Here is a 230686-nt window from a genome sequence, read left to right as displayed (position 1 = left end):
CGCCGAGCGCGCGGTGTACCGCGTCCAGCGCGGTACGGCGGAGTGGGGTACTGCTCATCGGTCGTCTCCCAGGACAGGACGGCACGGGCGAGGAAGGCCCTCCCCATCTGTCATCGGTACCTGAGAGGTTCGCCGTGACCGCGCGTACGCCCGGACGTACCGGTCGTGGTCAGGACTTGCACCGTGGGTGGGGCCGCCGGGGCGGCCCGCTTTTCAGATGTGCCTCGCCCGCGCGGTGACGGGGCCTGAGAGATTCAAGGGAGGAACTTGCTCCTTCGGCGCCCCGGCGACGGCCGGGGACTCTCCCGCGCGGATTCAAACGGCCGGTATGCAGTTGGCGCGGCCACAGTAGCACCGCCCCCCGGCTCCGCCTTTGTGACCGGCTTGTGGCGTGGAGCGCACGAAATCGCGAGACCACGGGATTACCTTCTCTTTACACTCGACGGGGATGGGAACTCGTGAACCGCCCCAGGGGAGGACGATCACGGTGAACAGGACCACGGCATACGCCACGACCTCGGGACTCGCGCTGCCCGAGCAGCACACGGCCCCGGCCCGGGGGGCGTGCGCTGCAGGGCCCGCACCCGTCGTCCGCGATCTGCGGGACCGGGCCGGCCGCAGCCCGCACGCCCTGCTCTTCGGCCCGAAGGACCTCGTCGCGGTCACCGGACTGCCCGGCAGCGGCAAGTCCACGCTGATGGAGCGGACCGTGCGCGGGATCCGCGTCGACTCGCAGGACACCCGCGACCGCTGGGACCGGCGCATGCCGCGTTTCCTGCCGTACGCGGTCTACCGCCCCCTCGTGCGGATCGCCCACTACGCCGGGCTGCGCCGCGCCCTGCGCTCCGGCGAGGGAGTCGTCGTGCACGACTGCGGCACCCAGACCTGGGTGCGCCGCTGGCTGGCCCGCGAGGCCCGGCGGCGCGGCGGCACCCTGCACCTGCTGCTGCTCGACGTCGACGCCGAGCAGGCGCTGCGGGGCCAGCGCGAGCGCGGCCGGGGCGTGTCCCGGTACGCCTTCCTGCGCCACCGCGCGGCCACCCACCGGCTGCTGCGCGCGGCCCAGCGGGGCGAGCTGCCGCCCGGCTGCGGCGCCGCCGTCCTGCTCGACCGCGCGGCGGCCGACACCCTGCGCCGGATCGGCTTCACCGGCTGACCGGTAGCCTTCTCAGCCACACCAGCGGTTCCCCACAGGCGGTAGGCAAGCAGATGGACTTCCCGGCGCAGGCGCACCCTCACCCGCACGGCGGATGGCCCGGCAACGAACTGGAGGAGGTGCTCTCCGCCGCCCTCGGCGTGCCGGGCGCCGGCGGCCGGATAGTCGAGGTCCTCGGCCGCAGCTTCGTCTGGGTCCCGCTGCCCAACGGCGGCGGCCCGCACAGCGGCCCCCTGGACCTGCCCACGCTGGAGATCCAGGGCCAGGCGTACGTCCCGGTGTTCAGCTCCGAGGAGCAGTTCCGCCAGGTCGTCGGCGCGCACATGGCGTACACCGTCGCCCCCGCCGTGGAGTTCGCCCGCGGACTGCCCCCGCAGGTCGGCATCGCCGTCAACCCGGACGGGGTCGTCGGCATCCCGCTGCCGCCGCCCGCCGTGGCCGAGCTGTGCCGCGCCGGACGCGGCCCGCTGGACGGCCCCGCCGGCGGCGGCCGGGTCCGCCTGTTCGAGCCCGACTGGCAGGACGACCCGGTGGACTTCCTGGCCGCGGCCTCCGCCGAGTTCGCCGCGACCGGCGTGGTCCGCACCGCCCGCCGCTGCCTGGCCGCCATCGAGACCGCCGACCCGGTCATGTTCGTCGGCGTCGAGCTGTCCCACTGGGAGGGCGACGCCCGTGCCGTCCCCCTGGACGCCCTCGGCCGCGCCCTGGGCCGCGTCCCGGTCAAGTGGCCGGTCAACCTGGTCCTCCTGGAGGCGGCCCAGGACCCGGTCTGCGACTGGCTGCGCGACCGCGTGCGGCCCTTCTACCAAGGGGACGTGTGAACGCCGTGCGGGAAAGCGCCCCGTAAGGGGCGCGGGCGGTACCGCTGTGCGGCTCCACCGCGCGGATACGGGCATCCGCGGCGTACCCGCGCCCGCCGGGTACGAGCCCCGCGGCGTACCCGCGCCCGCCTGGGTGCGAGCCCCGCAGCACGCCCGCGCCCGCCTGGGTGCGAGCCCCGCAGTACGCCCGCGCCCGCCTGGGTGCGAGCCCCGCAGTACGCCCGCGCCCGCCTGGGTGCGAGCCCCGCAGTACGCCCGCGCCCGCCCGGGTGCGAGCCCCGCAGTACGCCCGCGCCCGCCCGGGTGCGAGCCCCGCAGCACGCCCGCGCCCGCCCGGGTGCGAGCCCCGCAGCACGCCCGCGCCCGCCCGGGTGCGAGCCCCGCAGCGCCCCGGCACCCGCCCAGGCGCGAGCCCCGCAGCGCCCCCGCACCCGCCCAGGCGCGAGAACCCCCGAGCCGGAAGGCGCCCGGCGACCGCGAAGCGACTTAAGCTGGACCCCAACCACGCACGCTTCCCGAAGGGTCGGTAAAACGTGAGCGCGAGCGGTACCGCCGCGGCCGGGCAGGTCGAGCACATGCTGCGCCAGGTGACGCCCGGCCGCTACGACGCCTACGAGTCACTGCTGCGCGCCCTCGCGGCCCCCGGTTCCGGCCAGGTCTGGATGCTGCTCTGGCACGGCCAGGCGGGCTCCCCGGACGCCCAGTACGGGAACATGGAGGTCGACGGCCACGGCTACGCGCCCTGCGTCACCTCCGCCCAGGAGCTGTCCGCCAGCGGCTGGAACCGGTCCTACGAGGTGGTCGACGGGCTGGAGGTCGCCCGCGCCCTGTTCCCCGACCGCTACGGCCTCTGGCTCAACCCGCACGCCCCCGGCGGCGGCGTCGGCATCCCCTGGCTCGACCTGCGCCGCATCGCCACCGGCCTGGACCGCCAGCCCGCCGGCCCCCTGCGGCTGTCCGAACCGGCCGTCGAGACCCCGCAGTTCTACGCCCTGCTGACGCAGAACGCCCACCGCACCCCGGTGGTCCGCTCGCTGCGCCGCGCCTGGGTGCAGCCGGCGCTCGGGACGCCGTACCTGGCCATCGGTCTCGACGTGTACGACACCTCCCCGCCGGCCGTCGGCGCGGTGCGCGCGATGATGCAGAGTTCCGTCGGCGCGGTGCCGGACGGGCTGGCGGTGTCGACCGTGGCGATGTCGGACGCGCTGGACCCGGTCGCCATGTGGCTGCGCTCCAACGCCCGTCCGTTCTACGACCGGGAGGCCCACGCGGCCCCCGTCCAGGCGCCCGCGGCCGGGTACGGCTACCCCCCGGCGGGCGGCCGGTACTGACGGCAGAAGATGAGATTCCGCTGAGCGACGGAGTGATCTCCGCGCGTAGAGCGAAGGGGAACGTCCGCTTCTGTCCCGGGTGTCCCAACTCCTCCATGTCCGCAGGGTGTTACCCGGCGTCCGGATAACGGAAACCCTCGAACAGCATCACGGTTGCGCATCCATTCACCGCCAAGTCTGGCAACAGATCGCCCATGCGTTGAAGACTCCCGCACCAGGGGTGTTCACCCCTGTGTACTACGGACTGATCACGCCGCCACCGCGGCAAGTGCGGGCCGGCTGCCGCCGGTTGAGAGGGGTCCCTGCCAGATGACGGCACCATTGCACGAGCCGACCGCCGAAGCGGCCCCGAGCGCTGCCGAGGAGGCCGCGGCCGCCGGCGCCGAGGCGAAGTCGGTACAGGGCCGGTCCCTGGGCCGTATCGCCTGGGAACGCCTGAAGCGGGACAAGCTCGCCCTCGCGGGCGCCGTCGTGGTGCTCTTCCTCGTCGTGGTCGCGCTGCTGGCGCCGGTCATCACGAGCCTGCTCGGACAGGACCCGAACGAGTACCACGAGGACCTGATCGACCCGCTGTTCGGTACTCCCGTGGGCTCGCTCGGCGGGATCAGCGGCGAGCACCTGCTCGGTGTCGAGCCGGTCAACGGCCGCGACATCTTCGCCCGCATCCTCTACGGCGCCCAGATCTCGCTGCTGGTCGGCTTCCTCTCCGCCGTCGTGGCCGTCATCCTCGGCACGGTGCTCGGTGTCCTGGCCGGCTTCTTCGGCGGCTGGGTGGACTCGGTCATCAGCCGGGTGATGGACGGCCTGCTGGCCTTCCCGCAGCTGCTCTTCATCATCGCGCTGGTCTCGGTGATGCCCAACGACATGCTGGGCCTGCACGGAACCGGCGTGCGCGTCTTCGTGATGATCCTGGTCATCGGCTTCTTCGGCTGGCCCTACATCGGACGCGTGGTGCGCGGCCAGACGCTGTCGATGCGTGAGCGCGAGTACGTCGAGGCCGCCCGTTCCCTGGGCGCGGGGCAGCTGTACATCCTGTTCAAGGAACTGCTGCCCAACCTGGTCGCGCCGATCATCGTCTACACGACGATGATGATCCCCACCAACATCCTCACCGAGGCGGCCCTCAGCTTCCTGGGCGTGGGTGTCAAGCCGCCCACGGCGTCGTGGGGGCAGATGCTGTCGAGCGCGATCGAGTACTACGAGTCGGACCCCATGTACATGGTGGTCCCCGGCGTGGCGATCTTCATCACCGTGCTCGCCTTCAACCTCTTCGGCGACGGCGTGCGCGACGCGCTGGACCCGAAGGGCTCCCGCTGAACACCCGCACGCACAAGCCTCCCGTGGCACCTGCACGGGGTCTCTCATCTAATCCGGAGGATCCGAGATCGTGACTACCCAACGCACCTCAGGGCGGCACAAGCAGGCTCTGGCCGCTGCCGCAGTGGTCGCCGCGCTGCTGACCACGGCGGCGTGCGGCGGCGGTGACGGCGACGACGGGGGATCGAAGAACGGCGCGGCCGGCTTCGACGCCGCGAACAACAAGGTCGCCCAGGCCTCCCTGGCCACGAAGGGCGGCACGCTGAAGTTCGGCGGCGCCCAGGACGCCGACTCCTGGGACACCACGCGCGGTTACTACGGCTTCATGTGGGACTTCTCCCGCTACTACAGCCGCCAGCTCGTCACGAACAAGACGGAGCCGGGTGCGGCGGGTGCCGAGGTCACCCCGGACCTCGCGACCTCGACCGCCGAGGTGTCCGACGACGGCAAGACGTACAAGTACACCCTGCGGGACGGCATCACCTGGGAGGACGGCAAGCCGATCACCTCCCAGGACATCAAGTACGGCATCGAGCGCGTCTGGGCGCAGGACGTGCTGTCCGGCGGTCCGACGTACCTCAAGGAGGTGCTCGACCCCAAGGGCGAGTACGAGGGCCCGTACAAGGACAAGTCCAAGGACAAGCTGGGTCTGAAGGCGATCGAGACGCCGGACGACAAGACCATCGTCTTCAAGCTGCCGAAGGCCAACTCGGACTTCGAGGAGATGCTGGCGCTCACCTCCGCCTCCCCGGTCCGCCAGGACAAGGACACCAAGTCCAAGTACGGCCTGCACCCGTTCTCCTCCGGCCCGTACAAGTTCCAGTCCTACACCCCGGGCAAGGAACTCACCCTGGTCCGCAACACGGAGTGGAAGCAGGACTCCGACCCGGTCCGCAAGGCCTACCCGGACAAGATCACCGTCGAGTTCTTCTCCGACGCCAACCAGCTCGACCAGCGCCTGCTCAACGGTGACATCGACCTGGACATCAACCAGACCGGCATGTCGCCGCAGGGCCGCACCACGGCGCTGAAGGAGCACAAGGCCAACCTGGACAACCCGGTCTCCGGCTACATCCGCTACGCGGTCTTCCCGCAGAGCGTGGCGCCGTTCGACAACATCGAGTGCCGCAAGGCCGTCATCCTCGGCGCCGACCACGTCTCGCTGCAGACCGCGCGCGGCGGCCCGGTCGCCGGCGGTGACATCGGCACCAACATGCTGCCGCCGTCCGTCCCGGGCGCCGAGGGCCAGAAGTACGACCCGTACAAGATCGCCGGTGACAACAAGAAGGGCAACGTCGAGGAGGCCAAGGCGGCGCTGAAGGCCTGCGGCAAGCCCAACGGCTTCAAGACCACCATCGCGGTCCGCAACAACAAGCCGGTCGAGGTGGCCACCGCCCAGTCGCTCCAGGCGTCGCTGAAGAAGGTCGGCATCACCGCCGAGATCGACCAGTACGACGGCTCGCAGACCGCCGGCATCATCGGCAGCCCCTCGAACGTCAAGAAGAAGAACTACGGCATCATCATCATGGGCTGGGGCCCGGACTTCCCGTCCGTCCAGGGCTACGGTCTGCCGCTGTGGAGCAGCGACTACATCCTGGAGAGCGGCAACAACAACTACGCGCTCATCAAGGACAAGGAGATCGACGGCCTGTTCGACGACTACGTCGACACGCTGGACGACGCCGGCAAGGCCAAGATCGCCACGGAGATCAACCACAAGGTGATGGAGGGCGCGTACTACCTGCCGTTCGTCTTCGAGAAGTTCGTCAACTGGCGCTCCAGCCGCCTGGCGAACGTCTACACCACCGACGGCTACAGCGGTATGTACGACTTCGTCAACCTCGGCCTGAAGTCCACGAAGTAACCGGCAAACACCCGCCGTACGGCACGAAAGGCAGGTGAAGGCCGGCGCGGCGTGACCGCGGGCCCCGGACAGTCTCCGGGGCCCGCGGTACCGCGGCGGGCCGCACGCTGTGCTCGCTTACCTCATCAGGCGGCTGTTCGCCGCCGCAGTGATGCTGGTGACCATCATCCTGGTGGTCTTCTGCATCTTCTTCCTCGTCCCCAAGTGGGCGGGCGTCGACATCGCCTCGAGCTTCGTGGGCAAGCAGGCCGACCCGGCCGCCGTCGAGGCGGTGCGGCAGAAGCTGGGCCTGAGCGACCCGATCTACGCCCAGGTCTGGGAGTTCTTCAAGGGCATCTTCGTGGGGCGCACCTACGCGGGCGGCGGCGACGTCACCCACTGCGCCGCCCCCTGCTTCGGGTACTCCTTCCGCAGCGAACAGGCCATCTGGCCGGTGCTGACCGACCGCTTCCCGGTGACCCTGGCGCTGGCGCTCGGCGCGGCCGTGCTGTGGCTGATCCTCGGCCTGGCGGCCGGTGTGCTCTCCGCGCTGAAGCGGGGCAGCCTCTGGGACCGCGGCGCGATGGTCGTCGCCCTGGCGGGCGTCTCCCTGCCCGTCTACTTCACCGGCATGGCCAGCCTGGCGGTCTTCGCGTTCGGGCTGGACTGGCTCGACGCCCGGTACGTGCCCCTCGAGGACAGCTTCACCGGCTGGTTCGGCGGCCTCATCCTGCCGTGGATCACCCTGGCGTTCCTCTACGCCGCGATGTACGCCCGGATCACCCGCGCCACGATGCTGGAGATCCTCGGCGAGGACTACATCCGCACCGCCCGCGCCAAGGGCCTGCGGGAGCAGACCGTCATCGGCAAGCACGCCATGCGCTCCACGCTGACCCCCATCCTCACCATGCTCGGCATGGACCTCGGCGCCCTCATCGGCGGCGCCATCCTCACCGAGACCACGTTCAACCTGCCCGGTCTCGGCCAGGCGGTGCTGGCCGCCATCCGCAACCAGGACCTGCCCGTCATCCTGGGCGTCACCCTGATCACTTCCCTCGCGGTGCTCATCGCCAACCTCGTGGTGGACGTCCTGTACGCCGTGATCGACCCCCGAGTGAGGCTCGCATGACCGACCTCAGCAAGAGCTCAGCGGCGGTGGGCGAGCCCACCGGCGCCTCTCCCGCGCCGACCGCCTTCCTGGAAGTACGCGACCTGAAGGTGCACTTCCCGACCGACGACGGCCTGGTCAAGTCCGTCGACGGGCTCAGCTTCCAGCTGGAGAAGGGCAAGACCCTCGGCATCGTCGGCGAGTCCGGCTCCGGCAAGTCGGTCACCTCGCTGGGCATCATGGGCCTGCACACCGCCGGCCAGTACGGCAAGCGCAAGGCGCGGCTGTCCGGCGAGATCTGGCTGGACGGCACCGAGCTGCTCTCCTCCGACCCGGACGAGGTGCGCAAGCTGCGCGGCCGGCAAATGGCGATGATCTTCCAGGACCCGCTGTCCGCGCTGCACCCGTACTACACGATCGGCCAGCAGATCGTCGAGGCGTACCGCGTCCACCACCCCGTGGACAAGAAGACCGCCCGGCGCCGCGCCGTGGAGATGCTCGACCGGGTCGGCATCCCGCAGCCCGACAAGCGGGTGGACAGCTACCCGCACGAGTTCTCCGGCGGCATGCGCCAGCGCGCGATGATCGCGATGTCGCTGGTCAACAACCCCGAGCTGCTGATCGCCGACGAGCCGACCACCGCCCTGGACGTCACCGTCCAGGCGCAGATCCTGGACCTGATCCGGGACCTGCAGAAGGAGTTCGGCTCCGCGGTCATCATCATCACCCACGACCTGGGCGTCGTCGCCGAACTCGCCGACGACCTGCTGGTGATGTACGGCGGCCGGTGCGTGGAGCGCGGCCCGGCCGAGAAGGTCTTCTACGAGCCCCGCCACCCCTACACCTGGGGCCTGCTCGGCTCGATGCCCAGGCTCGACCGCGAGCAGCAGGAGCGGCTGATCCCGGTCAAGGGTTCGCCGCCCTCGCTCATCAACATCCCGTCCGGCTGCGCCTTCAACCCGCGCTGCCCGTACGCCGACGTGCCCAAGGACGACATCACCCGCACCGTCCGGCCCGAGCTGACCGAGGTCGGAGCCAAGCACTGGGCCGCCTGCCACATGTCGCAGGAGCAGCGGGAGCGTATCTGGACCGAAGAGATTGCGCCGAAGCTGTGAGTGACAAGGCAGAGGACGAAGCGGTGACCATCCCCGCGCAGAGCGAAGGCAGCGTGCTCACCAAGGAGGCCGCCCCCGGCGAGGTCCTGCTGAGGGTGAGCGGGCTGGAGAAGCACTTCCCGATCAAGAAGGGGCTGCTCCAGCGGCAGGTCGGCGCGGTGCACGCGGTCGACGGCCTCGACTTCGAGGTCCGCTCCGGCGAGACCCTCGGCGTCGTGGGCGAGTCCGGCTGCGGCAAGTCGACCATGGGCCGGCTGATCACCCGGCTGCTGGAACCGACCGCCGGAACGATCGAGTTCGAGGGCAAGGACATCACCCACCTCGGGGTCGGCGGGATGCGCCCGCTGCGCCGCGACGTGCAGATGATCTTCCAGGACCCGTACTCGTCGCTGAACCCGCGCCACACCATCGGCACCATCGTCAGCGCCCCCTTCAAGCTCCAGGGCGTCGAGCCCGAGGGCGGCGTCAAGAAGGAGGTGCAGCGGCTGCTGTCGGTGGTCGGGCTCAGCCCCGAGCACTACAACCGCTACCCGCACGAGTTCTCCGGCGGCCAGCGCCAGCGCATCGGCATCGCCCGCGCGCTCGCCCTCAGCCCCAAGCTGGTCGTGGCCGACGAGCCGGTCTCCGCGCTGGACGTCTCCATCCAGGCCCAGGTCGTCAACCTGCTCGACGACCTCCAGCAGGAGCTGGGCCTGACGTACGTGATCATCGCGCACGACCTCTCCGTCGTCCGGCACGTCTCGGACCGGATCGCGGTGATGTACCTCGGCAAGATCGTCGAGCTGGCCGACCGCGACCTGCTCTACAAGACGCCGATGCACCCGTACACCAAGGCGCTGATGTCGGCGGTGCCCATCCCGGACCCCGCGCGCCGCGGGACCCGGAGCGACCGCATCCTGCTCAAGGGCGACGTGCCCTCGCCGATCTCGCCGCCCAGCGGCTGCCGCTTCCACACCCGGTGCTGGAAGGCGACGGAGCTGTGCCGGACCACCGAGCCGCCGCTGAAGGAGCTGCGGCCGGGGCAGCGGGTGGCCTGCCACCACCCGGAGAACTTCGAGGACCAGGCCCCGCAGGACGTCGTCCTGCTGTCCGACGCCAAGGAGGCGGCGGAGCTGGTCTCCGAGGAGGCGCTCGCGGCGTCGGCGGCGACCTCGGCGGCGGTGGCGGCGGAGGTCGCGGCGGAGGACTCGGCTCGGAGCGAGGGCACGAGGGAGGACTCGGCTCGGAGCGAGGGCACCAGGGGGGACTCGGCTCGGAGCGAGGGCACGGAGGACGCTTCCCGGGGGCTGACGGAGACCGAGGCGGCGGAGCGGCAGACGGAGAACAAGGCCGCCGCGCCGGACCCGTCCGACACCGCGGCGACCTCCGCCCCGGAGACCGGCTCGGACGCCGCCGAGGAGAAGTAGCCACGGTCCCGCGGTCGCGGTCCGCGGTCGCCGGTCACGGTGTGCTCAGCGAGCCCCCGCCTTCGTTCGCAAGGCGGGGGCTCGCCCGCGGGTGAGAATGACCGGGTGTACCAGCAACTCTTCACCCCGTCCGTCCAGCACACGCTCGATCTGATCGGCATCTTCGTCTTCGCCATCTCCGGCGCGCTGCTGGCCGTCCGCAAGAACTTCGACGTGTTCGGCATCGCCGTCCTCGCCGAGGTCACCGCGCTCGGCGGCGGACTCGTCCGGGACCTGGTCATCGGCGCCGTACCGCCCGCCGCCTTCACCGACCTGGGATACTTCGTCACCCCGCTGCTCGCCACCGTGCTGGTGTTCTTCCTCCACCCGCATGTCGAGCGCCTCCAGACCGGCGTCAACATCTTCGACGCGGCCGGGCTCGGCCTGTTCTGCGTGGCGGGCACCACCAAGGCGTACGACTACGGCCTCGGTCTGACCGCCTCCGCCTGCCTCGGCCTGGCCACCGCGGTCGGCGGCGGCGTGCTGCGGGACGTGCTCGCCAACGAGGTGCCCTCCCTGCTGCGCTGGGACCGCGACCTGTACGCCGTGCCCGCGACCGTCGGCGCCACGATGGCCGCCCTGTGCATCCGCTTCGGCGTCCTCACCCCGCTCACCACTGCCCTCGCGGTGGTCACCGCGTTCGTGCTGCGGCTGTGCGCGATGCGATTCCACTGGCGGGCGCCGAGGGCGTGGAACCGGCGGTCGGCGGTACTGGAGACCGAGCAGCCCTGAGCGGAAAGCTACCGCTTAGTATTTTCCTGTTGTACCGTGCGGCCATGCCAGAAGCAGCCTCCGCACCGGCCGTACGGGCCACCCCCGGCGACAGCGAGTTCGACCGGGACACCGCCCTCACCCCGCGCGAACCCGGCGTCCACGCCATCGACCTCTCCGCCGACTGGACCATCTTCGGCGTGGTCAACGGCGGTTACCTGCTGGCGGTCCTGGGCCGCGCGCTCGCCGACACCCTGCCGCACCCCGACCCGTTCACCGTCTCGGCGCACTACCTGACCGCGTCCCGCCCCGGCCCCGCGCTCGTCCGCACGGAGACGGTACGCGCCGGCCGCACCCTCTCCACCGGCCAGGCGTCCCTCTTCCAGTACGACGAGGAGGGCAACGAGGTCGAACGCATCCGCGTCCTGGCCTCCTACGGCGACCTGGCCGCCCTGCCGGACGACGTCCGCACCTCGGCCGAGCCGCCCGCGATGCCGCCGCTCGACCAGTGCTTCGGTCCCCAGGACGGACCCGCGCCGGTCTCCGGCGGTTCGGCCTTCGCCGACCGGCTGCTGCTCAAGGTGGACCCGGCCACGCTGGGCTGGGCGCTCGGGCGGCCTTCGGGCAAGGGGGAGATGAGGGCCTGGTTCGCGCTCGCCGACGGCCGCGACGCCGATCCCCTCGCCCTGCTCCTCGCGGTCGACGCGCTGCCGCCGACCGCCTTCGAGATGGGCCTGTCCGGCTGGGTGCCCACGGTCGAACTCACCGTCCACATACGGTGCCGCCCGGCACCGGGCCCGCTGCGGGTGTCCGTCACCACCCGCAACCTCGCCGGCGGCTTCCTGGAGGAGGACGCCGAGGTCTGGGACGGCGCGGGCCGGCTGGTGGCGCAGTCCCGGCAGCTGGCGCGGGTGAAGCTCCGCTGACCCTGGCTCGTGCTGCTCGTGCTGCTTGTACTTACTCGTACCGCTCGTGCCGCTCGTCTTTGCGCGCCCTTTGCCGCGCGCACAGGCGGGCGACAGTGCGGCCCCGACCCGGTCCCAACCGCCGTTGGTTGAGTGGCGTCCTCAGGAGTCACTCATCAACTGCGGAGCGGTTTCTCATGAAGCGTGCGCGTCTCGTCCCCGTCGTGGCCCTGCTGGCCCTGTCCCCGCTGGCGCTGACCGCCTGCGGCTCGGGCGACGACTCGTCGTCCTCGGGCAGTGGCACCTCCGGGCAGGAGTGCCCGACGCCGTCGGGGATGCCGTCGGGCAGGCCGAGCGGCGCGCCGTCGGGTGCGCCGTCGGGTGCGCCGTCCGGCGGGGCCTCGGGAGCTCCGTCGGGGATGCCGTCGGGCGGCCCTTCGGGGATGCCGTCCGGTATGCCGTCGGGCGGCCCGTCGGGAATGCCCGGCGGGGGTCAGGGCGGAGGCTGCGGGGGTTTTGGCGGCGGACAGGCGCGGCAAGGCTGAGCCGGCTCAGTCCGTCCAGTGCTCCCGGCCGATGCCGATCAGCCGCAGCCGGCGGGAGGCCAGCCGGCGGACGCGTTCGTGCTCCCCGGCCGGGGCCCGCGCCGCGTCCAGGAAGAGCGAGGCCGTGCTCAGCATCTGGTCGACGTAGAGGCCCGCGAGCATCAGCAGGTCGTCGTCGTGCCAGCCCGCCGACTCCGGGTCCGTGGCCAGTTCGGCCTTCACCTCCCCGGTGAAACGGGTGAGTTGCTCCCGTATGGCCTCCCGCACCGGCTGCACCCCGCCGTGGCGTTCGCGGGCGATGAAGCGCACGTGGGAGGGGTGCTCGCGCACATGGCGGGCGATCAGCTCGACGGCGCGGGCGATGCGCTCCTCGCGGTTCCCTTCCGGGGACAACGTCGTCCGGATCATCGGATGCAGGCTGCCCAGCGCCTCCTCGACCAGCGCGACGCCGAGGTCGGCCGTGGAACGGAAGTGCCGGTAGAAGGCGGTCGGCGCCACGCCCACGGCGCGGGTGACCTCACGCAGCCCCAGGCTGCTCAGGCTCTGCTCCTCCAGCAGTTCGAGCGCCGCGTCCAGCAGTGCCTGCCGGGTCCGCTGCTTCTGGGCCTGCCGGACGCCGAGGGTGTGACTCATGCCATGTAGTTAACAGCTGTTCTCCGGGATGGGAAAGTCGCCCCGCGCGTTAGGCTGGGAACTCAGTGGACAAGTGTTACTACAACCGTTCACCGAATATTGGGGGAGTCGACCTCGTGCTGTTCCTCGTCGCCGCGCTGCTGCTGTTCGGCCTCGTGCTGGGCACCGTCGCCCACGCGCCGCTGGGCCTCTTTGCCGTCGCCGCCGCCGTCATCGCCGTATGGCTCGGCGTCTTCGCGCTCCGTGAGCGCCACCGCCGCCGGAGCACCTCCGCCCACTGACCCCCGCCGACCGCTGGAGGGAGATCCCCGTGCGACTCATCGCACCGGCCACGGCCATCCGCCGCACCGGCCTCCAGGACGCGGACGGCACGGCCGTCGCCTCCTTCGTCCTGGGCCTGCTCGGCCTGCTGGTCCTCAACGTCGTCCTGGGGCCGCTCGCCATCGCGCTGGCCGGCGCCGCCCTGCGGCACGGCACGGCCCGCCGCGGCCGGGCGCTCCTGGGCCTCGGCCTGGGCGTCGCCGACCTGCTCGTTCTGGCGGCGCTCGTCCAGGCCGACCAGACCCTCTCGTGGGGCAGGTGAACCGCTCCGCCGGGAGACCGGCCCGGACCGGCCTGGATCCGGGGCCGGGCGGGGGCGCCCCGTAGAATCGGCGTCACCATGGCTTACCTCGACCACGCCGCGACCACCCCCATGCTTCCCGAGGCGGTCGAGGCGCTCACCGCGCACCTCGGCGTCACGGGCAACGCCTCCTCCCTGCACGCCTCCGGCCGCCGCGCCCGGCGCACCGTCGAGGAGGCCCGGGAGACGCTCGCCGAGGCGCTGGGCGCCCGCCCCAGCGAGGTGGTGTTCACCTCCGGCGGCACCGAGGCCGACAACCTCGCCGTCAAGGGCCTGTACTGGGCCCGCCGCGACGCCGACCCGGCCCGCACCCGGGTCCTGGCCAGCCCCGTCGAGCACCACGCCGTCCTGGACGCCGTGCACTGGCTCGGCGAGCACGAGGGCGCCACCGTCGAGTACCTCCCGGTCGACGCGTACGGCCGCGTCCACCCCGAGGCGCTGCGCGAGGCCATCGCCCGCGACCCCGGCGACGTGGCCCTCGCCACCGTCATGTGGGCCAACAACGAGATCGGTACGGTGCTGCCGGTCCGCGCGCTGGCCGACGTGGCCGCCGAGTTCGGCGTACCGCTGCACGCCGACGCGGTGCAGGCGTTCGGTCAGCTCCCGGTCGACTTCGCCGCCTCCGGGCTGGCCGCGATGACCGTCTCCGGCCACAAGATCGGCGGCCCCTACGGCATCGGCGCGCTGCTGCTGGGCCGCGCGTACAGCCCCGTCCCCGTGCTGCACGGCGGAGGCCAGGAACGCCACGTCCGCTCCGGCACCCTGGACGTGCCCGCCATCGCCTCGTTCGCCGTCGCCGGCCGGCTCGCCGCCGAGCGGCAGGAGAGCTTCGCCCGCGAGATCGGCGCCCTGCGCGACGACCTGGTCGCGGCGGTGCGGACGGCCGTGCCGGACGCGCTCCTCGGCGGCGACCCGGCACCGGGCGGCCGGCTGCCGGCCAACGCCCACTTCACCTTCCCCGGCTGCGAGGGCGACTCCCTGCTGCTCCTGCTGGACGCCCAGGGCATCGAGTGCTCCACCGGTTCCGCCTGCACCGCGGGCGTCGCCCAGCCCAGCCACGTCCTGCTGGCCACCGGCACCCCCCCCGACCTGGCCCGCGGCACCCTGCGCTTCTCGCTGGGCCACACCTCCACCGCCGCCGACGTCGAGGCGCTGGCCAAGGCGATCGGCCCGGCGGTGGAACGGGCCCGGGCGGCCGGGCTGACGTAAGCGGCCCTTTGACCACACGTCGCGCGTCAGGTCCCTGCCCGCAGGGGAGATACCTCTGTGGTTGGCTCCCGGTCATGCAGGATTCGCTGGAAGAGCGCATGGTCCCGCCAGGCGCCGTTTACATAGAGATATTTCGGCGCCCTGCCGTAGAGAGCGAATCCACATTTCTCCAGTACCCGCTGCGAGGCACGATTCTCTGGCAGTGTTCCGGCCTCTATTCGGTGCAGAGAAAAGTCTCTCTCGGCTGTCTGACACACGACTTCGACAGCTGCAGTGGCGATCCCCCGTCCCGCATGTTCACGGTCGACCCAGTACCCAATACTGGCACTGCGCATCGGCCCCAGAATGATTCGGGAGAGCGAGATTGCGCCGATGAGCCGACCATGCTCGGTGAGTAGCCATTGTATGGCCCGGCCGGCCTCACGTAGCTCGAGCATGTCGGCCAGCCGGGAGCGCTGCCCTTCTTCGGTGAAGAAGACCTCGGGCCGGTTCGGCTCCCACGGGAGTAGATACGCACGGTTCCGGGCGAGGGCTTCGGCGAGTTCTCCGGCGTCGTCCAAGCCCGCGACTCTGATCGCCACACCCGGTGGCATGGAGTCCCTTGTGGTCATGCCAGTGCATCACAAGCGGGCGGCACGTGCAGGTCGGATCTGCTCCTCGACGGCCCGGCCGCACCGGATGCGGAACCGCGCCGCAGGTGAGCTGTGCCGGAGATCAAGGAGTACGGTCCGCTCATCAGTCCAGCCCTGGAGCCTGAACTCGGCATTACCGATGTGGACAAGCCCGAATCGGGGTTCACCCGCGATGCACAGGACAAGCCGTCCGTCCTTGATCTCGACGGACCCCGGGAGGCTGTCTTCGGGGTCGGACCCGCAGTCGTCCGACCAGTCGGGGAAATTCGCCGGAACGTCGATTTCACAGGTGAATCCCTCCTGCTCGAAGGGTTGTAGCGGCACGGTTTCCCTGGCCAGCAGGACGTCGCTCCACGCCAGTCGGGCCAGGTACTCGTCCGGGAAGAGCCGCATGAGGGGAAGGGTGGGGACCGTGTCCACCACAAGATGGATACGGCGTTCCTCACCTCTGTTCCTGGCTATGTGGAGGCGATCGAAGTCCGCGTACCAGAGCCGTCCGGCTTCCCAGTGGTACGTGCTGCCGTCCACGATGAGCTCGGCTCCGGGCTGGGTCACGACAGGGATGTGCAGGCGCAGGAATCCCCAGGGGAAATTGGTCTGCCCGTCGCTGTGCTCGTGGGTCTCCGCACCGGCTCCCAGCGCCATGAGGCGTGCGCTGTGGAGTGGGGCGGGGATACTCGCGAGGACCTCGGCGTGGTAGGGGCAGCGGTCCAGTACGGAGGTGTCGAGGTGGTCTTCCAGGCCGGCACCACCGGGATCCGTGCGCAGTACGTCTCCGTTCGGCGCCCGCAGTGGGATGATCTTCCAGTCGAAGGTGTCTTCCTGACCGAGTCCCCCCTGATGAACCGGGCGGTTCGGTCGCCAAGCGAGGTCGGAGAGGCCTTGGACTTCGGCAGCGAGCCGTGCGGCGTCGAAGCTCAGCCCGAGCGGGACGGCTGGCGGCAGCCGCCGCCAGCTTGCTTCGGCCGCAGGCGTCCGGACAGGAGCAGACATGTACGTGTCCTACCTTTCGGCGGTGGGGGTTGACTGATGAGGGCAGCTCGAGAGTGTGGTCCCGAGGTCGGACTCGGGCGTGGGAGGCGTCCGTGCCGGCCGCCAGGGTCGCTTCCGTCCGGTGAACACCGCCGCCGTCAATGCGGCCATGCCTGCACCGGCGAACACCAAGTGCATGGGTATCCAGTCGGCCAGCACCCCGCCCAGGGCCAGGCCTGCGCCCTGCGTGGCGATTGATCCCGCACCGGTGAGCGTCATGGCGCGGCCGCGGAGCGAGGCGGGCACCCGCTCGATGAAGAGTTGGTCCAAGGGGACTGCGAAGGCCGTTCCCGCACCGCTGACGAAGAGCAGAGCCAGCGCCATGGGGAGCGACGGCGCGAAGACGAAGAACAGCAGAGGCGTCACGGCGACGAGGACGAGTGCCGGAACCCACCTGGTGCGCGCTTGAGGCCCTAGGAATCGCGCAACCACGGCCTCGCCGATCACTGTGCCGACCGCAGGGAAGGCCAGGAGGAGGCCCACCGCCTCGGGGCCTCCGTCCAGGTGCGCCGCGTACGGCGCGGCAAGTCCTTCCGGCAGTACGAAGAAGGCTGTCGGTACCCACTGCAGAAGCAGAAGGCGGCGCAGTTCGGAATCACCAAGGATCGAACGGTTGCCCTGGATGGTCGCGAGCATGATTCCCGAGGGGTGAGCGAGCCGCTCGACCGCGGCTGCTGGCCTCGGTCGCACCAGCAGGGCGACTGCCGCGATGGAGAACGCGAACGTCGCCGCGTCCATAAGTAACGCGGCGCGTGGCGTGAAAACGAGCAGCAGCATTCCCCCCAGGCCGAAGCCGAGTGTCTGGCCGATCTGAACGGTGCCCGAGAACATGGAGCGGCCCAGCGCATAGCCGTTCATACCGATAATGTCGGGCAGCAGAACCTGCCGGACGGCACGGAACAGCGGTGCCAACGCGCCGGATACGGCCACCAGGAGGAGCAGTACGGGGACAGGCATGCCTGGCACTGTCATCGCCAGAACACAGACCAATCGGCCGAGGTCACCGATCAGCATCAGGCGCCGTGCCGGCACCAGATCGACCACGGCCGAGGCCAACGCCGCCGTAAAGACTTGAGGCAAGAAGCCGAACGCGTACGTGACCGCGGTGAGGAGAGCGGAGTCAGTGCGGTCGTAGATGAGGACCGACAGGGCCACCTTGGTCAGGACATCGCCCAGAATGGACACGGTGTGCGCAGCGAAAAGTCCGCTGAACTCGCGATTGCGCAGCAGTTGGCCGTATGTGGCCACCGGTTCATTACTCGATGCCATCGGTTACCGGGCACATCCTCACATCAGCAGCAGGAGTATTGACGGGAGCGGGGTGAGTTGCTGATGGAAAGAGACGTTCGGCCGTCGGGCGGGCGTCCAGCCGTACCGTCAGGCCGATCGGGGCGAGCCCGCGTGACGGATCGGGAACCACCTTCGCGCCCGGCGGCTGCGAAATACGGAAGGATCGGGCCAGAAGAGCTGTGGCAAGTGTCATCTCGATGAGACTCCACGACATCCCCATGCAGATCAGCGGCCCCGCGCCGAAGGGCAGATACGCGTTCGGTGGAGCAGCGGTTGCGGAACCGTCGGGCAGCCAGCGGTCCGGGTCGAAGCGTTCGGGTTCGGGGAACCAGCGGGCATCGCGTTGAATGACGTACGCGGGGACCATCACCTTGGTGCCGCGCTCCAGGGTGTACCCGCCGAGCGTCGTCTTGTGAAGCACGTGGCGGGCCATCATCCAGTTCGGCGGCCACAGGCGCAGTGCTTCTTTGACCACCCTTGTCGTGAAGGCGAGCCGGCTGCAGTGGGTGTGGGAGATGGATGCGGGATCGGGGAGAACCGCTGCGGCTTCCTGGGCGACTTTCTCCTGTACTTCAGGATTCTGCGAAAGCTCGTGAACGATCCATCCGAACCCCGCGGCTGAGGTGTTCTCCGCCGCCAGCAACGTGGCCGCCACTGTCTCCCTGATGATCGCTTCGGGCAGGTCACCGTGGCGGGCGGTGGGTCGCATCAGCACATCGAGCAGGTCGTGCGTTCCGTCTCGTGCTTCTTCCCGTCGACGGTTGATCACGTGTCCGATGACTCCCTCCACCTGACGGTTCGCCCGCATGACGCGCCGATGGCGCGGCGTAGGCAGCCAGAGGGGCAAGGGCATGGTGCTGCTGACAACCGGCGTGAGGGCGTCGAAGAGCTCCCGCACCAGACCGGCCACCAGGTGAGCGTCCGCAGAGAGACAGAACAGCGCTCCCACCCTGGCAGTCACCGCTCGCATGCGGTCGACCACGTCGACATCGCCCGTACCCCATCCCGAGATACCGCCACTTATCTCGGCAGCCATCATCGGAACCTGCGCTTGCATGGCAGTGGGACGCATGGCGCGCATGCGAGCCGCTCGTGACGACGCCCACTGTCGCCGGGTCTCGGCATCGTCCTTCTGCTTACGGTGGAGAAAATCGACCTCCGCCCCGAAGTCGGTGTTGGTGCGCAGCAGGACCTCTCCTGCCAGAGCGGGATCGGCAGCGACGACGATATGGCGATCGAACGACCAGACGGCGCCAAACTTCTCCGACATCCGTACCATGAAACCGAGGCGGTCTTGCTCGTAGGCCGGACCGTTGCCGGCGAGGCGTTCACCAAGCGGACCTGGCGGTCGGATCATCGGCTTCCCCCCTGGAGTATGAGACGTCTGGCCCTTGGGCCGGGGCGGGATAGCGCCTTGCCCCGGCCCAAGGAAGCAGTATGGCCGGCGGTGCGGCCTGCTTTATCAGTACTTGTAGAAGCCGGCCAGGGCCGTCATCTTGGTGCGGCGGGCAATCGCGTACGAGAAGGTCTTGAGCTTGGCCATCGTCGTCACCCTTCTAGGTAAAGGCCGTCATTGCTGAACAACGGCGCAATGTGACTCCTGGATTTTCCGGGAGCCCGTGGTGCGCTTAAAGGCTGCCGAACGCACATGATCCCCGTCCAGAGTGATCGACTTGCACTATGCTGCATGCAGCATCTTCCCTGGGGGCAAGAGATGGAAAATCATCCCATAGAGGACATGAAGCAGCTGGGTGAAGCGGAGATCGAAGTCTTCCGGTTGGGAGCTCGGCAAGGATTCCTGAGGATCGAACCGGCAGCCCGTCAGCTCAACCTGCCGGTGGAAGTAGTGCGAGAAGCGGCCGATCAACTTATCGCCAGGCACCTGCTGAGGCGGCAGCCAGGTCGGGACGGGTGGCTGGCTCCCGTCCCCCCCGATACCGCGGCGGCGGTTACGCTCACCCCCGTCGAGAGATCGCTGCACGCGCAGGTGGCGCGCGTCGAGGAGTTGCGGGCAGAATTCGCATCACTTGGCTCCCTCTATGCAGAGATGCAACAGGAGCAGCGCCACGAAGCTCTCGTCGAGGAAGTTCGCGGCGAAAAGGCCACCATTGAACTCATCGACAACGCGGTGACCCGCGCAGAGCAGGAAATACTCGCATGCGACGCCAGTCGAGCGAGTTCAGTGGGATCACTGGAACGCGCAAATGAACGCGAATCAACTGCCATTCGGCGGGGTGTGCAGATACGCACTCTTTATCGGCACGCCGCCCGTCACGAGGTTGCAACACAGCAATACATCAAGCACCTTGCTTCGACCGGCGCCCAGGTCCGCACACTGCCGGAGACATTCGAGAGGACGGTCATCGTGGATAAAAAGATCGCTTTCATTCCTCACCACGATGACGCCAGCGGGACAGTCGTCGTCCGCGATCCCTCCACCGTGGGTTACCTTCGCGCCGCTTTCGAGCAGTTATGGGCGCAAGCCACGCCCTTCAATCCCGGCCACTTCGGGACACCCGTCATCAGTACGGAGGCGAAGCAGGCGATCGTTCGCCTTCTCACCGAGGGCATGAAGGACGAGGTGATCGCCCGCCGGTTGGGAATGTCCTTACGTACATGCCGCAAGCACATCGCGGAAATCATGGAAATCTTCCGAGCCGAAAGCCGCTTCCAGCTCGGCTACCTGATACGTGCACGGCTGGGAGACGCCAACAAAATTCCTTCCGGGACCATTGACGGTGCAGTCGCCGATGCCGTGTCCTCGGCCAGGAAGGACGAATGAGAAGTCAGTGGGCATTTCGTCGCTGAACGGGTGAGGGGGACGGTGTTCGCAACGCACCGGGCTCCCGTGCCGTTGAAGCCCGACCGGTCTGTGTTCCGCCGACGCAGGGCCAGACATCCCTGTCTCCCGCATCTTTCCCGCCGGCCTGCTTCTCGGGGGCCGCGTGGACGCCGATGACGCCAGCTCCATAGTCGCAGCCGGTGCACTCACCGCTCTGTCCCGGCGACGCCCCTCGAGGCACGGATACGGATCAGCCTCCCACGTCCCACCCGGACTCCACGAACCACGATCACAACGCTGATCACCTCGGCCTCCTCCCCTTGCCGGGGATGAGGCCGAGGCTGTCCCCCGATGCCGCTTCGAACGGACACCAGAAGGGCTGGCCGAGGACGGCTTGCCAAGTGGTGACGGCTTGGCCGAGGTGGGCAAACGTACCGGCGGCGGAGGTGATCGCGCCCGTCGCCAGGCGCTCCGCCGGCGCAAAAAGGTTGCCGTGAAGCTCCTGCGGAACGGGCCGCAGCTCACGCTCGGTCGCCTGCCACAACGTTCCCCTGTACCGCCCGCCACCGCAGTAGCCCGTCCCCTGCACGGCATTCGCCGCATTGAGGTTGTCCACCGGCTCTTGCGCGGGGCGTAGCTCCTCCCGCAAGCCGAACTGATCCCAGCGATCGATGCGGAAGAACCCTCTCAGGCCGACGAACTGCTCGACGGCGAGGGCGTGTCCGACGGCGGCGCGGTGGCCGCCCGCCGCACCAGCTTCATGTACCGCTCCCAGTCCCAGTGGGGCCCCGGATCGGTGTGGTCGGTCCCCGGCACCTCCACGTGCCCGATGACGTGCTCGCGGTCCACGGGTATCTCGTACCGTGCGCATATCTGTGCCGTCAGCCGCGCCGACGCCTCGTACATCGCGTCCGTGAAGTCCTGCGGCCGGTCCACGAACCCGGCGTGCTCGATGCCGACGCTGCGCTCGTTGTACTCCCGGTTGCCCGCGTGGTACGCCACGTCCAGCTCGCGGATCATCTGGGTGATCCGCCCGTCCTGGCCCACGATGTAGTGCGAGGCGGCCTGGTGGTCCGGATTCTGGAACGCGCTGACCGCGCCGTCGAAACTGCCCTGCGTGACGTGGACGATCACCATGTCTATGGCGTAGTCCTCGGGCCGGTCCGCCCGCCGCCAGTTCGCGTCCGCCGCCGCCACCCACCGCGCGCCCCGGTAGTCGACCACCCCGTTCTCGCGCGGTCTGTCCACGCCGGGCACCCGCCACCACAGCCGCCCCAGCTCGTCACGGGCCAGCACCGCGGCGCCCACGGCCGTCACCGCGCCGCCGACGATCAGCGCGCGCCTGCCGATGCGCCGGTCGGTGTCCTTCGGCGATCCGCTCGTGGATCGGCTGTTCGCCTCCATGTGATCGAGAACGCCTGTCCGCGCGCTCCGGTTCCCGCGGCACCCGTACTCTGGAAGGGTTATGACTGACGACACTCCGCAGCGCACCCGCCGCCCTCTCCGTGTCCTCGCCGCCATGTCCGGCGGAGTCGACTCCGCCGTCGCCGCCGCCCGCGCCGCCGAGGCCGGGCACGACGTGACCGGTGTCCACCTCGCGCTCTCCGCGAACCCCCAGTCCTTCCGCACGGGCGCGCGGGGCTGCTGCACCATCGAGGACTCCCGCGACGCCCGCCGCGCCGCGGACGTCATCGGCATCCCCTTCTACGTGTGGGACCTCGCCGACCGCTTCCGCGAGGACGTCGTCGAGGACTTCGTCGCCGAGTACGAGGCCGGCCGCACCCCCAACCCCTGCCTGCGCTGCAACGAGAAGATCAAGTTCGCCGCCCTCCTCGACAAGGCCCTGGCGCTCGGCTTCGACGCGGTCTGCACCGGCCACTACGCGAAGGTCCTGGTCAACGACGACGGCACCCGCGAACTGCACCGCGCCTCCGACCTGGCCAAGGACCAGTCCTACGTCCTCGGCGTCCTGGACGACCGCCAGCTCGCGCACGCGATGTTCCCGCTCGGCGACACGGTCACCACCAAGGACGAGATCCGCGCGGAGGCCGAGCGCCGCGGCCTCGCCGTCGCCAAGAAGCCCGACTCCCACGACATCTGCTTCATCGCCGACGGCGACACCCGGGGCTTCCTCGCCGGCCGCCTCGGCCGCGCCGAGGGCGACATCGTCGACGAGGCCGGCAACAAGCTGGGCACCCACGAGGGCGCGTACGGCTACACCATCGGCCAGCGCAAGGGCCTGCGCATCGGCACCCCCGCCCCCGACGGCAAGCCGCGCTACGTCCTGGACATCTCCCCGGTGACCAACACGGTGACGGTCGGCCCCGCCGACGCCCTCGACGTGAACGCCCTGCGCGCGATCAGGCCCCGCTGGTGCGGCGCCGCCCCCAGCGCCCCCGGCACCTACACGGCCCAGCTGCGCGCCCACGGCGAGGAGACCCCGGTGCGCGCCGAGGTGGTCGACGGCGCGCTGGAGGTCGTCTTCGAGCAGCCGGTCCGCGGGGTGGCCCCCGGCCAGGCGATCGTCCTGTACGACGGCACGCGCGTGGTGGGCTCGGCGACGATCGCGGCGACCACGCGGGCGACGGCCGGCGTGGCCTGAAGCCGTGGCTTCGGGCCCGGTGCGGAAAGAGTGCGGTCAACGTTCGATGACGAGCTCTGGCGTATCCCGAGAAGCCGCTTTAGGCTCGATCGTGCGGATTACCCGCACGTAGAAGCCTAAGGCGGCGAATCAGGTACCCGCCTCGTCTGGAGGTCGGCCGTGCTGCTCAGTTTTCGGGTGGCCAACCACAGGTCCATCCGGGAGGAGACCGAACTCTCCCTCGTGGCCACCGAGCTCAACGAAAGCACCGCCCGGCGGACCGGTGCCCGCTCCGAGGGCAGACCGGTGTCCGTGCTCCCGGCAGTCGGCATCTTCGGGGCCAACGCCTCCGGCAAGAGCAACGTCCTGAACGCCCTGCGCTTCATGCGCAGGGCGGTGCTGGAGTCCTTCGCGGACTGGGGCAAGCGGCCCGGAGTGCCACGGGAGCCGTTCGAGCTCGCCTCGGAAGCACAGGAGGAGACCAGCCTCTTCGAGGTGGACCTCCTCCTCGGCAAGCAGCCCGTCCGTTACACCTACGGCTTCGAGCTGTCCGACGACCGTGTGGAAGCCGAGTGGCTGCACGCCTACCCGTCCGGTCGGCGCCAGGTGTGGTTCGACCGCGAGGCGGACCGCCCGGACGACGAGGGCGGCGAGTTCCGCTTCCCCGGCAACGGACTGAAGGGCCACAAGGACATGATCGTCTCGGCCACCCGCCCCGACGCCCTGTTCCTGACGGTCGGAGCCACGCTCAATCACCCGGCGCTCTCGGCCGTGCACCGCTGGTTCGTCGACAACCTCTGGCTGGTGACGTCGGGAGGAGACGTTCCGCACCGGACGGAATGGACCCGCAAGCGGCTCACCGACCGGAAGAACGGCGCGGAGCTGCGCCGACGCATCGGCGCGCTGCTGGCCGCGGCGGATCTGGGGATCACCGAGCTGACCCTGGACCCCGAGAGCGGCGAGGTGCAGCTCCTGCACCGCAGCGCCGACGGCACTCCCCGCCCCCTGGACTTCTGGGACCAGGAGTCCCTGGGCACCCACGCCTGGTTCGCCTTCCTGGGGCCCCTCTTCCAGGTCCTGGAACAGGGCGGGGTGCTCCTCGCCGACGAACTCGACTCCAGCCTCCACCCGATCCTCGCCGCGGAGGTCCTCCGCCTCTTCCAGGACGAGGAGGCCAACCCGCGCACCGCGCAGCTGGTCTTCACCACGCACGACGCGACCCTGCTGGGCCCCTCCGTGGTGGAGCGGCCGCTCGACCGCGACCAGGTGTGGATCGCCCTCAAGAACGCCACCGGCGAGTCCCGGCTCTACCCGATCACGGCGGCCCGCAAGGCCCGCCGTGACGACAACCTCGAACGCCGCTACCTCCACGGCCACTACGGTGGCGTCCCACGCCTCACCAGCGGCGAGATCGCACGGCAGATCGCACTCATCGAAGAGGGGCTGCGGGCAACAGCGTGAGCAAGGGACAACAGGACCGCCAGAACCGGAACCAGCCACGAGGCCGCCGGCGCCGCCGTGACGCCGACGAGACCAGGTCGCTGCGCAGGCCGCCCCAGTCCTACGGGGACGAGTCCCGCCGGGTGGTCTACATCGCCGCGGAGGGCGACAAGACCGAACGGGACTACATCGCGCTGCTGAACAAGACCTACGGCGAACGGGAGAAGTTCCTGCTCAAATTCCACGGGGCCAGGAACGGACTGCGCCCCACCGAGGTCGTGAAGAAGGTGATCGAGTCCGCCTCCGACCCGGCGGACGAGAAGTGGGCGCTCTTCGACCGCGACACGCAGGACAACCGGGACCAGGACATCCCCGACGCGATGCGCAAGGCCGCCCAGCAGGGCGTCCAGGTGGCGCTCTCCCACCCCTCCTTCGAGCTGTGGCTGCTGCTGCACTTCCAGCAGTTCACCAGCCAGGAGGGAGGCGTGAACGACACCGTCCTGCGCCGGCTGCGCGAGCACCGGGACGCCAAGGGTTTCGCGGAGTACGACAAGGCCTCGGGCGACCGTGGAAAGGGCCTCGACGACCAGCGCGGCCAGTCGCTCCTGGGACGGGAGAAGGACGCCGTCCGCAATGCCCGCAAACTCGTGAGCCTGTGCTCGCACGGTACGTGCTCGGCCCGCGGCCTCGTCCACTCCCCGATTCCCGGGCCGCGTACCGAGAGCTACGAGGAGTGGACCCGCCGCACCGGCCACGCCGAGAACTGCGACCCGCTCAAGCGCGACCCGTCCTCGGACGTCTGGCGGCTGCTCGTCCACCTGGGGATCGTCGAGGACGAGACGCCGGCCCGGTGAGGCCGGGAACCGGCCCCGGCCCGACGGGCGATTTCCCGCGGGCCGACCGGCCGGACTAGGCTGCCGGGGTTCTCCTGAATCCCGACGGCGCACGAAGGACCGGTCCGTGGCCCGACTGACCCTGCCCCAGCTCGAACGGCATCTGTTCTCGGCCGCGGACATCCTGCGCGGCCGCATGGACGCCTCCGAGTACCGGGACTACATCTTCGGGATGCTCTTCCTGAAGCGTTCCTCGGACGAGTTCCAGCCGGAGTGGGAGCGGATCTACCACGCGGAGCTCGAGAAGCCGGGCAGGGACGAGAAGGACGCCCTCGCCCGCGCCAACGATCCCGAGAGCTACCCCCGGGTCTTCTACGTGCCCCAGAAGGCACGCTGGTGGAAGGGGCCCCACAAGTACCACGAGCCGCTGGAGGCGGGAGCCCCGGTCCCGGAGCCGGAGCCCGGCATCTCCGGCCTCACCGAGCGGGTGGGCGAGGGACTGGACCAGGCGCTGGCGGCACTCACCGGCTCCAACGAACGGCTGGCCGGCGTCACCTCCCACATCTCCTTCAACGACACGGTCGGCACCAAGTCCCGTTTCACCACGGTCGAACTGCGCGCCCTCATCCGGCACTTCAGCCTGTACCGGCTGCGCAACGAGGACTTCGAGTTCCCGGACATGCTCGGCGCCGCGTACGAGTACCTGCTCGCCCGCTTCGCGGACTCGGCGGGGCAGCGCGGCGGCGAGTTCTACACCCCGCGCGAGGTCGTACGGATGATGGTCCGGCTCGTGGATCCCAAGGAAGGGGAGTCGGTCTACGACCCGTGCGCGGGCTCGGGCGGCATGCTGATCGCCGCACGGGAACACGTCGAGGAACACGGTGGGGACCCGCAGCTCCTGTCCGTCAACGGGCAGGACAAGAACGGCCCGTCCTGGTCCATGGCCAGCATGAACATGGTGCTGCACGGCATCCACGAGTTCGATCTGGTGCTCGGCGACACCCTCACCGAGCCGCTGCACTGGCGGCCGGACGGCAGCAAGCGGCTGCGGACCTTCACCAAGGTGCTGTCGAACCCGCCCTTCTCCCTCCCCTACGACAAGTACGAGGTGGAGAAGGCCGAGGAGGCGCACGGGACCCGGATGAAGTGGGGCTGGGCGCCGGAGACGGGCAAGAAGGCCGACCTGATGTTCGTCCAGCACATGATCTCCGTGCTGGAGCACGACGGCGTCGCCGCCACCGTCATGCCGCACGGAGTGCTGTTCCGGGGCGGCAAGGAACGCGACATCCGCAGGGAACTACTGAAGGACGACTGCGTCGAGGCGGTGATCGGCCTCGGCCCGAACCTCTTCTACGGCACCGGCATTCCGGCCTGCATCCTGATCCTGCGCAAGCCGCACCGCAAGCACGGCGACCGGCAGGGCAACGTCCTCTTCATCAACGCCGACCGCGAGTACCGGCCGGGCAAGAACCAGAACGTCCTCGGCCCCGAACACGTCGAGAAGATCGTCACGGTCTACCGCGACTGGACCCCGATCGACGGTTACGCGCGCATCGTCAGCAGGGACGACCTGCTGGCCGCCGACTGCAACCTCAACATCCGCCGCTGGGTCGACAACTCGCCGGCCGCGGAGCCGCAGGACGTGCGCGCGCACTTGTACGGGGGCGTGCCGAAGGCGGAGATCGACGCGAAGAAGGAGGCCTTCGAGGCCTACGGGGTGGACCTGCCGTCGCTCTTCGCTGCGCGGGCGGAGGACGAGGACTACGTCGACTTCCTGCCGGAGGGTCCGGACGCCACGGCCGAGCGCATTCCGGGCCTCGCGGCGGCGAAGGAACGCGAGCTGGGCGAGGCGTACGAGAAGTGGTGGGCCGAGCAGGCCGAGCACTTCTCGAACCTGAGCGTGGACCGGCAGCCGATGCGGTTGCGGGAGCGGCTGGTCGCCGGCTTCCGGGCGGCGATCGAGCCGGTCGGGATCCTGGACCGGTACGAGACGGACGGGATCGTCGCCGACTGGTGGGCGTCCGCGCGGTACGACGTGAAGGCGCTGGCGGCCGGAGGCTACGAGCGGGTGCTCGACGGCTGGGTGGAGACCGTGGAGACCATGGTCAACCCGGTCGTCCCCGACAAGGAGGAGAACGAGGGCGGACGGCCACGCCGGGGCCGGTCCAAGTCCACGGTCACCACGGCGGACAAGCGCCGCGCGCTGGACGAGTCGGTCGTACGATTCCTCATCCCCGAGTTCCTGACGGAGGTCGCCCGCGCGGACGCGGCGCTGGTGGAGGCGGACGCGGCGTACAAGGAGGCGGTGGCCCGGCTGGCGGAGGCGCAGGGGACTGCGACGTCGGACGCGGACGGCGATGAGGAGGAGGCCTCCGAGGCGGAGGATCCGGCACGTGAGCCGGTCGACCCGGAGGAGATCGCCGCCTTGGAGAAGGCGGTCACTCAACGCCGCAAGGAGCGCACGGCGGCCTCGAAGCGCCGGTCGGCCTTGGATGCGAAGCTCCTGCCGGAGCTGAAGGCGGCGGCCGAGATGGCCAAGGCCGAGGACGGCGGACAGCGCGTCGTCCTTGAGGTCCTCGGTGAGGGCATCTCCACTCGCCTGGACGCGATGTCGGCTGCGGGCCGCCGCGAACTGGTCGCGGCCTTCCGCCGCTGGGCCGAGAAGTACGCGGTGTCGCTGGTGGAGCTGGAGGCGGACAGCGACGGTGCGGCGGAGGAGTTCGGGGCGTGGCTGAAGGAGCTGGGTTATGAGCGGTGAATGGCCTGACGGCTGGAGGCGGGTGCCGCTCGCGGAGGCCGGGAAGTGGCTGTCAGGCGGGACCCCCAGCACCGCGAACAACGCTTATTGGGATGGAGACATCCCTTGGATCAGCGCGGCCAGCTTGAAGGAATTCCGCATCGACCGCTCGGATCGCCGTGTGACACCGCTCGGTGCGGGCAACGGCTCGCGCCTGGTCGACAGGGGCACCGTCCTTTTCGTGGTCCGGGGGATGAGCCTGAAGTCAGAGTTCCGGATCGGTGTCACCGAACGGCAGGTTGCTTTCGGCCAGGACTGCAAGGCAATCGTCGTGGCCGACGGAATCGACCCGCATTTCCTCGCCCATGCTGTGCAGGCCTGTACGCCGGAAATTCTGGCCATGGTGGAGGAGACCAGCCATGGTACGGGACGCTTGGATACGGAGCGGCTCCAGGAGTTGGAGATCGGCGTACCATCGATGTCAGAGCAGCGGGGCATCGTCGCTGCTCATGCGGCGGTGGAGCGGCGGATTGCGGAGCTGGAGCGTGTACGGACCAAATTTGGGGTCACTGAGGCCGCTCTGGCTGCTGAAGTATTCGCCAACGTGGACTCACGTTGGCCGATTGCTCGCTTGGAGTCGATCGCTACGGTCGCTGCTGGCGTGACATTGGGGTCCGAACCGGTCGGAGAAGGGACCGTAGAGCTACCCTACTTGCGTGTCGCGAACGTGCTGGACGGAAGGATCGACACGGCCGACCTGAAGCGAGTACGCATTCTCCGCTCGCAATATGAGCGCTTCGCACTACGCAAGGGTGACCTACTCCTGACGGAAGGCGGAGATCTGGACAAGCTGGGTCGAGGCGCGGTTTGGGATGGGCGTATCGACCAATGTTTGCATCAGAATCACGTCTTCCGGGTGCGGTGCGGAAAGGAGATGTCGCCGGACTTCCTCTCGTTGTACGCGTCATCAGATGATGGCCGCGCCTATTTTCAGCGAGTCGGTAAGCAGACGACGAACCTCGCGTCCATTAATTCCACTCAGGTGAAACACATGCCGGTCCCGGTGCCGTCGATCACCGAGCAGGAGAAACTACTCGGCCCGATCCGTTCGATTCGGTCTCGTGTTGCTGCGGTGGACCGCCAGTTGTCCAAGCTCCGCGTGATCCAGCGCGGAATTCTGGAAGACCTTCTGAGTGGCAGGGCCATTACCGGTCAATGCGGTGATACGTCCTGTAGTTGAGTGACAAGGGCGGCGAATGCGGCGCGGCTAGTTCTGATGACCAACTGCGGACGGGTGCTGTTCCGTATCGCTACGTCGCCGTCCTCGTCGGAGATGGCGACTTCCACGCAGTTGTTGCCGCCTCCACCGCAGAATGACGAACGCTTCCAGTCCAGTGCGGTCACCGTTCCAGTCCTCTCACAGTTCGCGTGCGATGGAACGGATGAGCTTCTGGGATGCGTCAGGTGACAGCGCCGTTCGTTCCATCAGGTCCAACAGCGAACGATAGTTCGCCAGTGGCGTCGGGGCATCCACGAAGTTGGCGCCAAGGGCTGTGTCGAGCTGGACGGTGTCCAACTGTGGTACAGAGCCCTCGGCGTAGAGGACGGACTGTCCGGCTCCATGGAAAGCGCCGGCGCTGAACGGGATCACCAGCAGAGTGATGTGAGGACGGTCAGCCGCGTCGGCCAAGTGGTTCAGCTGCTTGCGTGCGACCTCTCGGCCTCCGAACTGCAGCCGGAGAGCGGCCTCGTGAATGATGCCGACGTACGGTTTCGGGCTGTCGCCGGAGAGGATGGTCTGTCTGCCCATGCGGTGTGCAACGCGCAGTTCCACGTCGAGGCGGGGGAGTTTTGGCACTGTGAACTCGAAGATCGCCCGCGCGTGCTCCTCGATCTGGAGCAATCCAGGTAGGTGTACGGTCTGCGCGGTGCGGATGCGGGTGGCGTAGTGCTCCACTTCAGAGACGTCGAGGTGGCCTTCGGGCAGCTTGCCCCGGTACTCATCCCACCAGTGACGGACGCGTCTGGTGTCCGCGATCGAGGCAAGGGCCTCCACGAGCCCTTCGTCCGGGCACTGGTAATGGCAGGCGAGTTGGCGTACGCGGTCGCTGCTGACCGTTGTCCGTCCGGCCTCGATGTTGGACACCATCGTGCGGTCCGCGCCGAGCATCGAGGCGGCCTCCTGGATGGAGATGCCTGCCTGTTCGCGCAAGCGACGCAGTTCCGTGGCCAGACGCCGCTGTCGGCCGGTCGGTGAGTTTCGTGGCGCCATGAATCCTCTCTCGTACGAGCGCGACGCAGTCTGTCAGGTCCGCCTATTGCGGTCTAGTGAGCAGGTACTTGATTCACTCATTCGTGAAATCTGGCTCATATGTGAGTCGAGTGGATTTACTGTGTGAGCCATGCCGCTTGCTGCCCACCCGGTGGAAGCGCACCGCCCGCCCCACTCCCTTCCCCGGCCCAACGAGATATGGAGCCGGCGGCAGGCCACCGCCGGACGCCACGGACTCGGTCCATGCCGTGGGTGGCGCCGTACGGGACACCACACCGACCCGACCCCAACAAGCCGAAACCGTGACCGTCGCACCGCGAACCTGCACACGCACAAGGAGGTGACGCGTGAAGAACGCGGAACCGGAGCACGAGCAGACCCCCGAACCGCCGCACCGGGACGACCACGTCATCCCCAGCCCGCCCCTCATTCCCTTCACCGAACCCTGGGAGTACGAACTGCACTTCCCCCGCGATCCCCGTGGGCCGGCCATCGCCCGTACGACGCTCAAGGCCGTGCTCGGCGCGCACGGGCTGGGGGAGTTCACCGACCGGGCGGAACTGCTCACCTCCGAGCTGACCACCAACGCCGTCCGCTACTCGCTCGGGCCCGCCACCGTGCGCCTGCGCTGGACGAACCCGGTGCTGCGGGTCAGCGTGATGGACACCTGCCCCGTGTTCCCGCTGCCGCTGGTGCAGGGCGGGCCGGAGGCCGAGTGCGGACGGGGGCTGCTGATCCTCGACCTGCTGGCCGACGCGTGGGGCGGGTGCGGTCTCGGGGAGTCGCTGTTCGGAGTGGGCGGCAAGGTCGTCTGGTTCGAGCTGGTGCTCGGCGGAGGAGATCCGCCGCCCGACGACGGCGGTAGCGGCGGTAGCGCGCCGAGACCGCCCGGACTGCCGGTGCTCGCGGCCTGAACGAGGCCGGCCCCGGACCACCCTTCGGAAACCGTGAACACTCGCCCGGCGAGTGTTCACGGTTTCACGAACGCCCAGTCCACGCCCACCAGCCGGTTGGCCGGCCCTACCACCTCGCTCACGCTCCTCCTGACGTCAACCTCCCGCACCGGTAGGGTGATCCGCACCTCTGTTCACGACGGTGTGGGCGGTGCGTACGGCGACGGGCGGGGCGAGGGGTGCCGGTGGCGGAACAGCCGGAGTACGTGAAGGTCGAACGGCCGCTGATCGAGCAGTTGGAGGCCATGGGGTGGGGGCACCTGCGGGGCGCGCCCCCGGGGCAGCCGGCCACCCGGCCCGAGGACTCCGGGCGCAGGTCGTTCACCGATGTCGTCTACGCGGACCGGTTCCGCAACGCCGTGGCCCGGATCAACGTCCGTCCGCAGGACGGGACGTCCTGGCTCACCGCCCAGCAGCTCGATCACATCCTCGCCCGTGTCCGCGGCACCGTCCCCGGCCAGGGCGCGGCAGGGCGGGGCGTCACCGCGAACCTGGAAGTCACCCGGCTGCTGCGCGAGGGCGTTCCCGCCCGGACGATCCCCGGCTGGACCAAGGGCGACCCCGAGCACGTCCGGCTCGTCGACTGGGACGGGCGGTTCGAGGACGGCAACGACTTCCTGGCCGTCTCCCAGTTCCGGGTGGAACGCCCCGGCGCCGCGGCCGCCACCCCCGACCTGGTGCTGTTCGTCAACGGCCTGCCCTGGGTGGTCGTCGAGTGCAAGGCGCCCGTGACCAGCAGCCGCAAGGACGCGCGCTTCGCCCTCGACCAGGCCGTCATGGAGGTCATCGCCTACGCGGGCACGGACGCCACCGCTCCCGTGGCCGAGTTCACCCGCTTCGCGCAGCTGCTCGTCGGCACCGACTGGACGCACGCCGAACTCGGCACCGTCACCGCCGAGGCGAAGCACTTCGCGCCCTGGCGGACCGTGGCCCCCGCCCGGGAGGCGGAGGTCAGGGCGGAGACCGGGGTCCCGCAGGACCGGGAGCTCTCGGCGCAGCAGACGCTGGTCGCCGGCGTCCTGCGGCCGGCCCACCTCCTCACCCTCGTCAGGGACTTCACGACCGAGACCCGGCACGGTTCACGCACCGTGAAGGCCGTCGGCCGCTTCCAGCAGTTCCGGGCCGTCCACGCGATCGCCGCGACGCTCCGCGAGCGCCGCAGGGCCATCGACGCGGGCAAGGACGTGCACCAGCGCGGCGGGGTCGTCTGGCACACCCAGGGTTCCGGCAAGAGCCTCACCATGGCCTTCCTCGTCCGCCACCTCAGGAGCACCCGCGACCTGCGCGGACACAAGGTCGTCGTGGTCACCGACCGCATCGACCTGGAGAAGCAGATCCGGCGCAGCCTCGCCGCCGCCGAGGAGAAGATCTACCGCTCCGGCTCGGTCCCGCAGGCCCGCCAGTACCTCGCCGTCGACGTCCCCGACGTCACCCTGGTGATGCTCCAGAAGGCACGCCGGGACGACAGCGCCTGGGACGGCCGCGAGGAGAAGCTCGCCGAGACGCCGGACGAGCAGGACCAGGTGCACAACCACGTCGCCAACCCGGGACACGACATTGTCGTCCTGGTCGACGAGGCACACCGGGGGCACCTCGCCTGGCAGCACGCCCGGCTGCGCGCCATGCTGCCGAACGCCGTACTGGTCGGCTTCACCGGAACCCCCATCCTCAGCAAGGCACGGAAGACCACCGAGGACATCTTCGGCGACTTCACCGACACCTACACCCTGCGCGACGCCGAGACCGACCGGGCCGTCGTCCCCGTGCGCTACGAGGCCCACAACGTGCGCCTGGAGGTCATCGAGAAGGCCGTCCTGGACGCGTCCTTCGACGTGGAGGTGCCGGCCGACCCGAAGCAGCGGGAACGGGTCCTGCGGAAGTTCGCCCGCAAGAAGGAAGTCCTCGAAACGCCGTCGGTGATCGCGGACAAGGCCGAGCACATGCTGCGCCACTGGGCGCGCACCGCGCTGCCCGACCGGTTCGGCGCACAGGTGGTGACCGTGTCCCGCAAGGCGGCCGTCCGCTACCGCGACGCGCTGCTCGCCGCCCGGACCCGCCTCGTGGCGGAACTCGACGCGCTCGACCGCGACTTGGTGTACGACCCGAACGGCTACGACACGGCCGCCCCCGAAGAGCGGGAACTGCTGGACCTGCTGCCCCACCGGGCCCTGCTCCGCTCCATCGACGCCGCGGTGGTCATCTCCCAGGCGTCCTCGGGGCAGAAACCGGACCCGGAGGACTGGAAGACCTGGACGGCGAAATCCCGGCAGGACGCGTACATCGAGCGTTTCAAACGGGGACTCGGTGATCCGCGTGCCGCCGCGGACGATCCCTCGTGGGAGGCCAGGACGCACGGCCGACCCGAGGGCGCCGCGTATCCCGAGAACCCTGGCACGTCGGGCGACCCGTGGCATGCCGACCGGCCCGGCGCCCGGGCCGATACGACGCAGAGCGAGGACGACGAACCGATGGCCTTCCTGGTCGTCCAGTCCATGCTCCTCACCGGCTTCGACGCCCCCGCCGAGCAGGTCCTCTACCTCGACTGCCCGCTCTCCGGTGTCGGACTGCTCCAGGCGGTGGCCCGCACCAACCGCCTCTACCCGCACAAGGAATGGGGCCAGATCGTCGACTACATCGGTGTCGGGCCCGAACTCGCCCGTTCCCTGGCCGAGTACGACGAGGCCCACCTGCGCGCCGTGTACGGCTACGAGAACCTGTCCCTCGACCACCTGGAGCCGGACTACGCGGGAGACCAGCCGGTCCGCGACCGGATGTGGCTGGAGACCGAGGCCGCCGCCGACAATCGGCTGGCCGACCTGCGCAAGCAGATCACCGAGCTCCTCGCGGACCGGGGTGTCACCTCGCTCGCCGACCAGCGGCAGCGCGACGACCTGCTCGCCGCGCTCGCCGACCCCCTGCTGCTGGGCGAGTTCGACGAACTCGTCCGCGACTTCCTGACCGCGCTCAACGCCGTACTGCCGAGGCCCGCCGCGCTGAAGTACGAGACCGAGGCCAGGCTGCTGGGTGAGATCCAGTACCTGGCCCGGCAGCGCTACCTGGACGGACGCGACGACTTCAGCCCGCGCCGCTACGGCGCCAAGGTGCGCCGGCTCATCTCCCGCCACCTGCGGGTCTCGGGCATCGAGGAACGCGTACCGCCGGTCGAGCTGACGGCGGCGGACTTCATGGAGAAGGTGGGCGCCACCCCGGATCCGAGGGCCAGGACCGACTACATGCGCAGCAGGCTCCGGCTGCACATCGACGCCCGTCTGGGCTCCGACCGCACGCTCTACCAGCGGTTCAGCGACCGGCTGGAAGAGATCGTCCGCCGGATGAGCGACGACTTCGAGGAGGCCGCCGCCGCGCTCGCGGCCCTGGTGGGTGACGTGGTCGCGGCCGAGGGCGACGACCACGGCCCGGACACCGGGGACGGCCGCGTGCGCGATCTCGACCGGTGGACCGAGCAGCCGGTCTACGGGTTGCTGAAGGAGGCGTTCGAGGAGACCGGGACACCGGAGGGAGTGGACCTCGTCCAAGGGTCCCGCGACCTTACTGCCAAAATCGCCCGGCTCGTCGGCTCCCCGGACTTCGTCGTGCTCGTGGACACCCAGATCAGGGTGCGACGGACCTTGCGCGTCTACCTGGAGAAGGACCTGCACATCATGGACTGGGCGCGGGTCGGCTCGCTCGCCGGGGACCTGGTGGAACTCGCCCGCAACCGGCACGCCGACTTCCTGCGCTACCGGGGCCGGACCGACTGATCACCACGGACCGCCGTCACCTGGGCGGTTCCGCGTGATGGTAGGAATGGCGGGTGACCGGCCCCGCCCACCCCGTCCAGCAGGCGATCGCCGCCCTGCCGCTCCCCGCCGAGTGGGAGTGGGAAATCGTCGTCCGGCCCCGGCGCCGGACCCTGGGCATCGACGTCGCTCCCGACGGCGGCGTGCGCTTCGCCGTACCGCCGGACGCCGATCCCCGCGAGGTGGCCGACGCCGTACGGTCCCGCCTGCCCCGGCTCGCGGACGAGGTGCGGCGCAGGCGTCGGCGTCCCGCCGAACAGGTCAAGGAACTGGTGGACGGGACGAGCTTCGCCTATCTGGGCCGTCGGCACCGGTTGCGGATCGTCCCGGCGGGCGAGGGGCGGCGCGTGCGCCTGAACCAGGGCTGGCTCGAACTGCCCCGGCCCGTCCGCCGCCGGGCCGGCGGGCGGGCCATCGCCGAGTGGTACCAGGCGTGCGGCAGCCGGTGGCTCGCCGTACGCGCGCCCTCGTACGCCGGAATGATCGGCGTCTCACCGAAGGCGCTGGAGGTGCGCGACCTCGGTCTCCGATGGGGCGCCTGCGCCCCTGACGGCACGATCACGGTGCACTGGGCCGTCCTGCAGTTGCCCGCCGCGCTGGTCGACCTCGTCCTCGTGCACGAACTCTGCCACCTGCGGACGCCCGGGCACGGTGCCGCGTTCCGCGGGCTGGTCCGGCGCACTCTGCCGGACGCCGACGAGCGCGAGCACCGTTTCACCGAGCGGGAACCGGGACTGTGGCGAGGCGCGGTGAGGTGACGCCGGCCTCGCTCCCGCAGCTCTGTGCCGCTGTTCAGCCCGCGAAGAACTCCGCCAGCACCGGCGCCAGCACCCCCGGTTCCACCATGTGGCTCTGGCCCTCCAGCTCGCCGTACCGGCCGTGAGGCACCGTCTGGGCGATCTCCCGGGCCGCCGCGCGCATCGACGCCGTGCCCACGCCGCCCGCCAGGGCCAGCACCGGCACGTCGATCGCGGCCAGCGCCTCGCGCGGTGGACGCCCGTCGCCCAGGACCGCGTCGTCGTACGCCAGGCTCGGCGCGACCGACTCCAGGCCCGCCCACAGGGGGGACTGGCGGGCCCTGCCGATGACGTCCTCGCCCAGGCCGGTGTGGCGCAGGAAGAGCTCCACCGCGTCCCCGCGCCGGCCGGCGCGCAGCGCCTGAGTCAGCCGCCCGGCGTACTCCGCGCGGGCCGCGACGGCGGCGTCGTCCATCGCGTACGGCACCTCGTAGACCGCCGCCCGCCGCACCGGCAGCCCGCTCGCCGCGGCCCGCAGCACCAGCGCGCCGCCGGACGAGACGCCGTACAGGCACGCCTCGCCGCCCAGCGCCCCGAGCAGCGCCGCCAGGTCCTCGACCTCGCGGTCGACGGCGTAGGGCGGCGTGTCGCCGCTCTCGCCGCGGCCCCGGCGGTCGTACACCAGGACCTCGAAGCGGTCCGAGAGGGCGGCGGCCAGGGGCGCGAGCGTGGCGCCCGTCGACAGGGCGCCGCTGACCAGGACGAGCGCGGGGCCCGTCCCGGTGCGGGTGTGGGCGATCGGGGTGCCGTCGCGTGACTGTGTCTTCTCCATGCCTGTGCAGGTTGCCCTACCGCGCGCGGTCAACCGGTCACGACACCTCCACGTCGTAGAAGCACAGGTGGTCCTTGATCTGCCGCACCTCCTCCGCGGGGTCCGGGTACGCCCAGACGGAGTCCGGCGCGTCCGGCAGCGACCAGTAGACGGCGTCGCCCTTGAAGGGGCAGTGGGTGGTCGTGCGGGACGGGGTCAGCAGGTCCACGCGTACGTCGAGCGAGGGGATGTAGTAGCGGTCGGGGCAGCCCGTCTCCCGCAGGAGCAGGGCCTCGTCGCTCTCGGCCAGGACCTGCCCGTCGCGCGTCACGCGCACGTGCCGGTCGCTGGGCTCCACGGTGATGCGGTGTCCGGTGGTCACGGTCGTCCTCCTCGGGCCGGCGGTGTCCTCGTGACAGCACGCCGCGAAAGCGACTTCTTCCCCGGCGGGACGGAGCCGTACCGTTGCCCCCATGAACATCTGCGTCTTCCTCTCCGCCGCCGACCTCGACGAGCGCTACACACGTCCCGCCAAGGAGTTCGCCACCCTGCTCGGCAAGGGCGGGCACACGCTGGTGTGGGGCGGCTCGGACGTCGGGCTGATGAAGGTGGTCGCCGACGGCGTGCAGGAGGCCGGGGGACGCCTGTGCGGGGTCTCCGTGGAGTTCCTGGCCGGCAAGGCGCGCAAGGGCGTCGAGGAGATGATCGTCGCCCGGGACCTGGCCGAGCGCAAGCGGCTGCTGCTGGAGAAGGCCGACGCCGTGGTGATCATGGTGGGCGGCACCGGCACGCTCGACGAGGCGACCGAGATCCTGGAGCTGAAGAAGCACGGGCACACCGACAAGCCGGTCGTCCTGCTCAACACCGCGGGCTTCTACGACGGGCTCAAGGAGCAGTTCCGCCGGATGGAGGACGAGGGGTTCCTGCCGCGCCCCCTGGGCGAGCTGGTGTTCTTCGCCGAGGAGCCGGTCGGCGCGCTGGCCTATCTGGAGGAGAGCCGGGGCGTCGCCTGAGCCGACCGGGGCGCGGAACGGTCCGGCGGTGATGCGAGCATGGCGGCATGGCTACACATGTGATCACCGGAGCCGGCTCCGGCATCGGCGCGGCCGTCGCCCGCCGTCTGCACGCGCGCGGGGACGACGTCGTGCTGCACGCGCGCGACGCGGGCCGCGCCAGGGAACTGGCCGCCGCCTTCCCCGGCGCCCGCACCCTGGTCGGCGACCTGGCCGACCCCGACAAGCTGTCCTGGGCCCTGTCCCACCAGTCGCTGCCGGACCGGGTCGACTCCCTGCTGCACATCGCCGGCGTCGTCGACCTCGGCCCGGTCGGGGAGCTGACCCCGAAGTCCTGGCGCCACCAGCTCAACGTCAACCTCGTCGCACCCGCCGAGCTGACCCGCCTGATGCTGCCGCAGCTGCGCGCCGCCCAGGGGCACGTGATCTTCGTGAACTCCGGCTCCGGGCTCAACGCCCACGCCGAGTGGGCCGCGTACGCCGCCTCCAAGCACGGCCTGAAGGCCCTCGCCGACTCCCTGCGCCACGAGGAGCACGCCAACGGGGTCAGGGTCACCTCCGTCTACCCCGGCCGCACCGCCAGCCCCATGCAGGCCAAGGTGCACCAGCAGGAGGGCAAGGAGTACGACCCGGCGCGCTGGATCGACCCCGAGTCGGTCGCCACCACGGTCGTGATGGCCCTGGACCTGCCCAGGGACGCGGAGGTCAACGACCTCACGGTGCGCCCCGGGCGGTGAGCGGGACGCCGTACGTTCCGTAGGCTGCCGGGGTGAGCGAAAACAGCCAGACCAGGTTCGGTGCGGCCACCGGCGTCGGGTCCCTGCCGGGACAGGACGCGCGCGAGGCCGTCAAGACCGTCACCGGGACCTTCGAGGACTTCCCGTTCCTGCCCGAGCTGCCCGCCCGCGGGCCCGGCGCCGACATGATCGGACGCACCGCCGGGATGCTCGTCGAGCTGTACGCGCGCGTGGAGCCCAGCGGCTGGCGGCTCGGCGACCGGCCGGGCCGGGACACCAGGCGGGCCCGGGCCTGGCTGCGGGAGGACCTCGACGCCCTGGAGGAGTTCACCCAGGGGTACCAGGGCCCGCTGAAGGTGCAGGCCGTCGGCCCCTGGACGCTGGCCGCCGCGCTGGAGCTGCGGGGCGGCGAGGCGGTGCTGAGCGACGCCGGGGCCTGCCGGGACCTCGCCGCCTCCCTCGCCGAGGGGCTGCGCGAGCACCTCGCGGAGGTCGCCCGCCGCGTCCCCGGCGCCACCCTCGTGCTCCAGCTCGACGAGCCCTCCCTCACCGCCGTACTGCGCGGCCGGGTGCGGACCGCCAGCGGCTACCGCACCCACCGGGCCGTCGACCGGCAGGTCGTCGAGGCCGCGCTGCGCGACGTCGCCGGGGCGCACGGGGCCGGCCCCGTCGTGGTCCACTCGTGCGCGCCCGACGTCCCGTTCGCCCTGCTGCGCCGGGCCGGCGTGGCCGGTGTCTCCTTCGACTTCTCCCTGCTCACCGAGCGTGACGACGAGATGATCGGGGAGGCCGTGGAGGGCGGGACACGGCTGTTCGCCGGTGTCGTGCCGACCGCCGGGGGCCCGTTGTCAGACCCTGCCGGTAGCGTCATGGGTGTCAGGACGCTGTGGCGCAGGCTGGGGCTGCATCCGGGGCTTCTCGCGGACGCGGTCACGGTGACCCCGGCGTGCGGACTCGCGGGCGCGTCCCCCGAGTACGCGCGGCGGGCGCTCGCCCACTGCGTCCGGGCGGCGAGATCCCTCGCGGACGACCCAGAGTAACGGGAGGACATACACGGTGGCCGGCGACAAGCAGGCGGAGACGACGAACGTGCCCGCCGAGGCACGGGAGAAGCACGTTCAGCTCGCTGAGCGGATCGAGGAGCACCGCTTCCGGTACTACGTGAAGGACGCCCCCGTCATCAGCGACGCGGACTTCGACCGGCTGCTGCGCGACCTGGAGGCGCTGGAGGAGGAGTACCCGCCGCTGCGTACCCCGCAGTCGCCGACCCAGAAGGTCGCCGGTTCCTACGAGACGGAGTTCACCGCCGTCGAGCACCGCTCGCGCATGCTCTCCCTGGACAACACGTTCAACGAGGAGGAGCTGACCGCCTGGGCCGAGCGCCTCCACAAGGAGCTGGGCGAGCAGGAGTTCCACTTCCTGTGCGAGCTGAAGGTCGACGGACTGGCCGTCAACCTCACCTACGAGCGCGGCCGCCTGGTCCGCGCCGCCACCCGCGGCGACGGCCGCACCGGCGAGGACATCACGCCCAACGTCCGCACCATCGCCGACATCCCCGAGCGCCTGAAGGGCGACAAGGTCCCCGACCTGGTGGAGATCCGCGGCGAGGTCTACTTCCCGATGGAGAAGTTCGAGGAGCTGAACGCCCGTCTGGTCGAGGCCGGCGACAAGCCCTTCGCGAACCCGCGCAACGCGGCGGCCGGTTCGCTGCGCCAGAAGGACCCCCGCGTCACGGCGAGCCGTCCCCTGCACATGGTCGTCCACGGCATCGGCGTCCTGGAGGGTTACGCGGGCCTGACCCGCCTCTCCGAGGCGTACGGCCTCCTCAAGGAGTGGGGCCTGCCCACCTCCCCGTACAACAGGGCGGTCGACACCCTCGCCGAGGTGCACGAGTTCATCGCGTACTACGGCGAGAACCGCCACTCGGTGGTGCACGAGATCGACGGCGTCGTCGTCAAGCTCGACGAGATCCGCCTCCAGGGCCGGCTCGGCTCCACCGCCCGCGCCCCCCGCTGGGCCATCGCCTACAAGTACGCGCCCGAGGAGGTCAACACCAAGCTCGTCGACATCAAGGTCGGCGTCGGCCGCACCGGCCGGGTCACGCCCTACGCCCAGGTCGAGCCGGTGACCGTGGCCGGCAGCGAGGTGGAGTTCGCCACGCTGCACAACCAGGAGGTCGTCAAGGCCAAGGGCGTCCTCGTCGGCGACACGGTGGTGCTGCGCAAGGCCGGTGACGTGATCCCGGAGATCCTCGGGCCCGTCGCCGACCTGCGGGACGGCAGCGAGCGCGAGTTCGTGATGCCGGCCGAGTGCCCCGAGTGCGGGACGCCGCTGCGCCCCATGAAGGAGGGCGACATCGACCTGCGCTGCCCCAACGCGCGCAGCTGCCCCGCCCAGTTGCGCGAGCGCGTCACCTACCTCGCCGGCCGTGAGTGCCTGGACATCGAGCACTTCGGGGCCGTCGCCGCCGCCGCGCTGACCCAGCCGCTGGAGCCGGCCGACCCGCCGCTGGTCGACGAGGGCGACCTGTTCGACCTCACGATCGAGAAACTGCTGCCCATCAAGGCGTACGTCCTGGACCCGGTCAGCGGGCTGCCCAAGCGCGACCCCAAGACCGGCGAGGAGAAGGTCGTCACGGTCTTCGCCAACCAGAAGGGCGAGCCGAAGAAGAACGCCCTCGCCCTGCTCAGGAACATCGAGGACGCCAAGACCCGCCCCTTGGCCCGGTTCCTCAACGGACTCTCCATCCGGCACGTCGGACCGGTCGCCGCGCGGGAACTCGCCCGCCAGTTCCGCTCCGTGGACCGCATCGAGCAGGCCAGTGAGGAGGAGCTGGCCAACACCGACGGGGTCGGGCCGATCATCGCAGCCTCCCTCAAGGAGTGGTTCGCCGAGGAGTGGCACCGCGAGATCGTCCGCAAGTGGAAGGCGGCCGGCGTCCCCCTGGAAGAGCGGTCCACCGGCGAGGACGAGGGGCCGCGCCCGCTCGAAGGCCTCACCGTCGTCGTCACCGGCACCCTGGAGCGCTACACCCGGGACGGCGCCAAGGAGGCCCTGCAGAGCCGGGGCGCCAAGGTGACCGGTTCGGTGTCGAAGAAGACCTCGTTCGTCGTCGTGGGCGACAACCCCGGGTCGAAACACGACAAGGCGATGCAGCTGAAGGTCCCGGTGCTCGACGAGGACGGCTTCGACGTCCTGCTCGAACAAGGGCCCGAAGCCGCCTCGGACGTCGCACTTTCGGCTGAGGAATAGCGGTTGAAGGCCGCCCGTTCGGTGCATACCGGATGCATAGGGGTGGCCGGGGCGCAATCGGGCAACCGCCGACGAGCGGTGCCCGTGGAAGCCTTCCGCGGCCTACTGTTGGGACGTGCGCCTGCCGCGCCCAGTCGCGGCCGGGGCATCGCCCGCGCTCCGAAGGGGCCGGGAAACGGACTTTCCCACGCGGAACCGCCGGCGGCCCCCTCGGGCGCCGGGCCGCGTGGCGCGGGCACCGCCGGCTGTGAGAGGGACGGGAATGGAACCGACCGAGAGCGCCGCCCCGGGCTCACGGCTGCGCCCGCGTCGCCTGTGGGACGCGGCGCGTGCGAGCCGGTGGGCCGGGCGGCCTTCTCCGGAGGGCGGCGGACGGGGGCGCACCGCCCGGGCCACGCCGCCCGGCCGCGGCACCGAGCACGCTCCCGGCCTGCCGGACACCGACGCCGAACGGCACCTGTCCTGGCCCGCGTTGCCCGCGGCGGTGGTCGCGGCGGCCGGGTTCGTCCTGGGCGCCGGGTTCTACCGGGCGTTCGCCGACGGGCACGCGCTCTTCCCGTCCGGCGCGGCCGGCTGGTCGCTGGCCCTGCTGACCGGCGTCGTCGTCGGCCACCTCGTCCTGCTCGGCCGCGCCCGCTGGTGGGGCGGCACCGGCTCCGGCGCCGCCCTCACCCTGGCCGTGCTGCTGCTCTACGGCTGGGTCCCGGCCGGCATGGTCAGCCTCACCGTCGTCGTCCTGGTCGGCGTCGCCCGCCGGGGCCGCTGGCGCCAGGGCGTGCTGCACGGCGCGGTCGACGTCCTCGGCATCGCCGCGGGCGCCGCCCTGCTGGGCGCCTGCGGCGCCGTGCCGTCCGTCGAGGCGCCCTGGGACCCGGGCACCTGGACGGTCGCCGCCGCGCCCAAGGTGGTGCTGGCCGCCGTCGCCTACCTCGCCGTCACCCGCACCCTGCTGTGGTACCTGCACACCCCGTGCCCCGGCCTGCCCACCATCGCCCGCACCGCCCTGGCCAGACAGGGCCTGGTCGCCGTCGCCCTGCTCGGCATCGCCCCGCTGATCTGCGTGGTCGCCTTCGCGCAGCCGGTGCTGCTGCCGCTGTTCGCGATCCCGCTGATCGCCCTCGACTCCACCCTGTGGATCGCCCGCGCCCGCGCCGAGGAACAACTCCGCGACCCGCTGACCGGACTGCCCAACCGGCAGTGGCTCCAGGAACGCATCTGGACCGCGCTGGACGACGCCGAGCGGACCGGGATCCGCACCGCCCTGATGCTGATCGACCTCGACCGTTTCCGGTCGGTCAACGACACCCTCGGGCACCTGGCCGGTGACCGGCTGCTGCTCCAGATCGCCGACCGGCTGCGGGCGGCGCTGCCACGCGGGGCGGAGGCGGCGCGGCTGGGCGGCGACGAGTTCGCCGTCCTGCTGCCCGTCACCGACTCCACCACGTCCGCGACCCAGGTCGCCCACGGCCTGGTCGGCGCCCTCGGCTCCCCGCTCGACCTGGACGGACTCACCCTGGTCCTGGAGGCCAGCGCCGGGGTCGCCGTCTTCCCCGACCACGGCCTGGACGCCGAAGGGCTGCTGCGCCGGGCGGACGTGGCGATGTACCAGGCGAAGCGGGACCGTACGGGCGTCGAGGTCTACGAGTCCAAGCGGGACTCCAACACCCCGGACCGCCTCGGCCTCCTCGGCGACCTGCGCCGCGCCCTGGACGCCCGGGAGGTGGAGCTGCACTACCAGCCCAAGGTCCGCTTCGACGGGCAGGTCGCGGGGCTGGAGGCGCTGGTGCGGTGGGTGCACCCCGAGCGCGGCAAGGTGCCGCCGGACGAGTTCATAGCCATCGCCGAGTCCTCGGGGCTGATGCCCCAGCTGACGGAGTACGTGCTGGAGACGGCGCTCGCCCAGGTCGCCCGGTGGCGGGCGCAGGGCCTGTTCGTGCCGGTCGCGGTCAACGTCTCCCCGCGCGACGTGCACGCTCCCGGCTTCGCCGGCCTGGTCGCCGCGCGCCTGGCCCGGCACGGCGTCCCGGCGGGCGCGCTCCAGCTGGAGATCACGGAACACGTCCTCCTGGAGGACCCGCAGCGCGCCGCCGACACCCTGGCCGGGCTGACCGGGCACGGGGTGAAGATGTCCCTGGACGACTTCGGCACCGGGTACTCCTCCCTGGTCCACCTGCGCAAGCTCCCCGTCAGCGAGCTGAAGATCGACCGCTCCTTCGTGGCCCGGCTGGCCGTCGACAACGAGGACGCGGAGATCGTGCGGTGCACGGTCGACCTCGCGCACTCGCTGGGGCTGCTGGTCGTCGCGGAGGGCGTCGAGGACGACGAGACGTGGGAGCGGCTGCGGGACCTGGGCTGCGACGCGGTACAGGGCTGGCTGGTGGCGGCGGCGATGCCGCCGGACGAGACGACGGCGTGGCTGCGGGCGCGGGGGTCGCGGGGGTGGCAGCGGCCCGCTGCCGCGCTGCCCGCCGCCGCCGGGGACGAGCCGGGGCGGGGCTGAGCCCCCGGCGGCGCAGCGTCAGTTCAGCAGGTGGACGTCGAGCTCCACACTGTCCGGGCGGCGCTCCCCGGTGGCCACGAACAGCCGCTCGTTGATCCAGGACAGCCGGGGCGCGGCGGTGGTCAGGCGGGGGAAGCCGCGGAAGTAGACGCGTTCCGGCGGGACCTCCTCGCCCCGGACCAGGGCGGCGATGTCCTCCGGGAGGCCGGCGCGGATGCCGACGGCGTGGACGGCGACGCGCTCGCCCCGGTCGGTCTCCAGGGCGTACTGGGCGTCGAGTTCGGTGAGGGACGCCGTCCGCGGGATCTGGTGGTCGGCGCCGCCGGGCAGGACCGTCCCGCGCAGGCCGGACCCCTCGAAGCGGCCCCCGGTCAGCGGCACCAGACGGCGGTGTCCCTCCGGTGTCCCTCCGGTGTCCCGCCGAGGTCGTACGGCGGGTCGACGAGCACGGACAGATGGGCGAAGAAGGTCAGTGCCGGCGTGCGGTGACGGTCCATGGCGTTCCCCGTCCGGTGTCGTGGGCGGTCAGTTGACGCGGTCGGCGAAACCGGCGGGCAGCTCCTCGGGGCCCACGGCGACGATGCTCTCGTCGTCCTCGCCCACCCGCTCGAACAGGGTGATCCGGGCGAACTCCGGGACGACGTAGATGGGGTAGGTGGGGCCGGCGTCGCGGAAGGCGCGCATCTCGTCCAGGTGGTCGTTCTGGTAGAGCACGGTCTTGCCGCCGTCCTCCTCGATCCAGCGCGGGAAGAAGATCGTGCCGTGCAGCACGCGCCGGCCGGGCAGCACGTTGACGACGACCGACGTCCCGGTGGGCTCGTTCCAGGAGATCTTGTACACGTCCTCGGCGAGCCGCACCAGGTCCACCTCCTGGTCCTTCACCCAGCGGCCGCCGACCATGCCCGTGTGGATGCGGTAGTCGATGGTCTTCGCGTTCTTCACGTACATCTCGTACTGCCAGCCGTTGGCGTACGTGTAGATGAACCGGTGTCCGACGATGCCGCCGAGGTCCTGCGGCGGGACGGGGTTCTCGACGGTGGTCGGCGTGTCGTTCCTGGTCATGGTGGTGCTCCTCGCTGTGGTGCGGGCCTGGTTCCGATCCCCCACTTCACTGTGCCACAAAATATATTTGTGACAAAACTTTATGGGAGCGGTTCACAATGGAGCCATGCGACCGACGGAAGAAGGGGAAGCGGCGGACGGGGCGGCGCGGGTCGCCTCCGGGCTCGGCGGGCTGCTCGGACCGCTGCGCCGGGCCGTCCTGCGCTCCACCCGCAACGCCGAGGGCCTGCCCGACCTGCCGGAGGCGCAGATCGAACTGCTGCGCGCCCTGTCCGCGGCCCCGGACGGTCTCTCGCCCTCCGCGGCCGCCGCCCGGCTGCGGATCGCGCCCTCCACCGTCAGCAACCTCGTCCGCGCGATGTCCGCCGCCCGGCTCGTGGAACGGCTGCGGCCGGAGCACGACCAGCGCACGGTGATGCTGACGGTGTCCGACCGGGCCCTGGGGCTGCTGCGCCGCTACGACCGGGCCAGCGCCGCGGCCCTCACCCGGGTCGTCGAGGAACTGTCCGACGCCGACCGCGCCAGCCTGGAGTCGGCGCTGCCCGCGTTGCGCCGCCTGGTGGAGGCCCTGGAGGCGACGGATCCCGGCCGGGGCAAGGACCCCGCCTGAACAGGGGCCGCGGCACCTTCGCGACGCCGGCGGCAAACCGTTTCACGAGCACCCGTCCCCGCCCCATAGGATTGGGCCAAACCACACACTCCCACCCAGAGGAACGCTGCATGCCTGGCATCACGCGCGAGGAGGTCGCCCACCTCGCCCGGCTGGCGCGTCTGGAGCTGAAGCCCGAAGAGCTCGAGCACTTCGCGGGACAGCTGGACGACATCATCGGCGCGGTCGCCCGCGTCAGCGAGGTCGCCGACCAAGACGTACCCCCGACCTCGCACCCGCTCCCGCTGACCAACGTCATGCGGGCCGACGAGGTCCGTCCGTCGCTCACGCCCGCGCAGGCGCTCTCCGGCGCCCCGGCCCAGGAGCAGCAGCGTTTCAAGGTGCCGCAGATCCTGGGGGAGGAGTAACCGCCATGAGCGACATCATCAAGCTCACCGCGGCCGAGATCGCCGCGAAGATCGCCTCCGGCGAGCTGACGGCCGTGGAGGTCACCGAGGCGCACCTGGCCCGCATCGAGGCGGTCGACGAGAAGGTGCACGCCTTCCTGCACGTCGACCGCGAGGGCGCCCTCGCCCAGGCCCGCGCCGTGGACGCGAAGCGCGCCCGCGGGGAGGAGCTCGGCCCGCTGGCCGGCGTCCCCCTCGCGCTCAAGGACATCTTCACCACCGAGGGCGTCCCCACGACCGTCGGCTCCAAGATCCTCGAAGGCTGGCTGCCGCCCTACGACGCGACGGTCACCAAGAAGCTCAAGGCCGCCGACGTCGTCATCCTCGGCAAGACCAACATGGACGAGTTCGCCATGGGCTCGTCGACGGAGAACAGCGCGTACGGGCCGACCGGCAACCCCTGGGACCTCACCAGGATCCCCGGCGGTTCCGGCGGCGGTTCCTCCGCCGCGCTCGCCGCCTTCCAGGCCCCGCTGGCCATCGGCACCGACACCGGCGGTTCCATCCGCCAGCCCGCGGCCGTCACCGGCACGGTCGGCGTCAAGCCGACCTACGGCGGCGTCTCCCGCTACGGCATGGTGGCGTTCTCCTCCTCCCTCGACCAGGGCGGCCCCTGCGCCCGTACGGTCCTGGACGCGGCCCTGCTGCACGAGGTGATCGCCGGCCACGACCCGATGGACTCCACGTCGATCGACGCGCCCGTCCCGCCGGTCGTCGAGGCCGCCCGCAACGGCAGCGTCGAGGGCATGCGCGTCGGCGTCGTCAAGCAGTTCCGCGGCGAGGGCTACCAGGCCGGCGTCATCCAGCGGTTCGACGAGTCCGTCGAGCTGCTGAAGGAGCTGGGCGCCGAGATCGTCGAGCTGGACTGCCCGTCCTTCGACCTCGCGCTGTCGGCGTACTACCTGATCGCCCCGTCCGAGTGCTCCTCCAACCTCGCCCGCTTCGACGGCCTGCGCTACGGCGCCCGCGTCGGCGACGACGGCACGCACTCCGCCGAGGAGGTCACCTCCCTGACCCGCGAGGCCGGCTTCGGCCCCGAGGTCAAGCGCCGCATCATGCTCGGCACCTACGCCCTGTCCAGCGGGTACTACGACGCGTACTACGGCTCCGCGCAGAAGGTCCGTACGCTCATCACCCGCGACTTCGAGAAGGCCTTCGAGCGGGTCGACGTGATCGTCTCCCCGACCACCCCGACCACCGCCTTCCCGATCGGTGAGCGCGCCGACGACCCGATGGCGATGTACCTCGCCGACCTGTGCACCATCCCCACCAACCTGGCGGGCAACGCGGCCATGTCGCTGCCCTGCGGCCTCGCCCCCGAGGACAACCTGCCGGTGGGTCTGCAGATCATCGCCCCCGCCATGCAGGACGACCGGCTGTACAAGGTCGGCGCCGCCGTCGAGGCCGCCTTCGTGGAAAGGTGGGGCCACCCGCTGATCGAGGAGGCACCGTCGCTGTGAGCAAGCTGTCGAAGGCCAAGGGCTTCAAGAAGTCCAAGAACGGCCTGTACCTGTCCATGGCCACCACCGCGTTCGGCGCGATCAGCGTCGCCAAGCAGGCGAAGCTCGCCCGCACCGAGAGCGACACGCTCCGCCTGGTCGACGCCGCCGTGTCCGCCGCCGCCATCGTCACCGGCCTCGCCATCCTCTACCGCGAGCTGAAGCGGCTGGGCGACGACGACGTCCTGCTGGGCTGAGAGGGAAGTTTCACCGTGACCACCACGACCGACCTGGTGTCGTACGAGGACGCACTCGCGTCGTACGACCCCGTCATGGGCCTTGAGGTCCATGTCGAACTCGGCACCAAGACCAAGATGTTCTGCGGCTGTTCCACCGCGCTCGGCGCCGACCCGAACACCCAGACCTGCCCGGTCTGCCTCGGCATGCCCGGCGCGCTCCCGGTCGTCAACGCGACCGGCGTGGAGTCCGCCATCAAGATCGGCCTCGCGCTGAACTGCTCGATCGCCGAGTGGTGCCGCTTCGCCCGGAAGAACTACTTCTATCCGGACATGCCGAAGAACTTCCAGACCTCCCAGTACGACGAGCCGATCGCCTTCGACGGCTACCTCGACGTACAGCTGGAGGACGGCGAGACCTTCCGCGTCCAGATCGAGCGCGCCCACATGGAGGAGGACACCGGCAAGTCGACCCACGTCGGCGGCGCCACCGGCCGTATCCACGGCGCGTCCCACTCCCTGCTCGACTACAACCGCGCCGGCATCCCGCTCATCGAGATCGTCACCAAGCCGATCGAGGGCGCCGGGGAGCGCGCGCCGGAGGTCGCGCGGGCGTACGTGCGTGAGCTGCGCGAGGTCATCAGGGCGCTCGGCGTGTCGGAAGCCCGCATGGAGATGGGCCAGATGCGCTGCGACGTCAACCTGTCGCTGCGCCCGCACGGCACCGAGAAGTTCGGCACCCGCTCGGAGACCAAGAACGTCAACTCGCTGCGGTCCGTGGAGCGCGCGGCCCGCTTCGAGATCCAGCGGCACGCGGCGGTGCTCTCCTCCGGCGGCACGGTCGTCCAGGAGACCCGCCACTTCCACGAGGACACCGGGTCCACGACCTCGGGCCGCGTGAAGGAGGAGGCCGAGGACTACCGGTACTTCCCGGAGCCCGACCTGGTGCCGGTGGCGCCCGCGCGCGAGTGGGTCGAGGAGATCCGCCGCGGGCTTCCCGAGCTGCCGCTGGCACGCCGCAGCCGGCTCCGCGAGGAGTGGGGGATCTCGGCCACCGACATGCAGGCCATCCTCAACGCCGGCGCGCTGGACCCGATCGTCGCCACCATCGACGCCGGGGCCGACGCGGCCTCCGCCCGCAAGTGGTGGATGGGCGAGCTGGCCCGCAGCGCCAACGAGTCGCAGAAGCCGCTGGACGAGCTGGCGATCACGCCGCAGCAGGTGGCCCGCGTCACCGAGCTGGTCGCCAAGGGCGACCTCAACGACAAGCTGGCCCGCCAGGTCATCGAGGGCGTCCTCGCCGGCGAGGGCACGCCGGACGAGGTCGTCGACAAGCGCGGCCTGAAGGTCGTGTCGGACGAGGGCGCGCTGTCGGCCGCCGTGGACGAGGCGATCGCCGGCAACGCCGGCATCGTCGCCAAGATCCAGTCCGGCAAGGTGGCCGCGGCCGGCGCGCTGGTCGGCGCCGTCATGAAGGCGACGCGCGGCCAGGCGGACGCGGCCCGCGTCAAGGAACTGATCCTCCAGAAGCTGGGGGTCGAGGAGGGCTGATCCGCTCCTGGTGGTGAGCCCCGGGGGGCGCGTCGGACACGACGCGCCCCCACTTTTGTGAGTAAACCCACGAACAGTGCAAAGGATCATTTCTCCCTGTAAGAGTGGCACCGCATCACTCATACGTTCTTTGCGGGCTGTTCGGTCGATGAGCGGCTGTTCCCGGTCAAAGATCGACCATCAGGCATTCTGGGAGCAGGTCCGTGGCAGCCCTTGCACGCTGGTGTGTCCGACGCCGCCTCGTCGCGGTCCTGTTGTGGCTGCTCGCCCTCGCCGGCGTCGCCGCCGCCGCGGCCGTCACCGGCCCCGCCTACTCCGACGACTACGACGTGCCCGGCACCGAGTCGAGCCGCGCCGCCGGACTCCTCGCCGCCGGGTTCCCCGGAGCCGGCGGCGACAGCGTCACCGTGGTCTGGCACACCGCGTCCGGCACCGTCCGGGCCGCCGCCGTCGAACAGACCATGACCGGCGCGCTCGACGACATCGCCGACCTGCCCGGCGTGGCCGCCGTGACCGGCCCCTACGACGCCCCGGACACCGGCCGGATCAGCGAGGACGGGCGCACCGCCTACGCCACCGTCGCCTTCGAGGAGCGGGCCGCGGACCTCGCCGGGGCCGGCGTCCGCGCCGTCGCCGACACCGCCCGGGCCGCCGCGGCCGACGGGCTCCAGGTGGAACTGGGCGGCAGCGCCGTCGCGGCGACCGAGGCGCCCGGCGGACACCTGGCCGAGACCGTCGGCGTGGCCGTCGCCGCCGCCGTCCTGTTCCTCGCCTTCGGCTCCCTCGCCGCCGCGCTGCTGCCCATCGCCACCGCGCTGGTCTCCGTCGGCACCGCCTACGCCGGCATCACCCTCCTCGGTCACGTCATGACCGTCGCCGACTTCGCGCCGATGCTGGGCATGCTGATCGGACTCGGCGTCGGCATCGACTACGCGCTGTTCCTCGTCACCCGGCACCGGCGCGGCCTCAAACGCGGCCTGAGCCCCACCGAGGCGGCCGTGAACGCCGTGACGACCACCGGCCGCGCGGTCGTCTTCGCCGGCGCCACCGTCTGCATCGCCCTGCTCGGCATGCTGGTCCTGCGGCTGGGCTTCCTCAACGGGGTCGCCGTCGCCGCCGCGCTGACCGTGGTCCTCACCGCCGCCGCCTCCGTGACGCTGCTGCCCGCGCTGCTCTCCTTCATCGGCCCCCGCGCCCTCAGCCGCCGCGAGCGCCGCCGGCTCGCCGAGCACGGCCCCGAACCCGAGCTGCCCACCGGATTCGCGGCCCGCTGGTCGGCCCTGGTCGAACGCCGCCCCAAGGCCCTCGGCGCCGCCGCCCTCCTCGTCGTCACCGTCCTCGCGCTGCCCACCCTGGGCCTGCGGCTGGGCACCTCCGACCAGGGCAACGACCCGCGGGGCTCCACCACCCGCGCCGCCTACGACCTGGTCGCCGACGGGTTCGGCCCCGGCGTCAACGGCCCCCTCACCCTGGTCACCGAGGTCGGCGGCGCCGAGGACCGGCTCGCCCTGGACAACCTCGACGCCACGCTGCGGGCCACCGAGGGCGTCGCCTCGGTGACGCCGGTGACCTTCGACTCCGGCGGCGACACCGCGTACCTCACCGTCGTACCCGAGTCGGCCCCGCAGTCGTCCGACACCAGCGATCTGGTGGACCGGCTGCGCACCGAGGTGCTGCCGCGCGCCGAGCGGGGCACCGCGCTCGACGTCCACGTCGGCGGGGTGACGGCCGGGTACGACGACTTCGCCGACGTCATCGTCGGCAAACTCCCCGCCTTCGTCGGCGTCGTCGTGGGCCTCGGCTGTCTGCTGCTCCTGCTGGCCTTCCGGTCCGTCGGCATACCGCTGAAGGCCGCCGCCATGAACATCGCCGCCGTCGCCGGGTCCTTCGGCGTCGTCGTGGCCGTCTTCCAGTGGGGCTGGGGCAGCGAGGCGCTGGGCCTGGGCAGCGCGGGCCCGATCGAGCCCTTCCTCCCCGTCATCATGGTCTCGGTCCTCTTCGGACTCTCCATGGACTACCAGGTCTTCCTGGTCAGCCGCATGTACGAGGAGTGGCTGGAGACCGGTGACAACCGGCGCGCGGTACGGGTCGGACTCGCCGAGACCAGCCGGGTGATCAACTCCGCGGCGGTCATCATGATCTCCGTCTTCCTCGCCTTCGTCCTCACCGGCGACCGCGTCATCGCCATGTTCGGCATCGCGCTCGCCGCCGCCGTCGCCCTGGACGCCTTCGTCCTGCGCACCCTGCTGGTGCCCGCCCTGATGCACCTGCTGGGCCGCGCCAACTGGTGGCTGCCCGCCTGGCTGGAAGCCCGGCTGCCGAGGATCAGCGTCGAACCGCCCGAGTGCCGTGCCGCGCATGAGAGGCTCACCGACGTGATGAACCGACTGCGGGAGGAGCGGGACCGCGATGTACGCGATACCACTGGGTGAGGACGGAGCCGAACTGCGTCCGCTGGAGCCCTGGCACGCCGGGGAGTTCCTCGCCCACCTCGACCGGGGCCGGGAGTTCATCACCCGGCACATCCCGTTCGGGACGCAGGCCACCGACACCGCCTCCGCGCGGGCCCTGCTCACCGTGTACGCCGAGAAGCGGGCCGCCGACAGCGGCTTCCTGCACGGGCTGTGGCTGGACGGCGAGCTCGTCGGCGGGCTCCTCTTCCGCGTCTTCGACGCCGCGTCCGGCGTCTGCGAGATCGGCTGCTGGCTGGAGCCGGCCGGTACCGGCAAGGGCCTGGTCACCCGCGGCGCCCGCGTCCTGATCGACTGGGCCTTCGACGAGCGCGGCATGCACCGCGTGGAGTGGCACGCCTCCTCCGCCAACCTCCCCAGCGTCAACGCGGCCCGGCGGCTCGGCCTGACCCGCGAGGGCGTGCTCCGGGAGAGCAACCCGTACCGTGGGGTGCGTCAGGACATGGAGATATGGGCCGTGCTCGCGCCGGAGTGGCGGGCGGCACGCGCGCGTACCGCTCACAACGATCGTTAAGGGACCTCTCAGAGAGCGTCCGTACGGTGCGAGACATGGGAACGAAGACAGTGGACGAGACCGGCGCCGCGACGAAGGCGGACGAACACGAGGAGGACGTCACCGACGTCACCGACGCCCCCGAGGCCCAGGAGGAACCGCGGGCCACGGAGGGGGAGCCGGAAGCGGCCGAGGCGGCCGAGGAGACCGAGCCGGCCGCCGGGAAGACCCCCGGTGTCGGGCAGGGCGCGGGGGCTGTCGTCTCCGTGGCGCTCGGCGTCGTGTCGCTGACGGGAAGCTGGACGGGCACCATCGCCGGCGCCAAGAAGAACCTCCTCGCCCAGCTCGAATCGTCCGCCTCCTCCTCGTCGAGCGTGCAGACCCTGCTGGAGCGGGGCTACGGCGACGCCTGGCACGCCACCGCCCTGTGGAGCGGCCTGTTCGCGCTGTTCGCGCTGCTCGTCGGCGTCGTGGTGCTGGTCCGGCCCGCGTTCGGCGCGCCCGACAGGCCGCAGGCCCCGTGGATCAAGTCGGTCGCCTGGGCGGGCGTCGCCCTGGGCGTGATCGGTCTGCTCCTGGCCGTGCTCACGTACACCGACATCCTGCTGTCCGTGCCGACCGTGAGCTGACGCCCGTACGGACCAAAGGGGGCCCGGGGGCGCCCGGCGCACACGGAGCGCCGGACGCCTCCGGGCCCCCGGCCGCGTCCGGGGCCGCCTCTCGCACGGCGGGGCGGGACGTACGCTGGGGAGCACCGGCCGAGGAGGTCACGTGTTCAACGCTTTCGAGGAACTGTTCGCACCCGGCCGCCGACGCACCCGGGACGAGCAGAACAGGCTGGAGCTGACCCGGGAGGACGTCGGCGACGGCGACGCCGGGCACGGCCCGATAGACCTCGGCTCCGGGAAGGTCGTCGTACGGCCCCCGAAGCGGCCGAAGGCCGCAGCCGACGAGGAGTGACCGGCACGCCGCCTACGTCACCTCCAGCTCCAGGATCCGGTCGTCCTCCCGCCCCGGATCGCCCCGCCCGTCCGTGTTGCTGGTCACCAGCCACAGCCTGCCGTCGCCCGCCGCCACGACCGTGCGCAGCCGGCCGTACTCGCCCCGGAGGAAGGACTGCGGTTCGGCCGCCTCCTCGGTGCCGTCCAGGGGGACGCGCCACAGCCGCTCGCCCTTCAGCCCCGCCATCCACACCGACCCCCCGGCGTACGCGATGCCGCTCGGGGACGCCTCGTCGGTGCTCCACTGCGCCACCGGGTCACGGAACGCGTCGTCGTCCGACTCGCCCTCGGCCTCGGGCCAGCCGTAGTTGCCGCCCGGCGTGATCGCGTTCAGCTCGTCCCAGGTGTCCTGGCCGAACTCCGCGGCGAACAGGCGCCGCCGCGCGTCCCAGGCCAGCCCCTGGACGTTGCGGTGGCCGTAGGAGTACACGGGGGAGCCGGAGGAGGGGTTGCCGGGCGCCGGCTCGCCCTCCGGGGTCAGGCGCAGGATCTTCCCGCCGAGGGACTCCTCGTCCTGGGACAGACCGGTGTCGCCGCTCTCGCCCGTGCCCACGTACAGCAGCTTGTCCGGGCCGAAGGCGATCCGGCCGCCGTTGTGGACGAAACCCTTGGGGATGCCCCTGAACACCGTGTCCGGCGCGCCGAGCTGCTCACCGGACGGCTTGCCGGCGTCGTACAGCATCCGCACGATCCGGTTGTCCGAGGCGGACGTGCAGTAGGCGTAGACCGTGCGGTCGGCGGCGTACTCGGGCGACAGGGCGATGCCGAGCAGGCCGCCCTCCCCGGCCGGTGACACCCCGGGCACCTCGCCCAGTTCCGTCCGCTTCCCGGTCGCGGTGTCGACCCGCGTGATCGTGCCCTCGTCCCGGGAGGAGACGAGCAGGTCGCCGTCGGGCAGCGGGGCCAGGCCCCAGGGGCTGTCCAGACCCGTGGCGACCGTACGGATCACCTCGACCGAGCCCTTCGCGGGCGGCGCCTGTCCGGCGGTCGCGGCCGACGAGGGGGGCGCGGACGACGCCGTACGGCCGGGGGTGGTCCGCTCGTTCCAGCCGGCCGCGCCCCCACCGTCCCCGTCGTCGGAGGAGCAGCCGGCCGCCAGCAGCAGCACGGCGGTGGTCAGCGCGGCCGGTACGGCGCGACGTCGCACGATCACGGTCCCTTCGACGCGGTGGGTCCTCACGGTGACGAACCCCGTCCGTGCCCCACAGGTTCCCGCGCGGCCCGTTCCCTACGCTCCGCGCGGCTCGTTCCCTACGCTCCGCGCGCCGCGGTCCCTCACTCCCAGGAGCCCAGGGCCCTGGGCAGCGCGTCCACCTCCGCCAGGTCCTGGGGCGTCAGCCGCAGTGCCGCCGCGGCGGCGTTCTCGGCCACCCAGCGCTCCTGCTTGGTGCCCGGCACCGGGACCACCTGCCCGCCCTGCGCCAGCACCCAGGCCAACGCCACCTGCGCGGGCGTCACCCCGTCGCCGTGCCGGGCGGCGACGCGGCGCAGGCCCGCCACGATGGGCTGGTTGGCGGCCATCATCTCCGCGGTGAAGCGGGGGTGCCGGGCGCGCGGGTCGTCCGGTTCGAAGCCCTCGCCCGGCGTCAGCGTGCCGGTCAGGAAGCCGTTGCCCAGCGGCATCGCCGCCAGGAATCCGACACCGCGCGCCGCGCACCACGGCAGCAGCGCCTCCAGCGCCTCCGGCGACCACACCGACAGCTCGGCCTCCACCGCGCTCACCGGGAACACCTGCTGCACCCGCTCCAGCTGCCGGATCGTCCCGTCGTGCAGCCGTGCCGTCCCCGCCCGCCGCGCGGGCCGGGCGCCCACCGCGCACAGCCCCAGTGCCCGCACCTTCCCGGCCCGCACCAGTTCCGCCATCGCCCCCCAGGTCTCCTCCACCGGGACCTCGGGGTCGGCCCGGTGCAGCTGGTAGAGGTCGATCACGTCGGTCTGCAGGCGGCGCAGGGAGGCGTCACAGGCCCGTTTCACGTACCCGGGGCGGCCGTTGGCCACGATGTGCTGGTCGCCGACGAGCAGACCGACCTTGGTCGACACGAAGGCCTCGGACCGCCGCTCCCTCAGCACCCGCCCCAGCAGCAGCTCATTGGTGAACGGGCCGTACATGTCGGCGGTGTCCAGCAGACAGGAGCCCAGGTCCAGCGCCCGGTGCACCGCCCTGAGGGACTCGGTGCCGCACTGCCGGGAGGTGCTGTACGCCCAGCTCATCGGCATGCACCCGAGACCGACGGCCCCCACCGCGAGTGCCGCCGCGCCGATCGTCCTGCGCTCCACGTGGTCGTGACCCTCCCTCTTGTGGCCACCCCAACCTAACCTCTGCCGGTCACGGCCCTGGCATAGCCTCCTGGCATGACCACTGACGTATGGCTGCCCATCCCGCCGGACGAGATCGAAGGGCTTCCCGAGGGGCTCCGGTACCTGTTCTGGGACGGGGGTGCGGACGGCGAGCGGGACTTCCCCGGCGACCCCGCGCACTGCGTGTTCTACGTCGTGCCGTACATGAAGCCGCATCCGGTACGGGTCCGGCCGCTGGAGCACCTGAGCCGTGTGGAGGTCGTCCAGACGCTGACCGCCGGCGTCGACGACGTCATGGGGCGGCTGTCGGTGATCAGGCCCGGCGTCCGGCTCTGCAACGCCCGCGGCGTGCACGAGGCCAGCACCGCAGAGCTGGCGCTCACCCTGATCCTCGCCGCGCTGCGCGGCGTCCCCGACTTCGTCCGGGCCCAGGACGAGGGCGAGTGGCGCGGCGGGTTCCGGCCCGCGCTGGCCGACAAGAACGTGCTCATAGTCGGCTACGGCGCGATCGGGGCGGCGATCGAGGACCGGCTCGTTCCCTTCGAGGTGGCGCGGGTGGCGCGCGTCGCGCGCTCCGCGCGCACCACGGCGCGCGGTCCGGTGCACCCGCTCGCCGAGCTGCCCGCCCTGCTCCCGGACGCGGACGTCGTCGTCCTCTCCACACCGCTCACCGAGGACACCCGGCACCTGGCCGACGCCGGGTTCCTGGCCCGGATGAAGGACGGCGCCCTGCTGGTCAACGTGGCCCGCGGGCCCGTGGTCGACACCGGGGCGCTCCTCGCCGAGCTGACGACCGGCCGCATCACCGCCGCGCTCGACGTCACCGACCCCGAGCCGCTGCCGCCGGGGCACCCGCTGTGGCGGGCGCCGGGCGTGCTGATCAGCCCGCACGTCGGCGGTCCCACCTCCGCCTTCCTGCCGCGCGCGAAGCGGCTGCTGACCGACCAGTTGACCCGTTTCGTGAACCAGGAGCCGCTGCGCAACGTGATCCTGACGACGGGAGACCCCGGCGCGTGACGCGCGGCGCCGAGCGCCGACGGCGCGTTCTTCGCGCCGTGACGGCACGCACGGCGCGCGCGTGGTGACAACGGCGCGATCCGTTTCGGGCACCCTCTGCGTTCCTTCGGGAGCAGGGGGTACCCGCATATCCGCTGGTCGTCACGGAGCGTAGAGAACCTATGTCCCTGAGTGACGATACTGGTGTATCGTCCCGACAGGGGTTGCGCCGCGCACCGTTCGGCGCCGGGGACGGACATGGAGACTGTGAGGGGGGCGACGGGCGATGCACGGCCTATGGACCAACGATCCGACGCGGCGGAGCCGCCGCCGACGGCCCTGGCTTACGGCGGCGCGCGGACGCGGTCGCCACGGCCACCACGGCGGTCGGCACGGCCATCACAGCCGCCGACACGGCGACTACAGCCGTCACAGTGACTACAGCCGTCACAGTGACTACAGCCGTCACAGTGACTACAGCCGTCACGGTGACTACAGCCGTCACGGCAACCACTGTTACCACGGCGACCACTGCTACCACGGCAACCACGGGCAGCACCACGACCACAGCCCCCACCGGTACGGGCACGGCGGCCTGCCCGGGCCCGCCGTCCCGGCGCTCCGGGACCCGCGGGGCCCGGCCGCGGCGCGGATCGGGAGGCCCCGGTGACGCTGCCACCGCCTCCCGCCCCCGCCCTGGACGGAGCGCCCCGGGCGCACTCCGCGCCGGCCCCGCGGCCCGCCCGGCCGACGGCCGGTGACGGCGGATCCAGGCTGGCCGGCCAGCTGGTCCTCGCCGTGGTCTGCGCGGCCTACGCCGTCGGCTCCGCGCTCGGCTGGGGCTCCCACCGCCTCGCCCTGTTCATGGGCGACTTCGGCCTGGCCGCCGCGGCCGCCGCCGCGGCCGTCTCCTGCTTCCTCTACGCCCGCGCCCGCGGCGTCCGCTTCCGGCCGGCCTGGCTGCTGTTCGCCCTCTCCTCGACGATGGCCTGCGCGGGCAACACGGTCTGGGGGTGGTACGAGGTCGTCCTGCGGCGGCCGGTGCCCGACCCCAGCTACGCGGACCTGTTCTTCCTGTGCTTCGCGCCGCCCGCCATCGTGGGCCTGCTGGTGTTCGCCAAACGGCCGGTGACCAAGGCCGGCTGGGTCTGCCTGGGTCTGGACGCCTGGCTGATCGGCGGCTCGCTGCTGACGCTGGCCTGGAGCCTGGCGCTCGCCCAGACCGCCGAGGCGGACGGCTCCAGCGTGGCGCACACCGCGCTGTCGCTGGCGTACCCGCTGCTCGACATCGCCCTGGTCAGCATCGTGCTCGCGCTGCACTTCCGGCGCTCACCGGTGTACCGGTCCGCGGTCAACACCGCGATCGGCGCGCTCGCCCTGACGGTGATGTGCGACGCCCTGTTCACCTCACCGCTGCTGCACAACGACTACCGCTCGGGCCAGCTGCTCGACGCGGGCTGGTTCGCGGGCTCGCTGCTGCTGGCGTACGCCCCCTGGGCCGCCCCGCGGCCGGGGCGGCGGCGGACCGCGGACAGCCCCGGCGGGCCGGGCCGCGCCGGCCCCCCCGACGGGCGCACCCGCGTGGTGCACGAGCACGTGCCCGGGCAGCGCGTCACCGCCCAGCGGCAGGCTCCCCTCCCGGACGGCGAGCACATCCGCTACCCGGCCGCCCGGCCCATCGCCGGGTCACTGGCCGCCCTCACCCCCTACCTCGCCGCCGCCGTCTGCACCCTGAGCATCCTCTACAACGTGCTCAACGGCCACAGCGTCGACCGCGTCGTCCTGCTCACCGGCGGCACGGTCGTCCTCGCCCTGGTGGTGCGCCAGGGCATCATGCTGCTCGACAACATCACCCTCACCCAGGAACTGGCCCAGAAGGAGAACCACTTCCGCTCCCTGGTGCAGGGCTCCAGCGACGTCATCATGATCGCCGCGCCCAACGGCATCCTGCGCTACGTCTCCCCGGCCGCCGCCGGGGTCTACGGACGCCCCGCCGAGGAACTCGTCGGCAGCGAGCTGGCCGACCTCATCCACCCCGAGGACCTGGGCTGCGTGGTGCACGAGGTGCGCCGCTTCCTCGCCGCCGACCCGGCCGAGGAGCCCACCACCCGCATCGAGTGCCGCTTCCGCTCCGGTGGCGGGAGCGCCTCCCGCTCGAGCGGGCCCGGGAGCGGGGGAGGCTGGCTCAACGTCGAATCCACCGTCAACCGGCACCACGGCGGACTGATCTTCAACAGCCGTGACGTCACCGAGCGCGTGCGCCTGCAGGCACAGCTCCAGCACAACGCCGAGCACGACCCGCTCACCGACCTGCCCAACCGCGCCCTGTTCACCAAGCGCGTCCAGCAGGCCCTGTCCGGCCGCCGCGCCTCCGACCGGGGCGCCCACCTGCGCGGCACCGCCGTCCTCTTCATCGACCTCGACGGTTTCAAGGCCGTCAACGACACCATCGGGCACCAGGCCGGGGACGAACTGCTCGTCCAGGCCGCCCGCAGACTCCACGAGGCGGTCCGCCAGGGCGACACCGCCTCCCGGCTGGGCGGCGACGAGTTCGCGGCCCTGATCATCGGGGACGGCACCCGGGACCGGGCCGCCCGCGAGGGACACATCCTGGAGCTCGCCGACCGCCTCCGGCTGACCCTCTCCCAGCCCTACTTCATCGACGGCAACGATGTCCGCGTCGACGCCTCCATCGGCGTCGCCTTCGCCGAGCCCGGCCTCGGCGCGGGCGAGCTGCTGCGCAACGCCGACCTGGCGATGTACCGCGCCAAGGCGGGCGGCAAGGGCCGCGTCGAGCTGTACCAGCCGCAGATGCAGCAGGACGTCGTACGCAAGGCCGAGCTGGCCGGCCGGCTGCGGACGGCGCTGCACGACGGCGAGTTCGCGCTGCTGCACCAGCCGGTGGTCTCCCTGACGGACGGCCGGATCTCGTCGGTCCGCGCCCAGCCGCGCTGGCGCTCCTCCCAGGGCGTCCTGCTCACCACGGCCGAGTTCCTGAGGGTGGCCGAGACCGGCGACAAGACCGGTGAACTCGACCGGTGGATGCTCCAGGAGGCCGTGGAGCAGGCCGCCGAACGGGTGGCGGCCGGCGTCGGCGTGCCCGTGACCGTCCCGGTCAGCGCCCGCCGCCTGCTGGACCGCTCGATGCCGATCGGCTCGGTGGAGGCCCTGCTGACCCGGTACGGGCTGCCGCCGGGCTCCCTGGTGATCGAGCTGTCCGACGTCGACCCCCGCGTTCCCCTGGACGAGCTGGAGCGCCAGCTCAACGCGCTCGGGCGGGCGGGCGTACGCATCGCGCTGGACGGCTTCGGCAGCGGCCACGCGACCGTCACCGCCCTGTGCAGGCTCCCCGTGGACATCCTGAAACTCGACCGGAACCTGGTGGAGGGGGTCGTCGAGTCCGCCCGGCTGCACAAGATCACCAAGGGGCTGCTGCGCATCGCCACCGACCTCGGGCTGAAGACCGTGGCCGACGGGGTGGACCTGCCCGAGCAGGTCGTCGCCCTGCGCGCGATGGGCTGTACCCACGGACAGGGCAGGGCGTTCTCCGGGCCGCTCGACGAGCACCGGCTGCGCCGGGCGCTCGCCACCGGCCGCTATCCGGTGCCGCACGGGCCGGCCGAGCCGGCCTTCGCGGGCGGGGCCGTCGGGACCTCCGTCGGGGCCGCCACCGCCGGTCTCACCAGCCAGGTCCCCGGAGCCGTGCCCCTCGTCCTCGGCGGCGGCACGGCACTGCGCTCACATAATGAGACCCCCGTCCCACCCGCTTGACAGTGGGTGCGTGCCGGGGGGAGGGTCAGTCCCATGCGCACCCGAATTCTCGTACTTGGTCAGCGCGTCGGCTGAAGCTGGTGACGTCCGGACGACCCGGAATCCCAGCGACCCACACCCGGCGCGCTCCCCTCGCTTGCCTTTTGGCACGAGGGGTTTTTTGTTGCACAGGAACCCGCCGCACACCGCACAGACCTCACCAAAACGCCCAGCGAAACCCGCGGACAGAGCCTCGGCGAAACCCGCGGCCAGACCCCAAGCACCACCTCAGCAGAACCCCAGCACCACCCCAGCACCACCCCAGCACCACCTCAGCATTGAAACCCTCAGCATCGAGAAGAGAATGCCGATGACCGAGCAGGCCACCGGGGCCCCTCACCCGCAGCCCCGGCCCCGATCCGGAGGACAGTCCGCGCCCGAGCACGTCACGGGCGCGCAGTCCCTCATCCGCGCTCTCGAGGAGGTCGGCGCCGACACGGTATTCGGCATTCCCGGTGGCTGCATCCTCCCGGCGTACGATCCGCTGATGGACTCCACCCGGGTCCGGCACGTCCTGGTCCGCCACGAGCAGGGCGCGGGCCACGCGGCCGAGGGCTACGCGCTGGCCACCGGCAAGGTCGGCGTCTGCATGGCGACCTCGGGCCCCGGCGCGACCAACCTCGTCACGCCGATCGCCGACGCGCACATGGACTCGGTGCCGCTGGTCGCCATCACCGGCCAGGTCGTCTCCGACTCGATCGGCACGGACGCCTTCCAGGAGGCGGACATCGTCGGCATCACCATGCCGATCACCAAGCACAACTGGTTGGTCACCGACGCCGACGACATCCCGCGGGTGATCGCGGAGGCCTTCCACGTCGCCTCCACCGGCCGCCCCGGCCCGGTCCTGGTCGACATCGCCAAGGACGCCCTCCAGGCGAAGACCACGTTCTCCTGGCCGCCCGTGATGGACCTGCCGGGCTACCGTCCGGTCACCAAGCCGCACGCCAAGCAGATCCGCGAGGCCGCCAAGCTGATCACCGCCGCCAAGCGGCCCGTGCTCTACGTCGGCGGCGGCGTCCTCAAGGCCCGCGCCACCGCCGAGCTGAAGGTCCTCGCCGAGCTGACCGGCGCCCCCGTCACCACCACCCTGATGGCTCTGGGCGCCTTCCCCGACACCCACCCCCAGCACCTGGGGATGCCGGGCATGCACGGCTCGGTCGCCGCCGTCACCGGGCTCCAGAAGGCCGACCTGATCGTCGCCCTCGGCGCCCGCTTCGACGACCGCGTCACCGGCAAGCTGGACAGCTTCGCCCCGCACGCCAAGATCGTGCACGCCGACATCGACCCGGCCGAGATCGGCAAGAACCGCGCCGCCGACGTGCCGATCGTCGGCGACGCCCGCGAGGTCATCGCCGACCTGGTCCAGGCCGTGCAGAAGGAGCACAGCGAGGGCCAGCGCGGCGACTACTCCGCCTGGTGGAAGGACCTGAACCGCTGGCGCGAGACCTACCCCCTCGGCTACGACCGGCCCGCGGACGGCTCCCTCTCCCCGCAGGCGGTCATCGAGCGCATCGGACAGCTCGCCCCCGAGGGCACGGTCTTCACCGCGGGCGTCGGCCAGCACCAGATGTGGGCCGCCCACTTCATCCAGTACGACAAGCCCGCCACCTGGCTGAACTCCGGCGGCGCCGGGACCATGGGCTACTCCGTCCCGGCCGCCATGGGCGCCAAGGCCGGCCTGCCCGACCGGACCGTCTGGGCGATCGACGGCGACGGCTGCTTCCAGATGACCAACCAGGAACTGACCACCTGCGCCCTGAACAACATCCCGATCAAGGTCGCCGTCATCAACAACGGCGCGCTCGGCATGGTCCGCCAGTGGCAGACGCTGTTCTACAACCAGCGCTACTCCAACACGGTGCTGCACTCCGGCCCGGACGACGTCAACCCGGCGGCCCGCGGCACCCGCGTCCCCGACTTCGTCAAGCTGGCGGAGGCCATGGGCTGCTACGCCATCCGCTGCGAGGACCCCGCCGACCTCGACAAGGCCATCGAGGAGGCGAACTCGATCAACGACCGCCCGGTCGTCGTCGACTTCATCGTCCACGAGGACGCGATGGTCTGGCCGATGGTCGCCGCCGGCACCTCCAACGACACGATCATGGCCGCCCGGGACGTCCGCCCCGACTTCGGCGACAACGAAGACGACTGAGCGAGAGAGACCAAGAGACCATGTCCAAGCACACGCTCTCCGTCCTGGTGGAGAACACCCCCGGCATCCTCGCCCGGATCGCCGCCCTGTTCTCCCGCCGCGGCTTCAACATCGACTCGCTCGCCGTCGGCGTCACCGAACACCCCGACATCTCCCGCATCACCATCGTCGTGGGAGTGGAGGACCTGCCACTCGAACAGGTCACCAAGCAGCTCAACAAGCTGGTCAACGTGCTGAAGATCGTCGAGCTGGAGCCGTCGCAGGCCGTGCAGCGCGAACTCGTCCTGGTGAAGGTGCGCGCCGACAACGAGACGCGTTCCCAGATCGTCGAGATCGTCCAGCTGTTCCGCGCCAAGACCGTCGACGTCTCCCCGGACGCCGTCACCATCGAGGCGACCGGCAGCGGCGAGAAGCTGTCCGCCATGCTCAGGATGCTGGAACCGTACGGCATCAAGGAGCTGGTGCAGTCCGGCACGATCGCCATCGGCCGCGGCGCCCGTTCGATCACGGACCGCTCGCTGCGCGCCCTCGACCGGTCGGCGTGATTCCCCCGGAGTGCGGGCCGCCGCCCGTATTCCGAGACCCCGAACCTTCCCCTCCCCCCACCGGCATACGGTGGGACGCAACACCCGTACACAAGGAGAGAACCCAAAGTGGCCGAGCTGTTCTACGACGCCGACGCCGACCTGTCCATCATCCAGGCCCGCAAGGTCGCGGTCATCGGGTACGGCAGCCAGGGCCACGCCCACGCGCTGTCCCTGCGTGACTCGGGCGTCGACGTGCGCGTCGGTCTGCACGAGGGCTCGAAGTCCAAGGCCAAGGCCGAGGAGCAGGGCCTGCGCGTGGTGAGCCCCGCCGAGGCCGCCGCCGAGGCCGACGTCATCATGATCCTCGTCCCGGACCCGATCCAGGCGCAGGTCTACGAGGAGCACATCAAGGACAACCTGAAGGACGGCGACGCGCTGTTCTTCGGTCACGGCCTGAACATCCGCTACGGCTTCATCAAGCCCCCGGCCGGCGTGGACGTCTGCATGGTCGCCCCCAAGGGCCCGGGCCACCTGGTGCGCCGCCAGTACGAGGAGGGCCGCGGCGTCCCCTGCATCGCCGCCGTCGAGCAGGACGCCTCCGGCAACGCCTTCGCGCTGGCCCTGTCGTACGCCAAGGGCATCGGCGGCACCCGCGCCGGCGTCATCAAGACGACCTTCACCGAGGAGACCGAGACCGACCTCTTCGGTGAGCAGGCCGTCCTGTGCGGTGGCACGGCCGCGCTGGTCAAGGCGGGCTTCGAGACCCTGACCGAGGCCGGCTACCAGCCGGAGATCGCCTACTTCGAGTGCCTGCACGAGCTGAAGCTGATCGTGGACCTCATGTACGAGGGCGGCCTGGAGAAGATGCGCTGGTCGATCTCCGAGACCGCCGAGTGGGGCGACTACGTCACCGGCCCGCGGATCATCACCGACGCCACCAAGGCCGAGATGAAGAAGGTCCTCGCCGAGATCCAGGACGGCACCTTCGCCAAGAACTGGATGGACGAGTACCACGGCGGCCTGAAGAAGTACAACGAGTACAAGCAGCAGGACTCCGAGCACCTGCTGGAGACCACCGGCAAGGAGCTGCGCAAGCTCATGAGCTGGGTCGACGAGGAGGCGTAAGCCTCAGCGGCGGGGGGGGGGGGGGGCGGGCCCCCCCCCCCCCCCCCCCGCCATCACCTGTTGTCCACCCCGTCCAGCCCCGGACGGGTGATCCTTCCGTAGCGGCGTAAGACGACGCCCTCGACGCCACTACACTGCTGCACTACATACGCGTCAGGCCCACAGCGTCGTGCGTCTTCCACGCGGCTAGCCAACCTCCACAGCTTGCGGCCGTCGGGACGGCCGTCCGCATTGGACTTGTGAGGACTCACGTGAGCTCGAACCCTGTCGTACTCATCGCTGAAGAGCTGTCGCCCGCGACCGTCGACGCGCTCGGTCCGGATTTCGAGATCCGGCACTGCAACGGAGCCGACCGTGCCGAACTGCTGACCGCCATCGCCGACGTGGACGCGATCCTGGTCCGCTCGGCCACCAAGGTCGACGCCGAGGCCATCGCCGCCGCGCGGAAACTGAAGGTCGTCGCCCGGGCCGGGGTCGGCCTGGACAACGTGGACGTCTCCGCCGCCACCAAGGCCGGCGTGATGGTCGTCAACGCCCCGACCTCCAACATCGTCACCGCCGCCGAGCTGGCCTGCGGTCTGATCGTCGCCACCGCGCGCAACATCCCGCAGGCCAACGCCGCGCTGAAGAACGGCGAGTGGAAGCGCAGCAAGTACACCGGCGTCGAGCTGGCCGAGAAGACCCTCGGTGTGGTGGGTCTGGGCCGCATCGGCGCGCTCGTCGCCCAGCGCATGTCCGCCTTCGGGATGAAGGTCGTCGCCTACGACCCCTACGTGCAGCCCGCGCGGGCCGCGCAGATGGGCGTCAAGGTGCTGTCGCTGGACGAGCTGCTCGAGGTCTCCGACTTCATCACCGTCCACCTGCCCAAGACCCCCGAGACCCTCGGCCTGATCGGCGACGAGGCGCTGCGCAAGGTCAAGCCGAGCGTCCGCATCGTCAACGCCGCGCGCGGCGGCATCGTCGACGAGGAGGCGCTGTACTCGGCGCTGAAGGAGGGCCGGGTGGCCGGCGCCGGCCTCGACGTGTACGCCAAGGAGCCCTGCACCGACTCCCCGCTCTTCGAGTTCGACCAGGTCGTCTGCACCCCGCACCTGGGCGCCTCCACCGACGAGGCGCAGGAGAAGGCCGGCATCGCCGTCGCCAGGTCGGTCCGCCTCGCCCTCGCCGGTGAGCTGGTCCCGGACGCGGTCAACGTCCAGGGCGGCGTCATCGCCGAGGACGTCAAGCCGGGCCTGCCGCTCGCCGAGAACCTCGGCCGCATCTTCACCGCGCTCGCCGGCGAGGTCGCCGTCCGCCTGGACGTCGAGGTCTACGGCGAGATCACCCAGCACGACGTGAAGGTGCTGGAGCTGTCCGCCCTCAAGGGCGTCTTCGAGGACGTCGTCGAGGAGACCGTCTCCTACGTCAACGCCCCGCTGTTCGCCCAGGAGCGCGGCGTCGAGGTCCGGCTGACGACCAGCTCGGAGTCGGCGGAGCACCGCAACGTCGTCACCGTGCGCGGCACCCTGGCAGGCGGCGAGGAGGTCTCGGTCTCCGGCACGCTGGCCGGCCCGAAGCACGTCCAGAAGATCGTCGCCGTCGGCGAGTACGACGTCGACCTGGCCCTCGCCGACCACATGCTCGTCCTGCGCTACGAGGACCGTCCCGGTGTCGTCGGCACCGTCGGCCGCATCCTCGGCGAGGCGGGCATCAACATCGCCGGCATGCAGGTCGCCCGCGCGGCCGTCGGCGGCGAGGCGCTGGCCGTGCTGACGGTCGACGACACGGTGGGCACCACCGTCCTGGGCGAGGTCGCGGCGGAGATCGGCGCGACGTCGGCCCGCTCGGTCAACCTGGTCTGAGGCGACCGCCGGTCCGGGGGCTGCCGCCCCCGGACCCCGCGCCGGCCCTGAACGGGCCTGGTTCTCACACGCCGGACGGGCTGAGTAGGTCAGCCCGTCCGGCGTTCTTTCGTGCTCTCCGACGCCGGACGGGCCGGGTCGGTCAGCTCGTCCGCCTTCTTTCGTCCTCTCACACGCCGGACAGGTCGAGTCGCTCGGCCTCTTGGGCGTTCTCCCGCACCCGGACGCCCTTCAGCGCCCGCGCCGCCGGGTACGCCGCCGCCAGCAGCAGGACCGCCCCCGCCGCCGCGCCCCGCATCCCGCTGGTGAACGCCTCCCGTGCCGCCGTCGCCAGGGCCTCTCCCGCGGACCCCGGCCACCGGCCGGCCACCGCCGCGCCCTGCCCAGCGCCTCCCCGGCCGTGTCGGGGGCCGAGGCCGGCATCCCGCGGTGACGGACGGCCGTACCGGTGAGATCAGCGGCGAGGCCGCCGTGCGCCGGCGGTGCACGAACAGCGCGGCGAACAGCGAGCCGACCGTCACCGACGTCACGTACCGCACCCGCCGGCCCTCGGCCGGATCTCCTCGGGGCCGTGGACCACGGGCAGCACGGCGACCGTCGACAGCGGCACGCTCGGCAGCTTCTGCACGACCCTGATGATGGGCCTCATGGCCCGGTGGACCTTCGATCCGAAGACCGCGCCCGAAGCCGGGCAGCTCACCGAGGGCCCGCGTCAGGTGATCGAGGCGGCCCGGGCCGCAGACGGCGCGCCTTGAGCGCCATGTGCAGGAGCAGCCGGTCCTCGCCGTCGTCCAGGTCGAGGCCGGTGAGCTGTTCGACGCGGGAGAGGCGGTAGTAGAGGGTCTGGCGGTGGATGCCCAGCTCCGCCGCCGTGCGGCCGGCCTGGCCGGCCCGGTCGAGGTAGGTCTCGGCGGTGCGGGCCAGTTCGCGGTGGGCGGGGGAGAGCAGCGCTCCTGCGGCCGGGTCGCGCGTCGCCTCCGGGGCCAGCGCCGTCAGCAGGCGGTACGGGCCGATCGACGCCCACTCGGCGACCGGGGCGAAACGCGGCTCCGCCAGGGCCGCGCGGGCCGCCGCCGACGCCTCCCGCCAGGCCGTGCCCAGTTCCGTAAGGCCGGTGCGGGCGGCGGCCACCCCGGCGGCGCAGCCGGTGCCCCCGAGGCCCCGCGCCCGCTCCAGCAGCCGCCCCGCCGCGGCCACCGCCGGGGCCGGTACGTCCACCGACCGCAGCCGGACCAGCAGCGCCAGCGCGTACGCCGAGACACCCCACGGCACCGTGCACAGCGCCGTCGCCCCCGGCACCGTACGCACCGACGGCGTGTCGTCCGGGTCGGCCGAGGGCCAGGGCGCGACGCACACCACCGTGTGCGGGACCCCGGCGCGCGGGCCGAGCGCGGTGCGCAGCTCGGCGACGGCCATGTCCCGCTGCCAGCCCGGCCCGGCGGACAGCACCGCCCGCAGCTCGCGGCTGAGGTCGGCGCCGTGCTGGGCCTCGTCGGCGAGCAGCGCCCCGATCCGGGCGGTGACCGTCATGGCGGCGGCCAGCTGCCGCGCGGTCGGCCCCGGATCGGTGTCCAGGAGCCATACGTAGCCCAGCGCCACGCCCCGATGGCGTACCGGCAGGCAGATCCGGCCCCGGTGCACCCCCGCCTCCGGGGTCGGCGGGATGCGGACCGGGCGGGTGGCCCGGGTGATGCCGAACCCCTCGAACCAGGCGCGGACCTCCGGGGTCGAACGCCGGGTCAGGATCGAGCGGGCGCGCACCGGGTCCAGCGCGGAGGGATCGAGGTCGCCCTCACTGTCGTAGGCGCCGAAGGCGATCAGCTCGAAGTCCCGGTTCTCCAGGGTGGCGGGCGCCCCCAGCAGCTCCGAGATCTCGTCGACCAGCTCCTGGTAGTCACCCTGGGAATCCGACGTCACCCGGGCATTCTCCCCCATCCCGGTATGCCTTTCATACATCTGTCTGAGATCTGCGGCATGGATGCGTGACAGCTGTCGATGGCCCAGGATCGGAGTCATCCTTAGGTTTCACGGTGGCCGACCTTGTTGTTCCGTCAGTGGAGGTGCCCCGTGCTGGGTCCCGTGATTCTCGCCGCGTCGCGCAGCGACCGCATGCGCCGTCTGGTCTCGGCGGCCCCGGTGACCAAGCAGGTCGTCGACCGTTTCGTCCCCGGCGAGGACGTCGACGAGATCGTCCCGGTCATCCGGGACCTCACGGCGAAGGGCCTGGAGCTGACGATGGACGTCGTCGGCGAGGACATCACCACCCCCGAGCAGGCCGCCGCCGCCCGCGACGCCTACCTGGAGCTGATCGACCGGCTCAAGCCGCTGGAGCTGGGCACGCGCGCGGAGGTGTCCGTGAAGCTGTCGATGTTCGGGCAGGCGCTGGACGGCGGCCACGAGCTGGCGCTCGCCAACGTCCGCCCGGTCGTCGAGGCGGCGGCGGAGATCGGCACCACGGTCACGCTCGACGCCGAGGACCACACCACCCTCGACTCGATGTTCGCCGTCCACGAGGAACTGCGGAAGGACTTCCCGCAGACCGGCTGCGTGATCCAGGCGTACCTGTTCCGCACCGGGGCCGACGCGCGCCGGCTCGCCGCGGCCGGCGCCCGCGTACGGTTGGTGAAGGGCGCCTACAAGGAGCCCGCCGAGGTCGCGTACCAGGACAGGCACGAGATCGACAAGGCGTACGTGCGCGTGCTGCGGACGCTGATGAACGGCGAGGGCTACCCGATGGTCGGGTCCCACGACCCGCGTCTGATCGCCATCGCCCAGGAACTCGCCCACCGCGCCGGGCGCAAGCCCGGCGAGTACGAGTTCCAGATGCTCTACGGCATCCGCGGCGAGGAGCACCTGCGACTGGTCGCCGAGGGCCACCGCATGCGCGTCTACACCGCCTACGGCACGGACTGGTACGGCTACTTCATGCGCCGGCTGGCGGAGAAGCCGGCCAACCTCCGGTTCTTCGCGCGGAGCGTGATCGGCCATGGCTGATCCGATGAGGCTGTGCCGCGGCGACTGCCGGGGGTCCGGGGGTTGTCCCCCGGGAGGGCACGGCATGCGCCGGCCGGCGGAGAAGCCGGCCAACCTCCGGTTCTTCGTCCGCTCGATGGTCACCAAGGGCTGAGCCCGCACCCGCTCGCACACCGTTCAAGTCAAGGAGCCACGAACACCATGGACGCTGTGACCCAGGTCCCCACCCCCGTCAACGAGCCGGTGCACGGCTACGCCCCCGGCTCGCCCGAGCGGGCCCGGCTGGAGGCCAAGCTCAGGGAGCTGGCCGAGAACCCGATCGACCTGCCCTGCACCATCGGCGGCGTCAAGCGGATGGGCGGCGGCGACCGCTTCGACGTCGTGCAGCCGCACAACCACAAGGCCCGCCTCGGCACCTACGCCAACGCCACCCGGCAGGACGCGCAGGACGCGGTCGACGCCGCCCTGGCCGCCGCCCCGGCCTGGCGCGCGATGTCCTTCGACGACCGCGCGGCGGTCATCCTGCGCGCCGCCGAGCTGCTGTCCGGCCCCTGGCGCGAGACGCTGGCCGCCTCCACCATGCTGGGGCAGTCCAAGACCGCCCAGCAGGCCGAGATCGACACGCCCTGCGAGCTGGTCGACTTCTGGCGGTTCAACGTCTCCTACGCCCGCCGGATCCTGGCCGAGCAGCCCCCGGCCAACGCCCCGGGCGTCTGGAACCGCCTGGACCACCGCCCGCTGGAGGGCTTCGTCTACGCGATCACGCCGTTCAACTTCACGGCGATCGCCGTCAACCTGCCCACCGCCCCCGCCCTGATGGGCAACGTGGTGGTCTGGAAGCCGTCCCCGACGCAGACCCACGCCGCCGTGCTGATGATGGAGCTGCTGGAGGAGGCCGGGCTCCCCAAGGGCGTCATCAACCTGGTCACCGGTGACGGCCTGGAGGTCTCCGAGGTCGCCCTCAACCACCGCGACCTGGCCGGCATCCACTTCACCGGCTCGACCAAGACCTTCCAGCACCTGTGGAAGACGGTCGGCAACAACATCGAGAAGTACCGCACCTACCCGCGCCTGGTCGGCGAGACCGGCGGCAAGGACTTCGTCGTCGCCCACCCCAGCGCCGACCGCGCCGTGCTGAAGACCGCCCTGACCCGCGGCGCCTTCGAGTACCAGGGCCAGAAGTGCTCCGCCACCTCCCGCGCCTACATCCCGGCGTCCATCTGGAACGACGGCTTCAAGGAGGAGTTCGCGGCCGAGGTCGACGGCATCGCCATGGGTGACGTCACCGACCTGTCGAACTTCATCGGCGCCGTCATCGACGAGCGCGCCTTCGCCAAGAACAAGGCCGCCATCGACCGGGCCGCGGCCGACCCGGCCTGCGCGATCGTCGCGGGCGGCACCTACGACGACTCGGTCGGGTACTTCGTCCGCCCGACCGTCATCGAGTGCGCCGACCCGGAGAACGAGGTCTTCACCACCGAGTACTTCGGCCCGATCCTCGCCGTGCACGTCTACGACGACGAGAAGTACGACGAGATGCTGACGCAGATGGAGTCGGTGTCGGACTACGCGCTCACCGGCTCGGTCATCGCCAACGACCGTGCCGCCGCCGCGTACACGATGGAGAAGCTGCGCTACGCGGCCGGCAACTTCTACATCAACGACAAGTCGACCGGTGCCGTCGTCGGCCAGCAGCCCTTCGGCGGCGGCCGGGCCTCCGGCACCAACGACAAGGCGGGCGCCCCGCAGAACCTGATGCGCTGGACGCTGACCCGCGCCATCAAGGAGTCGCTGGTCTCCCCGACCGACTACCGCTACCCGCACATGGGCTGACGTCCCTCCGGTACCGGACGGGCCAGGTCTCCCCCCGGCCTGGCCCGTCCTCCGTCTCAGATAGTAGGAAGTCCGAGTAATTGTGGAGACAGGCGCGTGCTCCTCGCTTAGCTTTGTAGGAGCCGAACGTCTCGCTCGACCCAGCGAATGGCGGTCGTGAGCCGGGCCCCGCGCAGGCGATCCCTGCGGTCCGACGCTCCCCGCCCCTTCCGGCCCGTCACGTTCCTCCCGTGTGCCGAAGGAGCCGATCCCATGGCCGAGACGACCACCCGCCGCCGAGTCCGTCACGCCTCCCGTACCAGCGACGCCGACCGCAAGAACGCCGCCGCGGCCCTCCAGCGCGCCCTCGACCGCCGGGACAACGGCGGCGCCACCGGCCACTGAGCCGGGCCCTCACCGCCCGCGCCGCACCTCGAAGTGGTCGACGCGGGTGCCCTCCGGCGTCAGCGCCGAGACCTTCAGCTTCGGCGCGGCGCCCGCCTGGGCCTCCACGCTGAGGAACGAGAAGCCCCGGTAGCGCACCCGCGACCACCCGACCGTCTCCGCCTCGCGGCCTCGGGACCGGGTCCAGCGGAAGCTGTCCACCGGCTCGTCGCGGGCGGCCCGCCCCTCGTGGCTCTCCGGCACGCCCGCCGGAAAGCCGTACAGCTCCTTGCCGCCGCCGCCCGCGGTGACGTACACCGTCCCGTCCCGGGTGGGGTCGGTCCACTCGCCGACGGGGACCGGGCGGCCCACCTCCCCGCCCTTGATCGCGTCGGTCCGCTCGTAGACGTGGTTGTGCCCGTTGATCACCAGGTCCACCTGGTGGCGGGCGAACAGCGGGACCCACTCGGCGCGCACCCCGCCGTCCGAGGCGTGCGTCGACGTCGAGTACGCGCAGTGGTGGAAGAAGACGACGACGAAGTCCACCTCCGGCGCCGCCCGCAACTGCGCCAGCTTCCGCGCCAGCCAGCGCGTCTGCCGGCCCTCCGTGACGCCGAGGTTGGCGGGGAGCTCGTAGGACACGTCGTTGGCGTCGAGTGCCACGACGCCCACGTTGCCGTAGGTGAAGGAGTACACCCCCGGCGCCGTACGCGGGTCGAAGCCGCTGTCCGGCAGGGAGAAGCGGGCCAGCTGCCCGCCGTACCCGTCCGGCGAGTACCACGCCTCCATGTCGTGGTTGCCGGTGGTCACCATCCACGGCACCGAACGCGCCACCGGCTCCGTCTGCCGCAGGAACCGGTCCCACTGCGTGGCGTCGTACAGGTCCGACTTCTCGCCGCGGCCCTTGTCGTCGGCGTAGCAGATGTCCCCGGCGTGCAGGTGGAAGGCCGGGTCCTGGCGGAGCAGGACGCGGTTGTTGGCCACCGCCTCGGCGCCGACGCCCTGGTCGCCGAAGGCCGTGAAGGTGAAGCGCTCCGGCGCCGCCGGCGCCGTGCGGAAGGAGGCGATCGTGGCGCGGTGGGCCGGCGCGGCCGGGTCGAAGCCCTCGTGGCCGACGCCGTAGTAGTACGTCGTGCCGGGCCGCAGGCCGTCCAGGGCCGCGTGCACGTAGTACTGCTCGGCCGCCGGGCGTACGCCGTCCAGGGCCGGGGTGGCCAGGTCGCGCACCTCGGCCTCGACGCGGCGGCCCAGGTCGTCGGGGCGCAGCCCGACCCGGACGAACGGCCGGCGCACCGCCAGCGGCACCTGCCAGGAGATCCGCATCTGCCGCATCGGATCGGCGCCGAAGGCCAGATGGCGGCCGAACGGCGCGACCGCCGCCCCGGAGCCGGCCGGTGAGGCGGCCGGTGAGGCGGCCGGGGCGGACGCGGATCGGACGTCGCGGCCGGAGCAGCCGGTCAGCAGCCCGCCCGCCACCGCCCCCGCCGTCACCAGCGTCCGGCGCCGGGAGAGCCGGGCGCGCAGGTACTCGTACTGCTCCGCCATGCTCAGCCGGCGTGCCAGGTCCGGCCGGATGCCGAAGTCGGGGATGTCCATGCGGCCATTGATGCCCCGCGCGGGCCAACGCCCGCACCGCGCACGGGTGAACGGGGGTCGACGGATGAGCGTCGGATGTCCGTATGGCGGACGGTGCGTGTCATCCCATGGGACGGGGAGTAGGGTGCCCGCATGTCTCGCAGCATCGATCTCGCAGTCATCCCCGGCGACGGCATCGGCCAGGAGGTCGTGGCCGAAGGCCTGAAGGTCCTCTCCGCCGTCCTCCCGCAGGATGTGAAGCTGGAGACCAAGGAGTTCGACTTCGGCGCCCGGCGCTACCACGCCACCGGTGAGACCCTCACCGACGCCGACCTCGACGCGCTGAAGAAGCACGACGCCATCCTGCTCGGCGCCATCGGCGACCCGAGCGTCCCCTCCGGCGTCCTGGAGCGCGGCTTCCTGCTCAAGCTCCGCTTCGCCTTCGACCACCACGTCAACCTGCGCCCGAGCAAGCTGCTCCCGGGCGTCGAGACCCCGCTGGCCGGCCAGCCGGAGATCGACTTCGTGGTCGTCCGCGAGGGCACCGAGGGCCCGTACACCGGCAACGGCGGCACCATCCGCAAGGGCACGCCCCACGAGGTCGCCACCGAGGTGTCCGTCAACACCGCCTACGGCGTCGAGCGCGTCGTCCGCGACGCCTTCGCCCGCGCCCAGGCCCGCCCCCGCAAGAAGCTCACGCTGGTCCACAAGAACAACGTGTTGACCTTCGCGGGCCACCTGTGGACCAACATCTTCAACCAGGTGGCCGAGGAGTTCCCCGAGGTCACCACCGACTACATCCACGTCGACGCGGCCACGATCTACCTGGTCAACGACCCGGCCCGGTTCGACGTGATCGTCACCGACAACCTCTTCGGTGACATCATCACCGACCTCGCCGCGGCCGTCTCCGGCGGCATCGGCGTCGCCGCCAGCGGGAACATCAACCCGTCCGGCGAGTACCCCTCGATGTTCGAGCCGGTCCACGGCTCCGCGCCCGACATCGCCGGCCAGGGCAAGGCCGACCCCAGCGCCACCGTGCTCTCCGTCGCCCTGCTGCTGCGCCACCTCGGCTACGAGGCCGAGGCGACCCGGATCGAGGAGGCGGTCGCGGCCGACCTCGGCGAGCGGGCGGGCAAGCCCGCGCGCTCCACCTCCGAGATCGGTGACGCCCTCGCCGTACGAGTAGCCGGCTGACCGGGCCGCGCACTCGAAACTGAACCATTCGAAGCCGCCGGGTCCGGAAAAACAAGGCACCCGGCGGCTTTCACCTGTCTCCGCGGGGTGCGACCATCGAAACCTGGGCCGCATCCACCCCGTTTCCTCCGCCGTTCCCCCGGTCACGGACCGCGCGCGATAATCGAACGCGAGGCCGCGACATGCGGGAATGCTCGGACGTCCTACCACTGGCCACTGGCAGTACGGGCGTGGGCGCGGCCCGTCACGACAACCGGTGAAGGACAACAACCCATGACGACGCCCACGACGCCCACGATCGAACTCAAGCCCTCCGCCAGTCCGCTCTCCGCCGCCGAGCGCGACGCGATTCTGGCCAGCCCGGGGTTCGGTCGCCACTTCACCGATCACATGGTGACGATCAAGTGGACCGAGGGCCGCGGCTGGCACGACGGCCGGCTCGTCCCCTACGCCCCGCTCTCCCTCGACCCGGCCACGATGGTCCTGCACTACGCGCAGGAGATCTTCGAGGGACTGAAGGCGTACCGCCGGCCCGACGGCTCCGTCGCCACCTTCCGGCCGGAGAAGAACGCCCGCCGCTTCCAGGCGTCCGCGCGCCGGCTCGGCATGCCGGAACTGCCGGAGGAGACGTTCATCGAGGCGTGCGACGCGCTGGTCAGGCAGGACCGGGCGTGGGTCCCGGCGCACGGCGGCGAGGAGTCCCTCTACCTGCGCCCCTTCATGATCGCCACCGAGGTCGGCCTGGGCGTCAAGCCGGCCAACGAGTACCTCTTCATCGTCATCGCCTCCCCGGCCGGTGCCTACTTCCCCGGCGGCGTGAAGCCGGTCTCCATCTGGGTCTCCGAGGACCGCGTCCGCGCCGTCCCCGGCGGCATGGGCGACGCCAAGACCGGCGGCAACTACGCCGCCTCCCTGCTCGCCCAGGCCGAGGCCGCCAAGCAGGGCTGCGACCAGGTCTGCTACCTCGACGCCATCGAGCGCGCGTGGGTCGAGGAGCTGGGCGGCATGAACCTGTACTTCGTCTACGGCAACAAGATCATCACTCCCACGCTCACCGGCTCCATCCTGGAGGGCGTCACCCGCGACTCGCTCCTCACCGTCGCCCGCGACCTCGGCTACCAGGCCGAGGAGGGCCGGATCTCCGTGGACCAGTGGCAGCGCGACTCCGAGAACGGCACCCTCACCGAGGTCTTCGCCTGCGGCACGGCGGCCGTGATCACGCCGGTCGGCACGGTCAAGCGGGCCGGCGCCCAGTGGCAGCAGGGCGGCGGTGAGCCCGGCGAGGTCACCATGCGGCTGCGCCGGGCCCTGCTGGACATCCAGCGCGGCACGGCCGAGGACACCCACGGCTGGATGCACACGCTCGCCTGAGCCGGCGACCGTGCGGGCCGCCTCGGACACCATGTCCGAGGCGGCCCGCCTTTTTTGTGCGCCGCTCAAAATGTTGAGGTGCAGCCCTTGGGGGCCCCGGCTTCTTACTTTAGAGTGCTGCTCTAAACGAGGAGCGTGCCCCGTGCGACTGACCCCGACCGAACGTGACCGGCTGCTGCTGTTCTCGGCCGCCGAACTGGCCCGTGCCCGCAAGGCGCGCGGTCTGCGGCTGAACGTGCCGGAGGCGACCGCGCTGATCGCCGACACCGTCTGCGAGGCGGCCCGCGACGGCGCCCGGCTCGCCGAGGCCGTCGAACGTGCCCGGTCCGTCCTCGGCCCCGACGACGTCCTGCCGGGCGTCGCGGACGTGGTCACCGAGGTGCACGTCGAGGCGGTCTTCGACGACGGCTCCCGGCTCGCGGTGGTCACCGGCCCGATCGGCGGGGGCCTGGGGGAGGGGGCGCCGGGCGCGCTGCTGCCCGGACCGGAGCACGGCGAGCCCGAGGCGGCGGTACGGATACCGGTCACCAACACCGCCCCCGTGCCCGTCTCGGTCACCTCCCACTTCCACTTCTTCGAGGCCAACCCGCGCCTCGACTTCGACCGCGAGCGGGCCTACGGCATGCGGCTCGCCGTCCCCGCCGGGTCCTCGGTCCGCTTCGGCCCCGGCGAGCGCGTCGAGGTCGGCCTCGTCCCGATCGGCGGGGCGCGGATCGCGACCGGGTTCGCCGGGCTGGTCGACGGGCCGCTGGACGCGCCGGGCGCGCGGGACGAGGCCCTGCGCCGCGCCGCCGCCTGCGGATACCTGGGGGCTGACCGCTCGGGGGCTGACCGCTCGGGGGCTGACCGCCTGGGGGCTGACCGCCTGGGGGCTGACCGCCCGGGAGCCGACCGATCGGAGGCCGACTGCCCGGGAGCCGACTGCCCGGGAGCCGACCGCTCGGAGGCCGACCGCCCGGGGGCCGACCGCCCGGGAGCCGCCGAGTGAACCCGTACGAGTACGCCGCCGCCCACGGCCCCCGGGCCGGCGACCGCCTCCGCCTCGGCGACTCGGGGCTGGTGGTCCGGGTGGAGGCCGACGCACAGCGGTACGGCGACGAGTTCCTGGCCGGGTTCGGCAAGACCGCCCGCGACGGACTGCACCTGAAGGCCGCCGCCGTCCGCGCCACCTGCGACGTCGTGATCAGCAACGTCGTCGTGATCGACGCGGCGCAGGGCATCCGCAAGGTGTCCATCGGTATCCGCGAGGGCCGGATCAGCGGCATCGGCCGGGCCGGGAACCCCGACACCCTCGACGGCGTGGACGTCGTCGTCGGCACCGGCACCACCATCGTCTCCGGCGAGGGGCTCATCGCCACCGCCGGCGCCGTCGACACCCACGTCCACCTGCTCTCCCCGCGCGTCATGGAGGCCTCGCTCGCGTCCGGCGTCACCACGATCATCGGGCAGGAGTTCGGGCCGGTGTGGGGCGTCGGCGTCAACTCGCCCTGGGCGCTGAAGCACGCCTTCGCGGCGTTCGACGCCTGGCCGGTGAACATCGGCTTCCTGGCCCGCGGCTCCTCCTCCCACCCGGCGCCGCTCACCGAGGCCCTCGCCGAGGGCGGCGCCTCGGGTTTCAAGGTGCACGAGGACATGGGCGCCCACACCCGGGCCCTGGACACCGCGCTGCGCGTCGCCGAGGAGCACGACGTCCAGGTCGCCCTGCACAGCGACGGCCTGAACGAGTGCCTGTCGGTGGAGGACACGCTCAGGGTGCTGGAGGGCCGCACCGTCCACGCCTTCCACATCGAGGGCTGCGGCGGCGGACACGTCCCCGACGTCCTGAGGATGGCCGGCGTCCCGAACGTCATCGGCTCCTCCACCAACCCCACCCTGCCCTTCGGCCGGGACGCGGTCGCCGAGCACTACGGCATGATCGTCTCCGTCCACGACCTCAAGACCGACCTGCCGGGCGACGCCGCGATGGCCCGCGACCGCATCCGCGCCTCGACGATGGGCGCCGAGGACGTGCTGCACGACCTGGGCGCCATCGGCATCACCTCCTCCGACGCGCAGGGCATGGGCCGGGCCGGTGAGACGGTCCGCCGCACCTTCGCGATGGCCGGGAAGATGAAGGCCGAGCGCGGCGCGGACGGCGACGACGACAACCAGCGCGTCCTGCGGTACATCGCCAAGCTGACCATCAACCCGGCCATCGCCCACGGCCTCGCCCACGAGGTCGGCTCGATCGAGACCGGCAAACTCGCCGACCTGGTGCTGTGGCGCCCGGAGTACTTCGGCGCCAAACCGCAGCTCGTCCTGAAGTCCGGCTTCCCGGCCTACGGCGTCACCGGCGACCCCAACGCGGCCACCGACACCTGCGAACCCCTCGTCCTGGGCCCGCAGTTCGGCGCCCACGGCGCCACGCCCGCCGAACTGTCCGTGGCCTTCGTCGCGCGGGCCGCCCTCGACCGGGGCAGCGACACCCTGCCCACCCGCCGGCGCCGGGTCGCCGTGCGCGGCACCCGCGGCATCGGCCCCGCCGACCTGCGCCTGAACACCCGTACCGGACAGGTCGACGTCGACCGGCGCACCGGCCTGGTCACCCTCGACGGCGACCCGGTCCACTCGGCACCGGCCGACTCCGTCTCCCTCAACCGCCTGTACTTCCTCTAGGACCGCCGATGACCTACCGCATGCCCCCCGAGTGGGCCCCGCACGAACGCACCTGGATGGCGTGGCCCGGCCCCAACCCGACCTTCGGCGACGCCGCGGAGCTGGCCGGGGCCCGCGCCGCCTGGGCGTCGGTGGCCCGTGCCGTGCGCCGCTTCGAACCGGTGACGATGGTGCACGGCCCCGGCCAGGGCGAAGGGGCGCGCGCACTGCTCGGCCCGGACGTCGACCTGGTGGAACGCCCCCTGGACGACGCGTGGATGCGCGACACCGGCCCGACCTTCGTCACCGACGGGGCGGGCGGGCTGGCCGCCGTCGACTGGGTGTTCAACGGCTGGGGCGCCCAGGACTGGGCCCGCTGGGACCACGACCGCGACATCGCCCGCCAGGTCGCGGCTCTGGCCGGGGCACCGGTCCTGAGCAGCCCGCTCGTCAACGAGGGCGGCGCGATCCACGTCGACGGCGAGGGCACGGTCCTGCTGACCGACACCGTCCAGCTCGGCGCCGGCCGCAACCCCGGCTGGACCCGCGCCGGGGTCGAGGCGGAGATCCACGCCAAGCTCGGCACCCGCAAGGCGATCTGGCTCCCGCACGGCCTGACCGCCGACTACGGCACCTACGGCACCCAGGGCCACGTCGACATCGTCGCGGCCTTCGCCCGGCCCGGCACCGTCCTCGTCCACACCCAGCGCGACCCGGCCCACCCCGACCACGCCCGCTCGCGGACCCACCTGGAGGTCCTGCGCGGCCAGAGCGACGCGCGGGGCCGCCGCCTGGAGGTCGTCGAGGTCCCGGCCCCGGCCGTCCTCAAGGACGAGAACGGCGACTGGGTCGACTACTCGTACATCAACCACTACCTGTGCAACGGCGGCGTGGTCCTGTGCGCCTTCGACGACCCGAACGACGAACCCGCCGCGGACCTCTTCCGCCGCCTGTTCCCCGAGCGCACGGTGACACAGGTGGACGCCCGTACGATCTTCGCGAGCGGTGGGGGCATCCACTGCGTCACGCAACAGCAGCCGAGGGTCTAACGCAGTGAGGAGCCGGCGATGGCAGGGGCGGCAGGGGCGGCAGGCGCGGCCGGAGCGCGGAAGAACGCCCCGCCGCGCGAGGACGTCCTCGCCACCGCCATGGGGATGATCGCCGCACGCGGCCTGGGCAAACTGACCATGGCGGCGCTCGGCCGCGAGGTCGGCATGAGCAGCGGCCACCTCCTCTACTACTTCCGCACCAAGGACGAACTGCTGCTGCGCACCCTGGAGTGGAGCGAGGGCCGCCTCGGCGCCGAGCGCGCCCGGCTGCTCGCCGCGTCCGGCCCGGCCCGCGCCCGCCTCGACGCCTATGTGGAGCTGTACCTCCCCGACGGCCACCGCGACCCGCACTGGACGCTGTGGCTGGAGGTGTGGAACCGCTCGCAGAACGCCGCCGCAGGCTCCGACGCCCGCGACCGGCAGGCCGCCATCGAGGGCGCCTGGCACCGCGACCTGGCCGCCCTGCTGGCGGAGGGCGTCTCGCGGGGCGAGTTCCGCGCCGTCGACCCCGACCGGTTCGCCACCCGCCTGCGGGCCCTGCTGGACGGCTTCGCCATCAACGTGGCGATCGGCCTGCGGGGGAGCGGGCGGGCGCAGGCCCTCGGCCACGTACGGGAGTTTCTGGCCGAGGGCCTGCTCGCGGACGCCTGATCTCGCGTCCGGGTTGTACGCGATACGGGTGATTGACCCCGGGTCGTGCGATGCGTTTGGCTGCTGGGCAGCCCCCGGCACGGGGCCGGGGGAGCGAAGCCCACAGGGCAACGGGGGGAATCGTGCTCAGAAGAACGTGTGGAGCGTCCGTCGCGGTACTCGCGGGGATCATGATCGCGACCTCGACCTCGGCCTCCGCCTCGGCGGCACCGGCGCCGGGCACCGAGCGGGTCACGCTGACGGCGGCGGGCGAGCAGGCCGACGGCGACGCCCACGGACCGGAGGTCAGCGCCGACGGGCGGTTCGCGGCCTTCTCGGCCACCGCCGCGAACCTGGTGCCCGGCGACACCAACGGGCACGGGGACGTCTTCGTACGCCACCTGCGCACGGGAACCGTCGAGCGGGTCAGCGTCGGGGCGGGCGGCGCACAGGCCGACGGGGAGTCCTCGGCCCTCGGCATCAGCGCCGACGGCCGCCACGTCCTGTTCCGCTCCAACGCCCGGAACCTGGTCGCCTGGGACACCCCGCCCGCGAACGACGCCGCCTACGACATCTACCTCCACGACCGGCGCGCCCACCGCACCGAGCGGATCAGCGTGGCCCTCGACGGGGGATCGGCCCTCGCGGGCGGCGCCGCCCTGTCGGCCGACGCCCGGTACATCGCCTTCAACGCCAAGGCGGACCGGATGGAGACCGGCCCCGGCGACCTGTTCGGCGCCGTGTACGTCCTCGACCGGCGCACCGGCACCGTGGAGCGGGTCAGCAACCGCACCAGCCCGACCAGCCCGGCGGTCCTCCAGGGCATCAGCGCCGACGGCCGGCGGGTGGCGTACGCACAGCCCGTGCCGCGCAGCGGGTACGGCGCCACCTGGGTGCACGACCGCCGCACCGGCACCGAGGAGCGGGTCAACGTCCGGCCCGACGGCACCCCGGACCCCTGGTACGCGATGCCCGCCTCGCTCTCCGCGGACGGCCGCGTCATCGCCTTCACCTCCTACAGTGAGGACCTGGTGCCGGGCGGCGGGGCGGGCGACAGCCACCTCTACGTCCGCGACCTGGACACGGACGTCACCCGCCGGGTGGCTCCCGGCCCCGCCGGGGAGAGCCTGCCGCAGGCGCCGCACCTCAGCCCGGACGGCCGGTACCTGGCCTACGAGGCCGCGCCCCGCCCAAGCGACGGACCGCTCGGCCCGGCCAACGTCTACCTCCGTGACCTGCGCACCGGCTCCACCCGCCTGGTCAGCGAGTCCGTCGACGGCGGACCGGTCACGGACGCCGCGGTGACGCTCTACTCGGTGAGCGCGCACGCCCGGAGCGTCGGCCTCGGCAGCCGCTCGGCCCAGCTCGTCCCCGACGACACCAACGGGTTCTCCGACGGCTTCGTCCGCCACCTGCGCTGACCCGCGCCGCGCTCGCATCCTGAGACGGACGGTGAGCGCGGGGGCGGGTTGTGCCAGACTGCCCCCGTGCTCTCGTTCGCCATGATTATTGGCAGCAGGCGCGCCGGTCCGCAGTGACCGCCACGTACGACCAGGTACGGGCGGACACCGTCGTCCTCGACCCGCGCGCAGACCTCTCGCACCCGCGAGGGGTTTTTCTGTTTCCTGGCCCACCTGAAGCCGGGAAGAGAGCGCGGGGGATCATAGACGGACGGTGGAACCGGTCATTCCGGTAGACCGAGACCCCATACAGGAGCCCTGAAGATCATGACCGCACCCAGCGAGCTGCTCGACGATTCGTTCCACGTCTTCGACACCACCCTGCGCGACGGCGCGCAGCGCGAGGGCATCAACCTCACCGTCGCGGACAAGCTGGCCATCGCCCGGCACCTGGACGACTACGGCGTGGGTTTCATCGAGGGCGGCTGGCCCGGCGCCAACCCGCGGGACACCGAGTTCTTCGCGCGCGCCGCCAAGGAGATCGACTTCCGGCACGCCCAGCTCGTCGCCTTCGGCTCCACCCGCCGCGCCGGCACCACCGCGGCCGAGGACCCGCAGGTCAGGGCGCTCCTGGACTCCGGCGCCGAGGTGATCTGCCTGGTCGCCAAATCCCATGACCGGCACGTCGAACTCGCCCTGCGCACCACCCTGGACGAGAACCTGGCGATGATCCGCGACACGGTCTCCTTCCTGCGGCACCAGGGCCGCCGGGTCTTCCTGGACTGCGAGCACTTCTTCGACGGCTACCGCGCCAACCCCCAGTACGCGAAGGACGTCGTCCGCGCGGCCTCGGAGGCCGGCGCCGACGTCGTCATCCTCTGCGACACCAACGGCGGCATGCTCCCCGCGCAGATCCAGGCCGTGGTCGCCACCGTGCTGGCCGACACCGGCGCCCGGCTCGGCATCCACGCCCAGGACGACACCGGCTGCGCGGTCGCCAACACCCTCGCCGCCGTCGACGCGGGCGCCACCCACGTGCAGTGCACGGCCAACGGCTACGGCGAGCGCGTGGGCAACGCCAACCTGTTCCCGGTCGTCGCCGCCCTGGAGCTGAAGTACGGCAAGCGGGTCCTGCCCGAGGGCAGGCTCCGCGAGACCACCCGCATCTCGCACGCCATCGCCGAGGTCGTCAACCTCACCCCCTCCACCCACCAGCCCTACGTCGGCGTCTCCGCCTTCGCCCACAAGGCCGGCCTGCACGCCTCCGCCATCAAGGTCGACCCGGACCTGTACCAGCACACCGACCCCGCGCTGGTCGGCAACGCCATGCGGATGCTCGTCTCCGACATGGCGGGCCGCGCCTCCATCGAGCTGAAGGGCAAGGAACTCGGCATCGACCTCGGCGGCGACCGGGAACTGGTCGGCCGGGTCGTGGAGCGCGTCAAGGAACGCGAGCTGAAGGGGTACACGTACGAGGCCGCCGACGCCTCCTTCGAGCTGCTGCTGCGGGCGGAGGTCGAGGGCGGTCCGCTGAAGTACTTCTCCGTCGAGTCCTGGCGCGCGATCGTCGAGGACCGTCCCGACGGCAGCCACGCCAACGAGGCGACGGTGAAGCTCTGGGCCAAGGGGGAGCGCATCGTCGCCACGGCGGAGGGCAACGGTCCGGTCAACGCCCTGGACCGGGCGCTGCGGGTCGCGCTGGAACGGATCTACCCCCAGCTCGCCCACCTGGAGCTGGTCGACTACAAGGTCCGCATCCTGGAGGGCGTCCACGGCACCGAGTCCACCACCCGCGTCCTGATCGCCACGAGCGACGGTGCGGGCGAGTGGTCGACGGTGGGGGTCGCGGAGAACGTCATCGCCGCGTCGTGGCAGGCGCTGGAGGACGCGTACACGTACGGGCTGCTGCGGGCCGGGGTGGCGCCGGCGGAGTGATCGCTCCTGAGGGACGGCGTCCGTGCGGACGCCGTCCGTCCCCTTGACGGTCGCATGGGCCGCCAGTTGACTCACGGCGTGAAACAAGCCCGCAGTTGGCCTAGTCGGCTTACGAGAGTCGAGGGACGTTCCATGCGAAGAACCGCCCTGCTCCTCTGCGCCACCCTGCTCACCGGACTGATCCCGCTCACCGCCGCGGGCGCCGCCGCGGCCGACGACCCCGCCTTGGTCGCCGTCGACCGCTTCGAGGGCGAGGTGCCGTTCGCGGCCCCGCCCGCCGAGGGCCTGTCCACCTGGGGCGGCGACACCGACGACCGGCCCACCCTGACGCTCGCCGCCCGCGCCGACGCCCCCGAGGGCGAGAAAGTGCTCTCCGGCAGCTACGACATCAGCGGCTACGGCGGCTTCACCCACCAGTACGCCGACGCCGGGCCCGCCCGCGACTGGTCCGCCCACGCGGGCATCCGCTTCTGGTGGGAGGGCCACGGCACCGGCAGGGGCATCAGCTTCGAGATCAAGGACGGTGGCGCCGGCGGTGACGCGTCCGAGCTGTGGACGACGTCCTTCACCGACGACTTCACCGGCTGGCGGCAGATCGAGATCCCGTTCTCCGACCTCACCTACCGCACCGACCACCAGCCCGTCGGCGGCATCGACCAGGTGCTCGGCCTGACGGAGGTGTGGGGCTACGCCGTCACCCTCCCGGTCGGCGCCAAGGGCGAGTTCGCCATGGACGGCGTCGAACTGTACGGCCGCGCCGACCAGTCGCCGCGCGCGTCGGTGACGACCGGTGCCGCCGTGTACTCGGTGACGGAAGGCAGTTCGGCGGCGGTGGGGATCACCGTCGGGACGACGGGTTCGGCGCCGCTGGAGGAACCCGTCACGGTCGCCTACGAGACGGCGAACGGCGACGGCGCGGTGGCGGGCGAGGACTACACGCCGGTCAGCGGCACGGTCACCTTCCCGGCCGGGACGGCGTCCGGCACCACCCGCACGGTGGAGGTGCGGACGCTGAGGGACCGCTCGGCCGAGGAGGCCGAGACGATCCCGCTGAAGCTGACCGTCAGTGGCGCCAAGGCTCCCGCCGAGAACCCGGTGGTGGCCGTGGACGCCCACGGACTGCCGTACCTCGACACCCGGCTGCCGGTGAAGAAGCGGGTCGCCGATCTCCTCTCCCGGATGACGGTGGCGGAGAAGGCCGGGCAGATGACACAGGCCGAGCGCGGGGCCATGACCGTGCCCGGTGACATCGCGACGTACGGCCTGGGCTCGCTGCTGTCCGGTGGCGGCTCGACGCCGACGCCGAACACGGCCGAGGCGTGGGCCAAGATGATCGACTCCTACCAGCTGCGGACGCGGTCCACCCGGCTCCAGATCCCGCTGATCTACGGCGTGGACTCGGTGCACGGCCACAACAACCTGGCCGGCGCGACGATCACGCCGCACAACATCGGGCTCGGCGCGACCCGCGACGCCGGTCTGGTGCAGCGCACCGGCGCGGTGACCGCCGCCGAGACCCGCGCCACCGGCGTCCCGTGGACCTTCGCGCCCTGCCTGTGCGTCACGCGCGACGAGCGGTGGGGGCGGACGTACGAGTCCTTCGGCGAGGACCCGGCGCTGGTGGAGTCCCTGGAGACGGTGATCCAGGGCCTGCAGGGCCGGGCCGACGGCCGTGACCTGGACCGCTCCGACAAGGTGCTGGCCACGGCGAAGCACTTCGTCGGCGACGGCGGGACGACGTACGGCTCGTCCACCACCGGCACCTACACCATCGACCAGGGCGTCACCGAGGTCAGCCGCGAGGAGCTGGAGGCCGTGCACCTCTCGCCGTACCGGGACGCCGTCGACCGGGGCGTCGGCTCGGTCATGCCGTCGTTCTCCTCGCTCGACATCGCCGGGGACGGGCAGGGCCCGGTGAAGATGCACGCCCGCGCCGACCTGATCAACGGCGTGCTCAAGGGACGGATGGGCTTCGACGGCTTCGTGATCAGCGACTGGGACGCGCTCTACCAGCTCCCCGGTGACTTCGGCACCCAGGTCCGCACGGCGGTCAACGCGGGCGTCGACATGATGATGGTGCCGTACAGCCACAAGGAGTTCGCCGGAACGCTGGTGGAGGAGGCCGAGGCCGGGAGGGTGACGGAGAAGCGGCTCGACGACGCCGTCACGCGCATCCTGACCCAGAAGTTCGAACTGGGGCTGTTCGAGAAGCCGTACGCCGACACGGACGGCATCGCGGACATCGGTTCCGCCGAGCACCGGGCGGTGGCCCGGCAGGCGGCGGCCGAGTCGCAGGTACTGCTGAAGAACGCGGGCGGCCTGCTCCCGCTGCGGAAGAACCAGAAGGTCTACGTCGCCGGGTCGAACGCCGACGACATCGGCAACCAGGCCGGGGGCTGGACCGTCAGCTGGCAGGGGTCGTCCGGGGAGATCACGGACGGTACGACGGTGCTGGAAGGCATGCGCCGGGCCGGGGGTGACGTGACGTACTCCGAGGACGCCTCGGCGCCGGTCGGCGGCTATGACGTGGGTGTGGTGGTGGTCGGGGAGACGCCGTACGCGGAAGGCGTGGGGGACGTCGGCAACGGTCACGACCTGGAGCTGTCGGCCGCCGACCGGGCCGCCGTGGACAAGGTGTGCGCGGCCATGAAGTGCGCGGTGCTGATCGTCTCCGGACGCCCGCAGCTGGTGGGCGACCGGCTCGGCGGGATCGACGCGCTGGTCGCCTCCTGGCTGCCGGGCACCGAGGGCGACGGAGTGGCCGACGTGCTCTACGGCAAGCGGGCGTTCACCGGGCAGCTGCCGGTGACCTGGCCGAAGTCGGAGGCGCAGCTGCCGATCAACGTCGGGGACGCGTCGTACGATCCGCAGTTCCCCTACGGGTGGGGACTGACCACGCTGGCGCGGGTGCCAAAGGGCGGTGCGTCGACGCTGAAGGCCCTGGGTGCCGCGGCGCGGGCCGCCGAACGGGCGGGGGCCGATGCGGCCGGGCGGGCGGCGGTCACCAAGGCGCGGCTGATCGTGCAGCGCGAGGTGGGGGAGCGGATCACCTCGGCGGTGGCCGCTCCGTTCGCGGAGGCGGATCACCTGGCGGTGCGAGGTGAGTACGGCGCGGCGGTCGCGAAACTGACGGCGGCGTACCGGGCGGCGTGAGCGAGTGGCCCCGACGGGCGCGTTCTTCTCGTCGGGGCCGTCGCCCTTTCCGTTCCGTTTGAGATGGTTTTTGCGGTACTTTCGAACATATGAGGCCCGCACTGGTGCGCATGCTCGTCCGTCTTCTGATCGTGCCGGTCGCCGCGGTGATGGCGGTCCTGGCGGCGGGCGCCTCCGGGGCGCACGCGGCGACGGATGTGTCGGAGATCGCGCAGAGACTGCGGGAGAGCCCGGTGTACGTGGACCCGGCCGCGTCCGACCAGTTGTCGAAGGCGGACGCGGAGGCGTTGGCCGACAAGATCGAGGACGCGGACAAGCCGGTCTTCGTGGCGGTGCTGCCGGCTGATCAGCCGACGACGGACCTCTTCCAGAACCTCCGCACGGAGACCGGTGTGACCGGCCTGTACGGTATCCGGCTCGGTGACCGCTTCGACGCGCGGGCCGACAGCAGCGTGATGAGCCGGCAAGGAGTGGCGAACCTGGTGTCGGCCGTGCAGGGCGCGGGCGATGCGAAGGCCCAGTTGAACGACTTCGTGGACGACGCGCTGCGGAACACGGGCGGCGCGGCGCCGAGCGGCTGGAGCGAAGGGTCCGGGGACGGCGTGCCGGTGGGCGGTCTGATCGCCACCGGTGCGGTGCTGGCCGTGGGCGGGGCCGGGGTCTACGCGCTGTCGCGGCGCAACCGGCGGCGGCACGAGGAGGAGCAGCGGGCCGCGCTGGAGAAGCTGCGGGTGGTGGTGGACGAGGACATCACGGCGTTCGGTGAGGAACTGGACCGGTTGGACTTCCATCCCGGTGAGCCGGGCGCGGACGACGCGATGCGGGCCGATTACGAACGGGCGCTGGACGCGTACGACCGGTCCAAGACGTTCATGGCCGACGCGCGCCGGCCGGAGGATGTGCGGGCCGTGACGCAGGCGGTGGAGGACGGACGGTTCGCGCTCGCGCAGCTGGCCGCGCGGCGGGAGGGGCGGCCGTTGCCGGACCGGCGTCCGCCGTGCTTCTTCGATCCCCGGCACGGTCCGTCGGTGGCCGACGTGACGTGGACGCCGGTGGGCGGGGCGACCCGGGAGGTGCCGGTGTGCGCGGCGGACCGCGCCCGCCTGGAGGACGGGCGGGATCCGATGGTGCGGGAGGTCGACACGGCCGGTGGCCGGCGCCCGTACTGGGAGGCGGGGCCGGCCTACGGGCCGTGGGCGGGCGGTTACTTCGGCGGCGGCATCCTGCCGGGGCTGCTGGTCGGCACGGTGCTGGGCAGCGCGATGGCCGGCCCGGCGTACGCGGCCGACTACGGCGCCGGGTACGGGGACTTCAGCGGCGGCTACACGGGCGGCGACGTCTCCGGCGCGGACTTCGACTCCGACGACTTCGGGGGTGGGTTCGGCGGAGGGGACTTCGGGGGCGGAGGGGACTTCGGTGGCGGGGGTGGGGGCGGGGACTTCGGGGGCGGCTTCTGAGGGGGTGCCGGGGGTTGGCGGGGCCGCCCGCTTCTTTTGGCCAGTGTCGTGCTTCCGCGCCCCGAGTGAAGGGCGCTCCGCGTCGCCTTCGGCGATGGCCCTGCGGGCCACCCTTGACTCGGGGCGCTCCAGCACGGGTCAGAAGCGAGCGGGCGGCCCCGGGAAAAAGGGGGCCCAGGGACGCGGCCCCTCGGCCGGACCGAGCACGCACTCGGCGTGCGGGGTGCGCGACGGCGCCTCGCCTGCACGCCGGGCCGGTCCAGCGGCTGACTGTCTGCCGTAAAGCGTGAGCACTTCGGGCTCAGGTGTTCACGGCCCGCTCAGACGCGCGATCAAGCAGAGCAGTCCAGGCGGCGGGGGAGACGGTGACTATCGGTCCGCCGGGGTTTTTGGAGTCACGGATGTGGATGGCAGTGGCTTGCGCGGCAACTTCGATGCAGTTGCCGCCCTCATCGCTGCTGTAGCTGGACTTGTACCACGTCAGGTCGGCTGCGGTGTTCATGCGACTCCTGGCAGTCCATTCAAGAGACGCGCGCTCTCGTCGGGGGAGAGGGCCTGGGACCGCGGCATTCCATACTTGTGGTGACAGGCGCTGATGTCTTCGGGGTCATCGACCAATAGGCTCGCGCGCTGGACTTCCAGATAAACCAGTCGCTCATGGTCAGGGGTCTCCAGCAGCAACATGGGTCCTGCCGGGCCGCAGTGCGGAGTCCTGTCCATGGGCATGATCTGCAAACCCATGTGTACGGGCTCGGTGTACGTCAGAAGTTGTTGGATCTGCTTCCGCATTGCCTCACGGCCCCCGACCTCGCGGCGCAAGATGCTCTCCTCCAGTACGAAGTGCCCCACGGGCGGCCGATCCCGGTGCCAGAGCGACTGGCGTTCCATCCTGGCGGCGACCCACTGCTCGGCTGTCTCGCTCTCGATGGCGGGGTGGCGGTACTCGAAGACCGCGCGGCAGTAGTCCTCCGTCTGCGGCAGCCCTGGCACCACTTGAGTCTCGTACGAGAGGGTGCTCACCGCCTCTTGCTCGTGGTCCACCAAACTCTGCGCGAACTGAACGATCTTGTCCCGCACCGGGAGTTTCTTTACCAGCACGGCCAACGCCCCACCCGTGTCCGACACCTCATCGAACTCCTCAGCCCGATCCGGCCGAAGAGCCAACCGCCCCCGCTCGATGGACCGCACGGTGTCCACATGCAGGTTCACCATCTCGGCGAACCGCTCCTGCGTCAGGCGGCGCTGCTTCCGGTAGTGGGCGACCAGGGCCCCGACCGCCTGCCAGGAGCTGACCTTCTTGGACCTCTCGCGCACGGCGGAGCCTCCTCGTGGCGGAGTCGTAGGGACGAGCGTTACGAACTCACTCACTGCCTCACATTAGTGACCGTCAGTGACATTGGTCTCATGAACCTGGAATCCCGACCCACGCACACCCACTGGAAGTTCTACCGCCGCGACCGCAGGTCAGTGAGCCACGCCCGTGCCCACACCCGTGCCGCCCTCGCAGAGTGGAACCTCGGTACCCGCGTCGATGACGTGCTGCTGTGCGTCAGCGAGTTGACCGCCAACGCCCTCCTGCACGGCGTCCCTCCGACCAGGGGATTCGCGCTGTCTCTCACCCTGCACCCGGACGGAGTCCTCCGCGTCGAGGTGCACGACAGTGGAACCGGAACCGGAACCGTACGCGTACCCGATCCCGCGCCGGACGCCGAGCATGGCCGCGGGCTGCTGCTGGTCAGCGCGCTCGCGGACAAGTGGGGGACGGGGGAGCGGCGGCCCGGGAAGACCGTGTGGGCCGAGTTCGAGATGGGGCGCGGCGGACGATGACCACGGCCGCGAGGCCGATCACCAGCCCGACGGCGGTCGTCACACCGAAGTGCTCGCCGAACATCAGGGCACCCCAGACGGCCGTGACCGGCGCCATCAGGAACATCAGGGCGTTGACCTCGGTGACCCCGGAGCGGCGCAGGATCAGCCAGTACAGGCCGTAGCCGCCGAACGTCGGCAGAACCACCAGCCAGGCGGTCGCCAGCCAGGAGGACGAGGCGGTGGGCGGCGTCGCGTTCCCGGTCGCCAGGGCGAGCGCGGAGAAGAGGACCGCGCTGGTCGTGCAGTGGACGGTCAGGGAGACGCGAGGCGGGACCGCCGTCCGCGCGCGGCCCTCCAGGAACGTCGCCGCGACCAGCGACAGCATGCCGAGGAGGGGGATCAGATACGCCCACCAGACGACGTCCCCGCCCGCCGCGCCGGCGTCCGCCAGGGTGACCACCGTGACGCCGGTCAGGCCGAGGCTCAGGCCGAGCCACTGGCGACGGGATACGTACTGCCGCAGCAGCGGTCCGGCCAGCGCCCCGGCGACCAGGGGCTGGACGCCGTCGATGAGGGCGGTCGTGCCGCTGGAGACGCCGAGCTGGATGGCGTAGTAGACGCTCAGCAGGTAGCCGCTCTGCGACAGGGCGCCGATCAGGATCTGGCGGCTGAGGTCGCGGAGGCCGAGGGTGCGCCGGAGCGAGGTCCAGCATACGGCGAGCAGAATCGCCGCCAACGGCAGGAAGCGCCACATCAGCAGCGTCGTCGCGGGCGCCGTGCCCGCGCCGAGCTTCGCTCCGATGAAGCCGGAACTCCAGCAGACGACGAACGCGACCGGGAGGAGTACGGCGGTCATGCGGATCACCCTCGGTAGACAGATCGGTTTACTGTCATCTTCAGGTGCCCGCTATACAGATCGGTATACTCGACGTTGTGGGAGAGAAGCTGGAGCGCGTGCGGATGACGCCGGGCGCGCGGCGCGTCCTGGAAGCCGCCGAGCGGCTGTTCTACGCGCACGGGATTCACGCCGTCGGGGTCGATCTGATCGCGGCCGAGGCGGGGGTGACGAAGAAGACGCTCTACGACCGGTTCGGGTCGAAGGAGCAGATCGTCGTGGAGTACCTCGCCGGACGGGACGAACGGTGGCGGGTGTTCCTGGACGCGTACCTGGAGGAGGCGGAGTCCAGCGCGTTGGCCGTGTTCGACGCCTCGCGGGAGTGGGCCGGGGAGTACGGGGCGAAGGGGTGCGCCATGGTCAACGCGCACGCCGAGATCAGTGACCCGGGCCATCCGGCCTACGCGGTCATCGTCGCGCAGAAGGCGTGGATGCTGGAGCTGTTCACCCGGCTCACGGGGGAGGAGCGGCTGGGGCGGGTGTTGATGTTGCTGCACGAAGGGGCGCTCGTCGCGCACGGGATGGGAATGGTCCCGGACCCGTTCGGGGTCGCCCGTGAACAGGCCCGGGAGCTGCTCGGCGGTGGCGTCAGGCGTTCCTGATCGCCGAGATGTCGAAGACCAGCTTGATCTTGTCGGAGACCAGGACGCCGCCGGTCTCCAGCGCGGCGTTCCAGGTCAGGCCCCACTCCGAGCGCTTGATCTCGGCCTTGCCCTCGAAGCCGACCCGGTCGTTGCCGAACGGGTCCTTCGCGGCGCCGTTGTACTCCAGGTCGATGGTGAGCGGCTTGGTGGTGCCGAGGATCGTCAGGTCGCCGGTGACGCGGTAGTCGTCGCCGCCGAGGGACTCCGCCGAGGTGGAGCGGAAGGTCATCGTCGGGTACTCGTCGGTCTTGAAGAAGTCGGCGCTCTTGAGGTGGCCGTCGCGGTCGGCGTTGCCGGTGTCGATGCTCTCCATCGCCACGTCCAGGGTGGCGGTGGACCTGGTGGGGTCGGAGCCGTCCAGGTGCAGCGTCCCGCTGAACTCGCGGAACTGGCCCTTGACGTTGGTGACCATCGCGTGGCGGGCCACGAAGCCGATCGTGGTGTGGGCCGGGTCCAGCGTGTAGTCACCGGTGAGGGCGGCGAGGTCGGGGTTGGCGGACGTGCTCATGGTGATCTCCTCTGGTTCTTGAAACTTCAATGAGGTAGTGCGGTGATGACTGCGGACCCATTCGGTGCAATGTTCAACATCATTCGCGGGGGTCGCGGAAACGGTGGGAACGTATTCCCTCGCCGCGCCGGGCCGCCACCGTCCTGGGCGCCCGGTAGGCCGCCTGGCGCACCGGCGGGCCCCTATGGGCGGACCCGGCGTGCCGGGGGCCGCCGGCCGGTGTGATGGTGGCGGAAGCCCAGATATCGCCCGGGAGGCATCCCGTGACCCAGCCAGGCCCGCCGTCCCTCCGTAAGGCCGTCGCCAAGGCCGGCGACGGGGAAATCGCGGACGCGTTCGAGGAGGTCTCCCCGCACGGTGCCCGTGACGGCGGCCGGGACCGTCCTGTCGCGCTCGTCACCGGTGCCTCGTCCGGCATCGGTGCCGCAACGGCCCGCCGGTTCGCCGCCGGCGGCTGGCGGCTGCTGCTCAGCGGGCGGGACCGGGAGCGGCTCGACGAGACCGCCGCCGCCACGTCCGGGCTCGCCCTCCCCGCCGACCTCACCGCCCCGGACGGGCCGCGGCTGCTCGCCGAGTCGGCGCTGGCGGCGGCCGGGCGTATCGACGTGCTGGTCGCGGGTGCGGGGATCGGGTGGGCGGGGCCGTTCACCGCCATGCCGCCTGCGGCTCTCGACCAGGTGCTGGCCGTCAACCTCGGCGCCACGCTGCGGCTCGTCCACGAGGTGCTGCCCGCCATGGTGGCGGCGGGCCGGGGGCGGGTGGTGCTGGTCGGCTCGGTCGCCGGGAGCGTCGGCGTACGGCAGGAGGCGGTGTACTCCGCGAGCAAGGCGGGCGTCGCCGCGTTCGCGGAGGCGCTGCGGCAGGAACTGCGGGGCACGGGGGTGGGGGTCACGCATGTCGTGCCGGGGCCGGTGGACACGCCGTTCTTCGAGCGGCGCGGCACGCCGTACCAGCGTCCATGGCCCCGGCCCACCGCGCCCGGCCGGGTGGCCGGCGCGGTCTGGGACGCGGTGCGCGACGGGCGTGACGACGTGTACGTGCCGGGCTGGCTCGCCGTCCCGGGGCGGGTGCGCGGGCTGGTGCCCGGCCTGTACCGCCGGCTGCTGCACCGTTTCGGCTGACGGGGGCGGGGGTGTCCGTCCCCGGACGGCGCCGGCGTGCTGGACGGCACGGGCGTGACCTTGTCGTACGGCGCCGTCCCCCGCCGCACCGTCCCGCGCGCGGCCGTCCTCGCCCGGTGCCCGCCGCCCGCGTCCACGCCGACGCGCGCCGGTGCGGACCCCTGCGACACCCCCGCGGGCACCGGCCCGGCCGCGGCCGGGCCGCCGGGCCGTACGCCTCCCGCCTCGCCCGGCCCGCGCGCCGGTCCCGGCCGAGGAGACGGCCGGGATCCCGCCCACGAGCCGCCGGCCGCGCCCGCGCGTCACTCCGGGGGAGGTACGCGCCACCCGTGGATGTGAGGTGACTCTCACCGAAGGACTTTGTGCGACCCCTACAACGGACGAGCCCTCTGAGCAGTCGAAACGGCTGCGCACCCTGATGGTTCTGTTCAGGTGCACCAGGAAAACCCGTCGGAGACTGTGCGGAGTCTACGGCGTGCTTTCTCAGGCCGGCTTCGTAAGGTCACTGCATGACCGTTTTGGATGAGGCGCCGGGTGAGCCGACGGACGCGCGCGGGCGGGTCGCCGAGCTGCACGAGATCCGTGCGCGGGCGCTGGCCGGACCGAGCGAGAAGGCCACGGCGGCGCAGCACGCCAAGGGCAAGCTGACCGCGCGGGAGCGGATCGAACTGCTGCTGGACCCGGGGACCTTCCGGGAGGTCGAGCAGCTGCGCCGGCACCGGGCGACCGGGTTCGGCCTGGAGGCCAAGAAGCCGCACACCGACGGTGTGATCACCGGCTGGGGGACGGTCGAGGGCCGTACGGTCTTCGTCTACGCGCACGACTTCCGGATCTTCGGCGGCGCGCTCGGCGAGGCGCACGCCACCAAGATCCACAAGATCATGGACATGGCCATCGCGGCGGGAGCGCCGCTGGTCTCCCTGAACGACGGCGCGGGCGCCCGCATCCAGGAGGGCGTCAGTGCCCTCGCCGGCTACGGCGGCATCTTCCAGCGCAACACCAAGGCGAGCGGGGTCATCCCGCAGATCTCGGTGATGCTGGGCCCGTGCGCGGGCGGCGCGGCCTACAGCCCCGCCCTGACCGACTTCGTCTTCATGGTCCGCGAGACCTCGCAGATGTTCATCACCGGCCCGGACGTGGTCAAGGCGGTGACGGGCGAGGAGATCACCCAGAACGGCCTGGGCGGCGCGGACGTGCACGCCGAGACGTCGGGCGTCTGCCACTTCGCGTACGACGACGAGGAGACCTGCCTCGCCGAGGTCCGCTACCTGCTGTCGCTGCTGCCGCAGAACAACCGGGAGAACCCGCCGCGCACCGAGTCGGCGGACCCCGTCGACCGGCGCTCCGACGTCCTCCTCGACCTGGTGCCGGCCGACGGCAACCGCCCGTACGACATGGCCAAGGTCATCGAGGAGATCGTCGACGACGGCGACTACCTGGAGGTCCACGAGCGCTGGGCCCGCAACATCATCTGCGCGCTGGCCCGCCTCGACGGCCAGGTCGTCGGCATCGTCGCCAACCAGCCCCAGGTGCTGGCGGGCGTCCTGGACATCGAGGCCAGCGAAAAAGCTGCGCGTTTCGTCCAGATGTGTGACGCTTTCAATATCCCGATCGTCACCTTCCTGGACGTCCCCGGGTTCCTCCCGGGCGTCGACCAGGAGCACGGCGGGATCATCCGGCACGGAGCGAAGCTGCTCTACGCGTACTGCAACGCCACCGTGCCGCGGATCTCCCTGATCCTGCGCAAGGCGTACGGAGGTGCGTACATCGTCATGGACAGCCAGTCCATCGGTGCCGACCTGACCTACGCCTGGCCGACCAACGAGATCGCCGTGATGGGCGCGGAGGGCGCGGCGGGGGTCATCTTCCGGCGGCAGATCGCCGCGGCGGAGGACCCCGAGGCGATGCGCCAGAAGATGGTCAAGGAGTACAAGACCGAGCTGATGCACCCCTACTACGCGGCCGAACGCGGCCTGGTCGACGACGTGATCGACCCGGCCGAGACCCGCGAGGTGCTCGTCAGCTCCCTGGCCATGCTCCAGACCAAGCACGCCGACCTGCCCTCCCGCAAGCACGGCAACCCCCCGCAGTGACCTTGAGGAGTCTGTCGTATGTCCATGCCTGACATCCGTGTCGAGAAGGGCCACGCCGGGCCCGAGGAAGTCGCCGCCATCACGGCCGTCCTGATGGCCCGCGCCGCCTCCCGCCCCGCCGAGGTCGCCCCGTCCCGAGGCGGCAGCGTCCGCGCGGGCTGGCGCCGCCTGGAGCGCGAGCCGGGCTTCCGGGCCCCGCACAGCTGGCGCTAGCGCTTCGACGACGGGCCGTGGCCCCGCACCCCCCGCAGGGGTGCGGGGCCACGCCCGTCCCAGGGGACGGAGACCTCGACGCCCGGGAGGTCCAGGGCGCCTCGGCCGTCGGGCGGTGCGCGGTCGAACAGGCGGAGCCGCTCCACCTCCGGCGGCGCGAAGCGCGGGGACGGCAGCCGGGCGGCGGCGTCGAAGCCGTGGAGGTACGGGTACGGGCCGGGCAGCGAGGTCCTCGCGCTCGGATCCCCGGGCACGCGGACGTCCTCGGCCGTCAGCTGGAACCGCGTCAGGCGGGGGCGGTCGGCGATGACGGCCGGGTCCGTGGCCCCGGTGACGGCCCGCGGGGAGAGCTGCCCGAGGTCAGGCCCGGGGCGCGGGGCGTCGGGGGAGGGCGTGCCGCCGAGGCCGAGGCACAGCAGCTCCAGGTGCCTCGGCCCGGCGAAGACGTCGAGGCGGTGCGTCGCCGCGTCGCTGAGCGACACCAGGTGCTGGAGCCCGGGCAGACGCCGCGGCGCCCGCGGGCCGGTCCCGCCCCGCAACCGGTGGGCCCGCGAGTCGACCAGGGGCGGTATGCCGCCCGCGTCTTCGAACCGGGTGAAGGGATGCCCGATGCCCGGCCCGGTCCCCGACGCCGGCCCGGTGACGGGTCGCCACCGGGCGGAGAGGGTGAGCACGATGGCGCGGCCGTCCAGCCGCAGCCGTGACGGCACCCGATCCGCGTACGCGGCCGCGGCCACGTCGAAGCATCCCCACGCGTCGATCAGCGCGTCGATCACGTGGTGACGAGCTCTTCCCAGCTGCCCCTCCAGCGCCCCCTCGCCGCAACGGCGTACGGCCCCCGTCCCTCCCACGGGAGGAACGGGGGCCGTAAGCGGTTCGTGCCGGTCGCTACCGCAGCCGGGCCATCAGCGCGTGCTCGACCAGGGTGATCAGCGCGCTCTTGGCGTCGGCCCGGTGGCGGGCGTCGGTGGTGATGATCGGGGTGTCCGGACCGATCTGGAGGGCCTCGCGGACCTCGTCCGGGTTGTACGGCTGCTGTCCGTCGAAGCCGTTCAGCGCGATCACGAAGGGCAGGCCGCTGTTCTCGAAGTAGTCGACCGCGGGGAAGCAGTCGGCGAGACGGCGCGTGTCCACCAGCACGATCGCGCCGATCGCGCCGCGCACCAGGTCGTCCCACATGAACCAGAAGCGGTCCTGGCCGGGCGTACCGAAGAGGTACAGGATCAGGTCCTGGTCGAGGGTGATGCGGCCGAAGTCCATGGCGACCGTGGTGGTCGTCTTGTCGCCGGTGTGGGTGAGGTCGTCGATGCCCGCTGACGCGGATGTCATGACGGCCTCGGTGCGCAGCGGGTTGATCTCCGAGACGGCGCCGACGAACGTGGTCTTGCCCACGCCGAAACCGCCGGCCACCACGATCTTCGCGGACGTGGTGGAGCGGGAAGGCCCTCCGCTAGAGCTTGCGAAGTCCACTGAGCACCCTTTCGAGCAGTGTCACGTCTGGCTGGCCGCCGGCGCTTTCGTCGCCGCCGGGCTGATGGATGGCGACCAGGCCCGCCTCCGCCAAGTCGGCGACGAGAATCCTGGCCACGCCGAGAGGGATGGTCAGCAGGGCCGAGATCTCGGCCACCGACTTGATCTCCCGGCAGAGCTGGCAGATCCGCTGATGCTCGGGCAACTGGCCCTGCATCTGGTGCGGCTGCGCGGTGGTGTGCACCAGCGCCTCGATGGCGAGCTGGTACCGCGGGCGGGTCCGGCCGCCGGTCATGGCGTACGGACGCACCAGGGGGTTGTTCGACGCCCCGGCGGGCGCGGGCTCAGGGGCGCGGCGCTGCGGCTGCACGGGCTGGATGTGCGGCACCTGCGGCTGGTCGTACGGCGCGGGGCCGGGGCCCTGCGGGGCGTACGGCTGCTGGTGGCCGGGCGTGGAGGGGAAGCCGTACGGGTGCGCACCGTCGCCGTGGCCCTGTGCGGGGCCGTACGACCAGTCGCCCGAAGACGGACTGCCTGGGGGTGTTGCCACTTTCTCCTCCTCCGACTGTGCCTGGCGCCCATTGCTGTGGAGCCGCGTCCCGAAACCTTACGGCCCCGGGACGCCGAAACGCACTGTCTGCCCGTTAGTTGAGAAGGCTCCCCTGAAGCTCGGCGCGCAGGTCCGGCGTCAGAACCGTGCCGGCCCGGTCGACCAGGAGGGCCATCTCGTACCCAATGAGGCCGATGTCCGCTTCCGGGTGTGCGAGAACCGCGAGCGAGGAACCGTCGGAGATGGACATGATGAAGAGGAATCCCCGCTCCATCTCCACAACTGTCTGGTTCACGTGGCCGCCCTCGAAGATGCGCGAGGCACCCGCGGTCAGCGAGGTCAGACCGGAGGCGACGGCCGCGAGCTGGTCGGCGCGGTCGCGCGGGAAACCTTCGGACATCGCCAGAAGGAGTCCGTCGGCGGAGACCACCACCGTGTGGGACACCCCCGGGGTGTTGTCCACGAAGTTGGTGATCAACCAGTTCAGGTTCTGTGCCGCCTGGCTCATCGGGCTCACACTAACGCTCCTGGTCGTAGGTGCTGTCAGGACCGCCGTGGTGATTGCCGGCGGCCTGGCCGTTGTTCGTTTCACTGCCCGCGCTGCGGCCTCGTTCGACACCGCGGCGCAGGTTGCTCAGCCTGCCCCGGACATCCTCCGGGGCGCGGGAGACCTGGGGGCCTCCCTGGGGAGTGGACTCGGCGGCGCCCTCGACCAGGTTGGCCTTGGGCACCCGCCGGGGCAGTCCGGAGGGGGTCACTCCGCCCGCCTTCGGCTTCCTCAGCTGGGAAGCCTGCTGCCAGCGCTCGTCGTTGGCCGACCGCCAGGCGCCCTCGGCACCGCCCGCGCCGTCGCCCTCCGCGGCGGACGCCGACGGCTCCGGAGCCGCTCGGTGCGCGCCGCCCGCGGCGGAACCGCGGCGCGGGAGCCCGGCGTCGGTCAGGTCGTGGACGGCGGACGGGGCCGGTCCCGGCCGCTCGAAGCCTACGCGGTCGGATTCGCCCGCGTCAGCGGCCTGCGCGGACTGCGCTCCGGCCGTGTCCGCAGGGTACTGGGCCGGATAGCCGTTCTGGTAGCCGTCCTGGCGCGGCCAGTCGTCCTGGGCCCCGCCGCCCGGCGCGGGACGCTCCGGCAGGGCGGCCCCGGTGTACCCGGTCTGCTGATGACCGCCGTCGCCGGCCGGGGAGTACGCGCCGTCCTGCGGCAGGCCGCCGTTCGGCGCGTAGTACTGCCCCTCGTACGCCTGCTGCTGGGGCGCCCCGTACGCGGCCTGCTCCTGGCCGGGGTACGGGGTCTGCTGGCCGTAACCCTGGCCGTAGCCCTGGTCGTAGCCGGACTGGCCGGCGAACGGGTCCTGGTACGGGGCCTCCTGGCCGTCGGCGGCCGGGGCCTCGGTGCCGGGCGGGGTCTGGGACTCCAGCGCGGCGCGGCGCTCCTCGCGCATCAGGGAGCGGCCGACCGGGTCCAGCTCGCGGATGTCGTCGGGGACGTCCGCGTACCGGCTGTCGTCGAAGCCCAGCTCCGCGGCGGTGCGCAGGGGCTGCTGCTGCCCGCCGAAGTTCTCGCCGCCCTGGAACTGCTGCTCGGGGATGATCTGCGAGACGGTGAAGTCGTCGCGCTGCACCGGGCTCTCGCCGCCGCCGCCGTGCGTGATGGCGTCCGGGAGCATGACCAGCGAGGTGGTGCCGGCCTGCTCGCCGGAGGGGCGCAGCTGGACCCGGATGCCGTGCCGGTCGGAGAGCCGGCCGACCACGAACAGGCCCATGCGCTGCGAGATCGCGGCGTCCACGGTGGGCGGGTTGGCCAGCTTGTGGTTGATGTCCGCGAAGTCCTCGGCGGTCAGACCGATGCCCTTGTCGTGGATCTCGATCATCACGCGGCCGTCGGGCAGCCGGGTCGCGGTGACGCGGACCTTGGTCTGCGGGGAGGAGAACGTGGTGGCGTTCTCGAGCAGCTCGGCGAGCAGGTGCACGAGGTCGGTGACGGCGCGGCCGTGGATCTCGGCCTCCGGTACGCCGGACAGCTCGATGCGCTCGTACTGCTCCACCTCGGAGGAGGCGGCGCGCAGCACGTCGACCAGGGGGACCGGCTGGTCCCAGCGGCGGCCGGGCTCCTCGCCGGCGAGGACCAGGAGGTTCTCGCCGTTGCGGCGCATGCGGGTGGCCAGGTGGTCCAGGCGGAAGAGGCTCTCCAGCTGGTCCGGGTCGGCCTCGTTGTTCTCCAGATCGGTGATCAGGGTCAGCTGGCCCTCGATCAGCGACTGGTTGCGGCGCGAGAGGTTGGTGAAGATCGCGTTGATGTTGCCCCGCAGCAGGGCCTGCTCGGAGGCGAGCCGGACCGCCTCGCGGTGCACCTGGTCGAAGGCGCGGGCGACCTCGCCGATCTCGTCGGTGGTGGTGATCGGGATCGGGCTGACCCGGGTGTCGACCCGGCCGGGGTCGGTGCGGGAGAGCTGGTCGACCAGGCTCGGCAGCCGCTGCTCGGCGACGCCGAAGGCGGCGTTGCGCAGCTGCCGCATGTTGCGGCTCATCTGGCGGGCGACCATGCCGGCCAGGACGAAGGCGGCGAGCAGCGCGACGATCACGGCGGCGCCGGTGACGTAGGTGTCCCGCGCGGCGTCGTCGGCTATGGCGGACGCCTCGCTCACGGCCTTGTCGGCCATGTCCGACTCGATCGCGCGGTAGGCGTCGAACTTCAGGGTGGTGACCGCCCACCAGTTGGCCGGTGTGATGCCCTGCTGGGCCAGGGACGCCCGGGCGCCGGTGTCGGTGGAGGCGAGCTGGGCCAGCTCGGAGACCATCGTGGTGGGGTCGGACGGCGGCGCCACGTAGTCGGGGTCCTCGGCCGCGGCCTTCTTGGCCAGGGCCGCGCCCTCCGCCTTGATCCGCGCCCCGGCGTCTTCCAGCTTCTTGGCGTCCGCCTCGGTGCCGCCGCCGAGGTACTCCTCGACGGCTATGCCCTCCAGGTAGGCGTAGGAGGAGAGGGCGACGCGCTGACTGGCCAGGTGGCTGGGCTCGGGACCCGGCTTGGTCAGCATGTGCATGCCGATGGAGCGTTCCAGCGAGAGGGACGCCTTGGTCAGGCCGATCGCGTAGACGGACCGGCCGTAGGAGGTGATGTTGCCGGTGCCCAGCCCGAGTTCGTTGGCGAACGACATCAGCGGGTGGGCGATCTGGACGTACCCCTCCTCGGTCTCCACGCCCTTGAGCGCGGAGGTGTAGGCGGCGGCGCGCAGCGTCTGGAGGTCGGGCTCCACGTTGCGGAACTGCTGCAGCCGGCGTTGCAGGCCGTCCTTGTCCGGTATGTCCCGCGCCGCGGCGTCGAAGTCGTCGGCGGCCCGGTCGGTGGCCTTGCGGGCCTCGGTGACGCTCTCGTCGTCCTCCTTGCCCTGGAGCAGCGGGGCGGCCGAGACGTCCCGCTCGTTGTAGAGGGCGTTGGCGTAGGTGAGGGACGCCTGGACCAGCTTGGCGGTGCTCTCGGCGTCCTCGGCGTCCCGCCAGGTGTCCAGGGAGCCCTTCACCTGGAAGCCGCCCATGACGAGGCCGACCAGTGCGGGTATGAGCAGGATCGCGTTGAGGCGTGTGCGCACCCGCCAGTTGCGCGGCGACATCCACCCGCCGCTCGGGGCGGGGGCGGCCTTGGGCTCCGGACCGGGCACGGGAGCGGGCGCCGCTGTGCGCGGCGGCGGGGTGAAGTTGCCCCGGGCCGATGGCTCGGGACTGTTCTTGCTTCGCCTCACTCGACCAACAACCTCTCGGCGGTCGGCACCTGTGTCGTGCCGCAGTGTCTCAGAGCCCAGGACGTCACCTACTCATCCCCTACGTATTACCGATGAGTACGTCTTTGGCCGTCGGGCAGTTCTGGCATTCCAGCACGGCGACCTGCGCTCTTCCAAACAGTGTGACGAGAGGATTACATGTGATGTAAGCCCCAGATAAAACGGTCATAAAGAGCGAGGGGTCTCAAAAGACGGGCCGGTCGTGCGCGCAGCGAGACCGAATGTGCGCGACGCGTGGTGGTACCACCCGATTCCTCTGCCGAAACGTTATACACCGGAGCCGGCCGTGTCGAAGGACACAGCCGGCTTCCATGTGCCTACGGCAACTTCCGTATGCCGTCGTGGATTTGACCGGCTATCGCAGCCGGGCCATCAGCGCGTGCTCGACCAGGGTGATCAGCGCGCTCTTGGCGTCGGCCCGGTGGCGGGCGTCGGTGGTGATGATCGGGGTGTCCGGACCGATCTGGAGGGCCTCGCGGACCTCGTCCGGGTTGTACGGCTGCTGTCCGTCGAAGCCGTTCAGCGCGATCACGAAGGGCAGGCCGCTGTTCTCGAAGTAGTCGACCGCGGGGAAGCAGTCGGCGAGACGGCGCGTGTCCACCAGCACGACCGCGCCGATCGCGCCGCGCACCAGGTCGTCCCACATGAACCAGAAGCGGTCCTGGCCGGGCGTACCGAAGAGGTACAGGATCAGGTCCTGGTCGAGGGTGATGCGGCCGAAGTCCATGGCGACCGTGGTGGTCGTCTTGCCCCCGGTGTGGGTGAGGTCGTCGATGCCCGCCGACGCGGACGTCATGACGGCCTCGGTGCGCAGCGGGTTGATCTCGGAGACGGCGCCGACGAACGTGGTCTTGCCCACGCCGAAGCCGCCGGCCACCACGATCTTGGCAGAGGTCGTCGCCCGACCTCCGTCAGAGCTTGCGAAGTCCACTGAGCACCCTTTCGAGCAGTGTCACGTCCGGCGCGCCGCCGTTGTTCTCGTCGCCGCCCGGCTGGTGGATGGCGACCAGGCCCGCCTCCGCGAGGTCCGCGACCAGGATCCTGGCCACACCCAGCGGCATCGCGAGCAGGGCCGACACCTCGGCCACCGACTTCACCTCGCGGCACAGGTGGCAGATGCGCTGGTGCTCGGGGAGCAGTCCCATCAGTGCTGCCGGGTCGGCCGTGGTGCTGATCAGAGCCTCGATGGCGAGCTGATAGCGGGGCCGGGTCCGGCCGCCGGTCATCGCGTACGGACGTACCAGCGGCTGGTCGCCCTCGTCCTCGTACGGTTCCGCGTACGGATCATGAGAGGCGGTGGGCGGGGTCATGGGTCCTCCGGGCGGGGCGGCATGTCGGTAGTCAAGCCGTCTGGTGGGGCCGGTGGGGGGTTTGTGGCGGCCGGACGGTGATTCGGTGAGACGGGTGGTGCCGGGGCCGATCAGTGCAGCAGACTTCCTTGCAGCTCGGCGCGCAGGTCGGGGGTGAGTACGGCGCCCGCGCGGTCGACGAGCAGCGCCATCTCGTAGCCGACGAGGCCGATGTCGCACTCCGGGTGGGCGAGAACGGCCAGGGACGAGCCGTCCGAGACGGACATGAGGAAGAGGAACCCGCGTTCCATCTCCACGACCGTCTGCGCCACGCTGCCGCCCTCGAAGATCCGGGACGCCCCGGCCGTGAGCGAGGTCAGACCGGAGGCGACGGCCGCGAGCTGGTCGGCGCGGTCGCGCGGGAAACCTTCGGACATCGCCAGAAGGAGTCCGTCGGCGGACACGACGACGGTGTGGGACACCCCGGGTGTGTTGTCCACGAAATTCGTGATCAACCAGTTGAGGTTCTGTGCCGCCTGGCTCATCGGGCTCAACTAACGCTCCTGCTGGTGAGTGGGCCTCGGGAAGTTGCCGGTCTGGCCGCTTCCCGCCTGACGGCCCTGTGCGATACCCCGACGGAGATTGGTCAGCCGGCCGCGCACCTCGTCGGGTGCGCGCGAGACCTGCGGACCGCTCTGGTGGGACTGCTGCTGAGCCGTGCCCGGTACCAGGTTCGCACGGGGCACCCGGCGCGGCAGGCCGGAGGTGGTGATACCGCCCGCGGCCGGCTGCCGGACACGCTCGGCCTGCCGGACGAGTTCGTCGTTGGGCGAACTGCGCCAGGAAGAGGCGGCGGGAGGCTGGGGCGCGGTGGTCTGCGGCGCGGCGGGGGGCTGCTGCCCGGCGGCCTGCGACGTGTCGCCGCCGCCCTGCCGCTCGCGCCGTTCGCCGCGGAACCAGTTGGTCTCCAGCGTGTCGAACAGCGGCGTACGGCCGTCACCGGGACCGGTGGCCGGGGGCAGCGCCTCCGGCTCCTGCCGCACGGGCCGCTGCGGACGCCGCAGGTGGGTCCCGCCGAAGCCGTCCCCGTGATCCGCCGACGGCCGCTCGAACTGGCCGGTGGCGGACGTGTTCTGGGGGTCGTACGGACCGGCGGGGGCCGGCTCCGTCCTGCTGTACGGGTCCTGGCGGTCGTACGGGGCGGCGGGCGCCGCGTCCGGCCGCTCGAACTGGCCGGCGGCGGCCGGGTCACGGGGCTCGAAGCCCCGCGCCCCGAACGCGTCGTCGCGGGCCGGGTCCTGACGGTCGTACTGGCCGGTGGCGGAGGCGTCCTGGCGGTCGTACTGGCCGGTGGCGGAGGCGTCCTGGCGGCCGTACTGGCCGGTCGTGGACGCGTCCTGGCGGCCGTACCCGCCGGTGCCGCTCAGGTCCTGGCGGCCGAACTGGCCGGTGGCGGCCGGGTCCTGGTGGAGGGCGTGCCGCCCCGTGGCCGAGCCGTCCTCGTACGCCTGCGGGGCGCCAATCCGGTCCTGGCCGGCCGGGCCGCCCGCGCCGTTCGCCCCGGCGGGCGCGCCGAAGACGTCGGAGCGGACGAACGGGCCGCTGCCCTGGGCCCCGTCCTGGCCGCCGCCCTGCGGTCCGTAACCGCCGGGGGAGCCGAACCGGTCGGCGGGCGCCGGGGCGTTTGGGCCCGGCGCGGCGAACCGGCCCCCGGCCGTGCCCGGCGCGGGCGCGTCGAAGTCCGGGCGGGCGAACTCGGCCGTGGCGGCGGGACCGTCCTGCTCGTCGGACCGGCCGATCACCGGCATCTCGGTGGTCGCCGCCGGCCCCTGCCGGTCGTCGATCCGGGGCACGGGAGCGGTGCGGGCGACGTCCGGCTCCTCGTGGCCGCGCGGGGCGTCCAGCGCGGCGCGGTCCACGGACGGCCGCGCGTTCTCGTCGCTCCAGCTGGGCACGTGGGGCTGCGGGTCGCCGCCGGGCAGCTCGGCCCGCGCTCCGCCGCGCGGCGGCAGCTGCGGACGCCGGCCCCGCTCGGAGTCACCGGTGCCGTTGCCCTTGCGCCGGCCGCGCTGCGGCGCGGCCGGCGCGGCGTTGCCGAAGGCGTCCTGGCCCTGCGCCGGCTGCGGCGCGTTCAGACCCGCGGCCTGCAGGCCCTGCGGGGCGCCCGGCGTCTGACCGGCGCCCGCGCCCGCCGGAGCCGGACGGTTCTGCGGGGACTGCGGCGACTGCGGTCCCCGGGCGCCGCCCGGTCCGCCCTGCTGTCCGCCGTCCCGGCCGGGCAGCGCGGCGCGCGGCCCCTGACCGGACGCGAGCCGGGGACCACCGGGGGCACCCGCGCCGAGCGCGCCGCCGCCCTGGCCGCCGCCCGGCCGCCGGGCCGCCGCGGCACCGGCCGCGGCCTGCGCGGCGGCGGGACCGCCACCGCCGGGCTGACCGGGCTTGCCCTGCGGCTTGCGGCCACCCTGGGCGACATCGACGGGCAGCATGACCAGCGCGGTCGTACCGCCGGAGTCGGACGGGCGCAGCTGGATGCGGATGCCGTGGCGCTGCGAGAGGCGGCCGACCACGAACAGACCCATGCGGCGGGAGACGGAGACGTCCACGGTGGGCGGCGAGGCCAGCCGCTCGTTGATCGCCGCGAGGTCCTCGGGGGAGAGGCCGATACCGGTGTCGTGGATCTCGATGAGCACCCGCCCGTCGGGCAGCGCGTGACCGGTGACCTTGACCTTGGTCTGCGGCGAGGAGAACGAGGTGGCGTTCTCCAGCAGCTCGGCGAGCAGGTGCACGAGGTCGTTGACGACCCGGCCGGCGACCTCGGTCGTCGGGACCGAGGACAGCTCGATGCGCTCGTACTGCTCCACCTCGGAGGCGGCGGCACGGAGCACGTCGACCAGCGGCACCGGACGGGTCCAGCGGCGGCCCGGCTCCTCACCGGCGAGGACGAGGAGGTTCTCACCGTTGCGGCGCATGCGCGTCGCGAGGTGGTCGAGCTTGAAGAGCGAGGACAGCTGGTCCGGGTCGGCCTCGCGGGACTCCAGTTCGGAGATGAGCGACAGCTGACGCTGGATGAGGCCCTGGGAGCGGCGCGAGAGGTTGGTGAACATCGCGTTGACGTTGCCCCGCAGCAGGGCCTGCTCGGCGGCGAGCCGGACCGCCTCGCGGTGCACGTCGTCGAAGGCCGCGGCCACCTTGCCGATCTCGTCCCGGGAGTGCACGCCGACCGACTCCACGGAGGTGTCGACGTCCTGCGGGTCGGACTCGGAGAGCTGCTTGACCAGCTCGGGCAGCCGGTCGTTGGCGACCTTGGTCGCGGTCTCCTCCAGACGGCGCAGCGAACGGATCATGGAGCGGGCCACGACGAACGCGCCGACCAGCGAGACACCGAGCACGATCAGGATCAGCGCACCGGAGAGGATCGCCTCGCGCTCCGACTCGCTGCGCAGCTCACGCGCCTGCTGCTCCATGTCCTCCAGCAGCGTGTGCTCGATGTTCGTCATCTGCTGGATCTTGGTGGAGCTGCTGTCCAGCCAGTCCTGGTAGGACTGCTTCTCCATCTCCTCGATGGCGCCCTCGTTGGCGAGGACCCGGCCGGCGTACTTGTCCGCCGACTCGATCGTCGCGTTGCCCTCCTGGATGGGCTGGAGGAGTTCGGTGGAGCCGCTGCCGTAGATGCTGGCGAAGCTGCGCAGGTCGTAGTCCTGGCTGTCCAGGGCCGCCTCGGCGTACAGCCGGTCGTTCTCGGAGAGGCTGCCGGACGTGGTGTTGCTCGTGGGCAGCGCCGCCGCGATGACGGCCCGCTGGACCGAGGCGTACTCCTTGGCGGACGAGAACGCCGACAGCGCGCGGGTGCGCTGGATCATCTCGGGGTTGCTGGTCGCCTCGGCCATGTCCTGGGAGAGGTCCAGGAGGTGGGTGATCAGGCGGTGGTAGGCGTCGACGGTCTGCGTCGAGTTGCGCGGGTCCTCGTAGGCGGAGTTGCGGATCTTGCTCAGGCCGTTGAGCTCGCTGGCGAGACCGACGACGGTGTCGCGCACGCCCTGGAGGTTGCCGTCCTTGCTGGCGGCGTCGATGTCCTCGGAGCCGTCGATGAAGTTGGCCAGGGCCCGGTCGGTCTTCTCCCGGTCGCCCTTGACCGCGGTCGCGCTGGAGGAGGAGTCGTGCGCCAGCGGGCCCGCCGACTTGTCACGCTCCTCCTGGAGCGCGGCGGCCAGCTCGGTGGCGCGCGCGGTCATCTCCGTCAGCAGCTTCATGTTGTCGAGCTGCTGGATGTTGTCCATGGAGTCGCTGATGCGCAGGGCACCCAGCGAGGTCGCCGCGACGACCGGGAGCGCCAGCAGGGACACCAGACGGGTGGAGATGCGCCAGTTGCGCAGGGCTATTCGGGTCCCGGGACCGCTCGGGCCCTTGGCCGCCCTGGCCGCCGGCGCCTGCCCCTTTGGGCCGGACGCGCCGGGCGTGCCGGAGCCGCCGGGCGTGCCGGGGGCCGCCGCGGGGCCGCCCCGTCCGGCGCGTTCGCCACCCCCGGCGGCGCCGGACGCGGCCGGGCCCGGGGCACCCTTGTGGGCGTGCTGGGCGTGCTGGGGAGAGGAGCTGCCTGTCATGGGGCCAGTCCCACCCTGCGGCTCCGGCTCCGCCGAAGCGCTGCCATCCCTCTTGAAACGTCCCTGCACTAGCGTCGCAACCTCTGGACCAGGCACCCCTCCGCGTGAACGGCGAGGCACGGTGTCGGCGTCTCGGGAGCGCCCTGAATACGCCCCCTGATGGTCGTGAGTAACCGGCGCCGGTTCCCCCTCTTGCCGCCACTCGGCGCTTCGGTGCGCCCCCCGTGTGCCGGCTCGATCCTGCGGCGGTCCGTGGAATTCCAGCACAGTGCAGGATCTCCAACAAGGGCCATGGGACAGCCCGTGACCGACGTGACAGCACGTGAGGGCCGGATCACCGGACGTAGAGAGTGGTCGACGGCAAAACGGGCGTATGGTCACGAGTCATCGGTCCGCGACGGGTGTCCCAGTCGCCATGATCAGGAGCGGAATGGACGCTTCAGGGGGTCAATGTCCGTTTCCCGGCGACCGGGCATGGGTCCGTTTTAGCCGTTTTACCCCTTGCTCAGTGAGCAAACTCACACGGGCGCCATGAGTTCTTCACGTCTTCAGTGGGGAATCGCGTGTTTAGCCTGGCGCTTTACAGAGAAGGCGAATCCGACAACCCGCGCCCGCCGGGGCCCCTTCGGGGGCACCCGCCCGGCGCCCGCACCCCATGAGGCCCGTACCACCGTGAAGACGACGATGATGTTCCACAAGATCGCCAATCCGCGCCGCACGACGCTGGTCCACCTGAAGGACGCCGGCGAACTGCGGGCCCCGGAACAGCCGGAGCACGCCGTCGAGCTGCCCACCCGGACCGCCAACCCGCGGCGCACCATCCTCATGGAGATCCCCGCCCCGGCCACCGCCGCCGAATAGGACGCCCCGGCCCGGGCGACGGCGATGCGCGAGGCGCCCGCCCCCTGCCGCGCTAGCCTGGAGCGTCAGACTCCAGCCGCATCAGTCAAGGGGCCAAGCAACCCGTGCGCATCGCCAGGTTCTCCATCGACGGGAACGTCGCCTTCGGCGCGGTCGAGGGCGACCAGCCGGACCAGCTCGTCCTCGACATCATCAAGGGCATCCCGTTCGCGGACTTCGAGCTCTCCGGCACGAAGGTCCCGCTGAGCAAGGTCCGGCTGCTGCCGCCGGTGCTCCCCAACAAGGTCGTCGCCTTCGGCCGCAACTACGCCGAGCACGCCCGGGAGCTGGGCAACGAGGTGCCCGACGCCCCGTTCGCCTTCTTCAAGCCGTCCACCTCGGTCACCGGCCCCGGCGACGACATCCAGTACCCCTCCTTCTCGCAGGAACTGCACCACGAGGCCGAGCTGGCCGTGGTCATCGGCCGCATGTGCCGCGAGGTCCCGCGCGAGCGCGTCGCCGACGTCGTCCTCGGCTACACCTGCGCCAACGACGTCACCGCCCGCGACGTGCAGCGCCGCGAGAAGCAGTGGGCCCGGGCCAAGGGCTTCGACACCTCCTGCCCGCTCGGCCCCTGGGTGGAGACGGACATCGACCTCGCCCGCGCCGCCGACCTGACGATCCAGCTCACCGTCAACGGGCAGCAGCGCCAGCTCGGCCGCACCAGCGAGATGATCCACTCCATCGAGGACCTGGTCGTCAACGTCACCGAGGCGATGACCCTGCTCCCCGGAGACGTGATCCTCACCGGCACCCCGGCCGGGGTCGGCCCCCTCCACGTCGGCGACGAGGTCGCCGTCACCATCGAAGGCATCGGCACTCTCACCAACAAGGTTGTCAAGCGTGGCTAGCGCAGCGTCCCCCGTACGCGTCCGTTTCTGTCCCTCGCCCACCGGTAACCCCCACGTGGGCCTGGTCCGCACCGCCCTGTTCAACTGGGCCTTCGCGCGCCACCACGGCGGCACCCTGGTCTTCCGCATCGAGGACACCGACGCCGCCCGCGACTCCGAGGAGTCCTACGAGCAGCTCCTGGACTCCATGCGCTGGCTCGGCTTCGACTGGGACGAGGGCCCCGAGACCGGCGGCCCGCACGCGCCGTACCGCCAGTCGCAGCGCATGGACCTCTACCGGGACGTCGCGCGGAAGCTCCTGGACGCCGGCCACGCCTACCGCTGCTACTGCTCCCAGGAGGAGCTGGACACCCGCCGCGAGGCCGCCCGCGCCGCCGGCCAGCCCTCCGGCTACGACGGCCACTGCCGCGAACTGACCGCCGCGCAGGTCGAGGAGTACGAGGCCCGGGGCCGTACGCCGATCGTCCGCTTCCGGATGCCCGACGAGGCGATCACCTTCACGGACCTGGTCCGCGGCGAGATCACCTACCTGCCGGAGAACGTCCCGGACTACGGCATCGTCCGCGCCAACGGCGCCCCGCTGTACACGCTGGTCAACCCGGTCGACGACGCCCTGATGGAGATCACCCACGTCCTGCGCGGCGAGGACCTGCTCTCCTCCACCCCGCGCCAGATCGCCCTGTACAGGGCGCTGATCGAGCTGGGCGTCGCCAAGGAGATCCCGGCCTTCGGCCACCTGCCGTACGTGATGGGCGAGGGCAACAAGAAGCTCTCCAAGCGCGACCCGCAGTCCTCCCTGAACCTCTACCGGGAGCGCGGCTTCCTCCCCGAGGGCCTGCTCAACTACCTCTCCCTGCTCGGCTGGTCCCTCTCCGCCGACCGGGACATCTTCACCGTCGACGAGATGGTCGCCGCCTTCGACGTCACGGACGTCAACCCCAACCCGGCCCGCTTCGACCTCAAGAAGTGCGAGGCCGTCAACGGCGACCACATCCGCATGCTGGAGGCGAAGGACTTCGCCGAGCGCTGCCGCCCGTGGCTGAGGCCGCCCTTCGCCCCCTGGGCACCGGAGGACTTCGACGAGGCCAAGTGGCAGGCGATCGCCCCGCACGCGCAGACCCGCCTGAAGGTCCTCTCCGAGATCACCGACAACGTCGACTTCCTGTTCCTGCCGGAGCCCGTCTTCGACGAGGCGTCCTGGAACAAGGCGATGAAGGAGGGCTCGGACGCGCTGCTGCGCACGGCGAGGGAGAAGCTGGAGGCCGCCGACTGGACGTCGCCGGAGTCCCTGAAGGAGGCCGTCCTGGCCGCCGGTGAGGCCCACGGCCTCAAGCTCGGCAAGGCCCAGGCCCCGGTCCGCGTCGCCGTCACCGGCCGCACGGTCGGCCTGCCGCTCTTCGAGTCCCTGGAGGTCCTGGGCAAGGAGAAGGCGCTGACCAGGATCGACGCGGCGCTGGCGCGGCTGGCCGCGTAGCGCCGGCACCGAGGGGCAGCGCACCGGGAGGCTCCGGCGCGCTGCCCCTTCGCCGTCCCCCCGGGTACCGTCGGGGACATGACGATCGAAGCCGTGGTCTGGGACGTCGACGACACCCTTTTCGACTACACCTCCGCGGACCGCGAGGGCCTGCGCGCCCACCTCGTGGCCGAGGAACTGCTCGACCGCTACGGGACCGCCGAGGAGGCCCTGGCCCACTGGCGGACGATCACCGACGCCCAGTGGGCCCGGTTCGCGGCCGGCGAGGTGGACTACATCACCCAGCGGCGCGACCGCACCCGGGTCTTCCTGGACCGCCCGGAGCTGACCGACACCGAGGCCGACGACTGGTTCGACCGGTACCTGGCGCACTACGAGGCCGCCTGGGCCCTCTTCCCGGACGTCCTGCCCGTCCTCGACGCCCTCGCCGCCAGCCACCGGCACGCCGTGCTGTCCAACTCCAGCCTCACCGTCCAGGACCGCAAGCTGCGCGTCCTCGGCGTCCACGATCGCTTCGAGGCCATCCTGTGCGCGGCCGAGCTGGGCGTCTCCAAGCCCGACCCCGGCGCCTTCCTGGCGGCCTGCGAGGCGCTCTCCCTCGCCCCGCACCAGGTCGCCTACGTCGGTGACCACCCGGAGATCGACGGCCGGGGCGCCGCCGACGCCGGGCTGCTGTCGGTCTGGCTCGACCGGGGCAAGGCGTGGGCGGCCGTCGACCCGCCCGTCGGCCCGCGCCGCATCGCGTCCCTCGCGGAACTCCCCTCGGTCCTCGGCGGGGATACTCGTTTTGGAGCCCCGTCCACCTTCGGGTAATGTTCTTCCTGCGCCGCCGGGGAGCGGGCCGAAAGGCCGGAACCGGAAGCGCGAGACTAGAACAAGATCCCCAGCACGGGGCTTGCGTTCCAGTGGCCTATGGTGTAATTGGCAGCACGACTGATTCTGGTTCAGTTAGTCTTGGTTCGAGTCCAGGTAGGCCAGCTCGCAGAGCTCATCTGCAAAGCCCCCGTTGTGTAGCGGCCTAGCACGCTGCCCTCTCAAGGCAGTAGCGCCGGTTCGAATCCGGTCGGGGGTACGGTGATCCACTTCATGGTGATCGCTAGGGCCCCCGTTGTGTAGCGGCCTAGCACGCCGCCCTCTCAAGGCGGTAGCGCCGGTTCGAATCCGGTCGGGGGTACTGCCTGCTCTAAACCACATTGGTCTATGGTGTAATTGGCAGCACGACTGATTCTGGTTCAGTTAGTCTTGGTTCGAGTCCAGGTAGACCAGCTCGGACCTGCGGAAACGCAGGATCCACGCCCCCGTTGTGTAGCGGCCTAGCACGCCGCCCTCTCAAGGCGGTAGCGCCGGTTCGAATCCGGTCGGGGGTACGGGACGACGGCTCTTCGCCTCAGCGGAAACGCTCGAGGCGGGGGGCCGTTTTCGTTGTCCGGCGGGCGCGGCCCGGCCGGGGCTGGTCACGCCCGTGCGGCACAGCCGCGTATGGCACAGCCCCGCGCCCCGGGGCGCCGCACTCAGACCGGCCGCGGCGCTGGGGCCGGCCCGCGGGCCGTCTCAACCGGAACGGCGCAGGGCCTCCGAGAGGCGGCCGGCGGCGTCGATGACGGCCTGGGCGTGCATCCGGCCCGGGTGGCGGCTGAGGCGCTCGATGGGGCCGGAGACGGAGACGGCGGCCACCACGCGGTTGGACGGGCCGCGCACCGGCGCGGACACCGAGGCGACGCCCGGCTCGCGCTCGCCGATGGACTGGGCCCAGCCCCGGCGCCGTACGCCGGACAGGGCGGTCGCCGTGAAGCGGGCGCCCTGCAGGCCGCGGTGCAGCCGCTCGGGCTCCTCCCAGGCCATGAGGATCTGGGCGGACGAACCGGCCTTCATCGTGAGCGTGGACCCGACCGGGACCGTGTCCCGCAGACCGGACAGCCGCTCCGCCGCGGCGACGCAGATGCGCATGTCGCCCTGGCGGCGGTAGAGCTGGGCGCTCTCGCCCGTCACGTCACGGAGGTGGGTGAGCACCGGGCCGGCCGTGGCCAGCAGCCGGTCCTCGCCGGCCGCGGCGGCCAGCTCCGACAGGCGCGGGCCGAGGATGAAGCGCCCCTGCATGTCGCGCGCCACCATACGGTGGTGCTCCAGCGCCACGGCCAGGCGGTGGGCCGTGGGTCGTGCCAGTCCGGTCGCACCGACCAAACCCGCGAGGGTGGCCGGGCCGGACTCCAGAGCGCTCAGGACGAGGGCCGCCTTGTCCAGAACGCCGACGCCGCTACTGTTGTCCATGCAACGATACTCGCGTCTCACTCTGTGAAACGCAAGTTCAATTTTCCGCGGAACGCGCCACCCTGGAAGGCACAAGTCACAACGGCCCGTGACGTAAGGGCCTGGTGGCGGTCGCCCGGAAACCGGGGCGCGGGCGCCGCCTCCTGAAGATCTCTAGTTGGGCCGGCGAGCCGTTGCCGGCCGGAGGGAAAGCGATGGGTAGGACACTCGCGGAGAAGGTCTGGGACGACCACGTCGTCCGGCGCGCCGAGGGCGAGCCCGACCTCCTCTTCATCGATCTGCACCTGCTGCACGAGGTGACCAGCCCGCAGGCCTTCGACGGCCTCCGCAAGAGCGGCCGGACCGTGCGGCGGCTCGACCTGACCATCGCGACCGAGGATCACAACACCCCGACCCTCGACATCGACAAGCCCATCGCGGACCCGGTCTCCCGGGTCCAGCTGGAGACGCTGCGCAAGAACTGCGCGGAGTTCGGCGTCCGGCTGCACCCGCTGGGCGACGTCGAGCAGGGCGTCGTGCACGTCGTCGGCCCGCAGCTGGGCCTGACCCAGCCCGGCACCACCGTGGTCTGCGGCGACTCGCACACCTCGACGCACGGCGCCTTCGGCGCGCTGGCCTTCGGCATCGGCACCTCCCAGGTGGAGCACGTGCTCGCCACCCAGACGCTGCCGATGGCCCGCCCGAAGACCATGGCGATCACGGTCAACGGCGAGCTGCCCGACGGCGTCACCGCCAAGGACCTGATCCTCGCGATCATCGCGAAGATCGGCACCGGCGGCGGCCAGGGCTACATCCTGGAGTACCGCGGCGAGGCCATCGAGAAGCTCTCGATGGAGGCCCGCATGACCATCTGCAACATGTCGATCGAGGCCGGCGCCCGCGCGGGCATGATCGCCCCCGACGAGACCACCTTCGCCTACCTCAAGGGCCGCCCGCACGCCCCCGAGGGCGCGGACTGGGACGCGGCGGTCGAGTACTGGAAGACGCTGCGCACCGACGACGACGCCGAGTTCGACGCCGAGGTCGTCATCGAGGCCGCCGAGCTGTCGCCGTTCGTCACCTGGGGCACCAACCCCGGCCAGGGCGCGCCGCTTTCGGCCGCCGTCCCCGACCCGGCCTCGTACGAGGACGCCTCGGAGCGCCTCGCCGCCGAGAAGGCCCTGGAGTACATGGGGCTGGAGGCCGGGCAGCCGCTGCGCTCCATCAAGGTGGACACCGTCTTCGTGGGCTCCTGCACCAACGGCCGCATCGAGGACCTGCGCGCCGCCGCCGAGATCATCAAGGGCCGCAAAGTCGCCGACGGCGTACGGATGCTGGTCGTCCCGGGCTCCGCGCGGGTCGGTCTGCAGGCCGTCTCCGAGGGCCTGGACACGGTCTTCAAGGAGGCCGGCGCCGAGTGGCGGCACGCGGGCTGCTCGATGTGCCTGGGCATGAACCCCGACCAGCTCGCCCCCGGGGAGCGTTCCGCCTCCACCTCCAACCGCAACTTCGAGGGCCGGCAGGGCAAGGGCGGGCGTACCCACCTGGTCTCCCCGCAGGTCGCCGCCGCGACGGCCGTCACGGGGCACCTCGCCTCCCCGGCCGACCTCGCCGCCGCCGACGCCCTCACGCCCGCTGGAGTCTGATCAGCCATGGAAGCATTCACCACGCACACCGGCCGGGCCGTCCCGCTGCGCCGCAGCAACGTGGACACCGACCAGATCATCCCCGCCCACTGGCTCAAGAAGGTGACCCGGGACGGGTTCGAGGACGGGCTGTTCGAGGCCTGGCGCAAGGACGAGAGCTTCGTCCTCAACCAGCCCGAGCGGCAGGGGGCGACCGTGCTGGTCGCCGGCCCCGACTTCGGCACCGGCTCCTCCCGCGAGCACGCGGTGTGGGCGTTGCAGAACTACGGCTTCAAGGCCGTGATCTCCTCCCGCTTCGCCGACATCTTCCGCGGCAACTCGCTGAAGAACGGGCTGCTCACCGTGGTCCTCGACCAGCAGACCGTGGACGCGCTGTGGGCGCTGACGGAGAACGACCCGCAGGCCGAGATCACGGTCGACCTGGAGACCCGCGAGGTGCGCGCCGAGGGCATCACCGCCGCCTTCGAGCTGGACGAGAACTCCCGCTGGCGGCTGCTGAACGGGCTGGACGACATCTCCATCACGCTCCAGAACGAGCAGGACATCGCCGCGTACGAGACGAAGCGCCCGTCGTTCAAGCCGCGGACGGTCCAGGTCTGATCCCGAAGCCGTAGGGAGGTCGACTTTCGGCCACCCGCAGACACCCCCCGTACCCCCGATCGCTCCGATCGGGGGTACGGCCGTGTCGGGGCCCGGACGGTGCGCGGCGAGGCGGCAACTTACCGAGTTACGCAGGTGGTTGACGGGGTACGTGAGTGACGAGGAGGTCGTTTCGGCGGGCGTCCGAGGAGCCCCGTGGGGCGGCAGTTGCCCCCTGCGCAGGCGACAACTCGCCCCAGATGGCACAATCTGTGCATGGAACACGACGGCCAACTCCAGCTCTATGCGGCGGTCGCGTCCCGGCTCAAGGAAGCGCACGCAAGGGTGCGCGCACTGCAAGTCCCGGAGGGCGTACGGATGGCGCTGACCCGGAAGCTGCTGGTCATTACGGCCGCGGCCAAGCACGATCCCGCCGGCGCGGCAAGGCGTCTGGAGCGCTTCGCGGAGGATCTCGACGAAGGCCGGTTCTCCGACGGGCAACGCTGAACCGGCCGGGGACAGTCGAGTCCGTTGCGGCACAAGGGTGATTAGCCCGTTTCGTGTTTGATTTGCGGTATATATCTGCCTAACGTGCGAAAAAGCTTGAACATTCTCGTTCTGGCGAGGTCTCCGAAGGGGAAGACGTGAACAAGGCGCAGCTCGTAGAAGCGATTGCCGACAAGATGGGGGGACGGCAGCAGGCCGCCGACGCCGTCGACGCGGTCCTGGACGCCATCGTCCGCGCGGTGGTCGCCGGCGACCGGGTCTCGGTCACCGGATTCGGTTCCTTCGAGAAGGTCGACCGTCCGGCCCGTTACGCCCGTAACCCTCAGACGGGCGAGCGGGTTCGGGTCAAGAAGACCTCGGTTCCGCGCTTCCGCGCCGGTCAGGGCTTCAAGGACCTGGTCAGCGGCTCCAAGAAGCTCCCGAAGAACGACATCGCGGTCAAGAAGGCGCCCAAGGGCAGCCTCTCCGGCCCGCCGCCCACCATCTCCAAGGCCGCGGGCAAGAAGGCCGCCGCCAAGAAGACCACGGCCGCGAGCAAGAAGGCCGCCGCCGCCAAGAAGACCACGGGCGCGGCGAAGAAGACGGCCGCGGCGGCGAAGAAGACGGCCACCACGGCGCAGACCGCCGCCAAGAAGGCCCCCGCGAAGAAGTCGGCCGGCACCCCGGCGAAGAAGACCACCGCGCAGACGGCCCCGGCGAAGAAGGCCACGGCCAAGAAGGCGCCGGCCAAGAAGTCGACCGCGCGCAAGACCACCGCCAAGAAGGCCACCGCACGCAAGAAGTGACGGGCGGCGCCCAGGGGCACTCACACGCCGGGCCGGACTCCTGAGGGAGTCCGGCCCGCGGCCTGTCGGGGAGGCGTCGCTCAGAACGTCTGCAGCGTGATCAGCGTGATCCGCGGGCCCTCGCCCGGACCCCGAGACCCCTCGGTCTCGATCCGCACCCGCTGCCCGGGCCGCAGCAGCCGCAGGCCGCCCGCGTCGAACGCCGCCGCGTCGAACGGCACCGGGGTGCCGTCGTCCAGCAGCACCTGCCCGCTGCGGCTGTCGGGGTCGTACGTATAAGCGGTCGCCTGCATGACGGCAGCCTACTGTTCGGCGATCAGCAGCCGCGCCACGGCCGCGGCCGTCCGCGGCCCCACCCCCAGCGCCAGCGCGGCGCGCAGGTCCTCGCCGGTGTCCACGTCCCGCCGTACGGAATCCACCGCGCCGAGCCCCAGTTCCACCGCGCCCGACGCGCGGTGTCCACGGCAGGAGTCCGGGCCGAAGAAGGGGTCCAGCGCGCGGCCGGGGGCGGCGGCCAGCAGCGTCGTTCCGACGCCGGCCGCGTCCGGCAGGAAAGAACGCGGGAATCGCGCCGCGGCATTCAGCACCCGGGCCAATTCGGCCGGCCGGAGCGCCGGGAGATCGGCGTTCAGCGCCGCCACCGGACTTCCGGGGCGCGAGGCCCGTACGGTCGCCGCCGCGTGGGCCAGGGCCGCGTTCAGGCCGCCGTCCGGCTCGTCGGCGACGACACCGGCGCCGAGCGCGGCCAGCTCCCGACCCGCCCGGGGGTCGTCCGTGACGACTGCCACATCCGCCACCGCCGGGCAGGACAGCGCCGCCGCCACGGTGTCCAGGGCGAAGGCCAGCGCGAGGTTTGGCCGTACCGCGTCGTCCGCCGTGTCCGACAGCCTGCTCTTGGCCCGGGCCAGGGGCTTCACGGGCACGACCAAGCTCCACCGCACAGGCGATCCGTCCCTCTCTTGTCGCGCTCATTGTCACCCGGGGGCAGGGGGCACCGGGTGGTCGGGGCGTACCGTGTCCTCGACAGACCGGCGGCCCGGGGCGACACTTGTGCGGCTCCCCTGCCCCGCCCAGCCCTAGAGGAAGGTGTCCGCGTGCCCCGCCGCAGAATCGGCTTCTGGTACCGCTTGGCCGCGGTGATCTGCAAACCGCCGCTGGTGATACTGCTCAAGCGGGACTGGCGGGGAATGGAGAACATTCCGGCCGAGGGCGGATTCATCACCGTCGTGAATCACAATTCCCACATCGACCCCCTCGGATACGCACACTTTCAGTACAACACCGGCCGCCTTCCCCGTTTCCTGGCCAAGAGCGGGCTTTTCAAGGAAGGGTTCGTCGGCGCCGCGATGCGCGGCACCGGGCAGATTCCCGTCTACCGGGAGAGCACGGACGCGCTCAGCGCCTTCCGGGCCGCGATCGACGCCGTGGAGCGCGGCGAGTGCGTCGCCTTCTACCCCGAGGGCACCCTCACCCGCGACCCCGACGGCTGGCCCATGACCGGCAAGACCGGCGCCGCGCGGGTCGCCCTGCAGACCAGGTGCCCGGTCATCCCGGTCGCCCAGTGGGGCTGCAACGAACTGCTGCCGCCGTACGCGAGGAAGCCGCGCCCGCTGCCCCGCAAGACCCACCACGTGCTGGCCGGACCGCCCGTCGACCTCTCCCGCTTCTACGGCCGGGAGGTGACCGCGGAGGTGCTGAAGGAGGCCACCGAGGTCATCATGGCCGCGGTCACCCGCCAGCTGGAGGAGATCCGCGGCGAGAAGGCGCCCGAGACGCCCTACGACCCGCGCCGCGAGCGGACCGAGCAGCGGCGCCGCACCCAGGCGCAGTCGCGCAGGCGCACCCAGGCACAGACGCACGGCAAACAGGCAGAAGGGCAGGGCACGTGAGCAAGCCGGTCAAGGCGGCCGTCTTCGGCACCGGGTCGTGGGGCACCGCGTTCGCTGTGATCCTCGCCGACGCGGGATGCGAGGTCACCCTGTGGGCACGGCGCCCGCAGCTCGTCGACGCCGTCAACTCCACCCGGACCAACCCGGACTACCTGCCGGGCGTGGAGCTCCCCGGGAACGTCCGGGCCACCACCGACGCCGCCGAGGCCGCGGCCGGCGCCGACTTCACCGTCCTGGCGATCCCCTCCCAGACGGCCCGCGAGAACCTCGCGAAGTGGCGCCCGCTGCTCGCGCCGGACACCGTCCTGGTCTCCCTGATGAAGGGCGTCGAACTCGGCTCCGCGATGCGGATGAGCCAGGTCGTCGAGGACGTCGCCGAGGTGGGCGCCGACCGCGTCGCCGTGGTCACCGGCCCCAACCTGGCCCGTGAGATCGCCGCCCGGATGCCGGCCGCCGCCGTCGTCGCCTGCACCGACGAGGCCGTCGCCCGGCGGCTCCAGGCCGCCTGCCACACCCCGTACTTCCGCCCGTACACCAACACCGACGTCGTCGGCTGCGAACTCGGCGGCGCGGTGAAGAACGTCATCGGCCTCGCCGTCGGCATCGCGGACGGCATGGGCCTCGGCGACAACGCCAAGGGCTCCCTCATCACCCGCGGCCTCGCCGAGACCACCCGGCTCGGCGTCGCGCTCGGCGCCGACCCGCTGACCTTCTCCGGCCTCGCGGGCCTGGGCGACCTGGTGGCGACCTGCTCCTCGCCGCTGTCCCGGAACCACACCTTCGGCACCAACCTCGGCAAGGGCATGACCCTGGAGGAGACCATCGCGGTCACCCAGCAGACCGCCGAGGGCGTCAAGTCCTGCGAGTCGGTGCTGGATCTGGCCCGCCGGCACGGCATCGACATGCCGATCACCGAGACGGTCTTCGAGATCGTGCACGAGGGCAAGCCCCCGGCGGTCGCCGTCAGGGAGCTGATGTCGCGCAGCGCGAAGCCCGAGCGACGCTGAGCACCCTTCGCCCGTTCGCGCGGGGCGGAGGCTGTGACGCGACCCGGGGGGCGGGTACCCTCAACGCGATATGAGCACCGAGAACCTCCCCCAGAGCCCCGAGCAGCCGCCTCGCAAGCCGCGGGTCGCCGTCGTGTTCGGCGGGCGCAGCTCCGAACACGGGATCTCCGTGGTCACCGCCGGCGCCGTCCTCGCCGCCATCGACCGGACCAAGTACGAGGTCCTGCCGATCGGCATCACGACGGACGGCCGCTGGGCGCTCACCGCGGACGAGCCCGAGCGCATGGCGATCACCGAGCGGCGCACCCCCACCGTGGAGCAGCTCGCCGACCCGGTCGAGGGCGCCGTGGTGCTCTCCGTCGACCCGGCCAACCGCGAGGTCGTCTACAGCGAACCGGGCTCGGTGCCCAAGGCGCTCGGCGAGGTCGACGTCGTCTTCCCCGTCCTGCACGGCCCCTACGGCGAGGACGGCACCCTCCAGGGGCTGCTGGAGCTGGCCGGGGTGCCCTACGTCGGCTCGGGGGTGCTCGCCTCGGCGGTCGGCCAGGACAAGGAGTACATGAAGCGGGTGTTCACCTCCTTCGGGCTCAAGGTCGGTCCGTACGTGGTGATCCGGCCCCGCGAGTGGGAGCGGGACGCCTCCGCCGCCCGCGAGAAGATCGTGGACTTCGCCGGCGAGCACGGCTGGCCGCTGTTCGTGAAGCCCGCCCGCGCCGGCTCCTCGATCGGCATCACCAAGGTCGACGACCTCTCTGGCCTCGACGAGGCGATCGCCGAGGCCCGCCGCCACGACCCGAAGATCCTGGTCGAGGCGGCACTGACCGGCCGCGAGATCGAGTGCGGGGTGCTGGAGTTCGAGGACGGCCCGCGGGCCTCCGTACCCGCCGAGATCCCGCCGCCGAGCGCGCACGCGTACTACGACTTCGAGGCCAAGTACATCGACTCCACGCCCGGTCTGGTGCCCGCGCCGCTCACCGACGAGGAGACGGCCGAGGTCCAGCGGCTCGCGGTCGAGGCGTTCGAGGCGGCGTCCTGCGAGGGACTGGTGCGCGCGGACTTCTTCCTCACCGAGGACGGCGAGTTCGTGATCAACGAGATCAACACGCTGCCCGGCTTCACGCCCATCTCCATGTACCCGCAGATGTGGCAGGCCAGCGGGGTGAGCTACCCCGAGCTGGTGGACCGGCTGGTGCGGGCGGCGCTCGACCGACCGACGGGACTGCGCTGACCGGCGCGGCTCAGAGGGCGATTCCCTCGGGGATCGCCTTCTTCACGGCCGGGGCCAGATCGACCAGCACGCTGGAACTGTCCCGGCCCTCCGGGACGGTGACCTCGACGTACGCCTCCCGGTTGGCGGTGGTGAACCGGTACGCCCCGTCGTCCCGCTTCTCCATCAGCCAGTCGACGCCGTCGACCCCGCCGGCGACCGCGTCCGCGTCCCCGCCCTCGGCCACCTTCGGATCGATCATCTTCGGCGGCCGTACGACACCGCAGCGCAGTATGATCAGCGGGTTTCCCCAGCCGGCCGTGAGCTTGGAGGCGGGCTCGGGATCCCTGCGGCTCAGGCCGTCCACCTTCGACGGCACGGCCTCGTCCAGGTCCTCGCAGAGCGAGACGACCTCCGCGTCCGGGCTGGGAACCGCCACCGAGGGGCCGCCGTCCGTCGCGGAGCAGCCCGCGACGGCGGTCAGCAGGACGAGCAGGGGCAGACCGAGCAGCCGGTGACGCAAGGAGTTCACCGGCACAGGGTAGACGGGTACTAGAGATGGACGACCGGGCAGGTCAGGGTGCGGGTGATGCCGTCCACTTGCTGGACCTTGGCGACCACCATGCGGCCCAGGTCGTCGACGGTGTCGGCCTGGGCGCGCACGATGACGTCGTAGGGTCCGGTCACGTCCTCGGCCTGGATCACCCCCGGCAGTTTGGCGATCGTCTCGGCGACGGCCGAGGCCTTGCCGACCTCGGTCTGGATCAGGATGTACGCCTGTACCACGGAACCTCCAGGGCGGCCACGAGGATCATGTGGGGAAAAGGAACGCCACGGTATCGCGTCGCGCGGCGCCGCGGGGAGACCCGCGGAACAGGGGGTCTCGCGCGCCGGGAGCCCCGGACGTCCCCCGGTACAGCGCCCGGTGCGCCGCCCCGGTGCACCACCTGGTACACCACCTTGGTACACACAGACGACGCGCGGCCGGGTACGGGCCGGGGCGGAAGGGGAGTAGGGCCATGAAGGGCACTGTTGGTGAGCTCGGGGAGTTCGGGCTCATCAGGGAGCTCACCTCCCGCCTCACCACCACCCCGGCGGTCCGGATCGGCCCCGGCGACGACGCCGCGGTGGTCGCCGCGCCCGACCGGCGGGTGGTGGCGACCACCGACATACTCGTGGAGGGCCGGCACTTCCGCCGTGACTGGTCCACCGCCTACGACGTGGGCCGCAAGGCCGCGGCCCAGAACCTGGCCGACATCGCCGCGATGGGTGCCGTGCCGACCGCGCTGCTGCTCGGCCTGGTGGCCCCCGCCGAACTGCCGGTGACCTGGCCGACCGAGCTGATGGACGGGCTGCGCGACGAGTGCCAGGTCGCCGGTGCCGCCGTGGTCGGCGGCGACGTGGTGCGCGGGGACACCATCACCGTGTCCATCACCGCCCTCGGTGATCTGCGCGGCCAGGAACCGGTGACCCGGGCCGGCGCCCGCCCCGGCGACCTGGTCGCGGTGACCGGCTGGCTCGGCTGGTCCGCCGCCGGGTTCGCCGTGCTCTCCCGGGGCTTCCGCTCCCCGCGCGCCTTCGTCGAGGCCCACCGGCGCCCGGAGCCGCCGTACCACGCCGGGCCGACCGCGGCCGGGCTCGGCGCGACCGCCATGTGCGACGTCAGCGACGGGCTGATCGCGGACCTGGGCCACATCGCGGAGGCGAGCAAGGTCAGGATCGACATCCGCTCCGGACAGATCGACATCCCGTCCCAGATGAACGACATCGGCCAGGCCGTCGGCGTCGACCCGATGCAGTGGGTGCTGACCGGGGGAGAGGACCACGCGATCGTGGCCACCTTCGGGCCGGAGGTGAAGCTGCCCGCCCGCTGGAAGATCATCGGCGAGGTCCTGCACCCCTCGGCGCTGCCCCAGGTGACCGTCGACGGGGCGCCCTGGACCAGTGCCGGCGGCTGGGACCACTTCGGAGGGGAGATCGAGGGATGAGCGCGCCGCCCAGGGTCCTCACGGTCGCCGGCTCCGACTCCGGCGGCGGCGCCGGCGTCCAGGCCGACCTGAAGACGATGCTCGCGCTCGGCACCCACGGGATGAGCGTGATCACGGCCGTGACCGCGCAGAACTCCCTGGGTGTGCAGGGCGCCTGGGAACTGCCCGTCGAGGCGGTCCGGGCGCAGTACCGCAGCGTCGTCGACGACATCGGCGTCCAGGCGGTCAAGACCGGCATGCTCGCCTCGGCGCCGCTGGTCGAGACGGTCGCCGAGCTGATCGCGGCGACGGACGCGCCCGCGGTGGTCGACCCGGTCGGCGTCTCCAAGCACGGGGACGCGCTGCTGGCCGCCTCGGCCCTGGACTCCGTACGCACCGAGCTGCTGCCGGTCGCCACCGTCGCCACCCCGAACCTGGACGAGGTGGCGCAGCTCACCGGGGTCCGGGTGGAGTCGGAGGACGGGATGCGGCGGGCCGCGGCGGCCCTGCTCGCCTACGGGCCGCGCTGGGCGCTGATCAAGGGCGGTCATCTGCCCGAAGACCCCGTCGACCTGCTCACCGACGGCGCGGAGGAGCACTGGCTGCGGGCTCCGCGCCATGACAACCGGCACACCCACGGCACGGGGTGCACCCTCGCCTCGGCGATCGCGTCACACCTGGCGCACGGCCGCTCGGTGCCGGAGGCGGTGGCGGCGGCCAAGGAGTACGTCACCGGGGCGATCGCGGCCGGGTTCGCGCTGGGCGCGGGCATCGGGCCCGTGGATCACGGGTGGACGCTGGGGCGGGGCTGACGGCGTACGGCGTGCGCGGCACATCGGTGCCGTTGCCGGCACCGGCGCGGTCAGGCGCGTACGGCGAGAAGCCGGCCCACCCTGAGGTGGACCGGCTTCTCGCAGCGGACCGGCAGTGGCCGCGCGCTGTTGCTGAGCGTCAGCGCGAGACCTTGCCGGCCTTGATGCACGAGGTGCAAGCGTTCACGCGCTTCGGCGTCCCGCCCACCACGGTACGCACACGCTGGATGTTGGGGTTCCAGCGGCGGGACGTACGGCGGTGCGAGTGCGAGATGTTGTTGCCGAAGCCCGGCCCCTTGCCGCAGACGTCGCAGTTGGCAGCCACGGGTCACTCCAAAGACTTCAGATGCACTTACGGTTGATCCCGGCATGCCGGGATCAAGGTCTCGGGCTCTCGCGAGCGACCGTGATCTGAATGGCGGTGCCAGGGGGAATGGCCCGATCGGGATCGGGCAACCGGAGCAGCATACAACGACTGCGTCCGTACAACGAAACTACCATGCCTGATCAGGCTCCTGCTCCGCCCTGTTCCGGCCCTGTTCCGGCGGACGCCGCCCCGGGGTCTACGCTGCGTGCCACGTCCAGGCCCCGGGCCCCGTGGGTCCAGCAGTTCAGGGAGGCGCAGGTGGCGCAGGTGCCGCAGAGGTTCTTCGACGCTCTGGCGGTGCGTACCTGGTGCGGTCTGGCGCTGAGCGGGCTGGGACGGGCGCGCGAGGAGATCGACGCGATCAACGTCTACCCGGTCGCCGACGGGGACACCGGCACCAACCTGTACCTGACGGTGGAGTCGGCCGCGGCGGCGGTGGAGGCGGTGTTCTCGGGGCACGAGGCGGGGGACGCCGGGGCCGGCCGGGGGCCCTCGCTGGCGGAGGCCGCGCGGGCGATGGCGCACGGTGCGCTGATCGGTGCCCGGGGCAACTCGGGGACGATCCTGGCGCAGTTGCTGCGCGGCATGGCGCAGGTGCTCGGGGAGCGGGGACGGGAGCAGCGTGCCGGGGAGCCGTGCCCCGAGGGGGCGCGGGCCGGGGCGCCCGAGCTGCGGCTCGCGCTGCGCCGCGCGGCCGACTCCGCCCGGCAGGCGGTCGCCCACCCGGTCGAGGGCACGGTCCTGACCGTCGCCTCGGCCGCCGCCGACGCGGCGGACCGCGCGGAGGGCGGCTGCGACGCCGTGGCCCGGGCGGCCTACGAGGGTGCCCGGGCGGCGCTGGCCGCGACCCCGGGGCAGCTGCCCGCGCTGAAGCGCGCCGGAGTGGTCGACGCGGGCGGGCACGGCCTGGTGACGGTGCTCGCGGCACTGGTGCAGACGCTCACCGGGGAGACGCCCCCGGCGGCGCGGACGGGGCACGCGCGCGTGCCCCGGGAGGGGACGGCGGCCGACGGGGAGTGCCCGTCGGGCGAGGGCGGCCCCGCCTTCGAGGTGATCTACCTCCTGGAGGCCGAGGACGCGGCCGTCGCGCGGCTGCGGCAGCGGCTGGACGCCCTCGGGGACTCCCTGGTCGTGGTCGGCGGGGACGGCCTGTGGAACGTCCACGTGCACGTCGACGACGCGGGGGCCGCCGTGGAGGCGGGCGTCGAGGCGGGCCGGCCGTACCGCATCCGGATCACCCACTTCGGCCGGGGTGACGCGCACACCGCCAGAGCCGGACGCCCGCCCCGGGAGCGGACCCAGCGGGCCGTGGTGGCGGTGGTGCCCGGCGAGGGACTGGCCGGGCTCTGCACGCGGGCCGGGGCGCGGGCCGTGCTGGCGCGTCCGGGGGAGCCGCCCGCCAGCGGCGAGCTGGCCGAGGCCGTCCGCCGGGCGCACGCGCACGAGGTGGTCCTGCTGCCGAACGACGCCGAACTGCGGCACACCGCCGCCGCGGCCGCCGACCAGGTCCGGGCGGAGGGCGTCCGGGTCGCCCTCATCCCGACCCGCTCCGCGGTCCAGGGCATCGCCGCGCTCGCCGTGCACGAGCCGGGCCGGCGCTTCGACGAGGACGTCGTGGCGATGACCTCGGCGGCCGGCGCGACCCGGTACGCGGAGGTGGCCGTCGCCGAACGCCAGGCGTGGACGACGGCCGGCATCTGCCAGGCCGGGGACGTCCTCGGCCTGGTCGACGGCGACGTGGCGGTGATCGGCTCCGACGTGACCGCCACCGCGACGACCGTGCTCGACCGGATGCTGGCGGCCGGCGGCGAACTGGTCACCCTCGTCCTCGGCGACGACGCCCCCGAGGGCGTCGCCGGCCACCTGGAGCGCCGGGTCAGGGAGGCGTACCTCGCGGTGGACACGGTGGTCTACCGGGGCGGCCGGCAGGGGTCGCTGCTGCTGATCGGCGTGGAGTAGCGGAGTATCCGGGCGGGCGGGACGGTCGTTGTCAGTGCCGTGGTGTGCAATGGATCTCGTGCCCGCACTGCGAGAACCCCTGAAGAAGGTGCTCGGCCCCGCCACCGCGAAGGTGATGGCCGAGCACCTCGGCCTGCACACCGTCGGTGACCTGCTCCACCACTACCCGCGCAGATACGAGGAGCGCGGGCAGCTCACCCACCTCGCCGACCTCCCCATGGACGAGCACGTCACGGTGGTCGCCCAGGTCGCCGACGCCCGCCTGCACACGTTCGCGTCGGCCAAGGCCCCGCGCGGCAAGGGGCAGCGCCTCGAAGTGACCATCACCGACGGCAGCGGCCGGCTCGCGCTGGTCTTCTTCGGCAACGGCGTCCACAAACCCCACAAGGAACTGCTGCCGGGCACCCGCGCGATGTTCGCCGGCAAGGTCTCCGTCTTCAACCGCAGGCTGCAACTGGCCCATCCGGCCTACGAGTTGCTGCGCGGCGACGCGGAGGAGACGGTGGAGAGCTGGGCCGGCGCCCTCATCCCGCTCTACCCCGCCACCGCCAAGCTGGAGTCCTGGAAGCTCGCCAAGGCGATCCAGACGGTGCTGCCCGCCGCCCAGGAGGCCGTCGACCCGCTCCCCGCCCCCCTGCGCGAGGGACGCGGCCTGGTCTCCCTCCCCGAGGCCCTGCTCAAGATCCACCGCCCGCACACCCAGGCCGACGTCGCCGACGCCCGCGCCCGCCTGAAGTGGGACGAGGCGTTCGTCCTCCAGGTCGCCCTGGCCCGCCGCCGGCACGCCGACGCCCAGCTCCCCGCCGTCCCGCGCGAGCCCGGGCCCGACGGCCTGCTGGCCGCCTTCGACGACCGCCTCCCCTTCACCCTCACCGAGGGACAGCGGAAGGTCTCCCGCGAGATCTTCGACGACCTCGCCACCGACCACCCGATGCACCGGCTGCTGCAGGGAGAGGTCGGCTCGGGCAAGACCATGGTCGCCCTGCGCGCCATGCTCGCCGTCGTCGACGCCGGGGGACAGGCCGCGATGCTCGCGCCGACCGAGGTGCTGGCCCAGCAGCACCACCGGTCGGTGGTGGAGATGATGGGCGAGCTGGCCGAGGGCGGAATGCTGGGCGGCTCCGAGCACGCCACCAAGGTCGTGCTGCTCACCGGCTCGATGGGCGCCGCCGCCCGCCGCCGGGCCATGCTCGACCTGGCCACCGGCGAGGCCGGCATCGTCATCGGCACCCACGCGCTGATCGAGGACAAGGTCCACTTCCACGACCTGGGCCTGGTCGTCGTCGACGAACAGCACCGGTTCGGCGTCGAGCAGCGCGACGCCCTGCGCGGCAAGGGCAAGCAGCCGCCGCACCTGCTGGTCATGACCGCCACGCCCATTCCGCGCACGGTCGCCATGACCGTCTTCGGCGACCTGGAGACCTCCGTCCTGGACCAGCTCCCGGCCGGCCGCTCCCCGATCGCCAGCCATGTCGTCCCCGCCGCCGACAAACCGCACTTCCTGGCCCGCGCCTGGGACCGGGTGCGCGAGGAGGTGGAGAACGGCCACCAGGCGTACGTGGTCTGCCCCCGGATCGGCGACGAGGAGGACACGCCCAAGAAGGGCAGGCCGGCGGAGGGCGAGGGCGACAAGCGGCCCCCGCTCGCCGTCCTCGACGTCGCCGACCACTTGGCCAAGGGACCGCTGAGCGGCCTCAGGGTCGAGGTCCTGCACGGCCGGATGCAGCCCGACGACAAGGACGCCGTCATGCGCCGCTACGCGGCGGGCGAGACCGACGTCCTGGTCGCCACCACCGTCATCGAGGTCGGCGTCAACGTCCCCAACGCCACCGTCATGGTGATCATGGACGCGGACCGCTTCGGCGTCTCCCAGCTGCACCAGCTGCGCGGCCGGGTCGGCCGCGGCGCGGCCCCCGGCCTGTGCCTGCTGGTCACCGAGATGCCCGAGGCCAGCGCCGCCCGCCAGCGGCTGAACGCGGTCGCCTCCACCCTGGACGGCTTCGAGCTCTCCCGCATCGACCTGGAACAGCGCCGCGAGGGCGACGTCCTGGGCCAGGCCCAGTCCGGGGCCCGTACGTCCCTCAGGGTGCTGGCGGTCATCGAGGACGAGGAGATCATCGCGGAGGCCCGGCAGGAGGCGGCGGCGCTCGTGGCGGCCGACCCGGAGCTGACGACCCTCCCCGGCCTGCGCACGGCCCTGGACGCCCTGCTGGACGAGGAGAGGGAGCGGTACTTGGAGAAGGGGTAGAGGACGCCCGCCCAGGGACGCGGGGCAGTGCGCGGTACGCGGCTGCCGCCGTGCGAGCGCGACAAGCCACACTGGAACCGAAAGCCGCCCACACCCAAGGACCACAGATGACCCGCGTGATCGCCGGTGAAGCCGGCGGACGCCGCCTAGCCGTCCCGCCGGGGAACGGCACGCGCCCCACCTCCGACCGCGCCCGCGAGGGCCTCTTCTCCACCTGGCAGGCCCTCCTCGGCGGCCCCCTGGACGGCGAGCGGGTCCTCGACCTGTACGCCGGCTCCGGCGCCGTCGGCCTGGAAGCCCTCTCCCGGGGCGCCGGCCACGTCCTGCTCGTGGAAGCCGACGCGCGGGCGGTCCGCACCGTCCGGGAGAACGTGCGGGCGCTCGGCCTGCCCGGCGCCGAGGTGCGGGCGGGCAAGGCCCAGCAGATCGTCCAGACCCCGCCGGACGACCCGTACGACCTGGTCTTCCTGGACCCGCCGTACGCCGTGTCCGACGGCGATCTCCGGGAGATCCTGCTCACACTCCGTGCCCAGGGCTGGTTCGCGGACGACGCGCTCGTCACCGTGGAGCGGAGCACCAGGGGCGGGGAGTTCCGGTGGCCGGAGGGGTTCGACGCGATGCGGGCCCGTCGCTATGGCGAGGGAACGTTTTGGTACGGTCGCGCCGCCTCTACGTGCGAAGACGCACGATGACCGGACTCGAGAGCGAGGGATCCCAAGTGCGCCGCGCCGTCTGTCCCGGGTCGTTCGACCCGATCACCAACGGACATCTGGACATCATCTCCCGTGCCTCCAGGCTGTACGACGAGGTCTACGTCGCGGTGATGATCAACCAGTCGAAGAAGGGCCTGTTCGCCGTCGAGGAGCGGATCGACCTCATCGGCCGGGTGACCGCCGAGTACGGCAACGTGCGCGTGGAATCCTTCCACGGCCTCCTCGTCGACTTCTGCAAGGAGCGCGGGATCCCGGCCATCGTCAAGGGCCTGCGCGCGGTCAGCGACTTCGACTACGAACTCCAGATGGCCCAGATGAACAACGGGCTCTCGGGCGTGGAGACCCTCTTCATGCCCACCAACCCCACCTACAGCTTCCTGTCCTCCTCGCTGGTCAAGGAGGTCGCGACCTGGGGCGGCGACGTCTCCCACCTGGTGCCCCCGCTGGTCCACGACGCCCTCGCCGAACGGCTGCGCGAGGACTGACCCCGGGGCGGTGTCCGGAGCACGCCCCGGAGCCGTACAGTCGTCCCGTCCGTCTCCAACACAGCAGCAGGAAGTGGCGAGCACACGGTGGACGTGCAGAAGAAGCTGGACGAGATCGTCTCGACGGTCTCCGGCGCCCGATCCATGCCCATGTCGGCCTCCTGCGTGGTCAACCGGGCCGAGCTGCTCTCCCTGCTGGAAGAGGTGCGGGCCGCGCTGCCCGGTTCCCTCGCCCAGGCCCAGGAGCTGATCGGCGACCGCGAGCAGATGGTGGAGCAGGCCCGCCGGGAGGCCGAGCGGATCATCGAGAGCGCGCACGCCGAGCGCGGCTCCCTGATCTCCGACATGGAGATCGTCCGCCGCTCCCAGGCGGAGGCCGACCGCATCCTCACCGAGGCCCGCCGCGAGGCCGAGGAGATCCGCGCCGAGGCCGACGACTACGTCGACTCCAAACTCGCCAACTTCGAGGTCGTCCTCACCAAGACGCTCGGCTCGGTGGGCCGGGGCCGCGAGAAGCTCCTCGGCACCGGCCCGGGCACCGACGAGAACGGCTACGAGGACGAGGACGCCCCCGAGCGCAGCCACGACCCGGAGACCCTGCGCCGCGACGCCGACGCCTACGTCGACGTCAAGCTGGGCGCCTTCGAGGCGGTGCTGGCCAAGACCCTGGAGGCGGTCGGCCGCGGCCGGCAGAAGCTGCACGGCCGGATCGCCACCGACGACCTCGGCGCCCTCGCCGACGACACCACCACCCGCCAGCACTCCAGTGACGCCGACTACCTCGCCGACCTGGCCGCCCTCGCCGACAGCGACGCCGCCGCCGAGCAGACCCGGCAGCAGGAGTACGCCGAGCAGCAGCAGGCGGCGGCCGCGGCCCAGGCGGCCCCGGCCGAGCAGACCGCGTACGGCTACGCCCAGCAGCAGCCCGACCCGTACGGCGGCTACCCGCAGCAGACCTACGCCGGCCAGCAGGACGCGTACGGCTACCAGCAGGCCGATCCCTACTCCACCGCCTCCGGCTACGCTCCGGCGGACGGTGCCCCCTTCCAGGGCTACGACGGCCAGCAGCAGGGGTACGCCCCCCAGCAGCCCGCCTACGACCCCCAGCAGCCCGGGTACGAGGAGCGGCAGCCCGCCTACGACCCCCAGCAGTCCGCCCAGGCCCTCGACGAGACCAGCCTCTTCGACACCAGCATGATCAGCGCGGAGCAGTTGAGGGCCTACGAGCAGGGCCGCGGGCTGTAGCCACCGGATTGGGCGGTGGGGGAAAGGTCCAGTACTCTGGTTCTTCGGTCGTGTGTAGCTACGCGATCCGCGCTGTCCGCAGTGACGAAGCACAAGCTCTGAGATCGAAAGTTGGAATGGCTCTGAACGCCCGCCTCGACCACCGCAACCCCCTCGTGTTCGACACGCACGAGCTGGGACGGCGTCCTGGTGCGCTGCAGCGCCTGACCCGCACGGTCGACGCTCCCCGGGACCTCGGTCTCAAGGGAGTCATCGGAGTGCCGGAAGGCGCCCCGGTGGAGCTGGAGCTCCGGCTGGAGTCGGTCATGGAGGGGGTGCTCGTCACGGGCACCGCCCGTGCCGCGGCCGAGGGGGAGTGCGTAAGGTGTCTGGAGCCGGTCGAGCTGGAGCTCGAAGCGGACTTCCAGGAACTCTTCTCGTACCCTGACGCCGACGACCGGGGCCGCGTGATCGCGGAACCGGGCGACGACGCCGAGGACGACGAGGAGAGGTTCTTCCTCGAGGACGGCCTGTTCGACCTCGAACCGCTGCTGCGTGATGCGGTGGTGCTCGCACTGCCGATGCAGCCGGTGTGCCAGGAAGACTGCCCGGGACTGTGCGCCGAGTGCGGCGTGCGCCTGGCGGACGACCCGGACCACCACCATGACGCCGTCGACATCCGTTGGGCGGCATTGCAGGGACTCGCCGGTTCACTCGGAGACGGCGAGAAGGACGAGATGAGCGGCGCCGAAGCGGAAGCGGGCGTCGACGAGAAGCAGGAGAAGTAGCCGTGGCTGTTCCGAAGCGGAAGATGTCGCGCAGCAACACGCGCCACCGCCGGTCGCAGTGGAAGGCTGCGGTCCCCACCCTGGTTGCGTGCGAGCGCTGCCACGAGCCCAAGCAGCAGCACATCGCGTGCCCGTCGTGCGGCACCTACAACAAGCGCCAGGTCCTCGAGGTCTGAGCGGCTGGTGAGAGGCACTGTGTCCACGCCGAAGAAGAACTCTGCGGAGCACCAGGCCTCGTCCCACACGCTTCTGGAAGGGCGGCTCGGGTACAAGCTCGAGTCCGCCCTTCTGGTGCGCGCGCTGACCCACCGTTCCTACGCGTACGAGAACGGCGGTCTGCCGACGAACGAGCGGCTGGAGTTCCTCGGGGACTCCGTGCTCGGTCTCGTCGTCACCGACACGCTGTACCGCACCCACCCCGACCTGCCCGAGGGCCAGCTGGCCAAGTTGCGGGCCGCGGTGGTCAACTCGCGCGCGCTGGCGGAGGTCGGCCGCGGGCTGGAACTGGGCTCCTTCATCCGGCTCGGCCGCGGTGAAGAGGGCACGGGCGGCCGGGACAAGGCATCCATCCTCGCCGACACCCTGGAAGCGGTGATCGGCGCGGTCTACCTCGACCAGGGCCTGGACGCGGCGGCGGAGCTGGTGCACCGTCTGTTCGACCCCCTGATCGAGAAGTCCTCCAACCTCGGCGCCGGCCTGGACTGGAAGACCAGTCTCCAGGAGCTGACCGCGACCGAAGGGCTCGGCGTCCCCGAGTACCTGGTCACGGAGACCGGTCCCGACCACGAGAAGACCTTCACTGCTGCCGCCCGCGTCGGAGGCGTCTCGTACGGCACCGGCACCGGCCGCAGCAAGAAGGAAGCGGAGCAGCAGGCCGCCGAGTCCGCGTGGCGGTCCATCCGGGCCGCGGCGGACGAGCGCGCCGAGGCGGCCAAGACCGAGGCGGTCCAGGCCGAGGCGGTCCAGGCCGAGGCCGAGGCGGCCGAGGAAGCCAAGGCCGCCGTGGAGAGCGCCGAGGTGCCCTCGCCCTCCGTCCGAGCCTGATCCGCTTCGAGAAGACGAGCGGCCCGAGCGCCCGTCCCCGCCCGGGGACGGGCGCTCGGGCCGTCACACCGTCCCCGCCCGTCCCGCACCGGGAGAACACATGCCCGAGCTGCCCGAGGTCGAGGTCGTCCGGCGCGGCCTGCAGCGGTGGGTCGCCCACCGGACCGTCGCCGACGCCGACGTCCTGCACCCCCGCGCCGTACGCCGTCACCTGGCCGGCGCCGACGACTTCGCCCGGCGTCTGAAGGGCCACCGCGTCGGCGTGCCCAGCCGCCGCGGCAAGTACCTCTGGCTGCCGCTGGAGGACAGCGGTCAGGCGGTCCTGGCCCACCTCGGCATGAGCGGCCAGCTGCTGGTCCAGCCGCACGAGGCCCCGGCCGAGAAACACCTGCGCGTCCGGGTGCGCTTCGCCGACGCCCTCGGCACCGAGCTGCGCTTCGTCGACCAGCGCACCTTCGGCGGTCTGTCGCTGCACGACACCTCGCCCGACGGCCTGCCCGACGTCATCGCGCACATCGCCCGCGACCCCCTCGACCCGCTCTTCGACGACGAGGCGTTCCACCGGGCGCTGCGCCGCAAGCGCACCACCATCAAACGGGCCCTGCTCGACCAGTCACTGATCAGCGGCGTCGGCAACATCTACGCGGACGAGGCGCTGTGGCGCTCCCGCCTGCACTACGACCGTCCCACGGCGACCTTCACCAGGCCCCGCACCCTCGAACTCCTCGGCCACGTCCGGGACGTGATGAACGCGGCCCTCGCCGTCGGCGGCACCAGCTTCGACAGCCTGTACGTCAACGTCAACGGGGAGTCCGGCTACTTCGACCGGTCGCTGGACGCGTACGGCCGCGAGGGACTGCCCTGCGGCCGCTGCGCCACGCCGATGCGCCGCCGGCCGTGGATGAACCGCTCCAGCTACTACTGCCCCAAGTGCCAGCGTCCGCCGCGGGTCACGGCCTAGGACAGCCCCGGTCCGGCCGCGCGGCGCGCTCGGCGTCATAGCGCTCGCGGGCCGCCAGCACCTCGTCCATGCTGCCCTCGAGGCACTCGATGAGGGCCACCAGCCGCCGGGCCGTCTCCCGGCCCAGCGGGGTCAGCTCGTAGTCGACGCGGGGCGGGTTGGTCGGCTGGGCCTCGCGGTGCACCAGGCCGTCGCGCTCCAGCGCGTGCAGCGTCTGGGAGAGCATCTTCTCGCTGACGCCGTCCACCCGGCGCCGCAGTTCGTTGAAGCGGAACGAGCCCTCGGAGAGGGCCCCGAGGGTGAGCGCGCCCCAGCGCCCGGTGACATGCTCCAGCGTGTCGCGCGAGGGGCAGCCCCGGGAGAACACGTCGTACGGGAGGTCCCGCCCCCGCGTGCGCTCCTGCGTGGTCGACATGGCTTCAGCGTACGGCAGCACAGCGCCGCCCCGCAGACGGCGCGGACCGGCCGGCTAGTAGCCGAAGTCCTGGGTCCACCAGGGGCCGCCGGAGCCGAAGTGCACACCGACGCCCAGCGTCCGGAAGTCGCAGTTCAGGATGTTGGCCCGGTGGCCCTGGCTGTTCATCCAGGCGTCCATCACCGCCGCCGCGTCCGCCTGGCCGCGGGCTATGTTCTCGCCGCCGAGGTTGGTTATCCCGGCCGCTTCGGCCCGGTCCCACGGGGTGGCGCCGCTCGGGTCGGTGTGGCCGAAGAAGCCCTGCGCGGCCATGGCCTCGCTGAACTCCTCCGCCAGTCCGGTCAGCGCGCTGTCGGCGGCGACCGGGGTGCAGCCGGCCTTGGCCCGCTCCTCGTTGACGAGGCTGAGCACCTCGGCCCCGGCGGCGGTCGCCCGGGAGACCGTGACGGACCGGTCGGTCGCCGCCTGCGACTCCCGCGGTTCCTCCGCGGCCGTACGCGACGGGGTGGCCCCCGTCCTCCCGCTCGCGGTCGCCGCCGGCTGCTTCGGCTCGGCGGTGGTCTTCCCCGGCGAGGGCGAGGCGGCGGCGGACGGCGTCTTCGAGGCGGAGGCGCTGGGGGAGGCGGTGGTCTTCCCGGGCGAGGGCGAGGCCGAGCGGCCGGCGCCGGATTCGGCGGACTCCTCGTCGCCGGTGACACCGCCCGAGGTGCCGCCCTGCCCACTGGGCGTGCTGCCCGGCGAGTCCGCGGCCCGTACCGCGCCGCCGCCGCCCGGGCCCTGGCCGATCCGCAGGCCGTCGAGGCCGGGCACCGCTCCCGTGGTCACCGCGACCGCGCCGAGCGCGACGGCGGCCGAGACGCCCAGCAGGCCGACGCGGACCGGGGCCGAGCCCGCCCTCTTCCGGCGGCGCCGGAACCCCGGCCACCGGCCGCCGCCCACCGCCTCGGGGCCCTGCGCGCCGGCGGGGCCCCCGGGCGGCGGACCGTCGGAGGAGAAGGCGACCGTGGCGCCGGCCCGGTCGTCCGTGCCGAACAGGTAGGCGTCGCTCCTGGCGCGGGCCTCGGCGTACGCCTCCGGGTTCAGGTAGGGAGCGGTCCCCCGCGCGGGAACGTCCCCCGGGCAAGGGGCCTGCGGGTCGTGGTCCCGTGCTCCGGGACCGCCCGGCTGCGCGGCTCCTCCGGTGCGGCCGGCGGCGGAGCGTCGGTGGCGTCCCATGTACTGGCCTTCCTCGTCCTCGCGGTCGACTCGTCTCCTGATCCACACGAAACCCACACGGTCGGGTGAGTTTCGGATGAGATTCATTGGGTCGGGACGGTACCGCATGGCCCTGGGGGAGGAGGTGCTCACAGGGGTACCGGCCCGTTAGGTTGCCTCCATGAGCGAGGATGTACGGCTGGTCGCCTGGGTGCGCGGACACGTCCAGGGTGTGGGTTTCCGCTGGTTCACGCGGGCGAGGGCACTGGAGCTGGGCGAGCTGAGTGGTTTTGCTCTCAATCTGGACGACGGACGCGTCCAGGTGGTCGCGGAGGGGCCCAAAGGGCGCTGCGAGGGGCTCCTGGACTGGCTGCGCGGCGACGACACGCCCGGCCGCGTGGACGGCGTCACCGAGATCTGGGACACACCCCGCGGCGGCTACGACGGCTTCGCCGTCCGGTGACCCCCGGCCCCCGGTGGACTCCCGCAGGGCCGCCGGGGGCGCCCTCCGGGAGCCGCCCGGAGGGAAAAGGAGCAGGTGGTTGCCGAGAACCGCTTGCCATAACGGGCTCCGCACGGCAGGATCGGCGCCACGCCCCGACGGGCCCGCAGGAGTCGCAGCGCCGCCGTTCCCCGGCCGCGCGCGCCGGGCCATGCGTCAATACGGGGCGTGATCGTGTTGACCGTCAAACTTTTTGGTGAGACGCTGAAAGCCCCGCGCACCTTAGCTGTTTGGCATGGTTGAACGGCAGCAGGACCCGAAGTGCCAAGCATCGCGGGTGCGCGAATCCCTCACGACCCACACCGCATCGGTCGGTCACTCATTGTGGAGGACCATCCATCATGGCAAAGGCGCTTCTCGGTTACGTCGGCGGCTCCGACCCGCGACTCCTCGCCGAGATGCGACGGCTTCAGCAGCGTGTCCAGGACCTGGAATCCGAGCTCGTACGGATCCAGGCGGAGAAGGACGCGCTGGCGGCTGCCGCGTCTCACGACAGGATCATGGAGAGCGTTGACGCACACCAGGCGGAGCCTGCGCTGACCTGATCACTGCGACGCTCCACGAACAGCACCAGCAGTGGTCGGGCTGCCCGTACAGCCGCTCGGTTGCTCAGAATTGCAAGGGACGCTTCGGCGTCCCTTCTTTTTTGCCTCCCCCGCGGCGCCCTCGGCTTCTTCGGCGCCCTCAGCTTCTTTAACGTCTGGTGTGCCCTGCGCGTTCAACGGTGAAACCGCGGGGGTCCAAGCGTTCATGGAGTGGGACTCCTCCGGAAGGTAGAGTCCGGCGGCGTGCACCTGAAGGCCCTGACCCTGCGCGGGTTCAAGTCGTTCGCCTCGGCGACCACGCTCCGGTTCGAGCCGGGGATCACGTGCGTCGTCGGACCGAACGGCTCGGGCAAGTCCAACGTCGTGGACGCGCTCAGCTGGGTCATGGGCGAACAGGGCGCCAAGTCGCTGCGCGGCGGCAAGATGGAGGACGTCATCTTCGCCGGCACCACCGGCCGCCCGCCGCTCGGCCGCGCCGAGGTGTCGCTGACCATCGACAACTCCGACGGGGCGCTGCCCATCGAGTACGCCGAGGTCACCATCACGCGGATCATGTTCCGCAACGGCGGCAGCGAGTACCAGATCAACGGCGACACCTGCCGGCTGCTCGACATCCAGGAACTGCTCTCCGACTCCGGCATCGGCCGGGAGATGCACGTCATCGTCGGCCAGGGCCAGCTCGACTCCGTGCTGCACGCCGATCCCACCGGCCGCCGCGCCTTCATCGAGGAGGCGGCCGGCGTCCTCAAGCACCGCAAGCGCAAGGAGAAGGCGCTGCGGAAGCTGGAGGCGATGAAGGCCAACCTCGCCCGCGTCCAGGACCTGACCGACGAGCTGCGCCGCCAGCTCAAGCCACTGGGCCGCCAGGCGGCGGTCGCGCGGCGGGCCGCCGTCATCCAGGCCGACCTCCGTGACGCCCGCCTCCGGCTCCTCGCCGACGACCTCGTACGGCTGCGGGAGGCGCTGGCCGCCGAGATCGCCGACGAGGCCGCGCTCAGGGAACGCAAGGAGGCCGCCGAGCGGGACCTGGGCCGGGCGCTGCGCCGCGAGGCGCTCCTGGAGGACGAGGTGCGCCGGCTCACCCCGCGGCTCCAGCGCGCCCAGCAGACCTGGTACGAGCTGTCCCAGCTGGCCGAACGGGTGCGCGGCACGGTATCGCTGGCCGAGGCGCGGGTGAGGAGCGCCACCTTTGCGCCCCCGGAGGAGCGCCGGGGCCGGGACCCCGAGGACCTGGAGCGCGAGGCCGCCCGGGTCCGGGAGCAGGAGGCCGAACTGGAGGCCGCCCTGGAAGCGGCCCGGCGTGCCCTGGAGGACACGGTCGCCCACCGCGCCGAGCTGGAACGCGAGCTGGCCGAGGAGGAACGCCGCCTCAAGGACGCCGCCCGCGCCATCGCCGACCGCCGTGAGGGCCTCGCCCGGCTCAGCGGCCAGGTCGGCGCCGCCCGCTCCCGCGCCGCCGCCGCCCAGGCCGAGATCGAACGGCTGGCCGCCGCCCGCGACGAGTCCCGGGAACGCGCCGTCGCCGCCCAGGAGGAGTACGAGGCACTGAAGGCCGAGGTCGACGGCCTCGACGCCGACGACCACGAACTCGCCGAGCGGCACGAGGCCGCGAGGCGGCGGCTCGCCGAGGCCGAGGCCGCCCTCACCGCCGCCCGGGAGGCGGCCACCGCGGCCGAGCGCTCCCGCGCCGCGACCCAGGCCCGGCACGACGCCCTCGCCCTCGGCCTGCGCCGCAAGGACGGCACCGGTGCGCTGCTCGCCGCGCGGGACCGGCTGACCGGGCTGCTCGGCCCGGCCGCCGAACTGCTCACCGTCACGCCGGGCCACGAGGTCCCGCTCGCCGCGGCGTTCGGCGCCGCCGCCGACGCCCTGGCCGTGACCTCCCCGTCCGCCGCCGCCGACGCCATCCGCCTGTTGCGCAAGCAGGACGCGGGGCGGGCCGCGCTGCTGATCGACGGCGCCGGTGACGACGTACCGCACGCACCGCGGGAAGACGGGCCGCCGTACGCCGCCGACCTGGTGCGCGGGCCCGAGGGGCTGATGCCGGCGGTACGGCGGCTGCTGCGCGGGATCGTCGTCGTGGAGAGCCTGGAGGACGCCGAGGAACTGGTGTACGCGCGGCCGGAGCTGACCGCCGTCACCGCGGAGGGCGACCTGCTCGGCGCGCATCTCGCGCAGGGCGGATCGGCCGGGGCACCGAGCCTGATCGAGGTACAGGCGTCCGTCGACGAGGCCGCCGCCGAGCTGGCGGAGCTGGCCGTGCGGTGCGGGGAGCTGGCGGCGGCGCAGGAAGCCGCCGGGGAGCGGCGCCGGGAGTGCGCCGCGCTGGTGGAGGAGCTGGGGGAGCGGCGCCGGACCGCCGACCGGGAGAAGTCGGCCGTCGCCCAGCGGCTCGGGCGGCTCGCCGGGCAGGCCCGGGGCGCGTCCGGCGAGGCCGAGCGGGCCGCCGCCGCGGCCGGGCGGGCGCAGCAGGCGCTGGACCAGGCGCTCGCGGACGTCGAGGAGCTGGCCGAGCGGCTGGCGGCGGCCGAGGAGGCGCCGGCCGAGGAGGAACCCGACAGCTCCCGGCGGGACCGGCTCGCCGCCGACGGGGCCAACGCCCGGCAGACCGAGATGGAGGCCCGCCTGCAGGCCCGTACGCACGAGGAGCGGGTCAGGGGACTGGCCGGACGGGCCGACTCGCTGGACCGCGCCGCCCGCGCGGAACGCGAGGCACGCGCGCGTGCCGAGCAGCGGCGGGCCCGGCTGCGCCACGAGGCGTCGGTGGCGGGGGCGGTCGCCTCGGGTGCCCGCCAGCTGCTGGCGCACGTCGAGGTCTCCCTCACCCGCGCCGACGCGGAGCGCACCGCCGCCGAGGCCGCCAAGGCCCGGCGGGAACAGGAGCTGGCCGCGGCCCGCGCCGCGGGGCGCGATCTCAAGGCCGAGCTCGACAAGCTCACGGATTCAGTTCACCGGGGCGAGGTACTCGGCGCCGAGAAACGGCTGCGGATCGAGCAGCTGGAGACCAAGGCGCTGGAGGAACTCGGTGTGGAACCGACGGCACTGGTGGACGAGTACGGCCCGCACCAGGCGGTGCCGCCCTCGCTCCCCGCCCAGGGCGAGGAACTCCCCGACGACCCGGATCACCCGCGCAACCGGCCCCGGCCGTACCAGCGGGCCGAGCAGGAGAAGCGGCTCAAGGCCGCCGAGCGGGCCTACCAGCAGCTCGGCAAGGTCAATCCGCTGGCGCTGGAGGAGTTCGCGGCGCTGGAGGAACGGCACCAGTTCCTCAGCGAGCAGCTGGAGGACCTGAAGAAAACCCGCGCCGATCTGCTCCAGGTGGTCCGGGAGGTCGACGAGCGCGTCGAGCAGGTCTTCAGCGAGGCGTTTTGGGACACCGCCCGGGAGTTCGAGGGCGTGTTCGGCCGGCTCTTCCCCGGCGGGGAGGGGCGGCTGGTGCTGACCGATCCCGGCAACATGCTCACCACAGGTGTGGACGTCGAGGCCCGGCCGCCGGGCAAGAAGGTCAAGCGGCTGTCGCTGCTGTCCGGCGGGGAGCGGTCGCTGACCGCGGTGGCGCTGCTGGTGTCGATCTTCAAGGCGCGGCCGAGTCCGTTCTACGTGATGGACGAGGTCGAGGCGGCGCTGGACGACACCAACCTGCAACGGCTGATCCGGATCATGCAGGAGCTGCAGGAGGCGTCGCAGCTGATCGTGATCACGCACCAGAAGCGGACCATGGAGGTCGCCGACGCGCTGTACGGCGTGTCCATGCAGGGCGACGGCGTGTCCAAGGTCATCAGCCAGCGGCTGCGCTGACGGCACGGCCGCCATCGGGCCCACCGCCCGGCCCGTTCTGCGGCCCTTCTCGGAGCCCATCTCGGAGTACATCTTCAAGACTTGAACGCAGATGGATCATTGACCCCGCGCGTCCTTCTTGATTCTTCTGCGCGGAACGTCTCCTAGCTCACACCTTTCACCCTATTGACTTCGAAACTTGAAGGCATAGTCTCTGCAACGTTGCTTTTACCTTCAGGAACCTTCAGACGGTCCTCGAAGGGAGATCCACCCCGGCAGCGTTGCCGGTGGCCCGAGGAGTACACGTGACCAGCACTGCTGAGGCACCCAAGTCAGGAGCCAGAACGGCTCACCCCGATCATCTCGGGCACGTCATCTTCATCGCGGCGGCGGCCGCGATGGGCGGTTTCCTCTTCGGCTACGACAGCTCCGTGATCAACGGCGCCGTCGAGGCCATCCGGCACCGCTACGACGTCGGCTCCGCGCTGCTGGCCCAGGTCATCGCGATCGCGCTGATCGGCTGCGCCATCGGCGCCGCCACCGCCGGCCGCATCGCCGACCGCATCGGCCGCATCCGCTGCATGCAGATCGCCGCGGTCCTGTTCACCGTCAGCGCCGTCGGCTCGGCCCTGCCCTTCGCGCTGTGGGACCTGGCCATGTGGCGGGTCATCGGCGGCTTCGCCATCGGCATGGCCTCGGTGATCGGCCCCGCCTACATCGCCGAGGTCTCCCCGCCCGCCTACCGCGGCCGGCTCGGCTCCTTCCAGCAGGCCGCCATCGTCATCGGCATCGCGGTCTCCCAGCTGGTCAACTGGGGCCTGCTCAACGCCGCCGGCGGCGACCAGCGCGGTGAGCTGATGGGCCTGGAGGCCTGGCAGGTCATGCTCGGCGTCATGGTCATCCCGGCCGTCCTGTACGGCCTGCTGTCCTTCGCCATCCCCGAGTCCCCCCGCTTCCTGATCTCGGTGGGCAAGCACGACAGGGCCCGCCAGATCCTCGAAGAGGTCGAGGGCAAGAACGTCGACCTCGACGCCCGCGTCACCGAGATCGAGACCGGGATGCACCGCGAGGAGAAGGCCAGCTTCAAGGAACTCCTCGGCGGCAGCTTCTTCTTCAAGCCGATCGTCTGGATCGGCATCGGCCTCTCCGTCTTCCAGCAGTTCGTCGGCATCAACGTCGCGTTCTACTACTCCTCGACGCTGTGGCAGTCGGTCGGCGTCGACCCCACCGACTCCTTCTTCTACTCCTTCACCACGTCGATCATCAACATCGTCGGCACCGTGATCGCGATGATCTTCGTGGACCGCGTCGGCCGCAAGCCGCTGGCCATCATCGGCTCGGTCGGCATGGTCATCGGCCTGGCCCTGGAGGCCTGGGCGTTCTCCGCCAACCTGATCGACGGCAAGCTCCCGGCCACCCAGGGCTGGGTCGCCCTGATCGCCGCCCACGTCTTCGTCCTCTTCTTCGCCCTGTCCTGGGGCGTCATCGTCTGGGTCTTCCTCGGCGAGATGTTCCCCAACCGGCTGCGCGCCGCCGCCCTGGGCGTCGCCGCCGCCGCGCAGTGGATCGCCAACTGGGCCATCACCGCGAGCTTCCCGTCGCTGGCCGACTGGAACCTGTCCGGCACCTACGTGATCTACACGATCTTCGCCGGGCTCTCCATCCCGTTCGTCCTGAAGTTCGTCAAGGAGACGAAGGGCAAGGCGCTGGAGGAGATGGGCTGAGCCTCGCCGTCGAGGCCCCTCGACTCGAGGAGCCGGGCCAAGTCCCCGCTGCCCCGCTCCTCGACACCCGGAAGACGTACTGCCCGGTCCGACACACGGACCGGGCAGTACGTCTTTGTCCGCCGCGAGGACGGCCGCGGCCTTCCTGCCGCGGGAGGTGACCGCGGCCTTCCTGCCGCGAGGGGTGCCGCGATCAGGGCCGGGTGTGCGGTCGCCGGGCGGCCGGGTGAGGACGTCCGCACGACAGGCCGGGTACGCCGGACCGGGGCGGCGGCCAGTCCGCCCACCGCGCGGGAGGGCGGCGCGAGCAGCAGAGGACCGGTGAGCAGGGGTGCAGCCCCGTTGACCGCGACGAGCAGGGCCGTGACTCCGCTGACCACGGTGAGCGATCCGTGACTTCGTTGACCACGGTGGGCAGGGCCGTGACTTCGTTGACCACGGTGGGCAGGGCCGTGACTTCGTTGACCACGGTGGGCAGGGCTGTGGCTCCGTTGACCACGGTGAGCGATCCGTGACCTCGTTGACCACGGTGGGCAGGGCTGTGGCTCCGCTGACCACGACGAGTCCGCCGGCCCAGCCCGAGTCACGGTGCGAGCGGGCGGTTCACCCGGCGCCTCGGGACGCTCCCGCGCGGCCTCGGTCCACTGGCTGTGACCCGACGAGGGACAGGTCCGCAGCGTCGAGGGGCGGGCACGCCCCGCTCGGCCTGCGGCCGGGCCGCCCACACCACGGCCGCGGTGACCCGCGCACCTCGGCGGGCGCCCCGCTCACCCGGTCGCGGTCCGCCGTCGCCGAGCTGCCGCACCGGGCGGTGGCGGTCGTCGCGCCGGCGCCGGTCTTGCCGACCGAGCACGTTCCCCCGTACGGCCCGACCGCGCCCGGACCGTGCGCCGTCCGCCGTCATGGCTGCCCGCGTCCACGGAGCGGCTGACGCCCCTCCGCCCCTCCGGACGGTCCGGGCGCGGCGGCGGCGCGAGCCGTCGGCCGACCCGCCGATACGCCGGCCCGCGCCTCAGCGGGCCGGCGGCCGAGACTCCGCGCCCCGCTCCGCCGGGACCGTCACCGCGGGCTTGGGCAGCACCACGTACAGCAGGCCGGAGACCACGATCGTGGCCACCCAGCCGAGCCCGTACTCGCCGATGACGTTGTTGTCGGCCAGTGGGCCGGTGAACCAGTCCGACGCGGTGAACGTCAGGCCCGTCGCCAGACCCACGGCCCACGCGGCCACCGCGGCGGGCGAGAAGCCGCCCCGGTACCAGTACGCGCTGGTGCGCCCCGTGTCGGAGAGGGCCGCGCCGTCGTACTCCCGGCGGCGCAGCATGTCCGCGCCGAAGACGCCGACCCAGGCCGAGAAGGCCACCGCCAGCAGCGACAGGAACGCGGTGAAGGAGCCCAGGAAGCTGGTCGCCGCCAGCATCAGCACGCTGCCGAAGACGAGCGAGATCACCGCGTTCACCGAGACCGCCCAGTGACGCGGCACCTTGAAGCCGAGGGTCTGCGCGGTGAAGCCCGCCGAGTACATCGACATCGCGTTGATCAGCAACATGCCGATCAGCGCGATCAGCAGGTACGGCACCGCGATCCAGGTCGGCAGGATCTCCCCGAGGAAGGAGACCGGGTCGGCCGTCGAGGCCAGGTCCGGCGTGGAGACCGCCATGACCGCGCCCATCAGCACCATCGGCAGTACGACGATCCCGGCACCACCGACCGTCACTCCCACGATGCCCTTCGCCGACGCGGTACGCGGCAGGTAGCGCGTGAAGTCCGGGGCCGACGGGATCCAGCTGACCCCGCCCGCCGCGATCAGACCGATCCCCGTGATCATCGCGGCCACCGACCCGGCGGGCCGGCCGAAGACCGCCGACCAGTCGGTCTCCGTGACCAGATAGCCGAGCACCAGCACCGAGAAGGCGCCGAACAGATAGGCCGCGTACTTGTTGCACTTCTGCACGGCGTTGATGCCGAGCCCCGAGATCGCGAACGTGGCGATCACGAAGGCCAGCAGCGTCACCATGTCCAGCAGGGCGCCGGCCCGCACGCCGAACAGGATGTCCAGCACCGTCAGCAGCGCGTACGCGCCGGTCACCGCGTTGATCGTCTCCCAGCCCCAGCGCGCGACCCAGATCAGCGAACCGGGCAGCAGATTGCCCCGCTGCCCGAACACCGCCCGGGACAGCGCCATCCCCGGCGCCCCGCCGCGCTTGCCGGCGATGCCGATCAGCCCGACCAGTCCGTACGAGACGACGGGCGCGCACACCGCGACGACCACCGCCTGCCACAGGCCGAGGCGGTACGCCACGACCAGGCTCGCGCCCATCGTGAGCAGCAGCACGCTGATGTTGGCGCCGACCCAGGTCGGGAAGAGCCCGCGGACGCGGGCCGTGCGTTCGTGATCGGGCACCTGCTCGATGCCGCGGGTCTCCAGGCCGTGGGCGCCGTCGGTCGCGGCGGCGGTTTCGCTCATGTGGGGGTCCGTGCCTCAAGGGCCCGTGCCTCGTGGGGGAGGGGCGGGCGGCGGTCGGGTGATCTACGCGCGTCACTGCGGGCCCCGCCATCGTACTTTGCTCCCATCACGTCCCACCAGTGACCTTTGTCCCTTGGAGGAAGCGCCAAGAACGGTGTGCCGCGGGGCCCTGACGGACCGGGGCCATGGCCGATACTGGAGCCGTTATGGACATCGTCATCCTTGCTGTAGTCATCGCCGTGGTCGTGGTCGGCGCGATCGGCGGGCTGGTCGTCGGCAGCCGCCGTAAGAAGCCGCTGCCGAAGCCGCCGCCCGCCGCGCCCGACATCACCGCCCCTCCGGCCGAGCCGCGCGTCGGCGAAGAGGCCGAGACACCGCGCGACGAAACGCGCCGGACGATAGAGGAGGTCGACCTTCCGAGCGGCAGCGGCGCCACCCTCGCCGAGCCGCCCGTCGTCGAAGAGCTCGAAGTACCTCAGCTGGAGGTCCCCGAGCCCACCGCAGGCCGACTGGTCCGGCTCCGTTCCCGCCTCTCCCGTTCGCAGAGCGCGCTCGGCAAGGGCCTGCTCACGCTGCTCTCCCGCGAGCACCTCGACGAGGACACCTGGGAGGAGATCGAGGACACGCTGCTCACCGCCGACGTCGGCGTGCAGCCCACCCAGGAACTGGTCGAGCGGCTGCGCGAGCGCGTCCGCGTCCTGGGCACCCGCACCCCGGAGGAGCTGCGGGGGCTGCTGCGCGAGGAGCTGATCACCCTGGTCGGCCCCGAGATGGACCGCACGGTCAAGACCGAGCCTCCCTCCGGCAAGCCCGGCATCGTCATGGTCGTCGGCGTCAACGGCACCGGCAAGACCACCACCACCGGCAAGCTCGCCCGGGTCCTGGTCGCCGACGGCCGCAGCGTCGTCCTGGGCGCCGCCGACACCTTCCGGGCCGCCGCCGCCGACCAGCTCCAGACCTGGGGCGAGCGGGTCGGCGCCCACACCGTGCGCGGCCCCGAGGGCGGCGATCCGGCCTCCGTCGCCTTCGACGCGGTCAAGGAGGGCAAGGAGATCGGCTCCGACGTCGTCCTCATCGACACCGCGGGGCGGCTGCACACCAAGACCGGTCTCATGGACGAGCTGGGCAAGGTCAAGCGGGTGGTGGAGAAGCACGCCCCGCTCGACGAGGTGCTGCTCGTGCTCGACGCCACCACCGGCCAGAACGGTCTGATCCAGGCCCGGGTCTTCGCCGAGGTCGTGGACGTCACCGGCATCGTGCTCACCAAGCTGGACGGCACGGCCAAGGGCGGCATCGTGATCGCCGTCCAGCGGGAGCTGGGCGTACCGGTCAAGCTGATCGGCCTGGGCGAGGGCGCCGACGACCTGGCGCCGTTCGAGCCGGAGGCGTTCGTGGACGCGCTGATCGGTGACTGAGCCGATTCCCCTGCCCGCACCGGAAGCGCCCGCCCCCGAGGGGACGGGCGCTTCCGGGCGTCAGGGGACCGTCGTGGCCGGTACGGAAACACCTGCGGCCGGCCGGTACGGAAACACCCGCGGCCGGTACGGACAAGCCTGAAGCCGGCAGAGAAACGCCCGCGGCGGTACGGACAAACCTGAAGCCGGTACGGACAGCCCGGGGCTGGCACGGAAACGCTTGAAGCCGGTACGGACAGCCCGGGGCCGGCACGGAAACGCCCGCGGCCGGTACGGACAAGCCTGAAGCCGCCGTGGCTGTGCCCGCACCCGCGACCAGCACGCCCCCGAGGCCGCCGGCCGCCGCTCACCCCCGGGACCGGTGTGCCACGTACGCCAAGGTCCCCAGCAGCAGCCGCGCCTCCGGTGGCCGGGTCGCCGAGTCCAGGGCCGGTGGGCGCAGCCACCGCACCGGGCCCCGGCCGCCGCGGTCGGAGGGCGGGGCGGTGATGTACGCGTCCCGGCCGAGGCCGCGCAGGTCGAGGGCGGAGGGGGCGTCCCAGCCCAGCCGGTAGAGCAGCCGGGGCAGTTCGGCGGCGGCGCCGGGGGCGACGAAGAAGTGGGCACGGCCCTGCGGGGTCGCCGTGACCGGGCCGACCGGCAGCCCCATGCGCTCCAGCCGGGCCAGCGCCCGGCAGCCCGCGGGCTCGGCCACCTCGATCACGTCGAACGTCCGGCCGACCGGCAGCATCACCGAGGCGCCGGGGAACCGCGCCCACGCCTCGCTCACCTCGTCCAGCGTCGACCCGGCGGGCACCTCGGGCGCGAAGTCCAGCGGGTGCGCGCCCGGCGCCGGGCAGTCGGCGCGACCGCAGGAGCAGGCATCCGCGGCGGCCCGTGCCCCCGGCACCACGTCCCACCCCCACAGGCCGGTGAACTCGGCCACGGCCGTGCACTCCGACGGGCGGCCCCGGCGCCGCGCGGCGGTGCGGAGGTCGCGAATCCCCCGACTGCTGCCGATCGTGAAGCCCATGCCCCCTCCAACGGGTTCGGCGCACCGATGGTCACGAAACGAGTGTGCGCGGTGACTCTGTGTTCCCACCTCCCCAGTGCCGAGCGTTTCAGGCGGCGCCTGGAAGCACCTCGGGTGGTGCACCCGACGTCGCACGCCTCTAACGCGCTCCGTTGCACCCACCCCTGGGTGGCTGATGTCAAGTGAATCGCGAAGGCCACGCTGCGTGTTCACCCGAAGGGGTGGCGAATGGTGGCGTTTATGGAATCGCCATGGCTGTACGTGTGATCGTGGAATTACTTTGTGTTCATGGCGCCTGGGGGCACTTGCGCACGTGGGTATGCCGGAGGCAACTCGGCTTTCCGTTCGAAGAGTGACAACCCTGGGACGGACGGTCCGAACACCGGCATCCTGATAGGGCTTGGCGCACTCGGCGACAGGTGGTCTTGAGGGATGGGGGCGTTCCAGTGAGCGGCAACGGTGGCGGCGGAACGAGCGCTGGGGACGCCGGGCACGCCGGACCCACCGGCCCTGCTGGCCCCACCGGCCCCGCCGACAAGCGTCCCAACGAGTTGCTCACCTCATGGTTCGTGCGCAGCGGCTGGTCCAAGGGCGAGCTGGCCCGTCAGGTCAACCGCCGGGCCCGCCGGCTCGGTGCCAACCACGTCTCCACCGACACCTCCCGCGTACGCCGCTGGCTGGACGGCGAGAACCCCCGCGAGCCGATCCCGAAGATCCTCTCGGAGCTGTTCTCCGAGCGCTTCGGCGTCGTCGTGTCCGTCGAGGACCTGGGCCTGCGCACCAGCCGCCCGGTGCCCTCCGCGACCGGCGTCGACCTGCCCTGGACGGGCCCGCAGACCGTGGCACTGCTCAGCGAGTTCTCGCGCAGCGACCTGATGCTGGCGCGGCGCGGCTTCCTCGGGACCTCGCTGGCCCTCTCCGCGGGCCCGTCCCTCATCGAACCCATGCAGCGCTGGCTCGTGCCCACGCCCGCGCCCACCGCGCCGGAGCCCGAGCCGCTGCCCGCCGGGCGTGCCCGGGGCCGGCTGTCCAAGCCCGAGCTGGACCTGCTGGAGACCACCACCGTGATGTTCCGGCGGTGGGACGCCCAGTGCGGCGGCGGCCTGCGCCGCAAGGCGGTCGTCGGCCAGCTGCACGAGGTGACCGACCTCCTCCAGGAACCCCAGCCGGAGGCCACCCGCGTCAAGCTGTTCAAGGTCGCCGCCGAGCTGGCCGAGCTGGCCGGCTGGATGTCGTACGACGTCGGGCTCCAGCCCACCGCGCAGAAGTACTTCGTGCTCGCCCTGCACGCCGCCAAGGAGGCCGGTGACCGGCCGCTCGGCTCGTACGTGCTGTCCAGCATGAGCCGCCAGATGATCCACCTCGGCCGGCCCGACGACGCCCTGGAGCTGATCCACCTCGCTCAGTACGGCAGCCGGGACTGCGCGAGCCCGCGCACCCAGTCCATGCTGTATGCGATGGAGGCCCGCGCCTACGCCAACATGGGGCAGCCCGGCCGCACCAAGCGGGCCGTGCGGATGGCCGAGGACATCTTCGCCGAGGCCGACGAGTGGGACGAGCCGGACCCCGACTGGATCCGCTTCTTCTCCGAGGCCGAACTGCACGGCGAGAACAGCCACTCCTTCCGCGACCTGGCCTACGTCGCCGGGCGCAGCCCCGCCTACGCCTCCCTGGCCGAGCCCCTGATGCGCCGGGCCGTCGACCTCTTCGCCGAGGACGGCGAGCACCAGCGGTCGTACGCGCTCAACCTGATCGGCCTGGCCACCGTGCACCTGCTGCGGCGCGAGCCCGAGCGGAGCACCGCCCTGGCCACCGACGCCATCCGGACGGCCAAGAAGATCCGCTCCGAGCGGGTCAACACCCGTATCCGCAAGACGGTCGACGCGGCCGTACGCGACTTCGGCGAGCTGGCCGAGGTCGTCGACCTCACCGACCTGCTCGCCGCCGAACTCCCGGAGACCGCCGAGGCGGTCTGACCCCACCGGACCCCGGCCGCGGCCGGCCCTCCCGAACTGCCCGACTCGGCTCCCCCCCGCCAGGTCACCGGAGGGCCGGCCGCGGCCGGCCTGCGCAGGTCGCACCACGATAACGATCACCCGTACCGGATCAGGCAGTTCACCGACGCGTAACACGCACGGTGCCTTCGTCACGGCGGTGAAACAGCCAGGGGCGCCCAACGAAACCGCGCTGCGCCAGTCTCGTGGCGCATAACCGGCCCACCCCTCATTCCGCTCAGGCTTCCGCCCGCACGGGGCCGTACCAACGACGAGGAGACGCCGATGGCACCAGCCATCACCCTTGCCGCAGAGACGCCCACGCTCTCTGCCGCCAACACGGGGTTCATGCTCATCTGTTCCGCCCTCGTGATGCTCATGACCCCCGGCCTGGCCTTCTTCTACGGGGGCATGGTCCGGGTCAAGAGCACGCTGAACATGCTGATGATGAGCTTCATCAGCCTCGGCATCGTCACCGTCCTGTGGGTGCTGTACGGCTTCTCCATGGCGTTCGGCACGGACTCCGGCTCGGTCATCGGCTGGAACTCCCACTGGGTGGGCCTGAGCGACATCGGCCTGACGGAACTGTGGGACGGCTACACCATCCCGGTCTTCGTCTTCCTGGTCTTCCAGCTGATGTTCGCCGTCCTCACCCCCGCCCTGATCAGCGGCGCCCTCGCGGACCGCGTGAAGTTCACGGCGTGGGCGCTGTTCGTCGCCCTGTGGGCCACGGTCGTGTACTTCCCGGTCGCCCACTGGGTCTGGGGCGCGGGCGGCTGGGCCTTCGAGCTGGGCGTGATCGACTTCGCCGGCGGTACGGCCGTGCACATCAACGCCGGTGCCGCGGCGCTCGGCGTCATCCTCGTCATCGGCAAGCGGGTCGGCTTCAAGAAGGACCCGATGCGCCCGCACAGCCTGCCGCTGGTCATGCTCGGCGCCGGCCTGCTGTGGTTCGGCTGGTTCGGTTTCAACGCCGGCTCCTGGCTCGGCAACGACGACGGCGTCGGCGCGCTGATGTTCGTCAACACCCAGGTCGCCACCGGCGCCGCCGTCCTCGGCTGGCTCGCCTACGAGAAGATCCGCCACGGCGCCTTCACCACCCTCGGCGCCGCCTCCGGCGCGGTCTCCGGCCTGGTCGCCATCACCCCGGCGGGCGGCGCCGTCTCCCCGCTCGGCGCGATCGCCGTCGGCGTCATCGCCGGCGTCCTGTGCGCCATGGCCGTCGGCCTCAAGTACAAGTTCGGCTACGACGACTCCCTCGACGTCGTCGGCGTCCACATGGTCGGCGGCATCCTCGGCTCCCTGCTCATCGGCTTCTTCGCCACCGGCAAGGGCCAGTCCGACGTCGCGGGCCTCTTCTACGGCGGCGGCCTCGACCAGTTCTGGAAGCAGTGCGCCGGTGTCTTCGGCGTCCTCGCCTACTCCCTGGTCGTCTCCGCGGTCCTCGCCTTCCTGCTGGACAAGACGATCGGCATGCGGGTACCGGAGGACGTCGAGGTGGCCGGCATCGACCAGGCCGAGCACGCCGAGACCGCATACGACTTCAGCGGCGCCGGGGGCGGTGCCGCCCGCACGACGGCCGCGCCCGCGCCCGTCGTCGGCACCGAGAGCAAGAAGGTGGACGCATGAAGCTCATCACCGCCGTCGTCAAGCCGCACCGGCTCGACGAGATCAAGGAAGCCCTCCAGGCCTTCGGGGTGCAGGGCCTGACCGTCACCGAGGCCAGCGGCTACGGCCGCCAGCGCGGCCACACCGAGGTCTACCGGGGCGCCGAGTACACCGTCGACCTGGTCCCCAAGATCCGCATCGAGGTGCTGGTCGAGGACGACGACGCCGAACAGCTCATCGAGGTCGTCGTCAAGGCGGCCCGCACCGGCAAGATCGGTGACGGCAAGGTCTGGGCGGTCCCCGTCGAGACGGCCGTCCGGGTCCGCACCGGCGAGCGCGGCCCGGACGCGCTCTGACACGACGGACGAACAGGAGTCGCTGGGTGACGAGCACGGACGTGGCGAACGGAACAGAGGACTCGGGACCCAGCGGCTACGCGGCGGCCCGGCTGCGCCTCCTCACCGAGGGGGCACGGTCCGGGCCGCCGCGCCGTCGTGCCCTCTCCGGGCTGACCGACGACTGGCTCACCGGCCTCTTCGACACGGCGGCCGAGGGGCTGCGGGGCGTGTCGCTGGTCGCGGTCGGCGGGTACGGGCGCGGCGAACTGTCCCCGCGCAGCGACCTCGACCTGCTCCTGCTGCACGACGGCCACGACGACAAGGCGGTCGCCGTCCTCGCCGACCGCCTCTGGTACCCGGTCTGGGACCTCGGTCTCGCCCTCGACCACTCGGTCCGCACGCCGGCCGAGGCGCGCAGGACGGCCGGGGACGACCTCAAGGTCCACCTCGGTCTCCTCGACGCCCGCCACCTCGCCGGTGACCTCGGCCTGACCGCCGCGCTGCGTACGACGGTCCTCGCGGACTGGCGCAACCAGGCACCCAAGCGCCTGCCCGAACTCCAGGAACTCTGCGCCGAGCGCGCCGAACGCCAGGGCGAGCTGCAGTACCTGCTGGAACCGGACCTGAAGGAGGCGCGCGGCGGCCTGCGCGACGCCACCGCCCTGCGCGCCGTCGCCGCCTCCTGGCTCGCCGACGCCCCGCGCGAGGGCCTCGCCGACGCCCGGCGCCGGCTCCTCGACGTCCGCGACGCCCTGCACCTGGTGACCGGCCGGGCCACCGACCGGCTGGCGCTCCAGGAACAGGACCAGGTCGCCGCCGAGCTGGGCCTCCTCGACGCCGACGCCCTGCTCCGCCAGGTCTACGAGGCCGCGCGCCTCGTCTCGTACGCCAGTGACGTCACCTGGCGCGAGGTGGGGCGGGTGCTGCGGGCGCGGTCGGTGAGGCCCCGGCTGCGCGCCGTGCTGGGGGGCGGCAAACCCGCGCCCGAGCGCTCCCCGCTCGCCGAGGGCGTCGTGGAACAGGACGGCGAGGTGGTGCTCGCCCGCGCCGCACGCCCCGAACGCGACCCGGTGCTCCCGTTGCGCGCCGCGGCCGCCGCCGCGCAGTCCGGTCTCCCGCTCTCCCTGCACGCCGTACGCCGCCTCGCCGCCACCGTGCGCCCCCTGCCCACGCCCTGGCCCGCCGAGGCCCGCGAGCAGCTCGTCACCCTGCTCGGCTCCGGCCGCCCCACCGTCGAGGTCTGGGAGGCCCTGGAGGCCGAGGGCCTGATCACCCGGCTGCTGCCCGACTGGGAGCGGGTGCGCTGCCGCCCCCAGCGCAACGCCGTGCACGTGTGGACCGTCGACCGGCACCTCATCGAGACGGCGGTGCGCGCCTCCTCGTTCACCCGCCGCGTCCACCGCCCCGACCTGCTGCTGGTCGCCGCCCTGCTGCACGACATCGGCAAGGGCTGGCCCGGCGACCACTCGGTGGCCGGCGAGATCATCGCCAAGGACGTGGCCGTCCGCATCGGCTTCGACCACGCCGACGCCGCCGTCCTGGCCACCCTCGTACGCCACCACCTGCTGCTCATCGAGACCGCCACCCGGCGCGACCTGGACGACCCCGCCACCGTACGGGCGGTCGCCGAGGCGGTCGGCACCCAGAGCACGCTGGAGCTGCTGCACGCCCTCACCGAGGCGGACGCCCTCGCCACCGGGCCCGCCGCCTGGTCCGCCTGGCGCGGCTCCCTCGTCAGCGACCTGGTCAAACGGGTCTCGGCGGTGCTGTCGGGGGACCTGCCGCAGGACCCGGAGGCCGCCGCGCCCACCGCCGAGCAGGAGCGGCTCGCCCTGGAGGCGTTCCGCACGGGCGGCCCGGTGCTGGCGCTGCGAGCGCAGGCCGAGACGCCGGCCGAGGTGCCGGACGCGGCGTCGGGCTCGGCGGCGGGCGAGCAGGAGCCGCTCGGCGTGGAACTGCTGATCGCCGTCCCCGACCAGGCGGGCGTGCTGCCCGCCGTCGCCGGCGTCCTGGCCGTGCACCGGCTGACCGTGCGCACCGCCGAGCTGCGCTCCCTGCCGTTGCCGGACGGTGTCGACGGCTCCGTCCTGCTCCTCGACTGGCGGGTCGCCGCCGAGTACGGCTCGCTGCCGCAGGCCGCCCGGCTCCGCGCCGACCTGGTGCGCGCGCTGGACGGCTCCCTGGACATCGCCGCCCGCCTCGCCGAACGGGACGCGGCCTATCCGCGCCGCCGGGGCGTGGTCGCGCCACCGCCGCGGGTGACGGTCGCCCCGGCGGCCTCCCGCTCCGCGACGGTGATCGAGGTCCGCGCGCAGGACGCGCCGGGACTGCTGTTCCGCATCGGGCGGGCGCTGGAGGGGGCCGGCGTGCGGGTGCGCAGCGCGCACGCCGGCACGCTGGGGTCCAACGCCGTCGACGCCTTCTACGTGACCGGCGCCGAAGGCGGACCGCTGCCGGGGGAGGAGGCGGTGGCGGTCGCGCGCAGGCTGGAGGAACTGCTGCGGGGGTGACCTCCGGGCGCCGGACGCGTTCCCATGGCGTGGTCCCCGCCGACGCGGGGATGGTCCGCCGGCACAGCAGGTGCTCAAGATCGCCAACGGATGCTCCCCGCGGCTGCGGGGTTCGGGTCCCCGCCCGCACTCGAGCACAGTGGGCGGGGACGATTTGCTTGCGGGGCCGGATACCCTGGAGGGCAGCCCGAAACGCCCCCGACTCCGAGGACCTACGCCGCCGTGTTCGATACCCTCTCCGATCGCCTCTCAGCGACTTTCAAGAACCTGCGTGGCAAGGGGCGGCTGTCCGAAGCGGACATCGACGCCACGGCACGCGAGATCCGCATCGCGCTCCTCGAAGCCGACGTCGCGCTCCCCGTCGTCCGCGCGTTCATCAAGAACGTCAAGGAACGCGCCCTCGGTGCCGAGGTCTCCAAGGCCCTCAATCCCGCCCAGCAGATCATCAAGATCGTCAACGAGGAACTGGTCCAGATCCTCGGCGGCGAGACCCGCCGGCTGCGGTTCGCCAAGCAGCCGCCCACCGTGATCATGCTGGCCGGTCTCCAGGGTGCCGGCAAGACCACCCTCGCGGGCAAGCTCGGCCGCTGGCTCAAGGAGCAGGGCCACTCCCCGCTGCTGGTCGCCTGCGACCTCCAGCGCCCCAACGCCGTCAACCAGCTCAGCGTCGTCGCCGAGCGGGCCGGCGTCGCCGTCTACGCCCCCGAGCCGGGCAACGGCGTCGGTGACCCGGTCAAGGTCGCCAAGGACTCCGTCGAGTACGCCAAGTCCAAGGTCCACGACCTGGTCATCGTCGACACCGCCGGCCGCCTCGGCATCGACGCCGAGCTGATGCGGCAGGCCGCGGACATCCGCGACGCGGTCTCGCCCGACGAGATCCTCTTCGTCGTCGACGCGATGATCGGCCAGGACGCCGTCAACACCGCCGAGGCGTTCCGCGACGGCGTCGGCTTCGACGGTGTCGTCCTCTCCAAGCTCGACGGTGACGCGCGCGGTGGCGCCGCCCTGTCGATCGCCTCGGTGACCGGCAAGCCGATCATGTTCGCCTCCAACGGCGAGAAGCTGGACGACTTCGACGCCTTCCACCCGGACCGGATGGCCTCCCGCATCCTCGACATGGGTGACCTGCTCACCCTGATCGAGCAGGCGGAGAAGACGTTCAGCCAGGAAGAGGCCGAGAAGATGGCCTCCAAGCTGGCGTCCAAGAAGGGCCAGGACTTCACCCTGGACGATTTCTTGGCCCAGATGGAGCAGGTCAGGAAGATGGGCAGCATCAGCAAGCTGCTCGGCATGCTGCCCGGCATGGGACAGATCAAGGACCAGATCAACAACCTGGACGAGCGGGACGTCGACCGCACGGCCGCCATCATCAAGTCGATGACCCCGGCCGAGCGCCAGGACCCGACGATCATCAACGGCTCGCGCCGGGCCCGTATCGCCAAGGGCTCCGGTGTCGACGTCAGCGCGGTGAAGAACCTGGTCGAGCGGTTCTTCGAGGCCCGCAAGATGATGTCCCGCATGGCCCAGGGCGGCGGCATGCCGGGGATGCCGGGGATGCCGGGCATGGGCGGCGGCCCGGGCCGGCAGAAGAAGCAGCAGAAGAAGGCCAAGGGCAAGCAGCGCTCCGGCAACCCGATGAAGCGCAAGCAGCAGGAGCAGGAGGAGGCCGCCCGCCGCGCCGCCGCCGCGCAGAACGGCGGCGCCCTCGGCCTGCCGCAGCAGGGCGGCCAGGACTTCGAGCTGCCGGACGAGTTCAAGAAGTTCATGGGCTGACGGCCCGTCCGGCGGTACGTCGCTGGGGGCGCCCCCGGTGACGTACCCGCGCCGGCGTACGCGCCCTTCCTGCCGTGACGTCCCGGTACGGCCCGCCCGTTTCTCCCCGCCGCGCGGGGCCCCGAGCCGCTCCGGCGCACACGGGCACGCCCGGTGCGCCACCGAGGCCCCCGGCGGCGGGCGGCGGATGCGCGGCGGCCGGTGGAACCCGGTCCTCGCCGCGCCGGCCGGCCGTCTCGTCGCCGGCCTGGTGCTGTCCTTCCCCGACGGCGGCGGCGAGCCGGCCGTCCCGTACCCGGAGTTCAGCGCGCGGGCCGGCCGGGCGACGACGTCACCGTGACCGACGCCTGACCGAGGACGACGTCACGGTGACCGCCGGACCGCGTGCCGCGCGGCCGGCCGCCCCGGGGGTGAGGCTCTCGGCGCCGGACTCGGACAAGTACGCGTACGCCGAGGAGCACCCGCCCGCTCGGCCGGACCGCCGGCGTGCCCGGTGGTCCGGCGGCCGGGCACGCCGCCTGCGGCGTCGTCACCACCGGCTCCGGGAACGGCCTGGACCAGGTCACCGCTGGCCGGCGAGACGCCGGACGAGCCGGACGCCTCGCCGCCTCACCACGTCGCCGGGAACACCCACCGCGCCGAGGAGGCCCCGGAGGGCCGAGCGCGCGGGGCTCCCGCGCCGCGGGGGCCGCGTGGTCCGGCGCTCGCGTGCCTCAGGGCGTGCGCGCGATCAGGTACCGGAAGACGTTCGGCATCCACACCGTGCCGTCCGGCCGCTGGTGCGGATGAAGCGCCTCCTCCACCTCCTTGTCCACCTGGGCCCGGTCGGTGGCGCCGATCGCCGCGTCGAACAGACCGGTGGACAGCAGGCCGCGCAGCGCGCTGTCCATGTCGGCGTAGCCGAAGGGACAGGCCACCCGGCCCGAGCCGTCCGGCTCCAGACCGGCCCGCTGGGCGACCTCCTCCAGGTCGTCGCGGAGGGCGGGGCGCCAGCTGCCCGCACTGCGCAGCGGGTCCGCGAGCCTGGTGGCCACCCGCAGCACCGACGAGGTGGCGCACCGCTCCGGCGGCCCCCAGCCGGCCAGCACCACGGCCGCCCCGCGCTCGGCGAACGGGGTCGCCTCCGCGAGCAGCCCGGCCATGCCCTCCGCGTCACCCGCGAGGCACCCGATGGGTTCGAACGCCGTCACCAGGTCGAACGCCGGTACGCGCGCGTGCCGCAGCTCCTGGGGCGGGCCCTCGACGATCCGGGCGTCGCCGGGTGCCCGCGCGCCGCCGGGGGCCGGCGCGTCCCACGCCCGCGGCAGCAGGCGGTCGCGCGCCAGGGCCAGGTGCTCGGCCCGGCCGGCGTCCACCCCGGTGACCGCGGCGCCCCGGGCGGCGGCCATCAGCAGGGCCAGTCCGGAACCGCAGCCCAGGCCGAGCAGCCGGGTGCCGGGTCCCACGGCCAGCCGTTCGTAGACGGCCTCGTAGAGCGGTACGAGCATCCGCTCCTGGATCTCGGACCAGTCACGCGCGCGTGCACGCAGGTCCACGCGGGGTTTCGCACCCGCGTGAGGCAGGTTCTGCCGCACGAGCGTAGGTGTCATAGGTAAGCGCCCCAATCGCCGAGTGTCGCCGCTGTGCCCGATCGCTTCGAATACGTGGCCCCCGTGAGTCGCGCTCGCACTTCCCCCGTATGCCAGGAAACTCCGGGCTCGCCGTGGCGTCCAGTGGTGGAGGGGCCCGCTTCGGCCCGAATCCCGGGAAAGTGGCGAGATTTCACATTCCGGTAACCGCCGGCTCCGCTCCACGCCGACGGGAGGATTCCGGTCAAGGTCCACGAGCGGCGACCGGCGCACCGCGCCCGTGCGGCGTCCGGCCGCCCGGACGGGGGCGGTGCCGAACGCCCGTGACGCACCAGGTAACTTGGCCGTCATCGTCCGGGCGCGCGGAGGGACACGCTTCCGGCGCGAGGGCGGCCGAAAGGTCTCTTGCGCCCGCGCACACCACACGCGCACCGGCGCCTGGACACGGCGTACACGCCGACGCGTACGGTGGGCTACGCACCACCTTGGTATGAGCTGTGTGGCTTCTCCGCAGATCAGCGCACCCGTCGTCGTCGTGACGCATCAACGGATACTGACGGGTACGAGCAAAATATTTGGGATGCCCCGGAATAGGAACACAGGGGCACCCCGGGTCGTTGTCATTACGTGAGCACGACACCACCTGTTCTCGCCGCAGAGCTGGCGCAGGCGTGGGCCGATATTCAGCGGCACCACCCCGAGCTGCCCGATCTTGCCGCGCCCGAGTCCCTGATCGGAGAGTCGTCGTCCGCCTGCGGGCACGAACTCTCCTTCGAACGACTGCTCCATGAGGCAGTCCACGGCATCGCCGCCGCGCGCGGCGTCCGCGACACATCCCGCGCCGGCCGCTACCACAACCGCAGATTCCTCGCGATCGCCGAGGAGCTGGGCCTGGACCATCCCGAGGAGCCGCACCCGAGCAGCGGTTTCTCCCTGGTCACGCTCACCCCCGACGCCAAGCGCCGCTACCGTCCGACCATCGAGCGCCTCCAGCGCGCCCTGAAGGCGCACACGGCGGCGACCGCGACCGACTCCGCCCGCACCTTCCGCGGCCCGGCCGCCCGGCACGGCTCCTCCGGGGGCGGCGTACGGGTGAAGGCGGTCTGCGACTGCGGGCGCAACGTACGGGTCGTCCCGTCCGTCCTCGCCCAGGCCCCGATCGTCTGCGGCGGCTGCGGCAAGCCGTTCCGCATCCCGGAGGCGGTGGGCGCGGCGGCCGGGTGAAGGACGGCCGCCGCGGTGCCGCACCCCGGGGCCGGAAGCGGACCCCGGGGTGTGGCACAATGGCTAGCTGTACTCGACAGCCGCACAGGATCCCTCTCTCCTCCGGCTGACGCGTCCGTCGGGCACTCGGGTACCGCAACCCCACGCGGCATCCCCGCCGTGCCCAACCACGTCAATTCCAGGAGAACCCACTCCCGTGGCAGTCAAGATCAAGCTGAAGCGTCTGGGCAAGATCCGTTCGCCTCACTACCGCATCGTCGTCGCCGACTCCCGCACCCGCCGTGACGGCCGTGCGATCGAGGAGATCGGCAAGTACCACCCGACGTACAACCCGTCGGTGATGGAGGTCGACGCCGAGCGCGTGGCGTACTGGCTCGGTGTCGGCGCCCAGCCGACCGAGCCCGTGCTCGCCATCCTGAAGAAGACCGGCGACTGGCAGAAGTTCAAGGGCGAGCCCGCCCCGGCTCCGCTGCTCGTGGCCGCCGAGAAGCCGTCCCGTCCGTCCTTCGAGGCGCTCGGTGGCGACGACGAGGGCAAGGGTGAGGCCATCACCCAGAAGAAGAAGGCCGACAAGAAGGACGAGGCCGCCGCCGAGTCCGCGTCGTCCGAGGCCTGAGCATGCTCGAGGAGGCTCTCGAGCACCTCGTGAAGGGCATCGTCGACAACCCTGACGATGTGCAGGTCGCCTCGCGCACCCTGCGCCGCGGGCGAGTGCTCGAGGTCCGGGTCCACCCGGACGACCTCGGCAAGGTGATCGGCCGCAACGGCCGCACCGCGCGCGCCCTGCGCACCGTCGTGGGCGCCATCGGCGGCCGCGGTGTCCGTGTCGACCTCGTCGACGTGGACCACGTCCGCTGACGCTTCGCAACGCAGCACCGGCTCGGGCCGGGGAAGGCCGTTCAAGGGCCGTCCCCGGCCCGTAGTCGTGTCCGACATCAGGAGATCAAGCACCGTGCAGCTGGTAGTAGCTCGCATCGGCCGCGCCCATGGCATCAAGGGCGAGGTCACCGTGGAGGTCCGCACCGACGAGCCGGAGCTGCGGCTCGCGCCCGGCGCCGTCCTGGCCACCGACCCCGCCGCCACCGGGCCGCTCACCATCGCGGCCGGCCGGGTCCACAGCGGCCGGCTCCTGCTGCGCTTCGAGGGAGTCACCGACCGCACCGGCGCCGAGGCCCTGCGCAACACCCTCCTCATCGCCGAGGTCGACCCGGACGAGCTGCCCGAGGAGGAGGACGAGTACTACGACCACCAGCTGATGGACCTCGACGTGGTCCTCGCCGACGGCACCGAGGTCGGCCGGATCACCGAGATCTCCCACCTGCCCACCCAGGACCTCTTCGTGGTGGAGCGGCCCGACGGCAGCGAGGTGTACGTGCCGTTCGTCTCCGAGATCGTCACCGAGATCGACCTGGAGGAGCAGCGGGCCGTCATCGACCCGCCGCCGGGGCTGATCGACGACCGGGCCGAGATCGCCTCCTCCCGTGACGAGGACGCCGCCTCCTCCCGTGGCCGGGACGCCGACGCATGAGGCTGGACGTCGTCACGATCTTCCCCGAGTACCTGGAGCCGCTGAACGTCTCCCTGGTCGGCAAGGCACGCGCGCGCGGACAGCTCGACGTCCACGTCCACGACCTGCGCTCCTGGACGTACGACCGGCACAACACCGTCGACGACACCCCCTACGGCGGCGGCCCCGGCATGGTGATGAAGACCGAGCCCTGGGGCGACGCGCTGGACACCGTGCTCGCCGACGGCTACGAGACGGGCTCCCGCGCGCCCGCCCTCATCGTGCCCACGCCCAGCGGCCGGCCCTTCACCCAGGAACTCGCCGTCCACCTCTCCGAGCGCCCCTGGCTGGTCTTCACCCCCGCCCGCTACGAGGGCATCGACCGCCGCGTCATCGACGAGTACGCGACCCGGATGGACGTCTACGAGGTCTCCATCGGCGACTACGTGCTGGCCGGCGGCGAGGCGGCCGTCCTGGTCGTCACCGAGGCCGTGGCCCGGCTGCTGCCCGGTGTCCTCGGCAACGCGGAGTCCCACCGCGACGACTCCTTCGCGCCCGGCGCCATGGCCAGCCTCCTGGAAGGCCCCGTCTACACCAAGCCCCCGCACTGGCGCGGGCGCGGGATCCCGGACGTGCTGCTCAGCGGCCACCACGGGAAGATCGCCCGCTGGCGCCGCGACGAGGCCCTCAGGCGCACGACCACCCACCGGCCCGACCTGATCGAGCGCTGCGCCCCCGCGGCGTTCGACAAGAAGGACCGGGAGATGCTCTCCATCCTGGGCTGGGAACCGGACCCGGCGGGGGAGCCGTACGGCCGATTTTGGCGCAGGACGCCCGGCGTGGAAGAATAGGTCGCTGTTGTGCGCCCGTCCGGCGTGCGCCCCTGCCACAGGGGGAGACGACGCCCGCCCGGCTCGCACGGCACTCACTCATCGAAACACCTAGTTTCCGTTGATGACCTGTGGCATCAGCGAGGAAAGCAGACGAAATGTCTCACCTGCTCGACACCGTCGACGCCGCGTCGCTGCGCAGCGACATCCCCGCCTTCCGCCCGGGCGACACGGTCAACGTGCACGTCCGCGTCATCGAGGGCAACCGCTCCCGTGTGCAGCAGTTCAAGGGCGTCGTGATCCGCCGCCAGGGCTCCGGCGTGCGCGAGACCTTCACGGTCCGCAAGGTCTCCTTCTCCGTCGGCGTCGAGCGCACCTTCCCGGTGCACACCCCGATCGTCGAGAAGATCGAGCTCGTGACCCGCGGTGACGTCCGTCGCGCCAAGCTGTACTACCTCCGTGAGCTGCGCGGCAAGGCCGCGAAGATCAAGGAGAAGCGCGAGAGCTGAGCGCACTTCGAGGTCCGCGTCGGAGCCGGATAGCATCTGGCTCCGATGGACAGCGAAACACAGCCGACGGAGCGCGACCGCTCCTCCCACCCCTCCGACTCCGGGACACCCCCGGATCCGGAGGCCCGGGAGGGACGGTCGCGTTTCGCGCATCCGGGCGGACGGCCGCGTTCCGCGCATCCGGGCGGGGTCGCCGCGTGGGTGCCCGGCGGGTGGCTCACCCTGACCCCGCTGGTCTGCCTGGTGTTCCTGCTGCTGCTCTCCGCCTTCGTGCTCCAGCCGTTCCGGATTCCCAGCGGTTCCATGGAGCGCGCATTGAGGATCGGCGACCGCGTTCTCGTAAACAAGTTGGCGTACCGTTTCGGTGCCGGACCGCAGCGGGGCGACATCGTGGTGTTCGACGGCACCGGGACCTTCGGCGCCGGTGACTACATCAAACGGGTCGTCGGCGTGGGAGGGGACCACGTGGTCTGCTGCGACGAGGAGGGGAGGATCCAGGTGAACGGCCGGCCGGTCGACGAGTCCGCCTTCCTGTACCCCGGGGACAGCCCCTCCACGGTCCGCTTCGACGTCGTGGTGCCCGACGGCACCCTCTTCGTCCTCGGCGACCACCGCGCCGACTCCAGCGATTCCCGCGACCACCTCGGCTCGCCCGGCGGCGGCATGGTCCCGGTGGACGACGTGATCGGCCGCGCCGACTGGATCGTCTGGCCCTTCGGGCACACCACCGGCCTGGACCGTCCCGGCGCCTACGCGCGCGTGCCCGCCGCCGGGAACTCGGATGGGTAGCCGCGGCAAGCCCCGGGGGACGCCCAGCAGCCCCGCGGAGAACCTGCTGCCGACCGGCTCACGGCGTACGTCCGGCCCGTCCGGTCCCCCCGGCGGCGGTCGCGGCCGCGCCGAGCGGCGCAAGCTCCAGCGCAAGGTGAAGCGGCGCCGCCGGCGCAGCGCCGTCAGGGAGATACCGCTCCTCGTCGGGGTCGCCGTCGTGATAGCCCTGGTCCTGAAGACGTTCCTGGTGCAGGCCTTCGTGATCCCGTCGGGCTCGATGGAGCAGACGATCCAGATCGGTGACCGGGTGCTGGTCGACAAGCTCACGCCCTGGTTCGGCTCCGAGCCGCAGCGCGGGGACGTCGTCGTCTTCCGCGACCCCGGCGGCTGGCTCCAGGACGAGCAGACCACCACGAAGGACGACCCCGTTGTCGTCAAGCAGGTCAAGGAAGCCTTGGTCTTCATCGGCCTGCTGCCGTCCGACGACGAGAAGGACCTGATCAAACGGGTCGTCGGGGTCGGCGGTGACCGGGTCGAGTGCTGTGACACCCAGGGCCGGATCACCGTCAACGGCGTCCCCCTGGAAGAGGACGACTACGTCTACCCCGGCAACGCCCCCTCCGACACCCGGTTCGACGTGACCGTCCCCCAGGGACGGCTGTGGGTGATGGGCGACCACCGCGCCAACTCCGCCGACTCCCGCTACCACCAGGACACCGACTTCGGGACGGTCTCCGTGGACGAGGTGGTCGGACGCGCCATGGTGATCGCCTGGCCGTTCGGACGCTGGAGCACCCTGGAGGAGCCGGAGACCTTCGCTTCCGTGGCCGACGCGGCCTCCGCGACGACCGCCGCCCCCGCCCTGTCGCATAGTGTGGCCCCCGAAGATTCGAACGAGATGATCCAGCTCCCGACCCCTGCGGAACTCCCGCTCGTTATGGGAGTGGTGGGCCTGCGTCGCGCATGGGGCAGGCGGCGGCACGGAGTAAGGAGTTGGCGTGGGGGATGTGGCGGTGGGCGCACGGTCCGGACACGGTGGAGAGGAGGACCGCGGGCGCCCCGCGGATGCGGCCCCCCCGGTGACGGACGGAGCCCCGGCCCCCGGGAGCGGTGCCGGGACGGGCGGGAACGGCGGCGGCCCGGTGACGGACGGCCGGACGGGCGCGCGCGGCCCTAGCGGTCTGGACGGTCCCGGCGGTGGCGCGAACGGTCCGGGTGGCGCGAACGGCCAAGCCGGTCCGGACGGCCATGGCGGCCAGGACGGCCACGCTGGTGCGAACGGCCAGGACGGTCTCGCTGGTCCGAACGGTCTCGGCGGCGCGGACGGTTCCGGCAAAGGCCTGAACGGTCCTGGCGGCGCGGACGGCCCCGACGGCGGTCCGAGCGGTCCCGGCGGCGGTGCGGACGGTCCCGGCGGTGCGAACGGGGTCGGCGGCCGGCGTCCGGGCGGCACGCCGCCCCCGTCCGCCAAACCGGCCAAGAAGCAGCGCTCCTTCTGGAAGGAGCTGCCCATCCTGGTCGGCATCGCGCTGGTGCTGGCGCTGTTGATCAAGACCTTCCTGGTGCAGGCCTTCTCGATCCCCTCCGCGTCGATGCAGAACACCCTCACCATGGGCGACCGCGTCCTGGTCGACAAGCTCACGCCCTGGTTCGGCTCCGAGCCCGAGCGCGGCGAGGTCGTCGTCTTCCACGACCCGGCCGACTGGCTGGCGGGCGAGCCGACGGCCGAGCCCAACGCCCTGCAGGCGTTCCTCAGCTGGATCGGCCTGATGCCGTCCGCGGAGGAGAAGGACCTCATCAAGCGCGTCGTCGGGGTCGGCGGCGACACCGTCGAGTGCAAGGGCACCGGCCCGCTCAAGGTCAACGGCACGGCCCTGGACGAGACGTCGTACGTCTACGCGGGCAACACGCCGTGCAGCGTCGACGACCAGGGCGGCCAGTTCAAGGTCAAGGTGCCCGAGGGCTACCTCTGGGTCATGGGCGACCACCGGCAGAACTCGCGGGACTCCCGGTACAACCGGTCCGACAAGAACAACGGCATGGTCCCGGTGGACGAGGTCATCGGCCGTGCCGTCGTCGTGGCCTGGCCGGTCAACCACTGGAGCACCCTCCCGGTGCCGGAGACCTTCGACCAGAGCGCGCTGAACGACACGTCGTCGGCCGCCGGAGCCCTGACGGTGGCGCCCCAGGGCCTGGCCCTGGCCGGAGCCGTGCCGTTCGTCCTGTGGCGGCGCCGGCGGTCCGGCGCCGGCGGGACGCGCTGAAGCGCCCCGGTGGCGGGGGTCCGCGGGGCTGACCGTCCCGGGTCCGCCGGGTAGGGTGCCGATCCATGGGTGGCGAGAGCACGACAGGCACGGCCCCGCACGGGAGCGGCGCGGCCACGAGTCCGGCGGGCGGCCGGACCGGGCGGCGGCTGTCCGGGCTGGCCGTCGCGCTGGGCCTGGTGCTGTTCCTCGGCGGTTTCGTCTGGGGAGCGGTGGTCTACCGGCCGTACACCGTGCCCACCGACTCGATGACGCCGACCATCGGCGCCGGTGACCGGATACTGGCCCAGCGTGTCGACGGCACCGACGTACGCCGTGGTGACGTGGTCGTCTTCAAGGACGCGACCTGGGCCGACGCCCCCATGGTCAAGCGCGTGGTCGCGGTCGGCGGCGACACCGTCTCCTGCTGCCAGGACGGCAGGCTCAAGGTCAACGGCGAGGAAGTGGACGAGCCCTACCTGCCCTTTGGGACCGCGGCCGGGAGCAGCCGCTTCTCCGGTGTCACCGTCCCCGAGGGACGCCTGTTCCTGCTCGGCGACGAGCGCCGTACCTCGCTGGACTCCACCGCCCACCTGACCGACGCGGCCGGCGGCACCGTGGCGCGCTCCGCCGTGGACGCCCGGGTCGACGCCGTCGTCTGGCCGCTGGAGGGCATGCTGCCCCGCCCGTCCGGCTTCGCGGAACTCGGCGCCCTGTCCTCACCCGGGCCGCTGCGCCCGATCACCTGGACCGTGACCGGCGGAGCCGTACTGATCCTCGCCGGAGCCGCCTACGGGCCCCTGGCCGCGCGGGCGGCCCGCTCCCGCGCCCGGACGGGACCCGCCCGTGTCCGCTGAGACGGAGCGCGCCGGCCCGGCGGAACAGGGGCCGCGGGCGTTTGCTGCGGACACGTACACCGGCGGCCTGCGCAAAGTCGCCCGGGTCGTGCTCCTCGACCCCGAGGACCGCATCCTGCTGCTCCACGGCCACGAGCCGGACGATCCCGCCGACGACTGGTGGTTCACCCCGGGCGGCGGTGTCGAAGGCGACGAGACCCGCGAGGAGGCCGCCCGCAGGGAACTCGCCGAGGAGACCGGCATCACCGAGATCGAGCTCGGGCCGGTGCTGTGGCGGCGCCGCTGCTCCTTCCCGTTCGCCGGCCGCCGCTGGGACCAGGACGAGTGGTACTACCTGGCCCGCACCACCCAGACCGCGACCGCGGCCACCGCCCTGACCGAGCTGGAACGGCGCAGCGTGGCGGGAGCGCGCTGGTGGACGTGCCGGGAACTGGCCCGGGCCCGTGAGACGGTGTACCCGACCAGACTCGCCGAGCTGCTGCGCACGCTGCTCGACGAGGGTCCGCCGGCCGGGCCGGTGACCCTTGACACCGAAATCGTCTAGTGGTTCACGGACCTGGCGCACAATGGTGGGATCGCACGGCTGAAGGGGAACATGCCATGAGCGCCGAGGACCTCGAGAAATACGAGACCGAGATGGAGCTGAAGCTCTATCGGGAGTATCGAGACGTCGTCGGTCTGTTCAAATACGTGATCGAGACCGAGCGGCGCTTCTACCTGACCAATGACTACGAGATGCAGGTGCACTCCGTTCAGGGAGAGGTGTTCTTCGAGGTGTCCATGGCGGACGCCTGGGTGTGGGACATGTATCGGCCGGCTCGTTTCGTCAAGCAGGTGCGGGTCCTCACGTTCAAGGACGTGAACATCGAGGAGCTGAACAAGAGCGACCTGGAGCTGCCGGGCGGATGACGCACCCGTGATTCACCCGGACCGGTGACGGAGTTGTCCACAACCGGTGAGTAACCCACCGTGATCAACACGATCGGCCGGTCCGCGTGACCGTTGGCACCGGAGGTGGTGCCGACATGAACGCACGCAGTGCGATCGGCAGGTACGGCGAGACGCTCGCCGCCCGCAGGCTGGCCGAGGCAGGACTGAAGGTCCTGGAGCGCAACTGGCGCTGTGGCAGGACCGGTGAGATCGACATCGTGGCCCGGGACGGGGACGTCCTGGTCGTCTGCGAGGTGAAGACCCGCAGGGCGGGCTCGTTCGAGCACCCGATGGCCGCGGTGACCCCGGAGAAGTCGCGACGGCTGCGCGAGCTCGCCCAGCGCTGGATCCAGACCCACGGCGGGGTACCGCCGGGCGGTGTCCGCATCGACCTGGTGGGCGTGCTCCTGCCGCGGCGCGGCGCGCCGGTCGTCGAGCACGCGCGGGGGGTGGCGTGATGGCCTTCGCCCGTACGTGCTCGGTGGCCCTGGTCGGAGTCGAGGGCGTGGTCGTCGAGGTCCAGGCCGACCTGGAACCCGGCGTCGCGGCGTTCACGCTGGTGGGGCTGCCCGACAAGAGCCTGACGGAGAGCCGGGACCGGGTCAGGGCGGCGATGGTCAACTCCGGCGTCCCGTGGCCGCAGAAGAAGCTCACGGTGGGGCTGAGCCCGGCGTCGGTGCCCAAGAGCGGCAGCGGATTCGACATCGCGGTGGCGGCGGCCGTCCTCGGCGCCGCCGAACGGATCGACCCCCGGGAGCTCGCCGACATCGTCATGATCGGGGAGCTGGGGCTGGACGGCCGGGTGCGGCCGGTACGGGGCATCCTCCCGGCGGTCCTGGCCGCCGCGGACGCCGGGTACGAACAGGTGGTGGTGCCCGAGAGCGCCGCCGCCGAGGCGTCCCTGGTGCCCGGCGTCTCCGTGCTCGGTGTGCGCAGCCTGCGGCAGCTGATCGCCGTACTCGCCGACGAACCGGTGCCGGACGAGGAACCCGACCAGCAGGGCCGCCCCGACCCGCTGCTGTCCGGGCTGCGGGCGCCGGGCGCGGGCGTCGGGACGCACGGGGCCGTGCCGGGCGACCACGGGCACGACCTCGCCGACGTCGTGGGCCAGCAGGCGGCGCGCACGGCCGTGGAGATCGCCGCGGCCGGCGGCCACCACCTGCTCCTCCAGGGGCCGCCCGGTGCCGGCAAGACCATGCTCGCCGAGCGGCTGCCCGCGATCCTGCCCCGGCTCGGCCGCCAGGAGTCGCTGGAAGTGACGGCGGTGCACTCGGTGGCCGGTCTGCTGCCCACGGGCAGGCCGCTGATTGACACCGCGCCCTACTGCGCACCGCACCATTCCGCGACCATGCAGGCGCTGGTCGGCGGCGGTCCCGGCTTCGCCCGGCCCGGAGCGGTGTCGCTGTCGCACAGAGGCGTGCTCTTTCTGGATGAAACGCCCGAATTCGGCGGCCAGGCGCTCGACGCCCTGCGCCAGCCGCTGGAGAGCGGCCACGTCGTCATCGCGCGCAGCGCCGGCGTCGTGCGCTTCCCCGCCAAGTTCCTGATGGTGCTCGCCGCCAACCCCTGTCCGTGCGGGCGCTTCTCACCGAAGGACCAGCTCTGCGAGTGCTCGTCCGGCGCGATCCGCCGCTACCAGGCCCGGCTGTCCGGACCGCTGCTGGACCGGGTCGACCTGCGGGTCGAGGTGGACCGCGTCACCCGCGCCGGGCTGGCCGCGTGCGGCACACCCGGTGAGTCCACCGCCACGGTCGCCGACCGGGTGCGGTCGGCCCGGGAGCGGGCCGCGGCCCGCCTCGACGGCACCCCGTGGCGGACCAACGGCGAGGTCCCCGGGCACGAGCTGCGCCGCCGCTGGTACGCCCTGCCGGGCGCGCTGGACGAGGCGGAGCGCGGCCTGGAGCGGGGCACCCTCACGGCCCGCGGCCTCGACCGGGTGCTGCGCGTCGCCTGGACCGTCGCCGACCTCGTCGGTCACGCCCGGCCGGACGCCTCGGACGTGGCCCTGGCCCTGCACCTGCGCACCGGCGTGCCGCGTGGCACGCCCATGAGGATCGGGGCGACGGCGTGAGCGGCATGAGTGCGAAGGGGGCCATGGGCGCGGGTGAGGGCGCGGGCGCGGGTGAGGAGTGGGACGAGGCGCTGCTGGACCGGGTTTTCCTCACCCGGGTCATCGAGCCCGGGGACGAGACCGGCGGGCGGTGGGTGCGGGAGCGCGGGGTACGGGAGGTGGTCCGGCGACTGCGGCGGGGCGGACCCGTGCCGCCGGGCGTCAGCGACCGGCGCTGGGAGGGGCTGCGGGCCCGTGCCGAACAGGCGGACCCGCGCCGGGACCTGACCACCGCCGCGGCGGCGGGCGTGCGGTTCGTCGCACCGGGGCGGCCCGAGTGGCCCGGGCAGCTCGACGACCTGGGGGACGCCCGGCCCCTGGGCCTGTGGGTCCGCGGCCGGCCCAGCCTGCGGATGTGGGCGCTGAAGTCCGTCGCCCTGGTCGGCGCCCGCGCCTGCACCGCGTACGGGGCGCACATGGCGGCCACTCTCGCCGCCGACCTCGCCGAGCGCGGCTGGGTGGTGGTGTCCGGCGGGGCCTACGGCGTGGACGGCGCCGCCCACCGGGGCGCCCTCGGGGCCGGCGGCGCCACCGTCGCCGTCCTCGCCTGCGGGGTCGACCGGCCCTACCCGCGCGGCCACGCCGAACTGATCAGAAGGATCGCCGAACAGGGGCTGGTGGCCGGGGAGCTGCCGCCCGGAGAGCACCCGACGCCGAGCAGGTTCGTCCTGCGCAACCGGGTGATCGCCGCGCTGACCCGGGGCACGGTCGTCGTCGAGGCCGCCCACCGCAGCGGCTCCCTCGTCACGGCACGGGCCGCCCGGCGCCTGGGCCGGCACACGATGGGGGTACCGGGACCGGCCACCAGTGCCCTGTCCGCCGGCGTCCACGAACTGCTGCGCGACGACGCCGTCCTCGTCACCGACGCCGCCGAGATCGTCGAGCTCGTCGGTGACATGGGCGAACTCGCCCCGGACCGGCGCGGCCCGGTGCTCCCCACCGACCTGCTCGAACCGGGCGCCCGGCAGGTCCTGGCGGCGCTTCCGGCGCGCGGGACCGCGGCGCCCGCCGGGATCGCGCGCCGTGCCCAGACCTCGCAGGACGACGCGATCGCGAGGCTGTACGAGCTTCGAGCACTGGGTTACGTCGAACGACATGACGACGGCTGGAAGTTGACACGCCAGGCGATGATCTCAGCCCGCGTGGCTCGCGACCCGTGCTGACCGAGCGTGTTCGGCCGTCCGGGGGAACCCCTACGCCCTTGGGAATTCCCGCAGTTGAGGTATTCGAGTGATCACGCTGAGCGATGGCGGGGTGGGGGAAGAGTGTCGAGCGGAACGTATCTGCGCACCCTCCGGAGGCGTCTCTTCGCTCACCGCGACACTCCAGTCACGCTACGCTCACGAAGGCTCCCACCCAGACCCTCACACAGACAGGCACCATCCAGACGGCGGACCGACAGTCCACAGACGGCACCAGAACACGGCAGAACGGCACAAGGCGACGAATGCCCCAGCACACCTCCGGGCCCGGACGGGCGGCGGTCCCCCCAGCCGCCCGCGACGGTGGCAGCGTGCGGCCGCCCGCCCCCTCGACGCTCGACGAGCTGTGGCGGTCGTACAAGACGACGGGGGACGAACGACTGCGGGAACAGCTGATCCTGCACTACTCGCCCCTCGTGAAGTACGTGGCGGGCCGGGTCAGCGTGGGTCTGCCGCCCAACGTCGAGCAGGCGGACTTCGTGTCGTCCGGGGTGTTCGGGCTGATCGACGCGATCGAGAAGTTCGACCTGGACCGGGAGATCAAGTTCGAGACGTACGCGATCACCCGGATCCGGGGCGCGATGATCGACGAGCTGCGGGCGCTGGACTGGATCCCGCGGTCGGTGCGGCAGAAGGCCCGCAGCGTGGAGCGGGCCTACGCCACGCTGGAGGCGCGGCTGCGGCGGACCCCCTCCGAAGCGGAGGTGGCCGACGAGATGGGCATCGCGGTCGAGGAACTGCACTCGGTCTTCAGCCAGTTGTCGCTGGCCAACGTGGTGGCGCTGGAGGAGCTGCTGCACGCCGGCGGCGAGGGCGGGGGCCGGCTCAGCCTCATGGACACGCTGGAGGACACCGCCGCCGACAACCCGGTGGAGGTGGCCGAGGACCGGGAACTGCGACGGTTCCTGGCGCGGGCGATCAACACGCTCCCGGAGCGGGAGAAGACCGTCGTCACGCTCTACTACTACGAGGGGCTCACGCTCGCCGAGATCGGCAATGTGCTGGGGGTCACCGAGAGCCGGGTCAGCCAGATCCACACCAAGTCGGTTCTGCAACTGCGTGCGAAGCTGGCCGGATTCGGACGCTGACCCGGCCGGACGCGGCGAGGCGGGCCGGGTCGCCGATCGGCCGGACGGGGGCGGTGTCTCCCGTCCGGGGCGGTGCGTCCGTAAAGTGGTCGACGTGCCAAGGATTCGAGCGGCCTCCGTGGCCGAGCACCGGTCGATGCAGCGTGCCGCCCTGCTGGACGCGGCACGCTCCCTGCTGTCCGAAGGCGGGACGGAGGCGCTGACCTTCCCCGCCCTCGCCGAGCGGACGGGCCTCGCGCGGTCGTCCGTGTACGAGTACTTCCGGTCGCGGGCCGCGGTCGTGGAGGAGCTGTGCGCGGTCGACTTCCCGGTCTGGGCGGCCGAGGTGGAGGCCGCGATGGCCGCCGTCGACCGGCCGGAGGCCAAGGTCGAGGCGTATGTGCGCAAGCAACTGGAACTGGTCGGTGACCGCCGGCACCGGGCCGTGGTCGCCATCTCCGCCAGCGAGCTGGACGCCGGGGCCCGGGAGAAGATCCGGGCGGCGCACGGTGGGCTGATCGCGATGATCGTCGAGGCGCTCGGCGACATGGGCCACGCGCAGCCGCGGCTGGCGGCGATGCTGCTCCAGGGCGTGGTCGACGCGGCGGTGCGCCGGATCGAGCTGGGCGCGGCGGAGGACCCGACGGTGATCACGGACGCGACGGTGTCGATGGTGCTGAAGGGCGTGCGGGGCTGACCACCGGGCCGGCCCGCCGTTCCGAGCAGCGAGCGGATCACCGTGGCGGCCTGCGAGAACGTGCCGGGCCGCCTCTCGCCGAGGGCGGCCGCGCGCGCCTGACCGCGTGAGTGCGGGGTCGGCTGGATGTCTTTCGGTCACGACGAGCTCCGCTGGGACCTGGAGTGCGGGCCCGGCCCGGACGGCGCCTGGCGCGGCTGGTTCGGCGTACAGGTGCGCGCCGGCACCCCACGGCGCCTCGGGCTCAGTCCCGGCCGGCCCTCTTCCGGAGCCGCGGGGCCGTCCCCGCCCGGCCGGTGGCACGCCGCCGCCGGACGCGGGGCCCGTCGCACGGGCCCCTGACACGGCTCTGCGGTTCCACGGCTCTGCGGTTCCACGGCCCCGCGGTTCCACGGCTCTGCGGTTCCACGGCCCCGCGGTTCCACGGCCCCGCGGCTCCCGGGCCGGTGCCGGTCAGGGTGGTGGTACGCCCAGGACCGGCAGCAGCCGGGACGGGCCGCCGTCGAGCAGCCACGGCGGCAGCAGGGACAGCGGATCCAGGTAGGTGTCACCGGCCCGCAGGCCCCAGTGCAGGCAGCCGGCCGGACAGTGGGCGCCCGGTGCCTCCACCGTGCCGACCGGGTCGCCGGCCGCCACCACGTCGCCCTTCGCCACCGAGGCCCGTACCGGCTCGTACGTCGTGCGCAGCGGCGGCTCACCGGTGTCCGCCAGCTCCACCGAGACCACGCCCCGGCCCGCCACCCGGCCGGTGAACGCCACCCGTCCCGCCGCCACCGCCCGCACCACCGCACCGGGGCCGGCCGCCAGGTCCACCCCGCGGTGGCCCGGCCCGTACGGCGTCGCCGGAGGCGACCAGCCGCGCAGGACGGCGGGCCGTCCGCCGGTCGGCCAGTTCCGGGCGACGGCCGGGACCACGGGGCCGGAGGCCGCGCCCGGCGGCACGGACACCGGCGCGGCCCCTCCCTCCGGGAGCCCCGCGAAGAACAGGGCCGGCACCGCCAGCGACCACACCCATCCACGCGTCCAACGCCTCACTCGCATGCGGAAACCGTCCCCCGAACGGCCCGTTCCCCGCCCGGAGCTGTGGATTACTCGCCGGTTGTGGAGAGCGGCGTCACCCGGTGCTCCCCGGGTCCCGTACACTTCTGATGGCGATCCGGGTCACCGGGTCGACTTCGCACGCCCCGACACGAGACAGCACCAGGCCTCGTGTCAGCGCCCCTCGGTCCTCTGCGGCACGGCGCATCGCGGGCGTCAGGCGCGGGAGCCGTCCGGCATCCGCGGCACAACCGAGAAATTCAAGGAGATACGGCCATGGCCGTCGTCACGATGCGGGAGCTGCTGGAAAGCGGCGTCCACTTCGGTCACCAGACCCGTCGCTGGAACCCGAAGATGAAGCGCTTCATCTTCACCGAGCGCAACGGCATCTACATCATCGACCTGCTCCAGTCGCTGTCGTACATCGACCGCGCCTACGAGTTCGTCAAGGAGACCGTCGCCCACGGCGGCACGGTCATGTTCGTCGGCACGAAGAAGCAGGCGCAGGAGGCCATCGCCGAGCAGGCCACCCGCGTCGGCATGCCCTACGTCAACCAGCGCTGGCTGGGCGGCATGCTCACCAACTTCTCGACCGTCTACAAGCGTCTGCAGCGCCTCAAGGAGCTCGAGCAGATCGACTTCGAGGACGTCGCCGCGTCCGGTCTGACCAAGAAGGAGCTTCTCGTGCTCTCGCGCGAGAAGGCCAAGCTGGAGAAGACCCTCGGCGGTATCCGCGAGATGTCCAAGGTCCCCAGCGCCGTCTGGATCGTGGACACCAAGAAGGAGCACATCGCGGTCGGTGAGGCCCGGAAGCTCAACATCCCGGTCGTCGCGATCCTCGACACCAACTGCGACCCCGACGAGGTCGACTACAAGATCCCCGGCAACGACGACGCGATCCGCTCCGTCACGCTGCTCACCCGTGTGATCGCCGACGCGGTCGCCGAGGGCCTCATCGCCCGCTCCGGTGTCGCCACCGAGGGCAAGGGCGAGAAGGCCGCGGGCGAGCCGCTGGCCGAGTGGGAGCGCGACCTGCTCGAGGGCGAGAAGAAGGCGGACGAGGCTCCGGCCGAGGCCGAGAAGCCGGCCGAGGACGCCGCCGAGGAGGCCCCGGCCGCCGAGGCTCCGGCCGCCGAGGCCCCCGCCGCGGACGCCGAGCAGGCCTGACCCCTCACACCCTTCGGGTTCTGGACGGCGGGGGCCCACGAAGCCCCCGCCGTTTCGGCCCGTAGATCTTCAGACTTCGAGAGAGATTCCTGAATCATGGCGAACTACACCGCCGCCGACGTCAAGAAGCTCCGTGAGCTCACGGGCGCCGGCATGATGGACTGCAAGAAGGCGCTGGACGAGGCCGAGGGCAGCGTCGAGAAGGCCGTCGAGGCGCTCCGCATCAAGGGCCAGAAGGGCGTCGCCAAGCGCGAGGGCCGCTCCGCCGAGAACGGCGCCGTGGTCTCGATCATCGCCGACGACAACTCCTCCGGCGTCCTCGTCGAGCTGAAGTGCGAGACGGACTTCGTCGCCAAGGGCGACAAGTTCCAGGCCGTCGCCACCGCGATCGCCGAGCACGTCGCCAAGACCTCCCCGGCCGACCTCCAGGCCCTGCTCGCCTCCGAGATCGAGGCCGGCAAGACCGTGCAGGCGTACGTCGACGAGGCCAACGCCAACCTCGGCGAGAAGATCGTCCTGGACCGCTTCGCGCAGTTCGCCGACGGCTACGTCACCGCCTACATGCACCGCACGATGCCCGACCTGCCCCCGCAGATCGGTGTCCTCGTCGAGCTGGACAAGCCGAACGCCGAGATCGCCAAGGGCGTCGCCCAGCACATCGCCGCGTTCGCGCCGAAGTACCTCTCCAAGGAGGACGTGCCGGCCGAGGTCGTCGAGTCCGAGCGCCGCATCGCCGAGGAGACCACCCGCGCCGAGGGCAAGCCCGAGGCCGCCCTGCCGAAGATCGTCGAGGGTCGCCTCAACGGCTTCTTCAAGGACGCCACGCTGCTCGGTCAGCCGTACGCCCTGGACAACAAGAAGTCCGTCCAGAAGGTCCTGGACGAGGCCGGTGTCACCCTGAAGCGCTTCTCGCGCATCAAGGTCGGCATCTGAGTCCGTACCGCGACGGACGCCCGGCCCCGGTAGGGTCGGCAGCAGTCGTCCGCGCACCCGCGCGTCGCGGACGACAGCAGATCTGACGAGGAGGCCATTGCCGCGCAGGGATGAACCCAGCCCCCGGCAATGGCCTCCTTCGTATGTGTGACCCACGTAAAAGAGGCGAGATCTCCATGACCACCAAGGCCGAGAAGAGCGACGACGGCAAAGTGAGCGGCCGGTTTCTGCTGAAGCTGTCCGGGGAGGCCTTCTCCGGCGGCGGGGGCCTGGGCGTCGACCCCGACGTGGTGCACGCCATCGCGCGCGAGATCGCGGCCGTCGTCCGGGACGGCGCGCAGATCGCGATCGTCATCGGCGGCGGGAACTTCTTCCGCGGCGCCGAACTCCAGGTGCGTGGCATGGACCGCGCCCGCTCCGACTACATGGGCATGCTCGGCACCGTGATGAACTGCCTCGCCCTCCAGGACTTCCTGGAGAAGGAGGGCGTCGACTGCCGGGTGCAGACCGCCATCACCATGGGGCAGGTCGCCGAGCCCTACATCCCGCTGCGCGCCGTGCGCCACCTGGAGAAGGGCCGCGTGGTGATCTTCGGCGCCGGTATGGGCATGCCGTACTTCTCCACCGACACCACGGCCGCTCAGCGCGCCCTGGAGATCGACGCCGAGGCGCTGCTCATGGGCAAGAACGGGGTGGACGGGGTCTACGACTCCGACCCGAAGACCAACCCGGACGCGGTGAAGTTCGACGCCCTCGGCTACGGCGAGGTCATCACCCGGGACCTGAAGGTCGCCGACGCCACGGCGGTCACGCTCTGCCGTGACAACAAGCTCCCGATCGTGGTCTTCGAACTCCTGAAGGAGGGCAATATCGCCCGTGCCGTCAAGGGTGAGAAGATCGGCACGCTCGTGGGGGACCAGGACAGCCGTACCTGACCCCCTGGCCGGGGGATGGACAATGTCCTGCCGGTCGGGAACCGTGCAGGAAGAAGACGCGACGCAGCCGGCCGTCGCCCCGAGGGGGAACCGCGGCCGGGCCTACTCAAGACACGCAGGAGCAAGTGGTGATCGAAGAGAGCCTCCTCGAAGCCGAGGAGAAGATGGAGAAGGCCGTCGTGGTCGCCAAGGAGGACTTCGCCGCGATCCGCACCGGCCGTGCGCACCCGGCGATGTTCAACAAGATCGTGGCCGACTACTACGGCGCGCCGACGCCGATCAATCAGCTGGCCTCGTTCTCCGTGCCGGAGCCGCGGATGGCCGTGGTGACGCCGTTCGACAAGACCGCCCTGCGCAACATCGAGCAGGCGATCCGTGACTCCGACCTCGGCGTCAACCCGAGCAACGACGGCAACATCATCCGCGTGGTGTTCCCGGAGCTGACCGAGGAGCGCCGCCGCGAGTACATCAAGGTCGCCCGGGGCAAGGGCGAGGACGCCAAGGTCTCCATCCGCTCCGTGCGCCGCAAGGCCAAGGACGCCATCGACAAGCTGGTCAAGGACGGCGAGGTCGGCGAGGACGAGGGCCGCCGCGCGGAGAAGGAACTCGACGACACCACCGCGAAGTACGTCGCCCAGGTGGACGAGCTCCTCAAGCACAAGGAAGCGGAGCTGCTCGAGGTCTGATGAACGACTCTTCCTGGGGGGCGCCGCCACAAGCCGGGTACTGGGGGCCGTCCGAGCGGGGACCTGTCCAGGGGGCTGCCCCGGCGGGTCCCGCCTACGATGCGCAGTACGCGCAGCAGACTCGCCCCATGCCCATCGTGCCCGACGTACCCGACTTCGGCTCGGACCAGGATGACGACCGGGGGGCCGCTCGGCAGGGCGGTCCCCCGTTCCGCGACCAGACCTCTCCTCCGGCACCGGCCTTCACGGCGGGGCCGCAGCAGCAGAATCCGGAGCCCATGCAGGACGCCCCGCAGCCGGCACCCTCGCCGCCCTCGCCGCAGAAGAAGAGCGCGGGGCGCGACCTGGGTGCCGCGATAGGGGTGGCCCTCGGGCTCGGTGCGGTGATCGTCGCGTCGCTGTTCTTCGTCAAGGCCGTGTTCGTGGGCGTGGTCGTCGTCGCCGTCGTGGTCGGGCTGTGGGAGCTGACCAAGCGGCTCGACGAGCGCAAGGGCATCCACGCGCCGCTCGTCCCGCTGGCGGTCGGCGGCGCGGCGATGGTCATCGCCGGCTATGCGCGGGGCGCCAACGGCGCGTGGGTCGCCATGGCGCTGACCGCGCTCGCCGTCCTCGTATGGCGGATGGCGCGGCCACCGCAGGACTACCTGCGGGATGTCACGGCGGGCGTCTTCGCGGCGTTCTACGTGCCGTTCCTGGCCACGTTCGTCGCCATGATGCTGGCGGCGGACGACGGTCCGTGGCGGGTGCTCACCTTCCTGATACTGACGGTCGTCAGCGACACGGGCGCCTACGCGGTCGGCTGGCGCTTCGGCAAGCGGAAGCTCGCGCCGCGCATCAGTCCCGGCAAGACCCGCGAGGGCCTGGCCGGAGCGGTGGCCTTCGCGATGGCCGCGGGCGCGCTGTGCGTGCAGTTCCTGATCGACGACGGCGCCTGGTGGCAGGGCCTGCTCCTGGGCCTGGCCGTCGCGGTCAGCGCCACGCTGGGCGACCTGGGCGAGTCGATGATCAAGCGCGACCTCGGCATCAAGGACATGGGCACCCTGCTGCCGGGCCACGGCGGCATCATGGACCGCCTGGACTCGCTGCTGCCCACGGCGCCGGTGGCGTGGCTGCTGCTGGTGGTCTTCGTGGGGAGCGGCTGAACCGCGTCGGCGTTGACATACGTATCGCGGGCCCCGTCCTTTTCATGAAGGGCGGGGCCCGTGCCGTACCCGGGGCGGAAAAGGGAACGCCTTGCTCATACCGCTGCCGCGCCGATTCCCAAGGCTTGTGCCTGGGTCACGCGCATTCGGGAATGTCGCCGTTGTGTCCGGCCGGCTCGGTGAATCCGCTGTACGACCAGCCGGTGTATTCGTCGTCGCGTGAGCTGCGCAGATCAGCCTCGGTGTGCGGTTCCCTCGTCGGCCACCTGACCTTCAGCCAGACGGTGGTGTCGAGGCCCTCTCCGGGCTGGAAGCCGGTGTCCTTCCAGCACAGGACCCAGAGCGTGTCGTGTAACCGGGCGAGCCCGATCTGCGCGGCGGCCTCGGGGCCGGGGCAGTCGTCCTCGGCACAGGTGCGCACCTTGAGGCCCTCGTCACCGCGGTCCGTCACGGTGTCGACCACCTTGTACCGCCACGGGCCGGTGCCCTCGGGTGCCTGGTCCGTGCGGTAGACGGTCCTCGGGGTGGGCTCCGTCCCCACCTCGCAGTTGGTGTTCTCACCGGGGCAGCCGACGCGCGGCCCGTCACCGTCCCCGTCGACCTCGGTCCGGTCCCGGTTGTCGTCCCGGTGGACGGTCGTGGTCGGCGCCTCGCCGGGACCGTCGTCCTTGGCCAGATTGGCGCCGGCGACGGCCAGGCTGCCCGCCGCGGCGATACAGGCCGCGCCGAGCGTGACCTTGTGCGCCTTCTTCAGTTTCTTGATCTTCTCGAAGACCACGGTATTCCGTCCGTTCTCCTGAAGGAGCGAGTGACCGCCGAAAGGCGCTCTCCTCCTCAGTGAACCACCGGCGAAAAAGCCGCCCCCGAATTGATGGTCCGGCCATTCTTTCCGTCTGTACGGTCCGCGCGCATTGCGTAACCGGATTGACAAAAAACACCTGTGACGATGCCGAAATCGCGCATGCTGACCAGTAGGTAACCGTGCGCACCGTGACCCTCCTATGTGCCACACCTCACAAGGGCACCACGGCGGTCCGCGGTGGCCCGGCCGGTGTCGGAAGGCCACCCCGTCGATCTGCGACACTGGTACTGCCATGCCTAAGCCCGGAGAACTCACTTTCGTCGCCCCGCGCGGAGCCAAGAAGCCGCCGCGGCATCTCGCCGACCTCACGCCCGCCGAGCGCAAGGAGGCGGTCGTCGCGGCCGGTGAGAAGGCGTTCCGCGCCAAGCAGCTCTCGCAGCACTACTTCGCGCGGTACGCGCACGACCCGGAGCAGTGGACCGACATCCCCGCCGGTGCCCGGGGAAAGCTGCGGGAGGCGTTGCTGCCCGAGCTGATGACCGTCGTGCGGCATCTGTCGACCGACGAGGGCACCACCCGCAAGACGCTGTGGCGGCTGTTCGACGGGACGCTCGTCGAGTCGGTGCTCATGCGGTACCCGGACCGGGTGACCATGTGCATCAGCTCGCAGGCCGGGTGCGGCATGAACTGCCCGTTCTGCGCCACCGGGCAGGCGGGGCTCGACCGGAACCTGTCGACCGCCGAGATCGTGCACCAGATCGTGGACGGCATGCGGGCGCTGCGGGACGGAGAGGTTCCCGGGGGGCCGGCGCGGCTCAGCAACATCGTGTTCATGGGGATGGGCGAGCCGCTCGCCAACTACAACCGCGTGGTGGGGGCCATCCGGCGGCTCACCGACCCCGAGCCGGACGGTGTCGGGCTGTCGCAGCGCGGGATCACCGTGTCGACGGTCGGTCTCGTGCCGGCCGTCCACCGGTTCGCCGACGAGGGCTTCAAGTGCCGGCTCGCGATCTCGCTGCACGCCCCCGACGACGAGCTGCGCGACACCCTCGTGCCGGTCAACACCCGGTGGAAGGTGCGTGAGGTGCTGGACGCCGGGTTCGAGTACGCCGCGCGGTCGGGGCGCCGGCTGTCCATCGAGTACGCGCTGATCCGGGACATCAACGACCAGGCGTGGCGGGGTGACCGGCTCGGGCGGCTGCTCAAGGGCAAGCCCGTGCACGTCAACCTCATCCCGCTCAACCCGACGCCGGGCTCGAAGTGGACCGCCTCGCGGCCCGAGGACGAGAAGGCGTTCGTGGAGGCCATCGCGGCCCACGGTGTGCCGGTGACCATCCGGGACACCCGCGGGCAGGAGATCGACGGGGCGTGCGGCCAGCTCGCCGCGAGCGAGCGGTAACCTGATCGACGTAGGACATCCGTAGGACATCAGAGAAACACATCTTCAATATTCCGACAGGGGAGCGCCACAGCGCTGAGAGTGCGGCACCGGCCGCAGACCCTCCGAACCTGGCCCAGGTCATTCTGGGTAGGGAGATCGGTCATCACTCGAGCTGTTGCGCCCTGCCCGGGGTCCCGACGAGGGGTTCCGGGCAGGGCCGCGTCTTCTCCTGGCCCACCCCAGGAGGAATTCAGTGAGCATCACCAAGAAGGCCACGGTCCTGGTCGTCGGGCTCGGTCTGGTCACGCTGTCCGCGTGCGGGTCGTCGTCCGGCGACGGGGCGTCCGGCGACACGAGGACCGTGACGCTGGTCAGCCATGACTCGTGGGCCGTGTCCAAGAGCGTCATCGCCGCCTTCGAGAAGCAGTCCGGGTACCGGGTGAAGGTCCTGGAGGACGGCGACGCCGGGCAGGCGGTCAACAAGGCGATCCTGACCAAGGACAACCCGCAGGGCGACGTCCTCTTCGGCGTCGACAACACGCTGCTCTCCCGCGCCCTCGACAACGGCCTGTTCCAGCCGTACGAGGCGAAGGGACTGGACCGGGTCGACGAGCGGTACCAGCTCGACGCCGAGCGGCACCGGGTCACGCCCGTCGACTACGGCGACATCTGCGTCAACTACGACAAGGCGTACTTCAGCGAGCACGACATCGACCCGCCGGCCTCCTTCGCCGACCTGACCGAGCCCGCGTACAAGGACCTCCTCGTCACCGAGAACGCCGGGACCTCCTCGCCGGGGCTGGGCTTCCTGCTCGGGACGGCCGCCGCGTACGGGGATGGGGGCACCTCCCGCTCGAGCGAAGCCGAGAGCGGGGGAGGCTGGCAGGGGTACTGGAAGAAGCTCAAGGCCAACGGGGTGAAGGTGGTCGACGGCTGGGAGCAGGCGTACAACGAGGAGTTCTCCGGGTCGGCCGGGGGCAGGAAGGCCGGCGGGGACCGGCCGCTCGTCGTCTCCTACGCCTCCTCCCCGCCGGTGGAGGTGGTCTACGCCGATCCGCAGCCGAAGACCGCGCCCACGGGGGTGGCGACCGGCACCTGCTTCCGGCAGACCGAGTTCGCCGGGCTGCTGAGCAAGGCGAAGAACCCCGAGGGCGGCAAGGCGCTGATCGACTTCCTGATCAGCGAGAAGTTCCAGGAGGACATGCCGCTGAACATGTTCGTCAACCCGGTCGTCGACGGCGCCGAGCCGCCGGCCGTCTACACCGACAACATGCCGGACGTCGCCGACCCGCGGACCATGGCCCCGGCGAAGATCGCCGAACACCGGGACGACTGGGTCACGTCGTGGACCTCGCTCGTACTGAAGTAGCCGCGCGGCGGCGGTCGAACGGGGCGCGACTGGCCCTGATGGCGGTGCCCGTCGCGTTCTTCGCCGTCTTCTTCGCCTACCCCGTCGCCGCGATCGTCGGCCGGGGCCTGAAGGACGGCGACGGCTGGCACCCGGGCCGGATCGGGGAGGTGGTGGCCGCCTCCGCCGTACGGCACGTGCTGTGGTTCACCACCTGGCAGGCACTGGCCTCCACGGCGCTCACCCTGCTGGTCGCGCTGCCGGGCGCGTACGTCCTCGCCCGGCTGGACTTCCCCGGCAAGCAGGTGCTGCGGGCGGTGGTGACGGTGCCGTTCGTGCTGCCGACGGTCGTGGTCGGTACGGCGTTCCTGGCCCTGGTCGGGCGCGGCGGGCTGCTCGACGACCTGTGGGGGGTGCGGCTGGACACCACCGTGTGGGCCATCCTGCTGGCGCACGTCTTCTTCAACTACGCCGTCGTCGTCCGCACCGTCGGCGGTCTGTGGGCGCAGCTCGACCCGCGGCAGGAGGAGGCCGCGCGGATGCTGGGCGCGTCGCCGTTCGCCGCCTGGCGCCGGGTCACCCTGCCGGCGCTGGCGCCCGCCGTGGCCGCCGCCGCGCTGATGGTGTTCCTGTTCACCTTCACCTCCTTCGGCGTCGTGCAGATCCTCGGCGGGCCCGCCTTCGCCACCCTGGAGGTGGAGATCTACCGGCAGACCTCGCAGCTCTTCGACCTCTCCACCGCCGCCGTGCTGACGCTGGTCCAGTTCGCCGCGGTCGCCGCGATCCTCGCCGTGCACGCCTGGACGGTGCGGCGGCGGGAGACCGCGCTGAGGCTGGTGGACGCCTCGGTCACCGCGCGCCGGCCGCGCGGCGCCGGGCAGCGGGGGCTGCTGGCAGGGGTGCTGGCCACCGTCGCCGTACTGATCCTGCTGCCGCTGGCCGTGCTGGTGCGGCGGTCGGTGGACGGCGGTCTCGGTCATTACCGGGCGCTCACGCACGAGGACGGCGGTACCTTCCTCGTCCCGCCGATCGACGCCGTCGGCAACTCCCTCCAGTACGCCGTCGCCGCCACCGCCGTCGCCGTGCTCGTCGGCTCACTGGCCGCCTTCGCGCTGGCCCGCCGGGACGCGGGCCGGCTCGTGCGCGGCTTCGACGCGCTGCTGATGCTGCCGCTCGGGGTGTCGGCGGTGACCGTCGGCTTCGGGTTCCTGATCGCGCTGGACGAGCCGCCGCTGGACCTGCGGTCGTCCTGGATGCTGGTGCCGCTCGCGCAGGCACTGGTCGGGGTGCCCTTCGTCGTACGGACCATGCTGCCGGTGCTGCGGGCGGTGGACGGGCGGCTGCGGGAGGCGGCGGCCGTGCTCGGGGCGTCGCCCTGGCGGGTCTGGCGGGAGGTGGACCTGCCGCTGGTGCGGCGGGCGCTGCTGGTCGCGGCCGGGTTCGCGTTCGCGGTGTCGCTGGGGGAGTTCGGGGCGACGGTGTTCATCGCGCGGCCCGACAACCCGACGCTGCCGGTGGCCGTGGCACGGCTGCTGGGACGGCCGGGGGACGTCAACTACGGGCAGGCGATGGCCCTGTCGACGATTCTGATGATCGTGTGCGCGGTGGCGCTGCTGGTGCTCGAGCGGCTGCGCACCGACCGGAGCGGGGAGTTGTGAGCATGCTGAGCCTTGAGGGGGCCACGGTCCGCTTCGGTGGGCGGGCCGTGCTGGACGCCGTCGATCTGAGGGTCGCCGAGCACGAGGTGGTGTGTGTGCTCGGGCCCAGCGGCAGCGGCAAGTCGACGCTGCTGCGGGCGGTGGCCGGGCTCCAGCCGCTGGACGCCGGGCGGGTGCTGCTGGACGGGCGGGACCAGGCGGGCGTACCCGCGCACCGGCGCGAGGTCGGGCTGATGTTCCAGGACCACCAGCTCTTCCCGCAGCGGGACGTGGCCGGCAACGTCGCCTTCGGGCCCCGGATGCGGGGCGCGTCGCGTGACGAACAGCGGGCACGGGTCACGGAACTGCTGGAGCTGGTCGGGCTGCCGGGGGCCGCGGGGCGGTCCGTGGCGGCGCTGTCCGGTGGCGAGCAGCAGCGGGTGGCGCTCGCGCGGGCGCTGGCGGCCCGGCCCCGGCTGCTGATGCTGGACGAGCCGCTCGGCCAGCTCGACCGGTCGCTGCGGGAGCGGCTGGTGGTGGAGTTGCGGGAGCTGTTCGGCCGGCTGGGTACGACGGTGCTCGCGGTGACGCACGACCAGGGCGAGGCGTTCGCGCTGGCCGACCGGGTCGTGGTGATGCGCGACGGGCGGATCGCCCAGCAGGGCACGCCGCTCGACGTGTGGCAGCGTCCGGCCGACGCGTTCGTCGCCCGGTTCCTCGGCTTCGACAACGTCGTCGAGGCGACCGTCACCGGTCAGGTCGCCGGCACCCCGTGGGGCAAGGTGCCGGTGCCCGAGGGCGGTCCGCAGGGCACGCGGCCGGTGCTGGTCCGGCCCGCCGGCGTCCGGCTGGTGGCGGCGGGCGAGGGGCTGCCCTGCAGGGTCGCGGCCCGCACCTTCAAGGGCACCCATGTCGCCGTGCACCTCCAGCCCGAGGAGCCCGAGGGGCCCGGTGAGCCCGGAAGCGCGCCCCGGCTGGAGGCGGCCTGCGCGCTGCGGGCCGCGCCGGAGATCGGGGAGCGGGTCGGGGTGGAGTTCGACGTGGCGGAAATCGTCGTGCTCGGGTGACCGCCCGCTCGTAGGGCGGGCGCATGACGCTGCTCGCACACGACCGCTACTGCGACGAGATCACTCGTCAGGCCGGGCGGTTGACGCAGCTGCTGACCGCCGGCGCCGACCTGGGCGCCACCGTGCCGACCTGCCCGGAGTGGACCCTGGAGGACCTGGTCCGGCACGTCGGCCGGGCCCTGCGCCGGACGGAGCACACCGTCCGTACCCGCGCGCGGGCGGAGATCCCCATGGACCAGGTGCCCGGCGTCGAGGGGCCCGGGACCCGGGGGGACGCCGCCGCACTGGCGGAGTGGTTCGCGCGGTCCGCCGCCGCGGTGACCGGCGTGCTGCGGGCGGCCGGACCGGACGCGTACGCCTGGTCGTGGAGGGGAAGCACGACGCCGCGTTCTGGGCCCGCCGGATGTGCCACGAGCTGATCGTGCACGGCGTGGACGGGGCGCTCGCGGCGGGCCGCGCGCCCGGGGCGCCGGCTCCCGAGGTGGCCGCCGACGCGCTGGAGGAGTGGCTGGAGATCGTGGAGTTCGTGCAGCGGGCCCTGCCCGACGGACCGGCGAAGGACCTGCGCGCCCCCGCCCCCGGCCGCGGCATCCGGCTGCACGCCACCGACACCGACCCCGCGCTCAACGCCGACTGGCTGATCGGCCTCACGCCCGGCGGCGTCATCCGGCGCCGCGGCCACGAGGCGGCGACGGAGGTGACGGGGGAGACGGAGGTGACGGAGGTGACGGCCGCGGTGCGCGGTCCACTGGCCTCCGTGCTGTACCTCTCCTACCGGCGGCTGCCGCTGGACGCGCCGGACCTGGAGGTGGCGGGCGACCGGGAGCTGCTGGAGTTCTGGCTGGCGAAGGCGGGCTTCGGCTGACCCGAGGGCCGGCTCGACAGCCGGCTCGACAGTCGGTCCGGAGCCGGCATGACGGTGGCCCGTCCCCCGGAGAACCTGGAAAAAAGGGGGAACGGGCCACCACTCGTACTGACGTGACGTCAGCTCTCGCTCTTCGCGCCACGGCGGCGCATGCCGAAGAACACCGCGCCACCGCCGACCACGACCAGGGCGGCCGCGATCCCGGCGATCACGCCGGTGTTGGAGTTGGCGCCGGTCTCGGCGAGGTTGGAGTCACCGGCCGCGGGCGACGGAGCGTTGCTCGCGGTGTCCTCCGCCGGGACGGTGGACCCGCTCTCCGAGGCGGCCGGGGTCGACGGGGACGGGACCGGGGTCTCGGACTCCTCCTCGGCCGGGGTCGAGGAGGACTCGGACGGCGTCGGCGTCGGAGTCGGGGACTCCTCCTCCTCGCCGCCGCCACAGGCGGTGGCCGGCGTGACGAGGTTCGGCTTGATGTCCTCGTCCACGTACGGCGCGGCCTTGACGTGGACGCGGTACTCCGTGCTCGGCTTCCAGTCCTCGGTGAAGGTGATGGTGGTGCCCTCGCGGGACCCCTTCACCTCCTGCTCGCCGACCTTCTCCTCGCCGCCGTCGCTCTGGCGGAAGACGGTGACGACGGCGTTGACGCCAGCGGCGTCCACGTCGGTCACGGTGATGACGCCCTTGGTGCCGTCGCACGTGGCGTCGGCGCTGAACTCGCCGATGTTGCAGGCGAGCGCGTTGCCGGCGGCACCGACGGCCAGGGCGGCCGCGGCGGTCGCCACACCGAGGGCACGAACGCTACGGCGGGACGCCGCACTTCTGAGTATGGGCAGGGGCACGTTGGTCCTTTACCGGATGCTGGGTGCGGGGGGTTGCCCGGGACCGGTGGTCACACTTTCGCGACACCGCGGCCCCAGGAGACTCACAGGTCTATTGGCAGTACACCGGCAGTGTCAACGCGAAAGCACCGGAAGGGCATTGGCTTTGCCCTCTTATTAACCTCGAATAAGTTTCAGCGCCGCCGGCGCCTCCTCGATCCGGTCGACCAGGGCGATCCGCGACTCCATCGACCGCCCCCGGGCCAGTGCCCGCAGCAGCGGCCAGGTCGGCAGCCGCTCGGTCCAGTGCGCCTCGTCCACCAGCACCATGGGCGTGGGCTCGCCGCGCGACTCGTAGTAGTTGGGCGTCGCGTTGTCGAAGATCTCCTGTACGGTCCCGGCGGCACCCGGCAGGAAGACGACCCCCGCGTTGGAGCGGGCCAGCAGGCCGTCCTCGCGGGTGGCGTTGGCGAAGTACTTGGCGATGTGCGCGGCGAAGGCGTTCGGCGGCTCGTGACCGTAGAACCAGGTCGGGATGCCGACCGAGGCGCCGCCGTCCGGCCAGCGCTCGCGCACCTCGAAGGCGGCCCGCGCCCACTCCTCGATCGACGGCGTGAAGGAGGGGGCCTTGGCGAGCAGCAGCAGCGCCTCCTCCAGCATGGCGTCGGCGAACGGGGCCGCGTAGGCACCGAGGTTGGCCGCCTCCATGGCGCCGGGACCGCCGCCGGTGGCCACGGTGAAGCCGGCACGGGCCAGTTCGCGGCCGAGCCGGGCCGCGCCGGCGTACGCCTCGGTGCCGCGCGCCATCGCGTGGCCGCCCATGACGCCCACCACCGGGGCGCCGGCGAGGAGTTCGTCGACCGCGTCGGAGACGGCGTCGTCGTGGACGGCGCGCAGCATGGAGGCGAAGACGTCGCCGTCCGCCTTGGTCCGCTGGAACCAGGCGTAGGCCAGCGCGTCCGGTGTCGTCCCGTAGCCGTCGGACAGACCGGCGTACAGGTCGTCGGGGGAGTAGACGCAGGCGCGGTAGGGATCGAAGGGCAGGCCGGGCACGGGCGGGAACACCAGGGCTCCGGCGGCGCGCACGGCGGTGGCGGCCTCGTCGTCCATCGGGCAGCCGAGGAAGACGGCGCCGTCGGCCTCCACGGTCAGCAGGACGTCCGTACGGTCCGTCAGGTCGACGGCCTGGACGCGGTGGTGCGCGAGGCCCGCGCCGCGGGCGAGGACCTCGTCGAACTCGGCGAGGCTCTCTATCTCACGGTCGTGGGCGGCATGGTACGGCTGGGCGGGTGTCAGGTCATCCACCCGCCCAGCCTAGGGGGCTTCTGCCGGATGCCCGGGGCAGAAGGAGCGGCGTGCGGCGAGAGCGCGTGCCGGGCGTCGCGCCGCCGCGGGGATCCGTCAGAAGCCCCCTGGGCGCGGGCGGCTGTCAGCCCTCCACCGCGGCCGGGTCCATCCACACGACCTCCCAGGTGTGGCCGTCGAGGTCGTCGAAGGCGCGGCCGTACATGAAGCCGTGGTCCTGGGTCTCGCCGGTGGGCGTGCCGCCGGCCGCGAGCGCCTTGCCGACCAGCTCGTCGACCTTCTCGCGGCTCTCGGCGCTCAGCGCGAGCAGCACCTCGCTGTTCTTCCGGGAGTCGATGATGTCCTTCCTCGTGAACACGCCGTACTTCTGCGGGGTGTGCAGCATGACCACGATGGTGTCGCTGAGCGGGATCGAGGCGGTCGAGTCGTCGCTGAACCGGGGGTCGATCGTGTACCCCAGCGCGGTGAAGAACCTCTTGGCGGCGTCGAGGTCGCCGGTGGCCAGGTTCACGAAGATCATCTGCTGGTACATGCGGGCCTCTCCCGTCGGTGTCGTGCCGTTCGCAGGGGCAGACCCGGGGCGGGGCCCGGACTCATCGCCGGCCGGGAGACTTTTTCGATTTTTTCCGAACGGTCTTTCACGAACGGTCCAGTGGCAGCGCCGCCAGCTCCGCGACCGCCAGCGTCAGCGGGCCGAAGGCGACCAGCAGGACGACGGCGCGCAGCGCTGCGGCACCGCGCAGCACCGCGGCAGGCGCCCCCAGCCGCAGCAGCGCTGACGTGGTGTCGGCGCGGGTGTGCTTGGCCTCGACGGCGGTGATCAGCAAGGTGGCCACCGCGCAGCCCGACACCAGGAGGGCACCGAGGGTGCTGAGCGGGCCGAACGCCGATCCGTCCGCGCCGCGCAGCACCGCCGCCGCGTACGCCGCCGAGGCGACCGCGCAGACCACGCCCAGGGGGCGGCCGAGACGGTGCGCCTCCGCCATGAGGCCCCGGCCGGCCAGCAGCCGCAGCGCACCCGGGCGGACCGCCTGGAGCAGGCGCCCGCACAGCTGGGTGAGGCCGGGTCCGGCGAGCACCAGGCCGAGGGCGGTCAGCGCCCAGCCGGCGAGCACGCCGGCGGAGGGGGCGCCGGTGGCGCCGGCGCGGTCCGCCATGGTCTCGACGGCCAGACCGGCGGCCAGGACGGCGATGCCCCAGGGGAGGCCGGTGGCGGGGGTGGGGGCGGTGACGGTGACGGGGGTGGTGGCGGGGGCGGCCCACGGTGCGGTGTCCGGGGAGTGAGGGGCGTCGTCGGCCGGGGAGCCGGGCGTGGGCCGGGTGTGTGCGGCGGTGGGTGCGGGGGACCGCACGACGGTGTGTGCGGGGGGTTGCGCGGGGGCGTGTGCGGGGGACCGCACGACGGTGTGTGCGGGGGGTTGCGCGGGGGCGTGTGCGGGGGGTTGCGCGTCACCTGCCGCGCCGTCGCCCGTGGTGGTCCGCGCGCCGCCCGCCGGGCCGCTGTCCCTGACGGCCGGGGCGTGGCCCGCCGCGGCCAGGACCCCTCCCGCCGGCGCGGGAGCGCCGCCCGCCGCAGCCGTGGCGGTGTCCGGCGCGTCCGGGGCGGTGGCCGGGACGAGCGGGGAGCGCGCGGAACCGGTGCCCTCCGGGGCGCGGGCCGTCCGGGTGGCCGCGGCACCGGCGGCGACCATCGCCCGGCGGGCGCCGAAGCGGCCGTACGCCCCGAAGGTCTCCCGCGCCGCCGTGCCGTACGCCCCGAAGCGGCCGTAGCGCCGCTCCGCGCCGCCCGCCGGGGCGGAGCGGGGTTCCGCACGCGGACGCAGGGCCACGGCCACCGCCGCCGACGCCGCCACGGGCACCAGCGCCAGCAGGGTCAGGACCGCCGGGAACGGCAGGGACAGGCCCACGGCGCAGGTGTCGGCGAGGGCGCCGGTGACGGGCCGGCCCGTCAGATCGCCGCGCAGCCGGAGGAAGACGAGCAGCGCCGTGACCGAGCCGAGGACGCAGGACACGGCCGTGGTGGCCGCCGACGCGGCCATCAGCCGGCCCGGTCCCAGGCCGACCGCCGACAGCCCGGTACGGGGCCGGGTGCCGGGGTCGGTACGGGCCACCGCGACCGCCAGGTGCACCGCGGCGGCGAGCGGCGCGGCGCACCAGGCCAGGCGGAGGGCGGAGGCGCCGACGGTGTCCGGGTGGGTCAGCGCGTGGCCGAGGGAGCACAGCAGCAGGAAGCCGGTGCCCGCCGACGCGACCGCCACCAGCAGCCGGCGCAGCCGCACGGCGAGGCCGACGGCGAGGGTCAGACGGAGAGCGAGCACGCCGCCCGGCCTTCCGTTCCGGCGGGACCGGACGTTCCCGCGCTCTCCGCGCTCTCCGCGCTCTCCGCGCTCTCCGCGCTCTCCGCGCTCTCCGCGCTCTCCGCGCTCTCCGTGTCCGCCGTGCCGTCGGTGGCCGGGGGCAGGTGCAGGGTCCTGACCCGGCGGCCGTCCAGCAGGGTCACCGTGCGGTCGGCGAGGGCGCTGCCTCGCGGTCCGTGGGTGGTGAGCACGACCGTGACACCGTGCGAGCGGGCCGCCGTGGTGAGGGTGCGCAGGACCTGGGCGCTCTCGGCGCGGTGCAGCGGGGCGGCCGGCTCGTCGGCGAACAGCACCGAGGGGACGACGGCGAGCGCGCGGGCCACGCAGACCCGCTGCCGCTCGGACTGCCGCAGCCGGTCCGGCCGCAGCCGCGCCTTCCCGTCGACGTCGAGGCGCTCCAGCCACTCCAGGGCGGCCCGCCGGGCCCGGCGCCGGCCGGTGCCGCGCAGCATCAGGGGGAGGGCGGCGTTCTCCCAGACGGTCAGCTCGGGTACGAGCACCGGGGCCGGGTCGATCCAGCCGAACCGGTCGCGGCGCAGCCGCTCGCGGGCGAGCGGTCCCAGGGTGTGCACGGCGACGCCGTCGAACCACACCTCGCCGCGCTGCGGCCGGACCAGTCCGGCCAGGCACCGCAGCAGCGCCGTCTTGCCGCTGCCGCGCGGGCCGCGCACGGCGAGGACCTCGCCCTTGCGGACGCCGAGGGAGACGCCCTGGAGCGCGGGGGAGCCGTCGCTGTGCTCGAAGTGCAGGGAGCTCGCCCGGATCACGTCGTCGTCCGGGCTGTCCGGGTTGTCCGGCTGGGCCGCCATCGGCGTACACCTCGTTCTGATCCGTTTCCCCGCCGCCCGTGCCCCTTCCGGGCGAGCGCGGGCGGGGCCCATCGGTCAGTGGCACGCTAGGTACTTCCCGGAGCCGGTCCGGACAGCACACAGCCCCGGGCCGCCGTTTCTCACTCGAACGGTCGGCACCGGGGCCGTTGATCACGAGGTCATGAGGTCATGAGGTCATGACGTCAGCTGGTCACAGCTTGGTCCACGCCTCCGTCAGCGTCGCGCGCAGGATCTGCTCGATCTCGTCGAACGTCTCCTGGTTCGAGATCAGCGGCGGGGCGAGCTGGACGACCGGGTCGCCGCGGTCGTCGGCACGGCAGTACAGGCCGTTGTCGAAGAGGGCCTTGGAGAGGAAGCCGTACAGGACGCGCTCGGTCTCCTCCTCGTCGAAGCTCTCCTTGGTGTTCTTGTCCTTGACCAGCTCGATGCCGTAGAAGAAGCCGTTGCCGCGGACGTCGCCGACGATCGGCAGGTCGAGGAGCTTCTCCAGGGTGGCGCGGAAGGCGCCCTCGTTGTCGAGGACGTGCTGGTTGAGGCCCTCGCGCTCGAACAGGTCGAGGTTGGCGAGGCCGACGGCGGCGGAGACCGGGTGGCCGCCGAAGGTGTAGCCGTGCAGGAAGGTGTTGTCACCCCGGTAGAACGGCTCGGCCAGCCGGTCGGAGACGATGCAGGCGCCGATCGGGGAGTAGCCCGAGGTCATGCCCTTGGCGCAGGTGATCATGTCCGGGACGTAGCCGAACTTGTCACAGGCGAACGTCGTGCCCAGGCGGCCGAAGGCGCAGATGACCTCGTCCGAGACGAGCAGGACGTCGTACTGGTCGCAGATCTCGCGCACCCGCCGGAAGTAGCCGGGCGGGGGCGGGAAGCAGCCGCCCGCGTTCTGCACCGGCTCCAGGAAGACGGCGGCGACCGTGTCCGGGCCCTCGAAGAGGATCTGCTGCTCGATCTGGTCGGCGGCCCAGCGGCCGAACGCCTCCGGGTCGTCGCCGTGGAGCGGCGCGCGGTAGATGTTGGTGTTCGGCACCTTGTGCGCGCCCGGCACCAGCGGCTCGAAGGGGGCCTTCAGGGCGGGCAGGCCGGTGATGGACAGGGCGCCCTGCGGGGTGCCGTGGTAGGCCACGGCCCGGGATATCACCTTGTACTTGGTCGGCTTGCCGGTCAGCTTGAAGTACTGCTTGGCGAGCTTCCAGGCGGTCTCCACCGCCTCGCCGCCGCCGGTGGTGAAGAAGACCTTGTTCAGGTCGCCGGGGGCCTCGTGCGCCAGGCGCTCGGCCAGCTCGACGGCCTTGGGGTGGGCGTAGGACCACACCGGGAAGAAGGCCAGCTCCTGCGCCTGCTTCATGGCGGTCTCCGCCAGCTCCTGACGGCCGTGCCCGGCCTGGACCACGAACAGGCCGGCGAGGCCGTCGAGGTAGCGCTTGCCCTTGTCGTCGTAGATGTGGGTGCCCTCACCACGGACGATGGTGGGGACGGGCGCGTTCTCGTACGACGACATGCGGGTGAAGTGCATCCACAGGTGGTCGTACGCGGCCTTGCTGAGGTCCTTGGGGCTGTCGGTGCTCACGGTTATCGGGTTCCCCACATGTAGGTCTGCTTCTTGAGCTTGAGGTAGACGAAGCTCTCGGTGGAGCGCACGCCGGGGACGGCCCGGATGCGTCGGTTGATGACCTCGAGGAGGTGGTCGTCGTCCTCGCAGACGATCTCCACCATCAGGTCGAAGGAGCCCGCGGTCATCACGACGTACTCGCACTCGGACATCGCGGCCAGCGCGTCGGCGACCGACTCCACGTCGCCCTCCACGTTGACGCCGACCATCGCCTGGCGGCGGAAGCCCACGGTGAGCGGGTCCGTGACGGCGACGATCTGCATCACGCCCTGGTCGAGCAGCTTCTGCACGCGCTGGCGCACGGCCGCCTCGGACAGGCCGACGGCCTTGCCGATGGCGGCGTACGGCCGGCGGCCGTCCTCCTGGAGCTGTTCGACGATCGCGAGGGAGACGGCGTCCAGCTGGGGACTGCCGTGCCGGGACTCGCGGGAGCCCTTCTGGTCTGCGCTTCGACTGGCCACGGCTTCACTGTGCACGACGTCTCGTCGGTTCCGCAAGGCCGGATCGATGAAATCCGTTGTTCAAAAGCATTTCGGATGCGGATTTCGCAACTCGCGGGGGAGCGGGGGTGTTGAAAACGTCGGCGCTCTGATTAGTGTGGGTGTCTCAGCCATGAGACATCCACGACTTGGAGGGCCGGCAGTGAGCACCGAGCTGCGTCGTCTGCGCAATTTCATCGACGGTGAGTTCCGGGACGCCGCCGACGGACGGACCACCGAGGTGGTCAACCCCGCCACGGGCGAGGCGTACGCGACCGCGCCGCTGTCCGGGCCGGCGGACGTGGACGCGGCCATGGCGGCCGCCGCGGCGGCCTTCCCGGCCTGGCGGGACACCACCCCGGCCGAGCGGCAGAAGGCCCTCCTCAAGATCGCGGACGCGTTCGAGGAGCGGGCCGAGGAACTGATCGCGGCGGAGGTGGAGAACACGGGCAAGCCCATCGGGCTGACCCGCACCGAGGAAATCCCGCCGATGGTCGACCAGATCCGCTTCTTCGCGGGCGCGGCGCGGATGCTGGAGGGGCGCGGCGCCGGCGAGTACATGGAGGGCCTGACCTCCTTCGTGCGCCGGGAGCCGATCGGGGTCTGCGCGCAGGTCGCGCCGTGGAACTACCCGATGATGATGGCCGTGTGGAAGTTCGCCCCGGCGCTGGCGGCGGGCAACACGGTCGTCCTCAAGCCGTCCGACACCACGCCGGCCTCCACGGTCCTGATCGCCGAGATCATCGGCTCGGTGCTGCCCAAGGGCGTCTTCAACGTCATCTGCGGCGACCGCGACACCGGCCGGCTGATGGTCGAGCACCCCACCCCGGCGATGGCCTCCATCACCGGGTCCGTGCGGGCCGGCATGTCGGTCGCCGAGTCGGCGTCCCGGGACCTGAAGCGGGTCCACCTGGAGCTGGGCGGCAAGGCGCCGGTCGTCGTCTTCGAGGACACCGACATCGCCAAGGCCGTCGAGGACATCGCCGTGGCGGGCTTCTTCAACGCCGGGCAGGACTGCACGGCGGCGACGCGGGTGCTGGTGCACGAGTCGATCCACGACGAGTTCGTGAGCGCGCTGGCGAAGGCCGCGGCCGAGACCAGGACCGGTCAGCCGGACGACGAGGACGTGCTGTACGGGCCGCTCAACAACCCCAGCCAGCTCGAACAGGTCGCCGGGTTCATCGAGCGGCTGCCCGCGCACGCCCGGGTCGAGGCCGGCGGACACCGGGTCGGTGAGAAGGGCTACTTCTACGCCCCGACCGTCGTCTCCGGGCTGAAGCAGGACGACGAGATCGTGCAGCGCGAGGTCTTCGGGCCGGTCATCACCGTGCAGGCGTTCCGTGACGAGGAACAGGCCGTGGAGTGGGCCAACGGCGTGGAGTACGCGCTCGCGTCCTCGGTGTGGACCAAGGACCACGGGCGGGCGATGCGGATGTCCCGGCGGCTGGACTTCGGGTGCGTGTGGATCAACACGCACATCCCGCTGGTCGCGGAGATGCCGCACGGCGGCTTCAAGAAGTCCGGGTACGGCAAGGACCTGTCGGCCTACGGGTTCGACGACTACACGCGGATCAAGCACGTGATGACGTCGCTGGAGGTGTGACGGGCGGCCCGGTCCCGTCCGCGCTGGAGGTGTGACGGGCGGCCCGGTCCCGTCCGCTTCCGTGCGGCCCGGCCCGCCGTGGGGGCGGGCACCTGCGGGAACACGGGCGCCCCCTGGCGGCCCGGGCGGACCCTGAGCCGTCACGGGGCGCGTCGTGCCGGTCGTCACCGGACCGGCACCGTCTCCGGCCCGGGCGGCCGGAGAGCGGTGCTCAGTTGAAGACCAGGACGTCGGTGCGCATCGCCAGCGGGCTGTTCCAGCCGATGCTGATCTTGAACGTCACCACTCCGTTGCCGGGAGCGATGCTCGACACCTGGAAGGGTGCCGCGCCGACGAGCCGGTTCCCGCTGCCGTCGATCTCGGAGGCGGTGATGACGACTGTCGAGTCGGTCCCGATGACGTTCCAGGGGATCTGGAGGTTGTGCGTCCCGTTTCCGGGGCTCCAGGTCCACCAGGCTCGCCAGATGGCGCCGACGTTGCCGCCGATCGCCGTCGTGACGCCCTGGTCCTCGTCGACTGCCCGGGAACTGCCCGCGATCTGCGGCGCCTCGGAGCTGGAAGCTTCTGCTGCGGCCATGACGGCTCCTCTTGCGGCGGAGAAGCCCCCATGACTTCTCCGAACACTTCGAGTGTCCGTCCGTGTTCGCAGCGTAACAATCGCTCGTGCGGGTGAAACTCCGGCGTGTCGCCGGGTCATCGGGTCACCGTGTCGCCTGCGTGAACGCCGTCCGCGGCTGCCGCCCGCGCGGCGGCGCGGCGCCCGGCGGACCCGGCCCCCCGCGCCGTCCGGCCGGAGCCGTCGCGAAGGGGCCGGCCAACCGCGGACGGGCCCGATCCCCGGCACGGGCCGGGAACAGGCTCACGCGCCGCGCGTCCCGCCGCGTGTCTGTCCGCGCAGGGCGCACAGCACGTCGATCCGGTTGGTGGTGATCGAGTCGACGCCCAGCGCGATCAGCCGGCGCATGGCACGGCGGGTGTCGGGCGTCCAGACCGAGAGCAGACAGCCGTCGCGGTGGACGCGCTCGGCCAGCGCCCGGTCCACCAGCGCCCAGCGGTAGTTGAGCCAGCGCGGCCGGACGGCGTCCAGCAGGGCGGGCCGGGGCGGTGCCAGGGTCGTCCAGGTCAGCGCGGTCTCGGCGGCCGGGTCGGCCGCGCGGACGGCGAGCATGGCGGCGGCCCCCGCGCAGTAGTACACGCGGTCGCCCGCGCCGCACTCGCGCACCACGTCCACGATCCGGCGGACCGCGCGGGCACCGGGCGTGCCGGGCAGGTCCACCATCACCCGGTGCCCGTCGGTCGCGGCGAGGGCCTCGGCCAGCGTGGGCACCCGTCCGTCCGTCAGCTCCCGCACCTCGGCGGCCGAGAGCGCGGACAGCGGCCGGTCCCGCTCCCACAACCGCGTCAGCGTCTCGTCGTGCAGCAGCACGGGCACGCCGTCCCGGGTCAGCCGTACGTCGACCTCCACCGCGTCCGCGCCGCGGCGCAGCGCGGAGCGCAGTGAGCCGACCGTGTTCTCGCGCGAGCGGTAGGGATCACCGCGGTGCGCCACGGCGGTGACGGTGGTCTGGGTGGACGGGTCGGTCATGGCAGCGGGTCTCCGGCAGGGCGTGACGGGGAGGGAGCGGGCGGGGGTCAGGACTCGCGGAGCCAGGCCGCGGTGTAGGCGTCGATCTCCTCCCCGATGCGGGTCTTGCCCGCCGCGTCGAGGAAGGAGGCGTCCACCGCGTTCTTCGCCAGCCCGGCGAGCCCGCGCTCGTCCAGGCCGAGCAGGCGGGCGGCGACGGCGTACTCGTTGTTCAGGTCGGTGCCGAACATCGGCGGGTCGTCGGAGTTGACCGTCACCAGGACCCCGGCGCGCGCGAACTCCTTGATCGGGTGCTCGTCCAGGGTGCGCACCGCGCGGGTGGCGATGTTCGACGTCGGGCACACCTCCAGCGGGATCCGGTGCTCGGCGAGGTGCGCCAGGAGTTCCGGGTCCTGCGCCGAGCTGGTGCCGTGTCCGATCCGCTCGGCGCGCAGGTGGGTCAGCGCGTCCCAGACCGTCTGGGGCCCCGTGGTCTCCCCGGCGTGCGGCACCGAGCGCAGCCCGGCGGCGACGGCCCGGTCGAAGTACGGCTTGAACTGCGGCCGGGGCACGCCGATCTCGGGCCCGCCGAGCCCGAAGGACACCAGGCCCTCGGGCCGTATCCGGTCGTCGGTGGCCAGCCGGGTCGTCTCCTCGGCGGCCTCCGGACCGGCCTCGCCCGGAATGTCGAAGCACCAGCGCAGCACGGTCCCGAACTCCGCCTCGGCCGCCTTGCGGGCGTCCTCGATCGCGTCCATGAAGCCGCGCTCGTCGATGCCGCGCCGGACGGAGGAGAAGGGGGTGAGGGTCAGCTCGGCGTACCGGACCCGCTGCCGGGCCAGCTCCCGGGCCACCTCGTACGTCAGCAGCCGGACGTCCTCCGGGGTGCGGATGAGGTCGACCACCGACAGGTAGACCTTGATGAAGTGGGCGAAGTCCGTGAACGTGAAGTACTCGGCCAGCGCCTCGGGATCGGCGGGGACCTGCGAGTCGCGGTGCCGGGCGGCGAGTTCGGCGACGATCCGGGGAGAGGCGGAGCCGACGTGGTGGACGTGCAGTTCCACCTTGGGCAGGTCCGCGATGAAGGCACTCAGATCGCGCGGGGCGCCGGGGCTGACGAGGTGCTCGGGGCGCGGGCCGTCGGGAGTCCGCGTCTGCGCGCTCTGCGCGCTCTGCTCGGTGTGCTCGGTCAAGGGGTTCCTCCCCGGAACGGGGCGCCCGGCGGCGGGTGGCGGCCGGCGGGGCGCGGGTGATCGGCTGATCGTGACTCGGGATCATCGTAGGCCGGGGACCCGCCGGGACGGCGCGCGCCGTAGCATGACGGCACGTTCGAACAGAGGGGACCCGCGCATGTCCGACGACGCGCAGACGCCGGAAGCCGACGCGCACGGACCGACAGCGTCGCCCGGTGCGGAGCGAGGAGACACGGCCGGCGCGGTGGACCGGTCCGAGGCCGTGCCGGGCGGCGGCGGCAAGGCGTGGCCACCGCCGGTCAACGACTCCCCGGAGGCGTCCGGCGGCTTTGGCCCGCACGCTCCCGTGCCGCGCGACGCGACCCCGTGGCCGTCCCCGTCCGCCCCCGAGCCGGACCACCAGACGGTCACGTCCATACCCACCCTGGGCGACCACCCCGCCGACGCGGCCCCGACGCCGCCGCCCCAGCCGTGGGCGGCCCCGGCCGGTCAGCCGGCGCCCGCGGCACCCGCGCCCGCGGCACCCGCGCCCGCGGCACCCGCGCCCGCGGCACCCGCGCCCGCGTCGCCTCCCTCGGTGAACGACGCGGCCAACCCCTTCGCGGCGCCGACGCCCACGCCCGCGTACGGCCAGGGGCCCGCCCCCGCCGTCCCCCCGCCCCCGGTCGCCCCCGACGGGCGGGGCCAGGTTCCCTACGGCTACCCCGGTGGCTACGGGTATCCGGCTCATGGCGCCGGTCATGGTGCCGGTCATGGCGCCGGTCACGGTGGCGTTGCGCAGGCGCAGGGCTACTACGGCTGGCAGGGCGTGGGGCCGTTGCCGCCGAGGAACGGGATGGGCACGGCCGGTCTCGTCCTCGGGATCATCGCGGCCGTGGGCTTCTGCATGTGGCCGTTCGCCATCCTGCTGGGTGTCCTGGGCGTGATCTTCGGCGCGGTCGGGCGGGCGCGGGCGCGCAAGGGCGAGGCGACCAACTCCGGCCAGGCGCTGGCCGGCATCATCTGCGGGGCGTTCGGCATCGCACTGGGGGTCGGCTTCGCCGTCCTCATCCTCACGAGCGCGTAGGCCCGCCGGCGGGGCGGGGCGGGACAGGCACTGGCCGGGGGTGTCCCGGTGCCCGGTGCCCGGCGTCGCGGCGGGACGGGCGGCGCGGCCCGCCCCCGCCCGCCCTACCGCCCCCCACCCCTCCGCAGCCTCTTCCGCGCCTCCATCAACGCGAAGCCCAGCAGGTTCGCGCCCCGCCACCGCTCCGGATCCCCCGCCCCCTCCTCCGCGGCGGTGAGGCCGATGCCCCAGACCCGGTCCACGGGACTGGCCTCCACCAGCACCCGGTCCCCCGTGCCCAGCAGGAACTCCCGCAGCGCGGTGTCCGTCGCGAACTTGTGCACGCTGCCCTCGACGACGATCCCGAACCGCTCCCGTTCCCATGTCGCCTCGTCGAAGCCCCGCACCAGCCGCCCCGCCCTCTTCGCCTCGGCGGGATGCCCCGCCTCCAGCACCCGGCGCTCCGCCTGCGCGTCGCAGAACAGCCGGGCCTTGCCGGCCATCATCCAGTGCTCGGCCGTCGCGTACCTCACCCCGTCCACCGTGAACGGCGACGGCCACCACTGACTCAGGCAGCCCGCCCCGACCCGCCCGCCCGGCCCCGGCCGGTGTCCCCAGAAGAAGAGGTACTTGACCCGCGCCCCCGCCCGGACCGCCTCGGTCAGCGCCTCCCTGCTGTCCAGCACCCCTGTGATCCCTCCCATGCACGCCACTGTCGCACGCGCCACTGACACCGTGTCCGTCCTTTTCCATGACGGCTCGACACCCAGCCGACAGATTCCGTTGCGTAACCAAATGGCAACAACGGAATCACTTGTTGGAGGTCCACTGCTCTGTCAGGATCGGCAATCACATCGAGTCCGAGCCACGCCGGATCCCGTCACGGGGTCACCGAGGAGAGCCGACATGCGCCACCCGGGCGACGCCACCCAGGACCGCTTCCCCGCCCAGAGCCGCTTCGCGGACGGCGCCCAGTACATCGCGGGCCGCCTGACCCACGGCACCTCCGGCCGCACGCACACCGTCACCGACCCGGCCACCGGCGCCCCGGTCCTCACCTACCGCCTGGCCGGCCCGGCCGACGTCGACGCGGCCGTCGCCGCCGCCCGCGCCGCGTTCCCCGCCTGGGCGGCAGCCACCCCGGCCGAACGCTCCGACACCCTGCACCGTCTCGCCGCCGTCCTCGCCGACCGGGCCGAGGACCTCGCCCGCGCCGAGTCCCTGCAGTGCGGCAAACCGCTCAAGCTCACCCGCGAGTTCGACGTGCCCGGCACCCTCGACAACACCGCCTTCTTCGCCGGCGCCGCCCGCCACCTCCAGGGCCGGTCGGCCGGCGAGTACTCCGGCGACCACACCTCCTACGTACGCCGCGAACCCATCGGCGTCGTCGGCTCCATCGCCCCCTGGAACTACCCGCTCCAGATGGCCGCCTGGAAGATCCTCCCGGCCGTCGCCGCGGGCAACACCGTTGTGCTCAAGCCCGCCGAGACGACCCCCCTCACCTCCCTGATGTTCGCGCAGGCGGCCACCGAAGCCGGCCTCCCCGACGGCGTGCTCAACATCGTCACCGGCACGGGCCCCGAGGCGGGCGAACACCTCGTGGCCCACCCCGACGTCGCGATGACCTCCTTCACCGGCTCCACCGCCGTGGGCAGACGGGTCGCCGAGATCGCCACCACCACCCTCAAGCGCCTCCACCTCGAACTCGGCGGCAAGGCCCCCTTCCTCGTCTTCGACGACGCCGACCTGGAGGCGGCGGCGCACGGCGCGGTGGCCGCCGCCCTCATCAACACCGGCCAGGACTGCACCGCCGCCACGCGCGCGTACGTGCAACGCCCGCTCCACGCCGCGTTCGTGGAACGCGTTGCCGCCCTCATGGAGACCGTCCGCCTCGGCGACCCCTTCGCCCCCGGCACCGACCTCGGCCCCCTGGTCAGCCACGCCCAGCGCGACCGCGTCGCCGGTTTCGTCGACCGGGCGCGCGGCTACGCGCGCGTGGTGACCGGCGGAGAGGTTCCCCAGGACGACGGCCTGAAGGACGGCGCCTACTACCGTCCCACCCTGATCGTCGACGCCGCCCAGGACAGCGAGGCCGTCCAGTCCGAGATCTTCGGCCCGGTCCTCGTCGTCCTGCCGTTCGACACCGACGACGAGGCCGTCCGGCTCGCCAACGACACCCCGTACGGCCTCGCCGCCTCCGCCTGGACCCGGGACGTGTACCGCGCGGGCCGTGCCACCCGCGAGATCCAGGCCGGGTGCGTGTGGATCAACGACCACATCCCGATCATCAGCGAGATGCCGCACGGCGGGTACAAGGCGTCCGGCTTCGGCAAGGACATGTCCGCCTACTCCTTCGAGGAGTACACCCAGCTCAAGCACGTCATGTTCGACAACACCGCGGTCGCCGCGAAGGACTGGCACCGCACCGTCTTCGGGGACCGCTGACCCGGAGACCGCTCGCTCCGGGGGCCGCTCGCTCCGGGAGCCGCGGACCTCGGGACCACGCACCTCAGGGACCGCCGATCCGGGACCGCCGATCCGGGACCGCCGATGCGGGACCGCCGATCCGGGACCGCGGACCTCAGGGACCGCCGATCCGGGACCGCGGACCTCAGGGACCGCCGATGCGGGACCGCGGACCTCAGAGACCACACACCTCAGGGGCCGCTGAGAAAACCACCCAGGCCGCCGACCACGGCCGGCCCAGCTGACCGCAGCCGACCGCAGCCGAAAGGGCACCACGCGCATGGAGCAGTACGAGCCGGACCGTCTCTCCCCGGCCCAAGTGGCCGCCATGCGGCGCAGCCTCCGCACCGGCAGGGCCGCCCTGGCCCGCCGTTCACTGCTGCGCGCCTTCGCCGCGGGCGCGCTCACGGCCGGCGGCGCCACCGCGCTGAGCGCCTGCGGCATCCCCGCCGCGGGCACCACCGGCGGCGGCACCTCCGCGACCGACCACTCGGCGAAGGAGAGGAGAGTCGACTTCTCCAACTGGACCGAGTACATGGACGTCGACGACAGCGGGAGGAGACACCCGACCCTGGAGGCGTTCACCGAACGCACCGGCATCGAGGTCACGTACACCGAGGACATCAACGACAACAACGAGTTCTTCGGCAAGATCAAGCCGCAGCTCGCCGCCGGCCAGGACACCGGCCGGGACCTGGTCGTCCTCACCGACTGGCTGGCCGCCCGCCTCATCCGCCTGGGCTGGGCGCAGAAGCTCGACCCGGCCAACCTGCCGCACGCCTTCGCCAACCTCTCGCCCCAGTTCCGCACCCCCGACTGGGACCCGGGCCGCGCCTACTCCTATCCCTGGCAGGGCATCTCCACCGTCATCGCCTGCAACAGGAAGGCGCTCGACGGCATCGAGGTGACGTCGCTCTCCGACCTCCTGGACAACCCGAAGCTCAAGGGCCGTATCGGCCTGCTCACCGAGATGCGCGACACCATGGGCATGGCCCTGCTCGACCTGGACAAGGACCCGGCCCGCTTCACCGACGACGACTACGACGCGGCCGTCGCCCGGCTCCAGAAGGCCGTGGACAAGGGCCAGGTCCGCCGCTTCACCGGCAACGACTACACCGCCGACCTCAGCAAGGGCGATTTCGCCGCCTGTCTGGCCTGGGCCGGCGACGTCGTCCAGCTCAAGGCGGACAACCCGGACATCGACTTCCTGATCCCCGACAGCGGCTACCTCACCTCCAGCGACAACCTGCTGGTCCCCGGCAAGGCCCGGCACAAGACCAACGCCGAACGGCTCATCGACTACTACTACGAGCCGCAGACCGCCGCCGCACTCGCCGCCCACATCAACTACGTCTGTCCCGTCGACGGAGTGAAGGACGAACTGGCGAAGATCGACCCGGACGCGGCGGAGAATCCGCTGATCATCCCTGACCAGGCCATGCAGGCCAAGTCCCGTGCCTTCCGCTCGCTCAGCTCGGAGGAAGAGACGGTCTACGAGGCCAAGTTCGCGAAGCTCACGGGGGCGTGACCCACATGACCGACGAAAAGGGCGGCGACGTCCGCCTCACCGGCATAGGCAAGACCTACGGCTCCTTCACCGCCGTGCACCCGCTGGACCTGACCGTCCCCCAGGGTTCCTTCTTCGCCCTGCTCGGCGCCTCCGGCTGCGGCAAGACGACCACCCTGCGCATGATCGCCGGCCTGGAGGAACCTTCCTGCGGGACCGTCCACCTCGGCGACCAGGACGTCACGCACCTGCCGCCGTACAAGCGCCCGGTGAACACCGTCTTCCAGTCCTACGCCCTCTTCCCGCACCTCGACGTCTTCGAGAACGTCGCCTTCGGCCTGCGCCGGCGCGGCATCAGGTCGGTCAAGAAGCAGGTCGGCGAGATGCTCGACCTGGTCCAGCTCGGCGACCAGGCCCGCAAGAAGCCGCACCGGCTCTCCGGCGGCCAGCAGCAGCGCGTCGCCGTCGCCCGCGCGCTGATCAACCACCCCAGGGTGCTCCTCCTCGACGAACCGCTCGGCGCCCTCGACCTGAAGCTGCGCCGCCAGATGCAGCTGGAGCTCAAGCGCATCCAGACCGAGGTCGGCATCACCTTCGTGCACGTCACCCACGACCAGGAGGAGGCCATGACCATGGCCGACCAGGTCGCGGTGATGAACGCCGGCCGCGTCGAGCAGCTCGGCACCCCCGCCGCCCTGTACGAGAACCCGCGCACCACCTTCGTCGCCAACTTCCTGGGCACCTCCAACTTCATCGAGGCCGAGGTGGACGCCCGCAGCGGCGCGGACCTCGTGGTGAGGGCGGGCGGCTGCCGGCTGGCCCTCCCCGCCGACCGGTGCGGCGCGGCCACCGCGGCCGGCGGCAGGGTGCTGGTCGGCGTCCGCCCGGAGAAGGTCGCCCTCGTCCCCGCCGCCGACGCCGGCACGGTCCCCGAGGGCCGCAACCGCATCACCGGCACCGTCGCCGACGCGAGCTTCCTCGGCGTCTGCACCCAGTACGTCGTCGACAGCCCCGTCTGCCGCGCCTTCGCGGTCTACGTCCAGAACATCGACCGCGACCCGCGGCTGGTGCCCGGCGCCGAGGTCGTCCTGCACTGGAACCCGGCCCACACCTTCGCCCTGGACGCCGCCCAGTCCGCCCAGGACGGCACAGAGGCCGCGGGCGTGGAGGAGGACGCCTGATGACCGCCACCCTCACCGAGGCGCCCCCGGCCGCTGCGGCGGACGGCGGGCCCCCGCGCCGCCGGGGCCGCCTCACCCCGTACTGGCTGCTGCTCCCCGGCGTCGTCTGGCTGCTCGTCTTCTTCGTGCTGCCGATGATCTACCAGGCGTCCACCTCCGTGCAGACCGGCTCCCTGGAGGAGGGGTACGAGGTCACCTGGCACTTCGCCACCTACTGGGAGGCGCTGTCCGCGTACTGGCCGCAGTTCCTGCGCTCGGTCACCTACGCCGCCGCCGCGACCGCGCTGTGCCTGCTGCTCGGCTACCCGCTGGCCTACCTGATCGCGTTCCGCGCCGGCCGCTGGCGGAACCTGATCATGATCCTGGTGATCGCCCCGTTCTTCACCAGCTTCCTCATCCGCACCCTCGCCTGGAAGACGATCCTCGCCGACGGCGGCCCGCTCGTCGGTGCCCTGGACACCCTGCACGTCCTGGACGTCACCGGCCGGCTCGGCTGGACGGCCGGCGACCGGGTGCTCGCCACCCCGCTCGCGGTGGTCTGCGGCCTGACCTACAACTTCCTCCCGTTCATGGTCCTGCCGCTCTACACCTCCCTGGAGCGCATCGACGGGCGGCTGCACGAGGCGGCGGGCGACCTGTACGCGAGACCCCTCACCACCTTCCGCAAGGTCACCTTCCCCCTCTCCCTGCCGGGCGTCGTCTCCGGCACGCTGCTCACCTTCATCCCCGCCGCCGGCGACTACGTCAACGCCGACCTGCTCGGCTCCACCGACACCCGCATGGTCGGCAACGTCATCCAGACCCAGTTCCTGCGCGTCCTGGACTACCCCACCGCCGCCGCGCTCTCCTTCATCCTCATGGCCGCGATCCTCGTCATGGTCACGTTCTACATCCGCACGTCCGGCACGGAGGACCTGGTGTGATGACACCCTTCGTCAACTGGCTCAAACGCAATCTGGTCGTCCTCGCCGGACTGCTGACGCTCGCCTACCTCCTGCTGCCGAACGTCGTCGTCACCGTCTTCTCCTTCAACAGACCCGTCGGCCGTTTCAACTACGCCTGGCAGGAATTCTCGACGGACGCCTGGCAGGACCCGTGCGGGGTCGCCGGTCTGTGCGGCTCCCTCACCCTCAGCCTCCAGATCGCCCTCTGGGCGACGCTGGGCGCGACCGCGCTCGGCACCGCGATCGCCTTCGCGCTCGTCCGCCACCGCTTCCGCGCCCGCTCCGCCGTCAGCTCGCTGATCTTCCTGCCGATGGCGATGCCCGAGGTGGTGATGGCCGCCTCGCTGCTCACGCTCTTCCTCAACATGGGCGCGCGACTCGGCTTCTGGACGATCCTCATCGCCCACATCATGTTCTGCCTGAGCTTCGTCGTGACGGCCGTGAAAGCCCGCGTCATGTCGATGGACCCACGGCTGGAACAGGCCGCCCAGGACCTCTACGCCGGCCCCTTCCAGACCTTCCTGCGGGTCACGCTCCCCGTCGCCGCCCCCGGCATAGCGGCCGGCGCGCTGCTCGCCTTCGCGCTCTCCTTCGACGACTTCATCATCACCAACTTCAACGCGGGCTCGACCGTGACCTTCCCCATGTTCGTCTGGGGCTCGGCGCAGCGCGGAACGCCCGTGCAGATCAACGTCGTCGGGACGGCCATGTTCGCCGTCGCCGTCCTGCTCGTCCTCGTCTCGACGGCCGTCGGCCGTCGCCGGACCCGACCGAAAGCATGACCCCGTAGGGAGTTGACATCATGGCCCCGAGCGCCATGACCCGTTGGACCAGGTCTCTTTCCGACGCCCAGCCGGTGCCGTACTGGCTGGACGACCCCGGCCGCCCCCGCCCCGAGCCCGCCCTCACCGGCGCCGAGAGCTGCGACCTGCTGGTCGTCGGCGGCGGCTACAGCGGGCTGTGGACCGCGCTGCTCGCCAAGGAACGCGACCCCGGTCGGGACGTCGTCCTGCTGGAGGGCCGGGAGGTGGGCTGGGCCGCGTCCGGCCGCAACGGCGGTTTCTGCGCCGCCTCCCTCACCCACGGCCTGGCCAACGGCCTCGCCCGCTGGCCCCGCGAGATCCACCGGCTGGAGGAGCTGGGCGCCCGCAACCTCGACGCCATCGAGGAGGCCGTCACCCGGCACTCCCTGGACTGCGACTTCGAACGCACCGGTGAGATCGACGTCGCCACCGAGCCCCACCAGGCACGGGAGCTGCGGGACTGGTACGAGGAGGTCCGGCGCGCGGGCCTCGCCGGGCACATCGACCACCTCGACGCCGACGCCGTGCGGCAACAGGTCGACTCGCCCACCTTCCGGGCGGGCCTGTACGACCGCCGGGGCGTCGCCCTGCTCAACCCCGCCAAGCTCGCCTGGGGCCTGAAACGGGCCTGCCTGGCCCTCGGCGTCCGCGTCCACGAGCACACCCCCGCGCTCACCCTCAGGCCGTACGGCGCCGCAATGGCCGTACGCACCCCCTACGGCCTGGTCCGCGCCCGCACCGTCGCGCTCGGCACCAACGTCTTCCCCAGCCTGGTCCGCCGGGTCCGTCCCTACACCGTCCCGGTCTACGACTACGCCCTGATGACCGAGCCGCTCACCGCCGGGCAGCTCGCCTCGATCGGCTGGCGGGGCCGCCAGGGGCTGGCCGACAGCGGCAACCGGTTCCACTACTTCCGGCTCTCCGCCGACAACCGCGTCCTGTGGGGCGGCTACGACGCGGTCCACCACTACGGGGGCCGGGTCCGCGCCGAGTACGACGACCGGCCCGAGACCCACGCCAAGCTGGCCGGACACTTCTTCACCTGCTTCCCGCAGCTGGAGGGCGTCCGCTTCACGCACGCCTGGGGCGGGGCCGTCGACACCTGCTCCCGCTTCTCGGCGTTCTTCGGCACGGCCCACCGGGGACGGGTCGCCTACGCCGCCGGGTACACCGGCCTCGGGGTCGGCGCCACGCGGTTCGGCGCCGAGGTGATGCTGGACCTGCTGGCGGGGGAGCGCACCGAGCGGACCGCGTTGGAGATGGTCCGCCGCAAGCCGCTGCCGTTCCCGCCCGAGCCCTTCGCCTGGGCCGGCATCGCGCTGACCAAGTGGTCGCTGGCCCGCGCGGACGCGCACGACGGCCACCGCAACCTCTGGCTGCGCACCCTGGACCGGCTCGGACTGGGCTTCGACAGTTAGCCCGCGGTCAGGGGCCGCCGGCGGTCAGGGCGCGGTCGGGGCGCGGTCGGGGCCGCCGGTCCGGTGGCGGTCCGTCGGGAGGCGGCCCGTCAGCAGGCGCAGGCAGAACAGGAGCGTGCCGAACAGGCACCAGCTGGCCACCACGTCCAGCGGCCAGTGGTAGCCGCGCCGGACCAGACCGTAGGAGACGGCGAGGACGAGCGCCGCGCCGGCCGGGACCAGCCACCGGCGGAGGGCTGCCGAACGCAGCAGGGGCAGCAGCACCACCACCGCCGCGCCGTAGGCGACGACGGCGGTGGCGGTGTGGCCGGAGGGGTAGTAGCCGGTGGCCGGTTCCACCGCCGGGGTGCCGGGGCGGCCGGTCCACGCCTTCAGGGGGACGACCAGGGCCGGTACCAGTGCCATCAGCAGCGCCGCGGCGACGGGCGGCAGCCACCACCGGTCCGTGCCGGCGGACCGCCCGCGCCGGGCCGCGTACACCAGCGCGGCCGCCAGCACGGGCAGCGCGACCTGGATGTCGCCGAGGTCGGAGAGGACTTCGGAGAACCGGTCCGGACGGACCAACGCCCCGCTCAGCCGCTCGTCCACCCGGATCAGCGGGCCGTCCGCGACGACCTGCCAGGTGATCAGCGCGAAGAGGAGGAGGGGGAGCCCGATGCCCGCCAGCAGGAGGAGGGGGGAGCGGGAGGGGGAAGAGGCCGGCCGCCCCGGAACAGGGGGGGAGGTTCCGAGGCGGCCGAACGGACCGGAACGTCGCGCGCCCCGGGGGGTCTGGGACGTGCGACCGTCCGATCGGTGAGGAGACCCGAAGCGAAAGGCTCCGGTTGTGTGCGCGAAGGCACGACCAGGCCGCGGCTGGGGAGGCCCAGACCTGGCGTCACCCGCGGTTCCCCGCGGGCGGGGTGTATCTCTCATCTGCGTAGAACCTACGACAGGGAACGGGCCCGAAGAAGGGGCATCCGCCTCCTGCCATCCACCCCGCACACCTTCTTCACACGCTCTGCCGTTCACGGGAGCGGGCGGGCAGCCGAGCGGGCGAGCAGGCGAGCGGGCGGCGGCCCGGACGCGCGCGGAGCGCGGAGGAGGGGAGTCAGAGGCGCCCCAGGGCCCGCTCGATGATGTCCAGTCCCTCGTTCAGCAGGTCCTCGCCGATCACCAGCGGCGGCAGGAAGCGCAGCACGTTGCCGTACGTGCCACAGGTCAGGACCAGCAGTCCCTCGGCGTGGCAGGCCCCGGCGAGCGCGGCGGCCGCCTCCGGGGCCGGCTCCTTGGTGGCGCGGTCCTTGACCAGCTCGATGGCGATCATGGCGCCGCGGCCCCGGACCTCGCCGATGACCTCGTACTTCTCGGCCATGGCGGCGAGGCGGGACTTCATGATCGCCTCGATGTCCCTGGCCTTGGCGTTGAGGTCCAGCTCCTTCATCGTCTCGATGGCGCCGAGCGCGCCCGCGCAGGCCACCGGGTTGCCGCCGTAGGTGCCGCCGAGGCCGCCGGAGTGCGCGGCGTCCATGATCTCGGCGCGGCCGGTGACCGCGGCGAGCGGCAGACCGCCGGCGATGCCCTTCGCCGTCGTGATCAGGTCGGGGACGATGTCCTCGTCCTCGCAGGCGAACCACTGGCCGGTGCGGCAGAAACCGGACTGGATCTCGTCGGCGACGAAGACGATGCCGTGGTCGGCGGCGAACCGCCGGATCGCCGGCAGGAACCCCTTGGCCGGTTCGATGAAGCCGCCCTCACCGAGCACCGGCTCGATGATGATCGCGGCCACGTTCTCCGGTCCGACCTGCTTGGTGATCTGGTCGACGGCCTGCGCGGCGGCCTCCGGTCCGGCGTTCTCGGCACCGGTCGGCCAGCGGTAGCCGTACGCCACCGGGACGCGGTACACCTCGGGCGCGAACGGCCCGAAACCGTGCTTGTACGGCATGTTCTTCGCGGTCAGCGCCATGGTGAGGTTGGTGCGGCCGTGGTAGCCGTGGTCGAAGACGACGACCGCCTGCCGCCCGGTGTGCGCGCGGGCGATCTTGACGGCGTTCTCGACGGCCTCGGCGCCGCTGTTGAACAGCGCGGACTTCTTGGCGTGGTCGCCCGGGGTCAGCTCGGCCAGCGCCTCGCAGACCTCGACGTACCCCTCGTACGGCGTGACCATGAAACAGGTGTGGGTGAAGTCGGCGAGCTGCGCCGAGGCCCGGCGGACGACGGCCTCGGCCGAGGCGCCGACCGAGGTGACGGCGATGCCGGAACCGAAGTCGATCAGCCGGTTGCCGTCGACGTCCTCGATGATGCCGCCGTCCGCCCGCGCGGTGAACACCGGCAGCACGGAACCCACGCCCCGCGCGACCGCGGCCGTGCGGCGGGCCTGCAGCTCCTGCGACTTCGGGCCGGGTACGGCGGTGACGAGGCGGCGCTCCTGCGGGAGTGCGGTCATGCGGGGCTCCTGGTGGTTCTCCGGACGCTTGCGTTCTTTTCCCGCAGGCTAGGCGCGGCGGACAGGGGTGGGCATGCTCCATGTGGGTGGTGTCGGCCGGCCGGATTGTCCGCGGTGGACAGAGACGTCCACGGGCCCGGTGGCCCCCACCCGGCCGCGTAAGCGGTGAACGCCTGTGCAGGGGCGTTAGATTGACTGGCGACGGTGGACGGAACGGCTGCTCAGGGGGCAGAGGCGATGGACAGCGACGGGAAGCGGGACGTGCGGGGGGCGCGGGCGAATCCGGTGCCGCCCGCGATGCCGCCGACGCGGCCCGTGGTGCCGCCCCGGCCGGCCTGGGCACCGGATGCGCCACCGGCGCCGGGTGCGGGCCAGGTGCCGGTGCCGGGCACGCCGCCGGTATCCGCACCGGGTGCGCCCCCCGTGCCCCAGCAGACGCCCCGGTCCCCCTCCACCGTCGCCGCCTGGCTCGACGCGGACCGGCCGGAGGCCCGGCCCGGGATCTGGCGGCAGGGCTACCGCCCGCCCGAGGAGGCCGTGGAGAAGCTCGCCCCGGTGACGGTCGTCGGCATGCTCATCCCGCTGGCGCTGGCGATCGCGGTGTGGTCGTTCTGGCGGCGCGGGGTCGTCCCGTACCAGTTCGTCCTGTTGCGGATGTTCACGCCGGACGACTGGTGGTGGAGCGGCACGAAGGCCACCCCCAAGCCGGTCGAGGGCGAGGCGGTGACGATGCCGGGGGCGCACGCCGCGCTCGTCTACGACGGCCTGTTCTTCGTGGTCCTCGTCCTCGCGGTGGCCGTGCTGGGCAGCTGGCCCGCCATCGCCCGCCACTACACGGGACGGCGGCCCCAGCCGGCCCGCGCCCTGATCGCCGCCGTCCTCGCCCTGATCGCCCTCAGCCTCGTCTTCCCCGAGGCCTTCCCGGGTGCCGGGTGGGACCCGGTACCGGTCGTGGGCCCGCTGCTGTCCCTGACCGTGCTGGTCACCGGCAGTTACGAGCTGATGGCCTCCGTCCTCTACACGGACGCGCTGTACGCGGTCGTCACCCTGCTCGTGCTGTGGCCGTTCGCCCGGCTCGGCGGCTGGTGGCCGTACGCCCGGAAACTGCTCGCCGCCCGCCGGTCCTCCGGCGCCCCCAGCGCCGTTCCCGTGGCCGAGCGGCCCCGCTCCCAGTGGCCCGCCCTGCGCGACATCGGCCAGCACGAGGCCGCCGAGCTGCTCACCGCCGAGGTCGCCGGCGGCCGGATGAACGACGTCGACTGCACCCGCGTCGAGCACGCCTTCCACCTCGCCCGGCGAGGCGCCGGCCTCGACGCCTTCCGCGACACCGTGCTGCGCCAGGGCGGCGCCGCCTGGACCCACCCGTCCGGCGCCCGCGACCTGCCCCGCCGGACCGCTCGCCACGACCTGCTCGCCGGCCAGGTGCGCATCGGCCGCTGGGCACCGGCCGAACGCGCCCCGCGGCCCTACCACGACGCCGGCGCCGCCCTCGGCCCCGAGGTGCTCGGCACCTCCCTGCTGGCCATCGGTCCCTCCGGCGCCGGCAAGACCCGCACCCTCGTCGAACCGGTGACCGAGGCCCTCGCCCTCCAGGCGCTCACCGGACGCTGCGCCGTCGTCGCCGTCTCCGCCGCGGGCAGCCCGCTCGGCGCGGACGACGCCTTCGACGTGATCGTGCGGATCGGCGACCCGTCCTCCGCCTACGACCTCGACCCCTACGCCGAGTCCGACGACCCGGACGAGGCGGCCGCCCTCCTCGCCGAGGCACTCGCCGGTGACCTCGAACCGGCGGGCGCCCAGGGCGCCGCCACCGTACTGGCCCAGCTCCTCGGTCCCTTCCGCGCGGTGCACGGCCGCTTCCCCGCCCTGCCGGAACTGCGGGAACTGCTGGAGGGCGGCGACGGTGCGCTGACCCCGCTGCGCGAAGCGCTCGTCGCGAGCGGGAACGACGTCATGGTCCGCGAACTCGACGCGCGGCTGCGGCAGACCGGCACGCCGGGCGACGCGGGCCGGGTCCTGGCCGACCGGCTGGGGCTGCTGAACCGGCCGGTGTTCGCGGACTTCTTCGGCGGGGGCGGCCGGGGCCGGCCCTTCTCCCTGCGCGCGGTCGCCCACCACCCGCTGCGGGTACGGATCGACCTGCCCGAGCGAGGCCACGAGGAGGCGGGCCGGCTGATCACCCGGCTGGTCCTCGCCCAGTTCCACGCCGTCGTCCGGGAGAACGGGCGCAGCCACTTCGCCGGCCTGGTGCTGGACGACGCGACGGGCACCGTCACCGCCGAGTCGGTGCGCCGCATCCAGCGGCTACGCGGACAGAACGCGGGCGTGCTGCTCGCGCTGCGGACCATCGCCGACGTCCCCGAGGCCCTGCACGGCCCGCTCTACGGCGCGGTCGGCTGCCGGATGGCCTTCTGCGGCGTCACCACCTGGGACGGCAGCCGGTTCGCGCAGGCCTGGGGCACCGAGTGGGTGGAGACCACCGAGATCGCCAAGCACACCGTCTTCGCCGACCAGCCGATGACCCGGGCCCTCCACGCCCTGCGCAAGCTGGTGACCGGCAAGGCGGTCACCACGGACGCGGTCACCGTGAAGCAGGTCGAACGCGAACGCTGGTCCGCCTCCGAGCTGGCGCACGCCGTGCCGCCGGGGCACGCCGTGCTGTCGTTGACGACCGTCAAGGGCGAGCACGCGCCGCCCCTCCTGGTGGATCTGCGGGGCTGACCGTCCCGGCCGCCGCGCCGGGACCGTACAGTGAGGCAGAATCGACAAGGGCCGTTCATACGCCGCGGCCAAGACCTCATTGGACGCACACCACCGACGCGGAGTTGCCGGACCCATGCCCCCGACCCTCGCCTCGCTGGTCCACCACTCCGCGCTGAAGCTGACCGTGCGGGCGGGCCGGGACCGCCTGGACGTGCCCGTGCGCTGGGCCCACGCCAGCGAGCTGGCCGACCCCGTGCCCTACATGGAGGGCGGGGAACTGCTGCTGATCACCGCGCTGAAGCTGGACGCCGAGGACCCGGAGGCGATGCGGCGGTATGTGAGGCGGCTGGTCGGCGCGGGTGTGGCCGGGCTCGGGTTCGCCGTCGGGGTGCATTACGAGGACGTCCCGGCCGCCCTCGTCGACGCCGCCGAGCAGGAGGGGCTGCCCCTGCTGGAGGTGCCGCGCCGCACCCCGTTCCTCGCCATCAGCAAGGCCGTCTCCGCCGCGATCGCCGCCGACCAGTACCGGGCGGTGACCGACGGCTTCGCCGCCCAGCGGGAACTGACCAGGCGGGCCCTCGCCGACGGCCCGGAAGGGCTGCTGGCCGCGCTGGCCGCCGAGGTCGACGGCTGGGCGGCGCTGTACGACGCCTCCGGCGAGGTGGTGGCCGCGGCACCGGAGTGGGCCGGCCGCCGCGCCGCCCGGCTCACCGCGGAGGTACGGCGGCTGCGGGAGCGGCCCGCCCCCGCCTCCGCGGTGGTCGGCGGCGCGGAGACGGGCGGGGACACCGACCGGGTCGAGCTGCACTCCATCGGCACCTCCCGCAGGCCCCGTGCCGCCCTCGCCGTCGGCACCGCCACCACCCTCGGCACCGCCGAGCGCTACGCCCTGCACTCGGCCGTCGCGCTGCTGACCCTGACCACGGAACGCTCCCGCTCCCTGCACGCCGCCGAACAGCGGATCGGCACGGCCGTCCTCGGCATGCTGCTGGCCGGGGAACCCGACCACGCCCGGACCGTCGCCGGCGACCTGTACGGCGCACTGCTCGACGCGCCCTTCCGGCTGGTCGTCGCCGAATCGGTGCCGGCCGGCGGCGAGCCGCCCGGCGCCCTCGCCGAGGTCGTCGAGGCCGCCGCGGCCCGGGCCGGCGAGGCGGTGCTGGTGGTGCCGCAGGGCGAGCGGCTGGTGGTGCTGGCCGCCGACGGGGGAGCGGCGGTCGCCGCCTGTACGGAGTACGCGGCGGCGCTGGAGGCGGGGCGGACGGTGCCGGACGCCCCCGTCGGCGGTGACGAGGAGGCCTGGGCCGCCGGACTGTCGGCGCCGTCCGGGCCGATCGGCGCCTCGGCCGCGTACAAGCAGGCCGAGCAGGCGCTGTCGGTGGCCCGGCGGCGCGGCCGGATCTGCGTGGAGCACGAGCGGCTCGCGGCCGGCTCGGTGCTGCCGCTGCTCGCGGACGACGCCGTGCGCGCCTTCGCCGACGGGCTGCTGCGCGCCCTGCGCGACCACGACGCGACCGGCCGCGGCGACCTGGTCGCCTCGCTGCGGGCCTGGCTGTCGAGGCACGGCCAGTGGGACGCGGCCGCCGCCGACCTGGGCGTCCACCGGCACACCCTGCGCTACCGGATGCGGCGCGTCGAGGAGATCCTCGGCCGCTCCCTCGACGACCCGGACGTACGGATGGAACTGTGGCTGGCGCTGAAGGCGACGGCGGCCCACTGACGCCGAGGCGCCCTCCCGAGGCGCCCCCCGGGGCACCGCCCCGCCGCACCGGCCACCGACACACCGGGGCGTGGCCGTCCCGGCGTGTCAGGGACGGGTGTCCCGGCGCGTCAGGGACGGGTGTCCCGGCGCGTCAGGGGCGGCCGTCCCGGCACGTCGGGAATGGCCGTCCCGGCACGTCGGGGTCTGGCCATTCCGGCGCATTGCCCCGCCGTACTGCTACACACCGGACAAGCGATCCCCCGCCGTCCCGCCCCTACCGTGGACCCCGCACCACAGCACACACCCCCGACGGGAAGGGCCGGAACCCGACATGACCTCCACCCACGCCTTCTGGCTCGCCGGCCGCCAGGCCACCGGCGAGGACAGCTTCGACGTCACCTCCCCGTGGGACGGCCGCCTCGTCGGCGCCGTGAGCGTCCCGAGCCAGGCGCAGGTCGAGGAGGCGGTGGCCGCCGCCCACGCCGTACGCGACGAGTTCGCCGCCACCCCGGCGCACGTCCGGGCCGCCGCCCTCGACCACGTCGCCCGGCGCCTGGCGGAGCGCACCGAGGAGATCGCGCGGCTCATCTCCGCCGAGAACGGCAAGCCCGTCAAGTGGGCCCGCGGCGAGGTCGGCCGGGCGGTCTCCGTCTTCCGGTTCGCCACCGAGGAGGCCCGCCGCTTCAACGGCGGCGAGGCCCAGCGCCTGGACACCGACGCGGGCGGCCAGGGCCGGCTCGCCCTCACCCGCCGCTTCCCCAAGGGCGCCGTGCTCGGCATCGCGCCGTTCAACTTCCCGCTGAACCTCTGCGCCCACAAGGTCGCCCCCGCGATCGCGGCGGGCGCCCCGATCATCCTCAAGCCGGCCCCGGCCACCCCGCTCTCCGCCCTGCTCCTCGGCGAACTGCTCGCCGAGACCGAGCTGCCCGCCGGCTCCTGGAGCGTCCTGCCGGTCCCCAACGACCGGATGCCCGCCCTGGTCCAGGACGAGCGGCTGCCGGTCATCTCCTTCACCGGCTCCGAGCAGGTCGGATACGCGATCATGGACTCGGTGCCCCGCAAGCACTGCACCCTGGAGCTGGGCGGCAACGGCGCGGCCGTCGTGCTGGCCGACTGGTCGAGCGACGAGGACCTGGACCGGGCCGCGCAGCGCATCGCCGCCTTCTCCAACTACCAGGGCGGCCAGTCCTGCATCTCCGTGCAGCGCGTGATCGCCGACGCCGCCGTGTACGACCGGCTGCTGCCGCGCATCGTCGCCGCCGTCGAGGCCCAGGTCACCGGCGACCCCTCCGACGACAGGACCGACGTCGGCCCGCTGGTCAGCGAGGCCGCCGCCCAGCGGGTCGAGGCGTGGGTACGGGAGGCCGTGGCGGACGGCGCCACGCTCGCCACCGGCGGGCGGCGCGACGGCGCCTCCTACGCGCCGACCGTCCTCACCGGACTGCCGGCCGGCACCACCCTCGCCCGCGAGGAGGTCTTCGGCCCGGTCCTCAGCGTGCAGAAGGTGGACGGCGAGGCGGAGGCGTTCGCCGCCGTCAACGACTCCAAGTACGGCCTCCAGGCGGGCGTCTTCACCCACGACCTGAAGGCCGCCTTCCGCGCCCACCGCGCCCTGGAGGTCGGCGGCGTGGTCATCGGCGACGTCCCCTCCTACCGCGCCGACCAGATGCCGTACGGCGGGGTCAAGCAGTCCGGGGTGGGCCGTGAGGGCGTGCGGTTCGCGATGGAGGACTACACCTACGAGCGGGTCATGGTGCTCACCGGCCTCGCGCTCTGACGGCACCGGCGACGGCGGGGCGCGCGGCCCCGCACGCCCCGCCGTCGCCGTCGGTCTCCGGGCGAAAGGCCCTGATCAGGCGGAGAACCCGATCCCCGCCAGCCGCACCGGCCCGCGCAGCCCCACCCGCAGGTCGTGCACGCCCTCGGCGGTCAGACCGGTGGTCAGGGAGACGTAGTCGTACGGGCCCGAGGTCGGCGTGTCCGTCGACAGCACGGCCCGCACCGGACCGCCGTCCAGGGACAGTTCGACCACGCCCTCGCCCGCCACCTCGACCGTCACCGAGGTCACGCCGGAGCCGAAGTCGCAGGCACGGTAGAGGAGTTCGCCGGACTTGTCGGCCGTCGGCGCCACCGCGTCGCCCGACTCCTTGGTCCGGTCCACGATCCGCGTACCGCTCTGCTCGTCGAAGTCGGCCGCCGGCAGACCCCGTTCGCGCACCGGGCGCGGCGCGGCCGGCTCCCCGTCCAGGGTGAGCGTCGTGCGCAGCCGGACGTCCTCGCTGGAGGCGCCCACCAGCAGCGCGTACGGACCGGGCTCCAGCCGCCACCGGCCGTGCGCCACGTCCCAGTACGCGAACGCGGACAGCGGGACGGTGAAGGAGACCTCGGCACAGGCGCCCGGCGCGAGGGTCACACGGCGGTGGGCGAGCAGCTCGCGGCGCGGGCGCGGCACCGACGGCTGCTCGGCCCGGGCGTACAGCTGGACCACCTCGTCGGCGGTGACGTCCCCGGTGTTGGTCACCGTGCAGGAGACCCGCACCGACCCGTCGCCGGCCTTTGCGCGCAGGCCGCCGTAGCCGAACGACGCGTACGACAGCCCGTGCCCGAACGGGAACAGCGGCGTCCCCTCGAAGTACAGGTACGTCTGCCGGGAGCCGACGATGTCGTAGTCGAGCAGGTCGGGCAGGTCCCGGTCGTCGGCGTACCAGGTCTGCGGCAGGCGTCCGGCGGGGGAGACGTCACCGGCCAGGACACGGGCCAGGGCGGTGCCGGCCGCCTGGCCGCCGTGCGCGCTCCACAGCACCGCCGGGAGCGGCCCGGCGTCGACCGCGTACGGGTAGGAGGAGACCAGCGCCAGCACCGTGCGCGGGTTGGCGTCCCGGGCGGCGCGCAGCAGCCGTTCCTGGTGGGCGGGGAGCCGCAGCGTCGTGCGGTCCTCGGTCTCCCGGCCGTTGATGTGCGGGTCGTTGCCCGCCACCACCAGCACCACGTCGGCTCCGGCGGCGGCCCGCGCCACCGCCTCCTCGCCGCGCTCGGCGACCTCCAGCGCGAAGACCTCCCCGCCGGAGGCGGCAACCTTCACGCCGTCGGCGGTCACCGATACGTGGTGCCCCGTACCCACGTGCCTGAGGAGGTGGCCGTCACCGTGCGGTTCCAGCCGGAACGTCTCCCGCACCACCCAGCCGCCCGGCTGGTCGGCCGAGGCGCGCAGGTACCCGTCCTCGGCCACCGACAGGTACCGCCCGTCCGGCGCGCGCAGGGTCAGCACGCCCTCGCCCCAGTCGACCAGGGCGAGTTCGGTGCCGTCGGCGTCGGTGGTGAGCGGCGGCAGATCGGTGCGGCCGGCCAGCAGGGCCGGGTCGAGGGCGCCCTCGGCCACCGCCGCGGGGGCGTCGTCGCCGGCCGGCGGGACGTGCAGGAACGTACCGGCCGAGGTGCGCAGCCGGACCCGGTCCACGCCCTCCGCGAACTCGACGTGCTCCGCGCCGAACCGCTCGTACACGCCCTCCAGCGGGGTGGAGCGGTGGAGCAGGCTGCCGCTGTACCAGTCCAGCTTGCACTCGTCGGCGAGGAGTCCGACGACCGCGAGGCGGCTGTTGGGGGCCAGCGGCAGCAGGCCGTCCTCGTTCTTCAGCAGGACGATCGCCTGTTCGGCCGCCTCCTGGGCCAGCGCGCGGTGTTCCGGGGTGTCGAAGGCGCCCGCCTCCTGGTGGCCGTCGAACTCGCCGAGGCGGAAGCGGACCGAGAGCTGCCGGCGCACCGCCGTGTCGACGTCGGCCTCGGTCAGCAGGCCCCGCTCCAGCGCGCCGCGCACCCGTGCGGTGATCTTCGTCGGGTCGGTGCCGTGGTCGGTGAAGCTGTCGACCCCGGCCTTCAGCGCGGCGGCCGTCGCCTCCTCGTGGGTGTCGAAGTAGTGCTCGGAGTCGACCAGGTTGGAGGGGGCGCCCGCGTCCGAGCAGACCAGCAGCTCCTCGTCGGTCCAGGTGCGCAGGTGCTCGGCCAGGTAGGGGGAGACGTGGTTGGGGCGGCCGTTGACCAGGTTGTAGGCCGGCATCACCCCGGCCACCGCGCCCGCCTCGACCGTCTCCCGGAAGGCGCGCAGGTCGTACTCGTGCAGGACGCGGGGGCGCACCGAGGAGGACGCGGTGTCGCGGTCGGTCTCGTTGTTGTGCGCGAGCCAGTGCTTCAGCACGGGGGCGGTGCGCCAGTGGGCCGGATGGCCGCCGCGCAGGCCGCGGGTGTAGGCGGTGGCGATCGCCGAGGTCAGCCGCGGGTCCTCGGAGTAGCCCTCCTCGTTGCGGCCCCACAGGGGGTGGCGCAGCAGGTTGACGACCGGGGCCCAGACGTTGAGGCCGACCCGCTCGTCGCGGGCGCGCATCGCGCGGACCTCCGCGGAGACGGCGTCACCCACCCGTCGGACCAGCTCCTCGTTCCAGGTGGCGCCGAGACCGACGGCCTGCGGGAACACCGTCGCCGGGCCCATCCAGGCCACGCCGTGCAGCGCCTCCTGGCCGGTGCGGAAGGCGGCGACGCCCAGGCGGTCCACGCCCGGCGCGAACTGGTGCAGAAATCCGATCTTCTCGTCGAGCGTGAGCCGCGACAGCAGGTCGTCGACGCGCTCCGCGACCGGCGTGCGCGGATCGCGGAAAGGCGGTGTGGGCGGCGTGGGTGCGGTCACGTGGGATTCCCCTTGCGATGTGCGGTGATGCGCTTCCGAAGCGGCTTTCGAAGCGCTTCGATGCTCATTCGGCGAGGGCCGGGTGTCAAGACACGGCAGGACGCCTCGCCCACCCGCACAGCTCGCTCATGGCCTCTCCGGTGGTCAGGAAAATGCCCGCACACCTCCGAGGAATCTTGCAAGCGACTCTTGTGCCCACCCTCGTGTTCACTTAACCTCGCTGCAACATCGAAGCGCTTCGACGACGTTGTCCGGCGGTCTTCCCCGACGGCCTTCCTCGACGGACGTCACGGTGCTTTGACCGGTGGGCACCGCCTCCCGCTCCGCCCGCTCCACCCCAGCTCAGCGAGTTCCACTCAAGACACCGCAGCCGACGGCCACCGCCGGGTGTCCTGGTGCGCCATGAAGGGTTGACGCAATGACGCCGAACGCCGCCTCCGCCGCCTCCGCGCCGAGCCGGAGAAGTTTCCTCGCCTCCTCGGCGGTCGCCGCCGCAGCGGTGGCGGGCGGGATGCCCCTGCTGAGCGCCTGCGGCGGCTCGGGCGGCGGCTCGCGCGAGGGGACGACCGCGGGCAAGGACGCGGCGAAGCTGCTGCCGGCGTACGTGGCCAGCAACGTGGTCACCCCGGACATCCCGTCCAAGAACGGCTCGTCGCTGGGCTTCACCAGCAAGCTCGACCTCGCCGGCCTGAAGACGTCGGTGCCGAAGAAGCTCGGCAAGGGCGGCAAGGTCACGATCATGTCGCCGTTCTGGGGCTCCCCGCCCAAGGCGGACAACGCCTACTACACCGCGATGAACGACCTGATCGGTGTCGACGTCGTCTGGCAGAACCAGGACGGCAACACCTACGACGAGAAGCTCGGCGCGGTCCTCGCCTCCAGCGACGTACCCGACGTGGTGGTCGTACCCGGCTGGAACATGGGCGGCAAGATACCCAGCGCCATCATCAGCAAGTTCGCCGACCTCGGCCCCTACCTCTCCGGCGACGCCGTCAAGGACTACCCGAACCTCGCCGCGATCCCCACGGACGCCTGGCGGCGTGCCATCTTCGGCGGTGCCCTGCGCGGCCTGCCCATGCCGGCGTCGTACGTCGTGAACGTGGTACCGCTGTACCGGAAGGACATCTTCGACAAGGAGGGGTACGAAGTCCCCACCTCCGCCGACGAGTTCATGGCCCTGGCCAAGGACATCACCAACGCCAAGGCCAAGCGCTGGGCCTGCCTGGACATGAAGTGGACCGCGTTCAACGCCTTCGGTGTGCTGCCCGGTGACGAGAAGCCGCTGGGCTGGACCATGGTCGACGGCAAGATGACCTTCCGCGGTGAGACCGACGAGTACCTGGAAGCGCTGGAGTGGACCCGCAAGCTGTGGGCGGCCGGTCTGGTCCACCCCGACGTGGACAGCATGAGTGACGCCGGCCCCACGTTCGCCTCCGGCGAGGTGCTGATCTACAACCAGGACATCTCGCAGTGGTACAGCCGCAACGCCGAACAGGCCGGGCAGAAGTCCGGCTTCGAGTGCGGGGCGATGGACATCTTCGGGTACGACGGCGGCGATCCGGTGCTGTGGGCCCGCCAGCCGGCGAGCATCTTCGCCTTCGTCAGCAAGGACGCCTCCGAGTCGGTCGTCAAGGACGTGCTGGCCGTCGCCAACGTCACGGCGGCGCCGTACGGCACCAAGGAGCACATGCTCACCAACTACGGCGTGGAGGGCACCCACTACACGGTCGAGGACGGCCTGCCGGTCAAGAACGACAAGGGCAACAGCGAGGTCATCAACGCCTATGTGATGGTCGCCAGCCCCGCCTCCACCATCGCCCACCCCGATCTCCCCGACGTCGCCCGCGGCCAGGTCGAGTGGCAGCAGCGGATGGGGGCCTTCACCAAGAAGTCCTCCTTCTACGGCATGCAGATCACCGAACCGACCCGGTACACCAACCTCTCCAACGACTTCGAGCAGTTGGAGGACGACATCGTGCGCGGTCGCAAGAAGATCAGCGACATGCAGCAGGCGGTCTCCGACTGGAAGAGCAAGGGCGGCGACAAGCTCCGCGACTGGTACAAGAAGCTGCTCGACGAGAACGGCTCGGCGGCGAGCTGACCGGCGCGGGCGAGGCGAGGAGAACGGCCGTGTCGAACAGCACGGTGCCTCGGAGCAGGACCGAGGCCGAGAAGAAGCCCCCGGCGGTGCCCGACGGCACCACCGGTCCCGAGAAGGCACCCTCCGGGAGACTGAGCCTGCGCCTGCGCTTCAGACGCGACCGCGTCCTGGTGCTGATGACCCTGCCGGCCGTACTGCTGCTCCTGGTCTTCAACTACCTGCCGATCCTCGGCAACGTGGTCGCTTTCCAGGACTACGACCCGTACATCAGCGACAACGGCATCGTCTCCATGCTGAACAGCCCCTGGGCGGGGCTGGAGAACTTCGAGCGCATCTTCGCGGACTCCGCGTTCTGGAACTCCGTACGCAACACGCTGCTCCTCTTCGTCCTCCAGCTCGTGCTGTTCTTCCCGGTCCCCATCCTGCTGGCGCTGCTCATCAACAGCGTGATCCGGCCGAGGGTGCGGGCCTTCGCGCAGGCCGTGCTGTACCTGCCGCACTTCTTCTCCTGGGTGCTGGTCATCGCCGTCTTCCAGCAGCTCTTCGGCGGCGCGGGCATCCTCTCCCAGGTACTCAGGCAGCACGGGTACGACGGGCTCGACATGATGAGCGACCCGGACACCTTCGCGCTGCTGGTCACCGCGCAGGGCGTCTGGAAGGACGCCGGCTGGGGGATCATCGTCTTCCTCGCCGCGCTCGCCTCGGTCAGTCCCGACCTGTACGAGGCCGCCGCGATGGACGGCGCGGGCCGCTGGCGCCGCATGTGGCACGTCACCCTGCCCGCGCTGCGTCCGGTGATCGCCCTGCTGCTGGTGCTCCGCGTCGGCGACGCGCTCACCGTCGGCTTCGAACAGATCCTGCTGCAACGCGACGCCGTCGGGCCCGGCGCGGCGGAGGTGCTGGACACCTTCGTGTGGTGGAACGGCGTCCGCAACCAGGACTTCGGCTACGCGGCGGCCGCGGGCCTGATCAAGGGCTTCGTCAGCCTCGGACTGGTCCTGGCCGCGAACAAGGTGGCCCATCTCATGGGTGAGCAAGGGGTGTACAAGAAGTGACCGCCCTCATGGAGAAGACGACCACGCGACACCGCTGGTCGGCCCCGCCCCGGCCGGTGTGGGAGGAGAAGCCCACACCGGCCGGTCTGGCCGGCAAGGGCCTGGTGCTGGCCCTGGCCTGCCTGGCCATCCTCTTCCCGCTGTGGATCGTGATCGTCACCAGCCTGTCGTCCAGGAAGACCATCGACGAGGCCGGCGGGCTGGTGATGATCCCCCAGGACATCACGTTCGTCGCCTACCAGGAGCTCCTCAGCGGCGGACAGGTGACCCGGGCCGCCCTGGTCAGCGTCGGCATCACCCTCGTCGGCACCCTCTTCTCCATGACCGTCTCCGTACTGTGCGCCTACGGCCTGTCCCGCACCGGCTCGCTCGGCCACCGCTGGATCCTGATGGTCCTGCTGGCCACCATGTTCTTCAGCGCCGGCCTCATCCCGACCTACCTGCTGGTGCAGTCCCTCGGCCTGACCGACACCTACCTCGCGCTGATCCTGCCGAGCGCGGTCAGCGTCTTCAACATCCTGGTGCTGCGCGGCTTCTTCATGGGCATCTCCCAGGAACTGATCGACAGCGCCCGCATCGACGGCGCCGGCGACTTCCGCATCCTGTGGCAGATCGTCATGCCGCTCTCCCGCGCGGTCCTCGCGGTGATCACCCTGTTCTACGCCGTCGGCTACTGGAGCGCCTGGTTCAACGCGTCCCTGTACCTGAACGACCAGGACATGATGCCGCTGCAGAACGTCATGATCCAGCTCGTGCAGAAGCAGGAGGCGCCGGTCGGCCTCGGCCAGGCGATCAAGACGGGCGAGCTGTCCGGCCTGGCCGTGCAGATGGCCGTGATGGTCATGGCGCTGCTGCCGGTGGCGGTCCTGTCCCCGTTCGTCCAGCGGCACTTCAAGAAGGGCATGCTGACCGGGGCGGTGAAGGGATGAGCCAGAGCCCGGACCTCGCCGCGGTGACCCGCGGCCGGCTCCTGTTCGGCGGCGACTACAACCCCGAGCAGTGGCCCGAGGAGACCTGGCAGGAGGACGTACGCCTCATGCGGGAGGCCGGCGTCAACTCCGTCACCGTCGGCGTCTTCTCCTGGGCCCGGCTCGAACCGAGCCCCGGCTCTTACGAGTTCGGCTGGCTGGACCGGGTGATGGACCTGCTGCACGCGCACGGCGTCGGCGTCGTCCTCGCCACCCCCACCGCCTCGCCCCCGCCGTGGCTGGGCCGCCTGCACCCGGACACCCTGCCCGTGGACGAGGACGGCCACCCCGAGCACTGGGGCGGGCGCCAGCACTTCTCCCACTCCAGCGCCGTCTACCGCCGCCACGCCGCCGCCGTCACCGAGGCCCTGGCCGCCCGCTACGCCGGCCACCCCGCCCTCACCATGTGGCACATCAACAACGAGTACTGCACCTACGACCACGGCGACGAGGCCGCCGCCCGCTTCCGCGCCTGGCTCCAGCGCCGGTACGGCACCCTCGGCGCCCTCAACACCGCCTGGGGCACGGCGTTCTGGAGCCAGGGCTACGGCGACTGGCAGGAGGTCCTGCCCCCGCGCCGCACCCACTACCTCAAGAACCCCGCCCAGGTGCTGGACTTCCGGCGCTTCACCTCCGACATGCTCCTGGAGTGCTACACCGCCGAACGCGACATCGTCCGCCGGCACACCCCGCACCTCCCGGTCACCACCAACTTCATGCCGCTCTTCTTCGGCCAGGACGGCTGGCGCTGGGCAGAGGAGGAGGACATCGTCTCCGTCGACCTCTACCCCGACCCGCGCGACCCGCTCGGCGCGCAGGAGGGCGCCCTGGTCCAGGACCTCACCCGGTCCCAGGCCCGCGGCGGCCCCTGGATGGTCATGGAACAGGCGACGGGCGCGGTCGGCTGGCGCGACGTCGACCAGCCCAAGCCGCGCGGCCTGAACCGCCTGTGGTCGCTCCAGGCCGTCGCCCGGGGCGCGGACGCCGTCTGCTACTTCCAGTGGCGGCAGTCCCGGCAGGGCGCCGAGAAGTTCCACTCCGCGATGGTCGGCCACGCCGGCCCGCGCGGCCGGGCCTTCCAGGAGGTCAAGCGCCTCGGCGCCGACCTGGCGGCCCTCGCCCCGCACGTCGGCGGCACCCGCGTCACCGCCGACACCGCCGTCCTGCACGACTGGCACTCCTGGTGGGCCGGCACCCAGCAGGCCACCCCCTTCGAGCGGGCCGGCCTGCCCGTCGTCCTGCGCGCCTGGCACCGCGCCCTGTGGGAGGCCCACCTCACCACCGACCTCGCCCACCCCGAGCACGACCTGAGCCGCTACCGCCTGGTCGTCGCCCCGCAGCTCTACCTCCTCACCGACACCGCGATCGACAACCTCGTCTCGTACGTCCACGGCGGCGGCACCCTCGTCTGCGGCTTCCTCACCGGCGTCGCCGACCAGGACGACCGGATACGCCCCGGCACCATGGACGCCCGCCTGCGCGACCTCCTCGGCATCCGCACCCTGCACGAGTGGTGGCCCCTGGCCGAGGGCGAGACCGCCGGCTGCGACGGCTTCCGCGGCACCCTGTGGTCGGAGGAACTGGAACCCGACGGCACCGCCGACGAGACCGTCCCCTACCGGGGCGGCGAACTCGACGGGCTGCCCGCCGTCCTGAACAAGGGCCGCGCCTGGTACGTCTCCACCCTCCCGGAACCCGACGCGCTGCGCGGCCTGCTCGCGGGCGTCGCCGCCGACGCCGGGGTCCGCCCGGCCCTGGACCGCGTCCCGGCGGGCGTCGAGGCGGTCCGCCGCGGCGACCTGCTGTTCCTGCTCCACCACGGCCGCGACCCGGTCACCGTCGAGGTCCCCGGCACCCACCGCGACCTGCTGACGGGGGAGACGGTCACCGACCGCACCGAGCTGGGCCGGTACGGCGTACGGGTGCTGGCGGCGCCGTGACCTCCCCGAGCACCGGCCCGGTCCACGGCACCTGGGAGCCCGCCCCCGCCGCCCGCTGGGAGGACGCCTTCCTCAGCGGCAACGGCCACCACGGCGCCCTGGTCCTCGGCGACCCGCACGACGACCGGGTGATCGTCACCCACCACACCCTCGTCCGCCCGGGCGGCGGGGAGCACGCCCGCCCCCCGGAGCTGGCCGCCGCCCTGCCCGCGCTGCGAAAGCGGCTGCTGGCCGGTGACGTCACCGCCGCCGAGGAGTTCACCGACGGCCGCCCGCTGCAGTGGGTACAGCCCTTCCACCCCGCCTTCCAGCTCCGGCTGCGCCGCCCGCCCGGCGCCGGCCACCCCTACCGCCGCACGGTCGACTTCACCACCGGCGAGACCACCGCCACCGCCGGCGGCTGGACCAGCCGCGTCTTCGTCTCCCGCGCCGACGACGTCGTCGTCCAGCAGGTCACCGCCGCGCACCTCACCCTCGACGCCGCCCTGGACCACCGGCTGCCCGGGGTGCCCGCCGCGCTCGGCGTCGGCCACGGCGCCGTCCGCACCCCCGAGGGCGCCGTCCTGAGCCTGCGTGCCCGCTACCCGGACAGCGACCGGGCGTACACCGGCGTCACCGTGGCGGCCGTCACCGGTGGCAGCACCGCGCTGGTCCCGCCGGGCCTGCGCGTGGAGGGGGCCGAGTCGCTGCTGCTCCTGACCCGGGTGCGCCGGCACACCGGGGAACTCGACGTGCACGCCGAGTCCCGCGCCCTGCGCGACCTGCTGACCGGCCGCGCCTACGAGGACCTCCTCGACCGCCACCTGCGCCACCACCGCACCGCCTACGACCGCGTCACCCTGGACCTCGCCGCCACCCCCGCCGACCGCGCGCTGCCCGGCTCCCAACTCCTCGGCCGCCCCGGCAGCCCGGCCCTCCTGGAGCGCCTCTTCGCCGCCGGCCGCTACCACCAGCTCTCCGCCTCCGGCCTGTTCCCGCCCCGCCTCACCGGCCTGTGGACCGGCGACTGGGACACCGCCTGGTCCGGCGCGTTCACCACCAACGCCAACCTCAACCTCCAGACCGCCTCCGCCGCCGCTGCCGCCCTCCCCGAGGTCACCGAGGCGCACGCCGCCCTGGTCCACCGGCAACGGGACCACTGGCGGGAGAACGCCCGCGCGCTCTTCGGCGCCCGGGGCATCGTCGCCCCCTCCCACACCGACGGCGAGAACGGGCACGCGTACCACTTCAGCCGCGAATACCCCCTGCACCTGTGGACGGCCGGCGCCGACTGGCTGCTCAAGCCCCTCGTCGACCACGACGAGACGCACGGCACCCGCGACCCCCGCACCGCCGAGGCCCTCGCCGAAGTCGCCCTGTTCTACGAGGACTTCCTCACGGAGACCGAGGACGGCCGTCTGACGGTCGTCCCGTCCTACTCGCCGGAGAACCGCCCCGCCAACGCCAGTTGGGGCACGGTCGACGCGGCGATGGACCTCTCGGCGGCCCGGCACGCCCTGCGGACCGCCGCCGACTACCATCCCGAGCACGCCGCCCGCTGGCGCGCGCTGGCCGACCGGCTGCCGCCGCACCGGATCAACGCCGACGGCGCCCTGGCCGAATGGGCCCGGGAGGGCCTCGACGACACCTACGACCACCGCCACCTCAGCCACCTCTACGGCGTCTGGCCGCTGGAGGAGATCACCCCGTACGACACCCCGGAGCTGGCGGCGGCGGCCCACCGCGCCCTGGAACTGCGCGGCGCCGAGAACGACTCGGCCCACGGCCACCTCCACCACGCCCTGGTCGCGGCCCGGCTGCGCGACGGCGAGCGGGTCGCGCGCGCCCTCGGCGCGGTGCTGGCGGGCGACTACTTCCACGCCTCCCTGATGAGCGCGCACTATCCGCACCGCGACGTCTACAACGCCGACGCCGCGCACGCCCTGCCCGCCGTGCTCATCGAGGCGCTGGTGCAGTCCACCCCCACCCGCCTGGTCCTGCTGCCCGCCCTGCCCGCCGCCCTCCCGGCGGGTGAACTGCGCGGCGTGCGCACCCGGTTCGGCGCCGTGCTCGACCTCACCTGGTCCCCCGGGGCCGCCACCGCCGTCATCCGGCCCGGCCGCACCGTACGCGTCGAACTGAGGACTTCCTCCGGCGCCGAGCCGCTCGACCTCACCGCCGGAGAAGACCGCGTCCTCCGCCTGGAGACGCGGTGACCGCACCGTCCCCCCACCCATGGAAGGGAACGACCATGGCACGACGCACACCGCTCAGACTCCCCAAGGCGCTGCTGGCCCCCGCCCTCGCCCTCGGCGTCACCGCCGGCCTGGCCGCCGCCCCCGCCCAGGCCGCCGTCTGGAACTCCTGCGACCAGTGGGGCAACACCACCCTGAACGGCTACATCCTCTACAACAACATCTGGGGCTCCGGCGCCGGCAGCCAGTGCATATGGGCCAACTCCGGCACCAACTGGGGCGTGCGGGCCGACCACCCCAACACCGGCGGCATCAAGTCCTACCCCAACTCCAAGAAGGTGATCAACAAGCCGATCACCTCCCTGACCTCCCTGACCAGCAGCTACAACGTCACCGTCCCGTCGGCCGGCGCGTACAACACCTCGTACGACATCTGGGACACCGACTACGACTACGAGATCATGCTCTGGGTCAACTACAACGGCGCCGTCGGCCCGCTCGGCACCTCCCAGGGCAGCGCCACCCTCGGCGGCCACACCTGGAACGTGTACAAGGGCAACAACGGCGCCAACGAGGTGTACTCGTTCCTGCGCGCCTCCGACTCCACCGCCGGGACCGTCGACATCCTCCCGATCCTGAAATGGATCAAGGACACCAAGGGCTGGATGGGCAACGAGACCATCGGTGACGTGCAGTTCGGCTACGAGATCACCTCGTCCGCCGGCGGCCTGGACTTCGTCACCAACAACCTGACGGTCAGCGGCGGTTGAGCCACCCGTCCTCCGGGTCAGGGGCCGGTCCACCCGGGGGCCGGCCCCGTGCTCGCCCGCACCGTCAGCTCCGGCGGCAGCAGCACCACCTCGTCGCTGCCGCGCCCGCCGAGCTTGGCCACCAGCTGCTCCACGGCGCGCCGGCCCATCTCCTGCGCGGGCACGGCGACCGACGTCAGCCGCACCGACGCCTGCGCGGCGACCTGCTCGGGGCAGACCGCCACCACCGACACGTCCTCGGGCACCGCCCGCCCCTGCTGCCGCAGCAGGGCGAGCAGCGGCTCCACCGCCGCCTCGTTCTGCACCACGAACCCCGTGGTGCCGGGCCGCTCGTCGAAGATCCGGGACAGGGTCAGGGCCATCGCGTCGTACCCGCCCTCGAACGGCCGGTGCAGCAGCCGCAGCCCCAGCTCCCGGGCCCGGGCGCGCAGCCCCTCCAGGGTGCGCTCGGCGAACCCGGTGTGCCGCTCGTAGACCGCCGGCGCCTCGCCGATGACGGCGACGTCCCGGTGCCCCAGCGAGGCCAGGTGCTCGGCGCACAGCGCGCCGGTCGCCCGGAAGTCCAGGTCCACGCAGGTCAGCCCGGAGGCGTCGGCGGGCAGCCCGATCAGCACCGACGGCTGCCCGGTGGCGCGCAGCAGCGGCAGCCGCTCGTCGTCGAGCTCGACGTCCATGACGATCATCGCCTCGGCCAGCCCGCTGCCGGTGACGCGGCGCACCGCGTCGGGGCCCTCCTCGCCGGTGAGCAGCAGCACGTCGTACCCGTGGGCGCGCGCGGCGGTCGCCACCGCGATGGCGATCTCCATCATCACCGGTACGTACATGTCGGTGCGCAGCGGGATCATCAGCGCGATGATGCGCGACCGGCTGCTGGCCAGGGCGCGGGCGCCGGCGTTCGGGTGGTAGCCCAGCTCCCGGATGCTCTCCTCGACCCGCTGCCGGGTGGTGGTGGAGATGGACCGCTTGCCGCTGAGGACGTAACTCACCGTGCTCGCCGAGACTCCGGCGTGCTGGGCGACCTCGGCGAGGGTGACCATCCGGCTCTCCAGGCGGTGTGAAGCGCTTCGACGAGCGCGGGCAACGGATCAGGGTAAGGCGGGGTGATCCGACAGTAGTCCCAGCAAGGGCGGGGTGTCCATATGCGGTCCTGTGTGTCGAAGCGCTTCGACACGTCCCCGGAGGAGATGGGGCGACGCAGGGGCGTCGCCCGGCCCGTCCCCGTTCGGCCCATCGGCCGGACGGCCGTGCGCGGGGTGGCCGGGACGTCCGCAATCGGGTACATACGAACGGGTAGCGCCGATCAGTAACGTACATCCCCCAACGTGCCGAGACACGGCGAGGTGCCTCATGTCCGCACCGCCCACCCCTTCCTCCCGACCCACCGTCACCGAACGCGAGGCCCGCCAGGTCGCGGAGGCGGCCCGCGACCAGGACTGGCGCAAGCCCAGCTTCGCCAAGGAGCTGTTCCTCGGCCGCCTCCGCCTCGACCTCATCCACCCCCACCCGCTCCCGGACAACGAGGCCGTCCGCCGCGGCGAGAAGTTCCTCGCCGAGCTGCGCGCCTTCTGCGAGACGCGGATCGACGGCGCCGCCATCGAGCGGGACGCCCGCATCCCCGACGAGGTCATCACCGGCCTGAAGGAACTGGGCGCCTTCGGCATGAAGATCGACACCAGGTACGGCGGCCTGGGCCTGACCCAGGTGTACTACAACAGGGCCCTCGCCCTGGTGGGCACCGCGAACGCCTCGGTCGGCGCCCTGCTCTCCGCCCACCAGTCGATCGGCGTGCCGCAGCCCCTGAAGCAGTTCGGCACCGAGGAGCAGAAGGAGGAGTTCCTGCCGCGCTGCGCCCGCACCGACATCTCCGCCTTCCTGCTGACCGAGCCGGACGTCGGCTCCGACCCGGCCCGGCTGGCCACCACCGCGGTCCCCGACGGCGACGACTACGTCCTCGACGGCGTGAAGCTGTGGACCACCAACGGGGTCATCGCCGACCTCCTCGTCGTCATGGCCCGCGTCCCGAAGTCCGAGGGCCACCGGGGCGGCATCACCGCCTTCATCGTGGAGACCGCCTCCGAGGGCGTCACCGTCGAGCACCGCAACGCCTTCATGGGCCTGCGCGGCCTGGAGAACGGCGTCACCCGCTTCCACCGGGTCCGCGTCCCGGCGGCGCACCGCGTCGGCCCCGAGGGCGCCGGCCTCAAGATCGCCCTGACCACCCTCAACACCGGCCGCCTCTCGCTGCCCGCGATGTGCGTCGGCGCCGGCAAGTGGTGCCTGAAGATCGCCCGTGAGTGGTCGGGGGCGCGCGAGCAGTGGGGCAAGCCGGTGGCGCTGCACGAGGCGGTCGGCGCGAAGATCTCCTTCATCGCGGCCACCACCTTCGCCCTGGAGGCCGTCGTCGACCTCTCCTCCCAGATGGCCGACGAGAACCGCAACGACATCCGCATCGAGGCCGCCCTCGCCAAGCTCTACGGCTCCGAGATGGCCTGTCTGATGGCCGACGAACTGGTCCAGATCCGCGGCGGACGCGGCTTCGAGACCGCCGCCTCCCTCGCCGCCCGCGGCGAACGCGCGGTCCCCGCCGAGCAGATGCTGCGCGACCTGCGCATCAACCGCATCTTCGAGGGCTCCACCGAGATCATGCACCTGCTGATCGCCCGCGAGGCGGTCGACGCCCACCTCTCCGTCGCGGGCGACCTGATCGACCCGGACAAGTCGCTGTCCGACAAGGCGAGGGCGGGTGCGCAGGCGGGCGCCTTCTACGCCGGGTGGCTCCCGAAGTTGATGACCGGGCCGGGCCAGCTCCCCACCTCCTACGGGGAGTTCAAACACGAGGTCGACCTGTCGAAACACCTGCGCTACGTCGAGCGCACCGCCCGCAAACTGGCCCGCTCCACCTTCTGGGCCATGTCCCGCTGGCAGGGCCGGATGGAGACCAAGCAGGGCTTCCTCGGCCGGATCGTGGACATCGGCGCCGAACTCTTCGCCATGTCCGCCGCCTGCGTCCGCGCCGAGCTGCTCCGCTCCCGCGGCGACCACGGCCGCGAGGCGTACCAGCTCGCCGACGCCTTCTGCCGCCAGGCCCGCATCCGCGTCGAGGAACTCTTCGGCCGCCTGTGGACCAACACCGACGACCTCGACCGCAAGGTCGTCAAGGGGGTCCTGTCCGGCACCTACGAATGGCTGGAACACGGCGTCGTCGACCCCTCGGGCGAGGGCCCGTGGATCGCCGACGCGACGCCCGGGGCCAGTACGGAACCGAACGTCCACCGTCCCGTGCGGTGAGACGCGCCGCAGGACGCCCCCCGGGCGGCCCGGCCCGGCCGGGGGACGGCGCACCCCGCGGCCACCAGGCGTGACGGGGTGCCGTGCGGCCGGACGCGTCCCCCGCGACCGGGTGCCCGTCCGCCCGCGCCCGACCGGGGAACGCCGCCGGGTCCCTCGGGGGGCCGACCGCCCCGGTCGGGGCGGACCCGGCGCGCTGCCCGGCCTCGGCCGCACGGGACCGGATGGCTGGAAACGGCGCGTCCACCACGGCCCCCGACGGCCTGTCCCCGGCCACGGGCGGCCTTGGCGCCCCGCCGGTGGGAACCGGTCACGGGCGGCCTCGGCGCCCTGCTGGTGGGAACTGGCCGCGGGCGGCCTCGGCGCTTGGCGCCCTGCTGGTGGGAACCGGTCGCGGACGCCTCCGACACCCTGCTGGTGGGAACCGGTCGCGGACGCCCCCGACACCCTGCTGGTGGGAACCGGTCGCGGACGCCCCCGACACCCTGCTGGTGGGAACCGGTCGCGGACGCCCCCGACACCCCGCCGGTGGGAACCGGCCGCGGACGGCCGGGCGTCCCCGCCCGGCCACCCGGGCCCGGCGGGCGGCGGGCCCGCACCGCCGCCCGCCCGAGGGACGCGCCGTCCTGCCGGACGGCGGTTGAGGCGACAATGGGGGGATGACCGACAGCCCTGCCCCCCTCGCCGACCCGCACCTCGTCTACGACCCCGTGGCGGGAGACGGCGCGAAGGACGTGGTGATCCTCGGCTCCACCGGGTCGATCGGGACCCAGGCCATCGATCTCGTCCTGCGCAACCCGGACCGCTTCCGGGTCACCGGCCTGTCCGCCAACGGCGGCCGGGTCGCCCTCCTCGCCGAGCAGGCCCACCGGCTGCGGGTCCGCACCGTCGCCGTCGCCCGCGAGGACGCCGTGCCGGAGCTGCGCGAAGCCCTGCGGGCGCGGTACGGCGCAAGGGAGCCGCTCCCCGAGATACTCGCCGGGCCCGACGCGGCCACGCGGGTCGCCGCCTCCGACTGCCACACCGTCCTCAACGGCATCACCGGTTCCATCGGCCTCGCCCCCACCCTCGCCGCCCTGGAGGCGGGCCGCACCCTCGCGCTCGCCAACAAGGAGTCGCTCATCGTGGGCGGCCCGCTGGTCAAGGCCCTCGCCAAGCCCGGACAGATCATCCCGGTCGACTCCGAGCACGCCGCCCTCTTCCAGGCCCTCGCCGCCGGCACCCGGGCCGACGTGCGCAAGCTCGTCGTCACCGCTTCCGGCGGCCCCTTCCGGGGGCGCACCAGGGAGCAGCTCGCCGCCGTCACCGTCGAGGACGCCCTCGCCCACCCCACCTGGGCCATGGGCCCGGTCATCACCATCAACTCCGCGACCCTCGTCAACAAGGGCCTGGAGGTCATCGAGGCCCACCTCCTCTACGACATCCCCTTCGACCGCATCGAGGTCGTCGTCCACCCCCAGTCCTACGTCCACTCCATGGTCGAGTTCACCGACGGCTCCACGCTCGCCCAGGCCACGCCCCCCGACATGCGCGGCCCCATCGCCATCGGCCTCGGCTGGCCCGAGCGGGTCCCCGACGCCGCCCCCGCCTTCGACTGGAGCCAGGCGTCCACCTGGGAGTTCTTCCCCCTCGACAACGAGGCGTTCCCCTCGGTGAACCTGGCCCGCCACGTCGGAGAGCTCGCGGGCACGGCGCCGGCGGTGTTCAATGCCGCCAACGAGGAGTGCGTCGAGGCGTTCCGTTCCGGGGCGCTGCCGTACCTCGGCATCATCGAGACCGTCGCACGGGTGGTCGACGAACACGGCACACCGGCCACGGGAACTTCGCTGACCGTCGCGGACGTCCTCGAAGCGGAGACCTGGGCGCGCGCCCGGGCCCGGGAACTGGCGGCACAAGCGGCGGAGGCCCGTGCATGACGACCCTGATGTTCATCCTCGGCATAGTCGTCTTCGCGGTCGGCCTGCTGTTCTCCATCGCCTGGCACGAGCTGGGCCACCTGTCCTGGGCGAAGCTCTTCGGCATCCGCGTGCCCCAGTACATGGTCGGCTTCGGCCCCACCCTCTTCTCCCGCAAGAAGGGCGAGACCGAGTACGGCATCAAGGCCATCCCGTTCGGCGGCTACATCCGCATGATCGGCATGTTCCCGCCCGGCCCCGACGGCAAGCTGGAGGCCCGCTCCACCTCACCGTGGCGCGGCATGATCGAGGACGCCCGCTCGGCCGCCTTCGAGGAACTCCAGCCCGGTGACGAGGACCGCCTCTTCTACACGCGCAAGCCGTGGAAGCGGGTCATCGTCATGTTCGGCGGCCCGTTCATGAACCTGGTCCTCGCGGTGGCGCTGTTCCTCACCGTGCTGATGGGCTTCGGCATCTCCCAGCAGACCACCACGGTCAGCTCGGTCTCCCAGTGCGTGATCTCCCAGTCCGAGGACCGGGACAAGTGCACCGACGCCGACCCGCCCTCCCCGGCCGCCGCGGCCGGACTCAAGGCCGGCGACAAGATCCTCTCCTTCGACGGCGTACGCACCGACAAGTGGGACGAGCTGTCCGACCTGATCCGCGCCCGCCCCGGCGAGACCGTCCCGATCGTCGTCGAGCGCGACGGCGAGGACGTCACCCTGCACGCCGAGATCGCCACCAACAAGGTCGCCAAGAAGGACGGCAGCGGCGGCTACGTCCAGGGCGAGTACGTCACCGCCGGCTTCCTCGGCTTCAGCGCCGCCACCGGCATCGTCAAGCAGGACTTCGGCGACTCCGTGGTCTGGATGGGCGACCGGATCGGCGACGCCGTCGACTCCCTCGCCGCCCTGCCCGGCAAGATCCCTGCGCTGTGGGACGCCGCGTTCGGCGACGGCCCGCGCGAACCCGACTCCCCGATGGGCGTCGTCGGCGCCGCCCGGGTCGGCGGCGAGATCTTCACCCTGGACATCCCGCCCACCCAGCAGCTCGCCATGGCCGTGATGCTGGTCGCGGGCTTCAACCTCTCCCTCTTCCTGTTCAACATGCTCCCGCTGCTGCCCCTGGACGGCGGCCACATCGCGGGCGCCCTGTGGGAGTCCCTGCGCCGCAACCTCGCCAAGGTCCTGCGCCGCCCCGACCCCGGCCCGTTCGACGTGGCCAAGCTCATGCCGGTCGCGTACGTGGTGGCGGGCGTCTTCGTCTGCTTCACGCTCCTGGTACTGATCGCGGACGTCGTCAACCCGGTCAGAATCTCCTAGCCGCCCCGCTTCGCAGGCGGCCCGGCACGTTCGTGCCGGGCCGTCTTCCCCCGAGTGCGCCGACGACGGCGGGATGTGCCCGGCCCCGGTCCGGTGCCGTAATCTCGGGGACCGGAGCCCGCCGCTGACGGGACCGGACCTTGATCCACGACTTGGGGTTGCACAGCAGATGACTGCGATTTCTCTCGGCATGCCGTCCGTTCCGACCAGGCTCGCCGAGCGCCGGAAGAGCCGGCAGATCCAGGTCGGCTCGGTGGCCGTGGGCGGTGACGCGCCGGTGTCGGTGCAGTCGATGACGACGACGCGCACCTCGGACATCGGCGCGACCCTCCAGCA

At 72.2% G+C, this 230686-nt stretch carries 202 protein-coding genes, 5 tRNA genes, 2 pseudogenes and 3 riboswitches (1 of these 212 cut by a window edge); of the genes and pseudogenes, 146 read left to right on the top strand and 63 right to left on the bottom strand.

Going from position 1 to position 230686, the window contains the following annotated elements; all coding sequences use genetic code 11:
- On the bottom strand, positions 1-58 hold the 5' end (the start) of the coding sequence (gcvT, locus tag ACY1JF_RS08965; RefSeq protein ID WP_462704461.1) for a glycine cleavage system aminomethyltransferase GcvT. It extends 1061 nt beyond the left edge of the window; 58 of the gene's 1119 nt are visible here — the first part of the coding sequence; the start codon lies at positions 56-58; its stop codon lies off the left edge, out of view.
- A 39-nt stretch (positions 59-97) separates the two neighbouring features.
- Positions 98-223: riboswitch (glycine riboswitch) on the bottom strand.
- Positions 224-318, bottom strand: a riboswitch (glycine riboswitch).
- Between the two features lie 169 nt (positions 319-487).
- On the opposite strand from gcvT, the gene ACY1JF_RS08960 reads away from it, so the two are divergent.
- From ACY1JF_RS08960 to ACY1JF_RS08915, 10 genes are all read left to right on the top strand, one after another.
- Positions 488-1156, top strand: coding sequence for an AAA family ATPase (locus tag ACY1JF_RS08960; protein ID WP_462704460.1), 669 nt, complete (start codon positions 488-490; stop codon positions 1154-1156).
- A 53-nt stretch (positions 1157-1209) separates the two neighbouring features.
- Positions 1210-1977 (top strand): enhanced serine sensitivity protein SseB, encoded by a 768-nt coding sequence (locus tag ACY1JF_RS08955; RefSeq protein ID WP_462704459.1) that lies wholly within the window; start codon positions 1210-1212, stop codon positions 1975-1977.
- Between the two features lie 533 nt (positions 1978-2510).
- Entirely contained in the window at positions 2511-3308 is a 798-nt protein-coding gene (locus ACY1JF_RS08950) for an enhanced serine sensitivity protein SseB C-terminal domain-containing protein (RefSeq protein WP_462704458.1), read from the top strand.
- A 309-nt stretch (positions 3309-3617) separates the two neighbouring features.
- Positions 3618-4625, top strand: a complete 1008-nt coding sequence (locus ACY1JF_RS08945) for an ABC transporter permease (RefSeq protein ID WP_462704457.1) — start codon at positions 3618-3620, stop codon at positions 4623-4625.
- Positions 4626-4695: 70 nt separating this feature from the next.
- Positions 4696-6489 carry an ABC transporter substrate-binding protein gene (locus ACY1JF_RS08940; protein WP_462704456.1) on the top strand — a complete coding sequence of 598 codons (1794 nt, stop codon included), beginning with the start codon at positions 4696-4698 and terminating at the stop codon, positions 6487-6489.
- A 109-nt stretch (positions 6490-6598) separates the two neighbouring features.
- Positions 6599-7597: an ABC transporter permease gene (locus tag ACY1JF_RS08935; RefSeq protein ID WP_462704455.1), complete on the top strand. Its 999-nt coding sequence runs from the start codon at positions 6599-6601 to the stop codon at positions 7595-7597.
- Complete coding sequence (locus ACY1JF_RS08930; RefSeq protein WP_462704454.1) at positions 7594-8691, top strand: ABC transporter ATP-binding protein; 1098 nt, start codon at positions 7594-7596, stop codon at positions 8689-8691. Before ACY1JF_RS08935 ends, ACY1JF_RS08930 begins: the two co-directional genes overlap by 4 nt.
- Before the next feature lie 23 nt (positions 8692-8714).
- Positions 8715-10097, top strand: a complete 1383-nt coding sequence (locus tag ACY1JF_RS08925) for an ABC transporter ATP-binding protein (protein WP_462704495.1) — start codon at positions 8715-8717, stop codon at positions 10095-10097.
- A gap of 105 nt (positions 10098-10202) precedes the next feature.
- Complete coding sequence (locus ACY1JF_RS08920) at positions 10203-10868, top strand: trimeric intracellular cation channel family protein (RefSeq protein WP_462704453.1); 666 nt, start codon at positions 10203-10205, stop codon at positions 10866-10868.
- A 44-nt stretch (positions 10869-10912) separates the two neighbouring features.
- Positions 10913-11773: a thioesterase family protein gene (locus ACY1JF_RS08915; protein WP_462704452.1), complete on the top strand. Its 861-nt coding sequence runs from the start codon at positions 10913-10915 to the stop codon at positions 11771-11773.
- A gap of 530 nt (positions 11774-12303) precedes the next feature.
- Here the strand turns inward: ACY1JF_RS08915 and ACY1JF_RS08910 are convergent.
- The gene (locus ACY1JF_RS08910; protein WP_462704451.1) at positions 12304-12930 is read right to left on the bottom strand and encodes a TetR family transcriptional regulator; all 627 of its coding nucleotides are present in this window, start codon (positions 12928-12930) and stop codon (positions 12304-12306) included.
- A gap of 65 nt (positions 12931-12995) precedes the next feature.
- Between ACY1JF_RS08910 and ACY1JF_RS08905 the strand changes: the two genes are divergently transcribed.
- From ACY1JF_RS08905 to ACY1JF_RS08895, 3 genes are all read left to right on the top strand, one after another.
- Positions 12996-13211 (top strand): hypothetical protein, encoded by a 216-nt coding sequence (locus tag ACY1JF_RS08905; RefSeq protein ID WP_462704496.1) that lies wholly within the window; start codon positions 12996-12998, stop codon positions 13209-13211.
- A gap of 29 nt (positions 13212-13240) precedes the next feature.
- Entirely contained in the window at positions 13241-13513 is a 273-nt protein-coding gene (locus tag ACY1JF_RS08900; RefSeq protein ID WP_462704450.1) for a DUF4190 domain-containing protein, read from the top strand.
- 78 nt (positions 13514-13591) lie between these two features.
- Positions 13592-14761 (top strand): cysteine desulfurase family protein, encoded by a 1170-nt coding sequence (locus ACY1JF_RS08895; RefSeq protein ID WP_462704449.1) that lies wholly within the window; start codon positions 13592-13594, stop codon positions 14759-14761.
- 26 nt (positions 14762-14787) lie between these two features.
- Here ACY1JF_RS08895 and ACY1JF_RS08890 read toward each other — a convergent pair whose 3' ends face one another.
- From ACY1JF_RS08890 to ACY1JF_RS08875, 4 genes are read right to left on the bottom strand one after another with little or no spacing between them, the layout of a single operon-like run.
- Entirely contained in the window at positions 14788-15321 is a 534-nt protein-coding gene (locus tag ACY1JF_RS08890; RefSeq protein WP_462704448.1) for a GNAT family N-acetyltransferase, read from the bottom strand.
- Between the two features lie 60 nt (positions 15322-15381).
- Complete coding sequence (locus ACY1JF_RS08885) at positions 15382-16386, bottom strand: aspartyl/asparaginyl beta-hydroxylase domain-containing protein (RefSeq protein WP_462704447.1); 1005 nt, start codon at positions 16384-16386, stop codon at positions 15382-15384.
- Between the two features lie 9 nt (positions 16387-16395).
- Positions 16396-17694, bottom strand: coding sequence for an MFS transporter (locus ACY1JF_RS08880; protein WP_462704446.1), 1299 nt, complete (start codon positions 17692-17694; stop codon positions 16396-16398).
- Positions 17681-18985 (bottom strand): cytochrome P450, encoded by a 1305-nt coding sequence (locus tag ACY1JF_RS08875; protein WP_462704445.1) that lies wholly within the window; start codon positions 18983-18985, stop codon positions 17681-17683. Before ACY1JF_RS08875 ends, ACY1JF_RS08880 begins: the two co-directional genes overlap by 14 nt.
- A 417-nt stretch (positions 18986-19402) precedes the next feature.
- Between ACY1JF_RS08875 and ACY1JF_RS08870 the strand changes: the two genes are divergently transcribed.
- Positions 19403-20497, top strand: coding sequence for a hypothetical protein (locus ACY1JF_RS08870; RefSeq protein ID WP_462704444.1), 1095 nt, complete (start codon positions 19403-19405; stop codon positions 20495-20497).
- Between the two features lie 301 nt (positions 20498-20798).
- Here the strand turns inward: ACY1JF_RS08870 and ACY1JF_RS08865 are convergent, their stop codons facing one another.
- Together ACY1JF_RS08865 and ACY1JF_RS08860 are read right to left on the bottom strand one after the other, a co-directional pair.
- Positions 20799-21113 carry a hypothetical protein gene (locus tag ACY1JF_RS08865; protein ID WP_462704443.1) on the bottom strand — a complete coding sequence of 105 codons (315 nt, stop codon included), beginning with the start codon at positions 21111-21113 and terminating at the stop codon, positions 20799-20801.
- Positions 21114-21184: 71 nt separating this feature from the next.
- Entirely contained in the window at positions 21185-21901 is a 717-nt protein-coding gene (locus tag ACY1JF_RS08860) for an N-acetylmuramoyl-L-alanine amidase (protein ID WP_462704442.1), read from the bottom strand.
- Positions 21902-21962: 61 nt separating this feature from the next.
- On the opposite strand from ACY1JF_RS08860, the gene mnmA reads away from it, so the two are divergent.
- The 5 genes from mnmA to ACY1JF_RS08835 all read left to right on the top strand — a co-directional run bounded on the left by mnmA (position 21963) and on the right by ACY1JF_RS08835 (position 29328).
- Positions 21963-23099 (top strand): tRNA 2-thiouridine(34) synthase MnmA, encoded by a 1137-nt coding sequence (gene mnmA / locus ACY1JF_RS08855; protein ID WP_462704441.1) that lies wholly within the window; start codon positions 21963-21965, stop codon positions 23097-23099.
- 159 nt (positions 23100-23258) lie between these two features.
- Entirely contained in the window at positions 23259-24539 is a 1281-nt protein-coding gene (locus ACY1JF_RS08850) for an AAA family ATPase (protein WP_462704440.1), read from the top strand.
- Positions 24536-25372 (top strand): RloB family protein, encoded by an 837-nt coding sequence (locus ACY1JF_RS08845; RefSeq protein WP_462704439.1) that lies wholly within the window; start codon positions 24536-24538, stop codon positions 25370-25372. Before ACY1JF_RS08850 ends, ACY1JF_RS08845 begins: the two co-directional genes overlap by 4 nt.
- A gap of 106 nt (positions 25373-25478) precedes the next feature.
- Complete coding sequence (locus tag ACY1JF_RS08840) at positions 25479-28109, top strand: type I restriction-modification system subunit M (protein ID WP_462704438.1); 2631 nt, start codon at positions 25479-25481, stop codon at positions 28107-28109.
- Complete coding sequence (locus ACY1JF_RS08835) at positions 28099-29328, top strand: restriction endonuclease subunit S (protein WP_462704437.1); 1230 nt, start codon at positions 28099-28101, stop codon at positions 29326-29328. Before ACY1JF_RS08840 ends, ACY1JF_RS08835 begins: the two co-directional genes overlap by 11 nt.
- Here the strand turns inward: ACY1JF_RS08835 and ACY1JF_RS08830 are convergent.
- Positions 29301-29435 carry a hypothetical protein gene (locus ACY1JF_RS08830; RefSeq protein WP_462704494.1) on the bottom strand — a complete coding sequence of 45 codons (135 nt, stop codon included), beginning with the start codon at positions 29433-29435 and terminating at the stop codon, positions 29301-29303. The two genes, ACY1JF_RS08835 and ACY1JF_RS08830, sit on opposite strands and share 28 nt — an antisense overlap.
- A 70-nt stretch (positions 29436-29505) precedes the next feature.
- Positions 29506-30360 (bottom strand): helix-turn-helix domain-containing protein, encoded by an 855-nt coding sequence (locus ACY1JF_RS08825; RefSeq protein WP_462704436.1) that lies wholly within the window; start codon positions 30358-30360, stop codon positions 29506-29508.
- Positions 30361-30707: 347 nt separating this feature from the next.
- Here ACY1JF_RS08825 and ACY1JF_RS08820 point away from each other — a divergent pair, with 347 nt between their 5' ends.
- The 3 genes from ACY1JF_RS08820 to ACY1JF_RS08810 all read left to right on the top strand — a co-directional run bounded on the left by ACY1JF_RS08820 (position 30708) and on the right by ACY1JF_RS08810 (position 35871).
- Positions 30708-31274 (top strand): ATP-binding protein, encoded by a 567-nt coding sequence (locus tag ACY1JF_RS08820; protein WP_462704435.1) that lies wholly within the window; start codon positions 30708-30710, stop codon positions 31272-31274.
- Between the two features lie 224 nt (positions 31275-31498).
- On the top strand, positions 31499-35074 hold the full coding sequence (locus ACY1JF_RS08815) for a type I restriction endonuclease subunit R (RefSeq protein ID WP_462704434.1): 3576 nt from the start codon (positions 31499-31501) through the stop codon (positions 35072-35074).
- 53 nt (positions 35075-35127) lie between these two features.
- Positions 35128-35871 carry a M48 family metallopeptidase gene (locus ACY1JF_RS08810; protein ID WP_462704433.1) on the top strand — a complete coding sequence of 248 codons (744 nt, stop codon included), beginning with the start codon at positions 35128-35130 and terminating at the stop codon, positions 35869-35871.
- Positions 35872-35905: 34 nt separating this feature from the next.
- Here the strand turns inward: ACY1JF_RS08810 and ACY1JF_RS08805 are convergent, their stop codons facing one another.
- Positions 35906-36682, bottom strand: coding sequence for an alpha/beta fold hydrolase (locus ACY1JF_RS08805; protein WP_462704432.1), 777 nt, complete (start codon positions 36680-36682; stop codon positions 35906-35908).
- 37 nt (positions 36683-36719) lie between these two features.
- Positions 36720-37043, bottom strand: coding sequence for a DUF427 domain-containing protein (locus tag ACY1JF_RS08800; RefSeq protein WP_462704431.1), 324 nt, complete (start codon positions 37041-37043; stop codon positions 36720-36722).
- A gap of 91 nt (positions 37044-37134) precedes the next feature.
- Here ACY1JF_RS08800 and ACY1JF_RS08795 point away from each other — a divergent pair, with 91 nt between their 5' ends.
- The 5 genes from ACY1JF_RS08795 (at position 37135) to ACY1JF_RS08775 (ending at position 44163) form a co-directional block, all read left to right on the top strand.
- Positions 37135-37674 (top strand): LOG family protein, encoded by a 540-nt coding sequence (locus tag ACY1JF_RS08795; protein WP_462704430.1) that lies wholly within the window; start codon positions 37135-37137, stop codon positions 37672-37674.
- A gap of 47 nt (positions 37675-37721) precedes the next feature.
- The gene (locus tag ACY1JF_RS08790; protein WP_462704429.1) at positions 37722-38411 is read left to right on the top strand and encodes an SDR family oxidoreductase; all 690 of its coding nucleotides are present in this window, start codon (positions 37722-37724) and stop codon (positions 38409-38411) included.
- A 32-nt stretch (positions 38412-38443) separates the two neighbouring features.
- A complete protein-coding gene (locus ACY1JF_RS08785) occupies positions 38444-39451 on the top strand; it encodes a methionine synthase (protein WP_462704428.1) in 1008 nt (335 codons plus the stop codon).
- Between the two features lie 16 nt (positions 39452-39467).
- Positions 39468-41663, top strand: a complete 2196-nt coding sequence (gene ligA / locus ACY1JF_RS08780; protein WP_462704427.1) for an NAD-dependent DNA ligase LigA — start codon at positions 39468-39470, stop codon at positions 41661-41663.
- Between the two features lie 262 nt (positions 41664-41925).
- Positions 41926-44163 (top strand): putative bifunctional diguanylate cyclase/phosphodiesterase, encoded by a 2238-nt coding sequence (locus tag ACY1JF_RS08775; protein WP_462704426.1) that lies wholly within the window; start codon positions 41926-41928, stop codon positions 44161-44163.
- A gap of 18 nt (positions 44164-44181) precedes the next feature.
- On the opposite strand, the gene ACY1JF_RS08770 is transcribed toward ACY1JF_RS08775, so the two are convergent.
- From ACY1JF_RS08770 to ACY1JF_RS08760, 3 genes are read right to left on the bottom strand one after another with little or no spacing between them, the layout of a single operon-like run.
- Entirely contained in the window at positions 44182-44544 is a 363-nt protein-coding gene (locus ACY1JF_RS08770; protein ID WP_462704425.1) for a DUF3237 family protein, read from the bottom strand.
- A complete protein-coding gene (locus ACY1JF_RS08765) occupies positions 44535-44660 on the bottom strand; it encodes a hypothetical protein (protein ID WP_462704424.1) in 126 nt (41 codons plus the stop codon). The genes ACY1JF_RS08770 and ACY1JF_RS08765 overlap by 10 nt, the downstream gene beginning before the upstream one ends.
- Before the next feature lie 28 nt (positions 44661-44688).
- Positions 44689-45225: a phenolic acid decarboxylase gene (locus tag ACY1JF_RS08760; protein WP_462704423.1), complete on the bottom strand. Its 537-nt coding sequence runs from the start codon at positions 45223-45225 to the stop codon at positions 44689-44691.
- 106 nt (positions 45226-45331) lie between these two features.
- Between ACY1JF_RS08760 and ACY1JF_RS08755 the strand changes: the two genes are divergently transcribed.
- The 9 genes from ACY1JF_RS08755 to ACY1JF_RS08715 all read left to right on the top strand — a co-directional run bounded on the left by ACY1JF_RS08755 (position 45332) and on the right by ACY1JF_RS08715 (position 53431).
- Positions 45332-45835 (top strand): MarR family winged helix-turn-helix transcriptional regulator, encoded by a 504-nt coding sequence (locus ACY1JF_RS08755; protein WP_462704422.1) that lies wholly within the window; start codon positions 45332-45334, stop codon positions 45833-45835.
- Between the two features lie 110 nt (positions 45836-45945).
- A complete protein-coding gene (gene gatC, locus ACY1JF_RS08750) occupies positions 45946-46242 on the top strand; it encodes an Asp-tRNA(Asn)/Glu-tRNA(Gln) amidotransferase subunit GatC (RefSeq protein ID WP_462704421.1) in 297 nt (98 codons plus the stop codon).
- A gap of 5 nt (positions 46243-46247) precedes the next feature.
- The gene (gene gatA, locus ACY1JF_RS08745) at positions 46248-47741 is read left to right on the top strand and encodes an Asp-tRNA(Asn)/Glu-tRNA(Gln) amidotransferase subunit GatA (protein WP_462704420.1); all 1494 of its coding nucleotides are present in this window, start codon (positions 46248-46250) and stop codon (positions 47739-47741) included.
- Positions 47738-47977, top strand: coding sequence for a hypothetical protein (locus tag ACY1JF_RS08740; RefSeq protein ID WP_462704419.1), 240 nt, complete (start codon positions 47738-47740; stop codon positions 47975-47977). The genes gatA and ACY1JF_RS08740 overlap by 4 nt, the downstream gene beginning before the upstream one ends.
- Positions 47978-47992: 15 nt before the next feature.
- Complete coding sequence (gene gatB, locus ACY1JF_RS08735) at positions 47993-49507, top strand: Asp-tRNA(Asn)/Glu-tRNA(Gln) amidotransferase subunit GatB (RefSeq protein WP_462704418.1); 1515 nt, start codon at positions 47993-47995, stop codon at positions 49505-49507.
- A 203-nt stretch (positions 49508-49710) separates the two neighbouring features.
- On the top strand, positions 49711-51939 hold the full coding sequence (locus ACY1JF_RS08730) for an MMPL family transporter (RefSeq protein WP_462704417.1): 2229 nt from the start codon (positions 49711-49713) through the stop codon (positions 51937-51939).
- Positions 51917-52492, top strand: coding sequence for a GNAT family N-acetyltransferase (locus tag ACY1JF_RS08725; RefSeq protein ID WP_462704416.1), 576 nt, complete (start codon positions 51917-51919; stop codon positions 52490-52492). Before ACY1JF_RS08730 ends, ACY1JF_RS08725 begins: the two co-directional genes overlap by 23 nt.
- A 35-nt stretch (positions 52493-52527) precedes the next feature.
- Positions 52528-53100 carry a hypothetical protein gene (locus ACY1JF_RS08720; RefSeq protein ID WP_462704415.1) on the top strand — a complete coding sequence of 191 codons (573 nt, stop codon included), beginning with the start codon at positions 52528-52530 and terminating at the stop codon, positions 53098-53100.
- Positions 53101-53242: 142 nt separating this feature from the next.
- Positions 53243-53431, top strand: coding sequence for a DUF6191 domain-containing protein (locus tag ACY1JF_RS08715; RefSeq protein WP_462704414.1), 189 nt, complete (start codon positions 53243-53245; stop codon positions 53429-53431).
- 12 nt (positions 53432-53443) lie between these two features.
- Here the strand turns inward: ACY1JF_RS08715 and ACY1JF_RS08710 are convergent, their stop codons facing one another.
- Positions 53444-54619: a PQQ-dependent sugar dehydrogenase gene (locus tag ACY1JF_RS08710; RefSeq protein ID WP_462704493.1), complete on the bottom strand. Its 1176-nt coding sequence runs from the start codon at positions 54617-54619 to the stop codon at positions 53444-53446.
- Between the two features lie 128 nt (positions 54620-54747).
- Positions 54748-55749 (bottom strand): aldo/keto reductase, encoded by a 1002-nt coding sequence (locus ACY1JF_RS08705; protein WP_462704413.1) that lies wholly within the window; start codon positions 55747-55749, stop codon positions 54748-54750.
- Between the two features lie 75 nt (positions 55750-55824).
- On the opposite strand from ACY1JF_RS08705, the gene ACY1JF_RS08700 reads away from it, so the two are divergent.
- From ACY1JF_RS08700 to serA, 6 genes are all read left to right on the top strand, one after another.
- Entirely contained in the window at positions 55825-56787 is a 963-nt protein-coding gene (locus ACY1JF_RS08700; protein ID WP_462704412.1) for a 2-hydroxyacid dehydrogenase, read from the top strand.
- Between the two features lie 645 nt (positions 56788-57432).
- Positions 57433-60537, top strand: a complete 3105-nt coding sequence (locus tag ACY1JF_RS08695) for a putative bifunctional diguanylate cyclase/phosphodiesterase (protein WP_462704411.1) — start codon at positions 57433-57435, stop codon at positions 60535-60537.
- Between the two features lie 349 nt (positions 60538-60886).
- Positions 60887-62731 carry an acetolactate synthase large subunit gene (locus ACY1JF_RS08690; protein ID WP_462704410.1) on the top strand — a complete coding sequence of 615 codons (1845 nt, stop codon included), beginning with the start codon at positions 60887-60889 and terminating at the stop codon, positions 62729-62731.
- A gap of 20 nt (positions 62732-62751) precedes the next feature.
- Positions 62752-63276, top strand: a complete 525-nt coding sequence (gene ilvN / locus ACY1JF_RS08685) for an acetolactate synthase small subunit (protein WP_215166642.1) — start codon at positions 62752-62754, stop codon at positions 63274-63276.
- A 108-nt stretch (positions 63277-63384) separates the two neighbouring features.
- Positions 63385-64383, top strand: coding sequence for a ketol-acid reductoisomerase (gene ilvC / locus ACY1JF_RS08680; RefSeq protein ID WP_462704409.1), 999 nt, complete (start codon positions 63385-63387; stop codon positions 64381-64383).
- 251 nt (positions 64384-64634) lie between these two features.
- Complete coding sequence (serA, locus tag ACY1JF_RS08675) at positions 64635-66224, top strand: phosphoglycerate dehydrogenase (RefSeq protein ID WP_462704408.1); 1590 nt, start codon at positions 64635-64637, stop codon at positions 66222-66224.
- A gap of 169 nt (positions 66225-66393) precedes the next feature.
- On the opposite strand, the gene ACY1JF_RS08670 is transcribed toward serA, so the two are convergent.
- The 3 genes from ACY1JF_RS08670 to ACY1JF_RS08660 all read right to left on the bottom strand — a co-directional run bounded on the left by ACY1JF_RS08670 (position 66394) and on the right by ACY1JF_RS08660 (position 68159).
- Positions 66394-66594 carry a hypothetical protein gene (locus ACY1JF_RS08670; RefSeq protein ID WP_462704407.1) on the bottom strand — a complete coding sequence of 67 codons (201 nt, stop codon included), beginning with the start codon at positions 66592-66594 and terminating at the stop codon, positions 66394-66396.
- A 156-nt stretch (positions 66595-66750) separates the two neighbouring features.
- On the bottom strand, positions 66751-66873 hold the full coding sequence (locus ACY1JF_RS08665) for a hypothetical protein (protein ID WP_462704406.1): 123 nt from the start codon (positions 66871-66873) through the stop codon (positions 66751-66753).
- Between the two features lie 47 nt (positions 66874-66920).
- Complete coding sequence (locus ACY1JF_RS08660) at positions 66921-68159, bottom strand: PucR family transcriptional regulator (RefSeq protein WP_462704405.1); 1239 nt, start codon at positions 68157-68159, stop codon at positions 66921-66923.
- 132 nt (positions 68160-68291) lie between these two features.
- Between ACY1JF_RS08660 and ACY1JF_RS08655 the strand changes: the two genes are divergently transcribed.
- The 3 genes from ACY1JF_RS08655 to ACY1JF_RS08645 all read left to right on the top strand — a co-directional run bounded on the left by ACY1JF_RS08655 (position 68292) and on the right by ACY1JF_RS08645 (position 71414).
- Positions 68292-69218 carry a proline dehydrogenase family protein gene (locus tag ACY1JF_RS08655; RefSeq protein WP_462704404.1) on the top strand — a complete coding sequence of 309 codons (927 nt, stop codon included), beginning with the start codon at positions 68292-68294 and terminating at the stop codon, positions 69216-69218.
- Positions 69219-69398: 180 nt separating this feature from the next.
- Positions 69399-71030, top strand: a complete 1632-nt coding sequence (pruA, locus tag ACY1JF_RS08650) for an L-glutamate gamma-semialdehyde dehydrogenase (protein ID WP_462704403.1) — start codon at positions 69399-69401, stop codon at positions 71028-71030.
- Between the two features lie 252 nt (positions 71031-71282).
- A complete protein-coding gene (locus tag ACY1JF_RS08645; RefSeq protein ID WP_462704402.1) occupies positions 71283-71414 on the top strand; it encodes a hypothetical protein in 132 nt (43 codons plus the stop codon).
- Between the two features lie 9 nt (positions 71415-71423).
- Here the strand turns inward: ACY1JF_RS08645 and ACY1JF_RS08640 are convergent, their stop codons facing one another.
- Positions 71424-72989 (bottom strand): purple acid phosphatase family protein, encoded by a 1566-nt coding sequence (locus tag ACY1JF_RS08640; protein WP_462704401.1) that lies wholly within the window; start codon positions 72987-72989, stop codon positions 71424-71426.
- A gap of 132 nt (positions 72990-73121) precedes the next feature.
- Here ACY1JF_RS08640 and ACY1JF_RS08635 point away from each other — a divergent pair, with 132 nt between their 5' ends.
- The 10 genes from ACY1JF_RS08635 (at position 73122) to ACY1JF_RS08590 (ending at position 87794) form a co-directional block, all read left to right on the top strand.
- Positions 73122-74165 (top strand): 3-isopropylmalate dehydrogenase, encoded by a 1044-nt coding sequence (locus ACY1JF_RS08635; RefSeq protein ID WP_462704400.1) that lies wholly within the window; start codon positions 73122-73124, stop codon positions 74163-74165.
- A gap of 273 nt (positions 74166-74438) precedes the next feature.
- Positions 74439-75536: a branched-chain amino acid aminotransferase gene (locus ACY1JF_RS08630; protein ID WP_462704399.1), complete on the top strand. Its 1098-nt coding sequence runs from the start codon at positions 74439-74441 to the stop codon at positions 75534-75536.
- A gap of 142 nt (positions 75537-75678) precedes the next feature.
- Positions 75679-76524: an urease subunit gamma gene (ureA, locus tag ACY1JF_RS08625; protein ID WP_462704398.1), complete on the top strand. Its 846-nt coding sequence runs from the start codon at positions 75679-75681 to the stop codon at positions 76522-76524.
- Positions 76521-78191 carry an urease subunit alpha gene (locus ACY1JF_RS08620; protein WP_462704397.1) on the top strand — a complete coding sequence of 557 codons (1671 nt, stop codon included), beginning with the start codon at positions 76521-76523 and terminating at the stop codon, positions 78189-78191. Before ureA ends, ACY1JF_RS08620 begins: the two co-directional genes overlap by 4 nt.
- A gap of 8 nt (positions 78192-78199) precedes the next feature.
- Positions 78200-79219 (top strand): agmatine deiminase family protein, encoded by a 1020-nt coding sequence (locus ACY1JF_RS08615; protein WP_462704396.1) that lies wholly within the window; start codon positions 78200-78202, stop codon positions 79217-79219.
- Positions 79220-79237: 18 nt separating this feature from the next.
- Positions 79238-79870, top strand: a complete 633-nt coding sequence (locus ACY1JF_RS08610) for a TetR/AcrR family transcriptional regulator (RefSeq protein ID WP_462704395.1) — start codon at positions 79238-79240, stop codon at positions 79868-79870.
- Between the two features lie 170 nt (positions 79871-80040).
- Complete coding sequence (locus ACY1JF_RS08605) at positions 80041-81270, top strand: TolB family protein (RefSeq protein ID WP_462704394.1); 1230 nt, start codon at positions 80041-80043, stop codon at positions 81268-81270.
- Between the two features lie 306 nt (positions 81271-81576).
- The gene (cimA, locus tag ACY1JF_RS08600; protein ID WP_462704393.1) at positions 81577-83184 is read left to right on the top strand and encodes a citramalate synthase; all 1608 of its coding nucleotides are present in this window, start codon (positions 81577-81579) and stop codon (positions 83182-83184) included.
- A 132-nt stretch (positions 83185-83316) separates the two neighbouring features.
- Positions 83317-86337 (top strand): glycoside hydrolase family 3 N-terminal domain-containing protein, encoded by a 3021-nt coding sequence (locus tag ACY1JF_RS08595; protein WP_462704392.1) that lies wholly within the window; start codon positions 83317-83319, stop codon positions 86335-86337.
- 89 nt (positions 86338-86426) lie between these two features.
- On the top strand, positions 86427-87794 hold the full coding sequence (locus tag ACY1JF_RS08590) for a hypothetical protein (RefSeq protein WP_462704391.1): 1368 nt from the start codon (positions 86427-86429) through the stop codon (positions 87792-87794).
- 301 nt (positions 87795-88095) lie between these two features.
- Here the strand turns inward: ACY1JF_RS08590 and ACY1JF_RS08585 are convergent, their stop codons facing one another.
- Positions 88096-88296, bottom strand: coding sequence for a DUF397 domain-containing protein (locus tag ACY1JF_RS08585; protein WP_462704390.1), 201 nt, complete (start codon positions 88294-88296; stop codon positions 88096-88098).
- On the bottom strand, positions 88293-89108 hold the full coding sequence (locus ACY1JF_RS08580; RefSeq protein ID WP_462704389.1) for a helix-turn-helix domain-containing protein: 816 nt from the start codon (positions 89106-89108) through the stop codon (positions 88293-88295). Before ACY1JF_RS08580 ends, ACY1JF_RS08585 begins: the two co-directional genes overlap by 4 nt.
- 90 nt (positions 89109-89198) lie before the next feature.
- On the opposite strand from ACY1JF_RS08580, the gene ACY1JF_RS08575 reads away from it, so the two are divergent.
- Positions 89199-89621 (top strand): ATP-binding protein, encoded by a 423-nt coding sequence (locus ACY1JF_RS08575; RefSeq protein WP_462704388.1) that lies wholly within the window; start codon positions 89199-89201, stop codon positions 89619-89621.
- On the opposite strand, the gene ACY1JF_RS08570 is transcribed toward ACY1JF_RS08575, so the two are convergent.
- Entirely contained in the window at positions 89530-90459 is a 930-nt protein-coding gene (locus ACY1JF_RS08570) for a DMT family transporter (protein ID WP_462704387.1), read from the bottom strand. The genes ACY1JF_RS08575 and ACY1JF_RS08570 overlap by 92 nt on opposite strands.
- A gap of 104 nt (positions 90460-90563) precedes the next feature.
- Between ACY1JF_RS08570 and ACY1JF_RS08565 the strand changes: the two genes are divergently transcribed.
- A complete protein-coding gene (locus ACY1JF_RS08565; RefSeq protein ID WP_462704492.1) occupies positions 90564-91100 on the top strand; it encodes a TetR/AcrR family transcriptional regulator in 537 nt (178 codons plus the stop codon).
- On the opposite strand, the gene ACY1JF_RS08560 is transcribed toward ACY1JF_RS08565, so the two are convergent.
- Complete coding sequence (locus tag ACY1JF_RS08560) at positions 91087-91650, bottom strand: YceI family protein (RefSeq protein WP_462704386.1); 564 nt, start codon at positions 91648-91650, stop codon at positions 91087-91089. The two genes, ACY1JF_RS08565 and ACY1JF_RS08560, sit on opposite strands and share 14 nt — an antisense overlap.
- 263 nt (positions 91651-91913) lie before the next feature.
- On the opposite strand from ACY1JF_RS08560, the gene ACY1JF_RS08555 reads away from it, so the two are divergent.
- From ACY1JF_RS08555 to ACY1JF_RS08545, 3 genes are all read left to right on the top strand, one after another.
- Positions 91914-92771 (top strand): SDR family NAD(P)-dependent oxidoreductase, encoded by an 858-nt coding sequence (locus ACY1JF_RS08555; RefSeq protein ID WP_462704385.1) that lies wholly within the window; start codon positions 91914-91916, stop codon positions 92769-92771.
- A gap of 509 nt (positions 92772-93280) precedes the next feature.
- Complete coding sequence (locus tag ACY1JF_RS08550; RefSeq protein ID WP_462704384.1) at positions 93281-94864, top strand: acyl-CoA carboxylase subunit beta; 1584 nt, start codon at positions 93281-93283, stop codon at positions 94862-94864.
- A gap of 18 nt (positions 94865-94882) precedes the next feature.
- Entirely contained in the window at positions 94883-95077 is a 195-nt protein-coding gene (locus ACY1JF_RS08545; RefSeq protein WP_215169998.1) for an acyl-CoA carboxylase subunit epsilon, read from the top strand.
- Here the strand turns inward: ACY1JF_RS08545 and ACY1JF_RS08540 are convergent.
- The 9 genes from ACY1JF_RS08540 to ACY1JF_RS08500 all read right to left on the bottom strand — a co-directional run bounded on the left by ACY1JF_RS08540 (position 95074) and on the right by ACY1JF_RS08500 (position 106832).
- Positions 95074-95853 carry a hypothetical protein gene (locus ACY1JF_RS08540; protein WP_462704383.1) on the bottom strand — a complete coding sequence of 260 codons (780 nt, stop codon included), beginning with the start codon at positions 95851-95853 and terminating at the stop codon, positions 95074-95076. The genes ACY1JF_RS08545 and ACY1JF_RS08540 overlap by 4 nt on opposite strands.
- A gap of 112 nt (positions 95854-95965) precedes the next feature.
- A complete protein-coding gene (locus ACY1JF_RS08535) occupies positions 95966-96547 on the bottom strand; it encodes a GTP-binding protein (RefSeq protein WP_009314218.1) in 582 nt (193 codons plus the stop codon).
- Positions 96528-97097, bottom strand: a complete 570-nt coding sequence (locus tag ACY1JF_RS08530) for a DUF742 domain-containing protein (protein ID WP_462704382.1) — start codon at positions 97095-97097, stop codon at positions 96528-96530. The genes ACY1JF_RS08535 and ACY1JF_RS08530 overlap by 20 nt, the downstream gene beginning before the upstream one ends.
- 94 nt (positions 97098-97191) lie before the next feature.
- Positions 97192-97605, bottom strand: coding sequence for a roadblock/LC7 domain-containing protein (locus ACY1JF_RS08525; RefSeq protein WP_189419756.1), 414 nt, complete (start codon positions 97603-97605; stop codon positions 97192-97194).
- Between the two features lie 10 nt (positions 97606-97615).
- Positions 97616-100834 carry a nitrate- and nitrite sensing domain-containing protein gene (locus ACY1JF_RS08520; protein ID WP_462704381.1) on the bottom strand — a complete coding sequence of 1073 codons (3219 nt, stop codon included), beginning with the start codon at positions 100832-100834 and terminating at the stop codon, positions 97616-97618.
- A 394-nt stretch (positions 100835-101228) separates the two neighbouring features.
- Positions 101229-101804 carry a GTP-binding protein gene (locus tag ACY1JF_RS08515; protein WP_462704380.1) on the bottom strand — a complete coding sequence of 192 codons (576 nt, stop codon included), beginning with the start codon at positions 101802-101804 and terminating at the stop codon, positions 101229-101231.
- On the bottom strand, positions 101785-102183 hold the full coding sequence (locus ACY1JF_RS08510) for a DUF742 domain-containing protein (RefSeq protein WP_003973454.1): 399 nt from the start codon (positions 102181-102183) through the stop codon (positions 101785-101787). The genes ACY1JF_RS08515 and ACY1JF_RS08510 overlap by 20 nt, the downstream gene beginning before the upstream one ends.
- Before the next feature lie 110 nt (positions 102184-102293).
- Entirely contained in the window at positions 102294-102707 is a 414-nt protein-coding gene (locus ACY1JF_RS08505; RefSeq protein ID WP_003993189.1) for a roadblock/LC7 domain-containing protein, read from the bottom strand.
- A 9-nt stretch (positions 102708-102716) separates the two neighbouring features.
- Positions 102717-106832 carry a sensor histidine kinase gene (locus tag ACY1JF_RS08500; RefSeq protein WP_462704379.1) on the bottom strand — a complete coding sequence of 1372 codons (4116 nt, stop codon included), beginning with the start codon at positions 106830-106832 and terminating at the stop codon, positions 102717-102719.
- 603 nt (positions 106833-107435) lie between these two features.
- Here ACY1JF_RS08500 and ACY1JF_RS08495 point away from each other — a divergent pair.
- The 9 genes from ACY1JF_RS08495 to ACY1JF_RS08455 all read left to right on the top strand — a co-directional run bounded on the left by ACY1JF_RS08495 (position 107436) and on the right by ACY1JF_RS08455 (position 111355).
- Complete coding sequence (locus ACY1JF_RS08495; RefSeq protein WP_462704378.1) at positions 107436-107624, top strand: hypothetical protein; 189 nt, start codon at positions 107436-107438, stop codon at positions 107622-107624.
- A 104-nt stretch (positions 107625-107728) separates the two neighbouring features.
- Positions 107729-108514 carry a fumarylacetoacetate hydrolase family protein gene (locus tag ACY1JF_RS08490; RefSeq protein ID WP_462704377.1) on the top strand — a complete coding sequence of 262 codons (786 nt, stop codon included), beginning with the start codon at positions 107729-107731 and terminating at the stop codon, positions 108512-108514.
- Positions 108507-109988 carry a glutamate--tRNA ligase gene (gene gltX, locus ACY1JF_RS08485; RefSeq protein ID WP_462704376.1) on the top strand — a complete coding sequence of 494 codons (1482 nt, stop codon included), beginning with the start codon at positions 108507-108509 and terminating at the stop codon, positions 109986-109988. Before ACY1JF_RS08490 ends, gltX begins: the two co-directional genes overlap by 8 nt.
- A gap of 78 nt (positions 109989-110066) precedes the next feature.
- A complete protein-coding gene (locus ACY1JF_RS08480) occupies positions 110067-110801 on the top strand; it encodes an HAD family hydrolase (protein WP_462704375.1) in 735 nt (244 codons plus the stop codon).
- A 93-nt stretch (positions 110802-110894) separates the two neighbouring features.
- A tRNA-Gln gene (locus tag ACY1JF_RS08475) sits at positions 110895-110966 on the top strand.
- Between the two features lie 21 nt (positions 110967-110987).
- Positions 110988-111060 (top strand) — tRNA-Glu (locus ACY1JF_RS08470).
- Positions 111061-111089: 29 nt separating this feature from the next.
- Positions 111090-111162 (top strand) — tRNA-Glu (locus tag ACY1JF_RS08465).
- A gap of 20 nt (positions 111163-111182) precedes the next feature.
- Positions 111183-111254: transfer RNA gene (locus ACY1JF_RS08460), tRNA-Gln, on the top strand.
- Positions 111255-111282: 28 nt separating this feature from the next.
- Positions 111283-111355, top strand: a tRNA-Glu gene (locus ACY1JF_RS08455).
- 184 nt (positions 111356-111539) lie between these two features.
- On the opposite strand, the gene ndgR is transcribed toward ACY1JF_RS08455, so the two are convergent.
- Complete coding sequence (gene ndgR, locus ACY1JF_RS08450; RefSeq protein ID WP_462704374.1) at positions 111540-112256, bottom strand: IclR family transcriptional regulator NdgR; 717 nt, start codon at positions 112254-112256, stop codon at positions 111540-111542.
- A 194-nt stretch (positions 112257-112450) separates the two neighbouring features.
- Here ndgR and leuC point away from each other — a divergent pair, with 194 nt between their 5' ends.
- From leuC to ACY1JF_RS08430, 4 genes are all read left to right on the top strand, one after another.
- Entirely contained in the window at positions 112451-113881 is a 1431-nt protein-coding gene (gene leuC, locus ACY1JF_RS08445) for a 3-isopropylmalate dehydratase large subunit (RefSeq protein ID WP_462704373.1), read from the top strand.
- 6 nt (positions 113882-113887) lie between these two features.
- Positions 113888-114481 carry a 3-isopropylmalate dehydratase small subunit gene (gene leuD / locus ACY1JF_RS08440; RefSeq protein WP_462704372.1) on the top strand — a complete coding sequence of 198 codons (594 nt, stop codon included), beginning with the start codon at positions 113888-113890 and terminating at the stop codon, positions 114479-114481.
- A 255-nt stretch (positions 114482-114736) separates the two neighbouring features.
- A complete protein-coding gene (locus ACY1JF_RS08435) occupies positions 114737-114967 on the top strand; it encodes an SCO5555 family protein (RefSeq protein ID WP_462704371.1) in 231 nt (76 codons plus the stop codon).
- A 137-nt stretch (positions 114968-115104) separates the two neighbouring features.
- Complete coding sequence (locus ACY1JF_RS08430; RefSeq protein WP_462704370.1) at positions 115105-115752, top strand: HU family DNA-binding protein; 648 nt, start codon at positions 115105-115107, stop codon at positions 115750-115752.
- An 80-nt stretch (positions 115753-115832) separates the two neighbouring features.
- On the opposite strand, the gene ACY1JF_RS08425 is transcribed toward ACY1JF_RS08430, so the two are convergent.
- Both ACY1JF_RS08425 and cofC read right to left on the bottom strand, forming a co-directional pair.
- Positions 115833-116045 (bottom strand): hypothetical protein, encoded by a 213-nt coding sequence (locus ACY1JF_RS08425; RefSeq protein WP_462704369.1) that lies wholly within the window; start codon positions 116043-116045, stop codon positions 115833-115835.
- Between the two features lie 9 nt (positions 116046-116054).
- Entirely contained in the window at positions 116055-116693 is a 639-nt protein-coding gene (cofC, locus tag ACY1JF_RS08420; protein ID WP_462704368.1) for a 2-phospho-L-lactate guanylyltransferase, read from the bottom strand.
- A gap of 153 nt (positions 116694-116846) precedes the next feature.
- On the opposite strand from cofC, the gene ACY1JF_RS08415 reads away from it, so the two are divergent.
- The 3 genes from ACY1JF_RS08415 (at position 116847) to ACY1JF_RS08405 (ending at position 119876) form a co-directional block, all read left to right on the top strand.
- On the top strand, positions 116847-117641 hold the full coding sequence (locus tag ACY1JF_RS08415; RefSeq protein ID WP_462704367.1) for a lysophospholipid acyltransferase family protein: 795 nt from the start codon (positions 116847-116849) through the stop codon (positions 117639-117641).
- On the top strand, positions 117638-118648 hold the full coding sequence (locus tag ACY1JF_RS08410) for an NAD(P)H-dependent glycerol-3-phosphate dehydrogenase (protein WP_462704366.1): 1011 nt from the start codon (positions 117638-117640) through the stop codon (positions 118646-118648). Before ACY1JF_RS08415 ends, ACY1JF_RS08410 begins: the two co-directional genes overlap by 4 nt.
- A gap of 70 nt (positions 118649-118718) precedes the next feature.
- Entirely contained in the window at positions 118719-119876 is a 1158-nt protein-coding gene (locus ACY1JF_RS08405; RefSeq protein WP_462704365.1) for a D-alanine--D-alanine ligase family protein, read from the top strand.
- 10 nt (positions 119877-119886) lie between these two features.
- Here the strand turns inward: ACY1JF_RS08405 and ACY1JF_RS08400 are convergent, their stop codons facing one another.
- The gene (locus ACY1JF_RS08400; RefSeq protein WP_462704364.1) at positions 119887-120387 is read right to left on the bottom strand and encodes a DUF3515 domain-containing protein; all 501 of its coding nucleotides are present in this window, start codon (positions 120385-120387) and stop codon (positions 119887-119889) included.
- A gap of 20 nt (positions 120388-120407) precedes the next feature.
- Positions 120408-120641 (bottom strand): Lrp/AsnC family transcriptional regulator, encoded by a 234-nt coding sequence (locus ACY1JF_RS08395; protein WP_215164562.1) that lies wholly within the window; start codon positions 120639-120641, stop codon positions 120408-120410.
- A gap of 233 nt (positions 120642-120874) precedes the next feature.
- Between ACY1JF_RS08395 and ACY1JF_RS08390 the strand changes: the two genes are divergently transcribed.
- Together ACY1JF_RS08390 and thiD are read left to right on the top strand one after the other, a co-directional pair.
- Positions 120875-121843: a thiamine-phosphate kinase gene (locus ACY1JF_RS08390; RefSeq protein ID WP_462704363.1), complete on the top strand. Its 969-nt coding sequence runs from the start codon at positions 120875-120877 to the stop codon at positions 121841-121843.
- Positions 121840-122634 carry a bifunctional hydroxymethylpyrimidine kinase/phosphomethylpyrimidine kinase gene (thiD, locus tag ACY1JF_RS08385; RefSeq protein ID WP_462704362.1) on the top strand — a complete coding sequence of 265 codons (795 nt, stop codon included), beginning with the start codon at positions 121840-121842 and terminating at the stop codon, positions 122632-122634. Before ACY1JF_RS08390 ends, thiD begins: the two co-directional genes overlap by 4 nt.
- 139 nt (positions 122635-122773) lie before the next feature.
- Here thiD and rpmB read toward each other — a convergent pair whose 3' ends face one another.
- The gene (gene rpmB, locus ACY1JF_RS08380) at positions 122774-122959 is read right to left on the bottom strand and encodes a 50S ribosomal protein L28 (protein WP_003993230.1); all 186 of its coding nucleotides are present in this window, start codon (positions 122957-122959) and stop codon (positions 122774-122776) included.
- Positions 122960-123259: 300 nt separating this feature from the next.
- Here rpmB and ACY1JF_RS08375 point away from each other — a divergent pair, with 300 nt between their 5' ends.
- The 9 genes from ACY1JF_RS08375 (at position 123260) to mutM (ending at position 132423) form a co-directional block, all read left to right on the top strand.
- Positions 123260-124960, top strand: a complete 1701-nt coding sequence (locus tag ACY1JF_RS08375) for a DAK2 domain-containing protein (protein WP_462704361.1) — start codon at positions 123260-123262, stop codon at positions 124958-124960.
- 49 nt (positions 124961-125009) lie between these two features.
- Positions 125010-127208, top strand: coding sequence for an ATP-dependent DNA helicase RecG (recG, locus tag ACY1JF_RS08370; protein WP_462704360.1), 2199 nt, complete (start codon positions 125010-125012; stop codon positions 127206-127208).
- Positions 127209-127315: 107 nt separating this feature from the next.
- Positions 127316-127900 carry a 16S rRNA (guanine(966)-N(2))-methyltransferase RsmD gene (rsmD, locus tag ACY1JF_RS08365; RefSeq protein WP_462704359.1) on the top strand — a complete coding sequence of 195 codons (585 nt, stop codon included), beginning with the start codon at positions 127316-127318 and terminating at the stop codon, positions 127898-127900.
- A gap of 26 nt (positions 127901-127926) precedes the next feature.
- A complete protein-coding gene (coaD, locus tag ACY1JF_RS08360) occupies positions 127927-128406 on the top strand; it encodes a pantetheine-phosphate adenylyltransferase (protein ID WP_462704490.1) in 480 nt (159 codons plus the stop codon).
- Between the two features lie 87 nt (positions 128407-128493).
- Positions 128494-129651 (top strand): ATP synthase F0 subunit B, encoded by a 1158-nt coding sequence (locus ACY1JF_RS08355; RefSeq protein WP_462704358.1) that lies wholly within the window; start codon positions 128494-128496, stop codon positions 129649-129651.
- A gap of 116 nt (positions 129652-129767) precedes the next feature.
- On the top strand, positions 129768-130418 hold the full coding sequence (locus ACY1JF_RS08350) for a YceD family protein (protein WP_462704357.1): 651 nt from the start codon (positions 129768-129770) through the stop codon (positions 130416-130418).
- A 2-nt stretch (positions 130419-130420) separates the two neighbouring features.
- The gene (rpmF, locus tag ACY1JF_RS08345) at positions 130421-130594 is read left to right on the top strand and encodes a 50S ribosomal protein L32 (protein WP_003951102.1); all 174 of its coding nucleotides are present in this window, start codon (positions 130421-130423) and stop codon (positions 130592-130594) included.
- Between the two features lie 7 nt (positions 130595-130601).
- Positions 130602-131462: a ribonuclease III gene (rnc, locus tag ACY1JF_RS08340; RefSeq protein ID WP_462704356.1), complete on the top strand. Its 861-nt coding sequence runs from the start codon at positions 130602-130604 to the stop codon at positions 131460-131462.
- A 100-nt stretch (positions 131463-131562) separates the two neighbouring features.
- Positions 131563-132423, top strand: a complete 861-nt coding sequence (gene mutM / locus ACY1JF_RS08335; RefSeq protein ID WP_462704355.1) for a bifunctional DNA-formamidopyrimidine glycosylase/DNA-(apurinic or apyrimidinic site) lyase — start codon at positions 131563-131565, stop codon at positions 132421-132423.
- On the opposite strand, the gene ACY1JF_RS08330 is transcribed toward mutM, so the two are convergent.
- Both ACY1JF_RS08330 and ACY1JF_RS08325 read right to left on the bottom strand, forming a co-directional pair.
- The gene (locus ACY1JF_RS08330; protein WP_462704354.1) at positions 132413-132838 is read right to left on the bottom strand and encodes a winged helix-turn-helix transcriptional regulator; all 426 of its coding nucleotides are present in this window, start codon (positions 132836-132838) and stop codon (positions 132413-132415) included. The two genes, mutM and ACY1JF_RS08330, sit on opposite strands and share 11 nt — an antisense overlap.
- Before the next feature lie 54 nt (positions 132839-132892).
- Positions 132893-134053, bottom strand: a complete 1161-nt coding sequence (locus ACY1JF_RS08325; RefSeq protein ID WP_462704352.1) for a CAP domain-containing protein — start codon at positions 134051-134053, stop codon at positions 132893-132895.
- Between the two features lie 160 nt (positions 134054-134213).
- Between ACY1JF_RS08325 and ACY1JF_RS08320 the strand changes: the two genes are divergently transcribed.
- The 4 genes from ACY1JF_RS08320 (at position 134214) to ACY1JF_RS08305 (ending at position 140580) form a co-directional block, all read left to right on the top strand.
- Entirely contained in the window at positions 134214-134495 is a 282-nt protein-coding gene (locus tag ACY1JF_RS08320; protein ID WP_462704351.1) for an acylphosphatase, read from the top strand.
- 380 nt (positions 134496-134875) lie between these two features.
- Positions 134876-135079, top strand: coding sequence for a hypothetical protein (locus ACY1JF_RS08315; RefSeq protein WP_030824772.1), 204 nt, complete (start codon positions 134876-134878; stop codon positions 135077-135079).
- A gap of 243 nt (positions 135080-135322) precedes the next feature.
- Positions 135323-138877 carry a chromosome segregation protein SMC gene (gene smc / locus ACY1JF_RS08310; RefSeq protein WP_462704350.1) on the top strand — a complete coding sequence of 1185 codons (3555 nt, stop codon included), beginning with the start codon at positions 135323-135325 and terminating at the stop codon, positions 138875-138877.
- A gap of 284 nt (positions 138878-139161) precedes the next feature.
- The gene (locus tag ACY1JF_RS08305) at positions 139162-140580 is read left to right on the top strand and encodes a sugar porter family MFS transporter (protein ID WP_462704349.1); all 1419 of its coding nucleotides are present in this window, start codon (positions 139162-139164) and stop codon (positions 140578-140580) included.
- A 1012-nt stretch (positions 140581-141592) separates the two neighbouring features.
- Here ACY1JF_RS08305 and ACY1JF_RS08300 read toward each other — a convergent pair.
- Positions 141593-143044, bottom strand: a complete 1452-nt coding sequence (locus ACY1JF_RS08300) for a cytosine permease (RefSeq protein ID WP_462704348.1) — start codon at positions 143042-143044, stop codon at positions 141593-141595.
- Positions 143045-143250: 206 nt separating this feature from the next.
- Between ACY1JF_RS08300 and ftsY the strand changes: the two genes are divergently transcribed.
- Positions 143251-144459, top strand: coding sequence for a signal recognition particle-docking protein FtsY (ftsY, locus tag ACY1JF_RS08295; RefSeq protein WP_462704347.1), 1209 nt, complete (start codon positions 143251-143253; stop codon positions 144457-144459).
- Between the two features lie 346 nt (positions 144460-144805).
- Here the strand turns inward: ftsY and ACY1JF_RS08290 are convergent, their stop codons facing one another.
- Positions 144806-145471 (bottom strand): bifunctional DNA primase/polymerase, encoded by a 666-nt coding sequence (locus tag ACY1JF_RS08290; RefSeq protein WP_462704346.1) that lies wholly within the window; start codon positions 145469-145471, stop codon positions 144806-144808.
- A 446-nt stretch (positions 145472-145917) separates the two neighbouring features.
- Here ACY1JF_RS08290 and nsdA point away from each other — a divergent pair, with 446 nt between their 5' ends.
- The 6 genes from nsdA to ACY1JF_RS08260 all read left to right on the top strand — a co-directional run bounded on the left by nsdA (position 145918) and on the right by ACY1JF_RS08260 (position 154034).
- Positions 145918-147447, top strand: coding sequence for a transcriptional repressor NsdA (nsdA, locus tag ACY1JF_RS08285; protein WP_462704345.1), 1530 nt, complete (start codon positions 145918-145920; stop codon positions 147445-147447).
- Positions 147448-147750: 303 nt separating this feature from the next.
- Positions 147751-149094 (top strand): ammonium transporter, encoded by a 1344-nt coding sequence (locus ACY1JF_RS08280; protein ID WP_462704344.1) that lies wholly within the window; start codon positions 147751-147753, stop codon positions 149092-149094.
- Complete coding sequence (locus ACY1JF_RS08275) at positions 149091-149429, top strand: P-II family nitrogen regulator (protein ID WP_215164542.1); 339 nt, start codon at positions 149091-149093, stop codon at positions 149427-149429. Before ACY1JF_RS08280 ends, ACY1JF_RS08275 begins: the two co-directional genes overlap by 4 nt.
- A gap of 26 nt (positions 149430-149455) precedes the next feature.
- Positions 149456-151921 (top strand): [protein-PII] uridylyltransferase, encoded by a 2466-nt coding sequence (locus tag ACY1JF_RS08270; RefSeq protein ID WP_462704343.1) that lies wholly within the window; start codon positions 149456-149458, stop codon positions 151919-151921.
- 222 nt (positions 151922-152143) lie between these two features.
- The gene (ffh, locus tag ACY1JF_RS08265; protein ID WP_462704342.1) at positions 152144-153694 is read left to right on the top strand and encodes a signal recognition particle protein; all 1551 of its coding nucleotides are present in this window, start codon (positions 152144-152146) and stop codon (positions 153692-153694) included.
- A 187-nt stretch (positions 153695-153881) separates the two neighbouring features.
- Positions 153882-154034 carry a hypothetical protein gene (locus ACY1JF_RS08260; RefSeq protein ID WP_462704341.1) on the top strand — a complete coding sequence of 51 codons (153 nt, stop codon included), beginning with the start codon at positions 153882-153884 and terminating at the stop codon, positions 154032-154034.
- 373 nt (positions 154035-154407) lie between these two features.
- Here the strand turns inward: ACY1JF_RS08260 and ACY1JF_RS08255 are convergent, their stop codons facing one another.
- Positions 154408-155283: an SAM-dependent methyltransferase gene (locus tag ACY1JF_RS08255; RefSeq protein ID WP_462704340.1), complete on the bottom strand. Its 876-nt coding sequence runs from the start codon at positions 155281-155283 to the stop codon at positions 154408-154410.
- Positions 155284-155889: 606 nt separating this feature from the next.
- Between ACY1JF_RS08255 and ACY1JF_RS08250 the strand changes: the two genes are divergently transcribed.
- The 17 genes from ACY1JF_RS08250 (at position 155890) to ACY1JF_RS08170 (ending at position 169209) form a co-directional block, all read left to right on the top strand.
- Entirely contained in the window at positions 155890-156486 is a 597-nt protein-coding gene (locus tag ACY1JF_RS08250) for a hypothetical protein (RefSeq protein WP_462704339.1), read from the top strand.
- Between the two features lie 196 nt (positions 156487-156682).
- Positions 156683-157102, top strand: a complete 420-nt coding sequence (gene rpsP / locus ACY1JF_RS08245; RefSeq protein WP_462704338.1) for a 30S ribosomal protein S16 — start codon at positions 156683-156685, stop codon at positions 157100-157102.
- Between the two features lie 2 nt (positions 157103-157104).
- Positions 157105-157344 carry an RNA-binding protein gene (locus ACY1JF_RS08240; protein ID WP_007384965.1) on the top strand — a complete coding sequence of 80 codons (240 nt, stop codon included), beginning with the start codon at positions 157105-157107 and terminating at the stop codon, positions 157342-157344.
- A gap of 94 nt (positions 157345-157438) precedes the next feature.
- Positions 157439-158014: a ribosome maturation factor RimM gene (gene rimM / locus ACY1JF_RS08235; RefSeq protein ID WP_462704337.1), complete on the top strand. Its 576-nt coding sequence runs from the start codon at positions 157439-157441 to the stop codon at positions 158012-158014.
- A complete protein-coding gene (gene trmD, locus ACY1JF_RS08230; protein ID WP_462704336.1) occupies positions 158011-158844 on the top strand; it encodes a tRNA (guanosine(37)-N1)-methyltransferase TrmD in 834 nt (277 codons plus the stop codon). The genes rimM and trmD overlap by 4 nt, the downstream gene beginning before the upstream one ends.
- Positions 158845-158981: 137 nt before the next feature.
- Entirely contained in the window at positions 158982-159332 is a 351-nt protein-coding gene (gene rplS, locus ACY1JF_RS08225) for a 50S ribosomal protein L19 (protein WP_070022289.1), read from the top strand.
- A 45-nt stretch (positions 159333-159377) separates the two neighbouring features.
- Positions 159378-160121 carry a signal peptidase I gene (lepB, locus tag ACY1JF_RS08220; RefSeq protein ID WP_462704335.1) on the top strand — a complete coding sequence of 248 codons (744 nt, stop codon included), beginning with the start codon at positions 159378-159380 and terminating at the stop codon, positions 160119-160121.
- Positions 160114-161280, top strand: a complete 1167-nt coding sequence (lepB, locus tag ACY1JF_RS08215; protein WP_462704334.1) for a signal peptidase I — start codon at positions 160114-160116, stop codon at positions 161278-161280. The genes lepB (ACY1JF_RS08220) and lepB (ACY1JF_RS08215) overlap by 8 nt, the downstream gene beginning before the upstream one ends.
- A gap of 163 nt (positions 161281-161443) precedes the next feature.
- Positions 161444-162367, top strand: a complete 924-nt coding sequence (lepB, locus tag ACY1JF_RS08210) for a signal peptidase I (protein ID WP_462704489.1) — start codon at positions 161444-161446, stop codon at positions 162365-162367.
- 65 nt (positions 162368-162432) lie between these two features.
- Positions 162433-163203, top strand: a complete 771-nt coding sequence (lepB, locus tag ACY1JF_RS08205) for a signal peptidase I (protein ID WP_462704333.1) — start codon at positions 162433-162435, stop codon at positions 163201-163203.
- Entirely contained in the window at positions 163193-163747 is a 555-nt protein-coding gene (locus tag ACY1JF_RS08200) for an NUDIX hydrolase (RefSeq protein WP_462704332.1), read from the top strand. The genes lepB (ACY1JF_RS08205) and ACY1JF_RS08200 overlap by 11 nt, the downstream gene beginning before the upstream one ends.
- Positions 163748-163803: 56 nt before the next feature.
- Positions 163804-164112 carry a DUF2469 domain-containing protein gene (locus tag ACY1JF_RS08195; RefSeq protein WP_003965949.1) on the top strand — a complete coding sequence of 103 codons (309 nt, stop codon included), beginning with the start codon at positions 163804-163806 and terminating at the stop codon, positions 164110-164112.
- 116 nt (positions 164113-164228) lie between these two features.
- Positions 164229-164591 (top strand): YraN family protein, encoded by a 363-nt coding sequence (locus ACY1JF_RS08190; RefSeq protein ID WP_462704331.1) that lies wholly within the window; start codon positions 164229-164231, stop codon positions 164589-164591.
- The gene (locus tag ACY1JF_RS08185; RefSeq protein WP_462704330.1) at positions 164591-166204 is read left to right on the top strand and encodes a YifB family Mg chelatase-like AAA ATPase; all 1614 of its coding nucleotides are present in this window, start codon (positions 164591-164593) and stop codon (positions 166202-166204) included. The genes ACY1JF_RS08190 and ACY1JF_RS08185 overlap by 1 nt, the downstream gene beginning before the upstream one ends.
- Before the next feature lie 23 nt (positions 166205-166227).
- The gene (gene dprA / locus ACY1JF_RS08180) at positions 166228-167406 is read left to right on the top strand and encodes a DNA-processing protein DprA (RefSeq protein ID WP_462704488.1); all 1179 of its coding nucleotides are present in this window, start codon (positions 166228-166230) and stop codon (positions 167404-167406) included.
- 284 nt (positions 167407-167690) lie between these two features.
- A complete protein-coding gene (gene whiG / locus ACY1JF_RS08175; protein WP_462704329.1) occupies positions 167691-168533 on the top strand; it encodes an RNA polymerase sigma factor WhiG in 843 nt (280 codons plus the stop codon).
- Positions 168534-168651: 118 nt separating this feature from the next.
- Positions 168652-169209 (top strand): TetR/AcrR family transcriptional regulator, encoded by a 558-nt coding sequence (locus tag ACY1JF_RS08170; RefSeq protein WP_462704487.1) that lies wholly within the window; start codon positions 168652-168654, stop codon positions 169207-169209.
- A 453-nt stretch (positions 169210-169662) separates the two neighbouring features.
- Here the strand turns inward: ACY1JF_RS08170 and ACY1JF_RS08165 are convergent, their stop codons facing one another.
- Entirely contained in the window at positions 169663-170250 is a 588-nt protein-coding gene (locus ACY1JF_RS08165) for a murein hydrolase activator EnvC family protein (protein WP_462704328.1), read from the bottom strand.
- Positions 170251-170523: 273 nt separating this feature from the next.
- On the opposite strand from ACY1JF_RS08165, the gene rpsB reads away from it, so the two are divergent.
- From rpsB to ACY1JF_RS08140, 5 genes are all read left to right on the top strand, one after another.
- The gene (gene rpsB, locus ACY1JF_RS08160) at positions 170524-171414 is read left to right on the top strand and encodes a 30S ribosomal protein S2 (RefSeq protein ID WP_462704327.1); all 891 of its coding nucleotides are present in this window, start codon (positions 170524-170526) and stop codon (positions 171412-171414) included.
- A gap of 96 nt (positions 171415-171510) precedes the next feature.
- The gene (gene tsf, locus ACY1JF_RS08155; protein WP_462704326.1) at positions 171511-172347 is read left to right on the top strand and encodes a translation elongation factor Ts; all 837 of its coding nucleotides are present in this window, start codon (positions 171511-171513) and stop codon (positions 172345-172347) included.
- Positions 172348-172523: 176 nt separating this feature from the next.
- Positions 172524-173282, top strand: coding sequence for a UMP kinase (gene pyrH, locus ACY1JF_RS08150; RefSeq protein WP_462704325.1), 759 nt, complete (start codon positions 172524-172526; stop codon positions 173280-173282).
- A 128-nt stretch (positions 173283-173410) separates the two neighbouring features.
- A complete protein-coding gene (gene frr / locus ACY1JF_RS08145) occupies positions 173411-173968 on the top strand; it encodes a ribosome recycling factor (protein WP_215164522.1) in 558 nt (185 codons plus the stop codon).
- Positions 173968-175110, top strand: coding sequence for a phosphatidate cytidylyltransferase (locus tag ACY1JF_RS08140; protein ID WP_462704324.1), 1143 nt, complete (start codon positions 173968-173970; stop codon positions 175108-175110). The genes frr and ACY1JF_RS08140 overlap by 1 nt, the downstream gene beginning before the upstream one ends.
- A gap of 136 nt (positions 175111-175246) precedes the next feature.
- Here ACY1JF_RS08140 and ACY1JF_RS08135 read toward each other — a convergent pair whose 3' ends face one another.
- Complete coding sequence (locus ACY1JF_RS08135; protein ID WP_462704323.1) at positions 175247-175888, bottom strand: hypothetical protein; 642 nt, start codon at positions 175886-175888, stop codon at positions 175247-175249.
- Between the two features lie 316 nt (positions 175889-176204).
- On the opposite strand from ACY1JF_RS08135, the gene rlmN reads away from it, so the two are divergent.
- From rlmN to ACY1JF_RS08110, 5 genes and pseudogenes are all read left to right on the top strand, one after another.
- Positions 176205-177311, top strand: a complete 1107-nt coding sequence (rlmN, locus tag ACY1JF_RS08130) for a dual-specificity RNA methyltransferase RlmN (RefSeq protein ID WP_462704322.1) — start codon at positions 176205-176207, stop codon at positions 177309-177311.
- Between the two features lie 48 nt (positions 177312-177359).
- Positions 177360-177465, top strand: a riboswitch (TPP riboswitch).
- An 81-nt stretch (positions 177466-177546) separates the two neighbouring features.
- The gene (locus ACY1JF_RS08125; protein ID WP_462704321.1) at positions 177547-178662 is read left to right on the top strand and encodes a thiamine ABC transporter substrate-binding protein; all 1116 of its coding nucleotides are present in this window, start codon (positions 177547-177549) and stop codon (positions 178660-178662) included.
- A 38-nt stretch (positions 178663-178700) separates the two neighbouring features.
- Complete coding sequence (locus tag ACY1JF_RS08120) at positions 178701-180299, top strand: ABC transporter permease (protein ID WP_462704320.1); 1599 nt, start codon at positions 178701-178703, stop codon at positions 180297-180299.
- Between the two features lie 2 nt (positions 180300-180301).
- Positions 180302-181345: an ABC transporter ATP-binding protein gene (locus tag ACY1JF_RS08115; RefSeq protein WP_462704319.1), complete on the top strand. Its 1044-nt coding sequence runs from the start codon at positions 180302-180304 to the stop codon at positions 181343-181345.
- Positions 181346-181368: 23 nt separating this feature from the next.
- Positions 181369-182210 (top strand): annotated as a pseudogene (locus ACY1JF_RS08110) (maleylpyruvate isomerase N-terminal domain-containing protein).
- Positions 182211-182329: 119 nt separating this feature from the next.
- Here the strand turns inward: ACY1JF_RS08110 and ACY1JF_RS08105 are convergent.
- The 7 genes from ACY1JF_RS08105 to ACY1JF_RS08075 all read right to left on the bottom strand — a co-directional run bounded on the left by ACY1JF_RS08105 (position 182330) and on the right by ACY1JF_RS08075 (position 189602).
- Positions 182330-183043, bottom strand: a complete 714-nt coding sequence (locus ACY1JF_RS08105) for an LAETG motif-containing sortase-dependent surface protein (protein ID WP_462704486.1) — start codon at positions 183041-183043, stop codon at positions 182330-182332.
- Positions 183044-183205: 162 nt separating this feature from the next.
- On the bottom strand, positions 183206-184333 hold the full coding sequence (locus ACY1JF_RS08100; protein WP_462704318.1) for an LOG family protein: 1128 nt from the start codon (positions 184331-184333) through the stop codon (positions 183206-183208).
- A gap of 124 nt (positions 184334-184457) precedes the next feature.
- On the bottom strand, positions 184458-184865 hold the full coding sequence (locus ACY1JF_RS08095) for a VOC family protein (protein ID WP_462704317.1): 408 nt from the start codon (positions 184863-184865) through the stop codon (positions 184458-184460).
- Between the two features lie 106 nt (positions 184866-184971).
- A complete protein-coding gene (locus ACY1JF_RS08090; protein ID WP_462704316.1) occupies positions 184972-186651 on the bottom strand; it encodes a hypothetical protein in 1680 nt (559 codons plus the stop codon).
- Positions 186633-187499, bottom strand: a complete 867-nt coding sequence (locus tag ACY1JF_RS08085) for an ABC transporter ATP-binding protein (protein WP_462704315.1) — start codon at positions 187497-187499, stop codon at positions 186633-186635. The genes ACY1JF_RS08090 and ACY1JF_RS08085 overlap by 19 nt, the downstream gene beginning before the upstream one ends.
- 211 nt (positions 187500-187710) lie before the next feature.
- On the bottom strand, positions 187711-189084 hold the full coding sequence (locus tag ACY1JF_RS08080) for an aspartate aminotransferase family protein (protein WP_462704314.1): 1374 nt from the start codon (positions 189082-189084) through the stop codon (positions 187711-187713).
- A gap of 2 nt (positions 189085-189086) precedes the next feature.
- Positions 189087-189602: an Lrp/AsnC family transcriptional regulator gene (locus ACY1JF_RS08075; protein WP_462704313.1), complete on the bottom strand. Its 516-nt coding sequence runs from the start codon at positions 189600-189602 to the stop codon at positions 189087-189089.
- A 166-nt stretch (positions 189603-189768) separates the two neighbouring features.
- Between ACY1JF_RS08075 and ACY1JF_RS08070 the strand changes: the two genes are divergently transcribed.
- On the top strand, positions 189769-191208 hold the full coding sequence (locus ACY1JF_RS08070) for a gamma-aminobutyraldehyde dehydrogenase (protein WP_462704312.1): 1440 nt from the start codon (positions 189769-189771) through the stop codon (positions 191206-191208).
- Positions 191209-191419: 211 nt separating this feature from the next.
- On the opposite strand, the gene ACY1JF_RS08065 is transcribed toward ACY1JF_RS08070, so the two are convergent.
- From ACY1JF_RS08065 to ACY1JF_RS08055, 3 genes and pseudogenes are all read right to left on the bottom strand, one after another.
- A complete protein-coding gene (locus tag ACY1JF_RS08065; protein ID WP_462704311.1) occupies positions 191420-191785 on the bottom strand; it encodes a hypothetical protein in 366 nt (121 codons plus the stop codon).
- 282 nt (positions 191786-192067) lie between these two features.
- Positions 192068-192793, bottom strand: coding sequence for a glycerophosphodiester phosphodiesterase (locus tag ACY1JF_RS08060; RefSeq protein ID WP_462704310.1), 726 nt, complete (start codon positions 192791-192793; stop codon positions 192068-192070).
- 47 nt (positions 192794-192840) lie between these two features.
- Positions 192841-194099, bottom strand: a pseudogene (locus ACY1JF_RS08055) (adenosine deaminase).
- A 23-nt stretch (positions 194100-194122) separates the two neighbouring features.
- Here ACY1JF_RS08055 and ACY1JF_RS08050 point away from each other — a divergent pair.
- Complete coding sequence (locus ACY1JF_RS08050; RefSeq protein WP_462704309.1) at positions 194123-195031, top strand: DUF4190 domain-containing protein; 909 nt, start codon at positions 194123-194125, stop codon at positions 195029-195031.
- A 104-nt stretch (positions 195032-195135) separates the two neighbouring features.
- On the opposite strand, the gene ACY1JF_RS08045 is transcribed toward ACY1JF_RS08050, so the two are convergent.
- Positions 195136-195714 (bottom strand): NADAR family protein, encoded by a 579-nt coding sequence (locus tag ACY1JF_RS08045; protein ID WP_462704308.1) that lies wholly within the window; start codon positions 195712-195714, stop codon positions 195136-195138.
- Between the two features lie 202 nt (positions 195715-195916).
- Here ACY1JF_RS08045 and ACY1JF_RS08040 point away from each other — a divergent pair, with 202 nt between their 5' ends.
- From ACY1JF_RS08040 to ACY1JF_RS08015, 6 genes are all read left to right on the top strand, one after another.
- Complete coding sequence (locus tag ACY1JF_RS08040) at positions 195917-197455, top strand: gamma-aminobutyraldehyde dehydrogenase (RefSeq protein WP_462704307.1); 1539 nt, start codon at positions 195917-195919, stop codon at positions 197453-197455.
- A gap of 301 nt (positions 197456-197756) precedes the next feature.
- On the top strand, positions 197757-199004 hold the full coding sequence (locus tag ACY1JF_RS08035; RefSeq protein ID WP_462704306.1) for a polyamine ABC transporter substrate-binding protein: 1248 nt from the start codon (positions 197757-197759) through the stop codon (positions 199002-199004).
- Between the two features lie 5 nt (positions 199005-199009).
- Positions 199010-200164 (top strand): ABC transporter ATP-binding protein, encoded by a 1155-nt coding sequence (locus ACY1JF_RS08030; RefSeq protein ID WP_462704305.1) that lies wholly within the window; start codon positions 199010-199012, stop codon positions 200162-200164.
- Complete coding sequence (locus ACY1JF_RS08025; RefSeq protein ID WP_462704304.1) at positions 200164-201087, top strand: ABC transporter permease; 924 nt, start codon at positions 200164-200166, stop codon at positions 201085-201087. Before ACY1JF_RS08030 ends, ACY1JF_RS08025 begins: the two co-directional genes overlap by 1 nt.
- Positions 201087-201890 carry an ABC transporter permease gene (locus tag ACY1JF_RS08020; RefSeq protein WP_462704303.1) on the top strand — a complete coding sequence of 268 codons (804 nt, stop codon included), beginning with the start codon at positions 201087-201089 and terminating at the stop codon, positions 201888-201890. Before ACY1JF_RS08025 ends, ACY1JF_RS08020 begins: the two co-directional genes overlap by 1 nt.
- Before the next feature lie 20 nt (positions 201891-201910).
- Entirely contained in the window at positions 201911-203329 is a 1419-nt protein-coding gene (locus ACY1JF_RS08015; protein ID WP_462704302.1) for an NAD(P)/FAD-dependent oxidoreductase, read from the top strand.
- Positions 203330-203353: 24 nt separating this feature from the next.
- On the opposite strand, the gene ACY1JF_RS08010 is transcribed toward ACY1JF_RS08015, so the two are convergent.
- From ACY1JF_RS08010 to ACY1JF_RS08000, 3 genes are all read right to left on the bottom strand, one after another.
- Positions 203354-203917 carry a phosphatase PAP2 family protein gene (locus tag ACY1JF_RS08010; protein WP_462704301.1) on the bottom strand — a complete coding sequence of 188 codons (564 nt, stop codon included), beginning with the start codon at positions 203915-203917 and terminating at the stop codon, positions 203354-203356.
- A gap of 502 nt (positions 203918-204419) precedes the next feature.
- Complete coding sequence (gabT, locus tag ACY1JF_RS08005) at positions 204420-205754, bottom strand: 4-aminobutyrate--2-oxoglutarate transaminase (protein ID WP_462704300.1); 1335 nt, start codon at positions 205752-205754, stop codon at positions 204420-204422.
- Positions 205755-205975: 221 nt separating this feature from the next.
- Positions 205976-206146, bottom strand: coding sequence for a hypothetical protein (locus tag ACY1JF_RS08000; protein WP_462704299.1), 171 nt, complete (start codon positions 206144-206146; stop codon positions 205976-205978).
- 31 nt (positions 206147-206177) lie between these two features.
- On the opposite strand from ACY1JF_RS08000, the gene ACY1JF_RS07995 reads away from it, so the two are divergent.
- From ACY1JF_RS07995 to ACY1JF_RS07985, 3 genes are all read left to right on the top strand, one after another.
- Entirely contained in the window at positions 206178-208475 is a 2298-nt protein-coding gene (locus tag ACY1JF_RS07995; protein ID WP_462704298.1) for a type IV secretory system conjugative DNA transfer family protein, read from the top strand.
- A gap of 115 nt (positions 208476-208590) precedes the next feature.
- Entirely contained in the window at positions 208591-210177 is a 1587-nt protein-coding gene (locus ACY1JF_RS07990) for a PucR family transcriptional regulator (protein WP_462704297.1), read from the top strand.
- Between the two features lie 313 nt (positions 210178-210490).
- Positions 210491-211936 carry an aldehyde dehydrogenase family protein gene (locus tag ACY1JF_RS07985; protein ID WP_462704296.1) on the top strand — a complete coding sequence of 482 codons (1446 nt, stop codon included), beginning with the start codon at positions 210491-210493 and terminating at the stop codon, positions 211934-211936.
- Positions 211937-212011: 75 nt separating this feature from the next.
- Here the strand turns inward: ACY1JF_RS07985 and ACY1JF_RS07980 are convergent, their stop codons facing one another.
- Positions 212012-214837: a glycoside hydrolase family 3 C-terminal domain-containing protein gene (locus ACY1JF_RS07980; protein WP_462704295.1), complete on the bottom strand. Its 2826-nt coding sequence runs from the start codon at positions 214835-214837 to the stop codon at positions 212012-212014.
- Positions 214838-215255: 418 nt separating this feature from the next.
- Here ACY1JF_RS07980 and ACY1JF_RS07975 point away from each other — a divergent pair, with 418 nt between their 5' ends.
- The 6 genes from ACY1JF_RS07975 to ACY1JF_RS07950 are packed head-to-tail and all read left to right on the top strand — an operon-like array spanning position 215256 to position 223845.
- Positions 215256-216938 carry an extracellular solute-binding protein gene (locus tag ACY1JF_RS07975; RefSeq protein ID WP_462704294.1) on the top strand — a complete coding sequence of 561 codons (1683 nt, stop codon included), beginning with the start codon at positions 215256-215258 and terminating at the stop codon, positions 216936-216938.
- 29 nt (positions 216939-216967) lie between these two features.
- Positions 216968-217993, top strand: a complete 1026-nt coding sequence (locus ACY1JF_RS07970) for an ABC transporter permease (RefSeq protein ID WP_462704293.1) — start codon at positions 216968-216970, stop codon at positions 217991-217993.
- A gap of 8 nt (positions 217994-218001) precedes the next feature.
- Positions 218002-218922 (top strand): carbohydrate ABC transporter permease, encoded by a 921-nt coding sequence (locus tag ACY1JF_RS07965; protein ID WP_462704292.1) that lies wholly within the window; start codon positions 218002-218004, stop codon positions 218920-218922.
- Complete coding sequence (locus ACY1JF_RS07960; RefSeq protein WP_462704291.1) at positions 218919-220901, top strand: beta-galactosidase; 1983 nt, start codon at positions 218919-218921, stop codon at positions 220899-220901. The genes ACY1JF_RS07965 and ACY1JF_RS07960 overlap by 4 nt, the downstream gene beginning before the upstream one ends.
- Positions 220898-223096, top strand: coding sequence for a glycosyl hydrolase family 95 catalytic domain-containing protein (locus ACY1JF_RS07955; RefSeq protein ID WP_462704290.1), 2199 nt, complete (start codon positions 220898-220900; stop codon positions 223094-223096). The genes ACY1JF_RS07960 and ACY1JF_RS07955 overlap by 4 nt, the downstream gene beginning before the upstream one ends.
- A 35-nt stretch (positions 223097-223131) precedes the next feature.
- Positions 223132-223845 (top strand): glycoside hydrolase family 12 protein, encoded by a 714-nt coding sequence (locus tag ACY1JF_RS07950; protein WP_462704289.1) that lies wholly within the window; start codon positions 223132-223134, stop codon positions 223843-223845.
- A gap of 17 nt (positions 223846-223862) precedes the next feature.
- On the opposite strand, the gene ACY1JF_RS07945 is transcribed toward ACY1JF_RS07950, so the two are convergent.
- Entirely contained in the window at positions 223863-224882 is a 1020-nt protein-coding gene (locus tag ACY1JF_RS07945) for a LacI family DNA-binding transcriptional regulator (RefSeq protein WP_462704288.1), read from the bottom strand.
- A gap of 310 nt (positions 224883-225192) precedes the next feature.
- Here ACY1JF_RS07945 and ACY1JF_RS07940 point away from each other — a divergent pair, with 310 nt between their 5' ends.
- From ACY1JF_RS07940 to ACY1JF_RS07925, 4 genes are all read left to right on the top strand, one after another.
- On the top strand, positions 225193-227133 hold the full coding sequence (locus tag ACY1JF_RS07940) for an acyl-CoA dehydrogenase family protein (RefSeq protein ID WP_462704287.1): 1941 nt from the start codon (positions 225193-225195) through the stop codon (positions 227131-227133).
- 659 nt (positions 227134-227792) lie between these two features.
- On the top strand, positions 227793-229049 hold the full coding sequence (dxr, locus tag ACY1JF_RS07935) for a 1-deoxy-D-xylulose-5-phosphate reductoisomerase (protein ID WP_462704286.1): 1257 nt from the start codon (positions 227793-227795) through the stop codon (positions 229047-229049).
- 8 nt (positions 229050-229057) lie between these two features.
- Positions 229058-230350 carry a M50 family metallopeptidase gene (locus tag ACY1JF_RS07930; protein WP_462704485.1) on the top strand — a complete coding sequence of 431 codons (1293 nt, stop codon included), beginning with the start codon at positions 229058-229060 and terminating at the stop codon, positions 230348-230350.
- A 169-nt stretch (positions 230351-230519) separates the two neighbouring features.
- Positions 230520-230686: flavodoxin-dependent (E)-4-hydroxy-3-methylbut-2-enyl-diphosphate synthase (locus ACY1JF_RS07925; RefSeq protein WP_462704484.1), on the top strand; the 167-nt coding region annotated here is incomplete at its 3' end.

This window comes from Streptomyces sp. SYSU D01066-1 (genome assembly GCF_054956795.1).
Note: the sequence above shows the minus strand (reverse complement) of the source record. Positions and strands in the feature narration are given on the sequence as shown.

Coding starts and splice junctions, on each gene's coding strand:
- ACY1JF_RS08955 (WP_462704459.1), top strand. CDS start 1,210: ATGGACTTCCCGGCGCAGGCGCACCCTCACCCGCACGGCGGATGGCCC.
- ACY1JF_RS08945 (WP_462704457.1), top strand. CDS start 3,618: ATGACGGCACCATTGCACGAGCCGACCGCCGAAGCGGCCCCGAGCGCT.
- ACY1JF_RS08930 (WP_462704454.1), top strand. CDS start 7,594: ATGACCGACCTCAGCAAGAGCTCAGCGGCGGTGGGCGAGCCCACCGGC.
- ACY1JF_RS08915 (WP_462704452.1), top strand. CDS start 10,913: ATGCCAGAAGCAGCCTCCGCACCGGCCGTACGGGCCACCCCCGGCGAC.
- ACY1JF_RS08910 (WP_462704451.1), bottom strand. CDS start 12,930: ATGAGTCACACCCTCGGCGTCCGGCAGGCCCAGAAGCAGCGGACCCGG.
- ACY1JF_RS08895 (WP_462704449.1), top strand. CDS start 13,592: ATGGCTTACCTCGACCACGCCGCGACCACCCCCATGCTTCCCGAGGCG.
- ACY1JF_RS08885 (WP_462704447.1), bottom strand. CDS start 16,386: ATGTCTGCTCCTGTCCGGACGCCTGCGGCCGAAGCAAGCTGGCGGCGG.
- ACY1JF_RS08880 (WP_462704446.1), bottom strand. CDS start 17,694: ATGGCATCGAGTAATGAACCGGTGGCCACATACGGCCAACTGCTGCGC.
- ACY1JF_RS08875 (WP_462704445.1), bottom strand. CDS start 18,985: ATGTCGGAGAAGTTTGGCGCCGTCTGGTCGTTCGATCGCCATATCGTC.
- ACY1JF_RS08870 (WP_462704444.1), top strand. CDS start 19,403: ATGCAGCATCTTCCCTGGGGGCAAGAGATGGAAAATCATCCCATAGAG.
- ACY1JF_RS08860 (WP_462704442.1), bottom strand. CDS start 21,901: ATGGAGGCGAACAGCCGATCCACGAGCGGATCGCCGAAGGACACCGAC.
- mnmA (WP_462704441.1), top strand. CDS start 21,963: ATGACTGACGACACTCCGCAGCGCACCCGCCGCCCTCTCCGTGTCCTC.
- ACY1JF_RS08835 (WP_462704437.1), top strand. CDS start 28,099: ATGAGCGGTGAATGGCCTGACGGCTGGAGGCGGGTGCCGCTCGCGGAG.
- ACY1JF_RS08825 (WP_462704436.1), bottom strand. CDS start 30,360: ATGGCGCCACGAAACTCACCGACCGGCCGACAGCGGCGTCTGGCCACG.
- ACY1JF_RS08805 (WP_462704432.1), bottom strand. CDS start 36,682: ATGGAGAAGACACAGTCACGCGACGGCACCCCGATCGCCCACACCCGC.
- ACY1JF_RS08795 (WP_462704430.1), top strand. CDS start 37,135: ATGAACATCTGCGTCTTCCTCTCCGCCGCCGACCTCGACGAGCGCTAC.
- ACY1JF_RS08790 (WP_462704429.1), top strand. CDS start 37,722: ATGGCTACACATGTGATCACCGGAGCCGGCTCCGGCATCGGCGCGGCC.
- ACY1JF_RS08775 (WP_462704426.1), top strand. CDS start 41,926: ATGGAACCGACCGAGAGCGCCGCCCCGGGCTCACGGCTGCGCCCGCGT.
- ACY1JF_RS08765 (WP_462704424.1), bottom strand. CDS start 44,660: ATGGACCGTCACCGCACGCCGGCACTGACCTTCTTCGCCCATCTGTCC.
- ACY1JF_RS08760 (WP_462704423.1), bottom strand. CDS start 45,225: ATGACCAGGAACGACACGCCGACCACCGTCGAGAACCCCGTCCCGCCG.
- ACY1JF_RS08755 (WP_462704422.1), top strand. CDS start 45,332: ATGCGACCGACGGAAGAAGGGGAAGCGGCGGACGGGGCGGCGCGGGTC.
- gatC (WP_462704421.1), top strand. CDS start 45,946: ATGCCTGGCATCACGCGCGAGGAGGTCGCCCACCTCGCCCGGCTGGCG.
- gatA (WP_462704420.1), top strand. CDS start 46,248: ATGAGCGACATCATCAAGCTCACCGCGGCCGAGATCGCCGCGAAGATC.
- ACY1JF_RS08725 (WP_462704416.1), top strand. CDS start 51,917: ATGTACGCGATACCACTGGGTGAGGACGGAGCCGAACTGCGTCCGCTG.
- ACY1JF_RS08720 (WP_462704415.1), top strand. CDS start 52,528: ATGGGAACGAAGACAGTGGACGAGACCGGCGCCGCGACGAAGGCGGAC.
- ACY1JF_RS08700 (WP_462704412.1), top strand. CDS start 55,825: ATGACCACTGACGTATGGCTGCCCATCCCGCCGGACGAGATCGAAGGG.
- ACY1JF_RS08690 (WP_462704410.1), top strand. CDS start 60,887: ATGACCGAGCAGGCCACCGGGGCCCCTCACCCGCAGCCCCGGCCCCGA.
- ilvN (WP_215166642.1), top strand. CDS start 62,752: ATGTCCAAGCACACGCTCTCCGTCCTGGTGGAGAACACCCCCGGCATC.
- ACY1JF_RS08665 (WP_462704406.1), bottom strand. CDS start 66,873: ATGAGGCCCATCATCAGGGTCGTGCAGAAGCTGCCGAGCGTGCCGCTG.
- ACY1JF_RS08660 (WP_462704405.1), bottom strand. CDS start 68,159: ATGGGGGAGAATGCCCGGGTGACGTCGGATTCCCAGGGTGACTACCAG.
- pruA (WP_462704403.1), top strand. CDS start 69,399: ATGGACGCTGTGACCCAGGTCCCCACCCCCGTCAACGAGCCGGTGCAC.
- ACY1JF_RS08645 (WP_462704402.1), top strand. CDS start 71,283: ATGGCCGAGACGACCACCCGCCGCCGAGTCCGTCACGCCTCCCGTACC.
- ACY1JF_RS08640 (WP_462704401.1), bottom strand. CDS start 72,989: ATGGACATCCCCGACTTCGGCATCCGGCCGGACCTGGCACGCCGGCTG.
- ACY1JF_RS08635 (WP_462704400.1), top strand. CDS start 73,122: ATGTCTCGCAGCATCGATCTCGCAGTCATCCCCGGCGACGGCATCGGC.
- ACY1JF_RS08630 (WP_462704399.1), top strand. CDS start 74,439: ATGACGACGCCCACGACGCCCACGATCGAACTCAAGCCCTCCGCCAGT.
- ACY1JF_RS08615 (WP_462704396.1), top strand. CDS start 78,200: ATGACCTACCGCATGCCCCCCGAGTGGGCCCCGCACGAACGCACCTGG.
- ACY1JF_RS08610 (WP_462704395.1), top strand. CDS start 79,238: ATGGCAGGGGCGGCAGGGGCGGCAGGCGCGGCCGGAGCGCGGAAGAAC.
- ACY1JF_RS08605 (WP_462704394.1), top strand. CDS start 80,041: ATGATCGCGACCTCGACCTCGGCCTCCGCCTCGGCGGCACCGGCGCCG.
- cimA (WP_462704393.1), top strand. CDS start 81,577: ATGACCGCACCCAGCGAGCTGCTCGACGATTCGTTCCACGTCTTCGAC.
- ACY1JF_RS08595 (WP_462704392.1), top strand. CDS start 83,317: ATGCGAAGAACCGCCCTGCTCCTCTGCGCCACCCTGCTCACCGGACTG.
- ACY1JF_RS08590 (WP_462704391.1), top strand. CDS start 86,427: ATGAGGCCCGCACTGGTGCGCATGCTCGTCCGTCTTCTGATCGTGCCG.
- ACY1JF_RS08585 (WP_462704390.1), bottom strand. CDS start 88,296: ATGAACACCGCAGCCGACCTGACGTGGTACAAGTCCAGCTACAGCAGC.
- ACY1JF_RS08575 (WP_462704388.1), top strand. CDS start 89,199: ATGAACCTGGAATCCCGACCCACGCACACCCACTGGAAGTTCTACCGC.
- ACY1JF_RS08570 (WP_462704387.1), bottom strand. CDS start 90,459: ATGACCGCCGTACTCCTCCCGGTCGCGTTCGTCGTCTGCTGGAGTTCC.
- ACY1JF_RS08565 (WP_462704492.1), top strand. CDS start 90,564: ATGACGCCGGGCGCGCGGCGCGTCCTGGAAGCCGCCGAGCGGCTGTTC.
- ACY1JF_RS08560 (WP_462704386.1), bottom strand. CDS start 91,650: ATGAGCACGTCCGCCAACCCCGACCTCGCCGCCCTCACCGGTGACTAC.
- ACY1JF_RS08550 (WP_462704384.1), top strand. CDS start 93,281: ATGACCGTTTTGGATGAGGCGCCGGGTGAGCCGACGGACGCGCGCGGG.
- ACY1JF_RS08545 (WP_215169998.1), top strand. CDS start 94,883: ATGTCCATGCCTGACATCCGTGTCGAGAAGGGCCACGCCGGGCCCGAG.
- ACY1JF_RS08525 (WP_189419756.1), bottom strand. CDS start 97,605: ATGAGCCAGGCGGCACAGAACCTGAACTGGTTGATCACCAACTTCGTG.
- ACY1JF_RS08510 (WP_003973454.1), bottom strand. CDS start 102,183: ATGACCCCGCCCACCGCCTCTCATGATCCGTACGCGGAACCGTACGAG.
- ACY1JF_RS08505 (WP_003993189.1), bottom strand. CDS start 102,707: ATGAGCCAGGCGGCACAGAACCTCAACTGGTTGATCACGAATTTCGTG.
- ACY1JF_RS08480 (WP_462704375.1), top strand. CDS start 110,067: ATGACGATCGAAGCCGTGGTCTGGGACGTCGACGACACCCTTTTCGAC.
- ndgR (WP_462704374.1), bottom strand. CDS start 112,256: ATGGACAACAGTAGCGGCGTCGGCGTTCTGGACAAGGCGGCCCTCGTC.
- leuC (WP_462704373.1), top strand. CDS start 112,451: ATGGGTAGGACACTCGCGGAGAAGGTCTGGGACGACCACGTCGTCCGG.
- leuD (WP_462704372.1), top strand. CDS start 113,888: ATGGAAGCATTCACCACGCACACCGGCCGGGCCGTCCCGCTGCGCCGC.
- ACY1JF_RS08435 (WP_462704371.1), top strand. CDS start 114,737: ATGGAACACGACGGCCAACTCCAGCTCTATGCGGCGGTCGCGTCCCGG.
- ACY1JF_RS08425 (WP_462704369.1), bottom strand. CDS start 116,045: ATGCAGGCGACCGCTTATACGTACGACCCCGACAGCCGCAGCGGGCAG.
- ACY1JF_RS08405 (WP_462704365.1), top strand. CDS start 118,719: ATGAGCACCGAGAACCTCCCCCAGAGCCCCGAGCAGCCGCCTCGCAAG.
- ACY1JF_RS08390 (WP_462704363.1), top strand. CDS start 120,875: ATGAAGGGCACTGTTGGTGAGCTCGGGGAGTTCGGGCTCATCAGGGAG.
- thiD (WP_462704362.1), top strand. CDS start 121,840: ATGAGCGCGCCGCCCAGGGTCCTCACGGTCGCCGGCTCCGACTCCGGC.
- recG (WP_462704360.1), top strand. CDS start 125,010: ATGGATCTCGTGCCCGCACTGCGAGAACCCCTGAAGAAGGTGCTCGGC.
- rsmD (WP_462704359.1), top strand. CDS start 127,316: ATGACCCGCGTGATCGCCGGTGAAGCCGGCGGACGCCGCCTAGCCGTC.
- ACY1JF_RS08350 (WP_462704357.1), top strand. CDS start 129,768: ATGGCTCTGAACGCCCGCCTCGACCACCGCAACCCCCTCGTGTTCGAC.
- mutM (WP_462704355.1), top strand. CDS start 131,563: ATGCCCGAGCTGCCCGAGGTCGAGGTCGTCCGGCGCGGCCTGCAGCGG.
- ACY1JF_RS08330 (WP_462704354.1), bottom strand. CDS start 132,838: ATGTCGACCACGCAGGAGCGCACGCGGGGGCGGGACCTCCCGTACGAC.
- ACY1JF_RS08325 (WP_462704352.1), bottom strand. CDS start 134,053: ATGGGACGCCACCGACGCTCCGCCGCCGGCCGCACCGGAGGAGCCGCG.
- ACY1JF_RS08320 (WP_462704351.1), top strand. CDS start 134,214: ATGAGCGAGGATGTACGGCTGGTCGCCTGGGTGCGCGGACACGTCCAG.
- ACY1JF_RS08315 (WP_030824772.1), top strand. CDS start 134,876: ATGGCAAAGGCGCTTCTCGGTTACGTCGGCGGCTCCGACCCGCGACTC.
- ACY1JF_RS08300 (WP_462704348.1), bottom strand. CDS start 143,044: ATGAGCGAAACCGCCGCCGCGACCGACGGCGCCCACGGCCTGGAGACC.
- ftsY (WP_462704347.1), top strand. CDS start 143,251: ATGGACATCGTCATCCTTGCTGTAGTCATCGCCGTGGTCGTGGTCGGC.
- ACY1JF_RS08290 (WP_462704346.1), bottom strand. CDS start 145,471: ATGGGCTTCACGATCGGCAGCAGTCGGGGGATTCGCGACCTCCGCACC.
- ACY1JF_RS08280 (WP_462704344.1), top strand. CDS start 147,751: ATGGCACCAGCCATCACCCTTGCCGCAGAGACGCCCACGCTCTCTGCC.
- ACY1JF_RS08275 (WP_215164542.1), top strand. CDS start 149,091: ATGAAGCTCATCACCGCCGTCGTCAAGCCGCACCGGCTCGACGAGATC.
- ACY1JF_RS08260 (WP_462704341.1), top strand. CDS start 153,882: ATGCGCGGCGGCCGGTGGAACCCGGTCCTCGCCGCGCCGGCCGGCCGT.
- ACY1JF_RS08255 (WP_462704340.1), bottom strand. CDS start 155,283: ATGACACCTACGCTCGTGCGGCAGAACCTGCCTCACGCGGGTGCGAAA.
- ACY1JF_RS08240 (WP_007384965.1), top strand. CDS start 157,105: ATGCTCGAGGAGGCTCTCGAGCACCTCGTGAAGGGCATCGTCGACAAC.
- trmD (WP_462704336.1), top strand. CDS start 158,011: ATGAGGCTGGACGTCGTCACGATCTTCCCCGAGTACCTGGAGCCGCTG.
- rplS (WP_070022289.1), top strand. CDS start 158,982: ATGTCTCACCTGCTCGACACCGTCGACGCCGCGTCGCTGCGCAGCGAC.
- lepB (WP_462704335.1), top strand. CDS start 159,378: ATGGACAGCGAAACACAGCCGACGGAGCGCGACCGCTCCTCCCACCCC.
- lepB (WP_462704334.1), top strand. CDS start 160,114: ATGGGTAGCCGCGGCAAGCCCCGGGGGACGCCCAGCAGCCCCGCGGAG.
- lepB (WP_462704333.1), top strand. CDS start 162,433: ATGGGTGGCGAGAGCACGACAGGCACGGCCCCGCACGGGAGCGGCGCG.
- ACY1JF_RS08195 (WP_003965949.1), top strand. CDS start 163,804: ATGAGCGCCGAGGACCTCGAGAAATACGAGACCGAGATGGAGCTGAAG.
- ACY1JF_RS08190 (WP_462704331.1), top strand. CDS start 164,229: ATGAACGCACGCAGTGCGATCGGCAGGTACGGCGAGACGCTCGCCGCC.
- ACY1JF_RS08185 (WP_462704330.1), top strand. CDS start 164,591: ATGGCCTTCGCCCGTACGTGCTCGGTGGCCCTGGTCGGAGTCGAGGGC.
- dprA (WP_462704488.1), top strand. CDS start 166,228: ATGGGCGCGGGTGAGGGCGCGGGCGCGGGTGAGGAGTGGGACGAGGCG.
- whiG (WP_462704329.1), top strand. CDS start 167,691: ATGCCCCAGCACACCTCCGGGCCCGGACGGGCGGCGGTCCCCCCAGCC.
- ACY1JF_RS08165 (WP_462704328.1), bottom strand. CDS start 170,250: ATGCGAGTGAGGCGTTGGACGCGTGGATGGGTGTGGTCGCTGGCGGTG.
- rpsB (WP_462704327.1), top strand. CDS start 170,524: ATGGCCGTCGTCACGATGCGGGAGCTGCTGGAAAGCGGCGTCCACTTC.
- tsf (WP_462704326.1), top strand. CDS start 171,511: ATGGCGAACTACACCGCCGCCGACGTCAAGAAGCTCCGTGAGCTCACG.
- pyrH (WP_462704325.1), top strand. CDS start 172,524: ATGACCACCAAGGCCGAGAAGAGCGACGACGGCAAAGTGAGCGGCCGG.
- ACY1JF_RS08140 (WP_462704324.1), top strand. CDS start 173,968: ATGAACGACTCTTCCTGGGGGGCGCCGCCACAAGCCGGGTACTGGGGG.
- rlmN (WP_462704322.1), top strand. CDS start 176,205: ATGCCTAAGCCCGGAGAACTCACTTTCGTCGCCCCGCGCGGAGCCAAG.
- ACY1JF_RS08120 (WP_462704320.1), top strand. CDS start 178,701: ATGGCGGTGCCCGTCGCGTTCTTCGCCGTCTTCTTCGCCTACCCCGTC.
- ACY1JF_RS08115 (WP_462704319.1), top strand. CDS start 180,302: ATGCTGAGCCTTGAGGGGGCCACGGTCCGCTTCGGTGGGCGGGCCGTG.
- ACY1JF_RS08095 (WP_462704317.1), bottom strand. CDS start 184,865: ATGTACCAGCAGATGATCTTCGTGAACCTGGCCACCGGCGACCTCGAC.
- ACY1JF_RS08085 (WP_462704315.1), bottom strand. CDS start 187,499: ATGGCGGCCCAGCCGGACAACCCGGACAGCCCGGACGACGACGTGATC.
- ACY1JF_RS08065 (WP_462704311.1), bottom strand. CDS start 191,785: ATGGCCGCAGCAGAAGCTTCCAGCTCCGAGGCGCCGCAGATCGCGGGC.
- ACY1JF_RS08060 (WP_462704310.1), bottom strand. CDS start 192,793: ATGACCGACCCGTCCACCCAGACCACCGTCACCGCCGTGGCGCACCGC.
- ACY1JF_RS08050 (WP_462704309.1), top strand. CDS start 194,123: ATGTCCGACGACGCGCAGACGCCGGAAGCCGACGCGCACGGACCGACA.
- ACY1JF_RS08045 (WP_462704308.1), bottom strand. CDS start 195,714: ATGGGAGGGATCACAGGGGTGCTGGACAGCAGGGAGGCGCTGACCGAG.
- ACY1JF_RS08040 (WP_462704307.1), top strand. CDS start 195,917: ATGCGCCACCCGGGCGACGCCACCCAGGACCGCTTCCCCGCCCAGAGC.
- ACY1JF_RS08035 (WP_462704306.1), top strand. CDS start 197,757: ATGGAGCAGTACGAGCCGGACCGTCTCTCCCCGGCCCAAGTGGCCGCC.
- ACY1JF_RS08030 (WP_462704305.1), top strand. CDS start 199,010: ATGACCGACGAAAAGGGCGGCGACGTCCGCCTCACCGGCATAGGCAAG.
- ACY1JF_RS08025 (WP_462704304.1), top strand. CDS start 200,164: ATGACCGCCACCCTCACCGAGGCGCCCCCGGCCGCTGCGGCGGACGGC.
- ACY1JF_RS08020 (WP_462704303.1), top strand. CDS start 201,087: ATGACACCCTTCGTCAACTGGCTCAAACGCAATCTGGTCGTCCTCGCC.
- ACY1JF_RS08015 (WP_462704302.1), top strand. CDS start 201,911: ATGGCCCCGAGCGCCATGACCCGTTGGACCAGGTCTCTTTCCGACGCC.
- gabT (WP_462704300.1), bottom strand. CDS start 205,754: ATGACCGCACTCCCGCAGGAGCGCCGCCTCGTCACCGCCGTACCCGGC.
- ACY1JF_RS07990 (WP_462704297.1), top strand. CDS start 208,591: ATGCCCCCGACCCTCGCCTCGCTGGTCCACCACTCCGCGCTGAAGCTG.
- ACY1JF_RS07985 (WP_462704296.1), top strand. CDS start 210,491: ATGACCTCCACCCACGCCTTCTGGCTCGCCGGCCGCCAGGCCACCGGC.
- ACY1JF_RS07975 (WP_462704294.1), top strand. CDS start 215,256: ATGACGCCGAACGCCGCCTCCGCCGCCTCCGCGCCGAGCCGGAGAAGT.
- ACY1JF_RS07965 (WP_462704292.1), top strand. CDS start 218,002: ATGGAGAAGACGACCACGCGACACCGCTGGTCGGCCCCGCCCCGGCCG.
- ACY1JF_RS07960 (WP_462704291.1), top strand. CDS start 218,919: ATGAGCCAGAGCCCGGACCTCGCCGCGGTGACCCGCGGCCGGCTCCTG.
- ACY1JF_RS07950 (WP_462704289.1), top strand. CDS start 223,132: ATGGCACGACGCACACCGCTCAGACTCCCCAAGGCGCTGCTGGCCCCC.
- ACY1JF_RS07945 (WP_462704288.1), bottom strand. CDS start 224,882: ATGGTCACCCTCGCCGAGGTCGCCCAGCACGCCGGAGTCTCGGCGAGC.
- ACY1JF_RS07940 (WP_462704287.1), top strand. CDS start 225,193: ATGTCCGCACCGCCCACCCCTTCCTCCCGACCCACCGTCACCGAACGC.
- dxr (WP_462704286.1), top strand. CDS start 227,793: ATGACCGACAGCCCTGCCCCCCTCGCCGACCCGCACCTCGTCTACGAC.
- ACY1JF_RS07930 (WP_462704485.1), top strand. CDS start 229,058: ATGTTCATCCTCGGCATAGTCGTCTTCGCGGTCGGCCTGCTGTTCTCC.